This is a genomic window from Paenibacillus sp. MCAF9 (assembly GCF_052114265.1).
In the GTDB taxonomy this organism is placed as follows: Bacteria; Bacillota; Bacilli; order Paenibacillales; family Paenibacillaceae; genus Pristimantibacillus.
In genome coordinates, this window is sequence record NZ_JBFREL010000002.1 from 1 (window position 1) to 230,686 (window position 230,686).

At 44.3% G+C, this 230,686-nt stretch carries 173 protein-coding genes, 1 rRNA gene, 2 pseudogenes and 2 riboswitches (1 of these 178 cut by a window edge); of the genes and pseudogenes, 45 read left to right on the forward strand and 131 right to left on the reverse strand.

All coding sequences use genetic code 11. The features are described from left to right. Window positions 1-141 (reverse strand): 16S ribosomal RNA (locus AB4Z45_RS03040); the annotation flags it as partial. Between the two features lie 394 nt (window positions 142-535). Next, window positions 536-1,855 carry an anti-phage deoxyguanosine triphosphatase gene (locus AB4Z45_RS03045; protein WP_441907862.1) on the reverse strand — a complete coding sequence of 440 codons (1,320 nt, stop codon included), beginning with the start codon at window positions 1,853-1,855 and terminating at the stop codon, window positions 536-538. Window positions 1,856-1,952: 97 nt separating this feature from the next. On the opposite strand from AB4Z45_RS03045, the gene AB4Z45_RS03050 reads away from it, so the two are divergent. Then, window positions 1,953-2,516 carry a guanylate kinase gene (locus AB4Z45_RS03050; RefSeq protein WP_441907863.1) on the forward strand — a complete coding sequence of 188 codons (564 nt, stop codon included), beginning with the start codon at window positions 1,953-1,955 and terminating at the stop codon, window positions 2,514-2,516. 69 nt (window positions 2,517-2,585) lie between these two features. On the opposite strand, the gene AB4Z45_RS03055 is transcribed toward AB4Z45_RS03050, so the two are convergent. From AB4Z45_RS03055 to AB4Z45_RS03075, 5 genes are all read right to left on the reverse strand, one after another. Then, a complete protein-coding gene (locus tag AB4Z45_RS03055; protein ID WP_441907864.1) occupies window positions 2,586-3,497 on the reverse strand; it encodes an ornithine carbamoyltransferase in 912 nt (303 codons plus the stop codon). A gap of 228 nt (window positions 3,498-3,725) precedes the next feature. Beyond that, entirely contained in the window at window positions 3,726-17,468 is a 13,743-nt protein-coding gene (locus tag AB4Z45_RS03060) for an S-layer homology domain-containing protein (RefSeq protein WP_441907865.1), read from the reverse strand. A gap of 199 nt (window positions 17,469-17,667) precedes the next feature. Next, window positions 17,668-18,819 carry a response regulator gene (locus AB4Z45_RS03065; protein WP_441907866.1) on the reverse strand — a complete coding sequence of 384 codons (1,152 nt, stop codon included), beginning with the start codon at window positions 18,817-18,819 and terminating at the stop codon, window positions 17,668-17,670. Continuing rightward, on the reverse strand, window positions 18,800-20,629 hold the full coding sequence (locus AB4Z45_RS03070; RefSeq protein ID WP_441907867.1) for a histidine kinase N-terminal 7TM domain-containing protein: 1,830 nt from the start codon (window positions 20,627-20,629) through the stop codon (window positions 18,800-18,802). The genes AB4Z45_RS03065 and AB4Z45_RS03070 overlap by 20 nt, the downstream gene beginning before the upstream one ends. A 261-nt stretch (window positions 20,630-20,890) precedes the next feature. Then, the gene (locus tag AB4Z45_RS03075; RefSeq protein WP_441907868.1) at window positions 20,891-22,819 is read right to left on the reverse strand and encodes a 3'-5' exonuclease; all 1,929 of its coding nucleotides are present in this window, start codon (window positions 22,817-22,819) and stop codon (window positions 20,891-20,893) included. Between the two features lie 186 nt (window positions 22,820-23,005). On the opposite strand from AB4Z45_RS03075, the gene AB4Z45_RS03080 reads away from it, so the two are divergent. Further along, entirely contained in the window at window positions 23,006-23,842 is an 837-nt protein-coding gene (locus AB4Z45_RS03080) for an SHOCT domain-containing protein (protein WP_441907869.1), read from the forward strand. Between the two features lie 212 nt (window positions 23,843-24,054). On the opposite strand, the gene AB4Z45_RS03085 is transcribed toward AB4Z45_RS03080, so the two are convergent. The 3 genes from AB4Z45_RS03085 to AB4Z45_RS03095 form a co-directional block, all read right to left on the reverse strand. Next, a complete protein-coding gene (locus AB4Z45_RS03085) occupies window positions 24,055-25,053 on the reverse strand; it encodes a FecCD family ABC transporter permease (RefSeq protein ID WP_441907870.1) in 999 nt (332 codons plus the stop codon). Continuing rightward, entirely contained in the window at window positions 25,046-26,056 is a 1,011-nt protein-coding gene (locus AB4Z45_RS03090; protein WP_441907871.1) for a FecCD family ABC transporter permease, read from the reverse strand. The genes AB4Z45_RS03085 and AB4Z45_RS03090 overlap by 8 nt, the downstream gene beginning before the upstream one ends. 78 nt (window positions 26,057-26,134) lie before the next feature. Further along, a complete protein-coding gene (locus AB4Z45_RS03095; protein WP_441907872.1) occupies window positions 26,135-28,090 on the reverse strand; it encodes an ABC transporter substrate-binding protein in 1,956 nt (651 codons plus the stop codon). Between the two features lie 328 nt (window positions 28,091-28,418). On the opposite strand from AB4Z45_RS03095, the gene AB4Z45_RS03100 reads away from it, so the two are divergent. After that, complete coding sequence (locus AB4Z45_RS03100; RefSeq protein ID WP_441907873.1) at window positions 28,419-31,967, forward strand: Npt1/Npt2 family nucleotide transporter; 3,549 nt, start codon at window positions 28,419-28,421, stop codon at window positions 31,965-31,967. A gap of 129 nt (window positions 31,968-32,096) precedes the next feature. Further along, window positions 32,097-32,720, forward strand: coding sequence for a sensor domain-containing protein (locus AB4Z45_RS03105; protein WP_441907874.1), 624 nt, complete (start codon window positions 32,097-32,099; stop codon window positions 32,718-32,720). 515 nt (window positions 32,721-33,235) lie between these two features. Here the strand turns inward: AB4Z45_RS03105 and AB4Z45_RS03110 are convergent. The 6 genes from AB4Z45_RS03110 to AB4Z45_RS03135 form a co-directional block, all read right to left on the reverse strand. Continuing rightward, entirely contained in the window at window positions 33,236-33,436 is a 201-nt protein-coding gene (locus tag AB4Z45_RS03110) for a hypothetical protein (RefSeq protein WP_441907875.1), read from the reverse strand. Window positions 33,437-33,442: 6 nt separating this feature from the next. Next, window positions 33,443-33,580 carry a hypothetical protein gene (locus tag AB4Z45_RS03115; RefSeq protein ID WP_441907876.1) on the reverse strand — a complete coding sequence of 46 codons (138 nt, stop codon included), beginning with the start codon at window positions 33,578-33,580 and terminating at the stop codon, window positions 33,443-33,445. 267 nt (window positions 33,581-33,847) lie between these two features. Continuing rightward, window positions 33,848-33,979: a hypothetical protein gene (locus AB4Z45_RS03120; protein ID WP_441907877.1), complete on the reverse strand. Its 132-nt coding sequence runs from the start codon at window positions 33,977-33,979 to the stop codon at window positions 33,848-33,850. Window positions 33,980-34,278: 299 nt separating this feature from the next. Beyond that, window positions 34,279-35,964: an ABC transporter substrate-binding protein gene (locus AB4Z45_RS03125; protein WP_441907878.1), complete on the reverse strand. Its 1,686-nt coding sequence runs from the start codon at window positions 35,962-35,964 to the stop codon at window positions 34,279-34,281. Between the two features lie 105 nt (window positions 35,965-36,069). Further along, the gene (locus tag AB4Z45_RS03130) at window positions 36,070-37,680 is read right to left on the reverse strand and encodes a response regulator transcription factor (RefSeq protein WP_441907879.1); all 1,611 of its coding nucleotides are present in this window, start codon (window positions 37,678-37,680) and stop codon (window positions 36,070-36,072) included. Further along, a complete protein-coding gene (locus AB4Z45_RS03135; protein ID WP_441907880.1) occupies window positions 37,658-39,499 on the reverse strand; it encodes a cache domain-containing sensor histidine kinase in 1,842 nt (613 codons plus the stop codon). The genes AB4Z45_RS03130 and AB4Z45_RS03135 overlap by 23 nt, the downstream gene beginning before the upstream one ends. 141 nt (window positions 39,500-39,640) lie before the next feature. On the opposite strand from AB4Z45_RS03135, the gene AB4Z45_RS03140 reads away from it, so the two are divergent. From AB4Z45_RS03140 to AB4Z45_RS03150, 3 genes are all read left to right on the forward strand, one after another. Then, window positions 39,641-40,591, forward strand: coding sequence for an ABC transporter permease (locus AB4Z45_RS03140; protein WP_339207058.1), 951 nt, complete (start codon window positions 39,641-39,643; stop codon window positions 40,589-40,591). 15 nt (window positions 40,592-40,606) lie between these two features. Next, on the forward strand, window positions 40,607-41,479 hold the full coding sequence (locus AB4Z45_RS03145) for a carbohydrate ABC transporter permease (protein WP_076271478.1): 873 nt from the start codon (window positions 40,607-40,609) through the stop codon (window positions 41,477-41,479). 181 nt (window positions 41,480-41,660) lie between these two features. Continuing rightward, entirely contained in the window at window positions 41,661-42,074 is a 414-nt protein-coding gene (locus tag AB4Z45_RS03150; RefSeq protein WP_441907882.1) for a DUF5412 domain-containing protein, read from the forward strand. A 420-nt stretch (window positions 42,075-42,494) separates the two neighbouring features. Here AB4Z45_RS03150 and AB4Z45_RS03155 read toward each other — a convergent pair whose 3' ends face one another. From AB4Z45_RS03155 to AB4Z45_RS03170, 4 genes are all read right to left on the reverse strand, one after another. After that, the gene (locus AB4Z45_RS03155) at window positions 42,495-43,325 is read right to left on the reverse strand and encodes a carbohydrate ABC transporter permease (RefSeq protein ID WP_076271479.1); all 831 of its coding nucleotides are present in this window, start codon (window positions 43,323-43,325) and stop codon (window positions 42,495-42,497) included. A gap of 12 nt (window positions 43,326-43,337) precedes the next feature. Beyond that, window positions 43,338-44,237 carry a carbohydrate ABC transporter permease gene (locus tag AB4Z45_RS03160; protein WP_441884191.1) on the reverse strand — a complete coding sequence of 300 codons (900 nt, stop codon included), beginning with the start codon at window positions 44,235-44,237 and terminating at the stop codon, window positions 43,338-43,340. Between the two features lie 76 nt (window positions 44,238-44,313). After that, window positions 44,314-45,633 carry an ABC transporter substrate-binding protein gene (locus tag AB4Z45_RS03165; protein ID WP_076271481.1) on the reverse strand — a complete coding sequence of 440 codons (1,320 nt, stop codon included), beginning with the start codon at window positions 45,631-45,633 and terminating at the stop codon, window positions 44,314-44,316. 58 nt (window positions 45,634-45,691) lie between these two features. Continuing rightward, window positions 45,692-47,785, reverse strand: a complete 2,094-nt coding sequence (locus AB4Z45_RS03170; RefSeq protein WP_441907883.1) for an amylo-alpha-1,6-glucosidase — start codon at window positions 47,783-47,785, stop codon at window positions 45,692-45,694. Window positions 47,786-48,041: 256 nt separating this feature from the next. On the opposite strand from AB4Z45_RS03170, the gene AB4Z45_RS03175 reads away from it, so the two are divergent. Further along, window positions 48,042-49,052 carry a LacI family DNA-binding transcriptional regulator gene (locus AB4Z45_RS03175; RefSeq protein ID WP_339207052.1) on the forward strand — a complete coding sequence of 337 codons (1,011 nt, stop codon included), beginning with the start codon at window positions 48,042-48,044 and terminating at the stop codon, window positions 49,050-49,052. A gap of 101 nt (window positions 49,053-49,153) precedes the next feature. Here AB4Z45_RS03175 and AB4Z45_RS03180 read toward each other — a convergent pair whose 3' ends face one another. The 10 genes and pseudogenes from AB4Z45_RS03180 to AB4Z45_RS03225 form a co-directional block, all read right to left on the reverse strand. Further along, a complete protein-coding gene (locus AB4Z45_RS03180; protein WP_441907884.1) occupies window positions 49,154-49,993 on the reverse strand; it encodes a class I SAM-dependent methyltransferase in 840 nt (279 codons plus the stop codon). Window position 49,994: 1 nt separating this feature from the next. Next, complete coding sequence (locus AB4Z45_RS03185) at window positions 49,995-50,825, reverse strand: polysaccharide deacetylase family protein (RefSeq protein ID WP_441907885.1); 831 nt, start codon at window positions 50,823-50,825, stop codon at window positions 49,995-49,997. Between the two features lie 104 nt (window positions 50,826-50,929). Then, window positions 50,930-51,805 (reverse strand): glycerophosphodiester phosphodiesterase, encoded by an 876-nt coding sequence (locus AB4Z45_RS03190; protein WP_441907886.1) that lies wholly within the window; start codon window positions 51,803-51,805, stop codon window positions 50,930-50,932. Between the two features lie 262 nt (window positions 51,806-52,067). Then, on the reverse strand, window positions 52,068-52,793 hold the full coding sequence (locus tag AB4Z45_RS03195) for an ABC transporter ATP-binding protein (protein ID WP_441907887.1): 726 nt from the start codon (window positions 52,791-52,793) through the stop codon (window positions 52,068-52,070). Then, on the reverse strand, window positions 52,793-53,965 hold the full coding sequence (locus tag AB4Z45_RS03200) for an ABC transporter permease (RefSeq protein ID WP_441907888.1): 1,173 nt from the start codon (window positions 53,963-53,965) through the stop codon (window positions 52,793-52,795). Before AB4Z45_RS03200 ends, AB4Z45_RS03195 begins: the two co-directional genes overlap by 1 nt. Window positions 53,966-54,070: 105 nt before the next feature. Continuing rightward, the gene (locus tag AB4Z45_RS03205; protein ID WP_076271489.1) at window positions 54,071-54,358 is read right to left on the reverse strand and encodes a hypothetical protein; all 288 of its coding nucleotides are present in this window, start codon (window positions 54,356-54,358) and stop codon (window positions 54,071-54,073) included. 86 nt (window positions 54,359-54,444) lie between these two features. Next, window positions 54,445-55,569, reverse strand: a pseudogene (locus AB4Z45_RS03210) (DEAD/DEAH box helicase); the annotation flags it as partial. Between the two features lie 173 nt (window positions 55,570-55,742). Beyond that, window positions 55,743-56,219: a GNAT family N-acetyltransferase gene (locus tag AB4Z45_RS03215; protein WP_441907889.1), complete on the reverse strand. Its 477-nt coding sequence runs from the start codon at window positions 56,217-56,219 to the stop codon at window positions 55,743-55,745. A gap of 209 nt (window positions 56,220-56,428) precedes the next feature. After that, window positions 56,429-56,551: a hypothetical protein gene (locus tag AB4Z45_RS03220; protein ID WP_256711082.1), complete on the reverse strand. Its 123-nt coding sequence runs from the start codon at window positions 56,549-56,551 to the stop codon at window positions 56,429-56,431. A gap of 263 nt (window positions 56,552-56,814) precedes the next feature. Continuing rightward, a complete protein-coding gene (locus AB4Z45_RS03225; RefSeq protein WP_430060975.1) occupies window positions 56,815-57,468 on the reverse strand; it encodes a M48 family metallopeptidase in 654 nt (217 codons plus the stop codon). A 365-nt stretch (window positions 57,469-57,833) separates the two neighbouring features. Between AB4Z45_RS03225 and AB4Z45_RS03230 the strand changes: the two genes are divergently transcribed. Next, window positions 57,834-62,114, forward strand: coding sequence for a glycosyl hydrolase family 18 protein (locus AB4Z45_RS03230; protein WP_441907890.1), 4,281 nt, complete (start codon window positions 57,834-57,836; stop codon window positions 62,112-62,114). 59 nt (window positions 62,115-62,173) lie between these two features. Here the strand turns inward: AB4Z45_RS03230 and AB4Z45_RS03235 are convergent, their stop codons facing one another. Continuing rightward, window positions 62,174-62,731 carry a GNAT family N-acetyltransferase gene (locus AB4Z45_RS03235; protein WP_441907891.1) on the reverse strand — a complete coding sequence of 186 codons (558 nt, stop codon included), beginning with the start codon at window positions 62,729-62,731 and terminating at the stop codon, window positions 62,174-62,176. Window positions 62,732-63,040: 309 nt separating this feature from the next. Here AB4Z45_RS03235 and AB4Z45_RS03240 point away from each other — a divergent pair, with 309 nt between their 5' ends. Together AB4Z45_RS03240 and AB4Z45_RS03245 are read left to right on the forward strand one after the other, a co-directional pair. Further along, the gene (locus AB4Z45_RS03240) at window positions 63,041-65,560 is read left to right on the forward strand and encodes an S-layer homology domain-containing protein (protein ID WP_441907892.1); all 2,520 of its coding nucleotides are present in this window, start codon (window positions 63,041-63,043) and stop codon (window positions 65,558-65,560) included. Window positions 65,561-65,691: 131 nt separating this feature from the next. Beyond that, on the forward strand, window positions 65,692-66,153 hold the full coding sequence (locus AB4Z45_RS03245; RefSeq protein ID WP_441907893.1) for a DinB family protein: 462 nt from the start codon (window positions 65,692-65,694) through the stop codon (window positions 66,151-66,153). Window positions 66,154-66,555: 402 nt separating this feature from the next. Here the strand turns inward: AB4Z45_RS03245 and AB4Z45_RS03250 are convergent, their stop codons facing one another. Next, entirely contained in the window at window positions 66,556-67,440 is an 885-nt protein-coding gene (locus AB4Z45_RS03250) for a helix-turn-helix domain-containing protein (protein ID WP_441907894.1), read from the reverse strand. A 171-nt stretch (window positions 67,441-67,611) separates the two neighbouring features. On the opposite strand from AB4Z45_RS03250, the gene AB4Z45_RS03255 reads away from it, so the two are divergent. Continuing rightward, the gene (locus AB4Z45_RS03255; protein ID WP_441907895.1) at window positions 67,612-68,457 is read left to right on the forward strand and encodes a phytanoyl-CoA dioxygenase family protein; all 846 of its coding nucleotides are present in this window, start codon (window positions 67,612-67,614) and stop codon (window positions 68,455-68,457) included. A gap of 86 nt (window positions 68,458-68,543) precedes the next feature. On the opposite strand, the gene AB4Z45_RS03260 is transcribed toward AB4Z45_RS03255, so the two are convergent. Then, on the reverse strand, window positions 68,544-69,104 hold the full coding sequence (locus AB4Z45_RS03260; RefSeq protein WP_441907896.1) for a TetR/AcrR family transcriptional regulator: 561 nt from the start codon (window positions 69,102-69,104) through the stop codon (window positions 68,544-68,546). A 200-nt stretch (window positions 69,105-69,304) separates the two neighbouring features. On the opposite strand from AB4Z45_RS03260, the gene AB4Z45_RS03265 reads away from it, so the two are divergent. Then, entirely contained in the window at window positions 69,305-70,234 is a 930-nt protein-coding gene (locus AB4Z45_RS03265) for a DsbA family protein (RefSeq protein ID WP_441907897.1), read from the forward strand. 19 nt (window positions 70,235-70,253) lie between these two features. Further along, window positions 70,254-70,595 carry a monooxygenase gene (locus AB4Z45_RS03270; protein WP_441907898.1) on the forward strand — a complete coding sequence of 114 codons (342 nt, stop codon included), beginning with the start codon at window positions 70,254-70,256 and terminating at the stop codon, window positions 70,593-70,595. Between the two features lie 207 nt (window positions 70,596-70,802). Here the strand turns inward: AB4Z45_RS03270 and AB4Z45_RS03275 are convergent, their stop codons facing one another. From AB4Z45_RS03275 to AB4Z45_RS03285, 3 genes are all read right to left on the reverse strand, one after another. Next, the gene (locus tag AB4Z45_RS03275) at window positions 70,803-71,510 is read right to left on the reverse strand and encodes a DNA alkylation repair protein (protein ID WP_441907899.1); all 708 of its coding nucleotides are present in this window, start codon (window positions 71,508-71,510) and stop codon (window positions 70,803-70,805) included. A 426-nt stretch (window positions 71,511-71,936) separates the two neighbouring features. Then, window positions 71,937-72,464 carry a GNAT family N-acetyltransferase gene (locus AB4Z45_RS03280; RefSeq protein ID WP_441907900.1) on the reverse strand — a complete coding sequence of 176 codons (528 nt, stop codon included), beginning with the start codon at window positions 72,462-72,464 and terminating at the stop codon, window positions 71,937-71,939. A gap of 66 nt (window positions 72,465-72,530) precedes the next feature. Further along, window positions 72,531-73,061 carry a hypothetical protein gene (locus AB4Z45_RS03285; RefSeq protein ID WP_441907901.1) on the reverse strand — a complete coding sequence of 177 codons (531 nt, stop codon included), beginning with the start codon at window positions 73,059-73,061 and terminating at the stop codon, window positions 72,531-72,533. 941 nt (window positions 73,062-74,002) lie between these two features. On the opposite strand from AB4Z45_RS03285, the gene AB4Z45_RS03290 reads away from it, so the two are divergent. Then, window positions 74,003-74,332 carry a hypothetical protein gene (locus AB4Z45_RS03290; protein WP_441907902.1) on the forward strand — a complete coding sequence of 110 codons (330 nt, stop codon included), beginning with the start codon at window positions 74,003-74,005 and terminating at the stop codon, window positions 74,330-74,332. A 118-nt stretch (window positions 74,333-74,450) separates the two neighbouring features. Beyond that, complete coding sequence (locus tag AB4Z45_RS03295) at window positions 74,451-78,908, forward strand: helix-turn-helix transcriptional regulator (RefSeq protein WP_441907903.1); 4,458 nt, start codon at window positions 74,451-74,453, stop codon at window positions 78,906-78,908. Window positions 78,909-79,085: 177 nt separating this feature from the next. On the opposite strand, the gene AB4Z45_RS03300 is transcribed toward AB4Z45_RS03295, so the two are convergent. The 9 genes and pseudogenes from AB4Z45_RS03300 to AB4Z45_RS03340 form a co-directional block, all read right to left on the reverse strand. Next, window positions 79,086-79,478 (reverse strand): iron chaperone, encoded by a 393-nt coding sequence (locus tag AB4Z45_RS03300; protein WP_441907904.1) that lies wholly within the window; start codon window positions 79,476-79,478, stop codon window positions 79,086-79,088. A gap of 22 nt (window positions 79,479-79,500) precedes the next feature. After that, entirely contained in the window at window positions 79,501-79,689 is a 189-nt protein-coding gene (locus AB4Z45_RS03305; protein ID WP_076271073.1) for a hypothetical protein, read from the reverse strand. Window positions 79,690-79,828: 139 nt separating this feature from the next. After that, a pseudogene (locus AB4Z45_RS03310) lies at window positions 79,829-79,996 on the reverse strand (M48 metallopeptidase family protein); the annotation flags it as partial. Between the two features lie 15 nt (window positions 79,997-80,011). Next, on the reverse strand, window positions 80,012-80,779 hold the full coding sequence (locus AB4Z45_RS03315) for an ABC transporter ATP-binding protein (protein ID WP_441907905.1): 768 nt from the start codon (window positions 80,777-80,779) through the stop codon (window positions 80,012-80,014). A gap of 11 nt (window positions 80,780-80,790) precedes the next feature. Next, window positions 80,791-83,130 carry an FtsX-like permease family protein gene (locus AB4Z45_RS03320; RefSeq protein WP_441907906.1) on the reverse strand — a complete coding sequence of 780 codons (2,340 nt, stop codon included), beginning with the start codon at window positions 83,128-83,130 and terminating at the stop codon, window positions 80,791-80,793. A 17-nt stretch (window positions 83,131-83,147) separates the two neighbouring features. Continuing rightward, window positions 83,148-84,497, reverse strand: coding sequence for an MFS transporter (locus AB4Z45_RS03325; protein WP_441907907.1), 1,350 nt, complete (start codon window positions 84,495-84,497; stop codon window positions 83,148-83,150). Beyond that, window positions 84,412-85,074: a TetR/AcrR family transcriptional regulator gene (locus tag AB4Z45_RS03330; RefSeq protein WP_441907908.1), complete on the reverse strand. Its 663-nt coding sequence runs from the start codon at window positions 85,072-85,074 to the stop codon at window positions 84,412-84,414. Before AB4Z45_RS03330 ends, AB4Z45_RS03325 begins: the two co-directional genes overlap by 86 nt. 263 nt (window positions 85,075-85,337) lie before the next feature. Continuing rightward, window positions 85,338-87,389 (reverse strand): serine hydrolase domain-containing protein, encoded by a 2,052-nt coding sequence (locus tag AB4Z45_RS03335; protein WP_441907909.1) that lies wholly within the window; start codon window positions 87,387-87,389, stop codon window positions 85,338-85,340. 375 nt (window positions 87,390-87,764) lie between these two features. Next, on the reverse strand, window positions 87,765-88,550 hold the full coding sequence (locus tag AB4Z45_RS03340) for a TatD family hydrolase (protein ID WP_441907910.1): 786 nt from the start codon (window positions 88,548-88,550) through the stop codon (window positions 87,765-87,767). A 391-nt stretch (window positions 88,551-88,941) separates the two neighbouring features. On the opposite strand from AB4Z45_RS03340, the gene AB4Z45_RS03345 reads away from it, so the two are divergent. Genes AB4Z45_RS03345 through AB4Z45_RS03360 form a run of 4 tightly spaced genes read left to right on the forward strand, consistent with a single transcriptional unit; the run spans window position 88,942 to window position 91,161 of the window. Next, window positions 88,942-89,325 (forward strand): GntR family transcriptional regulator, encoded by a 384-nt coding sequence (locus tag AB4Z45_RS03345; RefSeq protein ID WP_441907911.1) that lies wholly within the window; start codon window positions 88,942-88,944, stop codon window positions 89,323-89,325. Further along, entirely contained in the window at window positions 89,322-90,188 is an 867-nt protein-coding gene (locus AB4Z45_RS03350) for an ABC transporter ATP-binding protein (RefSeq protein ID WP_441907912.1), read from the forward strand. Before AB4Z45_RS03345 ends, AB4Z45_RS03350 begins: the two co-directional genes overlap by 4 nt. Then, window positions 90,181-90,807, forward strand: coding sequence for an ABC-2 transporter permease (locus tag AB4Z45_RS03355; protein ID WP_441907913.1), 627 nt, complete (start codon window positions 90,181-90,183; stop codon window positions 90,805-90,807). Before AB4Z45_RS03350 ends, AB4Z45_RS03355 begins: the two co-directional genes overlap by 8 nt. Window positions 90,808-90,858: 51 nt before the next feature. After that, window positions 90,859-91,161 (forward strand): YfzA family protein, encoded by a 303-nt coding sequence (locus tag AB4Z45_RS03360; RefSeq protein ID WP_441907914.1) that lies wholly within the window; start codon window positions 90,859-90,861, stop codon window positions 91,159-91,161. 453 nt (window positions 91,162-91,614) lie between these two features. Here the strand turns inward: AB4Z45_RS03360 and AB4Z45_RS03365 are convergent, their stop codons facing one another. The 7 genes from AB4Z45_RS03365 to AB4Z45_RS03395 form a co-directional block, all read right to left on the reverse strand. Further along, complete coding sequence (locus AB4Z45_RS03365) at window positions 91,615-94,428, reverse strand: ATP-binding protein (protein ID WP_441907915.1); 2,814 nt, start codon at window positions 94,426-94,428, stop codon at window positions 91,615-91,617. Between the two features lie 415 nt (window positions 94,429-94,843). Next, entirely contained in the window at window positions 94,844-96,148 is a 1,305-nt protein-coding gene (locus tag AB4Z45_RS03370; RefSeq protein ID WP_441907916.1) for an HNH endonuclease, read from the reverse strand. Next, the gene (locus AB4Z45_RS03375) at window positions 96,141-97,661 is read right to left on the reverse strand and encodes an AAA family ATPase (RefSeq protein ID WP_441907917.1); all 1,521 of its coding nucleotides are present in this window, start codon (window positions 97,659-97,661) and stop codon (window positions 96,141-96,143) included. Before AB4Z45_RS03375 ends, AB4Z45_RS03370 begins: the two co-directional genes overlap by 8 nt. A 686-nt stretch (window positions 97,662-98,347) precedes the next feature. After that, window positions 98,348-100,951: a DEAD/DEAH box helicase gene (locus AB4Z45_RS03380; protein WP_441907918.1), complete on the reverse strand. Its 2,604-nt coding sequence runs from the start codon at window positions 100,949-100,951 to the stop codon at window positions 98,348-98,350. Continuing rightward, window positions 100,948-102,876: a site-specific DNA-methyltransferase gene (locus tag AB4Z45_RS03385; RefSeq protein WP_441907919.1), complete on the reverse strand. Its 1,929-nt coding sequence runs from the start codon at window positions 102,874-102,876 to the stop codon at window positions 100,948-100,950. Before AB4Z45_RS03385 ends, AB4Z45_RS03380 begins: the two co-directional genes overlap by 4 nt. A gap of 305 nt (window positions 102,877-103,181) precedes the next feature. Next, window positions 103,182-104,021 carry a reverse transcriptase domain-containing protein gene (locus tag AB4Z45_RS03390; RefSeq protein WP_441907920.1) on the reverse strand — a complete coding sequence of 280 codons (840 nt, stop codon included), beginning with the start codon at window positions 104,019-104,021 and terminating at the stop codon, window positions 103,182-103,184. A gap of 742 nt (window positions 104,022-104,763) precedes the next feature. Next, entirely contained in the window at window positions 104,764-105,114 is a 351-nt protein-coding gene (locus AB4Z45_RS03395) for a helix-turn-helix domain-containing protein (protein ID WP_441907921.1), read from the reverse strand. A gap of 490 nt (window positions 105,115-105,604) precedes the next feature. On the opposite strand from AB4Z45_RS03395, the gene AB4Z45_RS03400 reads away from it, so the two are divergent. Together AB4Z45_RS03400 and AB4Z45_RS03405 are read left to right on the forward strand one after the other, a co-directional pair. Further along, complete coding sequence (locus AB4Z45_RS03400) at window positions 105,605-105,904, forward strand: hypothetical protein (RefSeq protein WP_441907922.1); 300 nt, start codon at window positions 105,605-105,607, stop codon at window positions 105,902-105,904. 384 nt (window positions 105,905-106,288) lie between these two features. Then, window positions 106,289-106,432: a hypothetical protein gene (locus AB4Z45_RS03405; RefSeq protein ID WP_441907923.1), complete on the forward strand. Its 144-nt coding sequence runs from the start codon at window positions 106,289-106,291 to the stop codon at window positions 106,430-106,432. Between the two features lie 471 nt (window positions 106,433-106,903). On the opposite strand, the gene AB4Z45_RS03410 is transcribed toward AB4Z45_RS03405, so the two are convergent. After that, window positions 106,904-107,908 carry a tyrosine-type recombinase/integrase gene (locus tag AB4Z45_RS03410; RefSeq protein ID WP_441907924.1) on the reverse strand — a complete coding sequence of 335 codons (1,005 nt, stop codon included), beginning with the start codon at window positions 107,906-107,908 and terminating at the stop codon, window positions 106,904-106,906. Window positions 107,909-109,447: 1,539 nt separating this feature from the next. On the opposite strand from AB4Z45_RS03410, the gene AB4Z45_RS03415 reads away from it, so the two are divergent. Next, the gene (locus AB4Z45_RS03415; protein WP_441907925.1) at window positions 109,448-110,032 is read left to right on the forward strand and encodes a hypothetical protein; all 585 of its coding nucleotides are present in this window, start codon (window positions 109,448-109,450) and stop codon (window positions 110,030-110,032) included. Between the two features lie 71 nt (window positions 110,033-110,103). After that, complete coding sequence (locus tag AB4Z45_RS03420; RefSeq protein WP_441907926.1) at window positions 110,104-110,922, forward strand: hypothetical protein; 819 nt, start codon at window positions 110,104-110,106, stop codon at window positions 110,920-110,922. A gap of 1,323 nt (window positions 110,923-112,245) precedes the next feature. Here the strand turns inward: AB4Z45_RS03420 and AB4Z45_RS03425 are convergent. After that, window positions 112,246-113,916, reverse strand: coding sequence for a hypothetical protein (locus tag AB4Z45_RS03425; RefSeq protein WP_441907927.1), 1,671 nt, complete (start codon window positions 113,914-113,916; stop codon window positions 112,246-112,248). Window positions 113,917-114,598: 682 nt separating this feature from the next. Between AB4Z45_RS03425 and AB4Z45_RS03430 the strand changes: the two genes are divergently transcribed. Then, a complete protein-coding gene (locus tag AB4Z45_RS03430) occupies window positions 114,599-114,850 on the forward strand; it encodes a helix-turn-helix domain-containing protein (RefSeq protein ID WP_441907928.1) in 252 nt (83 codons plus the stop codon). Between the two features lie 100 nt (window positions 114,851-114,950). Then, complete coding sequence (locus AB4Z45_RS03435; protein ID WP_441907929.1) at window positions 114,951-116,156, forward strand: tyrosine-type recombinase/integrase; 1,206 nt, start codon at window positions 114,951-114,953, stop codon at window positions 116,154-116,156. 40 nt (window positions 116,157-116,196) lie between these two features. On the opposite strand, the gene rlmD is transcribed toward AB4Z45_RS03435, so the two are convergent. From rlmD to AB4Z45_RS03455, 4 genes are all read right to left on the reverse strand, one after another. Then, window positions 116,197-117,699 carry a 23S rRNA (uracil(1939)-C(5))-methyltransferase RlmD gene (gene rlmD, locus AB4Z45_RS03440; protein ID WP_441907930.1) on the reverse strand — a complete coding sequence of 501 codons (1,503 nt, stop codon included), beginning with the start codon at window positions 117,697-117,699 and terminating at the stop codon, window positions 116,197-116,199. An 80-nt stretch (window positions 117,700-117,779) separates the two neighbouring features. Next, window positions 117,780-118,688 carry a diacylglycerol kinase gene (locus AB4Z45_RS03445; protein WP_179089927.1) on the reverse strand — a complete coding sequence of 303 codons (909 nt, stop codon included), beginning with the start codon at window positions 118,686-118,688 and terminating at the stop codon, window positions 117,780-117,782. Between the two features lie 41 nt (window positions 118,689-118,729). Continuing rightward, entirely contained in the window at window positions 118,730-119,533 is an 804-nt protein-coding gene (locus AB4Z45_RS03450; RefSeq protein ID WP_441907931.1) for a sirohydrochlorin chelatase, read from the reverse strand. 10 nt (window positions 119,534-119,543) lie between these two features. Next, on the reverse strand, window positions 119,544-119,834 hold the full coding sequence (locus AB4Z45_RS03455) for a YerC/YecD family TrpR-related protein (protein ID WP_054026535.1): 291 nt from the start codon (window positions 119,832-119,834) through the stop codon (window positions 119,544-119,546). Between the two features lie 222 nt (window positions 119,835-120,056). On the opposite strand from AB4Z45_RS03455, the gene AB4Z45_RS03460 reads away from it, so the two are divergent. Then, a complete protein-coding gene (locus AB4Z45_RS03460; RefSeq protein ID WP_339206962.1) occupies window positions 120,057-120,587 on the forward strand; it encodes a tyrosine protein kinase in 531 nt (176 codons plus the stop codon). Window positions 120,588-121,224: 637 nt separating this feature from the next. On the opposite strand, the gene AB4Z45_RS03465 is transcribed toward AB4Z45_RS03460, so the two are convergent. The 20 genes from AB4Z45_RS03465 to purE all read right to left on the reverse strand — a co-directional run bounded on the left by AB4Z45_RS03465 (window position 121,225) and on the right by purE (window position 144,682). Next, window positions 121,225-122,220 (reverse strand): inorganic phosphate transporter, encoded by a 996-nt coding sequence (locus AB4Z45_RS03465; protein ID WP_076271085.1) that lies wholly within the window; start codon window positions 122,218-122,220, stop codon window positions 121,225-121,227. A gap of 24 nt (window positions 122,221-122,244) precedes the next feature. Beyond that, window positions 122,245-122,856 (reverse strand): DUF47 domain-containing protein, encoded by a 612-nt coding sequence (locus AB4Z45_RS03470; RefSeq protein ID WP_076271086.1) that lies wholly within the window; start codon window positions 122,854-122,856, stop codon window positions 122,245-122,247. Between the two features lie 221 nt (window positions 122,857-123,077). Continuing rightward, complete coding sequence (locus tag AB4Z45_RS03475) at window positions 123,078-124,151, reverse strand: DUF3048 domain-containing protein (protein WP_441907932.1); 1,074 nt, start codon at window positions 124,149-124,151, stop codon at window positions 123,078-123,080. Window positions 124,152-124,404: 253 nt separating this feature from the next. After that, complete coding sequence (locus AB4Z45_RS03480; RefSeq protein WP_441907933.1) at window positions 124,405-125,226, reverse strand: alpha/beta hydrolase; 822 nt, start codon at window positions 125,224-125,226, stop codon at window positions 124,405-124,407. 350 nt (window positions 125,227-125,576) lie between these two features. Then, window positions 125,577-126,971 carry a sensor histidine kinase gene (locus AB4Z45_RS03485; protein WP_076271089.1) on the reverse strand — a complete coding sequence of 465 codons (1,395 nt, stop codon included), beginning with the start codon at window positions 126,969-126,971 and terminating at the stop codon, window positions 125,577-125,579. Next, complete coding sequence (locus tag AB4Z45_RS03490) at window positions 126,968-127,819, reverse strand: response regulator transcription factor (protein ID WP_441907934.1); 852 nt, start codon at window positions 127,817-127,819, stop codon at window positions 126,968-126,970. The genes AB4Z45_RS03485 and AB4Z45_RS03490 overlap by 4 nt, the downstream gene beginning before the upstream one ends. Before the next feature lie 25 nt (window positions 127,820-127,844). Continuing rightward, window positions 127,845-129,290, reverse strand: a complete 1,446-nt coding sequence (locus AB4Z45_RS03495; RefSeq protein ID WP_441907935.1) for an FG-GAP repeat domain-containing protein — start codon at window positions 129,288-129,290, stop codon at window positions 127,845-127,847. 29 nt (window positions 129,291-129,319) lie between these two features. After that, window positions 129,320-130,249 (reverse strand): polysaccharide deacetylase family protein, encoded by a 930-nt coding sequence (locus AB4Z45_RS03500; protein WP_441907936.1) that lies wholly within the window; start codon window positions 130,247-130,249, stop codon window positions 129,320-129,322. A 198-nt stretch (window positions 130,250-130,447) separates the two neighbouring features. Beyond that, the gene (purD, locus tag AB4Z45_RS03505; RefSeq protein WP_441907937.1) at window positions 130,448-131,713 is read right to left on the reverse strand and encodes a phosphoribosylamine--glycine ligase; all 1,266 of its coding nucleotides are present in this window, start codon (window positions 131,711-131,713) and stop codon (window positions 130,448-130,450) included. Window positions 131,714-131,833: 120 nt separating this feature from the next. After that, window positions 131,834-133,381, reverse strand: coding sequence for a bifunctional phosphoribosylaminoimidazolecarboxamide formyltransferase/IMP cyclohydrolase (gene purH, locus AB4Z45_RS03510; protein WP_441907938.1), 1,548 nt, complete (start codon window positions 133,379-133,381; stop codon window positions 131,834-131,836). A gap of 93 nt (window positions 133,382-133,474) precedes the next feature. Next, complete coding sequence (purN, locus tag AB4Z45_RS03515; protein WP_441907939.1) at window positions 133,475-134,086, reverse strand: phosphoribosylglycinamide formyltransferase; 612 nt, start codon at window positions 134,084-134,086, stop codon at window positions 133,475-133,477. Then, on the reverse strand, window positions 134,086-135,129 hold the full coding sequence (gene purM / locus AB4Z45_RS03520) for a phosphoribosylformylglycinamidine cyclo-ligase (RefSeq protein WP_076271095.1): 1,044 nt from the start codon (window positions 135,127-135,129) through the stop codon (window positions 134,086-134,088). The genes purN and purM overlap by 1 nt, the downstream gene beginning before the upstream one ends. Before the next feature lie 65 nt (window positions 135,130-135,194). Further along, the gene (purF, locus tag AB4Z45_RS03525; RefSeq protein ID WP_076271096.1) at window positions 135,195-136,679 is read right to left on the reverse strand and encodes an amidophosphoribosyltransferase; all 1,485 of its coding nucleotides are present in this window, start codon (window positions 136,677-136,679) and stop codon (window positions 135,195-135,197) included. Continuing rightward, on the reverse strand, window positions 136,661-138,907 hold the full coding sequence (gene purL / locus AB4Z45_RS03530) for a phosphoribosylformylglycinamidine synthase subunit PurL (RefSeq protein WP_441907940.1): 2,247 nt from the start codon (window positions 138,905-138,907) through the stop codon (window positions 136,661-136,663). The genes purF and purL overlap by 19 nt, the downstream gene beginning before the upstream one ends. Beyond that, entirely contained in the window at window positions 138,885-139,580 is a 696-nt protein-coding gene (gene purQ, locus AB4Z45_RS03535; RefSeq protein ID WP_441907941.1) for a phosphoribosylformylglycinamidine synthase subunit PurQ, read from the reverse strand. Before purQ ends, purL begins: the two co-directional genes overlap by 23 nt. Window positions 139,581-139,584: 4 nt before the next feature. Beyond that, window positions 139,585-139,830, reverse strand: a complete 246-nt coding sequence (purS, locus tag AB4Z45_RS03540) for a phosphoribosylformylglycinamidine synthase subunit PurS (protein ID WP_175598164.1) — start codon at window positions 139,828-139,830, stop codon at window positions 139,585-139,587. A 979-nt stretch (window positions 139,831-140,809) separates the two neighbouring features. After that, on the reverse strand, window positions 140,810-141,706 hold the full coding sequence (locus AB4Z45_RS03545) for a phosphoribosylaminoimidazolesuccinocarboxamide synthase (RefSeq protein ID WP_441907942.1): 897 nt from the start codon (window positions 141,704-141,706) through the stop codon (window positions 140,810-140,812). A gap of 15 nt (window positions 141,707-141,721) precedes the next feature. Next, on the reverse strand, window positions 141,722-143,017 hold the full coding sequence (gene purB, locus AB4Z45_RS03550; protein WP_076271100.1) for an adenylosuccinate lyase: 1,296 nt from the start codon (window positions 143,015-143,017) through the stop codon (window positions 141,722-141,724). Window positions 143,018-143,024: 7 nt separating this feature from the next. Next, complete coding sequence (gene purK, locus AB4Z45_RS03555) at window positions 143,025-144,200, reverse strand: 5-(carboxyamino)imidazole ribonucleotide synthase (RefSeq protein WP_441907943.1); 1,176 nt, start codon at window positions 144,198-144,200, stop codon at window positions 143,025-143,027. After that, window positions 144,197-144,682 carry a 5-(carboxyamino)imidazole ribonucleotide mutase gene (purE, locus tag AB4Z45_RS03560; protein WP_339206946.1) on the reverse strand — a complete coding sequence of 162 codons (486 nt, stop codon included), beginning with the start codon at window positions 144,680-144,682 and terminating at the stop codon, window positions 144,197-144,199. Before purE ends, purK begins: the two co-directional genes overlap by 4 nt. Before the next feature lie 320 nt (window positions 144,683-145,002). Next, a riboswitch (purine riboswitch) is annotated at window positions 145,003-145,102 on the reverse strand. Between the two features lie 446 nt (window positions 145,103-145,548). Here purE and AB4Z45_RS03565 point away from each other — a divergent pair. Next, window positions 145,549-146,826, forward strand: a complete 1,278-nt coding sequence (locus AB4Z45_RS03565) for a LysM peptidoglycan-binding domain-containing protein (protein ID WP_441907944.1) — start codon at window positions 145,549-145,551, stop codon at window positions 146,824-146,826. A 76-nt stretch (window positions 146,827-146,902) separates the two neighbouring features. Here AB4Z45_RS03565 and AB4Z45_RS03570 read toward each other — a convergent pair whose 3' ends face one another. From AB4Z45_RS03570 to AB4Z45_RS03580, 3 genes are all read right to left on the reverse strand, one after another. Continuing rightward, on the reverse strand, window positions 146,903-147,472 hold the full coding sequence (locus tag AB4Z45_RS03570; RefSeq protein ID WP_441907945.1) for a nitroreductase family protein: 570 nt from the start codon (window positions 147,470-147,472) through the stop codon (window positions 146,903-146,905). A gap of 47 nt (window positions 147,473-147,519) precedes the next feature. After that, a complete protein-coding gene (msrA, locus tag AB4Z45_RS03575; RefSeq protein ID WP_441907946.1) occupies window positions 147,520-148,506 on the reverse strand; it encodes a peptide-methionine (S)-S-oxide reductase MsrA in 987 nt (328 codons plus the stop codon). Window positions 148,507-148,627: 121 nt separating this feature from the next. Next, on the reverse strand, window positions 148,628-150,385 hold the full coding sequence (locus AB4Z45_RS03580) for a stalk domain-containing protein (protein ID WP_441907947.1): 1,758 nt from the start codon (window positions 150,383-150,385) through the stop codon (window positions 148,628-148,630). Between the two features lie 262 nt (window positions 150,386-150,647). On the opposite strand from AB4Z45_RS03580, the gene AB4Z45_RS03585 reads away from it, so the two are divergent. From AB4Z45_RS03585 to AB4Z45_RS03595, 3 genes are all read left to right on the forward strand, one after another. After that, window positions 150,648-151,079, forward strand: a complete 432-nt coding sequence (locus tag AB4Z45_RS03585; RefSeq protein WP_339206942.1) for a hypothetical protein — start codon at window positions 150,648-150,650, stop codon at window positions 151,077-151,079. Continuing rightward, entirely contained in the window at window positions 151,076-152,152 is a 1,077-nt protein-coding gene (locus AB4Z45_RS03590) for a phosphodiester glycosidase family protein (RefSeq protein ID WP_441907948.1), read from the forward strand. The genes AB4Z45_RS03585 and AB4Z45_RS03590 overlap by 4 nt, the downstream gene beginning before the upstream one ends. 100 nt (window positions 152,153-152,252) lie before the next feature. Further along, window positions 152,253-153,197: a proline dehydrogenase family protein gene (locus tag AB4Z45_RS03595; protein ID WP_441907949.1), complete on the forward strand. Its 945-nt coding sequence runs from the start codon at window positions 152,253-152,255 to the stop codon at window positions 153,195-153,197. 170 nt (window positions 153,198-153,367) lie between these two features. Here AB4Z45_RS03595 and AB4Z45_RS03600 read toward each other — a convergent pair whose 3' ends face one another. From AB4Z45_RS03600 to AB4Z45_RS03655, 12 genes are all read right to left on the reverse strand, one after another. Beyond that, window positions 153,368-154,336, reverse strand: a complete 969-nt coding sequence (locus tag AB4Z45_RS03600) for a metallophosphoesterase family protein (protein WP_441907950.1) — start codon at window positions 154,334-154,336, stop codon at window positions 153,368-153,370. Between the two features lie 38 nt (window positions 154,337-154,374). Then, a complete protein-coding gene (locus AB4Z45_RS03605; protein WP_441907951.1) occupies window positions 154,375-155,229 on the reverse strand; it encodes a DMT family transporter in 855 nt (284 codons plus the stop codon). A gap of 186 nt (window positions 155,230-155,415) precedes the next feature. Next, entirely contained in the window at window positions 155,416-156,183 is a 768-nt protein-coding gene (locus AB4Z45_RS03610; protein ID WP_430061065.1) for a DeoR/GlpR family DNA-binding transcription regulator, read from the reverse strand. A gap of 101 nt (window positions 156,184-156,284) precedes the next feature. Next, the gene (locus AB4Z45_RS03615; RefSeq protein ID WP_441907952.1) at window positions 156,285-157,313 is read right to left on the reverse strand and encodes a biotin-dependent carboxyltransferase family protein; all 1,029 of its coding nucleotides are present in this window, start codon (window positions 157,311-157,313) and stop codon (window positions 156,285-156,287) included. Then, window positions 157,310-158,065 carry a 5-oxoprolinase subunit PxpB gene (gene pxpB, locus AB4Z45_RS03620; protein WP_441908233.1) on the reverse strand — a complete coding sequence of 252 codons (756 nt, stop codon included), beginning with the start codon at window positions 158,063-158,065 and terminating at the stop codon, window positions 157,310-157,312. The genes AB4Z45_RS03615 and pxpB overlap by 4 nt, the downstream gene beginning before the upstream one ends. Window positions 158,066-158,067: 2 nt before the next feature. Next, on the reverse strand, window positions 158,068-158,829 hold the full coding sequence (locus tag AB4Z45_RS03625) for a 5-oxoprolinase subunit PxpA (RefSeq protein ID WP_441907953.1): 762 nt from the start codon (window positions 158,827-158,829) through the stop codon (window positions 158,068-158,070). Window positions 158,830-158,998: 169 nt separating this feature from the next. After that, complete coding sequence (locus AB4Z45_RS03630) at window positions 158,999-160,384, reverse strand: NCS2 family permease (RefSeq protein ID WP_441907954.1); 1,386 nt, start codon at window positions 160,382-160,384, stop codon at window positions 158,999-159,001. Window positions 160,385-160,506: 122 nt separating this feature from the next. After that, a riboswitch (purine riboswitch) is annotated at window positions 160,507-160,607 on the reverse strand. A 109-nt stretch (window positions 160,608-160,716) separates the two neighbouring features. Beyond that, window positions 160,717-162,771 carry an iron ABC transporter permease gene (locus AB4Z45_RS03635; RefSeq protein WP_441907955.1) on the reverse strand — a complete coding sequence of 685 codons (2,055 nt, stop codon included), beginning with the start codon at window positions 162,769-162,771 and terminating at the stop codon, window positions 160,717-160,719. A gap of 8 nt (window positions 162,772-162,779) precedes the next feature. Further along, complete coding sequence (locus AB4Z45_RS03640) at window positions 162,780-163,802, reverse strand: ABC transporter substrate-binding protein (RefSeq protein ID WP_441907956.1); 1,023 nt, start codon at window positions 163,800-163,802, stop codon at window positions 162,780-162,782. A gap of 246 nt (window positions 163,803-164,048) precedes the next feature. Then, on the reverse strand, window positions 164,049-165,356 hold the full coding sequence (locus AB4Z45_RS03645) for a 6-phospho-beta-glucosidase (protein WP_441907957.1): 1,308 nt from the start codon (window positions 165,354-165,356) through the stop codon (window positions 164,049-164,051). 34 nt (window positions 165,357-165,390) lie between these two features. Next, on the reverse strand, window positions 165,391-166,362 hold the full coding sequence (locus AB4Z45_RS03650) for an N-acetylglucosamine kinase (protein ID WP_441907958.1): 972 nt from the start codon (window positions 166,360-166,362) through the stop codon (window positions 165,391-165,393). A gap of 91 nt (window positions 166,363-166,453) precedes the next feature. Next, window positions 166,454-167,305 carry an AraC family transcriptional regulator gene (locus AB4Z45_RS03655; RefSeq protein ID WP_441907959.1) on the reverse strand — a complete coding sequence of 284 codons (852 nt, stop codon included), beginning with the start codon at window positions 167,303-167,305 and terminating at the stop codon, window positions 166,454-166,456. 257 nt (window positions 167,306-167,562) lie between these two features. Between AB4Z45_RS03655 and AB4Z45_RS03660 the strand changes: the two genes are divergently transcribed. The 4 genes from AB4Z45_RS03660 (at window position 167,563) to AB4Z45_RS03675 (ending at window position 170,351) form a co-directional block, all read left to right on the forward strand. Continuing rightward, complete coding sequence (locus AB4Z45_RS03660; RefSeq protein ID WP_441907960.1) at window positions 167,563-168,207, forward strand: TetR/AcrR family transcriptional regulator; 645 nt, start codon at window positions 167,563-167,565, stop codon at window positions 168,205-168,207. Window positions 168,208-168,286: 79 nt separating this feature from the next. After that, on the forward strand, window positions 168,287-168,883 hold the full coding sequence (locus AB4Z45_RS03665; RefSeq protein ID WP_441907961.1) for a permease: 597 nt from the start codon (window positions 168,287-168,289) through the stop codon (window positions 168,881-168,883). A 190-nt stretch (window positions 168,884-169,073) separates the two neighbouring features. Then, on the forward strand, window positions 169,074-169,598 hold the full coding sequence (locus AB4Z45_RS03670; protein WP_441907962.1) for a PadR family transcriptional regulator: 525 nt from the start codon (window positions 169,074-169,076) through the stop codon (window positions 169,596-169,598). Next, window positions 169,599-170,351, forward strand: a complete 753-nt coding sequence (locus tag AB4Z45_RS03675; protein ID WP_441907963.1) for a CPBP family intramembrane glutamic endopeptidase — start codon at window positions 169,599-169,601, stop codon at window positions 170,349-170,351. It begins immediately after the preceding gene. 58 nt (window positions 170,352-170,409) lie between these two features. Here AB4Z45_RS03675 and AB4Z45_RS03680 read toward each other — a convergent pair whose 3' ends face one another. From AB4Z45_RS03680 to AB4Z45_RS03705, 6 genes are all read right to left on the reverse strand, one after another. Then, entirely contained in the window at window positions 170,410-170,988 is a 579-nt protein-coding gene (locus AB4Z45_RS03680) for a hypothetical protein (protein ID WP_441907964.1), read from the reverse strand. A gap of 241 nt (window positions 170,989-171,229) precedes the next feature. Next, a complete protein-coding gene (gene guaA / locus AB4Z45_RS03685) occupies window positions 171,230-172,768 on the reverse strand; it encodes a glutamine-hydrolyzing GMP synthase (protein WP_441885164.1) in 1,539 nt (512 codons plus the stop codon). A 585-nt stretch (window positions 172,769-173,353) separates the two neighbouring features. Next, window positions 173,354-176,344 (reverse strand): DUF4129 domain-containing transglutaminase family protein, encoded by a 2,991-nt coding sequence (locus AB4Z45_RS03690; protein WP_441907965.1) that lies wholly within the window; start codon window positions 176,342-176,344, stop codon window positions 173,354-173,356. Next, entirely contained in the window at window positions 176,331-177,827 is a 1,497-nt protein-coding gene (locus tag AB4Z45_RS03695) for a DUF58 domain-containing protein (RefSeq protein WP_441907966.1), read from the reverse strand. The genes AB4Z45_RS03690 and AB4Z45_RS03695 overlap by 14 nt, the downstream gene beginning before the upstream one ends. Beyond that, the gene (locus AB4Z45_RS03700) at window positions 177,824-178,843 is read right to left on the reverse strand and encodes an AAA family ATPase (RefSeq protein ID WP_441907967.1); all 1,020 of its coding nucleotides are present in this window, start codon (window positions 178,841-178,843) and stop codon (window positions 177,824-177,826) included. The genes AB4Z45_RS03695 and AB4Z45_RS03700 overlap by 4 nt, the downstream gene beginning before the upstream one ends. An 88-nt stretch (window positions 178,844-178,931) precedes the next feature. After that, window positions 178,932-180,248, reverse strand: a complete 1,317-nt coding sequence (locus AB4Z45_RS03705; RefSeq protein WP_441907968.1) for a polysaccharide deacetylase family protein — start codon at window positions 180,246-180,248, stop codon at window positions 178,932-178,934. A gap of 213 nt (window positions 180,249-180,461) precedes the next feature. Here AB4Z45_RS03705 and AB4Z45_RS03710 point away from each other — a divergent pair, with 213 nt between their 5' ends. Beyond that, window positions 180,462-181,580 carry a copper amine oxidase N-terminal domain-containing protein gene (locus AB4Z45_RS03710; protein ID WP_441907969.1) on the forward strand — a complete coding sequence of 373 codons (1,119 nt, stop codon included), beginning with the start codon at window positions 180,462-180,464 and terminating at the stop codon, window positions 181,578-181,580. Window positions 181,581-181,718: 138 nt separating this feature from the next. On the opposite strand, the gene AB4Z45_RS03715 is transcribed toward AB4Z45_RS03710, so the two are convergent. The 8 genes from AB4Z45_RS03715 to AB4Z45_RS03750 all read right to left on the reverse strand — a co-directional run bounded on the left by AB4Z45_RS03715 (window position 181,719) and on the right by AB4Z45_RS03750 (window position 188,706). Next, window positions 181,719-182,567 carry a MetQ/NlpA family ABC transporter substrate-binding protein gene (locus AB4Z45_RS03715; protein WP_441907970.1) on the reverse strand — a complete coding sequence of 283 codons (849 nt, stop codon included), beginning with the start codon at window positions 182,565-182,567 and terminating at the stop codon, window positions 181,719-181,721. Between the two features lie 55 nt (window positions 182,568-182,622). Next, window positions 182,623-183,285, reverse strand: a complete 663-nt coding sequence (locus AB4Z45_RS03720; RefSeq protein WP_076271133.1) for a methionine ABC transporter permease — start codon at window positions 183,283-183,285, stop codon at window positions 182,623-182,625. Then, window positions 183,282-184,283, reverse strand: coding sequence for a methionine ABC transporter ATP-binding protein (locus AB4Z45_RS03725; RefSeq protein ID WP_441907971.1), 1,002 nt, complete (start codon window positions 184,281-184,283; stop codon window positions 183,282-183,284). Before AB4Z45_RS03725 ends, AB4Z45_RS03720 begins: the two co-directional genes overlap by 4 nt. A gap of 440 nt (window positions 184,284-184,723) precedes the next feature. Then, window positions 184,724-185,320 carry a lipoprotein BA_5634 family protein gene (locus AB4Z45_RS03730; protein ID WP_441907972.1) on the reverse strand — a complete coding sequence of 199 codons (597 nt, stop codon included), beginning with the start codon at window positions 185,318-185,320 and terminating at the stop codon, window positions 184,724-184,726. Window positions 185,321-185,553: 233 nt separating this feature from the next. After that, the gene (bcp, locus tag AB4Z45_RS03735; protein ID WP_441907973.1) at window positions 185,554-186,039 is read right to left on the reverse strand and encodes a thioredoxin-dependent thiol peroxidase; all 486 of its coding nucleotides are present in this window, start codon (window positions 186,037-186,039) and stop codon (window positions 185,554-185,556) included. Between the two features lie 53 nt (window positions 186,040-186,092). After that, window positions 186,093-186,884 carry an ABC transporter permease gene (locus AB4Z45_RS03740; protein WP_441907974.1) on the reverse strand — a complete coding sequence of 264 codons (792 nt, stop codon included), beginning with the start codon at window positions 186,882-186,884 and terminating at the stop codon, window positions 186,093-186,095. A gap of 5 nt (window positions 186,885-186,889) precedes the next feature. After that, window positions 186,890-187,684, reverse strand: a complete 795-nt coding sequence (locus tag AB4Z45_RS03745; RefSeq protein WP_076271138.1) for an ABC transporter permease — start codon at window positions 187,682-187,684, stop codon at window positions 186,890-186,892. After that, complete coding sequence (locus tag AB4Z45_RS03750) at window positions 187,681-188,706, reverse strand: ABC transporter ATP-binding protein (protein ID WP_441907975.1); 1,026 nt, start codon at window positions 188,704-188,706, stop codon at window positions 187,681-187,683. Before AB4Z45_RS03750 ends, AB4Z45_RS03745 begins: the two co-directional genes overlap by 4 nt. Before the next feature lie 373 nt (window positions 188,707-189,079). Between AB4Z45_RS03750 and AB4Z45_RS03755 the strand changes: the two genes are divergently transcribed. Further along, a complete protein-coding gene (locus AB4Z45_RS03755; protein ID WP_372239033.1) occupies window positions 189,080-190,165 on the forward strand; it encodes an LCP family protein in 1,086 nt (361 codons plus the stop codon). A gap of 137 nt (window positions 190,166-190,302) precedes the next feature. After that, window positions 190,303-191,613: a glutamate-1-semialdehyde 2,1-aminomutase gene (locus AB4Z45_RS03760; RefSeq protein ID WP_441907976.1), complete on the forward strand. Its 1,311-nt coding sequence runs from the start codon at window positions 190,303-190,305 to the stop codon at window positions 191,611-191,613. Between the two features lie 74 nt (window positions 191,614-191,687). Here the strand turns inward: AB4Z45_RS03760 and AB4Z45_RS03765 are convergent, their stop codons facing one another. Next, complete coding sequence (locus tag AB4Z45_RS03765; RefSeq protein ID WP_441907977.1) at window positions 191,688-192,845, reverse strand: PQQ-dependent sugar dehydrogenase; 1,158 nt, start codon at window positions 192,843-192,845, stop codon at window positions 191,688-191,690. A gap of 185 nt (window positions 192,846-193,030) precedes the next feature. Here AB4Z45_RS03765 and AB4Z45_RS03770 point away from each other — a divergent pair, with 185 nt between their 5' ends. Then, window positions 193,031-193,516 carry an RrF2 family transcriptional regulator gene (locus AB4Z45_RS03770; protein WP_441907978.1) on the forward strand — a complete coding sequence of 162 codons (486 nt, stop codon included), beginning with the start codon at window positions 193,031-193,033 and terminating at the stop codon, window positions 193,514-193,516. 63 nt (window positions 193,517-193,579) lie between these two features. Continuing rightward, on the forward strand, window positions 193,580-194,494 hold the full coding sequence (locus AB4Z45_RS03775) for an NAD(P)/FAD-dependent oxidoreductase (RefSeq protein ID WP_441907979.1): 915 nt from the start codon (window positions 193,580-193,582) through the stop codon (window positions 194,492-194,494). Between the two features lie 79 nt (window positions 194,495-194,573). On the opposite strand, the gene AB4Z45_RS03780 is transcribed toward AB4Z45_RS03775, so the two are convergent. The 6 genes from AB4Z45_RS03780 to AB4Z45_RS03805 all read right to left on the reverse strand — a co-directional run bounded on the left by AB4Z45_RS03780 (window position 194,574) and on the right by AB4Z45_RS03805 (window position 201,142). After that, window positions 194,574-195,428, reverse strand: a complete 855-nt coding sequence (locus tag AB4Z45_RS03780) for an inositol monophosphatase family protein (protein ID WP_441885136.1) — start codon at window positions 195,426-195,428, stop codon at window positions 194,574-194,576. 106 nt (window positions 195,429-195,534) lie between these two features. Further along, window positions 195,535-196,353 (reverse strand): sulfite exporter TauE/SafE family protein, encoded by an 819-nt coding sequence (locus tag AB4Z45_RS03785; RefSeq protein WP_441907980.1) that lies wholly within the window; start codon window positions 196,351-196,353, stop codon window positions 195,535-195,537. 99 nt (window positions 196,354-196,452) lie between these two features. Continuing rightward, window positions 196,453-197,475, reverse strand: a complete 1,023-nt coding sequence (uvsE, locus tag AB4Z45_RS03790) for a UV DNA damage repair endonuclease UvsE (RefSeq protein ID WP_441907981.1) — start codon at window positions 197,473-197,475, stop codon at window positions 196,453-196,455. 3 nt (window positions 197,476-197,478) lie between these two features. Next, the gene (locus AB4Z45_RS03795; RefSeq protein WP_054026471.1) at window positions 197,479-197,796 is read right to left on the reverse strand and encodes a hypothetical protein; all 318 of its coding nucleotides are present in this window, start codon (window positions 197,794-197,796) and stop codon (window positions 197,479-197,481) included. Between the two features lie 881 nt (window positions 197,797-198,677). Next, a complete protein-coding gene (locus tag AB4Z45_RS03800) occupies window positions 198,678-199,799 on the reverse strand; it encodes a D-alanine--D-alanine ligase (protein WP_441907982.1) in 1,122 nt (373 codons plus the stop codon). A 23-nt stretch (window positions 199,800-199,822) separates the two neighbouring features. Further along, entirely contained in the window at window positions 199,823-201,142 is a 1,320-nt protein-coding gene (locus AB4Z45_RS03805) for an amidase domain-containing protein (RefSeq protein ID WP_441907983.1), read from the reverse strand. 509 nt (window positions 201,143-201,651) lie between these two features. On the opposite strand from AB4Z45_RS03805, the gene acnA reads away from it, so the two are divergent. Beyond that, window positions 201,652-204,363 (forward strand): aconitate hydratase AcnA, encoded by a 2,712-nt coding sequence (gene acnA, locus AB4Z45_RS03810; RefSeq protein ID WP_076271908.1) that lies wholly within the window; start codon window positions 201,652-201,654, stop codon window positions 204,361-204,363. Between the two features lie 1,369 nt (window positions 204,364-205,732). On the opposite strand, the gene AB4Z45_RS03815 is transcribed toward acnA, so the two are convergent. Beyond that, window positions 205,733-206,476, reverse strand: coding sequence for an IclR family transcriptional regulator (locus tag AB4Z45_RS03815; protein WP_076271916.1), 744 nt, complete (start codon window positions 206,474-206,476; stop codon window positions 205,733-205,735). Window positions 206,477-206,729: 253 nt separating this feature from the next. Here AB4Z45_RS03815 and AB4Z45_RS03820 point away from each other — a divergent pair, with 253 nt between their 5' ends. Together AB4Z45_RS03820 and AB4Z45_RS03825 are read left to right on the forward strand one after the other, a co-directional pair. After that, window positions 206,730-207,785: an alpha/beta hydrolase gene (locus AB4Z45_RS03820; RefSeq protein ID WP_441907984.1), complete on the forward strand. Its 1,056-nt coding sequence runs from the start codon at window positions 206,730-206,732 to the stop codon at window positions 207,783-207,785. A gap of 82 nt (window positions 207,786-207,867) precedes the next feature. After that, window positions 207,868-208,953: a Fe-Mn family superoxide dismutase gene (locus AB4Z45_RS03825; RefSeq protein WP_441907985.1), complete on the forward strand. Its 1,086-nt coding sequence runs from the start codon at window positions 207,868-207,870 to the stop codon at window positions 208,951-208,953. A 269-nt stretch (window positions 208,954-209,222) separates the two neighbouring features. Here AB4Z45_RS03825 and folE read toward each other — a convergent pair whose 3' ends face one another. The 8 genes from folE to AB4Z45_RS03865 form a co-directional block, all read right to left on the reverse strand. Beyond that, a complete protein-coding gene (gene folE / locus AB4Z45_RS03830; protein WP_076268865.1) occupies window positions 209,223-209,816 on the reverse strand; it encodes a GTP cyclohydrolase I FolE in 594 nt (197 codons plus the stop codon). Window positions 209,817-209,852: 36 nt separating this feature from the next. Next, window positions 209,853-210,074 carry a YneF family protein gene (locus AB4Z45_RS03835; protein ID WP_053372732.1) on the reverse strand — a complete coding sequence of 74 codons (222 nt, stop codon included), beginning with the start codon at window positions 210,072-210,074 and terminating at the stop codon, window positions 209,853-209,855. Between the two features lie 127 nt (window positions 210,075-210,201). Continuing rightward, window positions 210,202-210,735: a methylated-DNA--[protein]-cysteine S-methyltransferase gene (locus AB4Z45_RS03840; RefSeq protein WP_441907986.1), complete on the reverse strand. Its 534-nt coding sequence runs from the start codon at window positions 210,733-210,735 to the stop codon at window positions 210,202-210,204. Then, window positions 210,728-211,909, reverse strand: coding sequence for a tRNA epoxyqueuosine(34) reductase QueG (gene queG, locus AB4Z45_RS03845; RefSeq protein ID WP_441907987.1), 1,182 nt, complete (start codon window positions 211,907-211,909; stop codon window positions 210,728-210,730). The genes AB4Z45_RS03840 and queG overlap by 8 nt, the downstream gene beginning before the upstream one ends. Beyond that, window positions 211,910-212,344 (reverse strand): ribonuclease HI, encoded by a 435-nt coding sequence (gene rnhA, locus AB4Z45_RS03850; RefSeq protein WP_339206864.1) that lies wholly within the window; start codon window positions 212,342-212,344, stop codon window positions 211,910-211,912. 150 nt (window positions 212,345-212,494) lie between these two features. Next, window positions 212,495-213,118, reverse strand: coding sequence for a signal peptidase I (lepB, locus tag AB4Z45_RS03855; protein ID WP_441907988.1), 624 nt, complete (start codon window positions 213,116-213,118; stop codon window positions 212,495-212,497). Next, window positions 213,115-213,672, reverse strand: a complete 558-nt coding sequence (locus AB4Z45_RS03860; RefSeq protein WP_441907989.1) for a DUF402 domain-containing protein — start codon at window positions 213,670-213,672, stop codon at window positions 213,115-213,117. The genes lepB and AB4Z45_RS03860 overlap by 4 nt, the downstream gene beginning before the upstream one ends. Window positions 213,673-213,782: 110 nt before the next feature. Next, window positions 213,783-214,205, reverse strand: coding sequence for a GNAT family N-acetyltransferase (locus tag AB4Z45_RS03865; RefSeq protein ID WP_076268861.1), 423 nt, complete (start codon window positions 214,203-214,205; stop codon window positions 213,783-213,785). Between the two features lie 355 nt (window positions 214,206-214,560). Between AB4Z45_RS03865 and AB4Z45_RS03870 the strand changes: the two genes are divergently transcribed. Then, entirely contained in the window at window positions 214,561-215,172 is a 612-nt protein-coding gene (locus tag AB4Z45_RS03870; protein WP_076268860.1) for a superoxide dismutase, read from the forward strand. Window positions 215,173-215,554: 382 nt separating this feature from the next. On the opposite strand, the gene AB4Z45_RS03875 is transcribed toward AB4Z45_RS03870, so the two are convergent. Continuing rightward, window positions 215,555-216,184: a hypothetical protein gene (locus AB4Z45_RS03875; RefSeq protein ID WP_441907990.1), complete on the reverse strand. Its 630-nt coding sequence runs from the start codon at window positions 216,182-216,184 to the stop codon at window positions 215,555-215,557. Between the two features lie 519 nt (window positions 216,185-216,703). Between AB4Z45_RS03875 and AB4Z45_RS03880 the strand changes: the two genes are divergently transcribed. After that, window positions 216,704-217,600 (forward strand): hypothetical protein, encoded by an 897-nt coding sequence (locus AB4Z45_RS03880; protein ID WP_441907991.1) that lies wholly within the window; start codon window positions 216,704-216,706, stop codon window positions 217,598-217,600. A gap of 119 nt (window positions 217,601-217,719) precedes the next feature. Here AB4Z45_RS03880 and AB4Z45_RS03885 read toward each other — a convergent pair whose 3' ends face one another. The 7 genes from AB4Z45_RS03885 to galU all read right to left on the reverse strand — a co-directional run. Then, window positions 217,720-218,838, reverse strand: a complete 1,119-nt coding sequence (locus tag AB4Z45_RS03885) for a S1C family serine protease (protein WP_076268858.1) — start codon at window positions 218,836-218,838, stop codon at window positions 217,720-217,722. Window positions 218,839-218,850: 12 nt separating this feature from the next. Beyond that, window positions 218,851-220,104, reverse strand: a complete 1,254-nt coding sequence (locus tag AB4Z45_RS03890) for an FxLYD domain-containing protein (protein WP_441907992.1) — start codon at window positions 220,102-220,104, stop codon at window positions 218,851-218,853. 171 nt (window positions 220,105-220,275) lie between these two features. Then, window positions 220,276-226,260, reverse strand: a complete 5,985-nt coding sequence (locus AB4Z45_RS03895) for an S-layer homology domain-containing protein (RefSeq protein WP_441907993.1) — start codon at window positions 226,258-226,260, stop codon at window positions 220,276-220,278. 284 nt (window positions 226,261-226,544) lie between these two features. Then, the gene (locus AB4Z45_RS03900; RefSeq protein WP_441907994.1) at window positions 226,545-228,215 is read right to left on the reverse strand and encodes a ribulokinase; all 1,671 of its coding nucleotides are present in this window, start codon (window positions 228,213-228,215) and stop codon (window positions 226,545-226,547) included. 14 nt (window positions 228,216-228,229) lie between these two features. Beyond that, entirely contained in the window at window positions 228,230-228,925 is a 696-nt protein-coding gene (araD, locus tag AB4Z45_RS03905) for an L-ribulose-5-phosphate 4-epimerase (protein ID WP_441907995.1), read from the reverse strand. A gap of 162 nt (window positions 228,926-229,087) precedes the next feature. Beyond that, window positions 229,088-230,200 carry a GntR family transcriptional regulator gene (locus AB4Z45_RS03910; protein ID WP_076268853.1) on the reverse strand — a complete coding sequence of 371 codons (1,113 nt, stop codon included), beginning with the start codon at window positions 230,198-230,200 and terminating at the stop codon, window positions 229,088-229,090. A gap of 142 nt (window positions 230,201-230,342) precedes the next feature. Next, window positions 230,343-230,686 carry the end of a UTP--glucose-1-phosphate uridylyltransferase GalU gene (galU, locus tag AB4Z45_RS03915; RefSeq protein WP_441907996.1) on the reverse strand. It continues 571 nt past the right edge of the window, so 344 of the gene's 915 nt are visible here — the last part of the coding sequence; its start codon lies off the right edge, out of view — the gene reads right to left on this strand; its stop codon occupies window positions 230,343-230,345.

Below are 230,686 nucleotides of genomic sequence, written 5' to 3' on the forward strand. Positions count from 1 at the left end.
CTTATAGGCAGGTTACCCACGTGTTACTCACCCGTCCGCCGCTAACCGGCGTTTTCCGAAGAAAACGCTAGTCCGCTCGACTTGCATGTATTAGGCACGCCGCCAGCGTTCGTCCTGAGCCAGGATCAAACTCTCCAAATTGGTGTTTGAAATGCTCATTACTTTTTTATCGCTTTTCTCATGATTCGTTAGAATCGTAAGGGCAGTTATTACTCGTTGTTCAGTTTTCAAAGAGCAATCTTTTCTTTCGTTTGTCATGCTTGTTTTGCTTGCTGTCCGCGTGTGTCTCTCGGCCAGAAATAGAATATACCATGTACTCGTCTAGTAATGCAAGTTTTTTTTTGAAAATAGTTTATAAACTTTAAATATTGCTAGATTTATGTTCTATAGTCTTGCTCTTCTTCTATTAGAATGTGCCTTTATTCATACCATACAAGCACATCCCTTCATTAGAAGAATGTGCTTGCGTACAGCTGTTGCAGCCTAGCACTTAATAGATAAGAACTAATTGAACATGTGCTCATAACCACTCAAATTAAATATCAAACAACCTGCCTCCAGCAGCTTCATATAAACGAGAATACATTTTTAATGCATAGGTATCTGTCATTCCAGCAATGTAATCGCAAACCAATCTAGCATTCATCCGATCATCAGCTGCATGCCAGCTTAGCTTTTTATCTTCTGGAAGCAGGTTTGGATCATTGAACATCGCATCGAAGAGCTTTTCAATTATTTTGCCGCCGCGCCATTCAAAGGTTTGAACCTTCTGTGAGAAGATCACATGCGTTTCGACCAGCTTCTTCAAATCCTCCAGCAGCTCCATAGCATCCTCAGTAATTACTGCCTTATAGCGCAACCGGTTGGAGGAGAATGCAGGCTGGGTCTCAATAACCGTAATCTCATGTATAAATCCAGAAACCAAATCAGCAAAAAAACGCTTCGTCTGTTTATGCCGCTCCCCGCTGTTCTCCATAAAAACCCGTAAAGACTCTGCAATTCTAGCGGATGAAATATGCTTATGCTTATTTGCTACCTCACATAGATCATCTATTTTGATCATATTAAGCTTGAAGGCATCCTCTAAATCATAGGTTGCGTAAGCAATATCGTCTGCGAGCTCAATTATGGAGCATTCAAACGTTTTATTTAAAGTCTTCTTATGCTTGCCAGCCTGCAAGTCGGAAACTTGCATGAAGTAAGCCTTCTCTTCAGGCGAAAAGCTCTCAATCACCCACCGAAATACATGCTCGTCCTCTTCAAAAACACTGCATTTAGGCGGTTTGCCCGTGATCTCGGGATTATTAACTTGCTTCATGCTGGCTGGATATTTCAAAATGGACAATAAAACAGCTCTTGTTAAATCAAGGCCCGTTTCCATGTCCCCATGGCTAGTCGTATTCGTCAAAAGCCTGAACGTATGCGCATTCCCCTCAAAGTTAAGCTCGAATGCGCTCATGCATTTATTCAATGCACGTTCGCCTTGGTGCCCGAATGGCGGGTGCCCCAAATCATGAGCTAAAGCAGCTGCCTCAATAAGAGAAATATCTATTTTACTCTCCGTTTCTTTGAAAATATTGTTTTTTTCATTTAGGGTTGTGGCAATTCCTCTTGCAATTTGAGATACTTCAAGGGAATGCGTAAGCCTTGTTCGATGAAAATCTCCTTCGCTGATTCCAATGACTTGCGTCTTGGACTGTAAGCGACGGAACGCTGCTGAATGAATGATTCTGCCAAAATCACGTTCAAAGTCATCCCGAACTGAAATTCTTTGCTTCGCATTTTCTATATTAATATGCCTCTGAATATCCGTATCATTATAAAATGAATTTGAAGAATGTTTATAGAGAATCATAGGCTCGCTCCCAGCTCATTGTCATTTAGAAACATTTTAACAATATATGGTCTTTATTAGAAGAGATCGATGAACAATTCATAAAGGAGAGCTTCGTTTGGGGAAAATATTCGCATTTTATGGCCCTTCCGCTTCAGGTAAATCCGAAATCCAGAAAGAGCTGACCCTTAGCGGCTTTCAAAAGATTATTACTTCAACAACCAGACTCCCGAGGCCGAATGAGTCAGACGGGATTCATTATATTTTTATGGAAACGAGCCAGTTTGAAAATCGCATTCGTGCAGATGCCTTTATTGAATGGACACGATACAACGAGCATTATTACGGTACACTAAAATCCAGCATTGAAGAAGTATTCGATCAAAATAGGAATGCTCATATTGTAATGGACCTTGCTGGCGTACTCGCTTTAAAGAAGCGGTATGATCATGTGATCGCGATCTATGTAGGTGCGGATGTTGAATCCATTAAGAGAAGATTGGCAATAAGAGGCGGAATGCCTGAGGAAATCGCCAAAAGGGTGCAACGCGCGGAGGAGATTGAACTAAAGAGCGAGTATATGCAGCATGCTGATGTGGTCATATGGAACCATGATGACACCCGCTTTAATGATACAATGACGCAGGTCAGAGAGATCATAGCTGCTCATGGTTCATTTTGAGATTATCCCAAAAAAACAATCAAAAGCTCAACTGCGCTTAGTATGCGTGGATGAGCTTTTTTGATAACTTTATTTAAGTAAGTGCAAAAGCAAAGCTTTTTGAACATGCATCCTGTTCTCGGCTTGCTGATAGATGATGGAACGCTCCGACTCCACTAAATCCTCCTCTATCTCGAAGCCCGGATGGATAGGCATGTCATGCATTAAGTAGGGGGAGTGACCAGCAAGATTGCTTCTATTCAATTGAAAAGGAAGCATCATTTCCATTCTTTGATTTTTCTCATCTTGGTAATGGCTCTCCGCATAAAACTCCATATCGATCCATGTGTCCGTATATATAAAATCAGATCTAGCTGCCGCACTAGGCAAATCAATAACCTTTTCAACAAATCCACTTTGAAAAGCCTTTTGCATAAGCTCCTCATCCCACGAGGGCTCGTTAATGATCGGAGTAACCAGCAGCAGCTTGATTCCCACCGCCATACAGCCTGCGACCAAAGAATTGGCAACATTGTTATGAATGCCAACGTACGTAAGCGTTATTCCCGTAAACGTACCTGCGACCTCATAGATGGTCATCAAGTCCGCTAGCGCTTGGCAAGGATGGTATTTGTCGCAGCAGCCATTAATGACAGGAACCTTGGAGTACTTGGCTAATTCGAGCAAATCGGAATGTTTCTTTAATCTCGCCATAATCACATCACAATTTCTTGATGCATACTGCGCTTCATACTGGATAGGGGAAATGCTGAAGTTGCTGGAATCCCAATCCATAACGACTGAGTATCCGCCCATTTGGTTAATCCCGGATTGAAACGATAGATTCGTACGAGTAGAAGTTTTCTGAAAAAGCATAAGAAGACCTTTACGCTCTGCTGCGTGGTAATAGCGTTCTGGGCTGTTCTTTATCTCGATTCCTTGCCTGATAATGGAGTGAATGGTGTCCGCGTCGTATTCTCTTAGTGATAATAAATGAGTCATGATTTCACCTCTCGTGAATATTTATACCATATAATGTATTAATATTCAATTTAAGGTGAAGGATAGATTTTGTCAACTAAAGGAAAAATAGACTATTCTTCGAGTAGAATTAATTACGTTAGCGGCGAAACTAAACCATAAGAAAAAACACCCTATCTAGCCATATAAAAAATGGCTTTGACAGGGTGCTTTAGCAATAGCGAAATTCTGCTTCAATGGTTAAATAAATTATTTCATCACTCTTGATACGATCTTGTAAACCAGATTTCCCAGCCTGTAGTAATCCTTGAATTCCGTAAGTACCTTCGTACAAGTCTGACCGATCATCGTCTTAAGAATAGCAACACCAATTTCAAAGCGATAAACATCCCATACCGCATCAAGAGCATCGAGGACATTGTATCCAGAAAGAGCTGTCATAATGACGGAGTCCTTATAGTCTACTCTCTCTGTGTTTCGCATTAGCTTAGTCGCCTCACCTATCCTTACTCTATCGCCTCGAAGAGTCGTCAAAGTAACGATAATGGCAATTTCATTATTGCTGAGCAGCATGCGTTCCGCACTGGACAGATCATCGTAAAAAGCTTGCTGCTCACGTGTCGATATCTCCTTAATAATCAGATACGTCTCGTCCAAGTTGTTGTTGTTAGCCATCCGTATGGCATCGCTAAGCTCTACGAGAGTGATCAGCCCAGAGTCAAGCATCCCCTTGGCTATCTCCTTAAGCGACCAGTGACCGAGCTCAAGCAGGTTGTAAGGAACCCATTGTACGTGGGCGTTTACCGCCAGCAGCGCTCTAGTAAGCTCAGCAATTTCCTTGAATCCTCCGTCGTACAAGAACTTGGAAATAGAATAAAGACTGTAGCCATTGCTATGCAAAGCCTTCGAGAGATCGGCGGAAGGTATGCCGAGCTGCTTCAAAATAGAAATCGTGTCGTTATCCCAATTGAAGGTGTATCTTAAGTATTCACCGACAGCGTATCCGTTTTTATGCAGCCAATATAGTTTATTTTCGAGCGTCCGCTCTTTCATGTACCGCAGCGCCTCTTCTGCGTTATAACCATACTCCTTCAGAAGCGTAAAGATCGAATCTTCTCGCGCGTCATACCGATTCAGCGTGTTCAAAATTTCTCTACCGTCATAACCGCGACTTTTCATTTCCTTCGCAATATCGACCATAGAAACGTTCGGAAAAGTCATCTTGACGGTTGTGAATACGCGGTAAGCATAGCTGGTACTGTTTACGTACCCGTTCTGTCTCAGCACGTCAATGATGTCTCCCGCTTTCAAATACCCCAGCTTGACGAACAGCGCCGATTGCTCCTCGATTGTTGTTGCCGTCCCTCTGCCAGCTGTGAAGAACATATAGAAAGCACGGATAATGCTGGCTCGATCAAAACCAAGCGTCAATAACGTGTCGATCAAATATCCGGAACGATCAGGACCAAGCAGGTTTTGCCGTTCAAGCTCGGTAGCAATCCCGGCGGCGTCCGTACCTCCTGACTTCATACGGGCGAGGTAAGCAATTAGCGGATTGCCGCCGAATACTTCACCTGCGGCCATCCGTACCTGATCCTGCGGAATCAAAGTTTCCGGAATAGTTTCCATTATCGTTGCTGCATCCATTTGAAATAACAGCTTCATAGCGAGTACGATATCGGCGACAGTGAATTTGGCTTTCATAAACCGCACAACATTGAGTGGTACAAATGCGGTGGTTGCCGGGAAAATGTCTTCCAATACCCTTAGGTTTGTGTTGGTGTAATAAACACCCACTATAGCAAGTCCAATTACCTCCCCCGGATAATAGGGAGAGAGCAACTCTGTAACTGCACCTGAGTCGAGTTTATAGTCAAACCTAAGATATTGGACAATTTCCTTAATCTCATAGCCGGCATCCCGCAAGAACACAATCGCTCCTTGTGGCGTCGTAACACCTTTCAACTTAAGGACATCCTTAATAATGCTCACCGGAGTAAAAGCTTCTCCGTACACTTTATTAAGCGTTGATTGAATGGCTGCTTCTTGATAAACAGCAAGTCCCTGAAGAATCGCAAGCGCCTCTTCTCTCGTCTTGCCGTATTGCTCCTTGCTCGCCTTAACGATGTCCTCCATGCGGTAACCTGCATGCAAGAGCTGATCCGCCATAGCTTCAGCTGATGTTGCTCCACCTGCTTTAATTACTTCGATTAAAGCGCCGTTCACCGCTTGTCCGTATACTGCATTTACGCTGCTCAGAATGACGTTCAGCTCGAACAGCTCACTGCCAATTAGCAATGCTGCGGTTTCGCCGGCTGTCTTGCCGTAAAAGCCTTTAACTACGCGTACGATATCTATCATCGGAACGCCTGAATTCCACAAGTAAGAAATGGCCGCTGCTGCGTCCGTGATTCCCCCTTCTTCTAGATACTGCAGCGCCGTAGACTCTGATGACTGCCCATAAACGGCAGCTACTGTCACTTCAATAACCTTCTCGTTGTCTACTTGGAGAGCGGTTAGGACCGTTATCGTTTTGTCTGCTGCAAATCCAAAATAATCCTTGGCAGCACCCACAATATCATGGAGCGTATAGCCCATGCCCCGAAGGAGTGGAACAGCTTCCTCCAGCGTATAGATTTTGCTCTTCTTAAGCAGGCTGGATAAGCTTTCCTCAATCGGTTTACCGTAAACTTCAAATACAGTTGCAACTAGCTCATTAAATGAATATCCGTTTGTTTCGGAAAGAATGGCTAGTGTCTCGCCAGCAGTCATATGGTAATAATCCTTGGAAATGCGGATAATATCCCGCAAGCTGTAGCTGAGCTTAAGCTGTGGAATCGCATCCGCCAACTTTCCGATGCCCAGATCGATCATGGCCTGAATCGTAACCTGCTCTAACGCTAAACCGTAAACAGCAGAAACTTCCGCCAAAATCCGACTCTCCTCATCGACTGCACCATCCATTAAGGCTTGTACCGCTTTAGAGGAATCGAGCTTGTAATAATCTTTTCCTACCTGAATCATATCCCGGAGGCTGAATCTCATCTTTGTCAGATAAGGTATTGCATCCTTTAATGTCACCAGGTGCTGAGCCTCTAAAGAATCAACAATGCTTGCGTTTTGTGAGCTGCCGTAAACATTCGATATAGCAGAAAGCACGTCGCTCTGGCGATACCGACCAGTATCCAGCAGTGCTTGAAGAGCTGCACCCGATGAAATACCATAACCATCCTTTGCCATCTTCACGATCGAAACTAAGCTGAATTGCGCCTTATATGCAAGTTCAATTCCACTGGCAAAGGATTCTGATCCTTCTGCTGCCTGCCGCTGATACATCGTTAACTCAACGGATTGATTAAAAGCTGAAGCTACTGCCTGGATGAGCACATTGCTTGACGACAAGTATACCGTTGACAAGCGAAGCGCGATCACCCCAGCCGATTGGCCAAAATGGTTTTTGCCAACGCTCACGATATCTTTCATCGGGAAACCCGTGACGTACAGGTAATTAACCGCTTCACCAAAGGTCGTGATGCCTTGCTGCTCCAACGCGCCTGCAACTGTTTCATCAAGTCCTTGACCGTATAAGGAAGCGAGACCAAGCAGAATATCGTCGATGTCGTTAGGATATTCTTTTGCCAGCAAGAATGAAGCTTCGCTGGAGGTAAGCTGATAATAATCTTTCAAGCTGCGAGCAACAACGGATAAGGTATAACCGCTCATTCTAAGAAATGCAATACCGTCCTTAGGCTCCTTGCTGGACGAAGCGTCAAGCAGACCAGCAATCGTCACTTGCTCTTGTCCGTACAAAGACTGCAGAATCGCTATGGTCGATTTCATATTACCCATTCTTCGGGTGTGGATGAGAAGTCCTTCCATCACTTCTTCTTTCGAATATCCACCCTTAATCAGTGCCGGTCCAACCTTGCCTGAGTCAAAATATGACGGATACAGCGCACCCAGCGTATTAATGACAGAAATGGCCGTTGCGCCTTGCTCCTTCAGCACTTTGATCCAAATCGTCATAGGGTCTCCGCCATATGCGGAAGCGATGGCAGTACCTACTTCTTCCGACGAATAGCTGGCAAGCAGAAGCGCAGACGCCTCTGACGATGGCAAGCCGTATTCCGTTCTAAGCACTAAAGCAATATCCCTTACCGAGTATGGAGCAAGGCGTGTGATGACTTGCCCTATCGTCAGCGGTTCGGTCCGTTGGTTCAGATAGGCAGCAACCTCACTAGCGGCTATGCCTTGTTTGCTGAAAGCACCAATCCATTCCGTCCAGCCACGCGTTTCAAATGCCTGTGCAATTTCCGCAAATTTATAACCTGAGTTTTTCAGCGCTGCGGTCAAATACGGCAACCCTTTCGCACGAACTCCGCCAGTAGGGTAGAGATTAATTGTTCCTTCAATAATGTCATCCAGCGTATAGAAACTAGAGAGGCTCATCGCCACTGTCGCTTCCTGTATTGACGTTCCCGGGAACAAATATTGAGAGTCCTTTACAACCGTTGATACACTGCAAGGACATTTAAAATAATCGAATGCGTTAGTCCTTTCAAGCTCTACCCACTGCTGCAGCGTCAAGCCTAACTGAGCTTTTAGAGCTTGACCGATGGCTAACTTCTCCCAGCCTTTGATGCTTGTGAGCGAACGGGCCAGAGTAGTGGCATCCGTACTCACCGTTTCATCACTTGCAAAAGTCGTTCGAAGCGCATGTAATACATCTCCAGCTTCGAAGCGGTCATAGCTGCGGAAGATAACTTCCACCGCATCCTCCATCGTGAAGGACGCGCCTCCGCGAATGACGGCATTTCGAATTGTGCTTAATCCCTGCGCGGTTGACATACCCGACTGCCTCAGCAGCGTCAGAGCTTCCGAACGGCTGCTGGCCATTCGATTATTCAGAATATAAACCGTAAGCTCCGCAGGCTCATAACCAGCGCGGATTAATGACAACAGCATCGTCTTTCTTTGGTCGCCCTTCACTCCCGGATACAGCACGCTGATGGTCGTTGCGATATCAGCCCCGAAGCTTTCTCGAAGCAATTGCGCCTTGCTTTCCATGTCATAACCATGATCCGTAAACCCTCTCATAGCCTCACTTAGGCCAGCCGCTTCGGAACCCCATGCGCCGAGTACAGCGCTGGCGATATCACCGATCTCATATGATCCCCTCTTCATTGCGCCAACGATGACGGTTGCACCATCCCCGGAGGCTTGAATACCTTTGGCGACCTGGGCAGCAGTAACACCTGCCGCCAGCATAGCTGAAGCTGTTTGTTGCTTATCGAAGGTGCTTTTTAAGATAACGTAAGCTTGTCCAGTCTCAATGCCTGCTCCCAAGTAAGTCAGAACAGCCTCGTTGACGTCGCTGAACGAATACAGATCACGCAGCGCAATTCCTATATTGGCAGCAGGATAACCAGCACGGCCAAGCAGTTTCGCATTATCTACACTAGAAGCGGCATAAGCTTCTTTAATGACAACTGCTGATTCTGCTGCCGTGAATTTCGCAGCAGCCAAAGCTTCGATGGTGCTCTCGTTCGTTAAGCCGTAAACGGATTGAACAGCATCTCTAATCTCGCTAATACTGTACTTGCCTAGCTTCAATGCCACAGCGGCGTTTCCGCCAGTTTCCGCATAGGTATAGCGCAGAACAAAGGCGGATGAAGCAGTTGTTACTCCGGCTAGCTTAAACGACGCCATTATATCTCGAGGCTGATAGCCAAGATTACGAAGCGGCAGTGCAATGTCTTCAGCTTCATAACCAGCTGTCACAAAATCCGGTATCAGATTGACATAGTTGGAAATATAGCCCGACGCGCTTAAAGCCTGAAACAACGTAGGCGCATCTGTATCTATTTCGTATAATAGGCGGATGAACGCACTCCAATCCAAACCATATTCTTTCTTGACCGCTTTTGCGTAGTTCGCTGGGGTAAATCCAGCTTGCCGGAGCAGTCTTAATGACTCTAACGCAGTCTTGCCATAATCAACCCGCAGTACATGCACAGGGTAAACAGCATCGTACTGGGTGGAATGGCTTTGCAGGAAACCATCCAGCGTAGCGACATTAGCTACCTGAAATTCTCCAAAAGTGGCCAAATACGTCTGATTAACTGCTTTGACCCGGTTGATGCCGCTATAAGCGACGGCTATCGTAGATGTCGAACTGATAACCGCTCCGCTGCTGCTCCAAGTCAACTCGATTTTCGTTGCATCGGAGGTCAGTCTTGTCATAACCCCGCTTTGCCATTGGTTGTTAATTTTCACAGAAAACGTTGACCCCGAATTAACAGCAGCAAGCGGCTTATCAAAGGTCAGGGTAATGGCTTTTCCGTTTTCACTCGACACTGCATCGATCAGCTCGGGAGGTGTGCTCACGTTGCTGATGATCGTATCCCCTCCAAAGTCATGCCCGTCCTTGCTCAGACGAAGCTTAAACTCCTTATTGTATCCGATATATTCACTAATAAAGTAGGTTTGCCCAAAGTCCGGCGTTGAAACAGAGGTTGGACGATACCAGACTGCGCTGCCATTGTGCATTTCGATATTCAAATTTTCTATCGGAGCACTAAGGAGCAGATTAAATCCATTTTCATTCACTCTTACAAGCGATACAGAGATAACAATCGGCACATAAGCGGCATTTAATTTTTCCTGCCCAGCAAAGATATAGCCTTGCTTGCTAAAAGCTACGGTGTACGTTTGCCCTTCGACCACATTCGCTTTAATTAAGAACGACCCTGTCTCTGCACCCGCTGTCACTCCGGTGACTGTGACCTCTGTCCCGTCTTTTGACAAGAGCTTCACATCTTCCGGCTGCAAATCTTTTGGACCCGCTCCAACGAAAGTGACCGTCAAGCCGTTTCTAGCAGCAGCTAAACTTTTCGGATATTCCGTCATCGGAACATAAACATCCAGCGGTCCTTCCACCACACGATCCGGTATTTGAGCAATCAGCTTGTAATTCACACCTGCTGACAACGGAGTAATGATGTTGTAGATTCGTCCTGCATCTGGCGCATCTGGACTGTTCCCGTTCGGATTTACAAGCTGGAATCCAATTCCTCGTCCCTGGTCATCAAGCAGTGTAAGCCATGTGCGATCCATATTACGGACTGCTTTGCTTACTTCCAATGTGAAACCGTTAGTTGTAATATGGCTTGCTGTCAAACGAATCGGCACCTGCGCTTCCGGTATAGGCGCAGCTGGAACAAGAACCGGAAGACCGCTGCTGAATGCGTAGCCGCTCTTCGTTAAAGTCAGACTGTAAGCCGCTCCCTCTTCGAGTGAGACATGTACCGCATATTCGATACCAGCGTTCTCGGCTGTAATAGAGGCGATGGCAATCGCAGCACCTTGACTATTACGCAAGCTAAAGTCACTTGCACGCAAGCCCGGAACAGCCGAATCAAGCAGCACGTTAAACCCATCCTTACTGACACTTGATAGAGTTGGATTTACTGGTACGGGCACAAAAGCGTTCAATGCCGCTCCAAAATCATATCCTGCTGCTGTTATGATCAGTTTGTATGTTTTCCCGCCTTCAAGCGCTGCGGATAATGTGTACGTTCTTCCACCGTTATTTGTTGCTGCTGCTTTAATAACTACCAATTTTCCCTCGGCATCCTTTAGCGTGAAGCTGCTCGCAGATAGCCCGCTTAGTCCCGGTGCAACAGAGACGACAAGACCCGACTCAGTTGCACCTTCCACCGTCCCAGAAATTGCACTTGGAAGCAAAGCCGACAACGCTTGTCCAAAATCATACCCGCTCTTGCTTAGCGCAAAAGAGTAAGTTTTGCCTCCTTTATAAGAAGCTTTAATTCGATAGGTTAGTCCGCCATCATCCGTAATGACCGAAGCTGCAGTAAGCCGGATGCCCTCCTCGTCCGTGATAGCCACATGACTTATATTCAAACCTGGTACAGCAGGGCTAAGGCCAATGACAATTTCCGATGCGCCTGAACTTAGCACTGCGGCATTTGCTATGATTGGAACGTCAACCACAATCGGGCTTCCAAAATCATACCCGGCTTTGGCAGCGGTGATTGTATACTGCTCCGCTCCCCAAAACTCAGCTTCAATAAGGTAACTATTTCCCCCATCACTCGTGGTTGCGGAGGTAATTGCCTTTGTACCGCCCTCCACACGTTTTAGTTGGAAGTCACTTATTCGCAAATGAGGAACTGGCTGATCTAAATGCAATATAAAAGCTTGATTGTTCCCGCTAATCATCCCGCCAAAACGAACGCCTACAGAGCGAATGGAGAAAGCTAGCGGATCACCATAGTCGTATCCCATTTTTGAGATAAACACCGAATAGGCCTTATCAGGAACGATTGCGACGCCTAGCTCATACGAATAGCCTCCATCGTTTGACACGTTTGTGCGAATCGCAACGTTTACCCCGTTCTCATCCACTATATGAATATCCGAAGTATTTATCATCGTTTGTTCCTTAAAGTGCAGTGTGACTCTCGAAGCCGTTGCTTGCACGGCCGAAATGGATCTCGAGTTCAGTGTAATCTTGTCGAGCGTAGGGAACATGTAGCCCTCTTTCTCTACAATAGCGGTATAGGTGATTCCTCCTTTTAAAGGAACCGTAATAGTATAGCTTGCTCCGTCATCACTCGTCTGGATGGATTCGATAGCGACTGTATTTCCGTTATTATCTTTAACCTTCACGTCTGCGGCTTGAAGATTCGGAATCGAAGGGAAGAAATAAATGGTGAATCCCTGCTGCGATTGGCGTAACAGTATCGCATCGGCACGAACCTTCAGCCCAACGATCAACGGGTTTCCAAAGTCATATCCCGGATAAGTGATGACCAGGCTATATGTCTCGGATACATTAAAATTGCCAATGAGAGAATAGGATGCGCCTCCTTCGTAATGAAGCGTAAATCCGATCGGCCGGCCTTTGCTGTCTGTCAGCTTAAAGCTGTCCCCTGTCAAATCTGAAATAATCGGGTAAACATCGACATAAATCTTCGTTGCCGTCGTACCTCTTAATTGAAGTGAGCCTATTACGGGAATATCCACCGTGATCGGCGACGCTAGCGTAAATTCACTTCGGATTAGCTCAAGCGAATATTTTTCACCAGTCACGGCCTTAATCGCCACCATATAAGTTAAACCCTGATCTTTTGTTGATAAAGAGTATTCCGTGTACGGAATTTGCTGACCGTCTGGTTTTCGCAAAATAATGTCGGCTGGCTTCAAATCAGCAACCTTTTCGCTAAAGCTTAGTTTGAAGCTATCCTTCTTCATCTCGGATACAGAAGCGGTAATGAGCTTGGTAAACACAAAGGATACCGGCTCGTAACGTTGATAAGCCAAATCCGGCTTTACCAGAACGGTATACGATTTACTAGGAATCAGCGCTGCTTCCAATACATAGCTGCTTCCGAAATCCGTTGTGTTCGCAGAAGCTAAGTTTATCGTTTCCCCTTGAGCTCCCCGAATGACGAAATTTTTCTTCCCAAGTCCGATAACCGGAATGTCAAAATGCACGGTAACACCCGAAGCAGAAAATCCGGCAACGTTGGCTTCGGAAGGCACGGTAAAGGCCAGGTGGCTGAACGAATAACCCTCCACCTCAATATCAAAGGCGTATGTTTGTCCGCGTGTCAAAGCAAACGTACCGCCAAAAGACATCTCAAAGCTCATTCCATCGGCAGACATGACGAGCGTTTTTGGGTGATAGCGTTTGCCCTGTTCATCTTTCACCGCAAGACCCTGCCCGTACTCTATTTGCCTTAGAGGAGTAGAGAAAGTAACAGCTACTGCCCCGTCTTTGGAGACATCAGTAATAACCCCGGTGACCAATTGATTGACGTAGAACGTTGCCGGCCCGTCAAACTTCACGTAATCCTTGCGGAAGGAAACCGTATAGTCACGACCACTGATCAGATTTGCACTGACGCGATAGGATAATCCTCCATTGGCGGTTGTCAGCGCCAGTCCGCTAACCCCATTGCCCTGATTATCTGTCAGTTGAATATGAGCCGGCAGTAATCCAGGAACCGCTTGTTCAAATGTCAGATCAAAGCCATTTATGGCTATTTTGCTAATGGTCGCTTTCCCCGCGTTGATTGTTTCTCCCGCTTCAAAGTCGATCCCTTGCGATGGAAGATGACCGGGAAGACTCAGGTTATAGCTGCCGCCAAGCAATTCAGCCTTCAGCCTGTAGGTAAGACCGCCATCCAATGTCACAGCGTCTTGTACCGTTACCCGCTCTCCTGTACTCTTGCGAGTTAGAAGAAACTGACCGGGCAATAACCCCGCAATGGCATAGCTAAGCTTAACCCGAAGTCCCGAATCGACAATCTGATCCGCCGAAATGGTAGTAACGACCGGAACATGAATGTTATAAATCGTCTGATCCATTGTCGCACTGACCTTCAGTACGTAATCACCAGGAGTCAGATCAGCAGCAATCCGATAACTCCAACCGCCGTCGCTTGTCACTGCAGAGCGGAGTTTTATGCTGCTTCCGTCGGCCCGCTTGAGAACAAAGCCGTTGACCGCATCAATAGAAGCAGGAGGATTAAGAACAAAGGTGAATCCAGTATAGGAAATGTCAGTTATCGTGTTCTTCTCCGCAAGCGTAACCGATTTTGGCAAACCAAAGTCGAAGCCCTCACGTACAACGCTAATAAAATATGGTTTTCCTCTCAATCCGTTATAAGAGACAACATAAAATCTTTGCTGAGGGTCCCACACGACATTCGTTATGGCCACCGCATTCCCGAGCGCATCCATGACCTTGAAATCATTGGCGGTCAAACCCGCTATATTCGGGTTAAGCCCAACCATGACATTATTCGGACCAACGCCTATATACCATGGGTTAATTGTTGTTCGAACAACGTTTACAGTGTTTCCGAAGTCATAACCCTCACTGCTTATTTTTAGTGTTAAGGGTTGATACTGCATGGCCGCCGATTTAACGAAATAACTTCTGCCATTATCCAGAGTAGATACACTGTCTATTGCAATTTGATCACCGTTTGTATTCGCTAGAGAAAACGCTGCTGCGGTTAATCCTGGAACAGGTACGCTGAAGTGCACGATAATTCCTGCATTGGACGTATCAAACGCCGTTTGTTTTGACACGGCTATCTTCTCTGGAACGATAAGCGTACCGACCGTATAGCGGTCATCATCCACATCAATTCTATACCGATAGCTCCCAGCAGCCATTAAATCGGTTGATAGGATAGCCGAATGACCATCCACGTTCATTTGGACAGAAGAGACAGCAAGCGATTTGCCGTTTCCATCCTCTATTGTGATCAAGGCCTTAGCCAAATCAACCGTGTCGTTTGGGAAATTCAGCTGAAAGCCTAGACGATTGACCCAGCCTACACTTGATGGAATTAGGGAAGGTTCTACCTTTAAGACAACTTCGCTGCCAAAAACATAACCTTCTTTATTTAGCAATAAGGTATACGTCTCGCCTTTCGTTAGGGAGGAATACACTTCATACTCTTTGCCGATAGATACCGCGCTTAGCATATTAATGCCTATGTCCGCTCCAGCAGCATTCTTTAAAATAAAGCTTAGAGCATCGATAGCTGGAACGGTACGATCGAGCTCCAGCATGAAGCCGGATGTCGAGATGCGGCTAACCGCCGCATGGACAGGGATGTTGCTGGAAGGAGCAACCGCAACGATAAGCGCCGCGCCAAAGCTGTATCCAGCTTTCCGTATCGTTAGTGAGTATGTCTCGCCTTCGGCCATTTCCGCTTTGACAGCATAAGTTCTACCGTCATCATCAGTAGTGACCTCCGACACTCCAATCTCAGTGCCCAGATCATTTAAGGCTAATGACAAATGATCCTCTGTCAGCCCCGCGACAGGAGTATCCAGCTTCATTGTAAAGCCAGCTGTACTTGCGCCAGATATTGAGGCGACTACTGATATAACCTCTGGATCAGTAATCGGCACGAATATCGATACCCCGTTGCCGAAATGATACCCTTCCTTGGCAACCGTAAGCGAATACGTTTCGCCCTCGGCAAGTGACGCTGAGAAATCATAAGCGCTGCCTCCCGTCCGCTCGGTTACGGAACCTATTGCGACACTTTCGCTGCCGTGCTTGAGTGTAAATTCAGCTTGCGTCAATCCAACAACCGACGGACTCAGCAGCAACGAGAACCCCGTTTTGCTGGACCCATATACGGATGCTGCAACCGAAATGGCAGGCTGCTCAGTTTTCGGAACTTGAAATAAAATCTCAGATCCAAACTGAAACCCAGCCTTAGCTATCGTCAGCTTATAAGACTCGCCCTCCGTGAGAGCTGCTGTAATAAAGTAAGAACTTCCTCCGTTAAGCGTAGCCACTGATGCAATGGTAATGTTTCCATTCACAGCGTTTTTCAACGTCAGATGTGTTGCGGCGAGCCCCGGTACTAGCGAGCTGAACGCGAGTCTGAATCCCGTCACTCCTGCTTGACCCGCAGTCGCGGTTACTGTTACATCAACCGGATCCGTTGGTCTTGGCGTTTCTGTTGGTTTGGGTGTATCGGTTGGTTTAGGTGTATTAGTTGGGCTCGTTGGCCCGCCCGGCGAACCAGTTCCTCCGGATGCTCCACCTCCAATTAGGCCACCTTTCTCGGTTACTTCTTTTTGAGCAGGCTCCTTCTCAAAAACAACTCCCAGAGCGTCGACAATTGCTTTCTCAATCATTCCTTTGCCTTTCACATTCGCTGGCCCATGCAGTTCCATGCTGCTAACGTTGACGCCTTCCGAAAGTGAAATGGTTGATGTCTTAACCTGCTCACTAACGGTTAATTTCTCTACAGATCCAGAAGCAATGGTTAACTGCACATCGCTCTTAACCTCGACTTGCTTAAACTTGCCGGACAAAATAACTTCGCCGGAAGAAGAGATCGTAATTCCCTCTATCCCGCTGCCTTCCGATACCGGAGATTCAATATTTGCCTCCGATTGTACATCCAACTGTCTTATAATCGTTGTTCCACCGACAACAACCCTAACTCGTCCATCTGCTTTGTCGACGATGACAGTTGCTAGCTGCGAATCATCAATATGTATGCTGTGCTGCCCGCCGCCTTTTACAAACGTGCTGCCAAGCACTTTCACACCTTTGAGAAACACATCTCCTTCGCCGACTTCTTTCCCAATAATGAGATTTCCCTTAATCGTTACATTGCGAAGAGTTGTGCCTGGAGCCTGAATGGTCAAGTCGCCGGCGACTTCAAAGTTCCCTTGCGCCTTGCCCCATGTGCCGCCTGTTTCAAGAACCTTTGCGCTAACGGTTAATCCGTCTGCCGATCTAGTTGATTGCTTCAGCACTCTATCGAGCATCATGACGGCTTCCGCCCTTGTCATCGGCTGAACCGGCCGAAGCGTGCCGTCCGCAAGCCCGCTAATGTAGCCCGCTTCAACAATGGCTTCCAATGCATCGCGTCCGTAACCCGGAATGCTGGCCTGATCCTTAAACTCGCTGAGCAGGCTAGCCCCGTCTTTGCCTATTACAGGCACAAGGCGCGAAAGCACAACAGCTGCTTCTACCCGGCTTAGCTTCTGCTCTGGCCGAAATGTTCCATTGCCATAGCCTTCGATGTACCCTGCTTCCGCGGCTGCTTGCACTTGCACTGCATACCAAGCGGTCGGAGCGACGTCCGTGAACTGCTTAGTCCCCGCCCCTTTGAAAGCGAATAGCCGGTTGACCAGCGTTACGTATTCAATCCGGCTTAAGGCTTGATTCGGCCTGAAGGTTCCGTCCTGAAAACCCTCAATTAAACCTTGACCTGCCCACTCCTTGACGGTCTTCTCCGCCCAGTGGCCCGCTAGATCTGAGAATGCGGCAGGCACTTTAGCCGGAATTGCAGATGCCGCAAAGGCTTGTCCGCTCGCATTGCCTATGCCGGGAGCCACAAGACCGACAACTAAGCTAGTGATCATCATCCACTTGAGCAGCAGGCTCCTTAACATTCTAACTTTTTGTTTCCTCACAATGATTTCCCCTTCCATCTCTGCCAATTGGCTTGAGAGCTTACTCTGTATTTGATAGAGCCCAAGTTCGGCAACGTTAACAGCACTTAAGCTTAAGTCTAATAGGCTGCGATGAAAGAATAATAAAAGATTTTCGCGTAAAACGACAAAAACCGCGCAGCATCAAGGCTTCGCGGTTTTTGCAACCTGTTCAAAATATTTATTTTCCTACTTCGGAAAGTCCGCTGACAAGAGAATCATACAGCATAAGCAGCTCTTGGGATGGACGAATGCCCAGTTCCCGCTTTAGAAGCCTCACATAGTCGGTGTATTGTGCGGTTAACCCTTTCTTATCCCCGTCCAGTCCATGCTTCTTCATCAGCAGCTCGACCACCGATTCTTCAAGCGGATTACGGGCATGCAGCTTCAGAAGAAGCTTCGACGCCGCAGCCGTGTTCGACAGGGTGAGCAGCGTCTCTGCTGCATTTTTGACAAAAGAAGCATACCGCTCTGACAGCCGATCTGTCTCATGAATTGCCCATACGTAAGCTTTGCTGCCGAACAAATCACCCGTATAGAGCCTTTCAACGATAAGTGCTTCTTCCACGTTGCCCGCGTCGATACTTCCCAGATTTTCCGTTTGACGCTCAAATTCAACGTAGTCAATAACTGCATCGTCCAGTTCCAGCGCATAACCGTCATTCTCAGAACGAATAGCTTCCCGGAGCCCTATTGGCTCCAATGATTTACGCAGCTGGTACACGGTTGTATTTAAATATTTTTCGGCATTCATGCTCGCCATACCGGCGAATATATCTGCAACCAGACGGGAGCGGGAAATTCGTCTGCCCCGATTCAGCAGCAAGTAGGCAAAGAGCTCAGCACTCTTGCTGGAAATCCACTTTACACGTCCTGATTCATTGCGTACAAAAAAGTCGCCCAGCGTGGCAACGCTAACACGGCTCATACCCCGAATCGCAGTATCTGCTTGCTGCAGCGGTTGAACGATTTTTCTGCTCTCCAGTGCCCGGTTAATCGTCCGCTCCAGCCGCTCCTGAGTCACCGGCTTCACCAAATAATCGAGCACGGACAACTCATAAGCTTCTAGCGCATAATCCTTATGCGAGGTGACGAACACGATTTGTGTCTTACAGCCTGCTTCGTCCAGCCTTGCGGCGAATGTAAGTCCGCTATCACCCGGCATAGAGATATCCACGAACGCCAGCTCGACGTCGGGATTTTCGCTCAGAAAGGCAGCCGCAGCATCCGTATTCAAAAACGTTCCCGTCACCTGAAGCTCAGCATATTTCACAAGCATCTTCCGCATGATTAAGTGCATGACGGGCTCATCGTCAATCAATATAACTTTCATCAGCTATCACCGCCGTTCCTTCCCTTTCCATCGTACCGCCGCGACTCGATGAGCCGGACAACGTAAAAAAGAATGTTGTACCTACGCCAGGCAAGCTATCGAACCTAAGACTGCCGCCATGCATGCGAAGAAATTCTCGAGTTAATACGAGACCAAACCTCATCTCTCCACCATCTTCTCCACTGGCAAATCCAGGCTCCTTGAAAAACAGTTCATCATGATGCAGCAGTTGTGCTGTATCCTCGTCTATCCCGCTCCCATTATCGCGTACAGTCACCGTCACCTGGTCCCGATCGATAGATGCATTTATCGCAATTTCCCCGCCAATGTCCGTGTACTTTATCGCATTTGAAAGCAAATTTCGGAAAATGAGATCGAGCATTTCTTTATCCGCGTTCACGGTTAGCCTCTCGTCGATATGCTCTGAGATACTGATGTTCTTCATGCCAGCCCTTGCTCCGGCTAACGAGATGGCTTGGCGAACGACCTGCTGCAAATTCCACGTGAGCGGTCGAAACGCCACTTCCCCATTCTGACTGCGATACCAGTCGAGCAAATTATCAACGAGATAATAGGTACCGCGTACTTGCCTTCTGATCTCTTGAAACACTTCAGCATTCGCGATGTCAGTGTCGCCCGGCTCATCGCCCAGCAGCTCGGTCAAGCTGACAAGCAGCGCGATCGGATCACGGATATCGTGAGCCATTACGGTGAACAGCTTGTCCTTGAAGGCGTTCAGCCGAGACAATCGTTCAGACTTCTCGCGCAGTCTCTCCTCGTTCTCCTTCAGCTCCGTAATATCGCTGAGCATCAACATTTTCCCGATAGGCGTCACACCTGTATCATAAATATAAGACAAGCTGCAAATATAATACCTTTGCCGATCGCTTTGCAAGCGCTGAAGCGAAAACCGATCATCTCGGAATTCCGTTGCGGCAATTCGCTCGAGCAGCTCTGGGCAGTCTGGCAGCAAGTCCTTGATGAACGCAGGAAAACTTTTTGCCGAGCCAAGCTCAGGGAATACCTCTTCTGCCGCGCGATTGTGGTTCACAATTTGATCCTCATAATCGAGCAGGACAACACCGTCGCGGATCGTATCGAACATTTTGGCATATGCAAGCGGTGTTAGACGAAGCAGCCTAAACCGGAAAATGCCCCAAGCATAAACAACGCCCGATACAGCGAAACCAAGCGGCGTGAAATCAATAACTTTGCTGAACATGTAGGCGATATTAAACAGCATAGGAGCGGCCGCGCCCAAAATAAGGACGACGATCTGTGTCCGCACGATTGGCAATGCCCGCAAATACATGGGAATAAACAACAAAATGCCGAGAAGCAGAATCGTATAATTGTAGATCGCATGTACGGAATACCACGGTCCCTTCACCGTATTGTACAAAGGAACCGTCTTGATTGTGTTCAAGACGTATTCTTTGTAAATAAGATGATGCCAATCGTTAGTGAGATGGAGGAGGAAAGTCGCAGTCGGGACGAGAAACAGCAAGACCGCAAGCTGCTTCCGGTAGCGAGGCGCAAGTCCTGTGAACTGGATAACGAGCAGCAGCCAAAATGCAGAGACAAAGGGGATGCCGATGTACTCGACCTGAAGAGAAAACTTCACACCGCTTAAGCTGTCGCTAAAAATTTCAAAGGTGTAGCCTAGAGCGTAAAAGGACGCCGCTGTCATCATGTAAATCATGGTCCTCGCCATCTGCAAATGACGTTTCCGGTAGGAGAGGAACGCCACGAACAGCATTACAGCGGTCGCAAAGCACAGCAATATTGACATCCATTGTCTTGTGTCCATGACGATGCCTCCCTTTTTTTCGATTCGTCTATCATTCGACAAAGTTCCTCAAATTCCTTGTGAAGCCTAAAGCCAACCCTCTTCAAGCTTACGACAGCAAAAATAATACCTAACATGCAGCCGTTTATTCCGATAACCTCCAGCAGCCCATCCGCAAAGAGCTCGTTGACTACGTCCAAGTTTTCAACAGCATATTACGCAAAATAGGCTGCCCGATACATTCTCGGACAACCTTTTTTTAACTGGAATCAGCCTTTCGCTTCATCCCATCTTCTTTATAGCATGCTCCTGCTTAAGCCGCTGCTGCTGCACTTCGTCCAAATAAAGCGTAAACTTGGATTCCCCGCTGTAGGAGATGTGCAGCCAGTCCAATGCGCGTGTCATAGCAATATAAAACAGCGATACTTCCCGCTCCTCCACATCTTCCAATGAGAAAGGCATGTTCTCGGCATTTACGATGAAGACCGCTCGGAAATCGAGCCCCTTCACACTGTCAATGTCCGATACGTTAATCGCATCGCCAGTTATGTCTGATTCCTGGTTCAAATCGGCATTTTCTGTGATCCAATAAACGGGAAAGCCTTGTCCCTTAAGCGCTCTCTTGATCATATCCGTGAAGGAGGAGTAGTAATTGTCCTTTACTCGGTATAAGATGACCATCTCTGAATAAGCAATCTTATGATGGTCATGCAAGGATCGCATTTGTTCAATGACAGCCTTCATCTCTTCCTGAAAGCTCCCGCGACGCTCCAATATTGGCTCATGCCCGCTTCTCCGTGTACTCTGAGGAGGTATGATCTCTACCCCTTTCGACACTCCGTACTGAACCTTGTTCTGAAACAGAGAATGCCGTTGATAGAAATCCCAAGCAAACTGCGCGATTTGAGCCGTGTTGCGATAATTAACGGAGAGAATGCGCGAACGTCCGCGAAAATCAAGCCCCGTGTCCTGCAGCAAGCTCGATTTCCGTTTAAAGAACGATTGTGCCCGGTCCTCAACCAGCAGCAAATTTTGTGTCGCTGGATTAAGCAAATAACTTAGAAGCTTAAGCCATTCTGGCTGAAAATCCTGACCCTCATCAATAAGGATTGCTTCATAGGTAGGTAAAATAGCTTCCTTCTTCTCCAGCTTGCTAATAAGCTTAGCGACATCCGTATCTCTCACGTTCAGCACTGCTCGCAGCCACTCATGAAAATTATAGACCTCGACGTTTTGGTCGCGAGGCTTGCCTTCCTTTTGCTCTGCTAGTCTAATCCAATCAAGCAAATCCTCCGGCTCCTCCATCTTCCGGTCAATCATTTGCCGAAGACTTCGAGACAAGGCGATACTGCTGCAGAGGACTAGAATCTTCCAGTCTGGGTAATGATTGGCCAAATGTTTGGCTCGGCTGGCGAGGACAAGCGTCTTCCCGCTCCCCGCCACGCCGCGGATAAGCCGATGGCGATCACCAAGCTGCTCTGCCATATTTTCCTGATGCAGATCCATACCCTTAATATTGTGATGCGACAGTACGAACTGCTCCTGCTGCTTCTGATTTGCAGGCTGGAGAAATTCCGCGCTGATCCGCGCCTCAGGTATGAGGTGATTACGAATCTGCCTGATCTCCTCTTGCGATAAAATGTAGCTGCTGCGCTTGCGTGCCGTAAACATGCCATGGATCTTCTCAATGAGGGAATCGGCTGTAAATCCAGCATCCTCAGGGTCGATCTCGTCGCGGCAAAGCACAAATTGCTCTGCAATGACATCGTACAAACCATTTTCTATAAAATCCTTCTGCTTCAGCCGTGTAAAAGCCGTTCCGAAGCCGTTCGGAAATTTGAGCTGTCCTTGAAATTTGCCTTTCTGTTCAATGAGGTTGTCATCATTTCTTAGCTCGCCCGCCACCTGCCGCAAGCTCTCCCTTGCTTCTTGATAAGGGTTCATCACAGCTTCGATCTGACCTCCAGATGCATGCAAACGCCACTCGTCACGATCAACCTCGAATAGAGCAGACCTCGTATAGTCCTTCACTTCAAGAACGACCAATCCCAGATCTGGGCCTATGATTACGAAGCCAGGGCGATTCCCCCCAATTTCCGGTTCAAAATAAACCGCATAATCGCTCGGCAGATAATCCTTCAGCGTACGAAACAATAACCGCTCCCCAGCAGTCGCACTCGTCCGGATAACCTCTGGGACCATATAAGCCATTCTCTTTCACCTCGAATTCGATTTTTTCTGTTGTTTTTAGTATAAACCATCTTTAAGCGTTTGGCAGGAGAAAATGGAGAGAAGATTGTTATGACAAATGGAAGATTTTCATGGTACGATATTCCTATTAAGTAAACGAATGATCAAATCCAACCATTTGCGTTCGTTTTTGATAGGGGAGAAACGATGTATAGAAATCCATCTGTATTTTTTTTGGCAGTATTTTTGCTTGTCGGTATTATTGGTTTGTTTGCGCGTCATGAAACCATCATGCTAATTGGATTTTCAGGTTTTATATTATTCACGCTTACTGCCGCTAATCGGAAAAGTAAAAATTATTATCAATTATCGATAAATCTTGAAAAACAAATTAAAGATATGGTGCCAGGCATAAAAGATTTTAAACTTTCACAAGAATTTATGTCGGATGATAAAGAAAGCTATATTGCATTGGATGAAACAAATAAAAAAATATGTATCATTTATAATCAGGAGACTAATACGGAGCCTTTATTAAGCAAGAATGAATACAATTACAAATGCGAGATTTTTCTCTATAAAGATATTTTACAATCAACCATTCTTCATGACAGTGTTACAGTAACCTCTTCCTCACGAACGGACATCATTGGCAGAGCTTTGCTTGGCAGATCTATGGCTGGAGATACTGGAGCTATTATTGGTGGCCTAAGCGCTTCAAGAACCACTCTTGATCTAATCAAGAAAGTTCAACTTCTTATCGTTGTTAATAATATGTCAAAACCATTCCATCGCATTACGTTTGAGATTTTCCCAAAGGGCATTACTAAAGACAATATAATGTTCAGATCCGTTGATAATGAAATTACGCATTGGCATACTATGTTGAGTTTTTTAATTAAGCAAGTGGATGAAAATGAAAAGCCGACTAACGCTAATCAACTTTCAGTTGCAGATGAATTATTAAAACTTTCCTCATTGTTGCGAGATAATCTTATAACAGAAGATGAATTTAAGCAGCAGAAAATAAGGCTATTAGGATAGCAGCATGTTTAATCGTTGCTGCTATTAGCACAGAAAATCCCCCTGAATTGTTCAGAATACGGGGGATTTTCTTTTTAGCTAGCTCTCCTCGACCGATTCCGTTTTAGAATCTGCTTCAAGGCATTCATTGGCTATTAAGCTTCCTAGAATAATTATACAAGAAAAAACGGCGACCATAATCGGTCGCCGTTCTTCTTTTTGAGCGAACAACATCATTTAAAAGCTTTCCGTTTAAACAAAAGGTACATAAAGAACGGAGCGCCTATACCTGCGGTAAAGACGCCGGCTGGTATATCAAGCGGTTGGAAAAGCGTTCTCCCCGCCAGATCAGCCAATAGCAATATCATCGCGCCCAGAAGAGCGGATACTGGAATTACTAGCTTATAAGAATGGCCGATAAGCTTTCTAGCCATATGTGGCGCCAATAATCCTAAAAAGGAAATAGTTCCAGCAATTCCGACCGCTGCTCCTGCAAGCGCTACGCTATAGAACAGCAGGATCATGCGGCTTAATTGAAGTCGGCTGCCTAATCCGATTGCCGTTTCTTCACCTAAGGATTGTACGTTCAGCTCTTTTGCATAGAGAATGGATAATGGAATGAAGATAGCGACCCAAGGCCACAACACCTCAATATACTTCCAACTCGTCCCGTAGATGCTTCCGGTCATCCAGTTCAGCACTTGCGCAGCCAAATAGACTGGTCCGCTAATAAGCAGAAATATCGTAAGCGCACCCATAGCAGTCGATATGCCAATACCAATAAGTACGAGCCTGAACGGTGAAACCCCATTTTTCCAAGCTAGCGCATAGTTTAGAGCAGCAATAACGAAAGCCCCTGCGACAGCTATGAAAGGAATCCAGTGAACACTGTATCTTGTGAATAGCGTCATAAAAGCTACAACCGCAACTGACGCCCCGCCGGTCACACCCAGCAAATCTGGTGATGCAAGCGGATTCCGTATCACGCCTTGAAGCACAGCACCTGCAACCGCCAAGGCTGCGCCGACTAAAACAGCTGCCACAATTCGCGGCATACGAAACTGCATAATAATTAAGTCGCTGCCCTCTTTATTTTTACCCAGCAGTGAAAGGAAGATTTCCTTAACAGGAATGCTTACACCGCCTATGGATAAACAAAGAATAGACAACGCAATCAGTGCGATGCTTAATATTGCGAGTATTAAGATAGATTTGCCTATTCCTCTATGCATGTTTACTCCTTCTCGCCACATAAATCAAGAAAGGAACACCAATAAGCGCAGTAGCTACACCTACAGGTACCTCCTTGGGCATAAGGATAAACCGCGAAGCGATATCAGCGAATACGAGGAGGATTGCTCCTACCAACGCACAATAAGGAAATAACCAGCGATAGTCATTTCCAACTATATATCTGCAGAGATGGGGCACAATTAATCCAATGAACGCAATTGGCCCAGCCACCGCTACCGAGCTTCCTGCTAGAAGTACAACAGCAAGGACAGATACAACCCGGATAAGCATCATTCGCTGACCAAGGCCTTTGGCACTATCATCACCCAAAGCCATCACGTTTAAAGAGCCTGCCAATAGCAGCGCTAGGACCCATCCTAGAAGCATATAAGGAAATACGATAGTTAGATGAGTTAATTGTCTCCCAGATACAGAGCCGACCATCCAAAACAATGCAGAATCAAGAGATTCTTTATTTATCAGCATAATGCCTGAGGATAGAGAGGAAGCAAATGCAGCTACAGAAGCTCCGGCCAACGTAAGCTTAATTGGCTCAAAACCGCTTCTCCCCTGCATTCCCAGTGTAAAAACAAGCAAAGAAGTAGTGGCTGCTCCTGCTAAAGCAATCCAAACCATTCCGTTCATGGTTAGTGAGGAGCCTAGCATAGCCAAGCTGACAACAATAAATAGAACAGCGCCTGAATTGATGCCGAATATAGATGGAGAAGCTAACGGATTTTTGGTTAACACTTGCATGATTGCACCCGCAATAGCAAGACTCGCCCCTACTGCTGCCGCAATTAATGCTCGAGGAACTCGCGTATTTCTAATAATGAGATGTGCATCCGAACCATCAAATTGCGTATAGGCACGCCATAAATCTTTTAATTCGAATAGATGGATGCCATATAGAATACTAACGAGCATACCGATGAGCAGCAGCACGGCGCCTGCCACCAGGCTCACCAGCTTTCTTTTACGGCTATGGAGCCTTAATGCCATGTTAACTTCACCCCTTTCATCAAAAATAAGCTGACGTCTGATAGTCACGACGTCAGCTTGCTGACTAACAATGCTAGGCTACTTTACATCAAAATAGGCAACAATCTCATCCAGCAATAAATTTGCAGCCTTGTAGCCTCCAGCAGAATTCCAAATCGCTTCATCTACTTTTATTACCTTGTTGTTTTGCACGACATTTAGTTTTTTGAATAACGGATCGTTCATCCACTCCTCTACCACCTTGGATGCATCGGTCTTCCCAGCTGCCTCCGTGACGAAGTAGAATAATACGTCTCCATCCATGCTTGGAATCGTTTCTTTGGACATCACTTCAATAAATGAATCCTTATCCTGCGACTCAGGCCGTGCAAATCCTAAATCATTTAAGAGTACGCCCGAGAAGGTTTGCTTCTGATAGATTCGTACCTGGGAAGCGGAGAAGCGTGCAACCGAAATTTTCGTATCCGCTTTGCTGCCTAGCTTCGCTTTCACTTCAGCAACACGCTTGTCGAAGTCAGCCATCGCCTTTTCGCCTTCTTCCGTCTTACCCACGGCTTCCATATAAAGCTTAAAGTTGATTTTCCAATCTCCGACCAAGTCCTCTGCGAATACGGTCGGCGCGATTTGGCTTAGCTGATCATATATTTTTTCCTGTCTGACCTTGTTCCCGATTATTAGATCTGGCTTCAGGCTCGCGATCATTTCAATATTCGGCTGCAGTTCATCGCCTACAACAGTAACGTCCTGCATCTCATCTTTGATATGGTCGTACCAAGGGTCGCCAATCCAAGATTGCACCGCGCCGATCGGTTTAATGCCAACGGCAAGAAGCGCTTCCGTTCCTTCGTTCGTAAGTATGACAACACGCTCAGGCGCGCCGGTTATTGTTGCTTCCCCCATCGCATGTTTTACTACGCGGGTAACATTTGCTGGTGTGGAGTCGGTTGCAGCTGCTTCAGACACATTAGCGGTTGGTGCAGACGACCCTCCGTTTGTTGAACTCGTATTTGACGTACCCGCAGAGCAGGCGCTGAGAAATAAAACAAAGCAAAGCAATAATGATGCAGCCATTGGTGTTCTTGATCCTCTATACATTTTGAATATTCCCACTTTCTTGTATTGATAATGATTTTCATAACCATTACCACTATAACGCCTGATTCTGCGTGGGACAATTGTATATCTTGAACGATCCACAGGATTATTTTGAACCTTTGCTTTAAATTGACCAAGCGACATGCCTACATGTTTTTTGAACATGCGATTGAAATAGCTGTCATCGGAGAAACCTACGCTCTCGGCTATTTCTTGCAGCGTTGCATCTGTATTTTGCAAAAGCTCCTTCGCTCTGTCGATTCGAACAGCAATCAAATACTCAATGGGACTTTTGCCTGTCGCATGCTTGAATTTTCTTGATAAGTAACTGACGCTGCAATCCAGCAGCTCTGCAAGCTCGTCCAATGTTACTCGGTCTGAAGAGTGCTCATGAATATAACGAACCACTTGTGATACGAGGTCCACCTTTTGGGTCTTTACGTTTTGACTGCTCATTTGACTTAAAAGCTCATAGGCAAATTGATAGAATAGCATTTTTATATGTAATTTCTCCAACAGTTCCGGCTCACGCCATTCCTTGCTCATTAGCTCAACACTATGATATAAGGGGATCGGATAATGAGGTACAAAGCTATATTGCAGTTGGAATGGGTTCTCCGTCTCCATTAGCTTCATTAAAGGTTGGCGAGAAGGCAAAGCGAGAATAGCTTTATAAAAAATCAGATAATATTCAAAAGCATCATGAGCGGTAATATCCAGGCACATTCCTTTGCCGCCATGCAAAATATGAAATCGATTTACCATGTGCATCGTTCCATCCGACCACATCTGCGCACTGCCGCGAATCGCATAAAAAAAAGCGCTGGTGGGCAAGCGATACGATTGCAGCTCCTCGCCTGGTTCCATGACCGTATGCCGTATATCCATCACTTTGATCGAAGCATGATTCCATAGCATTAGGTGATCACTCATTTTCATCGTGTCGGATCACTCCCTTCTCCCTCTGAAAGCATTACATATAAACATTCATTACCATTATAAATGATAACGATTATCATTTGCAATGTCTGGCCGAGTAAATAATGATATTATTTTTAGCGCTGAATCTACTGTTTGCTCCAATTAGCGCTTATTTTACTTTTCTCTGTATATGATGCATCAGTGGCATAACATTTCTACATATCCAGCAGACCATACGTATTGCGCAGTATTCTAGCAAATTTTGTTCCAATATGTATTTTCTTCATATATACTATTCTTCTTAAGCTATTGCGGGCAGGAAGAGAAACGGAGAGGAAAAAGTATCATGTCTAAGAAAAATATCGTTAATCCATTCACTCTGCTCTCACGTCAATTTCAATCCGATCGAACAGAATATAGCAAAATATTTTATTTATTCGGTTATCTGTTTTTCATCGTCGCTGCCTCTACTATCAGTCGAACAGCTGCAGATACTTTGTTTCTCAGCAGATACGACGCATCCGTCTTATCTTATATGTATTTGCCCCAAGCAGCCACCCTTCTCTTAACCGGATTTATATACCAAAAGCTATGCGGACGCTTCCGCACCGATCAACTCGTTGTTAGAGTTATAATCATTGCTTCTATGCTCGCACTTCTTTCGCGACTTGCTGTCGGGATCGGCTTTAGCTGGATTTTCCCCGTCATCTACGTCGGATATGATGTACTAAACTTTTTGATGATCGTCTGCTTCTGGCAGTTTGCGACCTCCATTATGGATCAGCGCAAAGCGAAACGCATGATTGGTTTTGTAGGAAGCGGTGGACTTGTTGGCGGTATTTTGAGCGGCTTTGGTCTAAAGCTGCTGGTACAGCCGTTAGGAACCGAAAATTTAATCTTCATCTATGCTGCTGCACAGCTGCTTTGCCTGTTATTTGTCCTTAAGCTGCTGCGAGGAGTGCCAAATCCTGCCGAGTTTTTCGCGGTTAAATCTACTGTTAAAAAGTTATCCAAAGCACAAACGCGAGCCGTTGAAGAGAAACAAGGCTTATTCCAAAGCGTGCCTCATCTTAAATATGTGGCGATCATGGCCGGAACACTTACAATCTCGCTTACGCTTATTGATTATCAATTCAAAGTTATTCTTCGCGGCACCTTGCAAAATGAAGAGCTCGCCAGCTTTATGGGCAGCTTTTATGGATTTGCGGGATTGCTCGCGCTATTTGTTCAATTATTCATTTCCGGCAAAATGATAACCCGCTACGGTGTCATGACTGCGATTCTTGTTTTTCCGATCGTCTTGTTTACAGGAAGCTTCGCACTCCTCATCATGCCTGTGCTTGCCATTGCAACTGCAGTTAAAGCAAGCGATAAGGTGCTTGGTGATACGATATACTCCTCCGTAAGTCAGCTCATTATGTTTCCCGTTGCTCCCGAATGGCGCGGAAGAGCCAAAGGTTTCCTCGATGGCATTGTACGAAATGGTGCCAAAGGAATCGCGGCAATCAGTCTCATTGTGCTTTCGCAATGGTTCGCGATTGAGCAATTCAGTTATTTTATTCTTGCGTTGATTGGCTGCTGTATAGTTGCGGCGATAAAAATTAAGAAAAACTATTTAAGCATGCTTTTATCAACTCTGCAATCGAAAAGCATGGACCTGCAAGATGAGCCGGATTTCGTAGATCCAGCGAGCATTCAAATTTTAGCGTCAGCGCTGCATAAGCACGACAAGCAGCAAGCTTTATATGCTTTTGCGATTCTTAGCGGCATACAAGAATTTGATATGAATGAGCAGATCACGCCTCTGCTTCAGCATCCCGTTCAGGAGCTGCAGATCGAAGCGTTAAAATACCTTCAATTGAGCACGCCTGCCCTTGGTGAAAGGAAGCTTGAAGCCCATCTTTCTTCATCATCAGTTACCATTCGCGCCCATGCCATCCTTGCCTTATCTGCCTATGCGCTGGAAGAGCAATTAGATCGCATTACTGCCTATCTGCATGATGAGGATGTTCATATACGAGCAGCAGCCATCGTCGGATTAATTAAATATTACGGCATAGAAGGCATGTTCCAAGCCGTCGGCGTATTAAAGGAGCTGCTCAAAAATGGACAGGAAGAAGAGCGTATTGCCATGGCAGGCCTGTTCGGACAAATTGGCATTGCCAGCTTTTACAAACCGTTGATCCCGATGTTCGAGGACTCCTCCCATCTCGTTCGTATACGGGCATTGGAGTCTGCTTCCACATTGCGAGTACCCGAGCTGGTTCGGTTCATTATTCCACTTCTTGATGATAGCAAGGTCAGGCTTCAAGCTACTGCTGCATTAACAAGCTATGATGAGGCCATCATCATTCCTATACTTGAAAGCCGCATGACTGCGAAAGAGCTTAACCTTCATTTGCCACGCGTATTAGAGGAAATCGGAACACAAGCTGCACTTGATGCCTTATTGAGGCATTATTTGCTCTTTTCCAGCGAGCTTAGGGAGAAAGCACTTGAGTCTGCAACTCGGATTCATGCTGGAGCCAATCAGGTTGACAAAAAACATGCTGAGCATTTGATTGATCAGGAGATTTCCTATTATTTTAAATGGGTGGAGCAACTTGCACTTTTCGGTAATACAAATCGAATGAGTGATCTAGCTGAGGCGATTGAACAGATGCGGGTTCGTCATGTAAAAAGAATTTTTCAGCTGCTGGCCTTTCTTTATGACTCAAGGTCCATTCACGCTGTGTATGCCAATTGGCAGGATGGCAATGCTAGGCAGCAGGCTAATGCCATTGAAGTAATTGACCAGCTGCTTAAAGGGAAATTGCGGACTGACATAACAAAAATCATTTCATCGTCACCCACTCCCGGAGAAGAAGCTCCCTCAGAATTGCATGTTAAAGAAGCAATACAGTGGTTTTATGATCAAGGCGATCCTTGGATTAATTTAAATATTGATTATTTATCACAATCAGACGATAAGCTTGAGCAGGATTCACTTATGAAACAAATTCATTTGCTCAAACGTGTAGCGTTGTTTGCTGGTTTAACAGGTCGTGATTTCTACAACATCGCGATGCGCCTGCAAAAGGTATGGATAAATAAAGGAGTCGAAATCGTTCGCGAAGGAGATGCTGGTGACTCTCTCTATCTTATTGAACAAGGCCGTACAGGCATTTATATCCATGGCCATAAAATTAATGAGCTCAGCGCTTACGATTATTTTGGCGAGATAAGCGTCATCACGCAAAGAGTTCGCTCTGCAACCGTTATAGCGGAAGAGAATGTCGTCCTATACGAGCTGACTTCGAGTGCATTTTACGAAATGATTTTTGATCGAACCGAAATTGCTATGGAGCTGATGAAGCAGTTGTCGCTCCGATTGCGCAACACTAATGAGAAGGTGTCCAGAGCCATTGTGGAAGCTGCAATAGAAGATGCCGCTGTCGAGGATCATGCTCTTGCGTCAATTGAAGCTGAAGACCGAAACGAGACAATTATTAGGCGTATTCTTGTGCTGCAGAAGATTAGCCTTTTTGCCCACTGCTCACAAGAAGACTTTATAAAGCTGGCTCGAATGGTGGAAGAATCCGTGTATGAGCCCGGTGAGAGAATTTGTGGCATTGGTGAGGATGGTGACACCATGTACGGAATTATTGAAGGGAAAGTGCAAGTGCATAAAGGGTCTGAGCAGCTTGCAACACTCGAGGTCGGACAATGCTTTGGTGAGATGGCCATCATCGACGGACAGCCGCGGTCAGCCGATTGTACAGCCATTAGCCGCACCATTTTGCTGGAACTGACTAGAGAGCAAGTCTTTTCTTTTTGCTTCCAAAAAATTCATGTTTTAAAAGGCTTAATGCGCGTGTTGGTTGAGAGAACGCAGGATACAGAGCGGTTGGTCTGAGTTTATTTTCCAAAAAAAAGATAAGAATACTAGACCAAAGTCGAGCACGCTATCCAGTCTTTGGATCAATGCTTAAGTAGAGTGATCCCTCTATACTGAAGAAAGTGTTGGTATGAGAGGGGTTTAAACATGCAAAAACAAAGTGCCGTAAAAGCTTGGGCCATGCTTCTAATGTCGCTTCCGAAGGGAATCATAGCATTTGTAATAGCTGTTGCAGGTTTATCAGTAAGCTTGCCGCTGATCATCTTATGGATTGGATTGCCCATGTTGTGGGCGACACTTGCAGCGTGTCGCTGGATGATGGTCAAGGAACAACAATCAACTCTGGCTTGGTATCGAGGTAATTCCCAATCGCTTGATCGGGTAGACGATCAACTATCCCTTCGCTGGGAAGGCTCGCGGTCATTGTTTCGTCTTCTTGGAAAAGGTCAAACCTACCAAGGTATTCTGTACAGCCTATTGCAGCTTCCGATTGGTATTACCGGATTTACACTAGGGATTGTCCTGCCGGTTACCGCCTATGCAGTCATGCTTTCCCCATTTGCCTATAAGGTGAGTGCAGACTTCTTCAACTTTGATCTATTTCAGTCCACCTGGACCTTCTTTCCTTTTTACGCAGAGATTACTTCTGCACAGCGCTCTTGGATAGCTGGCGGGATCGGCTTAGTGCTCGTATTTGTGCAGCCGATGTTATTACGAGCGCTAGGACGCATGTATGCCGCATATATTCAGATGATTTCGAAGTCCATTTAGCCACTACGATACACCATACAAACTAACCCAGCACCTTTATTAGCACATTAACACGATGGCAATTGCGGTGCTGGAACAGCTATTTTTTACGAATGCTGCATACTCGAAATGTCGGACATCCAATAATCACAAGCTTTAAACGGTGTTGGCATCCTTTAGCTTACATCTAACGGACATAGGTTCCGTTATTTCCAACAAGCACAACCTCAAAAACATTGCTGGGCATCATTTGGCTTACATCTAACGGACATAGGTTCCGTTATTTCCAATAATTACGTCTAATCTGGATTTTAACGGACATAGGATCCGTTATTCTATTAAAAAAGCGCTAAATTCAAGCACTTTAGCCCAAATAACGGAACATATGTCCGTTAACTCTACAAAAACAGTCGATTCTACACAAATAAGCGCTCTGATGTCCGTTACGCTCAAGCAGGTCTGCTTCATCCATTCCACATTGTAGCGTTTTACACCGAATCATTTGCTACACACACAACATCCTCACCGTTCCGAACTCAAACGTCCGCTACAAGCAAGCCACCATTACTGTTCCACATAATGTTGCTCGCACACAATACTTCCACATCTCTAGTAGCACGATTTCCCTCCACACCCTCTCCCACACCACAATCACCGTTCCCATACAATAATCTACTCAACCATACTTTTTGCTTCGTTCCGCGCTCGTTTGTCGTCACCATCACTCTTCCATGCACAATTGTTTACCACGCCACCTGTCGTTTTCCAAGCAAAATCGTCATCCACGTCACTCCCACTCCCACTTCACAATCACCGCTCCACACATAATTGTTTACCAAGCCCATACTACCCGCATCTTTCGTAGCATGATCATCTTTCATGCATATACCCTTCAGACCTTTTTCTCACATTCATCCATATATTCTGCGTTCGAAATCTTTGACACCAGATCACCTCAAAAACATTGCTTGGCATTTATGGGCTAGCACCTAGCGGACATAGGTTCCGCTATTTCCAATAATTATGTCTAATCTAGAATTTAACGGACATAGGTTCCGTTATTCTAGTAAAAAGGTACTAATTTCAAGCACTTTTGCCCAAATAACGGAACCTATGTCCGTTAGTTCTGCAAAAACAGCAGATTCTACTCAAATAAGCGCTCTGATGTCCGTTACGCTCAAGCAAGTCTGCTTCATCCATTCCACATTGCAGCGTTCTACTCCGAATCCTTCGCCAAACACACAACATCCGCGCTGCTCCATGCCCAAACACACCACCATTACCGTTCCACACCCAATAGTCCACTACAGAATACCCGCTATCACAGTTCCACACATGAGCGTCCGACATTCATTCATTTAATCATTCACTTACTGAATTACTGAATTACTGAATTACTGACTTACTAACTATCTTACTCACCACCAACACCGCTCCATAAACAACCATCCACCTCCCACGCACCAGCCGCTCTATCCCCCTTTTTATCTTGTTGCTGCCACCCACCTCCTCCCCCATACGCACCACACAACCCAGCACACAAAAAAAAGCCCGCAGAAGACTCTGCGGGCCAAGATCTTTATTTCTTAGAAACGGATTGGAACCACTCATTAACTTCTTTTGTGATTTGGTCTCCGCCATTTGCTTTCCAGCTGGATACAAACTCATCGAAAGCATCAACCGGCAATTTGCCGTAGATGATTTTGTTGAACGTTTCCATCTCGGATTGACGCAGCAAGTTCCATTTCGAAACCATTGTTTCTGTTGCTGCACCTGTAAAGTAGTTTTGCTTGCGAATATCCTTTTGATCCATAACGACTTTTGCTGCATACCAGTTTTCAGGTTTGCGGAATTCAGCCGTTTGTTTCTCGTAAGGTGTTTCCGGAGCAGCTCCATCAGCAAGCTTAACCAAAGTTGTCATAAATAGATCAGGAATACGAGCCGGACCTGTTAGGAACGGGAATTCGTTCGTGAATCCAGGGATTTTATCCTTGTTACTCGTTGGTTGACCGTCTACGATATCCCAGTCATAGCCTTGTGCAAAGCCATGCTCATATTTGCTGCCAACCGTAGGATTCGCTAGGTTTTCAAGCAAGTAGTTGTAGTACAAGAAAATAGCTTCCGGATGCTTCGCATCCTTGTTGATCATAATACTAGCGTTTACGCCAGAGTTCTGCCATTTTGTACCCATGTAACCGTCCGGACCTGCAGGTACCGGGTAAGCTTTATATTTGGAGCCTGGGACGTTTTTCAACAAATCTGGAGCCGGCCAATCTGGTACCCAGTTCGCACCTGGCAAGATTCCTGCTGCGCCTTTTGTCCAGCTTTCTGCTGACTTGCCTTCATCCCACAAAGCGGAGTCTGCATGGATATAACCTTTGTTCATCCATTCTTGAAGCTTCGCAAGTGCTGCTTTTGCTCCTGGATTTACGGAACCGTATTCAAGATTTCCGTCTTTATCTTTGTTCCATTGCTCTTGAACAGAACCATAAGCACCGAATAACCAATCGAGTCCGCCCATCCAAGTGTTCGTAGCGCCTTTCAAAGAAATCGCTAGTGGATAAACATCTTTTGGCGCTAGGCCGTCAGGGTTCTCGTTTTTGAATTTGTCCATAATGACTTCAAGATCTGCAATTGTTTTTGGAGCCTCTAGTTTCAGCTTCTCCATCCAATCTTCACGAAGCCAAAGCAGCGTGTTGTCATTGTTCGTGTACTCCATCAATGGCACATTGTATTTCTTGCCATCTCTTGTAAAGGGATACCAAAGCTCAGGGTTTTTCTCAGCATGGTCCTTCCAAACTTTTGTTGCGTACTTGTCGAACAGCTCATCGATTGCAATAAACTGACCTGAATCGATGAGTTGGTTAGTCAATACAGCGTTTGTTGGTACCTTTACAAAATCCGGAAGCTTCTCGCCTGAAGAAATCGCAAGTTGAAGCTTTTGTCTGTATTGATCATCACTTGCTGGATACCAAGTATCCTTATGTTTAATACCAAGTGTTTCAAGCATCCAACGATCATGGACGTTGTTTTCCTTCGTATCGCCTTTACCGCCATAGTTCTTAATCGGCATCAATACGGTGCTGATTTCAATCGGTGGATCGTATTTGCCAGCGGCGAATGCGCTATCAGCTGTACTAGTACTAGTATTCGTTGAACCTGACTCTTCTTTGTTTGCGTTCTTGCCGGTATTACCGCTGCAAGCTGTAACGAAAACGAGTCCCAAAGCTGCAAGTAGAAGCCCTGCTTTTTTGAATTTAGCCATTTTTCTTTTCCCCCTACGGTGTAAGATCCTTACATGAGTAACTTTAACAATTTGTACGGGGGGGTATCTATAGGACATTGTTAGTTTCCATAGGACTCTGTTAGGCTATTGATTGCCGTCCCTATATTCCTGCGGTGTTACACCATACTGGCGTTTGAACACTTTGATAAAATAAGCCGGGTCCAAATAGCCGATTTCCATGCTAATTTCATAAATCTTTTTGCTTGTTGTTTTTAGCTTATGGCAGGCTCGTTCCATGCGCAGACGTGATATATAATCACTTATGCCTTCACCCGTCTCAATCTTATATATTTTGGACAAATGGGTAGGATGCAAATTCACATGGTCAGCGAGTGCTCGCAAAGAAACGTCTTCGTGAAGATGCTCCTCCGCAAAATTTTGAATCTTCTTCACATAAGAAGAACGTATATCTTTAATTTCACTTGAGGTACCGTCCTTCAGCTTCGAAAGCACGTTAAGCGACCACTTGCGCAGCTTGCTGATCGATGTAAAAGCTTCTCCGCTTTGCAAAGGCTCCATATCTGCCCCTAGCAGCTTGACCAGCGTATGCCCATTCCGATGTGCCAGCTGTGTGAACGAGGAGGCGATCAAAAATCCAGCCTCCATGCAATGCTCCCATGAGTCGGACCATCTGTCGTCGAGCTCCGCGCAAACGCCCACCAGCTTATCCTCCGCAGCCTCCCAGCGCCCAGCCTCTAATAAGCTGATCAAAGACGGCGGCATATAAAGAGCGTCCAACGGACCATGCGATACGCTTGGCTCCATATCGCCAACCCGCATAACAAATTCTCGCTCGTCCCCTACGATTTGCCTAAAGTAAGCAAACGATTTGCGATAATTATCCTGAAGCTGTTCAGGAAACTTGAAAGATTCTGATAGTACGATGGATAAGGAGCCCTTCAAAAATTGTTTTACTTTATGCTGAAGCTGAATGGCAAGCTTCTCCAAAATCTTCTCTTTTCCAGGGATTGAACCCTTATCCTTCAGTTGAAGCAAGAACACCAAATAACCATGCTCCTCCTTAACTCCCCAGACTTCAGAAAATTCACTGAAGATCTCTTCCGCCATATTGATAATGGCATATTCCATCAGCTGTTGACCGTTACTTGTATATTGCCCAAATTCCTCTTCCATACGTACAAGCAGCAATGTGCAGTCTCCATAGCTGAACGGCAAGCCGTAGCTTTCAAGCTTTCGAGTCCATTCATCAGCAGACATCCGGTAGCCTTTTAGCGCATCAATCAGCAACTGACCGCGCAGCAGCGGCAGGTTCTCCCGCAGCGTATACTCCGTCCGCTCCTGCGAGCTGACCGCTTCCCATTCCGCTTGCAATTGATCAATCGCAGTCTTAACCGCGCTGAACAGCTCGTTATCCGACGGCGGCTTTAGCAAATAATCTACCGTTTGATTTTGGACCGCTTTTTTGGCAAATTCAAAGTCCGAATGTCCTGATAAAATAATACATTTCATTCTTTTATCGCGTTCCCGGATTTTCTCTATGAGTTCAAGCCCCGTCATTTCGGGCATTAAAATATCGGATATGACAATATCAATGGGATTCGTTTCTATAATTTGAAGCGCCTCATGTGCAGAGTAAGCTTTATGAACCTGCTCAATACCGAGTGTTTGCCAAGGCTTGTGCATCGATAAATTTTCTACCCAGTGTGCTTCATCATCTACGATTATCATCTGCATGTTGTGTATCTCCTTGTAAAGTAGGATAAGGTCTCTGTTCTTCTCCAGATGCTGTTTCCCATACGATTTCTGTCCGAAATCCTCCTAATGGCGATTTTTTGAAGCATAAATAAGATTTATCGCCAAATTGATGAATGATACGCTGATTCGTATTCCAAAGACCGCAGCCCATTTCCTCTTTCAATGGCTCGCTCATCTTTGTGTTCAACGCTTCAAGCACACTTGACTCAAGCTCCGGGCCATCGTCATCGATATATATTTTGCATAACCCGTCTGACATCTCGCCGGTAATTCGAATTTCACCAGATGTATAGGATTTTCCTATGCCATGAATGACCGCATTTTCTACGATAGGCTGAAGCATAAGCGGCGGTATGCGCTGCTTCAGCATTTCTGCTGGGATATCTATTGTATAATCTATTCTGCCGTTGCGCAGCTTCTGAATGTCCAAATAATTAATAAGTAATTTAATTTCTTCGTCCAGCGCGGCAGTTTGTCTCTCCGTTCGAGTCGTATAGCGATAATAGGCGCTTAAGTTGTATGCCATCGACACAACCGCTTCCTGTTCTTTCATCTGTGCCATATTAATTATATAGCCCAGGCAGTTATATAGAAAATGCGGATTAATTTGAGCCTGCAATTGCTTTAATGTCGCTTCCCTTGACCGAATTTTTTCATTCAGCACATTTTCAATTAAGTCCTGAATTTGTCGTGACATATCGTTAAAGCGGTAAAATAAAAATGAAAATTCATTATTTACGCTTGAGCTGATCCGAAACGAGAAATCCCCCCGCTGTACGCTTTGCAAACCTTTGATCAATTGCCTGATCGGCCGCTGCACATTACGATAAAGCAGGATGGAAGCAGATATGCCCACAACAAATAACAAAATCATCGAAACATAAAACAAATTGCGAGTGATCGATATCGGCTTCAATATTTGGTCGAGCGGAACAACGTCAACCAAATGCCAGCCCAAATAAGTGGATTTAACCGAGCTCACCAAATAGTTCTCACCATGCAGCTTCACTACCTGCTGCGTTGTGTCTTCAAGCGACTGCTCGTCCAAGTAGGAAACCAACTCTCCTGAAAGCTGTTGATCCGCACTGCGGTTCGTAATCGGAGCGTCACCTTTATGATAAAAAATCGGGTCGCCCTGTCCGCCTGATTTATAGGTGTCCAGCATGTTTTGAATATTTTCATAACTGAAGCTCGCTTCAATGACTAGATTGCTTCCATTCAGTTTTCCTTGCTGCCCATATGATTCGGTATAAAACCAATGAAAGTAACTGGCCTCATTATCAGCCTTGGCTTCACCATTGCCATAAGTCCATTTCCCGCTCATGTTTCGCTTTAAAAATTCCTCATCGTACTCAGCAGGATTGTTGTAATTTGATATCAACTCTTTGTTTTGCTGCGAGTATACAGTGTATCTGACTGGCCATATGTTAATGACGCCTGATTGCAGTGCCATCTTCTCTTGAACGATAAAGCGGGTCTGCATGCGGTCATAACGATCTTCCCATATTTTAAGCCCATTAAATCTCTGCACATTCGGATCTTTCGAGAATGTATTGGAGAAATCGACCATCTGATTAATCCGCGAGTCAATTTGACTGGACAAAAAGGACAACTGTCTCGTGTTCGATAGCTTAAGCTCCTTGCTGACAACGTTAAAGGCTACGTCATTTGAATACGTATACATGATCACAATGGGGATGAACAAAATTAAGATCAACCCATTCATTTTAGAAAACAGGCTAAACCGAGCACCCATCTTTCTTTTGACAAAAGCAAGACCGTTACTAATCTCCATCATTCATTCCTCCAGACGATATCCCCTAACAAAACCATATCAATCCTAACATTGTCCTATAGTCCAGTAAGAGAAATGCTTGTTACTATATATAGCAGGGTTTCTTATTATACACAAACCAATTTTATGGAACGGGGGATAGCTATGGAAGCAAACACAGAAAAGCAAGTGACTTTGGAGACCACACCACGAGCAAAAACAAAACACAAATATAAACAACCTTGGATGCTGCATTTCATGGTGCTGCCGGCGGTACTTTCGGTTTTCATCTTCTCCTATATACCGATGACAGGTATTATGATGGCGTTTCAAGATTATAAAGCTTCGCTTGGAATGATGGGCTCTCCATGGGTAGGCTTGAAGCATTTTGAATACATGTTTCAAAATGATTATTTCTTGCAAATTACGTGGAACACCCTATTTTTTGCTTGCTCCAAAATCGTGCTGAACTTAATCATTCCGTTCATTTTTGCTTTGCTTCTGAATGAAGTCAGGAACATGGGGCTCAAAAGATCAATCCAAACGCTCGTCTATCTGCCGCATTTCCTTTCCTGGGTCACGCTATCCGGAATTTTGATCGATATGCTCGCACAGACAGGAATCATTAATCAATTTATTAGCAATGTATTCGGCATTAAGCCGATTTTCTTTTTGGGCGATGGCGCCTGGTTCCGCTTCACCATTATTTTTAGTGATGTATGGAAGGAATTTGGATTCAATACGATTATCTTCCTTGCAGCGCTTGCCGGTATTAATCCAGCACTTTATGAAGCTGCTGAAGTTGACGGTGCAGGCCGTATCAAGCAAACGACGCATATTACGATTCCATCACTCATTCCAATTGCAATTGTAGTTGCAACCTTGGCGCTTGGTAACGTACTAAATGCAAACTTCGACCAAGTGTTCAACTTGTACAGTCCTTTGATTTATCAGCAGGGTGATATTATTGACACCTTTGTCTATCGTGAAGGTCTACTCAGCGGTCAATTCAGCTTTGCAACAGCCGTTAGCCTGTTTAAATCAGGGATCAGCTTGATTCTAATCGTAATCTCTTATCGTCTTGCTTATAAATTTGCCGGTTACCGAATCTTCTAGAAAGGGTGACAACGTATGCACCATAAAACACTGCCATACCGTATTTTCAGCATATTTAACAACGTGTTTTTGATTCTTCTTTCCATATTATGCTTGCTGCCGCTATATCACCTTCTCATGGTTTCCATGAGTGCGTCCGCTCCCGCCAATGCGGGATTGGTCACTTTTTGGCCGATCGGTTTCACATTAGAAGCCTATGCCAAGACGTTCGACAACAGCAATTTCCTAACTTCCTTGTGGGTGTCGACACAGCGGACCATCCTTGGTACGGCGCTTGCTATGCTAGTTAGTACACTTGCTGCTTATGCGCTGTCCAAAGATTCTCATATCTTCCGTGCTCGCAACGTTTATCTTTGGTATTTTGTCGTTACGATGCTATTTGCAGGCGGACTTATTCCAAGCTACCTCCTCATCCTTAAGCTCGGACTAATGAATACTTTATGGGCGCTTATTCTGCCAGGTACAGTCGGCGTTTATAACGTTATTCTTTTGCTAAACTTCTTCCGTACTGTTCCTAAGGATCTGGAAGAAGCTGCTTTTATTGATGGAGCCGGCCAGCTGCGCACTTTCTTCATGATTTATTTGCCGATCTCCTTGCCTGCGATTGCAACGGTTTCCTTGTTTATTATGGTCGGACATTGGAATTCCTATTTCGACGGTATCATCTATATGAAAGATGCTGAGAAGCTGCCTCTTGCAAGCTTCATGCAAACGATTATCGTTCAAAAGGATATGACTAAGCTTGATCCGCAAATGGTTGCCAATATGTCCCAAAGAACCATTAGCGCATCGCAGATCTTTATCGGCGCATTACCGATTCTATTGGTTTATCCTTTCTTGCAGCGTTACTTTGTAAAAGGGATTGTCATTGGTGCGGTTAAGGAATAGCTCATGCTACTTCCCAGCTACGATTAATAAAGTAAAAAGCAGCCCGATTGGGCTGTTTTTTTGTTTTATTCGGCAGAGCATCGCTTATATCTCTCATTGTTGTTATGATTCGCATTTGGTTTCTCCGGAGTGTAACTTGTGATATTATAATATTATCCAAATTTTCCAGGAGATGATACCGTTGTTCGATGAAGATATTGATGTTCAAGCGGCGAGCGAGAAAAAGAAAATTTTAAAAAAGCTGCTCATCATATTTATTTCTATCTGCACATTCTTCGCCTTAACTATTGGTTATGGCGTCTATTGGCTCTTCTATGACATGGGCAGACTTCCGAAAGGGAAATTTCTTATTGAGGCAGCTTCTCCTGAAGGGACTTACAGTTTAAAAGCGTACCTCATAAATGGAGGAGCGACTACTCCTTTTATGATTCGCGGTGAATTGGTATTCAATAAACGCAATCATAAAACCAAAAATATTTATTGGAGCTCTCACGAGGATCAAGCGGTCATCACTTGGAGCGATAACGATACCGTCATCATTAATGGTCACAGTCTTGATGTTCCTCACGATAAATTCGACTTTAGACATCCATAATGACGAGCTGCCTTGCCTGCACAGCATACATTATCATTTCGAGAATGTGCGTATAGACTTAGTCTCTTCTGCCAAATGACCCCATACTCGACTCAAACAAATTTAGATCTACAATCTAGCCCTATTTTCATCAAAACAGCCCTCTTCGCAAAAATAGGACTAAAAAATAGGCTTATTACCGCTCAAAACCTGCCAATTTCCCCATAGTATCCATTTCAGACAAAAATAGAGCTACAATCTAGTCTTATTTTCGCCCAATCAGCCCTATACGCATAAATAGAGCTAAAAAATTGCCTTATTACCGTTCACAACCTGCCCACTAAGCACACTATGTCTCATTATGCATACGTGAACGCATTAAAAACAGGGCTGTCCCAAGAGGTCTAAATGACCTCAGGACAGCCCCGTTTCGTTACTATGTTATTTACCGCCGGTAAACGTAATTCCTTTAATAAAAAATCGATTGAAGAACGCATAAATCAGCAGCGCTGGAAGCGTAAATACCATCGATGCAGCCATAATGTAGTTCCAGTGGCTAATGTACTGCCCTTTGAACGTATTCAGACCGAGCGTCAGCGTAAACATTGACTTGTCGGACATGAACATGAGCGGCTTCAGGAACTCGTTCCATGCACCCATGAAAACGAAGATTGTTTGAGCTGCTAACGCAGGTATCGCAAGCGGCAGTGCAATGCGGAAAAACACGCCGAACCGATTAAGCCCGTCCATCTCGGCTGCCTCCTCAAGCTCTTTCGGGAAGCTGAGGAAAAATTGCCGCATCATAAAGATAAACGTCGCATTCGCCATCATCGGCAAAGTCAGTGCAGCATACGTGTTTAACAAATCGAGCTGCTTCATAATTAAGTAAGCGGGTACGATCGTCAATTGGCCTGGAATCATTTGCACCGCTAAGATAAGGATGAACATAATTTTGTTGCCGGCAAATTCAATACGTGCAAGTGCATAACCCGCCATTGAGTTGAACAGCGTATTGCAAACCGTCGCAACAACTGCAATCAAGGCACTGTTGTACATCCATCTGAGGAAAAGCGGCTCTTTCACGAAAATATCATAATAGTTCTGCAAGGTGAATTCTTTCGGAATAAAGTTGATGCCCCCGGAAACAATCTCACTGAGCGGCTTAAACGAAGAGGAAAGCGCCCATAGAAAGGGAGCAACAGTGATGCAGCCGTATGAGAATAACAGGAAATAAAGAATCGCCTTTCCCCATTTGGATTGTTGAAATACCATCTAGTCGCCCTCCTAGTTCAGCTTTTCTTCGGCAAATAGCTTACGCTGTATCAGCGTCACGATCATAATGACAGCAGCCAGCATGACAGCGAGCGCAGAGGCATAGCCGAAGTCGAGATTTTTGAAAGCATATTGATAAATAAGCAGAGCTACGGTCAAGGTCGAGTTATTCGGTCCGCCTGAACCTGCTGAGAAAATATAAGATTGGTCGAAGAGTTGGAAGGTACCGATAATACCCATAACGACCGTAAAGAAGGTCGCAGGCTTAATTAGCGGCAGCGTGATGGAAATAAATCTCCTCCAGCCTCCTGCTCCGTCAAGCATAGCTGACTCGTACAGCGCATCAGGAATGTCTTGCAATGCAGCCAAGAAAACAACCATAAAGAATGGAGCGGTAGACCATATATTCATAAGCATGATCGCCTTCATGGCGACCGCAGGATCTCCAAGCCAGTTGTATCCATGCAAACCGATAAATTCAAGCACTCGGTTCAAAAGACCGTTTGAATTGTATATCCACATAAATATAAGTGATAGTACCGCCGACGAAGTAATGGTCGGCATAAAAAATACGATACGGAAGAAGTTTTTGAATTTGAGCTTAGCATTCAAAATAACAGCTAGTAAAATAGCAAACACCGTTTGCAGCGGCACAACAAACAAAGCAAAGGATGCCGTGTTCTTAAGCGCTATCCAGGCTCTTTCATCGCCTGCCATACGCGTGAAGTTTTTAAATCCTACCCATTTGTAACTTACTTCGCCAAGCAGATTGACCTTATGTCCCGATAAATAAAGGGAATAGAATACAGGCAAGAACAAAAAAGTACCAAGAACTAGAATGGTTGGAAGCAGGAACAGATAGCCGGTTACGTTATTTTTCAGCTTTTTTCTCCATGAAGAGACATGGGTCATGCTGCACCTTCTCCTTTCATATCAAAATCAGAGTTTGAAGGAGGGAGCGTCTTGCGCTCTCCCTCCTTCACCTCGCTTACTTCGCTGCTGCGATTTCCTTATTCGCAACAGCTTCTGCTTTTTTCATTGCATCTTCAAGCTTCGAATTACCCATAAATGTATCAACGAATTGGTTGTTGAAGTTGCTCATGATTGTAGGAAGTGTGGAGCCTGCTTGCCAAGGCGTTGCATAAGAAGCGCCCGCTACAATTGCGCTGCGAAGCTCATCTTTGTCGTAGCCAAGCTCTTGTGATACCGATTTACGAGTTGGAAGCGCGAAACCTTTGCTCGTCCACGTTTTCATTCCTTCTTTACCAGTCAAGAAGGAGATCAATTGCCAAGCTGCTTCTTTTTTCTTCGATTCCTTGTTCATTACATAAGCAACAGTGAATGCCATAGTGCCTTGTTTGCCATTTACAGTTGGAAGCTCAGCTGTCCCGTAATCTAGATCCTTGTAGTTGGACTCCAAGAATGGAATTGCCCAGTTTCCTTCGAATACGATGGAAGCTTTGCCTTGACCGAACATTTCTCCGCCCCAGCCAGCACCTACTTCTTTTGGCTCGCCGGATGATTTGTCTACATTGTGCATATCCGTTACAAGCTGCAAACCTTTAAGAGCATCTGGAGCCGCGAATGCAGCATTGCCATTCTCATCTGCAACTTTGCCGCCGAATGCTTGAATCATGAACATTTGACGTGCAAGCTCAGGCGCAACACCAAAGCCGAAGCGAACCGTTTTGTCGCCTTCTTTTTTAGTAAGCTTAACTGCCGCTTCTTTCAGCTCATCCCAAGTTGTTGGCGGAGCAGTAATTCCTGCTTCTGCAAAGTCTTTTTTGTTGTAGAACATTGCAAGCGTAGAGAAATCTTTAGGGAAACCGTAGGAAACGCCATCTTGTTTGAAAGCATCAACCATCGGCTGTTCAAAGTCTGCAACATCAAATTCTGGTGTCACATAGCTATCAAGCGGCTCTAGAACATTACGCTCAATGAGTGCAGGCGCTTCGAATGCATCCAGGTAGAAGACATCTGGGCCTTCACCGCCAATAAGTCTTGTTTTGATAACATCCATGTATTGATCGGCAATTACTTCATAATTAACCTTTACATTTGGATATTTTGCTTCAAATTCCTTCAACGTTTGGTTTAGCAAATCCTGCTCTTCTGGACTTGCTCCCCAACCTGCAAGTGTAACGGTTACCTTCTCAGCGGCTGGCTCTTTTGTCGCCTCTTGTTCTGTACCGCCATTCGTTGCTGTATTACCTGTGTTTTTGTTGCCTTCATTGCCCTTGCCACAAGCTGTTAACATAAGAACAACTACCAGCATTAAAGATAAAATCGAAACCCCTGTTTTCTTCATCTTACATACAACCTCCTTAGTAATATGAACTTTGTATATAAAGCATAAAGCGTGAAACCTATGAAATGAGAAGCTCATATCCTGTCAGATTAGACAGTATTTCCACCTCTGGGCCATTGATACCGCGAGTGACGCGCAGGCTTAGAGCGCCGCTGCCAATCTGCATTTGCTCTACTAGAAGCTCGTTCATTCCTTGAAGCAAAGATGGCTTAATTGTAATTTGCTTCGTTAGAGCGTTAGGCTGAAGCCCAAGCAAAGCTTGCACAAATGTGAGCGGTGTTCCTGCTGCCCATGCCTGCGGAGAGCAAGCAACGGGGTAAGGAACTGGCGCGCCAAGCGAATCATCATACCCGCAGAACAGCTCAGGCAATCTGTAATACTCAAACTTTGCTGCTGCATTCAATAAACCTTGCATGACGGTAATCGCTTCTTCTTGGAAGCCTAAATAGCTAAGGCCAAGCAAACAAACGGAGTTGTCATGCGGCCATACGCTTCCGTCATGGTAGCTCATCGGGTTGTAGCCGGCTGCTTCCGTACTCATCGTACGAATGCCGTAACCACCGAACATGTCAGGAGCAACCAGTCTTTTCGCAACAGCGCTTGCACGCTCAGGAGAAGCAATGCCCGACATTAGAATATGTCCTGAATTCGAAGTGACGGAATCTACGCGCTTCTTATCCTTATCAAGCGCAATCGCATAAAACTGCTCATCCTCCATCCAGAAGTCGCGCTCAAAGCGAACTCTAAGCTGTTCTGCATCTTGCTCCATGCCAGCGGCTTGTTCCTCGTGGCCTAAGCTCTTGAATATAGGGGCAAGCCTTGTAAGCGCTTGGTAAACATAACCTTGAACCTCGACGAGCGCGATTGGAGCCTCTGCATAATCGCCGTTGCGGTGAACAACGGAATCCGCAGAATCTTTCCAGCCCTGATTGGCGATTCCTTTGGACGATTTCTGATAATACTCAACAAAGGAATCATCGTCGCAATCGCCATATTCCTTCACCCAAGCCAGTGCTGCATTAAGATGCGGCATTAGCTCTTTAACAAACTGAGCATCTCCGGTCCAGTGATAATACTCGGCAGCTAATAGCAGAAATAGCGGCGTCGCATCAATCGTGCCGTAATACGGCGTAAATGGAACCTGATTTGTGCTTGCTAGTTCGCCATACCGAATTTCATGCATCACTTTACCTGGCTGCTCATCGCGCCACTCATCTTCATTCTGGCCTTGATAAGCGGCCATCGTGAGAAGCGTTCCCTTAGCAATTTGGGGATTTAAGGATAACATCTGCAGCGCAGTAATTAAACTATCACGGCCAAATGGAACCGAGAACCAAGGCAAGCCTGCAACTGGGAATGCTCCATACCCGATATCCGTAAGCAGAACTCTTAAGTCTTGCACTCCGCGATGATGCAGCTTGTTAAATAGCGGTACATCCGTTTGGATGGATGTGGATGATCCATTCCAATCCGCGTAAGATTGTCTAAGCTTTACCATCGCTTCCGCCGGTTCGTGCTGCTGCGGCTCATTGCCGTCAATGATTGGCGCAATATAGAAAGCGATTGCATGGCTTTCCCGATGATTCAGTGCCACATCGAAATGAAGCTCGCCTGCCTCGCCTATGCGACTTTCATTTGTATCCCATTTAATCTTCGTTTCACGGCGTACATCGTCAGCTCCAAGATAGCCAATTACTCTTTCCCGTTGGCCGCTTTTCTCTGCCGTCTTTCTTCCCAAATCGCCATGCTGAAAGCCGCGAACGACAAACATATCTGCAAAATCCGCATCCAATAACACGGAGAAATCAAATGTAATGGCTTTAGGATAATAGCTGGTGAGCTTGAACGTCTCATACAATGCTCCATCATAAATGAAACGTGTACGTTCAATTTCTACGGACTCACGCCACAAGATAAGCTCGCCCTTCTCTTCCATATGTGGATTGGTAAGGCGAATCGTAGAGATATAATTCTCATCCGCTGCTGAAGACAGCAGTATCGGCTTCTGACCGTTGATTCGGATCTCCATCCTGCTTATGAACCGGGTATCTTTTGTGTAAAGACCCTGACCTGAAACATCACCTTCCGGAATATCTCCATTCCGGTCCGTCATGAGGAATAGATCGTTTTCTTTGATGACTCGATAATCCAAGTGTTTCCCTCATTTCTTCTTGTAATAGCTTTTTTATTCCCTTAAATCAAACAAACATTCGTTTATCCGAAACGTTTCGGAAAAGAGGCAAAAAAATATGCTTACTCATTTTCGACGAAGCAATCTAACTTTCCAAAACGTTTCGGATAAGTTATAATCGAATTATAGATCATGATGAAAGCATTTACAAGAGTCAATTTATTTTTTAATTTTTATCATAATACATTACATGTTTTCAACATTTCGGAGGTATTGTATGGTTACGATTAAAGATATAGCTAAAGCTGCTAGTGTATCTGTTACTACAGTATCGCGTGCCTTGAACGGCTATGACGACGTTAACGAGGGCACTCGGCTAAAAATTAAGACTATAGCAGACCAGCTCGGTTATAGCCCTAATATGGCTGCAAGGTCGCTCATATCGAAAAAAACAAAGACGCTTGGCCTCCTTCTCTCCAATGTTACAAGAGACAGCTCCAAAGACAATATCGCTTTCGAAGTCCTTTGCGGAATAAATGATCGTTCAGGCGAACTCGATTATGACCTTGTCCTATTCAGTACAACACCTCAGAAACAAAAGGTAAAATCATATAAAACATTATGCCAGGAACGAGGCGTAGACGGGGTTATCATCATGGGTATTCGATTAGACGATCCTTATTTGGAGGAAATCGTATCGTCTGATATTCCATGCGTCCTTATTGATATCACTCTCCAAGGTCCTAACGTTGGATACGTTACTTCGGATAATACAACGGGTGCTCTTGCTGCAACCAACCATCTGCTTGAATCGGGACATCGCCATATCGCCATGATAAACGGCCATGAGCAAGCAGCTGTAAGCCTGCTTAGGCTAGAGGGCTACCGTCAAGCACTGCAAAGCAGCAGTGTTCCCTTTGATGAAACACTTGTGCTGAATGGTTCATTTTCCGAGCATGGCGGAAGAGAGGCCGCACGCCAAATATTGTCCAGCCGTCCTGAAGTGACTGCTATATTTTGCTCAAGCGACTTAATGGCACTCGGGGCTTTGCAGGGCGTTAAGGATATGGGGAAAAAGGTGCCTGATGATATATCGATCATTGGCTTCGACAACATTGATTTGACGGCTTATTGCACGCCCGCGCTCACTACCGTTCACCAGCATAAATACGAGTTAGGCTCCCAAGCGGCGCAAATTCTTATTGAAATGCTCGAAGGTAAAGAAATCATACACCATGTCATGCTTGGTACAGAACTCATGATTAGAGACAGCGTACGCAGTATTTAATATGTGCTTTGACTCGAGAGTGGCAAACAAAGTACATATTCAAGCAGCAATAACCCAAGTCTACTTACCTTGGGTTACTGTTGTCTTTGAGCAGACTATATTCAGTTCTCCGCCGTTACCGCAAAATAAACCGGAAACACCCCCATTTTCATCCATTCTTTATGGGTGTGCACCTTCATGTCTCGAAATCCTGCAGCAGCCAGCTTCTCTTTCAAATCCTTTGCGGTCAAAAAATTCGCTTGCGCGCGGTTAAACTCCTTAGCCTTACTGCTTAAATGAAAAAGCTTGTGTATTGCAAATTTCAAGCTTTTTTTATTCAATATTGCTCTGCGCGCAAATAAATAATCCAAAATATATCCCGAACCATGTACGAGAAAAAAGACCCTTCCTCGCGGGGACAAAACACGAAAAACCTCCTGCAGCACCTGCTCCACCTGAAGATATTGCAGCGCTACTCTACAAACGACAAAATCAACGGAATGGCTCGCAAGCGGAATATGGTGCGCATCTGCTACCTTTGTGACTACTTTGCTAGAAGCTTCACTTCTGTGGAGCAGTGCTTCTAGAAGACCAATCTGGTGCGCATCCGAGTCGATTCCATATATAATACCCGGCTCATTCTGAAGTAAAGAGAACACGGTAGCCCCTCCCCCGCAGCACAAGTCCAGCATTTTCTTTCGATTTTTGGCCTCTGCGATAAGAAGGCGGTCAAAGGAATCGGGATCATAAAGCTGCCTGTAATATTCATAACAAGCGTAACCAAATGATTTTTCCACAAGCTTTAGATCTTCGGATACAATGCCGTTCATAAGGAGCATATTCACTTCTTCTGCCGATGGTTTCTGTATCTTTACCCTTCTAATCCCCATCTCTCTGCAAAATAAATAAGCGACACCATCCAACAAACGCCGGTTACACATAATCTCCGTTTTCGTGGTCACGCTAGTGTATCCCCCCGATTTGAGGATCATATTTACTTATGGACATACAGTTGAAATCCGACAATAACTGTTTTATTTTTGCGTATGTATCCCTTAATCCGTAGTATCTTCGAATGCCATTTGACCAAGAGGTATTAAAAATTTGCTGTTGATCGCAGTCTAAATCATAGGGATGGATATAATAAACGAAATAATCTTTATCGCCTATAATTTTTCGTGCTCCGCTATAAAAAAAACGATAAGGATAAATTCGAAAATACCCTCCTCCGCCCCATGGAATATTAACGCCGCCTAAGCGAAAAGCAGGCAAAGGCACTTCCCATAGATGATCTTTTATTTTAAAAGAATGCGCAACCTTCGAGGACAAATTAAACTTGGAATATAGGTTATTTGGTGTATTCGGACTAATACTAGAATCGTAAGCGAATCCTTCTTCTATTAAAATATCAAGTCCCCAATCTGTCATAGAAAAACAGGGGGCACGATACCCACTCACCTTTGAACCGATCAAATGCTCTAAAATATCTTTTGACAGCCTAATATCCGCTTTAAATTCTAGTGTTGATTGATCATAAACGAGACGATGGGAATAGCCGTGTGATGCAATTTCATGACCTCTTCGATATATTTCTTTCACCAAATCAGGCCTTTTCTCAGCGATCCAGCCCAGCACAAAAAAAGTGCCCGTCGCCTCATATTCGTCCAGAAGGTCCAATATTTGATGAACGGGCTGTTCAAGCCTTAATTCGCAGTCAGCCCATTCGGAAAGAGACAGGTTCGGACTGCAAAACCAATCCTCTACATCGACAGTAAAAGCCATTTTCATGACCATCCCACCCTTCTCCCCCTATTATTCATCAAACCTCACATTATGGCAACATTTGTATTTGATTGAATAATTTTGTATAGAAGGGAGTAGAGTTTCTCATATATTCCTTACCCCGGAAAATCGGTAATAACCCCATCCACTCCGAGCTTTTTCATCCGTATCATATCTTGCTCAGACTGTATCGTCCACGCCATGACCTTCCGGTTGCGATGATGAATTTGCTCTACGATCTTCTCGTCAAGCAATTCATGATTGTAATGAATGTAATCCGCGAAAGCAACAAGTTCATCCAGCGTCTTCTCTGTCAGTGGGTGCTGATCCTCCTGAATAAGCGCAGCAATTGGAATGTCCGGCAGCAGGGAGTGAATTAGACGGGTCGATTGAAAGTTATAGGATTGAATAATGATACCAACGCTATTTTTCACATGTTCAACCGCTGTAAAATTTCGGCCCTCCTCTAAGCCATTAACTTGGAGCAAAAGCTCATAACGACGTACGACCTCAGCCACCTTCTCTTCCACGCCAGGATAAAGCTTTGATTCTTTAATCTCGATGAGCATGCCTAGCTTTCCAGCAAAACGGTGCATAACTTCTTCGAATGAAACGATCTTCTCATCCGTATCGTCTGTTTTTTTATCATTTTTGGCATCCATATTTTCAAGTTCATTTAATGTATAATCGTCCACAGCTCCTGTATACTGCGTCGTTCTATCCACCGTATCATCATGAATGACAACTAGTTCACCATCTTTGCTTAGCTGTACATCAAATTCGATAAAATCAGTACCTAGACGCTCCGCTTGCTCGAAGGCGGCCATCGTATTCTCAGGAGCATCACCAGAAGCCCCGCGATGTGCGATAATTAAAAAACCTTCAGGGGTATTCGGATTAGAAGCAGATACGATTAACGTCATGCAGCACAGCATGAGCAATAGCAAACCAATACTGCGCAAAACCCGTGATGTTTTCCATTTGCCCATCATCTCATCTCCTTCTCTCTGAACTGTCACCCTGACTAAGTGCATAACCAATATTAGCTACAGCAGGGTCTTACTTTATTAAACATGCAGTGTATGAACCGAAACGCATTTTCCCAAAACAGTTGCTGCCAATGAACTCACACTCCGTCTTCCTCATGGGGAATTTCAGAAAAAAAGGATGTCCCTAAAGGTCATAGACCTTCAGAAACATCCGCTCTAAGCTTGAATCAATACGTGCAAGAAACACTGTTTAATCAACCTTCATTCACCTATGTGCGACTGCATCTGGCCTATTGCTCGCAGCAGCATGATCGTTTTGCTCAAAAAGCATACCGTCCTTAATCGTTACGATCCGGTCACATAAATCCAATACACGCTCGTCATGGGTGACCATAACAGCCGCCTTGCCCCGTTGCTTAACCTCTGAAGCCATGAGCTCCACTACCGCTCTACCCCGTTTAGAATCGAGGCTGGCTGTCGGCTCGTCGGCTAGAATAACACCGGGATCATTCATGAATGCCCTAGCAATGGCAACCCGTTGGCGTTCTCCGCCGGACAGCTTCTCAGGATAATAATTCATCCGATGCAGCAGTCCTACTTTCTCAAGAAGTGCTTTAGCTTTCACAAGCGCTTCTTTTCCATCTGTACCTGCTAGCTTCGATACGAGCAGCAGTTGATCTATAACTCTTAAATAAGGAACAAGATTGGATGCTTGAAAAATAAAACCAAGATTTTTGACTCTAACCTCACTTAACTCGCTTGAGGATAAATTCGTAACATCCTTCTCATTAATTAAGATCCGTCCACTTGACGGTGAGAGCAGCGCCCCCGCTATGGAAAGAAAAGTACTTTTGCCCGAACCCGATGGTCCAACAACAGCGACAAACTCTCCTGCTTTTACGCTTAAAGAAACCTTTTGCAGCGCCGTAACAGCCGTTTCACCTTCGCCATACACTTTATTTACATGCTCAAGAATAAGTTTTTCCTTCATTATTCAACCCTCCCAATCGCTTCAATCGCATCAACTTTTGCAATCCGATTTAAAGACAGCAACGCACCGATAATCGAGACTAGAATAAGTAAACCGGAATATTGAGACAATATATTTACACCTAACTCAAAAGGCATGCTCTCTGGCAAAATCGCACTTACGCCAAAAGTAAGTCCGATACTTATTGCAACAGCCACAATAGCCAAAAGCAATACTTGACCCACTAAATTTGCTGCCAGATAGGACGTCTTTGCTCCGATTGCCTTCAACACTCCAAATTGGCTAATTTTCTGCAGTGTAATGACATAGAAGAAAACAGCTTGTATGAAAGCGGCAATAACAATTAAGAAAGCGATCATCATCGTCAGGGAGCCTTGCTCTTCTTTAAAGCCCGGAATGCCCTGTACCGCTTCTTTTTTTGTAATAACCTCCGTATCTGCTACACTCTTTTGCAATGATTCTTTGTTTAAATTATCTGTATGAATGACAATAGCGTTGTAGGAAGCTGTTTGCTTACCGAAGGATGCTTGCATCAGCTTATTAAAATTTTGGATATCCATGAATGCAACCGGCGTATGACTGAACTTCTGATTTGTGACAAAGCCGACGACCTTCCATTCAATGCCGAGCTCTTGATCCCCTAGCGTATCGCCAATTTGCACGCCTTGTTCTTTTAACGAGGAGTCAACGACCACTTCATTGCTTGACCCCATGCTTTTCCCTTCAGTAATACTTGGCATTACCTTTCCACTTGGCTCGATACCAAACAAAGCAATATCTATCTTCTTCTTGGAATCATTCCGATATACCGAAAGCATAGTTTGCCCAAGCGGTTCAGATTGCGAGAGTCCTTCAAATTGCCTGACCTCCTCCAGCTTCTCGGTACCTAGTGCGGACCGCGTCAGCTTATGCTCGGAATCCGTCTGAAGCACGAAATAATCGGCGTCCATATTTTTTAGAATGGATGCATTATCTGATGAAAGCCCATTGGCTAATCCTGAAACCATAAAGGTTAACCATGCGACCAGAACCATTATTAATCCAATTAGAAAATATCTGCCTTTCGCATATTTCAATTCGCGCAGCGCTAGAAACATGTTCAACCATCTCCATTCCTTCTCTTGATAGCTGAAGTTTACGTTTGGAATATGAACAGAGCGTGAATGGCTCATTACAATGTGAAATTAACCTCAAAATAAACAAAAAAAAGCTCAAGCCGCGATGGGCTCAAGCTTCTACTTGCCTATATTTGATGCAATGCTGGCACTTCTATTGTTCTACTTGCCGCTGTATTCCGAAGTTGCTGTATCGAGCATAGACTGCCAATTGGCAAAATCCGTTTCTCTTGCAACGTGACGATCAAACAGCTCATCCGGAATGTTCTGAACATCTTCTCTTGTTTCTACTTGAAAGTTGCCCTTCTCAAGAAACGCGCTAAAGCTTGTAAAGCTGGAATGCTTGCTCATAAACGATTCTTTAAACAAATCATCAAATGAAACATGATTTGGATCTTCCTGAATCGACTTCTGTCCTTGCAATTCCTTCAACAAATCTTCGAATGACATTGGCTTTTGCTTTCTCAGACGATCACCCCTAGGTCAATTTATTATATTTCGGCTTTCTTCGTTGCTTAACTGATCAGAACCCCATCAGGACGTTCGGTTACTACAGGTATAGTTTTGCGAATCATTTTCTCAATATCCTTCAAATAAGGAATTTCATCCACTTCGCAAAAAGAGATGGCGATTCCACTTAATCCAGCTCTGCCTGTACGGCCAATGCGATGAACATACGTTTCTGAAATATTAGGAAGGTTGAAATTAATGACATGCGAAAGCTCGTCAATATCGATACCTCTCGCCGCAATATCTGTGGCAACCAGTACTCGAGTTGCACCGCTTCTAAAATTAGTTAACGCATTTTGGCGGGCATTTTGAGACTTGTTTCCATGAATAGCCTGTGCAGAAATATTCACTTTAGTCAGTCCGCGCACTACGCGATCTGCACCATGCTTCGTCCGAGTAAATACAAGCGCCGAAGCGATGGATTTATCCTGCAGCAGGTCATTCAATAAATCTTGTTTATTACCTTTATCTACAAAATAGACAGATTGCTCTATTCGATCCACTGTTGAGGAAGCTGGAGTTATTTCCACTTTCGCCGGATTAACAAGCAGCGTTTTGACAAGCTTCGAAATTTCTGGAGGCATCGTAGCCGAGAAAAAGAGTGTCTGCTTTTTTCTTGGCATTTTGGCGATGATTCTCTTCACGTCGTGAATAAAGCCCATATCGAGCATTCGATCTGCTTCATCAAGCACTAATATTTGTACATATTGCAAATCAACAAACTTTTGATTAATAAGATCGATAAGTCTGCCTGGAGTGGCAATAATAACATCAGCGCCTTGTCGAAGTGCACGCTCCTGAATCTTCTGTGAAACGCCGCCCACGATAGCTACACTGCGCAAGTCGGTAAATTGTCCGTACGCACGCATGTTTTCTTCAATCTGGAGGGCAAGCTCTCTAGTAGGTGTCAAAATCAATGAGCGAATACGTCGCTGTGCCCCCGGTTTAGTGGGTTGGCCGCTTAATAACTGAATGATGGGTAATGCGAATGCAGCCGTTTTCCCTGTCCCTGTCTGAGCGCAGCCAAACAAATCTTTGCCCGCTAGTACTACGGGAATGGCCTGCTCTTGAATAGGCGTAGGCTTCGTGTAGTTTTCCTTGGTTAGCGCCTTCAGTATTGCAGGGCTAAAATTTAGATCATTAAAAGTCATCTTTTCTCCTTCATTTGAAGCCTTATATTCTCAATCATGCTGCTTTTATAATCGCATATCATTTCCAAAAACCGTTCCTTTAAGACATAACAAGTAAGTATAGCATAATAAAACGATATAATCGACATAAACCTCTATCCTTGAGACAGCAGCCTAGGCCCATTTTTCAATCTTTAATTAAAAGTCATCCAAACGGTATTTCCCAAAGGCTCAAAACCTTGCTTATACCAAAAGTTCCTTGTTTTATCCAACGTATATACATACATCTTTTTATTCGGATATTTTGCTTTAACCCATTGAATAAAGGCAGCAGCGTAACCCTTGCCTTCAAATTCCTTTAAAACATCAAGTGCTTCTATAAATACAAAGTTCTTTTTGTTTTTAATCTCAATATAAAAGTCCCGCTCCAAATACTTCTCATCATCGCTAAAATAATCTTGTTCTGCTTTCTGAATCAGCTGCTTGGCGTTATCGTACTCCCAAACGACTCCGTATCCAACCATCTCGTCCTCAGCCTCGATGACGTAAATGTTTTCCGGAAGCTCTGATTTGTCCTTTTGGCTAAGCTCCCCTGCGTGATAGGCGGAATGTATATCGCTTAACAGGTTTTGCATTTCTTGATCAAATGGTTTCGCAATAATAGTAGGCATTTTCAATCCCCTTTTTGCTACTCAAAGCATATAACGTTTCCAAACAAAAAGAAGCAGGGTATCATCTTGTACCCTGCTTCTCCTATTGATTGATTTTTTATCGTTTATTAGTCTTAGACATCTTACCATAAATGATCGAAGCCAACTAGTCGTTCTCTTTTCCAATTGTCATCTAAGCTGATTTGCCAAGCCCAATATCGATCATTCCATTAACGATTCTTTTTCCTGAAATTTTGCAGCGTATGGACGAGCTTATCTCGCGCATCCTTGTTTTTCATTAAATAAGTGACGCCAGCTCCAATTGCAGTTATCAATAGTTTTTTCTTGCTCATGGATACTACCTCCCTGAATTCGTCTTTGTATGAATGTACCCTGTTTATTGAGTTTTTAAGCACGTTGAATACGAAAATTACCTGCGGAGCCAGCAAGGCTAGAACGGAAATAAAGCACGCTGCATCTAAAGTTCACGATTTCCCTCGATTAGTGATAAAAATCATTAGTATGTATAAGAAGTAAACATAACCATTTGAAAAATAGACGATATAATAGAGATACAGCAAAAAACCTCCTTTTGACGGGAGGCCAGTTATCATGATTACAGTGTCATAGCTTGACCATGCCTTGCTAGAAACTCTTCCTTCTCTTTGTAATCCGGCATAATGCTGCCCACTCGTCTCCAGAAGGAACGATCATGATTCATATGCGTCAGATGGCAAAGCTCATGGATGACGACATAATCGATTACCTCAAGCGGAGCCATCGCCAATCGGTAATTAAAGGTTAATTTTTTACTTGAGCTGCAGCTTCCCCACTTCGTTCTTGACTCTTCGATTTCGAAGCTTTTATGTTTTACTTTCAGCTGCTCTTGATATCGTTTGATTCGTTCTCCAATGATTTTCTTACAGCTTGCAAAATAAAACTTTTTAAGATTGATTTTTAACTCCTCTTCACTCAGATCAGCTGTGTCGATCAATTCATGAAGAAAGTACTCTTTTCCAAGGTGAAGGAATTTTCCTTGCTCTTGATATTCTTTTGTCTTAGGGGTATCTCGGACCTTCGCGATCTGCTGCAATCTCTGAGTGAGCTGTTTACCATGCTGCTCCACGGCCCGCATGACATTCTCTTCCGTTGTTCCATTGGGAGCCTTCACGGTTATGAATCCCAATGAGTCCATTTGGATATATATCTTTTTTCTATTGGCATATTCAACATTAAACTCAATGATATGATTTTCAAATTCGATTTTCATAGCGACCATCATTTCTATTAGGTTATTTCTGAATCCCTTTCATTTTATCACAACTACAACAATGACCGTTCAAAATGCTTTTTTCAAGCATGCTATGGGTTTAACTCGGTGTTGTTTTTAAAGATCGAGTTAAACCTCTATTTCCTGTGCGGAATATCCCATTTTTATTATATTTTTGTAAAATATCCCCCTTTTATCATCGTAATTTACCCCTTCCTTTCATGAAATCAACGTCTCATGCTAGGAATAGTTATACAAATTAAATGCAAGCTTTGCAGGAGGTGATACCCAATTATCCCCTTTTAATTCCGTAAAACAACCACACCCAGACTTGCACATGAATGCTAATGCTGCGATGTTCGACTATGAAAATTAGAGGTGATATGGTGAATATTTTTGCAAGAAATAAAGGAATGAAGTTTGTCATTATGTTTATGTGTCTTGCACTTCTCGTTTCTCCTTTCCTTGACACAACAGCCTATGGGAATGAAGCAGCGTTGCCCGCAGTGAACGAAGCTGCTCGAGCCGTAACGGATGCTGTCTATGAGGCAGCCCCTCCCGTCCCTCAAAACCTAACTGTTGTAACCGATTCCATCACTGCGACGAGTGCACAGCTTAATTGGGATGTTCATCCAGAGCAAGCTGACGTTGATGTATGGTACTACGTAGCTCCAGATCCTGCTAATCCAGCAAAAGAAGATATAAACAACTATTTAGCTACAGGGAAAGGCGGCAGTGTGGAGCTGCAAAATTTGCAGCCTAATACGACGTACAAGCTGTATACCACTTGGTACAAGAGACCTTACACTCGGGTGTTGCGAAGCAACTACGTTGAATTTACGACACTTGCCGGCGAGCCTTCCAATGAGCCGACTGGTAATCCAGGGCCTAGCAACCTGAGTATTGTGAATGTTACACATAATACGGTAACCGTTACCTTTGATCCTGCCCATAAGCTAGATGATTACTGGGTTTGGAATCCGGAGAATCCTCCTCTTAACAAAGATCCTTATTCCGGCTTCACGCAAGTAGGAGGCAGCACGATTGGCGGATTAAAGGAAGAAACCAAATATACCTTCTTCTTAGGTCCGAACGGTACTCAATATGCTAATCTAACGGATAAACAGAAGAGCAATTCGATTACTTTCACTACGCCAAAGGATACAAGTGAATATAAAGAACCGCCATTAACGCCTCCTCAATATTTAAAGGTAAGCGATATTACATCATCCAATATTACGTTCAAATGGGCAGGCAGTCCTGATGCCAACGGCTATGACTTCTATGTTAACGGTGGATGGAAAGGCGGAATATGGAATGGCTCCGACACATTCATCTATACGTTCCCAGAAGGAGGACTTACAGCAGGCAGCATCTACAAATTTATGGTTGGCGCGCAAAATGGCGCTTCCGGCAAAGATCCGGTTAACGGCCCGCCTTTAGAAATCAAATGGGGCGAGCTTGCGGCGCCGCTCGATCTTCAAGTCATTACAGCCAACCGCACAACTGCTTCTCTAGGCTGGGCACCGACCCCTGGCGCAACGAGCTATGATATTTATGAATCAGGCAAGCTTATCGGCTCCAGCGATTCCAATCGGTATGTTGCTGAGGGTTTAACAGAAGGCAAATCCTACAGCTTTACAGTTGCAGCCAAAAATGCGCTATGGAAATCAGCTGCCAGCAGCACAGCAACGACGATTCCAGGTGCGGACTACACTAATTTCACCTATTACGGCAGCTGGTTTTCCTATGACAATAATCGTCAATACTTTCCAGAAGACATCGATGTTTCACAGCTTACACATCTCAACTACGCCTTCTCCGATATATGCTGGCGTAAAGTTGGTTCAAACGGTGTAGCTTGCCAAAATAAAGACATTCCGCTGCAAGCGAATTATGTTTTCGACGGAGAGCTTGTGCTTGGAGACCAGAAGGTCGATATTGAGCAGCTTGCTGCTTTTAACAAAATTAAAAATAATAACCCTGAGCTGAAGCTGATGGCTTCCGTAGGCGGCTGGACATTCTCCAATCATTTCTCGGACATGGCTGCATCTGAGGTCACACGTCGTACGTTTGCGAATTCCGTCGTTAAATATTTGCGTACGTATAAAATGGATGGACTCGATATCGACTGGGAATATCCGGTTGAGGGCGGAGAATCGGATAATATCAATCGTCCAGAGGATAAACAAAACTTCACTCTTCTCATGCAAACCGTTCGTGCAGCGCTTGACTCAGCCGGCTCCATCGATGGCAAATATTATTTGCTCACCATCGCATCCGGTCAAGGAGATGATTTCGTAGTCAATGCTGACTTCGCAAATTCTGTTCAATACCTGGATATGATCAACATAATGAGCTATGACTATAGCGGAAGCTGGGAACTGCGGGCTTTCCATAATTCACCTCTCTATCAAGACCCTAATAATGTAAGAGCCTCTGCGAAGCGCAACAATGTTAGAGGCGCCCTGCTTGGTCATTTGAACGGCGGCGTTCCGGCTTTTAAACTAAACATGGGTGTTCCTTATTATGGAATAGGCTGGAAGGGTTGTTCCGCAAACGGTGAATATCAAAACTGCACATCCATTCCTTATGGATCATGGGAGAGCGGCAAGTTCGATTTTGCCGAGGTTGAGAACAATATGATAGACCAAAACGGATATACCCGTTACTGGAACGAGCATTCAAAGGTCGCTTATGTTTACAATAGTGAAACCGGAATGTTTATTACTTATAATGACCAAACAACAATGATGTATAGCACTTCGCTTGTCAAAACCTTGGATTTGGCTGGCGTTATGACTTGGGATATTAGCGGTGACCGCAACAAAACTCTTACAACGCAGTTGATCAGTGATCTTCCGATTGACGGCAAGGTGAATGAAAACGCACTAGCTGCTCCTCAACATGTAACAAAGCTCAGCGCGGACAAACAATCTTTTGAAATCAAATGGGATGCTGTCCAAGGGGCTGCTGGCTATGAAGTATTCGTGAACGCCATATTTACAGGGTATACAGCGAATACGCAGTTTAAAGCAGACAAGCTGACCCTTGGCTCAGACTACACCGTTACCGTGCTCAGTATCAGAAAAGACGGTAATAAAATTACAGAGGTTTCTCCTGCAAGCAGTGCACTGGTTGTAAGTACAGCAGGCATAATATCTCCAGCTCATCTCACGGTTACGAGTTCAACCTATGACGCGATTAGTGTTCAATGGACAGCTTCTCCGAAAGCAGATGGGTATGACGTTTATCTGGGTGATAAATTGGTGGAATCTACAACAGCTACAAACTACACGTTTACGCAACTGGCGCACAGTACGACCTATTCCATTGGTGTAGTAGCCATTATTAAAAATGAGGATGAGATAATCGAAAAGTCCGAAATGACAAAACTAGAGGCAAAAACATTAGATTACACGGCTCCGCCAGAGTCGTCATCTGGTAACCCGCAAGCGGTCAAAGATAAAAATGAGCTTGATTCCAACGTTACGAAATCCGGCGGCAAGTGGACCGTTACGATTTTGAAAGATGCGGCTATTCAAACGATTGGAGCGGCTAGCTCCGCCGAGCTAAAAGTGACTGTCGGCAACGATGCAGCCCAAGTGGATGTCATCCTTCCTAAGGAAGTTATTGCAGCGCTTGCCAGCAAAAACGATAAGGCGAATTTGTCCATCATCTGGAACGGAGTTACCTATGTCATTCCAGCCCATGCGATTCACCTGAAATCAGATATCAAAATTTCGATTACTCCACCGACTGCGAGCGAAGCTGCTGCAATAGAACAATTGGCGAAAAAGAATGGCTATACGCTAAAAGTTTCGTCGCTTGACTTTAAGATTTACAAGCTGACAGCTGACAACAAATATGAGGAAGTCACTGATTTTGGCCAGTCTGTTTTCACCCGTATTTATCAATTGAATGCTAAAGATATAGATACAAACCGTGCAAACGGTGTTGTTTACTTGCCTGGCACAAATGAATTCCGTCCACTCCATACGGTGTTCAAAAAAGACGATAAAGGCGGAGTTGCCGCTCATCTGGTCAGCAACGGCAACAGCATCTATACCATTGTCGAATCCAGCTTCCTCTTCAAAGACGTGACGGCTGAATGGAACAAAAACCATATCGAGCGTGCAGCAGCCAAATTAATCGTTTTTGGACAATCGAATGAACAATTCGGAGGAAATACGATCATTACTAGGGCTGAATTTATTTCCATGATCAGCAGAGGCCTCGGCATCGTTCCAAAAGTAGAAGGCGCTCCATTTGATGATGTAGCGGCAGATTCCAAATATGCTGGAGATATTGCACTAGCTAAGGAATTAGGTATCATTACCGGCAAGAGCGAGCAGCTTTTTGATCCGAACGGTACGATTACTCGTCAGGACATGGCAGTCATTTTGGCAAAAGTGATGAAGCTGATTGATCGTACGGCAGACGGTGACGCAGCGTTGCTAGAGTCTTTCCGTGATCAAGCTTCTATATCATCCTATGCTAAAGCTTCCGTTGCACTGTTAGTTAAAGAGCAAATTTTGCAAGGCGTATCCGAGACGAAATTTGATCCTCAGGCGAAAGTGACAAAAGCACAGGCAGTCGTAGCCGTGATGAGATTGCTTGATGATTTGGGACTAGCGAGCAAATAACCTATTTTTAAAATGCAAAAGAGGGACGGAGCAGTTTGAACTGCTCCGTCCCTCTTCTATTACTGTACTGTCTGCATTTTCTCGTATAAATTAAATTCACCCATCGCATTGGAGGATAAACCTTTATGTTCATAACCGCAGCTTAGGTAGAATGCATTGAGCTTCGGATTATTCGCAATACAGTCCAGCCGAATACGGTCTTTTCCCTCAAAATGAATACCTGATCCTGCCCAATCCACAATGGCCTCACCTAAGTTTTTGCCTGCAACTTCACGGTTAATATTAAGTCGATGCAGATAGATGGACTGTTCATGCCCCTCTTCACCCCATAACTCGCGATCCCAAGCGCTTGATTGCTGCATAAGCATGACCATTCCTGCCAATCGGTTGCCTTGCCTAAATAGGTATACTTCACCACGTTTAATTGCCTCAGGCGTTTGATGAGAATCCTCACCCTTCAGCAAGCCGCTCCACTGCGTAGAGCCTTTGCTTTTTAGCCATTCAGCTGTTTGAATGAGAAGCTGCAATACAGCTTCCGTATCCTCTGGTTTTGCTTGATATACTTTGATATCCGGTTGAATGACGCCAATATGATCCGTGCGTGTAAATATAGACATGTTGATTAACCTCCATATAATAGGTCCTTCTATTATAACCCTTCTCGTCTTATTTCAGCTATGTCAGCCCTCTTCCATGCGTCCTTCGCATTACATACTGAATCACATGTAGATAAATTTCCTTTTTGTTCCATAAATCGACAGACTCTGCATCTATTATTATTTAAAATTACTCATTGAAGGCATAAACGCAGAATTTTGCTTTTTCTTGTGATTTCATGAAATGAAGGAGGCCTACATAAGAAAGAATTGCAGAATTAAGCTGAGGCATCTCTAAATTAGATTGTTTAAGACGAGAGGATGAATAAAATGAACCAGAAGAAAAAATCTATTTGGCTTAGATGTACCGTATTTTTGTTATTGTTAACTCTTTTCGTTCAGTTGCCAGTAAACGCATTGGCGGCAGATGCGAATAGTGATACTGAAGCACCAGCAATCCTAAATGTAAATCCTTCAAATCAAGCGATCGTATATACATCTATGCCCATGATTACAGCTGTACTGAAGGACGCAGATTCCGGGATTGATTCGGCAACCATATCCGTGAAGGTTAACACCATCAAAGTTCCCCATATATATGATCCAGGTTCTAAAATCGTGGCAGCAGCTACTGCTAATTTGCCAAATGGCACGTATTCGCTAACGATCGATGCTAACGATCAAGCAGGCAATAAAGCGCTGCAATGGAGCTCTACTTTTAGTGTTTCCGTTGATCAAACGAACGGAAAAATCTATTACCTCGCATTAGGTGACTCTTTGGCAGCTGGATTAGCCCCAGATACATCTATTGGTATCGGCTATACCGATATGCTTGCACAATATTTACGCAGCTCCGGGTTTCTTGGGGAATTCAATAAAAATCATACCTCGCCAGGCTACACCACACAAAACATACTCGATAATATCAAAAATAATGTACCTACTCCAGATCGCGTGACTATCAAACAGGCTATTGCTAAATCCAATGTCATTACAATTGATGCCGGAGCAAATGATTTTATCCAAAAGCTAGACAGTCAATTTAATATGGACCCCGTGCTTGCAAAAAGCTTGTTAGAGCAGGTCGGTGCCAATATGGCCGCTATCCTAACGGAGATCCGCCAGTTAAATCCAAAGGCCAGCATTTATATCATGGGGTATTATGATGCATTCCATAACTTCGCTTTACCTCCTCTGCAGAAGCTATTGCTAACATCCGTTTTAGATGAACTAAATGCGGTAATTGCAGCCGTATCCCAAAAAGCTGGAGCCGTTTTTGTACCAACCAAAGAGGCCATTGCTATAGACTATACGAAAAACTTGCCGGTCCCTACCAATATTCATCCGAGCCAACAAGGATATAAGGCGATAGCTGATGCCATCTGGAATGTGATGCAAACGCCATACGCTTGGTCGCCTAGCAGCACATTAACTGCAAAAGATATTGCTTCATCAAGTCTGACCTTGAACTGGACACCTGCGAATGGTGCGATTTCAGAATATAAAGTTTTTGCAGGTGCAAAAGAAATAGGCACGGTATCAGGAAGCGTATATAACTACAACGTAACCTCTTTATCACCAGATACTTCGTATGCTTTTAAAGTAGAGTCTAAGCTCTCGAACGGTTTATGGAGCATAAATGGACCCGAGCTCACGCAAAAGACAGCCACAGCCCCGCCTACTTCCGGATCTGGTGGAGCTCCGTCGTCAACAGTCAACCAGCTTACCGCAGCTCAGTTGAACGATCTTATTAAATCATCTGGTACAGCTTCTAATGTTGCGATTGAACTAACAAAAGATTCTTACACTTTATTGCCTAATAATGCGGGTGAATTATTACAGTCAAGCAAAAAAGGCTTAGAAATAAAATCAAACGGACAATCCGTTGTCATCCCATCTGCTGTGCTAACAGCACTAGCGAAAAAGCTGACAGCTGGTGCATTGAAGGACGCTCAAATTAAAGTTTCCTTTAAAGCCATCGAAGCTGCCTCCGTCAGTTCTTCCGTATATGCTGCCAATGCGGCAAGTGGTGCTGTAATTAAACAATATGGTTCTTTGTATGAGTTTGATTTGGCGATAGAATCGAAGGACGGCAAATCAACAAGACTGGATCATTTTATCGAAACCGTCACTTTAAATTTCAAACTAGCTTCAAGCACTGCTAATCCAGAACTGCTTGGCATTTACTACCTCAATGAATCCTCGAAGAAATGGGAATACGTAGGGGGAAAAAGAAGTAAAGACAATGGCGCAATTGAAGCTGCTTTAACCCATAATTCAAAATATGCTGTGCTGGAATACACGAAGACGTATAAGGATGTGCCATCGACCCACTGGGCATTTACTACAATTCAAGCATTAAGTGCTAAGCAAGTGATCGAGGGCGTATCAGAAGAAGAGTTCGCACCTTCAAAAACTACAACAAGAGCACAATTTGTGACCATGCTAGTACGCTCCCTTGGCATTCAAGCTGCGGGTACACCATCTGCCTTTGCTGATGTTGCTCAAGGAGCATGGTATTCTGAGGCTGTATCAACAGCTGTTCAAGCAGGCATTGTCAAAGGAATCGATGATTCACACTTCGCTCCTAATGCCAGCATTACCCGTGAGCAAATGGCTGTGCTCCTCGTTAGAGCATATGAATACAAATCAGGAATTTCGCTGCAAGCAAGCGATAAGCTGTCTCTCTATGCAGACGCCAATAAAGTCTCATCATGGGCGATCGCAGATTTAAACAAAGCCATAGCTGCCGGACTCATGACTGGACGAGACGAAGACAGCTTTGCACCAGAGGCTGTTACTGTGCGTGCCGAAACCGCTAAAGCGATCTACAACTTGCTTACTAAATAAAGCTGGCATACAACAAAAACCACGTCCGAGGACGTGGTTTTTGATCATTAATGCGCTATATTAAAGGTAATTTTGTTGTTATGCACGAATTTAAGTTGAAATAACGATTAAAATTTTAGGAGTGAAGTGCTATGATACAGCTGTTTCGCTATAACTGGATTGTTCGAGACGATTGGTTTGAATTATGCAATCAACTTTCCATAGAGCAATTGACGCTTAAGCGTATTGGTGGACCGGGCAGTATTCTTTATACACTGTTTCACATCGTTGATGTGGAATATAGTTGGATACGCGGAATACAAGGCAAACCAGACATTCAAGTTCAGTTTGAAGACTATCTGTCGCTTCAACAAGTGAAGGCACTTTCCGATAGCTGGAACAAAGAAATGCGCGAATACCTAGATACATGGAAAATCGAATTTGACCATGAACAGGTAACCATTCCTTGGAACGATGGACATTATACAAAAGGTGAAATTATGCGTCATGTGATCGCTCACGAAATACACCATATGGGGCAGCTCTCCGTCTGGATAAGAGAGCTTGGGCTAAAGCCAGTGTCAGCAAACGTGATTGGAAAAAATTTATCATAAAATAAAGTTAGGAACCATAACTAAGATACTGAGCATGATGCAGCTCAACTATCGGAGGTTTTAGAAAAAGCCGGAGAGTATAGAGAGGACGAAGAAAAATAAATAAAAACAACGGTTGTTTTTAATAGATCGTTGCTTTTAGAATTAAATTTCTAAAAATCATCTATTATGATAAGATACCTCTATAATTGTTTATAGGTGTTGGATTTAACATTAATTAGGGGGTGTTGGAAATAGAAAACGGTGCTTTCATTGCCATTTTTTCGAGTTTTATGGCAAACACTCCATAGCTTCATGCTCATCTACAACAATGTGAAAGGATGCTTGCCTTTTGTTTGAGAGCTTCGTCAGATTCCCCCTTTCATTTCTTAATGTACTATCGTTTGACCGATCAAGCTAGTATCATCGACCCATTGTCCCCCTGCTGTACTCACCAGGAGTTATTCCTACTATCTTCTTGAATGCTTTAGAAAAATGATGAATATCTGAAAACCCACAATAACTTGCGATCTGCTCTTGTGTCAGCTTGGATGCAAGCAGCAGATCACAAGCATGATCTATGCGTGTTTTTAACAAATATTGATGCGGTGTTACACCGTACTGCATTTTAAATACATCGTTAAATCTTGAAGTAGATAGATTAGCTCTTCGCGCCATATCAACTACCGATAAAGGTTCGCTCAAGTTAAACGAAAAATAAGAAGTAATCCAATTTAATGCCTGCGGTGACATTTGCTTGACATGATTGGCAGGTATGTAATCCTCTAGTATGGAGGTGATCAATTCCATCATTCGCGTTTGTGCCTTCAATTGCATAATGGAGTCTTTATACTGCCAAAATTCCACCACTTGCAAAAATGTATCCCGAAATTTAGATGGATGACTTAGCTTGAGCTTCACCGGAATATGAGTTTGGAACTGCTCGTCCAATCTCGGCTGCATAAGATGCTGATAGGGGGTCAAATCCAATTGGCCCGCTCGTGTTGGGAAGCTTTGGTCGCTAGTCGTGCTATAAAATATATCAAAGTGTGCAAACGGCGTTACCGTATTCGTTGTCCCTTCCAAACGATTCACACTATTTGGCTGAATGAAACAAAACTCACCTTTTTCGAATGGATAGGCCACCCCATCAACTGTGAACATGCATTCCCCTTCCTGTACATAGACAAGCAAGTAATCAAGCAAGCGGCGTTCCGGCAGTACCCACGGTTTTCGCAGCGCAAAATCGCACTCCCGTATATAGGGCACGATCCGGTGGTTCATCGTTGCATCCATGCCAGGTTTCATGAACATCCTCATCCTCTACTCGTAATTACTCACAGAATATCATATCTATCCCACAATTACAGTTGTTTTTGACAAACTTATTTGAAGCTTTGACAAAGCCAGATCATAGAAGAATCCTTTACACTGTATGTATTGCGAAGCTGAAACAAACACATACAATTAGGAGGAAATATGATGAATGAAAACAATAGGTTAAGCACGCTGCCCCTGCTTGAAGAAAGCTATTCTCTCACGCAAGAACAAATCGCTTCTTATCAAAAGGATGGCCATCTCTTTTTAAAAAATGTCGCATCCGCAGAAATGATAGAAACGTATGAACCAATCATTAGTGACTTAGTATTTAAACACAATTACCATGATAAGCCTGTCTCTGAACGGGATACTTACGGCAAAGCTTTTATACAAGTAGGCAACCTTTGGGAGATGAGTGAGGCTGCCGCTGCATTTACACTGGCAAAACGTTTTGCAAAAATAGCTGCAGAATTGATGGGTGTTGAGGGTGTCCGGATTTATCATGATCAAGCATTATTCAAAGAACCTGGCGGCGGTCATACGCCATGGCATCAAGACCAAATTTATTGGCCTTTCGATACCAATAATACCATTACGCTGTGGATGCCGCTGGTCCCTATTCCTGAAGAAGTGGGTACAATGAACTTTGCTTCCGGCACCAATCATTTGGGTTATGTCAGCAGGCAAGAAATTTCGGATGAATCACATAAAACCCTTGGCCAATTCATTGAAGGCCGCAGCATTCCCCAAGTGAATTACGGTGCCATGGCAGCTGGAGACGCTACCTTCCATGCAGGCTGGACCATCCACTCTGCTCCGGGTAATCCAACTGACCATATGCGCAAGGTGATGACCATTATCTACTATGCAGACGGTACACTCGTTGGTGAGCCAGACAGCAAGGCAAGACGCTCTGATCTTGAAAACTGGCTGCCAGGCTGCAAGCCGGGCGGAATCGCAGCGAGTATTAAAAATCCGTTGGTTTATAAGAGGGAAAACGAATAATAAATAGTTCTAATACAACAAAAAGAAGAGGGGCTGCGTGCACCCCTCTTCTTGATTTGTTCAAATATACAGCTATTCGATTCCCCTTACATTCTATCAATTCCAGTCCGTATATAAGGAATTGCTAATTTGATGAATTCTTCCGGCGGTGTCTTGTGACTATTTCTTCGCCATTCTACAGAAACTCCATAAATTCCCCAGCTTAATAGGACAGCTGTAAGTTTTAGAGCTTCATCCTTCTCCGCTTTATGCTGCTTTAACAACATTTTATAAAAAATAATTTCGAGCTGTTCCCTAATAATACGGGCAATGGTATCTTCGTAGCCTCTATGGCAACGACTGGATAATGACTTTTGAAAATTTGTTACAGCTTCAAAGATGCTAACAAATACTTCTTCATTTAGTTCGTCATTTTGATAAAATTCATAATTCAAATTGACTAACAATACTTCTGACAGTACTTTTTCCAATAAGTTGTGTATATCTTCAAAATGATAATAAAAAGTTGCACGATTAATCATCGCTTCTGTAGTTATATCTTTTATCGTAATATCTTTAAATTCCTTTTTCCCTGAAAGTTCAATGAAAGAATCCATAATTAATTTGCGGGTACGTAGAACTCGGGGGTCCGACTTTGATTCGGTCATTTTGTTAACCTCCTACTTTTTAAACAACTTCTTAAATGTGTTGTATAAACGACACATCCACAGATCTATTGGTGTTGATGATTTTAATTATGATTTAAAATTTAATTGCAAGCAAATAAATATGTATTTCGCTAGCGAGGTATAAGTGTTTGCTTTTCCTCGCTTATCTTTACTTATTAAAAGAGAAATGAGGAATTAAAATGGGGAACAATAATAATATGGTTTGTGATCTACAAACAGGCGTATGCGGAGTAGCTGAAGAGGAGGATGTGGAGATTATTGATTTTAATCAGCCCACAAAAGCAGTTAATCTTTACTATGTAACCGATCCTATTTGTTCGCATTGCTGGGCGCTTGAACCTGTGCTTCGTCGTTTTGTAGAGCAATACGGGAACTTTTTTAACTTCCATACGGTTATGGGCGGTTTGCTGGAAAAATGGCATGATGGACCAATCGATCCGGCAAACGGCATTCATAAACCAGCCGATGTGGCCCCTCACTGGAGAGAAGTTGGAGAGCATTCAAGAATGCCAATTGATGGGACTTTAATGATAGATAATCCAGTTCAATCATCCTACCCGCCTTCTCGTGTATTTAAGGTAATTCAAAAAAATCATACTGATGCAAAAGCAACAGAATATTTGCGTCGTTCAAGAGAAGCACTGTTTGCATTTAATCAAAATATATCAGATAAATCGGTTATGATTGAAATCGCAAATCATATCGGCCTTGATGGAAAAGCAATTGTAAACGAAGCTGAACAACAGGTCGGTCTTCAATTGTTACATGAGGATTTTGATCTAGTTAGAAGGTTGGGTGTCCGAGGCTTCCCTACCATTATTATGACTAATGAGGAGAATAAGGGCGTAAAAATTGTTGGCAGCCGTCCGTTGGATAACTATGTTGACGGTTTGAAAAAAGTTCTGAATCTAGAAGATTTACAACCCAAGCCAGTCCCTTCCCTTTCTGACTTGCTTGAAAAAGAAAAGCTTCTTTTCTCAAAAGAAATTGAAGTCATGTATGATGTTGAACAAGCAGACGTAAAATTTCTTATTGAACAAGAGCTTCCAACAAATCATTATCAGGTGAACGAAATTTTAGGAGAATTGTATTTTACCGCTACTAAATAAACAAAGGGAAGTGACTATAATGTCGTACGTATTACAAGTGGATTTTAAAATGAATGGACCGTTCGGAGATGAGATGGCAGAGGCGTTTTCTGATTTAGCAAAAAGTATCAACGAAGAAGATGGATTCATGTGGAAAATATGGACAGAAAATTCCAAAAAAAATGAAGCCGGTGGAATTTATTTGTTTGAAACAAAAGAAACGGCTGAAAAATATAACATTATGCACACTAGCAGATTAGCTGACTTTGGTATAACAGATATCAATGCAAAAATCTTTTCCGTCAATCCCAAACTTACTGAAATCAATAAGGGACCTGCTTATTGCAATGAGAGTTCTAATACGGGAAATCCTACTTCATAGTTATGCCTAGCGTAGAATACGTTCGGGTTTTAAATGGCTCTTAAAATGCTAATTACTAACGAGCGGCACAAAGCACTCCACATGTGAGGAGTGCTTAACATAGCGATATAAACTATTAAAAAGCTATTACCTTCTTCAGCTCGACTTCCATCGAAATAACCTTGTATTACTTGCTCGCTGGCGCCACAACAATCCACGAAGAAACTTTTAGCATCTTACATGCTTGCGTTTGAAACCAAGCCGCTGTTTATCAACTGCTTTTTGAATCTGTTCAGATGCGACCAAAAAACTGCTTTTTTTCTTGTCCCGATTAACTTCTACCGGACCAACTTCCAATGCAATCTCCATTGCCTTATCATAGAGCCGCATGTAGGATACCCCTACTGTGTAAATAAAATTATTCATTGCATATTTTGTTCGTTCGGGAGCATCATGAATCGTATGTTTCACAGTTTCAAGCAGATTGGCCATTTTGCTTTCAGAAAATTCATCATCCGGCCGACTCCCCAAAAGCCAGCAGTAACAGCTCCAGCCTGCAGACATTTTCAGTTCTTCCCCGCTTTCGATCCACTTGTCAGCCACTTCTTGTGCAATATCGGCTTCTGCCAAGGTTACTGCAACAACATAGTCGGACAGCATATAAAAATAAGCTCCATCCATCCAACGGTCATAATCCGCTTCTGTCATCGCATTGGGATCTGCAATAATTCCGGCAAAATACATGGCGTCGTAGTTTCCTGTAGCATACAGCTGCTCAGCCAACGGTTGATTTATTTTTGTTTTTTTGAAAATGGGCTTCATTTGTCCTGTAGCAACACCAAAAAGCGGTTCCTGTGCGCCATTGGATTGGTATATTTTTTTAGTTCGATCCTTGCCAAGAGCTTCAAGCTCCTGCATAACCATTTCTAAATTCATTGTTTTACACTCCCTTTTGAGATTCTATCGTCTTCTCCTACACCAGCCATTTATTTCAGTTGCATTAGTAACTTTTCATTCTATTTCAATGACCGTCTATGAAAAAACCACAGACCAGTAAGATTTCATTTATCCATAAAAATCATTTTTCGCGTCCGTTTCACTTCAAAATCTCAATGAAGACAAGTATATGTTACCACTATTTGAGCATAGAGAATATGAAATGAAGTTTAAAAAATCATTCCTTGCTAGAGCTCAACCACTTGAACCATACATGGGATTATATCTAGCTTCGGCACTTCAAGCTTGCCCCTGCTCCCTTTGCCGTTACTTCATTTTTCCAGTATGTCGTTCAAACGAAAAAAATGCCCCAGAGAAAATTCTCTGAGGCATTATACAATGGAGCATCTCTGCTACAACAACAGACTAACGATATGTTCTGGATTGCTTCGCCCTCAAATAATCGAGCAGCTGCCCGAAGTCGACGGAATAAACATTTTCAATACCATAGTAACCCTCTCGCTGTCTAATTACACTGGAAAACTTGGAATAAAGGCGATTTAGATATGCGTTATCGATCTGAGCATGAAATTGAACAAACTTTACGCTAGAGTTTTCTGCAGCTATTTGATTCAACATATAGCGGAATCCTTGAGAAAAGAGGCTGCTGCTGCGATAGGAAGGCAGTACAATTACGGAATTGATAAAGACGATATCCCCTTCGGGATCGTATTCATATTTTGCATTGACATAGCGATAATGCCCCCAGCCTATGAGCTGCTCATTCTTATCGAAAATTAGTAGAATTTGAGAGTCATGAATCGATTCCAATACGTGAAAAAGCGCGTCGCTCAATGAGAATTGGCGGCTGAATTCCTTGCGGTTGCGTATAAAATATAGCGTAAACTGTGCATAATCCTCATCACTTTGACACTTCCTATAATGGGCAAACATGAGTTACTGTACCTCCTAACCGTTCATATGAGTAGAGTCGTCACATAAATCGCAAGAGAGCATGCCTTAGGAAGGAAAATAAACCTCCTGTCGGAACTTCAACACGTATGTCTGCCATTCACTGAAGCTAGCATGGTATTCATCAATCACGCCTTGTACCGTCTCCCAGGTATTCTTTCTCTCCGCAATCTTGGACAGCAGCTTATGCAGCCTGAGATCGACCGGTACCCAGAATCGGAAATCAATGATCGGCTCAGACAACTGTGCGATATACTGTGTTAGAAATTGTAGGCTTTCCAGAAAGAGTCGACTTCGACGATACTCATCAACAATGAAGACAATCTGAATTTGCGCTACATGCGTATCCTCATATTGATTCTCCGCGGTTCCGCAAATATAGCCGAACGCCCCAATGATTTCATCTTCTTCGTTAAAACATAAAAAAGCTTCTTTTTTCATCAGAACCGAGCTTGCCAGAAAACTCAACGAGATCGGATAAGAATATGGAAGCTTCAATTCCTTGTAGTGCTCCAGCAAAAACACAAGATATTTATCCTGATAGCTCTCTGTACTACAGACCTGGAAGTAATAGCACATATGACTTATTCCAACTCCTTATATGCTTTTAATCGGTTCTTCCCTTACAATATCTATGAGAATAGCGTCCACTAGAAAAAGCTGCCCCCGAAAGTCCAAAGACCCGGGTGCAGCTTTTGACCTAAACTGATACTTACTTCGCGGGAGCTGTTCTCAATTGCTCGTTGCTGGTTAGCAGATTAATAACAATTTTCATAGGCTCTCTTCCGCCTTTGTTATTGAGGCCAGTTCTTACTGGAAACATATGCAAGTCACCCCCTTTCCTTCGACATGAGATGCTCAAGAGAATTGTCTTTGCAATCCCATATTTCGTCATAATACTACAATTTATTTTGCTCATCTATACCTATAAAGAGGTATCTTCCTTCCTCTAATTTCAAGGCATTGTTGCTCATTTGTATCGCCATCATTGGTACATCCCCCCGCACCTTTCTCCCATATTGGAATGTCCTGATCTCCGCCTTTAGCAGCATCCAATAAAGGAGCACTGCGGTTTCGTTCTTAGCTTTTATGCTCTAAAATTTTATAACTCCCACGTACGTACATCCCCCCACAATCAACGCCGCTATGAAAAAAATACCGAAAAACCACTTTGTAAATTTAAAGCTCGTACCTTCGCCGTCCCACCATATCTTAACGAAAATAACAACACCAAGAAGAATAATGCTAATAAAAGCAATGAAGGCATCAAACATCTCTTATCCACCTCAACCTCTCTAAATTGGTTCTATACAGTTCAATTCGTTGTGTTTATAAAATAGAATAAGTTTTTTAAATTCTCTATACCTATAAAGGAATATCTTTATTAAAAGCATTATACGCACGACAGTACATACTACCTCTTTAGAGGTATGGCGTTTTCTGCTATGGGGTTTTATGATATCGATAGATTTTCCTTGGGAATGAGTAAACCAGTATGAAAGGGGATTAAAATGTTAGCAATGTCAACAACAGCCCGACCGGGCGGTAAACGGACGGCCCTCATTGTAAACTTGGTCATCCATATTCTCTATATCCTTTTACTGCCTGTATGGTATTTTTTGTCCATGTTCTCCGTCATGCTGTTTGATGCGCCAGGCTCTGAGCAGCAATGGTTTGTATTGGTGTTCTACTATGCTTTAAATAGCTACCCCTACACCGTCCTGGGTGCAATTGTTTTGTCCTGGATCTTCTATAAAAAAGGAATCTACAAATGGACTTATCTGATTACATTCATTCCAGCCTTAATCCTTATTGTGGGTACCGGACTTATGCTTGTCTTCGGCGAATAGCAGGAAATGTCCATCTGCAATTTTTATCGTTTTTTATCGTTTCCTGTCTGTAATAAGATCAGCTCTTCCATTACAATAGGGTATAATCGCTAGTAGTTAATGTTAGAGGTGTTGGAAAATGACAGTGAAAAATTTTATGGAGAATGACCCCGTCAAATCAGAGCTTGGCATGCTTTCCTCTGATTTGACGTTAAACCATGAAACAGATGTGACGCTTAGGGAATTTATGAAAAGTCAAACGTGCATGAAGCCGGATGTGTTTCTCATCCTTGCCAGGGCAATTGCGGCCTCTGTCGGAAGACTTCATCAGCAACAGATTATTCATCTTGATTTACGACCAGAACGTATTGGTATTCTTTCGAATGTAAACGAGGCATATTTAACCGATTCAGGTTGTGCGGTACATCGTTCGAAGGATGGCTATGTCCGTCCCCTCTACGGCATTATTGAATCAGGCCTGCCCTATTGCTCGCCCGAGCATACCGGCAGAATGCTGCGAACCGTAGATGAGCGTAGCGATCTCTATTCATTAGGCATTATTTTCTACGAAATGCTGGTTGACCATCTGCCATTTCTAGCCGACGATCCACTCGAATGGGTATATATGCATTTGGCGCAAAGCCCCCCGCCGCAATTGAATCAAAGAATAGATTTACCCGACGGTCTAGCCGCTATTGTTATGAAGCTTTTGGAAAAAAATCCGGATAATCGTTACCAAAATACCGGTTTTCTAATTGCTGATTTGGATAAAATAGGACGTTCTAACGATACGTTCCTCATGGAACCAGGTTTTCACGGCAGAGAAAATGAAATTTCGATGCTTACACAAGCCTTTCATTCCGCTTGCTTCGGATCAACAGAAATGGTTTACATCTCTGGTGAAGCAGGAATCGGCAAAACAAGCTTGATGGAAGAGATGTTCCGTAAACAGCACCATTCAAGAGATTTTTTCTATATTACAGGAAAATTCGAGCAAATATCGAAAGAAAGCCCCTATCATCCCATTATTCAGGCATTTCGCGGATTAATGCGTCATTTGCTAGGGGGACGAAAGGAGCAGTCCCAGCTTTGGAGACGAAAGCTGCGAGAAGCTTTGGGCTCAAATGCCCATGTTATTACAGCAATAATTCCTGAAGCTGGGCTGATACTAGGCGACTCGCCTGCTTCGGAGGAGCTTCCGGCCAACGAGTCGAAGAAACGGTTCATTTATGTTTTTCGCAAATTTGTACAATCACTAGCTTCTAAAGAACATCCTCTCGTCCTGTTTATCGATGATTTGCAATGGGCGAATTCTTCATCTCTACAGTTAATTCACGCACTCTTAAACGATCCGGAAAGCCAATATTTGCTGTTTGTATGCGCTTATCGCCATACCGAAACAGACCGAAGCAAGCTGCCAGGGTATGAAGCGGACGGCAGCGTTTCCAATCACGCGCTTGTCCGTCATATTCATTTATCTCCAATGAGCCTTACGCAAATGAACTGTATCGTTATGGAGACGCTGAATAGCGAAGCCGGCACTGCCTTGTCTTTGACGGAATTGCTGTACCATCAATCAGGCGGCAATCCGTTTCACTTCAAACAAATATTGCTTCGCTTGCAGGACGACAGCATTCTGCTTTACAACCATGAGAAACGATGCTGGCAATGGAATTTGGGACAGATTATCGAGCAGGAACCCAGCTATGCGATTCATGATTTGATGGCGCACAAATGGCATCGTCTTTCGAGTAATGCGCAGGAGATGCTCAAGGTTGCAGCCTGTGTAGGAAGCATATTTCATCCCGATTTGATCGCTAGCGTTACAAATTGGAACATTGGAGAAATCGTTGCAGAATGGTCCGCGATTGAAGCTGAAGGGATGATTTTTCCATATGAATCAGATAAGTATCGTTTTGCCCATGATAACATTCAGAAGCTAATATACAGTCAGATGGATAATGAGACGAAACAGGCTTTTCATATCCAAATAGGCAGATGCATGTACGGTAAGAACGCCGAGTATGGAGAGAATTCGTTTGCTATTGTCAACCATTTGAATAGAGGCTCGAAACGAATAACGGACAGGCAGCAGCTGCTGCAGCTCGTAAAGCTGAATCTGGATGCGGGACACCGCGCCAAAGCCTCTTCTGCCTTCGATATTGCCTTAGGATATTTCGGAAAAGGGGTGGGACTGCTGCCAGCGGAAGATTGGGACCATGAATTCGAGCTCATCTTCGAATTGCATGCCCAAAAAGCAGAATGTGAATATTTATGCGGCAATCATATGAAGTCAGATCAGGAAATCGATTTCTTGCTTGGTCGTGCACGTAATCCGGTTGAGCGGAGCAGGGTACAAATGATCAGAATTATGCAGTACATTAATCAAGGTAAATATTTAGAAGGCACTGCTCTCGGTCTTGAAAGTCTGAAGGAGCTTCAAATACTTATTTCACCCAATCCGGGAAGCTTCATGCTGCTAATGGAAGGACTGCGAATCGAGGCGCTGCTGCGCAATCAGTATGACAGACTCGCTCATTTGGAGGAAATGTCGGATAAAGATCGAATTGCCGCAATGAATTTGATTTTTGCGATTACCCCCTCTTCCTTCTTCACCAACAAAAAGGTCTATTTTCTGCTGATGTGCAGAGCCATTCAATTATCGCTTAAATATGGAAATACCCCTGCTTCGGCAGCAGTCTATTCTGCATATGGCATGATTTTGGGGAATGCATTAGGCAAGTGTGATAAGGGCTACGCCATTTGCAAGGTAGGCGTGGAGCTCTCCGAGCGTTACAATATCACTTCAATAAAAAGCAACACCTATACCATATTCGGCGGGGTACTCTGCCAATTTGCCGGAAATGCCCGCGAAGGAGACGCTTACTTGGCAAAGGCGCTTCGTTTCGGCATGGACTCGGGGGACTATGTGTTTGCTAGCTATGCTATTGGCGCACATATCAACTCCTTGTACACTAGAGCCCCATTAAGTGAATTAGCCAGAGCAATAGCGGACTATATGGCGGTGCTTGATACAACGAATGATGAATTCGTGAGGCAAAATTTCTATCTGTATCAGCAAGTTATTCTCGCTCTCCAGGGTGGGACGGATGCACCTGACTCGTTCAGCGGTGCTGGCTTTGAAGAAGAAGAATTTTTAAATCGGATCCGCAAAGAGGAGACTTCGGCCACAACCTTATTTCAATATAGCACTTATAAAACTCAGCTATGCTATATGCTGGGCAGCCATGAGGAAGCTATCCGCTGGGCTCAGCAAGCGAAGTCTTATGAGGCATATGCCACTCATTTGCCTCATTTGCCAGAATGCCTATTTTATGAATCACTCGCCACATTGGCCAAATATACACAGTCGCGTAATGGGTCATATAAGAGTAAAAACATCATTCGCAATCTGAGTCGTTTCAGAAAATGGGCCGCATGGAGCCCGACTAATTATCAGTCTAGGCAGTATCTCCTTCAAGCTGAATTTGCTCATGCCTCCAGCGATTTCACGATGGCTGAGGAGCTGTATGACAAGGCTATCCGCGAGGCTAGGGAGCAAGACGATTTACAGGTGACAAGTCTTGCAAGCGAACTTGCGGCTAACTACTATTTAAGACATGATAAGAGAAAAACGGCTTTATTTTATTTGCAATTGGCTATTGAAGGCTACAAGCGATGGGAAGTGTCCGTGAAAGTAATGCAACTGGAGGAGCTCATGCTGCACTGGCAGCGGCATGAGGATACGGATCAAACGTATGTAATCGCACCTACAGCAGGACGAAGTGATACAGAGCAGGCAGCAGGAACTTCAGGTTTTCGGAACGAGCTTCATTCCGTGGACAGCATTGATCTCGCGGCAATCCTTAAAACAACTCAGGCGATTACGAATCAGATGGACATCGATACTGTACTTGCTGAAATCATGAATACCATTATGAAGTATGCAGGTGCAAGTAAAGGCGCTTTGCTAACGGGCAGCAATGATGCTTTATATGTGCAAGTATATGCGGATTCAGAGGCAAAAGCTTTTACGCCTCCTTTAGAATTAAATGATAGTTCCACCTTGCCGGAAGGGATCATCCGATATGTTTTTCGTACACAAGAGAAGGTCCATTATAACGGAGGAGAAGAGAGTTGGCTAATTCATAACCCGTATATGGCAAAGCACCAACCTGAATCAGCACTGTGTATCCCCGTAACTGTTCATGGCACTATGCTGGGTGTTCTTTACCTTGAAAACAAGCTTGCAAGCGGTGTATTCCCCTACGAGCGCATTGCTATTCTTCTCGCTATGGCGTCACATGGAATCTTCATGTGCGTGCTGCAAAGCTCGTCAGACCAATCCTATATAGAATCAGATTTTGAGGAGGAAGATCAGCCACTGCCGGGTGGTATGGAGGAACCTCTGACGGATCGTGAGCTGGAGGTTCTAGCCTTATTAGCCGCAGGATTATCCAATAAGGAAATTGGCGATCACCTCATTATTGCCACAGGTACGGTGAAGGTGCATGTAAAAAATATATTTGCTAAATTAAAGGTCAACCGGCGTATAAACGCAGTAACCCAAGCTAAGGAACTTAAATTAATTGGTTAGAACACACGTCATCCTATTTCATGATTATTGTGGATTTGATTGATGGTGGTGTGAAGAAGCTTGCCTTGAAGGAAAGCTCACTTCAAGGCACGGCATTCCGGTTGCTTCTACCCAAAGCTTAAGAAGAACGGAATAGGGAGTTTAGATGCGGCAGAGGAACCGCAGCATCTAAACTCCCTATTTCTTTTTTTTCACTTTCTTGTTCGCTGCTTTTTCAATATTCTCAGCTACTCTATATTTTACGATTTCACCAATTAATTCGTAAGGTATAGGCTCGTCTAAAGGGAAGCGAATCGACCCTTTTGCCCCTTTATACGGGGATAATTGCTGTTTAAAGGCCTTAATTCCACTTGGGGCCGGATATAAGCCAATATGATTTTTGTAAGCTGCAAAATGAACAAGGTTCCCATGGAGCACGAAGGTCGGCATTTGATAGCTGATTTTTTCTGTCGCTTCTGGTGCAGCCACTTTAATCACGCCTCTTATCTTCTCCAAAATGTCCTGAATCTCAGGAGGGTAATTGGAGATATACTGATCAACTGTCTCCAATGTGATTTTATTGCCTTCCATGGCTGCTCCTTTCGGGCCTTCGTTATTTGCGGCGCTTCTGGGCCATTCTCGAATAAATGATGAATGCTGCCACAAGCATGCTAATGAAACCAACATTTTCTGCCGGTCCCTGTTCCATCCCAAACACCATACAAAGATTCGTAATAAGGCTTTTTACAAGCAGTGCTATGACAATCAGCATTAACGGACGAATAAAATTATATTTCTTCATCTTTAGTACCACTCCTGACGACGCCCATAGTAGATCAGCTCCCGCTAAAACTAGCAATTGTAATCGCTTTAATAGGAGCAATCCCGGCAAGTATACCAGTTTCCAGCCTGATCGTCCAACCTTTCCGCGCAGCTGGCTTCTACAAGGTCATCGCCTGTCCGTACCTGGCCAGAAACTCCTCTTTTTCTTTGTAATCCGTCATGATGCTTCCTACTCGCCCCCAAAAGGAACGGTCATGATTCATATGGGTAAGATGGCAAAGCTCAAGGATGATTATATAGTCGATCACCTCAGTAGGAGCCATCGCACCTAACTCCCACCATTAAATCCCCATCTTCAGCAGCCAAGCAGAAAGCTTTTCCTCCCGCCCTTTAACATCATCTCTATCAACATGATATTTCCCTAAATACTGCTCGCCAACAATCTCTCCGTCCTCCATCAACAGGACGCGCTCGGTTTTGGCAGCGACCTTGACGTCGTGCGTGACCAGCAGTATGGTGGTTCCGGATTGGTTGATGCTGCCAAGCAGCTCCATGATGTCAGATGTCGCTTTCGAGTTTAGTGCTCCCGTCGGCTCATCTCCGAGAATGATCTTCGGCTGGTTCATGAGCGCCCGGCAAATACTCACCCGTTGGAGCTGTCCGCCGGAAGCCTGCGTTATATCGCGATCTGCGAGCGCAGCGATTCCCGTTTTCTTCATCAGCTCCTCCGCTCGCAGGCGGATGGAGTCCCGGCTCTCTTTGGCTGCAAAATATTCGGAGAGAATGATATTGTCGAGCATGCTGAGATTTTTGAGGAGATGGATCTGCTGAAAAATAAACCCCATTTTGTTCTGGCGCAGCTGATCCAATTCCTTCTCTGAAAGGGAGGTAATATTTTGCCCATCAAACAAGACTTGTCCGGAAGTCATCCGATCCATGCCGCTAATTGTGTAGAGCAAGGTCGACTTTCCCGAGCCTGACGCCCCCATGACGGAAACGAACTCGCCCTCGTGTATCTGCAAATTAATATTTTTCAGTACGGCTTGTTCTTGCCCTTTGCTTATTGAATAGGTTTTATTCAGGTCTGTAATCTCCAATATGTGCTTCATGCTTTATCCCCTCATTCGGTTATCATTCTCGTCATGCTGTATTTTCTCATCGATAGCGTGCCTACCAGCGTTGCAATGGTGACAACTAAACCAAGAGCTAATGGATACAAGAAATAAGATACCCATGGGTTCGTCACAAACTGGATATTGGAGGCTCCCATCGAAGACATCAGCATACCTACCAGACTTTGCCCAAACGTATGGGCCATAAGCGTACCCATGAGAATACCGCCTGCAAGCACAACCAGTATCCGTATCACGTACTGCTTTCGAATATATGCGGCGGCAATACCGAGGCTTCTCATAATGGCGATGCCGGAATAATCTTTTGCGGTCAGCAGCTTTAAAAAAAGCGAAGTAATCAGAATGGAGATAAACACAGCAATGATAACGGCAAGTACCGTAACCATCTTGATCTGCTTAATCGTCGAGCCGAGTGTCTGATGCATATAATCTTCGAGATGCGTCACTTTCACCCCTGGAAAAAGACCCGTATATTCGGTTATTTTGGCCCCTATATCGCTGCCATGTCTAATGTCCGCATTAAGGGTATACCAGAGTACATCCTCCGGTTGATAGGGCAGCAGCGCTTTGGCTGTTTTGCCGCCATTGGTCACATCCTGATAAATGCCGCTAACGGTCATCTCATGCTGCTTACCGTTAATGACTAATGTCAGCGCGTCTCCCACTTTTTTCGACAGAGCGTCAGCGTTCAGACTGGAGAGAGCCAAATCGTTTTGGTTGATAGGAGCGTTGCCGCTGCTGTATTTCAAAGGAAAAATCGAGAAATCCCCTGTTTCCACCTGTATGCTCTCTAATGCTCCTTCACTTCCTACGACGCTGTATTTACTGGTCACGAGCGGAGAAAATTTCACTATATCCGTATCTTGAGCAAGGTAATGCTGAACTTCGTCAAATCTATCCTGCATGTGATCGGATTGCTGCAAATCCATTCGCATATCGCTTTGTCCGACCCCCATATACGCAACGAAGCTAGGTGACTGCATCGTATGCAGGAAATTGACCGGAACAATGATGATGAAGAAGCAAATGACAAAAATAATAAACAATAAAAGATACATTTTAAACCGTCCGACGACATCTTTCAGCGCCAAAAATACGTTAACACTAGGAATTCTGCTTTTATAAAGCGGCAACCGCTTCGTATTCACCTTAAGCTCGCCCATCGCACCGGCTCGCAGCGCTTCAACCGCCGAGATTTTATGAAATCGTCTCAGCACAAGGATGCAGAAGAGCAGAACGAAAGCAAACACCAATCCAGCTACCAAAATAGGAATTAAGCTTTGCAGTATGCTTTGCGGAGCAATCCCGATATACAACGCCATATTGGATAGGAATAGCGGACGAATGCAAAGGGAAACCACATATCCGAAAAGACTGGCGCCCCCCGCCAGAACAATATATTTGGTCAGATAAATGTTGCGAATATGCTGTTGACGGATGCCGAAGGCTTTCATAACGCCAATCTCTTTATAATCCTCTTCCAGCGTGGTCAGTATGGTGAACCGCAGACACAGCACCGCAATAAGAATTAATAAGCTGCTGACCAGAAAAATGATGACGGCGACCACCCCGTCCGTTAATGCATGAAGCATCTGGAACAAGGAATAGTCAATAGCAGGGCCTTTTGCCGGTAATCCGGCTGACTGGTATGCTGTCTTGAATTCATTGAGCTTGCTTAGATCCTTAAGCTGAAATGCAATCATATACTCGATTTCTCCGGTCATACTCTTCAACGTTTCATGATCCGCTGCGCTTACAACGAATCGCTTGGAGCTGATAATCGAAGGATTCATTTGAACATCCCGCACAAAGTCTGTAATGGTGAACGTCATGTCTGATGATCCAGCAGAAACTCGAATCGTATCGCCCAGGTTCAAATGATGCTGCTGCCTATAATAAATAGGAACCGCAATCTCCCCGTCCAAAACCTCAATCCGCTTATTATCCAACGTAAGTAAATAATCAAAGCTTTTGTTCTGCACGACAAAGCCGTTATCCATAACGCTGCTGCTATCGGCTTCCTGATTGTTGCCAAAGAAGAGATTAGCATTGTCGATCACCAGCATTTCAGAGATTTGTTCACTCTTGACAAGAGAGTTCTCTGCGGCAAAGCTCTGAATGGCAGCTCTATCCACGGGTCCGGCGTGCATCTGCACGTAGTGCGGCGCACTAGATACAGTAAACAAATGGTTGATGGAGTTAAATAGCTGCGTCATCATCGTTGTCCCGCTGGAAGCAAGCAGCACAGACAGCATAATGAATACAAAGAGGACCACCGTAATCGTCTTATTTCGTTTAAAATCTTTTTTTAATATTTTCGCTAGCATGTCAGCCCCTCCTTTCCTTACTTTGTCTCCAGCGCCCGAATCAACTTCATCCTTGCCATAATAAGTGCTAAAACGATGACCAAAATGCCAGAAATAATAAATAACAAGCCAATTCCGCGTCCTTGGCCGCTGCCGATCCATTTTCCAACCGTGGTAGCTAACAGCCCTTTCTCCTCCATCAGAGGATTAAATACATAGTCGGATAGCAGGCCTGCCGATGCATACGCAGCGATATAGCCAAACTGGGAGATCACCCCGATCATTCCCCAAGCTCTGCCTTGCGCTTCGTTTGGTATGTGCGTTCGAATCAATACATCTGCGCTTGTATTAATGAAGGGCAAGGTCGCAAAAAACAGAAAGCCCGCGGCTGCGATTACGAAAATGTTCGTTGATATTCCGATGAGCGAGAAGAAAATACCAGCTGTAAAAAGTCCGGCTGACAGCACTCGTGCATACTGTTGATTAACACTGAAGATACCAATAAACAAGCTGCCAAGCAGCAGCCCTGTCGCACTGACCGATTGGACGATTCCTAATGTCTTAGCATCAGATAGCGGAAGCACCATAGGCGTAAATAGGGTTTGCAAAATACCCATATAAAAGGTGACCACGGTCATTAGCAGCGTGAGCGCAAAGACTCCTTTTCTAGAAACAAGAACTTGCCAGCCCTCTTTCAAATCCTTTGCTAAGCTGAACTGCTTCTTGCTGACTGGCTTAGCAACTAAGCATCGGCGAACGGAGGAAATCGTAATAATCGTGATAAATACCGTGCTAATATCGATAAACAGAAGTGCCTCGATATCCACCACAGCAAGCAGCATGCCCGCGAGGATCGGGGAAAATAAATACTTAGAGGAGCCGGCAAGCTGCACCAGTCCGCTCGCTTTCGCAAACTGTTCTTCGGGCAGCAAATCGGTAATCGTCGCTTTATAAGCCGGGTCGGTCAACGATGCGAATATAGAACTGATCGTCACCCCCACACAGAGCTGCCAAAGCTGTGCCTCGCCTGAGAACATGACGATTAGAATGTAAATAAGCCCCAGCGCCGAGCCGCCGTCACCGAGCAGCATCATCAGCCGTCGATCAAATCGGTCCGCTAATACACCGCCAATAGGACTTAACAGGATCATCGGCAAAAAGGTGCAAAGCGTCACGAGTGACACTGCCGTGGCAGAGTGGGTCGTCTGGAAAACGTAAACCCCTAAGCCGAACGCGGTTAAGCCGCTGCCGATACTGGAGACCAGTTCCCCGAACCATAATATAATAAATTTTCGAAAAGCATTATTCGCCATTCGGCTTACCGTCTGCCGGGTCTGCTTGCTCAAATAGCCTTGCCACGTAAGCGAAGCTGCCTTTCTCTGCTCCAAGCAGTGTTTCCATGGCATAAATGAAGCCTTGAATTTTTTGAGATATCTCCTGCGGCTGCCAGTTGAATATGCCCTCATCAAATAGGGTTACAGCAGACACAAGCAGTAGCTCTATTGCTTCCTTCGGATATGGCGTGGCAAACAGCTTTTCTCTTATTCCTTGCTCTGTAACCTCCTGCAAAATAGGAGTCAGCTTGCGAACCGTCTCTGACAAGCTTTTTTGATGCATTTGGGCGTTATTGACGTCATGCAACGTTTCAATAAGCTGGCTTTTTGAGCTGTTTGAGGTCGGCTTTTGCGCGAGCATGATGTACAGAAACTTTTCGTGGACGGTAAGACTAGCATTTGCGGAGATTTCTTTGGCTGCCAGCACCCCGCTATCCACAATTCTGATGACGATTGCATCCATCACTTCTTCTTTCGATTTGAAGTAATAGTAGAAGGTTCCTTTTGCAATTCCGATTTCTTTCAAAATATCGTTGATCGTCGTCTTGTCGTAACCCTTGGTATGGAATAAAGCTTCCGCTGTATCCAATATTTCATTTTTCCGTTCTTCCGGCTCTTTGAGCGTTCTCATGAAAACTCCTCCGTTCTCTAGACCGACCGTCAGTCTATGAAAGGATTATAATATATGATCCTTATTTTGTAAATATGGAGAACGAACCAGGGTAACACAGCCGAATGAACAATACGCAAAAAAAAGACGCATAAGAGCTCTGCTCCCTGCGCCTTATTGGTGATGGTACCTGCAATCATTTGGAAGCCGTTGAAGGCTGTACAAAAACAACTATAATAGCTAGCTAAATCTGTATATGAGTCTAGTTTATACTTATCTACTCGCTATTTCACTAGCGTAATACCGAAAGCAGATCCCGCATTTCCAGCAAATACGATATATCCGTTCGCAGGCAATACAACTTCATTTTTACCGCTAATGACCGTATTATTCACCAGTGCTCCCGCTTCATCGTATACCATAAAACCACCTTTAGCTGGCATCTCGACTACCATTTTCTTGCCAGCAGCTGTTTTGGGAACGCTGAACCATCTAGCATAACCATCAGCTTGAATCGTAGTTATCGACGATTTCCCTTTATACAGCGGCTTCACTCCATCCTCGCTCATATACACGGTTGCAGCCGCATTAAGGTACTCTACGCCCTCTTTAGTATAAAAAAGAATACTCAGTGTATCTCGGCCTGCTGTTCCAGGAATCTGATGCTGGCTCTTAGCCGTATTGGCACCTGTTATTTTTAAATCATTGAAATAGCCCTCGCTTGTTTTTATTGTTGGCCTAATAATGCTCATATTGGCGATGGAACTGAATTTCTCGTTGACTGGATAGTAGGATTTGCCTTCTCTTTTTGCCCACGCATCTGCCGTTTCTTTATCCAGCACTGCACCTTCCAATTTCTCCGCCTTGTATTCAGAAAATGCAAGCTGGCCTAATTCAGGTACTGTAACATACTGGCTCATCCACAAATAAGTCCGTCCGTTGCTTTCTTTTACAAAACTAACCTTTGTGCTTCCATCTTCGTCGACAAAAGCTCCATCCTTGGTGTATATAAATTTCTGATCTGGAGCAACCATTCCTGACAACGACAGTTCCCCGTCTTTTATAGCTACATTCCACTGATCGCCTTGAGTACTGTAATAACCTGCGTACTTCGCAAGATCTTTTGGCATGTCAGCCTTAACTGGCTTGCCAAATGATTTATCTGGCTTGATCTCTTTAATTGCGCCCTTCTCTTTCATCGCCTGAAGGAGCAATTCACTCGCTAGCAGTTGATTTATTGAGGAGCTACCGCCTGAGGTAATGACTGCTGCAGCCATGTTCTGCTCGGGAAGCACGACTAAGGAGGAATGATACATCTGTGTGTCTCCTCCTTTGACGAGGGCTTTTATCCCATAATCATTGAAAGGGAATAAGCGTACGCTATCCCAACCAAGTCCGTAGTCCATCGAGTTATCCGCTTCTTTGGGCCATAATCCCTTCCTATACTCTTCTTGCTCCATGGCCTGTGCTGATTTGATGGATAGTACGTCCGCTCTCTTCCCAGTAAAGATTTGCGAGAATCGAACCAAATCCTCCGCAGTAGAGTAGACTCCGCCTGTACCAATCGCATTGGTCGTCTCCGTTGGAAGCTGGCCCTCATAGGCAGGAGAGTAAAGGCCGGCGAATTTGCTCGTCTCTACCATGTCTTGTGGCGTCATAGTATGTTTCATACCCAAAGGTACAGCAAAATTGTCATGAATGAATGCAGTAAATGTCTTTTTACTAACTCTTTCTACAAGAATTTCTGCGAGCGTGAATCCATCATTACAATACACTGAAAAAGCTCCCGGTTCTGCCTTTAATTTCTGTGTAGACAAGTTCTTTAGCAGCGAATCGTGTACGTATGTATCTGGATCATTAAATAAAAATGCACTGTTTAAACTCGAACCCTGCAAACCAGATGAATGATTCAACAACATGCGCGGAGTAATCTTTTTATAACGTTCATCTTCCATCTTAAAATCCGTAATATAGTGTACGACGGGGGTATCGAGATTGATCTTACCTTCATCCACTAATTTCATGACTGCTGACGCGGTAAACATTTTGCTCGTAGAGCCAATACCATAGATGGTTTCCTTCGTTAAAGGGATTTTTCCTTCTATGTCGTTAACTCCTGATTGTCCCGATACTTTGATCACTCCATTATCGATCAGGGCATACTGCACGCTAGGTATTCCATATTGTTGAGTTAGAAGTGCCGCTTTCTCAGAAGCAATCTTCTCTAGCGTCTTAGAATAAACCGATGCTACGGTGCTGGAAGCCATTGCGTTTGTAGGAATAAGCGGGGTCAGAACTAAGGCCGCTGCAAGCGTCCATATAAATCTTTTTTTCATATCATCCACATCCCTTTGTCTCTCATTTTGAACGATTACGAATTATTTTTAATTCAATTCTAGCCTGTACTGAGTCTCCTTTCTTACCGTCATTCTAGCATTCCAGTCTTACGCGCCATTAAACTTAATCTTAATTCCATCTACGATATTTCGAAGACAGTTAAGTTTCTGTTAAGGCTCTCCATAATTGAGCGGTATTCTGAAAATAAAAAAACCGCGTTAATCGCGGTTGGGATAAAACTATGCTTTCGTCATATCAAAATAATCGTATTATCCTTCTCCATATACCAGGCCGTTGATTTTCTTTTATGATAGACAGTGAGAAAAAGTTCAATATCAGAGTTAGATGGTCTGGCGCCTCTTATCTCTTAACTCTTATAAACCAAAAAATTCCTCAGACGTTTTTCTCGTAGCCTTAGCTACCTCTTCCACTGGTTTTCCTATACACCGTGATACAGTTTGCAAAATGTGTGGTAAGAAAGCCGGCTCATTCCGTCCATCCTGCGGCTTCCCTTTCAAATCCCGTGGCGTTAAAAATGGCCCATCCGTCTCAATCATAAGCCGGTCTAGCGGAATCATCCTTACAAGCTCTTTCAGGTGTTTGCCTCTTCGCTCATCACAAATCCAGCCTGTGATCCCAATATGGAACCCCATTTCAAGATAAGCCTTAATCTCTGGCAAAGTCCCCGTAAAGCAATGGACGACCGCTTTCTGAACCGATTGTTCCTTAAGCATGGCTATAAAATCCGAAAATGCTTCCCGCTCATGCAGAAACAGCGGCATATCCTGCTCAAGCGCTAAATCAATTTGCTCGGCAAACCATTTGCGTTGTACATCCCGCGGTGAGAAATCTCGGTTATAGTCTAATCCGCATTCTCCGATGGCCACCACCTGCGGCTGTGCCGCCAGTTGTTTGAGCTTCTTCATCGTCTCATCTGTGCAGCTCTTCGCATCGTGAGGATGAACACCCGCAGTAGAGTACAGTTTTCCGGGTAAACGACCTGCATAGCGGGCAGCTTCCATGCTGTTCCTCAAGCTTGTTCCCGTGATAACAAGTGGAGAAACCCCATTCGCTGCCGCCCTTTCAACCACCTGTTCACGATCTTGATTATACGATCGATGCATCAAGTTGACGCCAATATCTATAATTTTATTTTCCATCGTTTATTCGCTCCGTTCGATTTCATTTCTTGTTGCTTCTAATGTACACACATACTCTTTACGTCCAAAATCTTCTAATTGCATTATAAGCATTTCAAATCAATGGAGGGTAGGGAATGTTTGATTAAAAGCATTTTTTACAATGAAATGATATCGATTCAATGGGTAATTACATTTTTTCCCCTTAGATTTATTCCTCTGCATCCAACACATGCATTTCACGTTGAAGCCACAGAAAAAAACTAATATAAGCGTGGAATCATCTCCTGCATGAACTGTTGCTCCACTACCCAATAATCACAATATATTAAAATATTGACGCGAAAGATAATAGTGTATATATTATATATATACGGTAGATACTCTATCAACGAGAACGAGGTAATGAAACATGAAAATTATTATATCCAACGCATCAAGCGATCCGATTTACATCCAAATAATGAACCAGATTAGGCAGAGCATCTTGAGCAATGAAATACGAGCAGGTGAACTCCTTCCCTCCATTAGGCAGCTTGCCAAGGATTTGCAAGTTAGTGTAATTACAACTAAGCGTGTTTATGAAGAGTTAGAGAAAGAGAAGTTAATCGACTCCGTTGTAGGTAAGGGCTGTTTCGTATCGGGAGCAAATAAAGAATTTATTCGGGAGCAGCGTATGAAGCTATTAGAAGAGAAAATGATAGAAATCATTCGAGAAAGCAAGGAACTAAACATGAGTCAACAAGATCTAATCAATCATTTCACTCTCTTTTTCGAGGAGGAACAGACCCCATGAATGCAATAGAATTACGTAATCTTACGAAAACATACAATCATTTTACAGTCGATAATGTATCTTTAGATGTAAAAAAGGGCTACATAACCGGACTGATTGGTCCGAATGGTGTTGGTAAAAGCACTTTGATCAAAATGATGCTCGGCATGATCCGTCCAGACTCCGGTAGTGTAAAAATATTAGGCCGCGCTATGCCTGAACATGAAGTTGATATTAAGCAGCGAATCGGTATCGTGTCGGATGACTGCTTCTATTATGAACATCTTACGATTCGTGATATGAAGGAGATGATCGCGCCTTTCTACAAAAAGTGGAGCAATACTAAGTTTAACGGCTTACTTGAACAATTCGAGTTGTCTCCTAAGAAGAAGATCGATGAGTTATCAAAGGGGATGAAAATCAAGTTTTCACTTGCAGTTGCCTTATCGCATGAGGCAGAACTCTTAATTATGGATGAGCCAACCTCTGGACTTGACCCTGTGTTTAGAAGAGAATTGCTTGATCTACTTGGGGATATGATGCAGGACGAGAGAAATACCATTATATTTTCGACCCATATTACAACAGATTTAGATCGCATTGCTGACTACATTACTTTCATCAATCGTGGAAAGCTCGTATTTAATGAATCAAAAGATGAAGTATTTGAGAGGTATGCAATCGTCAAAGGTGACTTGCAACTGCTTGATTCGGATATACGAAGCCATTTTATCGGGATTCGTGAGACTGATGTTGGGTTTGAGGGCTTAGTAAACAATAGGCAAGATGCCTTACAGTTGTTTGGCAATTATGTTGTTTTCGATAAACCATCCTTAGAAGACATCATCTATTACACCGCTAAGGGAGGACGAATTCATGCTTAACTTGCTTCGTAAAGACTTCATCGCTTTAAAAAGCTCACTAGGGCTTATTATACTTTTTCTCGCTGTATACAGTATTGCATTTATACCAAAACATGAATCATCTATTCACCTTGTGGCTATCTATACAGCCTGTGCGTCACTTAGTTTAGGTATGATGATCGATATCAAAAAAAATCACCATAATTTTCTGGTCACACTGCCGATTAGCCGTAAACATATTGTAAAAGCGAAATACATAACAGCCATCATTTACGCACTTTTTGGAGTCCTTGCTTCTTATGGGATACATTCTCTCGTTAAAATAGCATTCCCTCAGCTAAACAAGCCGGATTATTCGGTCATAGACATGCTAGTTCCATTAGGAATAGTGCTTGTTCTAACTTCCATTTATATGCCGCTCTTTTACACACTTAGTAAAAAAGGAACCGGTATTATAAATTTCGTATTTATGATTATCCTAATTGCTCTGGCGCAGCCTACAGCTATGTTTATGAATATGATAAACAACCAAGGCTTTAGCAATGACCAAACGCTATTTCTTATCCCGATTGCTGTCTTACTGTTATTCATTGCTTCCTATTACTTAACTGTACATCTGTTTACTAGAAAGGACTTATAGGAGGCCGAACAAGTATATAATAGTGATTAAATGATAAGGAGCACTGGTCAAATGAAAGTTACACCAAACAAAGGCCGATCTAATATAAAAAGAAGTTGGATGTTTCCGCTGGGGCTATTTCTTGTTTTACAATTATTCTTTATCATCTGTGATCGTTTTTCATGGGCGCCAAACTTGCAAGATGGGGCATTATTTAACCGGATATATAACTCCATATCTCATTCGAAGCTGTTTATGGAATGGTTCGTCCCTTATAAAACCACACAATTCAACATATTCACAGCCATCTTTTCTATTACATTACTTCCCGTTGCATTAATAAGGGCAGTAAGAAGCAACTATTCCAGAAAATGAATGGTTTAGTACTTATATTGACAGTAGCTCCTCTAAATAAAAAAACAGCTCATGCCATTTCCGCATGAGCTAGTTTAATGTCTATTGTAAAAATGGATCAGACTTTTCCGTATTGTTTATACGATGTAGTAAAACTACCGCTTCTACATGCACCGTCCAAGGGAACATAGGTCTCTTGGTTGGCATTTGTAAGAGTGGGCTAAAGCGTTGATCTATAAGGGTTTTACCTAACCTTGTATTGTTCTGTATGGTTGCCTTTGGCCCGTAAATGATGGCTTTCGTCCCCAATTCGTCCCCAGTTTAATTCAGCCACTTGGGTTTTAATAAATCATGCCGCCCATGAGATGTTTCACAAAAAGGATTATGAGAAAAAGATTATAGTGAAAATAATTTCTTCTTGAGGAGAAAGTGTTTAAAAAAAGTATAAATGATGTTATTACCACTTTCTTAGCGTTATTGTTTAAGCTTCATCATTTTCACCTTTTCATTTAAGAAATCTACTAATTGAATTAATTCATCTTCATTACTTAGTTTATCTATCTCATCTTGAATATTTATCGATCTCTTACTTCTTTTACTGTCTAGTGATATATTTAAAAGATTACACATTTTTTTGTAATTACTCATATTACCYTCCTCGGAAAAGTAACCATTTTTCTCTAAATCACTATACTTAATATTAAGGGGTTCATATAAATTATTATCATCTTGTTTATACAACCAACCACTGTTTTGAAGCAGATAAATAAATTCATTCTCTAAGATAATTCGCTGTTCCTGTTGTCCGTAATAATTCAAAATATACGCTTCCGTGCTAAAATTAATACTCTTAAATAGTTCACATATTAAGTCCCATAAACGCTTGGAATTTTCATATGATATATTATGTATGATTTGTTCAACATACAATAGGCTAGGGACATATAAATCAACTGAATTATAATGATTATTAGGTTGAATTCTATTTTTAAAGCTATTAATATTATATTCACTCTTAAATTTATAGCCGTTATAAAATCTAAATTTCTCATTTATAAAAATACCCTTTTTTAGCCCTAAATCATATACAAAATTGCTCCAAAACTCATAATTATCTTTGCTTAGCTTTTCTTTGTACTTATTACTATCAACTAGATAATGCTGAGTATGCACTGAGTTATTATTGATTGTTAAAGCTTTTAGCTCATCTTTATTACTTTCCTTTCCTAAAAAAAGATTAAATATATTTCGATCATCCCAGTGAACACAACTATCTTCACTTAAATATATGTAGTAACTACTTTTATTTTTTTCCGTCAAGTAACTAGTCAATTCCCTACAACCAGATATAGGTAATTTCCTTAATAATAGGTTAACGACGTCCTTGTTATTCGAACTTTTAATTAGTAACATATAATCTATAATTTTTGTTAAAGTGTTGAAATAAGCTTCTTCATTTAAATATTTCTTACCATCTTCTTTTTCAGTAAACAATTTATTTTCAGCTAAATCAATTATATTTTCAATTATATCTTTGAGGTCAAAACTAATAAGTGTCTTACTATTTTTGATAATTTCATGAAGATCTCCTTCTCTTAATAATTCTTTATTAAAAATGTTAATATCAGTTAAATCTATATTACTTTCCTCAATAGAATTACTTATGTCTAAATATAAGTTATAATCTCTATCATTTGATTTAATAGATACGAATTCACCAGTATTAGTTTTAAATAAATTGAATGTCTTGCAAATTTCAATCAGTTTTTTATCATAAAATAAATATCTATAAAAATCCAGTAACCATTCCTGATCTTTTTCATTATTCACTATCCTGAAATCTTTCATAACATGTAGTATATCAGCAATTTTAATCTCTCTAATTTCGATTTTATCAATAATATCTTTATCATTTTCAACGAAATTATCTAACAGCTGCTCCAATTCACTATTAATCCATACCGTTTCCTCTCTAGAAAACAGACTAGTTTTAAACAATTGTTTTGTACTTTTGAAATTTTCTTTGAGTCTTGTCTTTTCCCCTGGAGAATTATTGGATACATGATTTGAGTTTACCTTAAGTATTTCTTTAGAGAAATGATATTTAGAATCCTCACCCAGTATAACTGGTTTAGTCCTGAATACTTCAACAATTTGATCAATTACCTTATTATAAATATACTCAGTCGTCGGATTATTCACATCGGATTTTTTCGTTAATGGATAAAGTGCATAATTTATTTCATAACCTAAATTGATTATTTCAACAATACTTTCCCCAATCATTCCTAATAGTTTGTTAAATAACTCTATATTGTTCCCAGAAAGTTTTAAATGAGTTCTATTTAATTCAGGTGTAAAATTTGCATGAACTAAAAAGTTTAGCCCTGTATTTACTGATTCTAAAGGAAAGAAAGCATATAATACCGAAGTTCTATCATTACCATATTGTTTTAATACCCGATTATTGTCATCGATTCTGTATGCTATTTTTAAATATTCCTTGTTAGTCTTATCTTTATCTGATTGGGACTTAAATATTAAGTATTTTTCATTTCCACTAAAGAAAACTTTATCAACAAATTTAATAACTTCCCCTTCGATCTTTAAGTCAGTTATTTCTTTTTCTTTATGAAATTTGAATACTACTTTATTATTGTATAATATCTTTATTTTCTCTATGAAATTCAAAAAAACAAAGTTAGTATTTTCAAACTCTTTAGCCTCTTCTATGATACTTGATAGTTCTTTGCGATCTTGGGTATTTTGGCCAGTCTTTAATTTATACTCTTCGTCTCCTTTATATAGATGTAAAACAAACGTAGTATTGTCGTTACAAAATTCCGTATATCCTTTTCTAAGAATATTAACGTTAATAAAATCCTCAATTTTTAAATAGTAACCATTAGAATAGAGATCAACCCTATTTGCTATAGTATGAACAATCTTAAAGCCTACACCAAACCTTCCGATTAAACCTTTATCTTTTTTTTGGTGGCTTACACCACACAATTTTGTAATATCTTCAAGTCCGAATTTTTTTCCGTTATTTGTAACAACTATTTTGTCATTGGAGATTAAAAACTCAATTTCTGTCGCCTCTGCATCATCGGCATTTTGTATTAATTCATAAAAAAAGTTACTACTCGTTTGAGCTATAGATTTAAATATATCTTCTGATTTGCATTTTCTAAGCGCTTCATCTAATGATTTTAAGTCACTTATCATATTCACTACTTCATTTTGCTTATTTTCTTCCATCATCAAGATATTTTCTTGAGCATTCATTAATTTGTCCCCATCCCTATAAAATCTATATCATCATTCGAGTTAATTATAAATACAAGCAACTTAATGGGTTTTATGTGTTTTCTAATACTAAATAAATTCAAGCCTATTCTCCAAACAAAAATAGTCCTTTATGTACAGGCAAAAATAATACTTCTAATGTATTAATGGTCATTATCTGGTCAAATTATTATCAAGTGCTCACCTAGTACATTATCGTCCAAGGGAGTCTAGGTCACTTGCTAAGTATTTGTTAGGGTAGGTTAAAGCCTTGCTTTATACGGGTTTTCCCATCCCTGTATTGTGCTGTAGTTGCCTCGGGCCTGTAAATGACGGCATTCGTCGCCAATCCTTCCCCCTTTGAACTCAATTGTTACAACAACATTAGTGAAAATTCAAAAAATCTTTCTTAATATTAAATTAATTTTTCAAACAAAGGTTTATAACTTATTAGCTCCTGAGAAGGGATCATTTCAATAATCGCTTTAACTTTAAACACTCTCTTTAAGAACTTAACTAAATTTTTTTCCTTTGGATTTACATTAACGATTGTTAGTTCCCGGATGGCATCAGTGATTTGAACCACTTTAGTTGGTGATATTTGAACAATACTATTTTTAACAGAAGAATATCTATTGATTTTTGAGATTAGACTCATCACTTGAATAATCTTTATTACTTCATCGATCACATCTTTAAAAAAGTCAACATCTTGTCTAAGTTGATCAATATTAAAACCAAGACGATTGCTAACTAATAAATTAATATGTTGGTTTAGAGGTGGGTCGGCCAATAATAAAGTAATCAATAATTTAACCCTTAATTTCTGGTTAACATGGTTACTTTGTTGAATTGTTAAAATTATATTATCCAATTCTTTTCTAATAAGTTTGTCTGAAATTATCTGCATCAATGCCTCAAAGGTTTGCCGAGTATTAATAAATAAAATAAATAAATCCAAATTAATTTCTTCAATGGAAATAAGCATCTCATAAAGCTCATTCCGCTCTTCAATTTTATCCAACGTTATTCGAACTTGCTCCGTTTCGTTTACCAATGTTATAAATTTTCGAATGTGTGCAATCTCATCCACACGATTTAATATATTATCGATTTGTTCAACGATTTGCGTCTTTTCAGTAGGATCGAATGTAGCACGTAATCTTTGGGCTAATCCAGTATGCTCTGAACAGGTTTGCAAATGAGTATCTTGAGCCTTTTGTTCGGCTAAGATACTTCTATAAAGTTTGCAAACATGAATTGTCTTGCGTCCTTTAGAAGTGAGACCTACATGTAAAATATCATCTTCAATTTCAATATGTTGCTCATATGTATCGTAGTAGGCATGTACAATAGAATAGTCCGTCGAACTATTAGGGAATGCTTGAAACGTTGCGCCTCTTGGTTGTCGAAGTACGTGTTTTACCCCTTTCATTGTATTGCAAATAGGGCAAGCTATGGTTAGATTATATTTCTCGAAAGTAAATTCTGGATAGTGACTTTTGTCAATTATATGTTCAATCTGCAAAGTGTGAGTCCCAGGATATAATTTAGTTTTACAGTAATAACATGTAGTATCATTTATTCTTTTAAGATGTCCCCTAATTGATTTCTGTAATTCTGTAAAAACATTATTTTCCCAAGCTTTTGAATCTTTAGGATCAAATTTATCACTAATTAAATCTAATTCCATTTGGCTGTAGTTATATGGGTTATTCATTTTCATCAAACCTATCTAAGATTTTTTGAATTACTAACTTTAAAGGATCAGTATCCTTTAGATTGGAATTTATGTATTCCAATTTTGGAATCTCTTGTTTAAGGACTTCCTCGGGTACAAGTGATAAGCTATACTTCTCTAGAAAGCTATCTACTTCTTTAGCGACATATAAATTTCTTGTTGTAATTACTCCAAAGATATTGTAAAGAATGTCTTCTACAGACCATCCAAATGTATTTTCATCATGCAACTTCACAATAATCTCATCACTTTCGACTGCCTGATGTAATGAAACTATGGAAGATGACTCTGGTTTTAAGTCAGATATCATAAAATGTGAATGAGTAGCTAAGAGAAAATGACATGAGCTATATTTTGAGACTATATCTCTTAGATAATTAATATATTTAATTTGCCAGTTTGGATGTAAACTAATCTCTGGTTCGTCTATTAATATTAGAGATTGGTGTTCAATTTTCGATAAAATCTGAATCATTGAAAACAGAAAGTGTTTTTCCCCTGAACTTGCTTCTTCAAAATCAAACATTCCATTTCTAGATATCTCCAACTTGGGTATACGTAAATAATTTAATGAAATTAGTTTTGAAAGAACTTCAAAATCTTGTTTTAATAAATTATTGCCCTGTATATTTTTAAAATCAATTTCATAACAAAGAAATGAACCCCTTTTTGTTTCCCTTACATTCCTAAACTGCGTCTCAATATTAATGAAATTAACTATTTGATTAATATCTTCTTCTTCCCACTTCTTGATTTTATCTGCGCGATAATCAGATGATCGTTTTATTTTGTTTAATAAATCTTCAATTTCATTATAGGGAAATGGTTCTTTAAAAAAAGTATGTACTCGCTTTTTGGGCTCGAAGTAAACTGTTATCTTTGGATTCAGACCTAAAAAATTTAGAACAGACTCGAAACGTTCCATAAAATTTTTATCAACTGCTAATTCTGCTAAAATATCAACTATTTTTCTGATAGCTGAATTTACGAATGTAACATTTGAAGCGTCTCTAAGACCTAAATATTCATAAATATCATTTTGTTGAGACATATCAGACTTTTGGAAAATAAATTTGTCATTTACCATATATGATATGGCTAAAACTTTATTCGGAAGTTTCAGTTTCTTTACATCTAATGTCTCCCCATTAAGCGTAACTTTCCCACTTTCATTTCTAATTTCAAAAACTTTGTGACCCAGAGAATATATCAAGGTGAAATTATCATTGTCCTTTAAAAAATTTTTATCCTTTTTGTTGTTTATTCCATTTTTGAACCCATTTAGCCATCTAAATATCTCTGATACTTTTGATAGAATATAGCTTTTACCTGTACCATTTGAACCAATTAATAACGTAGTTATTACTTCTTCACTATATGTTTGGTCCTGATGTATAAATTGTACATCTATATTATTTCTTAACTTACTATTAGTCTGAAATCTAATTAATCTGAAAAGTGAGACTCCCATAATTTCACCCATTCTAATCATTAAGTGTATTAACCTATTTTTAACTCTCCATACTTCATCTCAAAGATATACATATTCATAAAAGAAAGTCCACAATCTTCATGTTAGATAGAGGAGTATCGGTACTTATTACAAATAAGAAGACTCGTTAATGACGGAGTAGTAATCCTATTTGTAATTCAAGATAATTTGATTTAGAGGACTCCAACTAACCATTATATCCAATTTATAATTGAAATATTTTGGATAGTCATGAGTTTCAATATACTCACATAATGCTTTAAAAGTATTAATTTCATCCTCATTAATTAAGAATTGGTGCAGTTCTTCTACAGTTGTATCTAATACTTTTTTTAATAATTACTATATTAACTCAAGTTTTTTCTCTATTTGTCTCTAATAATTTGATTATTCTATCAATTCAAAGATATACTCATACTGGTTGATTACCTACCTCATATTGAAATAATTTGCAGAAAAATTTGTCATATCCATATAGTAGTTCAGCTCGCAACTTTTTACAACTAGATCTAAACTTATCACAGTTAAACTCATTTAATTATAATTAATAGCTAATTAGTCATATTGTTTCTGAAAAAAAAGAGACAAACTATTTATTAGTTTATCTCCTCTTTTTGCGTAACAATATTCAATTCTTCAAAAAAGTACTTATATCTAATATGTAATTTTAAATTTTAAATTCATTATTAGTAAGTATTCATAAGATCCATTCGTAAGACACGATCTAAAAAGTTTTTATCTGTCTTCGGATCATATTCAACAACATGCCATTCTCTTTTTTCTTGCCAGAAAATCATCATTACTTTTCCGTATTCTGGATGAACTGCCTGTGCCTTAACCAATGCATTACGCTCCTGATCGTTAATCACTCTTTTTGTCTCCATTAGCAATATTCCTTCACCACGATTACGACCATTTATCCCCACAACAAAATCAGGGTAAAAATCCGGTTGTCCAGGCAAAGGCATGGTAACTGAATAGGGCTTACGTGGGGGGTTCCTATGCCACCAAAGTACAGTATCTGAAACATCATCATCAAGATATTCTGCAAATGGTCTTTCCCACGAATTAAGATCATCGGGAAATACTCCATAGAGATTTAACCTTGAAGGAGCAAGAGGTTCATCTGAAAAAATATAATCAGGTATTGGCTCTGAATCCTTCCTTACTGTATATTTCGCGACTGTTTCAGAGATTGCTAACTTCAATTGTTGAGGACGGAGAGCTAATATCTTATGTAGCCCAGAACGTAGCTTTTCATCTGTATTGAAAAAATCATCTATTCCTTTTTTTTCGACTTCCACTCTTAGCTGATTCGCCAGCGCGGTATATAACTCCCTCATATCAATAACATCAAAGTCGTCTGCAGTAAAAAGAGTTAATTGAGCACGAGCATCAATTTCTTTCTGAGCTAGATCTGCACGAATTTCTTCAGGACGCTCTTTGAGATTTCCAAATATCTCAATCTCTTCCTTTATAATTCTAGTGGCATTTTGTTGTGCAACAAGAAGTGAATCATTATCAAACCGAAATTGTGAAACTATATGATTTACGATATCAATATTGTTTAAAGAAAGCATCGCCCGACTAAATATTCTTGGAGAACTCAAGCTAGTATTGATATCATATCGAAATCCATTTGGCTTTATTTTTTTTATATTGTCAGCTGTGTTTAAATCAATAAAACCCCACTCTTGGAATAATACCTCTTGAAAATGATCTTCTATCGTTAATAAACTATTTGATTGACTTAGATCATTAGGAAAAACGAGTATTGATTCCAACTCTCTCTCACTGTCATTAATATTATTAGAATATGTCTCTGTATTTTCTTTGACCCCGGTATTTTGAGGTTCTTCAAAAATATATTCTTCTTTAGATACATTGAATGTTAAGAACGTACTATCTCCTTTTTGAGTGAGCTCCATCTCGGGAATATCTATTGGAATAACTGTAACATTTGTTGTGACAGATGCTAATTCATCCTTCACTTGGTTAATTCGCTGTGCAGCACTTGTTAACCCAGTTTGACTTGTATTATCTGATAGAAACACATATCCAAAATTAAGTTCATTTGGAAGTTTATCTACAACTTGCAACCGTCGATCCACTCGAAGAATACGACCAACAATCTGAACACCGAAATCATCATCCCTATTCGGTCTGAATGAGACTAGCGTAAAAGCACGTGGAGCGTCAAAGCCTGTTGCCACAGCCATTTTAAAGATAAGCACTTCTACATTTTCATCTGCTGCAATCGTTGAAAGATATGGGTCTGGCTCAGCTGCTGTGTGGGATCTAATTAATCCCTCTTCTCCCTCTGTACGAAAGCCCATTTCTTTAAGCCAATTAACAGTTTGTTCTACGGAGCCCTCTTCAGAATCTACCTGAACTAACAATAAAGGCACTACTGTCTGTCCAGCCTCAATGAGAGCCCTCTTGAGCCTATTATGTGTTGCAACACCTTGTTTCAACGCAGTCCGTTTAAAGTCAATTAAACTTTGAACATTTGAAGGAGCTTTAAATACAGCTACTTTAACTCCTTGTTTAATAAGTCTATCTTCAATTGCTTGTTGTCTTGATACTGTAATTCGCCTAAGATTTGAAACACCCGTTGCTTTAGTAAAAGATAATATATCCTTGTCCCTCGGAGTTGCTGTTACAAGCATAGTTAGCTCTGGTGATAATACAGAATTATAAAAGGAAAATGCTTGTGTTTGACCTCTGAATGTGTGATGTGCTTCATCAATAATAACTCCTATTATGAATCCTTGAGAACGAGCAAATACTACTAAGTCATCAATGGAAAGCAGACTTTCTGTACTAGTCCTTGTTTTACGGCTTAATTCATTTGATACAGCAACACTAGACCAAGTAGTAACAAACACGTCACCAGATTTCAAATCATAAACATCACGATCCACAACTGGATCTTTAGGGCGCAACGAGCTGAATTCTGTTCTTATAGTTCGAACTGCTTGATCAATTAACCCCGCAAAGGGTGCAAACCAAAACCAAATAATACGGGGTAACCCTTTTGTATTATGAAGTTGACTAAGATTTTCAGCAACATGACCTGCCATTAATGTTTTCCCACTGCCAGTTGGGGCTTCAAATAATAAAGCACCAACATCACCAATAATCAAATTCCTATTTTCCCTAAAGTTCTTAGATTCCTTATCAAGTTTCGACAATTCAATTAAGCATCTAGTTAAAACGGCTGTTCCATTATTCACAGCATCTTGTTGGAACCGTTTCAGTACCGTACCAAAAGTTTTTGCTGTTTTCATGTATGTATCCTCCCAAACCGTTCTATCAAATAATCAGGAATCTTTTCAATGCGAATGTGGCTTGAATTGATGTTTTGTCGAATAATTCCTGGTTGCCAAGAGTAGATAATAATAGGTTTTAGTGATATAGATAGTAATTCGTCTAAATCTTGAAGCACTTGTTGATTTAATTTCGGAATATATATTATATCAATACCAATCTCATCACCCTGTAATACTTGAAGAATAACATCATTATTAAATGGTGCAATTTCATTAGAATGAAGTTGTTGAAGAGCATACCAAATTTGATCATGACCCATATCAATCATTAGGGTTTCACGCTTCAGTCTTTTTGTACGCATATATGCAAAGCTCCCACCTAATCCTTCAACAGATGCAATACCTTTAGGTGTTCGATATGAATAACCCTCAATTGCTGTTCGAATACGTTTAGAAGTGACGTCTCGACAAACATTTTTTTCTGGCTCTTGTTTCGTAGCTTCTTTCGAACTCACTAATATATATCTCCGATTTCCATTGTCTTCTTCATTAAGCGCCATTACAGCATGTCCAGTTGTTCCTGAACCAGCAAAAAAATCCATAACTATATGTCCTTTTTCACCGTCTGTAGATTGACCAACCAATACTTTAATAAGACTCAATGGTTTTGGATAAGGAAAATCTTTATTACCAATCATTTGTGATAATAAGGTTGTCCCTTCACTTGTGTAACTCACTTCAAACGCTTCAACTTCATTAAGATCTATTGCTCGTAAATCAGTTTTGTTTATCGAAGACGGTAAAATCCACGTTGATATAGGCTTCTCAGTGCGTTTTAAATCACATAAAAATCGTTTATAGCGAGGTTTGCCATAACCGATTTTTCTTCCCACCCAGTTTTCTAATGGTTCAATGTATTCTAATAGTCTTTCTGGAGCCTGGCCCTTGGATACCTGATCTTTTAACTCCTCTATTGATAGATAAACTTGCAAGTTTTTTGGTGCAGTTCCTTCTACTATAGCCTTTTTTAAGTCCGAGATATTATTATATATTGCTATATTTTCCTCTGTTGGCCAAATAATTCTTTTTTCCTCAATCAATTGTTCCATAGGTTTAGTCCTAATTTTCTTACCGTTCAATCTAGTTTTAGTTGAGAATCGCCATACGTTCCCAAAATCACAAGGATACCATATATCTGTTAAAGGGTTTTGAATCGAGAAATATGCATCAGGACGTTGTTTATAGTTTTTGGCTTGCACAAGATTGTCGTTAATCCAATCACCGCGAGAATCATTATCTGAATTTGAATATGTTGATAGGTCTTTATCTTGACCTGCAAATGAAAAGCCTTTTTTTGCATAACATAGTACATATTCATGATCTGCACTGACAAACCTATCCTTTGAATCATTTGCACCACTACGACGGCGCCATACAAATGTAGCTACTCTCATACTTGGAAACACTTGATCCATAAGCAATGTAAGATGAGCATATTCTGTATCTCCTATTGATACGAATATAACACCATCATCTGATAAAAAATCCTTCGCCAACAATAGACGCCTATACATAAACTCTAACCATTTTGAATGACGATATGAATCTTCCTCATCAACATAATTGTCATTGTAAATAAAATCTCCACGACCAAGGTTAAACGGTGGATCAATATATATACACTTAACGCGACCTTTATAAGCAATATTCAGATAGCGTAATGCATCGAAATTGTCACCTTCAATTATTAAGTTCTCATACGGAGATTGACCTACTGATAAACTTTCATCCATCTCCAAGCCTACAAAATCATCATTAAGAACCCGTTCGTGTTCTATTTCATCACGTTCCCAGACTAATCCGAGTTTTCTAGTTGCATCACGCTTATGTAGCAATCCAATTAATTCTTCTTTGGTTAAGTGATTGTAGCGACCTTCTGTCATCTGAAACACTCCATTTTCGATTTCATCTATAGATAAGTTTACGTTAAAAAAGTTGTTTATGTCTACAATACTCGACAAAGCATTTAATGGTTACAGCGTTCTCTTCTATAAATTTTTAAAAAATAATATTCGTTTTTAAAGTGAAAATAAAAAAACCCAAAAACGGTTCTTCCGCTTCAGGGTTTTGTCGATGCTTCCGATCATAATGACGATACTATAATTTCCATAATCGGTAAAAATGGTTCTTGCTTAGAATTTGGGAGTTAAACAGCACTCTGGGTTCCAAACCATGTTCCGAAACTTCTCTACGGATCTAAACGTACAGTTATTCTATTCCAATGATTCTTCACTTGATGTTCCATCAAATTATTCGTTATTGAATTTGAGTCAAAGGCTTTTTGAGCACGTGATATGTAACTTAAGAAATTCCCATGTCCCTTTCTCCGTTTGCCTAAATGTGTGTAGTTTTCATAAAGTCCACGTCTATAAGTTTTACGTCCATATTCTTTGGATTTCTTATTACATATCCTTACTTTTCGGTAGGCTCTATTATAGAATTTGAATAAACTTTTATCTCGGACACGTACGTTATGCCCATCAAAAGTAAATCCTAAATAGTCAAGCCTCGAACTATTCGAGGTATTATCTACTTTTAATATCTCATTATTAGAGAAAAGATATTGCCCAGTTTTCTCCTCTTGAATCGAAAGGTTTGGGATCTCATTTATAACATAATTTAAAAAATCTTTATGTGGAACATGATTATATTCACCGTTTTCTTCATCAATCGGAATAACAATTATTAAATCGTCACAATACCTTCTATACATTCCTTCATGGTTTTTAACATACTCATTTATCTTCCGGTCAAAATCCAATAGGTATATGTTTGAACACACAGAACTAATACCTGCTCCTTGAGGTATACCAAAGCTTTTAGTGTTCTTTTTGATTTTATCTTTTTTAAAAATTCTAAATTGTTCATCGTCAAAAAATCTCAGAAGTTTTTTTATTTCTTCTTGACTGTGTTTAGTTTTCAACTCTGTATCTATGTCTTCTTTCTCTAGATAACTATACTTCGTAATGTTGTTAAATACAGCATAATAGTCATCTGAAAGTGTTTCTTGATTAAGAACATATTTCAATTTATCTTTAAGATAATTATGATCTAAAGTATCGCAAAACTCTGTAAATTCTGAAACAAAAATATAAGCCTTCTGCTTATTTTTTTAAAATCGATTACCTCTTTTGCAATATGAATATTGCTCTTTCCGCTAAATTGTTTCTATATGCTGTTGCAACATCATTTATACCTAAATCCTCAACAACTCCGTTATAGCAATCATTTAATAGGTCACCATAATATTTATATATATAACAATCTATATGAGATGCATGGAAAATTTCACGTTCTTTTGGTTTAGACTTTTTACTTTTCTTATCGTACTTCAATGTATTTATTTAAAATATATAAACAGGTAGAACCCATGCCGAGTTACCCAGCATGGGTTTTTTAGATCATCAATAATTTTCTCTATTGAAACTCTATAATCGAAATGTGTATATCTCTTTGTTTTATAATTTTTAGTATTCATTATTTTTGGCAAAGCTAGCAAAGATATGTAATCATAGCCTATTACTCTGAATAACATCAGAAAACCCTTGCAAGCATACTCTCCTTTCCACCATAAACCGTAAAGCCTATGGCAGGGCTATTAAATACACTGATATGCTATACTATAATTAGCATGGGATGGATGAATATGAATGGAGTGCTAGAGATTATGCTTGACAGTAATTCACCGATCTCCCTCATAACTCATTTTATGAGGCCCTTCATGTTGCCATAATAGATGATATTTTCCAACAAAAAGATGTTAATTGCCTTTAATTTCGACTCTTATCACCAAATATCTCTTTCAGTATTACTTTTGATTTAGATAAATCCGATTCATCTTGCTTGATTAGCATATCCAAAATTCCACTAACTAGTTTACCCTTGTTTGTGAGCTTACTGTATTCATACTCATAATCAAATAGTCGGTGAACTGGTACATCTAAAATCCTTGCTATTCTATCCAAATTCTGCAACGATATATTTTTTTGACCTCTCTCAATTCGGCCTATATAAGAGTATGTGAAATCCGCCATTTCTCCGAGCTGTTCCTGTGTTAATCCTTTTTCTTTTCTAACTTCTCTTATCTTCTCGCCAACTAGTTTTAATATATCATTATTCATAGCCACACCTCATAAAAAGTGTAGACATTTAGCCTGTCAATAAGAACGAACCATAAGGTCTTAACTTTGAATTTTAGTACCATACAGGAACAATACGGTGTATAATAGAGTATGTAGGCTTTCAATGATTATTGACTGAAATCGGAAATAATAATTTTCTATGAACGGCACTACTTAATACAAGATACAAGGGAACGTAGATTATGATTTATTATTATCTTTCGATCCTATTCTTTGTCCTAGCCGTTATTTTGATAAGCACAACATTCATACTAAAATAAGAACGCCACATTCAGAATATAATCGAGTAGGTCAGAACTGAGCTGGGGAACGAGGAGAAATTACTGATAAGTTCAAAATATATCTACTTGCTCTAAGCTTAGCTTAGTTTACTCTTTGCTTTAATATTCTTAAACTATTATATACCAATCTATCAATACAAATTATATGATGAAAAACATTAAGATATTAAAAATGGGGGGGAATTAATATGAAAAGTACTTCACGAACAAAAAATATTGGAGTTGGCAAATCATCTAATCGACCAATTTATATCGAACAGATTGACCACAATCTTGTCCTAATGAATGGCTACACTAAGGATGGAATAGACGTTTTAAGAAATCTAGAGAGCAATATAACTACCTTAATTAAAGAATATGGGGCTAGGGAGTGCTCTTATTGTGGAGGAATTAAAATTGATTGTTTTCCCTTTTTCAGTCAAAGCCAAATAGACAAGTGTTCTGACTGCGAAGAGATAATGACATTTAAATCTGAGGTGCTACAATGAGTGATAAATCATCCAAACATTTAGATACACAAAAAGAATACAATGAAGATGTACAATGCATAAATTGTCGCGGTTTTGGTGTAACTCGAAAACAAGATGAATTGTACTGGACTTGCAGTAATTGCGGGGAAATTGGCGGTATTTTCATTGAGCCCATAAAATTTAATATTAGAGTTGGAAAAAAGCAAATTAAGTGGACCAGATGACTGGATTCGCATTATTTGAAACCTAATAAATTTAAACAAATTCAAGAATATTTGTTTGGTATAACATTACCTTTTTATGTACTAGCCACTTATGATAAATATATCCATGTTAAACTAAGCTTTGAGACGTAACGAATATTAGCCATAAATTCAATCTATTATCAAAGGAGTGATTCGAGTGAGCCGAGTAAATGTGAGTGATTATATTAAAAAAAATGGTCTTAATTTTTATAAAAATCTGTTAGAGGAAGAAGAAAAGCAGATAGCAAAGGCATTAGTTGTTCGAGCTGAACATGAAAGACTAATTAATGAGAAGAAGTAATATTAGACTTGATTTTAAAATTCAAGTGAAAGTTCTTTTGGTAATTTTAATCAAATATAAGATTCAACTTTATTTCAATCTTACATAATTCAGGGAATGATGTACTCTGAAAGTTGGTCCAATTTCAATGAACCAAGAACATGGACCGTTGAATTATTTTGAATACAAAACATACATAAAGTATATGAGATATATTTTAAATATACTTCTTATACCTCGTGTATGTATTGCATACTATAAATATGTAACATATATAGAAAATATGTAATGAATATTCAAAACAAGAATTTAATACTTTTAGTGTGTTTCTAATATCAAAAATTCGTGCTCAATTTTTCAAATAATTGAAAACTATTTTCAAATTTAATATTCTCAATATATAAAACATATTTCAAATATGTATTTCATACTTTAGTTATGTTTTATATATTTTTCGTAAACGATATTCTTTTGATGCTCATTATTTGTAATCTAAAACGATAAATATACAGCCATGAGACCCCAGCGATTTTCTCCGTGACCCAATTCTGAGTGTATTTGATTTATCATCTTTTGTACCACTTCTAGATCAGGATGAATTATTTTCTGATCTATCTTTAAATGTTTCTCTCGATTATTTAACATTTCACGTATTATATCCTTTCCTATTTCCTTTTTATCCCCTAATAACAATTCCAAGCGATTTCTTGCATACGTATGACGAAATCCATGCCATCCCCTTGATTTAATCCCTAATTTGTCACAAGCTCTTTTTAAGGCACTTCTCAAGGTACCTTGTTTTACATTTAATATTTTGTCTTTTGAGTTCCGATTAATAATTAATTCACGTAATTTTGATTGATATTGGGCTGGTACGGGCAGTGACCGAAATCTTCCTCCTTTTGTAATCCCCTTTCCTTCTCCTGGTGGTATATGTATGTGCATTTCACCATTTTTCTCAACAACGAACTCAATACGTAAGTTACATACCTCCCGTATTCTAAGACCTAGTTGTATGCTCATTTGCATAGCATCACGAACTGAATGAGAGAATATACTATCAAATTTAGATATTTCGTCTTGTGTATAACTTCTATTTTTAGGTGGTTCGCGATCAGATGGATTATACATTCTTTTCTCAACAAAAGGCTTAAAGACCACATTCATTTTTTTTGATTCAACCATTTTACTTATACCTATTTGTAATTTCAATAAATGACTTTCAAGGTTAATTAAATGTCCTACAGTACACCCCTTATTTTCATTAAACTTCATAAAAGACTCATAATGTGTGTTTGAAATATCCGCTACTTTTTTCACTCCGAAACTTTCCTTGCAAAAACCCCCGAATTTAACAGCTGTATCTAGAGTATCTTTATAGTATTTGATTGAATGGATATTATCGAAATCATTGCTTTCTCTAGCATTAATTTTTGACTCGTTAATTTGATTGATCTCTTGCAATGCACATTTCATTTGATACGTTATACTAGCCACGACAATCCCTCCATCAAAAATCACGATTACCACATTAAAAACACCAAGAATACCAAAAAAAACATCAAACTCTTTACACCTTACAACTTCGTCGTAAGGTGTTGCAGTACTAAATTCAACTCGTTTGAAAATAAAATGTTATCCTGAAAAATGAAAATGATTTAAACCGCCAGGCACGCTTTTAGTACTGTAATTGAACCAGTAACATGGTAGCAAGAAAACCAAAGTAGATGATAATTACCTCTAAATAACTCCTATTCTGATAAAACTGATTAAATGAATCAATGGTTTTGGTTTTCATTGATCAAATTACAATAAATATTCGGCTGTAAAATCAATATAATTCCGTCAATTTGTATACACGAGCTCCTTTTGTTATACCCTCCACATATTCTCATTTAATAAATTCTCCCTTCATTAGTTTTTATTATCTCTCGGAATTAATATATTACTTTTATTGAATTAAACAAGAAAAACACTGTCAGTATAAGATCCAAATGGATTCATAAAAACAGTGTTATCTCTTAAAGTTTTAATTTGAAATAGTAGCAATTAGAGTACATCATTAATTTCCACTTGAAAAAACCAGTATTATATTGAATGCTAAGGATTTGAAATATTGTCTCCCTGATTTTCCGGTTTATCTATTTTCATTCCATTTGCTCAGGAAATGTATGCTGAATTGCCTCATAACAGCTATCACAAACAATAATATTCCTATCGCTCATTCCAATATATTTCGCCTTAATTCTATATGTAATACCTTCTAGGACTTCGTGTGGTATAAAACTATCTCCACAAGTTGAACATGTTGCTTGGATTTTCATATAGCATTTCAAGCACAGTGAGCCGATGTCATATTTCAGATGTTTAAAAAGCATTTCTGCTTGAATTTAGCATAAATTACAACAATCCATATTTTCATCCTCCAATTTGTCTCGGAAATACAAAAAAACCGCAGACCTAACCCGTTGATAGGGTATTAATCTGCGGTGCTTCCGCATAATCGATCAATATTTAGTTAATTTCAATAATACTCCATGACTAGTTAAAGAACAAGTATTTACACAGTTCCAGATGTGGTCTAAACACATCGTTTGAAAACTAAAGGATAATATCATAACCAAAACATCCTTTTCATTTTCATAGGCCTGCCCACCATTTATTGTTACATATGAAATGTTTGAAGGGTACAATGTTTCCGCTGTACTGCGTAGCTTAGTTGTAACGTCCTCTAGAATTTTTCCGTAGTCGTTGTGATAGTCAAGCATTAATTTATTTAACGATTCAAAATTCAGAATGTTAGACGCAATCAATCGATACCTCATCGCAGATCTAATAGCAAAGTAACTCAGGATTCAGAATGAACAGTGGATATGCAACTACCATTTCCTCTAAACAACTATTTTGGAATATAGAACATATTTATTCTTAATAACCAATGCTTGAAATTTAGAGTATCTTTGACATATTTTGTTTTTCGTGATAGTTTAAGTCTAGGTATTGGCCAATACTATAAAATATTATGGAGGTTAAATAATGAAAAAACTTTTCCAGATATCGCTAATATCAATAATGATATTCTCATTCGGGAATGCTGCTTATGCATCAAATGTTAATTCCCCAAATGAAACAAATGAAGATGCTGTTTATGTTGAAGCTGTAAGAGATCCCGAACCCCCTGCTCAAATTAGCCCGCTTTCAGCTACTTCAGTTTACGAATTTAATATATTGGGACCTAGATACCAGAATTCAAAGGCATTTATTAGATATCTAACCGGAAGTTGGGCTAAATCAGACAAATATACTTGGACAGAAACTCAAAGTGTTGCTCTTACTTTTTCAACTAATATTACAGCTGATGCTGCATCTAAAGTAAAAGCTCAATTCGGGCTTGCTGCTAGCTATACTACAACGTATTCAGTTGGTGTAAGTATTCCAGCGGACCCAACTAAATTCAGTAAGCTAAGCTACAATATGGACCTTATGCAACAATATATTCAATATAAACGTACTGTAATAGCCTGCGAAGCTGGAGTATGTGTACAATTCCCTGATGATTGGGTAAATACTACATATATAGAACCTACATCCAATTCCTATCTTATTGTTAAGTACCAATAATCTTTATAAATGCACCGTCCCTTATAATTAGGACGGTGCATTTAAAGAAAAATTGATTGGAGTTGTTGTTATTGTATAAATTAAGTTTGTTTAAAAATAGCATCACTTTACTAGTGACATTATTAATTACCATATCTTCAGCATCATGCTCCCCTAATAAAATATATGAAGAAGCTCATTTTATACACTATAATACTTCTTTTTATGCTGAAAAAGGATCTGAATACACACTTGTAATAACGTATTTATTAAAGAAGAATTCTAATGATTACTTAGATCCTACAGTGGTTGAATCTATAAATTTTAAAAATTCTAAAAATGTACAGATAAAAAACTTTTCTTTTTTTAATAGTGAATCTACAGGTAAATACGATGTTAAAAATATTGAAATGGTATTAAGCTTTAATAACTTAGGAATTGAAAGACTTTCTGAAATAGAAATAAATTTTAAAAACAGATCAAGTAAAAATTATACGATTGGTAATTGGTACTTTAATGTTGAAAATAAAGATTCAATAGATAAATCGCCGATTGAAATGGGAGAGGATTATGCTATTATTTCTTCTTTTTTCGATGGTTATCTTGTTAATTTAGTCAATAAATCCAGTGAAAAAGTCTTATTAAATGAGGTGCACATTAATTTAGACGATGTATTAATGGAATCAACAAAACTCGAATTTGATTTATCTGGTAAATTGAAATCAAAAATTGAAGCTAATATTGATAATCCTTCATATAAGTTTTATGTTATTCGACCTAAGGTGTCCTACACTTATGAAGGAAAAAAACATAGTTATTATCCTCATGCTTCTTTATATGGTGTTATCAATCTTACAGAAAATGACTTTGATAAAGAGTATTTGAAAACAACTCAACATGAAACACAATAATCGTGAAGAAATGTATTCTTATCCAAAAAAAATGATTTAGATAAAACTCATTAACATTACTTTATAATTATCTATAAGAAAAAGGACAGGAACACATACATCACTTGAAAGAAATGAATTTTGCAATGAAAGATCTATTGTATATTATTCATTGCAATCCCCCCTCGAACCATATTGAATTGTATTAAGCACAGGAGATCATTATTCTTTTCTATAAATAGTTGATCTTAAGTATCGAACGAAATACCGCCCTCTATATGGAAGGCGGTATTTACGTTTATTGTATTTTATATTTCAAAACTTAAATACCAAAGAGATAACAACAAGAAATTTCAAGAACGCCAAAGCTAATAATTTATCCTCCCATTTGTGTTCCTCGGAAAATCAATAAAAATCACATAAGCCTTAGCCTCTTATATTATATATCCGATTAATCAGCCAAGATCATTTCTCATTTGACATATAAATCAAACATACGCACCGAAAATGAATAGTTACTCTAAAAAACAACCACTCCTTATCAATATCTTTTCATTTAGATAAATCGTTTGTCTTTATATATCTCAATAGTTCTATTTCCCTCTCTTCAAAATTGCGCCATTCCGAACAGTTGTTGTGGACGCGGGTATTGCACTAAGCTGTGGCTGAGGGCTAGTATCATCATGTTTCATTCTTAATTCTAAATAAGTCTCTCAAGCCTCTAAGACAACATCTACAAGTAATTAAACGCTAGCAACGACTGATTGCGCTTAATTAAATCAACCTCCCCCTCATGAGACCTACATTATTGGTTACCTTTTTTGCACTTATAGTAATTAGCTACCAAATGCTTGAAGCACGCGAATACCGGAACCACAATCGGTTGTGTCATGTGGAAAAACTTCACCTTACTCGATAGACGATTTAATAAAAATAGCAACAGACAAGGGCATGATAAACATCATGGTTCGCCCGTCACGTATTAGGGGACAGCTTCCAAGAACTGATTTTCACGTCATATTTCTACGGCACATTCATTAATAGAGATAGATCGAATCTCTAGGTTGATTAAGGTTTGTAAGTAACAACCCGCTACCATATTTTTCAATGATTTCTTGAATCACGACCTACTCTTCCTTGATGGTCTCCATTTATACATGGTTGTTTTTTTCTGTCGTATTCCAAATTTGTCAATATAATTTATAGCAATAATGGCATAGATAGTACTCATTTCTTTGTACTATCAAATTGTTTTGCCGGTGCAATATTCTTCATTATTATCCAATAATAAAATGATGATGGATTATCTTAATACATGAAAATAGCTTCCACTAATAGAGAAGTTCAATCATCTAAGAAGAAGAATAAATAACTCCACATTGCAATTGAACAAATATTCGCTGTCTGAATTTTTCGGTTTCTGCTGTTGGTTGAAGTTCTATTGTTTAACTTTAAAGAACAAGTTCCTAAAGATCTAGACCTTAAAGAACCATTAGCATTAGATATATAGGTATACGCGTTGGCACTGTGAAATATATAGCTTTCAATATTATTTTCGACTATTAGTTCTTCAACATTTTCTTCGATTACTTCATTAGTATCTTGTATTTCTATCATACATCCAGAAGCAGATAAAAGATCACATAAAATATATATAGAAATATAAGACTTACCGCGCCGAATCGTTTTTATTTCCAACATCTCTTCTTTTTTCATTTGTGCAATAACTTTTTTTAATGAATCGACAGAAATTAAAAACCCAGTAAAATCTGATAATTCTGTTGCTAACTTTCCTTGAGACATTTCTAAATGCTCATTGTATTTACGATAATGCTCATTAAGATATTTAATCAAATCATCTCTTATTTCAGAGAAGTGATTTTGTCGTTTACCGCGAGCTTTAGGAATTGTATAAGGAATAAAAGACATTCCAGTCAATGCTTCAACATAGAACTTTCCTGGCCCCTCATATTTCCCAGAATAGGCATTACTAATTATTCTGAGAACTTCTTCTTCTGGAAAATCATCATTATTTATTGCCTCTTCCCTCCATTTCAGCAATACCCTTCTTGTTTCGGACTGAGAAATATTATCAGCGAACATGCCTAATGCCACTGATAAACAAGCATTGTTTCTTCCACATTTTCTAGTTTTACCATAGCCATCAGTGGCATAACATTCTACATTAAAATTCCCCTTTAATAACTCACGCATAGCCTTTTGATTCATATTTTTCCCGAAAAGAACAGGTGTGATTAATCGATCTGTCTTTTTCGCTTCCTGATTCCTTACACTAATATCTTTTAGTTTGTTTTCATAAAAATCTAATTTAGGTTTTTCAATATTAAAGAAATTAACTACATTTTTGGAGTTAGGTACACGAAAAAAGTGTTCAGCCGAAGCACTATTGGGATCTGAACCTAGAAGTTTTACTATTTTTTTCAGAATCAAATCATAATGCTTCGCACCCATTTCCATTACTTTTAAAGGCTCTATAGGCAAATGTGCATGGTATCCTGTATCTGTTTTTATAATCAAAAAAACTTCAAAGCCAAATTTATTAATATGCGTCTTCAATTCAATCGCAGTAGAAATATTTAACTCCTCCAGCTGAACATCATCAAAATCAAGAGGAACAGTAACAATGTATCTCAAATCACTTTTTCTATGAGTTTGTGATGTGTAAGACATGTTATAGCGCATATACAAGTGATTATTTTGAATTATTTTATTTAGAAGTGACGGAATACTTCTAGCTTTTAAATGTGTATATTGTAATGGGTTTCTTAAAGCTTCTAAATGCTCAGGTGTTGTAACCCAACCAAACTCATTTTGAATAGAATAGACACCTGTTTTATTAGGCTGTGTTTCATTTGATAGTTTCCCATCATACATATATCGAATTGCGCTTTTAAAGGTTTCAAATGCACCTTGTGTTTCAATTAAAAGTGACTCATTTGATTGCGTTGTTTCTTCATATTCTTCAAATGTTTCTTTAGTTGCTAACAAACCCATCCCTGTCACCTCCAACAAATAGCTCGCACGAGCAATTCAAATTGTAGGTATGATATATGGGTTTATCTGAGGAACCAAATTTTATTATAAATTTTTGATTATATTTAAAATTTAAAAATGGGACATTCTCCTTTTCAGAATATGACCCATTTAGATTTGAGAATATTTATAGTTTTTTGATTTTCTCTTGTTTTAAAAAAATTTACGGATATGTTAACACCATCATTAAATAAGTTCAGGAGGGAAAAGCAAGTTTTTCATTAATGATGCTCACAGTATTAATTTCCATTTATGCATGGACAAATTCAAAATGTATAACAGAGAATACTCTTCAGCATGTTACCTAGCATCTTATCCAGATATATTCAAATGCTTTTCACTCGAACATCAAGAGGATGGACCTTTTGAGTGGTATTTTAAATTAATAAATAATACAAACGAAAATGAGGATCTCTTTCCTCAAAAAGGTTGTCTCGCTCCTCTAACGAATTCTACTACTGTCCTTGTTCATTTGGGTCTTAATTCTATGGAATGGGTATCCATTTGTTCTAGCGAATGGTCGCAGTGTTTGGGATAACGAGTTATATAATGTAGCTTTACATGCAATCCATCTGAGAAGAAATGATCGAAAAATTCTTACTCATTAACATTAAAAACATACACATTGAGAGGATGGTTTCGATTGAACAATACTAATCACCAATTCTTAAACACTTCTTTTTATAATCAAGAAAATCAACCACAAACACACAATACACTTACATTTTCAGAAGCTTGGGAAAACATTTTTCATTGTAAAGTTTCTAAAGATAAACTGTATAGCGAGGTACGAGCTGGAAGAATTCCACATTTGCGAGTGGGGACAAAGATACTTTTCAGAAGAGATTCCTTAAATGCTTGGATGCAACAACAAGAAATAAACAGCTTAAGGTAAATTGCTTATTGGAAGTATTAAAAAGGCTTGTATCAGCTACAGGCCTTTCTTTAACCTACAATATTATTAAAACAGAATCACTTTTTTTGGAGGTAAGCATATGGCAAGTATTGAGAAACGTGGTCCGAATTCATGGAGACTTGTTGTCGAAGTAGGATATGACGCGAAAGGTAAACGAGTAAAACGATATAAACCAATTAAAATCGAAGATCAAACACTATTAAAAACAAAGAAGCGATTGAGTGATTATCTGAACGAGGAATTGGTAAAGTTTAAGATTGAAGTCGAAGCCGGAGAATTTATTACACCAGAAAAAATGACTTTTATAGCATTTGTAAAGGAATGGGAAGTCAAATATGCTTTAAAACATTTAGCTGAAAGGACCCTATACACTTATAAGTCCAACTTAAAAAATAAAATAGTTCCAATTTTTGGACACTTGAGAATTGACCAAATCAAAACTCTCCATATTGTAAGCTTCATCGACTCTTTAGCAATTGACGGTGCACGCCAAGGTTTTCGAAAAGGGAACTTATCATCTGGCACAATTGAAATAAATCATCGAATACTAAAAAATATTTTCACCCGAGCTGTTGAATGGAGAGTCATTAAACACAGCCCGGTTGATGGTGTGAAAAAACCTTTAGTCAAACATAAAGTAATAATACCTTACGATGAAATCGAAGTTAAGAAATTACTTCATGTCTTACAGAAAGAGCCAATTCATTGGAGAGTAATGGTGACCTTAGCCTTAACCACTGGACTAAGAAGAGGGAAATTATTAGGATTAGAATGGAAACACATCGACTGGAATACTGGTGTTATTGATGTAGTTCAAAGCGTCTCGATGTCCCCAGCAGGCATCGCCCACGTGAAAGAACCCAAAACCAAGAACTCGAAACGTAAAGTATCAATACCCGCATCCATGCTGGAAGACATGAGAGAATACTATATATACAAAATTAAAGAGCGTGATAAAATCGGGGATCGCTGGCAAGGTGGAAATTACTTTTTTATGTTCTGTCATCCGGATGGCAAAGCATTTCATCAAGAACGATCATATTTATGGTTTCGTAACTTCATCAAGAACAATAAATTAAGATATATCCGTTTTCATGACCTCCGCCACACATCGGCTACACTACTTATCAATCAAGGCGTTCACGCCAAAATTATCTCTGAACGTCTTGGACACGGCAATATCACTACTACAATGAACGTTTACGGACACGCTCTCCGCTCTGCGGATCAATCAGCTGCTGATAAGTTTGAAGCGTTCTTAATAGGTAAACGGGGACAGAAATAACTTCCGTCCCCGTTTCGTCCCCATCTACTCATTTCACAACTCAGAACCCCTTATAGATCAAGGAAGCAACACTCTCCACATGAACCGTCCACGGAAACATATCCACCGGCACAACCTCAGTCGTCCTATACCCGCCGTCCTCCAACACGCGCAAATCCCTTGCCAGCGTAGAAGGGTTGCAGCTCACATACACTACTCGCTCCGGCTTCATCGCCAGAATCGTCTCAAGCAGTGCAGGGTCGCAGCCTTTGCGCGGTGGATCAACGACAATAACATCGGCCGTTATGCCTTCCTTGCGCCAGCGAGGAATAACAACCTCCGCAGGGCCCGCCTCGAACGAGGCGTTCGTAATGCCGTTGAGCGCCGCGTTCCGCGCCGCATCCTCGATTGCCTCGGGTACGATTTCAACGCCATAAACGCGTCCAGCCTGCCTTGCAAGGAACAACGATATCGTACCAATGCCGCAATAAGCGTCAATCACCGTTTCCGAGCCTGTTAGGCCTGCATACTCGACAGCTTTACGATATAACTCCACCGTTTGCATCGGGTTCACTTGATAGAACGATCTCGCCGATATTGCGAAGCGAATGCCGTCGAGCTCATCATAGATAACCTCGCTGCCCCAGAGGACACGAGTCTCATCACCGAATATAACGTTCGTATTCCGCTCGTTCACATTTTGAACGATGCTCTTCACGCCAGGGAGCTCCTCGCGGATGCGCCTCACCCATTCATCCGACGAAGGCAGCTTCCTGCTGTTCGTGACCAACACGACCATGATCTCGCCGGTGACAACGCCTGTCCGTGCCATTACATGGCGCAGCACGCCGCGGCCTGTTTCCTCATCATAAGGTGTGACGCCAAGCTCACGTCCAATTCGTTTTACAACACGAATAACCTCATCATTATGCTCATGCTCAATCAGACAATCGTCCATATCGATAATCCGATGGCTGCCGCGGGCGTAGAAGCCAGCAATTAATTGACCATCTTTAGAACTGGTGCCGATTGGTACCGATGCTTTATTGCGATAACGCCAAGGCTCGTCCATTCCAATAGTAGGGTGAACAACAATCCCAGTAGACGCATTCTCTCCATCTGACAGATTGCCTTCACCATCCACATTCAGTTTGCCGATTCGCATCAAGTTATCCACAACATGCTGGCGTTTCCACTCCAGCTGCGCCGGATAATCAAAATGCTGCAGCTGGCAGCCGCCACATTCCTTATAAATATCACAAGGCGGTTCTATACGCGATGGGCTCTTAAGCATCAGCTCTTCAAGCTTCGCATAGCCATATTGCTTCTTTACCTTCATCACCTTCGCGCGCACACGCTCACCAGGAAGTGCTCCCTGTATAAAAAGGGTAAAGCCGTCAGTGCGGCCTACCCCTTCTCCATCATGTGTCAGGCCGATAATATCGACGGTGACTTCTTCATTTTTCTGAAAAGGCGCATCTGCTGGAATCGCCGCTGCACGAGTACCCGTACCCGCAGCACCCCGCGATCTGCCTTTGCCGCCTCTGCTTCTACCTTTGTTCATAAACTCTCTCCGCTCTATCTTCAATGCTGTTGCATGCTAGTTCCTATTTATCATTCCCAGATTTACGAATACATAAGGGCTTAACGGTAAGTCGATTCCCCAGTCTCATCAGCAAAAATACGCAAATGCGACGGCAGCACCGAAAAGGTGCATGGCAGCACGCCGCCATATTCTCCATCGAGGTTAATTTGCACATAATCCGGTGTAGTCACCTTTAGTTCATCCGTCCGAAAATGAATCACATGTGGATCGTTCAAATGCTCACCGCGCAGCGCAAGCGTCACAAGCTTAATAAATTCGGGCAGATTGCATTTGCGGATAAGCAGGACGTCCAGAAGCCCGTCATCAAGCTTGGAGTCCGGCGCGAGTCGCTCGAAACCGCCGACCGAATTGCTGTTGCATATAAGGAACATCATGAACTCATCATGGAATTCCCCTACACCCGCTGCATGAAAAGTCAGCTCAGTTGGCCGAAGTCGGGTCATTTTCTCCATGCCCTTCATATAATATGCCAGCTGCCCAATCATCGTCTTAAGCTTGCTCGGCACATCATAGGTCAGTTCCGTTAAGGAGCCGCCTCCAGCAATATTGATAAAATAGCGATCATTCGCCTTACCGACATCAATCGGCCGGCTATATTGCTGAATAATTAGGTCGACTGCGTACTCCCAATGCTTCGGAATACCCATCGCCCGTGCGAAATCATTCGTTGTGCCAACTGGCAATATGCCAAGCGGAGGTCGATTCGCCTTGTTCGTCAAGCCGTTGATAACCTCATAAAGCGTACCGTCACCGCCTGCAGCAATGATCATATCATAACCGCGGTCCGCGGCTTCAGCCGCTGCAAGCGTAGCATCTCCCTCGCCTATCGTGGCGTGGCAGCTCGTTTCAATACCGCCCTGTTCAAGACGCTGAAGAATATCTGGCAATCTTTTTTTCATTTCTTCTCTTCCCGATGTCGGGTTATATATAAGTCTTGCTCGTTTGATTGCCATCTCGGTTCACCCCTAACAATCATTCAACCTAACATTTATTCTGTAAACGTGACATGCTTCTCTTCGCGCAACCGTTGTAAACCGTCGATCATCTGATGCTCCAGCCAAAGCTCAATCGCTGCATTAGGAAGCATCGCCTTGCCGTTATAGCGATAAACAAAACCATTAAGCCGATTTGGAATGACATGATTGGTAAAATAGCCTTGGCTCAGAAATAGCGGCACAACAATGACCGCTTCCTGTGGATTCGCTGCCTGCATCGCTGCCAGCTTTCCTGCCGCTTGGTCTGGCAATAGCATGGCATACTCTGCGCGCTTATATCCACCGAGCGCTCTAACCCGCTCGCCAAGCTTCTTCAGCCCTTCCTGCCAGCGCTCATGAAATACCTTTTCTTTGCTTCCGTGGCCAATAAGCAGTAACGCTTCTGACTCTGGTTTTGTGGATAAGGGTGCAATGTTTGAAGCGAGCAGCTCTGCAATTTGGGGATCATCGTCAATGGGGAGACCATAATGAATCGTAGCTTTGACTCGAAATGTACCTAAGTCACCCTCCAGATCGGAAACCCATGGAAAACCAAATGCTTGCCCAATTTCATCCACATGTGTACTGCCCGAAGAAACGAACAGCGGCACTACGAACATATCCGTAACACCTTGTCGCTCTAATTCATCAATGCCATCCTGAATAAGCCGTCCCTCCACGATCTCGAGAAAGGACGACATAATTGGAACGCCTGATAAACGGGGCGAAGCCGCTGCTGCTGCAACCGCCTCATCAACTAACTGTACCCATGCAGCTTCTCTGGAGCCGTGGCTAATGACAAGAATGCCTGGCTTCATCGCATGATTCCTACCTTCCAAGCCGTTCTAAAGCCATTTTATAACCGTCATTGCCATAGTTCAAGCAACGCTTCACTCTCGATATTGTTGCTGTACTTGCGCCTGTCTCGGCTTCAATCGCGTTATAAGTGCTGCCTTTTCCGAGCATCCGTGCTACTTCAAGTCTTTGCGATAACGATTGGATCTCATTCACCGTACACAGATCATCGAAGAAAACATAACATTCCTCAACTGACTTCAATGTAAGCACCGCTTCGAATAATTGATCTATTGCTTTATCGTTCAGCTTTTTAAGCTGCATGCGAATTCACTCCTATTAAAACTAATGCTACTATTGTAACTTTTTTAACCGTTTTTTTCAAACATTACCGAATTAACGCAAGGAAATGCCCCACCTATTTGACGCGAACTCACATACAAGCAGCAGGCATTTATCTAGAAAAAAATCTGCACCCGAGACATTCGTCCAATCCTTATGTTCGCCTACTCCATAAACTGTTATAAAAGAAGGGTTGTGATCCGTGTGAACTATCGCAATAACCCCGGTACCGGCAACCAGCAAAACGATTGGCACGGCGGCCAGCGTCTGGCACAAGAGCCGTTCAGCAAATCGTCTGGCGCAAAGTCGAGCGGTTTCAGCTTTGGCGGAAACCTGCCAACAATGCCGCCGGCTTCGCAGCAGGCGCAGGATATCCTGCCCGTCGTTGTACCGGATACAGCTGCTGAGCTTATAGAATCGACCACTAGCACCAAAGCAAGCGGCTTCTCACTTGCCAATCTAGGCGAAATTAAAGGTTATATCGATCGTTTGGGCGGCATCGACGGTATCTTAACGACCGTGACAAAGGTCCAGAAGGTCATGTCGAGCGTTTCTCAAATGGCTCCGCTTGTCAAAGTGCTTATGGGCTCCTTTGGCAAAAAATCAAAAGAATCTGATGACGATGATTCTGACGAATGGAAACCTAAGCGCCGCAAACGCCGCAAGCCAAGAGCTGGTTCCGGCTCAGGCAAAAAAACAGTTCGTCGTCGCCGTACTACGCCTAAGAAACGTTAAACACGGATTCGAAGGTTTATTATAAACATATTTAACCTACATCTATTAAAGTGAAGCACCCTGGTTGCCGCGAATAACGCAGCGATCGGGGTGTATTTTATTTCATCCATTTATGCACATGATCACACTATAAATAAAATAGTTATCCAGCTGTGGATAACCCATTTCCCTTGTCTGTCCACATAAAAACCGTTTGAATTCGTACAACATTGTTATGAACTGTGTACAAGTGCAACCTTCGACAGTTTTCGTCAGCTTCCATCTTACAATCCATACACAGCTGTTCGTACAATGTGCATATGTTTTCTGCTTATGCTGAAAATATATAAATTCTCAAAAGAAAACGAATCAATTCTGCCGCATATTATGGTAGCAACGAAGCTGAAGCGGCTGTACAACCATCAAATGTGGAACTCATACACAGCTGTTATTAATTATGTGAATAGATGCAATTTTCGCGAATTTTCGATAAACATTGTCCACAGAGGATATACGTTAGAAGAGAACACAAAAAATAGTGAGGAGCATCTCATTCCCCATGAGCCTAGGCTCATGGCGAGTGAGGTTTTCCTCACTATCTCATTTAAAGAGTCAGATCACTATATTACCGAAGAGTAATCGTTTTTTCAAGCTTTTCTTATAGGAAGAAGAAATGAATGATCCAGTAGAAAAACATCGCCATGATAATTGTAATGGGAATTGTAATAACCCACGCAACGATGATACGACCTGCAACTCCCCATTTAACAGCGGAGAACCGTTTCGCGCTGCCGACACCAAGGATTGAAGACGTAATAACATGTGTTGTGCTTACTGGAAGATGAAGCATCGTTGCCGTCAAAATAACGGCTGCTGAACCAATGTCAGCTGCAAAGCCGTTGATTGGCTCGATTTTGAAAATTTTTGTCCCCATCGTTTTGATGATTTTCCAGCCGCCGACTGAGGTACCGAGCGCCATCGCTGTCGCTGCGGAAATTTTAACCCATAGCGGAACGTCCATCGTAGTTTGAATACCGGAAGCAACTAGAGCAAATACGATAATACCCATTGCTTTTTGAGCGTCATTCGTACCGTGAGAGAACGATTGGAAAGCAGCTGTCAGGATTTGACCGAAGCGAAATCCTTTATTCACCTGATGCGGGCTTGATTTGGCAAAGATTTTCTTGAGAATCCACATAATGATAAAACCTGCGGAGAAAGCAATGAGCGGTGAAAAAATCAACGCTTGTACAATCTTGATCAATCCACCGCTGTTAATTGCGCTCATGCCTGCTCCGCCGATTACTGCGCCTGCGAGGGAGCCAATCAAAGCATGAGAGGATGAGGAAGGAATACCGAACCACCAAGTAATCAGGTTCCATGCGATTGCTGACAATAGAGCCGCAATAACTATGGGAACGCCGTGCTCCAGCTCTGCTGGATTGGCTACACCTTTACCAATTGTGGCCGCAACGCCTGTAAACGTAATCGCACCGACAAAGTTCATTACGGCGGCCATTACGATTGCAACTCTAGGTTTTAACGCCCGAGTCGATACGGCAGTTGCAATCGCATTTGCCGTATCATGAAATCCATTTATAAAATCAAACGAAAGCGCTAGAAATACGACAATCCATAGAACCATTAAATCCATTGTAAAAGACTCCCACTCTCTAGATTAGCTATTACGCATAATGATCGATTCCAGCGTATTGGCAACGTCCTCGCAGTAGTCGGTCGTTTGCTCTAGCATCTCATAAATCTCTTTGCGCTTCATCAGCTCAATTGGATCTGTGACATTTGCGAACAAGCTCTTGATGCAAACCCGAAGCAGGTCGTCAGCTTGGTTCTCCAGCTCGTTAAGTGCAATATTTGGCTCGCGTATAGCAAGCAGCTTCCGTTCTGTAAGCAAATAAATTGCTTTCTTAATTTGATGCGACGAACGAACGAGAATATCGCCAAACAACGTTATGTACTCGTCCTTCTCGAGAATGTTGTACATTTCAAAACGAGATGCGCAAGCTTCGATGCCATCAAGCACATCATCAAGCGAAGTCGTCAGGGCCATAATATCTTCACGTTCAATCGGAGTGATGAACGTTTTGTTCAGCTCCTTCAAAATCGTGTGTACATGCTTGTCGCATCTACTTTCGTATTCCTTCATGGTCTTGGCGAAAGCTGATACATCCGATAGGTCTGACAATCCTTTGGCAAAGTACTCCACAGCCTCGACAATTGCGTCAGCCATTTCTTCGAACGTCTTAAAGAAAATATCCTTTTTCTTGAACATCGTAATCCCCTTTACACGACTTGATGTTTAGGCGCACTGCTATGAGCCCACAATATCTTAACATAGTTTACATGTGAATTGTTAAGAGAATGTAAAGGTTTTATGAAAAATTTTAGATTTTCATAAAAAATATAAAAAAGACGCAATCCTGTAACAAGATTGCGTCCTTTTGATCCTTGGAAGCTCATCCGTCAACGTCTGTTAACAGTGTCTCCAACTTGCTACGTTTGTACCCATGTTACATGACCTTCGAATGTCGGTTTGTTTGGCACGATATGAAAGAAAGTTTTTCCAGGGACAAACGGCAGCTCTGCTCCATTCTTTACAATTCGAATCATTCCATCTGGAGCTCTTACCCATTCTGCTTCGATCGCTTTGCCTTTCTGGAACAGAATCGCCGAGCCTCCTTTTGTCAGATCGACGGCCAATCGTCCCTCTTTATCAAGCGTCTTATGATCCGCTCCAAGAACAACCAAATTTGTACCGGAAAGCTGTTCATTATTGTTCATATCGATATGCGGTTTGTCGCCAATTGACCGTTTATATAGGCCTGATACTGAATCGTATTTGTATCCAACGTTATAATTTTTGAGCATAAAATTTATTGTAATGTCGGCTGCCGAGACACCAACCTCTGTGGAACCCGCTTCCGCGAATGTATAAGGCGGAACCTGCTTGTCCATGCTGTATTTCTTCTTCTCTGCGCCTGTACGCAGCTTCTCTAGATTTGAATACAAATTATGCGGAGCCTTGCGTTCCTTGCTTCTCCAGAAGTAGCTGCCTGCATTCGAGATTTCATCCAAATAAGGTTTGCCCTGCCTTTGCAGCACTGCATAACCATCATTGCTCGCCCCTGCATGGGCAAGCACCGCGCCATAACTGTCTCCAATATCAATAAGATAAGGTCTAATGCTGCGTATAGGTCCAATCGTATCGGTTATTGCGCTCGTACTCTGAAATACGGCTATTAAACGAGTAATGCCGCCTTCCGCAAGCACTTCCCAGATGACGTCAGCATTCGTTAAACCAGACTGTGGACGAGCTGCTGCGAAATTATTAATCATAACGACAATCGGTCTTGCACTTGCCGCATTTTCCAGCTTTAGTCCGCTTAGCGGAGCATCATAAGGGAGCGGCGTCGGGGCTGTCACTGGCTCATCCTTACTATTAGGATCAATAATATCATTTGTCTCTGTCGGTGTATCGTTGCTGCCTTTCCCTCCACTGCAAGCTGTAATAAGGAGTATAAGCGATAATAATAGCAAAACTGCCGATTTTCGAATTCTTTTATTCATGCGTTTACCTGCCTTTTCCCGCTAAAACATAGCTTGTATTCGTTTTCATATTACTTCCATTTAAACACAATTGAGGACGTATGTCTCGACAAATAAGTTGCTTTCCAGGTTAAAAAATCCAAATTTTTCATATCATATCCCAATTTCCTGACAGAAAGCTTGGTCTTAGCACCGCATGGACGTGCGGCAAAAAAATAAAAGGGACAAGCTCTTGGCTAACAAGAACTTGCCCCTTCTATTTGTTCATCCCGCTTTAAATACTCCAGTGATGCCATTCTTCTTGCTGTTTATCAAGTCCGTTTAGCCAATCTGAGGTTACGCGAATCGCTTCCTCCTGATGATTTCGAGTGGAGTAGGTGTGATTCGCTTGAAAAATAATTTCCTTATCGCAAAGGCCCTCATTGCGGGTCCAGAACACCTTCTGGTACAAGAAGCTGTAATCAACAGGTATAAGCTCATCGCTAGTACCGTGAACCAGCAGCACCTCGCCGCCAAATTTAGTAGCTGCTTGGAAAGGCTGATGTTGAAGCAGCGAATCAAAAAATACAGGCTGCAGCGTATACCCTTGATAATCGGAGCTTCCTCCAGTTACAGCATCGTCATAGCTGCTGCGTCCTACGATCCGTACAATGTCATTGAACGGATAAGCAACAGGCGACCAAAGCACAAGACGTTTAGCGCGCTTATCTTTAACTGCTGTCATAATCGCTACCGCTCCGCCTAGACTGTGGCCAAGCAATACGATTCTGAGCGGATCAACACATTCCATGCTTGATAAATAATTAATCGCGCTTCTAGTCTGATCAACCATTGAATCAAAGCCGAGAGCTCCGTAGTCACCGCCGCTCTCGCCGCAGCCGCCATAATCGAAACGAAGGACATAAGAGCCTTGCGCCGCAAGCGCTCTAGCCGTTTTTACAAACAAACGGTCAACGCCTATGCGAGAGCCTATGAATCCATGGCATATAATGATGGCTTGTTTTTTTTCTGAATTGTTTTTATTTCCATCCGTAGGGTAATGCAGCGTTGCCGCAAGCTCAAGCTCGTTATGTCGCAGCGTCAAGTGCTTTTCCATCCGATAACCTCCTGAAAGCATATATATAATAATTCCTACCCGTATACTATGAATTAATATTAAAATCATAATATCATCACTGCTCTGTACCTGTCAATCTTACAAAGAAAATAAAACCAGCAAACTTTATACTGCTCCTAATCGGGACATACTACCCATATGTTTAGCAGATTCACATTTTAGGAGGTGCAAAGCTATGCCTTTATGGATTGCCTTTATAAAGGATCACTGGCTGTCCTTGCTGCTTATTTTAGGAATCGCAGTTGCGATATTGTTTGTATATGCGAACCGCAAGCTGCTGTTCTATAAAGAATGACGATAGGAGCACCGCAAGCAGCTGAAGGAATGGATTATTCCTCATGCATGATCGGCACTCGAATCGTCACAATTGTTCCGGCTCCACGCTCGCTGTCAATGGTTAACTGACCGCCGTGGAGCTCAATGATCTCCTTGCATATAGCTAGTCCGAGTCCAGATCCGCCATGGCCGGTGCTCGCTTTATAAAACTTTTCAGTGACATGAGGCAAGTCCTCCGCTTCAATCCCACAGCCTGTATCCGCTATCGTGAGCATCGCGCTATCTTGTTCGATGGTCGTTGCTACACGAATGGTGCCGCCAGCAGGCGTAAACTTGAGCGCATTGTCAATTAGATTAATGATCACCTGCTTGAGCCGATTCGCATCCCCTCGAACAACGATTGGGCTTTTGCCATAGTTAGCCAAAATCCGTACCCGTGTATGCTCCTCGCGAACCCCTAGCTGATTAACTGTTTCTTTAACCGGACCATTGAAATCAAGCACTTCGCTATGCAGCTCCATCGTCCTAGCCGACAGCTTCGAGAAATCGAGCAAATCTTCGACCAGCCCCGATAAGCGCTCCGTTTCCTTGCTAATAATGGATAAGCCCAGCTTTACCTCTTCATCATCCTCGGTAGGCTCGCTTTCCTTTAAGGTTTCACTCCATCCCTTAATCGATGTAAGCGGGGTGCGAAGCTCATGGGATATCGAAGAAATAAAGTCATCCTTCAGCTTCTCACGTTTGCTAAGCTCTAATACCATTGCATTAAACGTTTCCGCTAGCTGACCAATTTCATCATCATTTCGCTGAATAGCCCGATGCGTCCAATCTCCCTCGGCCATATAGCGCGCCGCTCGTGTAAGCTCTCGAATCGGCTTGACGATTCGCTGGGCGAGAAACAAGCTTAAGCCAAGAAACAACAGGACAACTCCGATACCAACCGCTGTTGCCATCCGGATAAGCAAGCTCACCATCGCATCTACTTGATTCAAGGAAGCTGAATAACGAAGCATGGATACGACCCGTGTTTCATTCCAAAGCGGTATCGTGACTGACATGACCCGCTCTCCATAATAAGGATCAACTCCCCGCCAACTTCCCGTTGTTCCTGCAATCGCAGACTTTACATCAGCAGTCGTATAACGAATATCTGGTGCAAAACCGTCGGAATCGATCCGAATTTGCCCCGTGCTATCAAGAAGCTGCAGCCTAGTGCCGCTCTCAACCATGTATTGCAAAATATAATCGCCCTGATCCTTCACTGTAAGCGAGGAAAGCGAACGGCTGTGCAGCGTTAACGCCGACTCCGCACGTTGTTTAACGGAGCTCTGAGCGCTTCCGTAATAGTAGTTCCACATTAATGCTGCGAACACGCCACCAAGTACGCTGACGACAAGCACGATGAGCAGCAAATAGCTCCACACCATTCTCGTTTGTACGCTTTTCATTCGTCGCCGCCCCGCTTCCACCGATAACCATAACCCCAAACCGTTTCAATAAAGGCAGGATCGGATGGGTTTTTCTCGATTTTCTGGCGAATTCTTCGAATATTCACGTCCACTACCTTAAGATCTCCAACATAATATCTGCCCCATACCTCTGTCAAAATATGATCTCGGCTGACGCTCTCGCCGACTCGTTCCATCAATAGCCGTACAAGCGTCCATTCCGTAGGCGTCAAAATAATTTCCTTGCCCTGCTTCCACAGCTTCCGCTCTGCTACAGAGAGCCGGAACGGCTGTACATGCAGCTCCTGATGAAAGCTGCCGCTTCCATAAATCATCGTATGCTGCTGTTCTTCTATCGGACGCTGAACATGAAATGCAGATGTCGGTGCCGCTATAGGCGCTGCTTCGCCACGGTACACTTCCTCACTTGCCGCAATCGATTCAGATGCAGCACCAACCTCTTGCTCCTGATCATCCAGCTGAGGCTTCATTCTCCGATAGAGCGACTTAATGCGCGCAATAAGCTCGCCTGGACTGAACGGCTTCTGCACATAATCATCTGCCCCAAGCTCCAGCCCATGAATTTTATCCTCTTCCTGCGACTTCGCCGTCAGCATAATAATACCCATGCGCGGATAGCGGGCACGCAGCTGCTCGCACACTTCAAATCCGCTGATCGTCGGCAGCATAACGTCAAGCAGCGCAATATCGATAGGCCCTTCTGTATCTGCAAGCGCTAACGCTGATTCGCCTGTTTCCGCCTCTATCACTTCCATATCGTTGCGCTTTAGATTAATGCGGACAAAGCCGCGGATGGACTCCTCGTCCTCCAACAATAATATACGCATAGCTTAAAGCACCCGCTTTTCTCTCTTAATCGTTACGGATAGTAAGCGAAGAGGCAAACTCTGCTTCTACCCCTGCCATCTCGCTAAAAGCTTGCCGGTCTGCTTCAGGCCACTCGGCTGGAGCTTCCACTACGAATGAAACCGCAAAAACATTGCCGCTGTCCGTCATTAGCTGCCGATATCGTTTAGATTGCTGCTTCCAAGTTGATTCAACGCTATCCCACTGCTTCTGCGGCACTGCATATAAGGTTGCCAGCTTGGCTGTCTTATTCAATTTTTCATTCCAGTAATCGATGGATACAAGGGCATGCGGCTCGTTCAAGCTGTGCATCGTATAACGGCCTAACCATTGTTCAGGTATACGAAGCTGTATACCATAACTATAATCAGAAAATTCCTCAGTTATTTTCACAAAATCAGATTTACCGTCCCATTGCATCCATTCATCCAACCATTTGGAATCGGAATAAGGAACCTCTGAATAACCCGGAGCCTCTTTCGTCCATGGCAGTTCAAAAATGCCATCGCCATTTATATCCTTGCTCATCGTTGGCGTGCCGCTAATTCCTTCCTGCCCTATAGAACGATTCGGATAAACGAGCCTGAGCTTGTTTCGCTCCCACACGTACATTGTGGTATAAGTACTGTGCGCGCCGGTCGACGCTTCCAAAATAATACCTCTACGAGTAGGTGAAATCCGTCCAATGAGCAAACGATCATAACTATTCACTTCTTTATACAGGTTCTCTGTATGTATTTCCCGCATGCTCCCGTTGATCCAATTGTAAAGGGTCAAATGGAATTCAGGCAGCGCCATTTCTTGATTCGTACCGATCTCCGATATAATCGCAAGCTCCATTCGCCCATCCTCATTAATGTCGCCCGTATCTCCATAAGAATAAGGCAAGGTCTCCATAGGCTTCAATGTCAATTTGCCGACGTCGTTGCGAACTGGCTTTGATTTAAACGAATAAATCTCGAGCACATTCGGACTGTCAAAAGCTCCGATCCACCCGATCATGATTTCCATTTGACCATCGTTATCGAGATCCTCTATTTTCAGCCAATCGATTAATCTAGCCAGCGGCTGCTGAATGAGCACCCACGGCTTCCATACTGAATTCGTATATTTGAACACCATTAACTCAGGTGAACTGTATTCATTGTAATAAGAAACGATAGCCTCTTCCGTTCCGTCTCCGTCCACATCAATGAGGCGTATGGCTTCCATATGATCCTCTCTAAGAGGAAGCGTCAGCTTGCTGTAAACCGGTAAATTTTTTTCAATTGCCTGCACGATAGCCTGTTTCTCGGGTGAAATAGCAGGCTTCTGCAGAAGATCTGCAGGCGCGGCTGTATAACGACAGCCAGCTGCGAGCAATAGGAGTGGAATCAAGCCGCCGAGCATTAAGCTCCATCTCATGATTGGTCCACGCCTATTTCTCACATTACTATCACTTGCGTTATCCAACGTTGCAGCCTCCTCGTGCATGTTCCCAGTTAAGCCAATTGATCGGCAGTTACTAACGTATAACCCATATTTTCCAAAAGATCAATGATAGCAGGTAAAGCATGTACCGTATTTTTTACATGTTTGCTTCCAAAAGAATGCATTAATATCATACCATTTGGTTTGGCTTCTTTCTTAATCATTTTAATCATATCGGAAGACGAGGTGCCCGCCCAGTCGCGCGTATCGATATTCCAGCCAATTAGTTCACGATGATTTTCTTTTACTAATGCTTTAACCGTATCCGATACTGCCCCATAAGGCGCGCGAACCATTGCTGGTGTAATGCCAATCGCTTCTTTAATTGCGTTGTCCGCTTCTTTAAATTGTTCAATAATTCCCTGCTCGTCTAGCTTAGACAAATCCTTATGATTGTTTGTATGATTGCCGATTGCATGCCCTTCGTCTACAATACGCTGCAGCACTTCTGGATTTTTCGCAACTTGTTGCCCGACTACAAAGAAAGTGGCCTTAACTCCTTTTTCCTTCAGGATATCCAAAATATCGGTTGTATAACGCTTGTCTGGACCATCGTCGAACGTGAGAGCGATAAGTTTTTTGCCTTTGTCTGGCTTTGATGCTGCTATGACTTGATCCGGCTTGTCCAGCTTTTCAATTACAGGAACTTCAGGTTTTCCCTTATCTGGTTCGACTGGCTTATTATCCACATCGCCATGAATGATATCACCGTCTTTGCCTCCGTTGTTGCCGATAATAACGATATCTCCGTCACCAGTGGTTCCGCTTCCCGTTTCTGGCCCTTTCTCGTTGTTCCCATTATCCACAATGGGATTTTTCTCGCCTGTCAGAAGCGTTGACAAGCTTAAACCGCCTTTTGCCCCACAAGCACTGAGGCTCATGATTACTACAATCGATAGAACTCCTAAAAACAAAAAACGACGCTGTCTTACTTTTTTCATTACACTCACCTTCTATTCCTCGCTGATAGATTCATTGTAACGCTACGGCATATTGATAGAGTTACAAATTAGTAACACCTTTCGAGTGATTTTGACACACTTGGCACAAAAATAGGCGAAAATAAAAAAAAGCCAACCAGAGATTTCTGGTTGACCAAAATAAAGGAAAGACCATATTTTTATTTCGTACTAAGCATCTTAGATTAGTGCTTTAGCTGCGATGTCCGTACGGTTTTGCTTGCCTTCAAAATCGATCACGCTAACCGCTTCATACGCGCGTGCACGAGCCTCTGCAATGTCGCGGCCACGGCCAACGATACCTAGAACGCGTCCGCCATTCGTGACGAATTGCCCATCCTTCTCAGCTGTTCCAGCATGGAACACAAGTGCTCCCTGCGCTTCTGCTTCTGCAAGACCGGTAATTACGCGACCTTTTGGATAAGAAGCTGGATACCCTTCCGATGCGACAACAACACAAACGGCTGCTTCCTCGCTCCACTGAATATCAAGCTGATCCAAACTGCCATTCAGCGATGCTAGCACGATGTCGATCAGATCCGTTTGCAAACGAGGCAGAACAACCTGCGTTTCTGGATCTCCCATGCGAGCATTAAATTCGATCGTTTTTGGACCGTCCTTCGTAATCATAAGACCAGCGAACAAAACGCCGCGGAATGGACGGCCTTCGCTGACCATCGCTTTTGCCGTTGGAATGATGATGTTCTGAATCGATTCGTCAATGATGGCTTGATCGATATGTGGCAGCGGTGTATAGGTACCCATGCCGCCTGTATTTGGACCTTTGTCTCCATCAAAGATGGGCTTATGATCCTGTGCTGGAACCATAGCGCGCACCGTCTCACCGTCAACGAAAGCGAGAATGGACATCTCTTGCCCTACTAAGCATTCCTCGATAACGATTTGGCTTCCTGCTTGGCCGAATACTTTATCAACCATCATGTCGCGCAGCGCTTGCTCTGCTTCCTCTAGCGTAGCTGCAACCGTAACGCCTTTACCAGCTGCGAGCCCGTCAGCTTTAATAACGATAGGAGCGGATTGCTCGCGAAGGTAAGCGGACGCTGATTCATAGTCGGTGAATGTTTCATATTTCGCCGTAGGAATATCGTATTTTTTCAATAGATTTTTCATGAAAATTTTGCTGCCTTCGATTTCAGCCGCATTTTTGCGAGGACCGTATGCCACGATTCCTGCTGCTTCGAATGCGTCTACGATACCATCTGCAAGCGGATCATCCGGACCTACAAAAACAAGATCAATTGCAGCATCCTTTGCAAACTGAATAAGCTCATCAAATTGATTGACCGCAATCGGTACAATTTCAGCTAGCTGAGCAATACCAGCGTTGCCCGGTGCACAAAAAATTTCTTTTACCTTCTTGCTTTTCTTAAGCGCCCATACGATTGCATGCTCTCGTCCGCCACCGCCAACTACCAAAATACGCATAACCGATAACCTCCCAAATGACTAAATACAAACAAAAACGCATTAAAAAATGCAGCCGCCGCCCGCGCCAGCTCTCTGTCGTTAACGTGCGGCTGCCTATTTGAATAGCTGTGCCAGGTTCTAGTGTTTAAAGTGACGTACGCTTGTGAACACCATCGCGATGTTGTTCGCATTAGCCGCAGCAATCGACTCTTCGTCTTTGATTGAGCCGCCTGGTTGAATGATCGCCGTGATGCCAGCTTTGGCAGCAAGCTCTACCGTATCGCCCATTGGGAAAAACGCGTCCGATGCAAGCGCTGCTCCTTTTGCCGCTTCGCCAGCTTGTTCAATTGCAATGCGTGCTGCGCCTACGCGGTTCATTTGACCGGCGCCAACGCCAATCGTCATATCGTCCTTCGCAAGCAAAATCGCATTCGATTTTACATGTTTAACAACTTTCCAGCCGAATAGCAGCTGTTTCAGCTCTTCCGCAGTCGGTTTGCGATCTGTTACAAACTGCAAATCTGCTTCTGTTACCGAATGAACGTCGCTCTCTTGTACGAGCATACCGCCGTCAACTGAAGTAACAAGCCATTCCGGCTTGCGCTCACCAGCTGCCGAAAGCTCTCCCAGCTTCATCAAACGGATATTTTTTTTCTTCGTCAAAATCTCAAGCGCTTCAGGCGTGAAGTCAGGCGCGATGATGATTTCGAGGAAAATACCGCCAAGCAGCTCAGCTGTATCTGCACCGATCGTACGGTTAGCAGCTACGATACCGCCGAAGATCGACGTTCGGTCTGCTGCATAAGCTTTTTGATAAGCTTCATGGATTGTAGCGCCGATTCCTACGCCGCAAGGATTCATATGTTTGACAGCAACGACCGCTGGCTCGTCGAATTCTTTTAGAATTGCGAGTGAAGCGTTGGCATCGCTAATATTGTTATAGGAAAGCTCTTTGCCGTGCAGCTGCTCAGCAGTCGTTACGTTGCCTGCTGCCGCAAGCGGCTTGCTGTAGAATGCAGCTTTCTGGTGCGGGTTCTCGCCGTAACGCAGATCCTGTACCTTCTCGTAAGTAACTGTGTACGTTTCAGGCAATGATTCGCCTACTTGTTTGGTCAAGTAATCAGAGATAAGGGAATCATAAGCCGCAGTATGACGGAACACTTTAGCAGTCAGGCGTTTGCGCGTCTCAAGCGTCGTATCGCCTTGTGCTTTCAATTCCTCAATCACCGTACCGTAGTCGGCAGTATCCACTACAACCGTTACGAACGCGTGGTTTTTGGCAGCTGAACGAAGCATCGTCGGGCCGCCGATATCGATATTTTCGATCGCATCCTCATAGGAAACATCAGGTTTCGCGATCGTTTCTTTGAACGGATACAAGTTAACGACAACGAGGTCGATGTAATCCAGGCCAAGCTCCTTCATCGTGTTCTGATGCTCTTCATTGTCACGCACCGCGAGCAAGCCGCTATGTACGGCCGGGTGAAGCGTTTTGACACGACCATCCAAAACTTCCGGGAAGCCCGTTACATCAGAAATACCGATAACCGGAATGCCTTCCTTTTGCAGCAGGCTGAATGTACCGCCCGTCGAAATAATTTGCACACCTTGGCTAGCCAGTTCTCTAGAAAACTCCACGATTCCTGACTTATCCGAAACACTAATTAACGCTCTGCGAATTGCCATGCAAATCCCTCCTCATCTATTTGACCAAACAATTTCTCTTCTCCAAATACTGCATCCACACTTGCTGATATTAGATCTGATTTCAATTACCGATTAGCCGTTTACCGTCACATGACGGCCATTCAGTGTGACGCGACCCTTCGCGATATGCTGAATAACTGCGGGCAGCAGCGCTTGTTCGGCTGCGTGAATACGCACCGCGAGCGAATCTTCCGTATCTCCGCCTTGCACTTCGACTGCTTGCTGCGCGATAATTGGTCCGCTGTCCATGCCGCCGTCCACGTAGTGAACGGTGACGCCAGTCAGCTTAACGCCATACGAAAGCGCCTGCCCGATGCCGTTCACGCCAGGGAATGCCGGCAGCAGCGCCGGATGAATATTAATCATCCGACCATAAAACGGCTCAACCAGCAAAGGCGTAATAATGCGCATGTAGCCTGCAAGCACGATCAGCTCAACGCCGCGCCGCGCTAGCTCAGCGATAATTTCCGTCTCATAAGCTTCGCGAGACGGGTATTCCTTCGGCGTGAACAGGAACGTGTCCACACCAGCCTTCCTTGCGCGCTCTACAACTGGAGCGGCAGGCTTGTCACAAACAAGAAGCTCGATGGTTACATCGAGCTTCCCTTCCTGCACCGCATCTACAATCGCTTGGAAATTCGTACCTTGTCCCGAAGCGAAAACAGCGATGCGAAGTGCTCCCATTATACTTCCGCTCCCGTAAACGTTACGATGCGGCTTCCTTCCGTAACCGTTCCGATACGGTAAGCCTGCTCACCAAGCTCAGAAGCGATGCGAAGAGCTTCATTTGCTTGATCAGCTGGAACAACAATAACTAGACCAATACCCATATTGAAAGTCGTGAACATATCACGATTCGTAATAGCGCCTTTATTTTGCATCAAATCAAAGATTGGCAAAATCGGCCATGAGCCGTATTCCACATCAACGTTCACACCGTCAGGAAGTACCCGCGGAATGTTCTCGATAAAGCCGCCGCCAGTAATATGCGCCATGCCCTTCACTTCCACTTGCTCAACCAGCTTAAGCGCCGATTTCACGTAGATGCGTGTTGGCTCAATCAGCACATCGCCAAGCTTCGCGCCGCCAAGCTCTTCAAGCTCTTGATCAAGCGAGTAACCCGCATCCTCAAGCAGCAAGCGGCGAACGAGCGAGAAGCCGTTGCTGTGAATACCGCTGGAAGCAAAACCGATAACCGCATCGCCAGCAGCGATAGTTGATCCGTCGATCATTTTTTTCTTATCCACAATACCAACTGTAAAACCAGCGATATCATATTCTCCGCCTTGATACATGCCCGGCATTTCAGCTGTTTCGCCGCCGATGAGTGAACAGCCAGCTTGTACGCAGCCTTCTGCAATACCTTTAACGATCGCTTCGATTTTCTCAGGAACGACCTTGTCGCATGCCAAGTAATCAAGGAAGAACAACGGCTCTGCGCCTTGTACGATTATATCGTTCACGCACATGGCTACGGCATCAATGCCGATCGTGTCATGCTTGTCCATGGCAAAAGCAAGCTTCAGCTTCGTTCCGACGCCATCTGTTCCAGACACGAGTACAGGCTCATCGTACTTGTCCTTGTTAAGGCTGAACAGACCGCCAAAGCCGCCAAGCTCTGCCAGCACCTCTGGACGGTAAGTCCGTTTTACGTGCTTCTTCATCCGTTCAACCGCTTCGTTGCCTGCCGCGATATCGACGCCGGCTTTTTTGTACGCTTCTGACACTCTCGGTCAACTCCTTAACTAATTTAGGAGCAGCAATCGCTCCATGAGGTTAATCATTTATGTTATTAACAGCTGCAGCTTTTGTCTGATTCTTCGTTAACTGGTGTTGGGTAGTCATTATCGAAGCAAGCTAGACACATGCCGCGATTATAAGCCCCATCATTGCCGCCAACAGACTCAACAAAACCTTCATTGCTTATAAAAGATAATGAATCAGCATTAATTTGCTTGCGGATTTCCTCTACTGTCCTTGAAGAAGCAATGAGCTCTTTGCGGTCAGGAGTATCAATTCCGTAGTAACAAGGGTTTTTGAAAGGCGGCGATGTGATACGCACATGCACCTCAGTCGCTCCCGCTTCACGAAGCAGGTTTACGATCCGCAGCGATGTTGTGCCCCGAACGATTGAATCATCAATCATAACGACACGTTTGCCTTCCACTACTTTACGAACGGCAGACAGCTTCATTTTCACACCTTTCTCGCGAAGCTCTTGAGAAGGCTGGATGAATGTCCGACCAGTATATTTGTTTTTGATAAGGCCAAGCTCGTATGGAATACCGGTTTGCTCCGCGTATCCAATTGCTGCTGAAATACTCGAATCCGGTACACCCGTTACGATATCCGCATCAACAAAAGATTCTGAAGCAAGCTGGCGCCCCATCCGTTTGCGGGCCATATGAATATTAATACCGTTGATATCACTATCAGGACGGGCAAAATAAATATACTCCATCGCACAAGTTGCGCGGCGGTCAACCTCCGCGTAACGTTCCTCGCGCATGCCGTCTGCATCAAGAATTAGCAATTCACCAGGCTGTACATCACGCTCATACACGGCACCAATTGTCTCGAATGCACACGACTCCGACGAGAATACATAACCTTCGCCAATACGGCCCATAACAAGCGGGCGAAGAGCATGCGGATCAGCTGCAACGAGCAGCTTGTCGTTCGTCATAATCAAGAAAGCAAATCCGCCAACGATGCGCTGCAAAGCTTCCTTCGCAGCCGTCTCGAAATCCTTCGATGAACGTGCAATAAGATGCGCGATAACTTCCGTGTCGCTGGACGTTTGGAAAATCGAGCCGGACATCTCAAGCTCACGGCGAATTTCCGGCGCATTCACGATATTGCCGTTTGTAGCAACCGCAAGGTCACCGTCGCGATAGCGGAAAATAAGCGGCTGTGCGTTCGCAAGCTTACTTTCTCCCGCTGTCGAATAACGTACGTGGCCGATGGAGCGGTCCCCAGCAAGCATATCGAGATTTTCCTTGTTGAATACTTCTTTTACGAGACCCATACCGCGGTGATAAGCGAACTTATTGCCATTTTTCGTATCAACCGTACAGATTCCCGCACTTTCCTCACCGCGATGCTGAAGCGCATGAAGACCATAATAGGACAGGTTGGACGCTTCGGGGAGATTAAAAACCCCGAAAACGCCACATTCCTCACGCAATTTATCAAACATATCGTCACGGCCAATACCTTCGTTATAGTGGTCGCCCGTCCATAACAAAGGCTCCTGTCTTATTTGTTCATCAGACATGGAATCGCATCCTTCCAGACCTTCTCCAGTTGTGTTAGCGGCGCCTGAATGCCGGATTTTCCGTTTACGCTTATGGTCAGGCTGCTGCCTTTAACGTTACCAACTTGTGCATGAACAACGCCTTGCTCTGTAAGCCATGCTTGCAATGCCGCTGCTTGATCCGGCTTAGCCGACAGCAAGATACGGGATTGCGATTCGCTGAACAATAGGTGATCAGCACGTAGATCAGATGACAATGCCACTTCTGCGCCTAGACGACCGCTAATGCATGATTCTGCAACAGCTACCGCAATACCGCCTTCGGACAAGTCATGAGCCGATGCTACGAGACCTTTTTGAATCGCGCCAAGGACAGCATCCAGAACCTTCTTCTCTGTAGCAAGATCGATTTCTGGAGGACGGCCAGCAGCAGCGCCTTGCGTAACATACTGGAATTCACTTCCGCCCATTTCCGCTTTTGTTTCGCCTACGAGAATAATAACGTCGCCCTCTGCTTTGAAGCCTTGTGTTGTGATGTGATCGATGTCGTGTACAAGACCGACCATACCGATTACTGGTGTCGGGTAAATAGCACCCTTCGCGTTCTCATTGTACAAGCTTACGTTACCGCCGATAACTGGTGTGTTAAGCACGACGCAAGCCTCGGACATCCCGTCTGCCGATTTCTCAAGCTGCCAGAATACTTCTGGCTTCTCAGGGTTACCGAAGTTAAGGTTGTCAGTTACAGCAAGCGGCTCAGCGCCTGAGCACACGATATTACGTGCAGCTTCTGCCACCGCAATACGTCCGCCTACTTCTGGATCTAGATATACGTAACGTCCGTTGCAATCCGTTGTCATCGCAAGCGCTTTGCGCGTACCGCGAATCGTTACGACTGCCGCATCGGAGCCTGGCTGAACAGCTGTCGATGTACGAACCATGTAGTCATATTGATTGTAAACCCACTCTTTGCTAGCAACTGTCGGGGAAGCAAGAACCTTCTCCAGCGCGCCAGTCAAATCCGTTACTTCATCATATGCCGATGTATCTACTGCGGCATTCTCGCTGTAATATGCAGGCTCTTTGGATGGTTTGTCGTATACAGGGCACTCGTCAACGAGCGCTTTAACCGGCATATCGGCAACCTCTTGGCCTTGGTGGAACAAACGAAGACGACCGTCATCCGTTACTTTACCTACTTTGGCGCAAATAATGCCCCAACGATCAAAGATTTCCTTCGCTTGCGCTTCATGCTGCGGCTCTACGACGAAGAGCATACGCTCTTGCGACTCGGAAAGCATCATTTCATAAGGCGTCATGCCTGTTTCACGCTGCGGTACCTCATCAAGGTAAAGCTCAAGGCCGTTGCCAGCTTTCGAAGCCATCTCAGCACTGGAGCAAGTAAGACCCGCTGCACCCATGTCTTGAATACCAAGAACGATACCGGAGTTGATCAGCTCAAGCGTTGCTTCCATAACCAGCTTCTCCATGAATGGATCGCCGACTTGAACAGCTGTACGCTTTTCTTCTGATTCCTCGGAAAGCTCAACCGATGCAAAAGTAGCACCGTGAATACCGTCGCGGCCAGTAGCAGGACCAACGTAGAATACCGGGTTGCCTACCCCTTTTGCGACACCGCGCTGAATTTTATCATGATCGATTAGACCAACGCACATCGCGTTAACGAGCGGATTGCCCTCGTAGCTCTCATCGAACATAACCTCGCCCGCAACTGTCGGAATACCGATACAGTTGCCGTAGCCAGCAATTCCGCTAACGACGTGCTCAAACAAATATTTAACGCGCTCATTTTCAAGACGGCCAAAACGCAAGCTGTTCAGCAATGCGATTGGGCGTGCGCCCATGGAGAAAATGTCGCGGATAATGCCGCCTACGCCAGTTGCAGCGCCTTGGTAAGGCTCAACAGCTGATGGATGGTTATGCGATTCGATTTTGAATACAACCGCTTGGTTGTCGCCGATATCGACGATACCCGCGCCTTCGCCCGGTCCCATGAGAACGCGAGGTCCTGTGATCGGGAATTTTTTCAAAATAGGCTTGGAGTTTTTGTAAGAGCAATGCTCTGACCACATAACGCTGAATACGCCGATCTCCGTGTAGTTTGGCTTACGGCCAAGAAAGCCGCAAATGAGCTCAAATTCATAATCGGATACACCAAACTGGCTGTAAATTTTTTGCTCGGCAATTTGCTCCGCTGTCGGTTCCTTAGCTGTTAACTGCTGCGCCATGTTGTTCCCTCCATGCATTCAAAATCGATGTAAACATCCGTTTGCCGTCTTCCGAGCCAAGCAATTGATCAACTGCACGCTCTGGATGCGGCATCATGCCTACTACGTTACCTGTTTTGTTGCTAATGCCCGCAATGTTCTCTACAGAACCGTTCGGATTTGTGTCGCCCGCATAGCGGAAAATAATTTGATCGTTCGCTTTAAGCTCAGCAAGCGTTGCGTCGTCGCAATAGTAGTTGCCTTCGCCGTGTGCGATTGGAATATTTATAATTTCACCTTGCGAATATTGGTTGGTAAATGCTGTGTTGTTGTTTACCACTTCAAGCGGCGCTTGATGGCAGCGGAACTTCAGTCCGTTGTTGCGAATCAAGGCGCCTGGCAGAAGGCCAGCCTCCGTCAAGATTTGGAATCCGTTGCAAATGCCTAGAATATATTTGCCTGCTTCGGCTGCTTTTTGAACTTCCGCCATAACAGCAGCGAATTGCGCAATTGCGCCGCAGCGCAGGTAATCGCCGTAAGAGAAGCCTCCAGGTACAAGAATCGCATCATAAGAAGACAAGTCTGTAGCTGTGTGCCATACGTAGTCAACCGACTGTCCGATCGTGTCTTCGACTGCTTTGTAGCAATCGATGTCACAGTTGGAGCCTGGAAATACAAGTACTGCAAACTTCATCGCCCTATCCCTCCAGCTCAAAACGGAAATCTTCTACAACCGTGTTCGCAAACAGCTTCTCGCACATGGCTTTAATGCGTACTTCCGCTTCTGCGCGGTCAGTCGTATCAAGCTCAAGCTCCAAATATTTGCCGATGCGTACTTTTTCGACTTCAGAGAAACCAAGTGTGTGAAGCGCTCCTTGTACAGCGGTTCCTTGTGGATCCAAAACGTTTTGCTTGATAGTGACGTAGACGGTTGCCTTCATAATAGCCTCCTGAAAATGTGGGTTTTTTCTCGCAGCAGATTTTCGTCAAAATGTGATTGCCGCTCGGGCGCGGGAGTTATTGCTTACGCCGCTTTCGAAGCCGGGAAATTCTGATTACACGCTTTGCGGTAATTTCCCGGCTTCAAGAAGCGATCGCTGTCGCTCTCCAGCAACAACTTCCCGCTCTCCGAGCTCACACATTTTGAGATAAAGCCTTTGCGAGGGTGGTCGGTGAAGCGTTTGTTTGGCGGCCGCGCTATCGCTGGCCGCTTGATTCCTATTTGACTGGCCTGTGACTATGCTGCCTGTCAGTAATGCATTGCAACCTTGCACTTTCGCGCTCAGGTTAAAGTTTATGGGGTGCAGCAGCGCTCTCGCTGACTGCCTGCCTAAGCGGCATGCGCTTCAGCACCCCTATGTCAGCGTCATCGCTCTCGTTCGACGTTGTTAAAATCATTCCATCCGGCTTTCAGCGACGGATTTTAATATAACGGGAATTTCTACCGTTAAATCAAGCCTAAAACCTAATTTGCTGCGATTAGCGGGAATTTTGGGCGTTAATTTTACTAATTTCGACGTCCTAGCTCGATTTTGCAGCATTTAACGCCCTTTTTTCCCCTTAATCCAACTATTAAAGCTAATTTGCTGCGATTAGCGGGAATTTTAGGCGTTATTTGCCTCAACTTCGACGTCGTAGCTCGATTTTCAAGCATTTAACGCCCTTTTTTCCCGTTAATCCAACTATTAAAGCTAATTTGCTGGAATTAGCGGGAACTTTGGGCGTTATTTGCAGAAACTTCGGCGACCTAGCTCGGTTTTGCAGCATTTAACGTCCGTTTTTCCCGTTAGTTCAATTATGAATGCTATTTTGCTGCGATTAGCGGGAGTTTCAGGCGTTATTTGCATCAACTTCGGCGTCCTAGCTCGATTTCACAGCATTTAACGCCTGTTTTTCCCGTTCCGCACTCAGCTAGCAAAGCTCCTACAGCTCGACGCCAGTAAGACGGCGGTAGATGTCGCGGTAGCGGGACGTTGTTTCAGCTACTACGAAGTCCGGCAGCGGTGCTGGCTTGCTGTCGCGATCCCAATCAGAGCCTAGTAAGTACGTACGTACCGGCTCTTTGTCCATGCTGTCGATCTCGATATCCAGCGCATAATTGCCTTCCGCCCAGAAGCGGGAGGAGTCAGGCGTGAAAATTTCGTCGATCAAGATCACTTTGCCGTCGATGAGTCCAAACTCGAATTTGCAATCGGCAAGGATGATGCCATGCTCTGCGCAATAGCCATGAGCGTATTCGTACAGCTTGATGCTGCGGTCACGAAGCTCCTCGGCAAGCTCAGCCCCGACCATTTCAGCCATTTTCTCAAATGGGATGTCCTCGTCGTGACCAACGTCGTTTTTCGCTGCCGGCGTAAAGATTGGAGCAGGAAAACGTTCGTTTTTGCGGAGGCCTGATGGAAGCTCTATACCGTTAATCGCTGACGTTTGCTGATACTGTCTCCAGCCGCCACCAGTGATATAGCCGCGAACCACACATTCGATATCGATGCGCTCCGCTTTGCGGGTAACCATAATCCGGTTTTTGAGCAGCTCCGGCTCGGTGACGAGACCGCCAAGCTTCTCCACATCGGTATGAACGACGTGGTTCACTTGAATGTCAGCGGTTTGCTCGAACCAGTAAGCGGACAAACGGTTCAGCACATTGCCCTTGTCAGGCACCGCAGGGTCAAGCACGTAGTCAAAAGCGGAAATGCGGTCGGTTACGACGATGAGGAAATGCTCGCCCAGATCGTACAGCTCACGAACCTTTCCTTTGTAAATCAGCGGAGCTTTAATATAATCGACAGCTGTCGATAGAGCTTGCGATGGTGCAGTCATCAGGCCAGCCTCCCCTTAAATCAATCCAAGACGTGTGAAAATCGTATCAACATGCTTCAGATGCCAAGCTGGATCGAAGCAATCATCGATTTCTTCTGTCGTCAGCACGCTTGTAATTTCCTCTGTCTCACCAATGAGTTCGCGGAATTGACGTTTTGTTTCCCATGCCTGCATTGCACGCGGTTGTACCGTGTCATAAGCTTTCTCACGGCTGAAGCCTTTGTCGATCAGCTTCGTCAATACGCGGCCAGAGAATGGTACGCCATATGTCGCTTGCATGTTGCGCTTCATGTTTTCCGGGAACACGGTCAGGTTGTTGATGATGTTGCCCAAACGGTTCAGCATGTAGTTAAGCAGCATCGTTGCATCCGGCAAAATAATACGTTCAACAGACGAGTGGCTAATATCGCGTTCATGCCAAAGGGCAATGTTCTCGTAAGCTGTAACCATATGTCCGCGAATAACGCGGGACAAGCCGGAAATGTTCTCGCATCCGATTGGGTTGCGTTTGTGCGGCATTGCGGATGAACCTTTTTGACCTTTTGCGAACGCTTCTTCTACTTCACGGAACTCACTCTTTTGCAAAGCGCGAATTTCAGTTGCAAACTTATCAAGCGAAGAGGCTACGAGTGCAAGAGTCGCCATATATTCAGCGTGACGGTCACGCTGCAACGTTTGTGTTGAGATTGGAGCTGCGGTAATGCCAAGCTTCTTGCATACAAATTCTTCAACAAAAGGATCGATATCTGCGAATGTACCTACCGCACCGGACATTTTACCGAACTGCACATTGTTCGCAGCATGGTGGAAACGCTCCAGGTTGCGCTTCATTTCCTCGTACCAAAGCGCCATTTTCAGACCAAAGGTTGTTGGTTGCGCGTGTACGCCATGCGTACGGCCCATCATCGGCGTATCCTTGTATTGCAATGCTTTGTTTTTAAGAATTTCGATAAAACGTTCGATATCTTTAACGAGAATCGCGTTAGCTTGAAGAAGCAAATAACCGATAGCTGTATCAACAACGTCCGTAGAAGTAAGGCCGTAATGCACCCATTTGCCTTCAGGGCCTGCTTTCTCAGATACGGCGCGTGTAAACGCGATAACGTCATGACGAGTGTCCTGCTCAATTTCATAAATCCGGTCGATATCGAAATCAGCTGATGCGCGAAGCGCGACAACGTCTTCCTTCGGAATAACGCCTAGCTCAGACCAAGCCTCGCATGCGCAAAGCTCAACTTCCAGCCATGCTCTGAATTTATTTTCCTCTGTCCAAATAGCTCTCATTTCCGGTCTGCTGTAACGATCTAACATGATTGCTTCACACCTTCCAAATAGTTGTTTCTTCGATCCAGCTAAGCGCAGCATCCGTCGTTTCTGCCAAAACATTGACATGGCCCATCTTCCGCTTCACAACAGCTTCCTTTTTCCCGTACAAATGCAATTTCGGAGCGACCTTCAAGCGCTTAGCCGCTTCATCCGCGCGAGCTGTAAGCTCTAGAAGCGGTGCGACATGCTCACCCAGCACGTTCACCATAACAACAGGACTCATAAGCGTCGTATCTCCGAGCGGCAGATTGCACACCGCGCGTACATGCTGCTCGAACTGTGACGTCCGGCAGGCTTCCATCGTGTAGTGACCGCTGTTATGCGGGCGTGGTGCAAGCTCATTTACGAACAGCTCACCATCCGCTGTAACGAACAGCTCTACTGCAATTAGACCAACTACGCCTAATCCCTCAGCGATACGCTCTGCAAGCCGTTCTGCTTGCTGCTGCAAATCCTCCGTAATCCTTGCTGGCACGATAGACAAATGCAATATATTATCGACGTGTATGTTTTCCGCGACAGGGAAAACCTTGATCTCACCCTGCGGACTTCTCGCCGCTATAACTGATATTTCCTTATCAAAACGAATGAACTGCTCAAGCACCAGTTGGACGCGCGCTCGTGCTAAGGTCTCATACGCTTCTTCTATTTCGCTTTCGCTGCGAATGACCCATTGGCCTTTGCCATCGTAACCGCCCATAGCTGTTTTCAATACGCAAGGTGTTCCAAAGGCGGCAACAGCCTCGCGCAGCTCGTCTGCGCTGCGAATCTCGCGGTAAGGGGCAACACGTACGCCAGCTGCTTCAATCGCCCGCTTCTCGCGAAGCCGATGCTGCGTTGTATACAGCAGCTCACTTCCCTGCGGCACATAAGATTCTGCCATCAGCATCGCTGCTACATCTGCGTCCACATTCTCGAATTCGTATGTGATGACATCCGATCGTTTTGCAAGCTCCCTCGCCGCATCGTGATTGTCGTAAGCTGCGACGATTTGCTCTGCTACTTGTCCAGTCGGAGCATCCGGCGTTGGATCAAGAGCAATGAAGCGATACCCCATCGCGCTGCCTGCATTCGCCATCATTCGTCCAAGCTGCCCACCGCCTAATATGCCGATCGTACTGCCCGGCAACAGCGTCTGAATCGTTTGCTTGTCCGTTTTTTGACTCATAACGTCTCACTGCTTTCCAGTACTTCCTGCTTTACACGTTCGCGACGTGCGATTACACGCGCTTGCACCTCGGGATCAAACGCTCCCAGCATTTGTGCCGCGAGCAGTCCAGCATTCGTTCCGCCTGCGTTGCCAATAGCTACCGTAGCTACTGGAATGCCGCCAGGCATTTGAACGATAGAGAGCAAGGAATCAAGTCCGCTCAAATTCGAGGACTTCACGGGAACGCCAATAACCGGCAAAATCGTCTTAGCAGCGACCATGCCGGGCAAATGTGCAGCTCCGCCGGCTCCGGCAATAATTACCTTAAGCCCTCGTTCTACTGCAGTTTCTGCATACTCGAACATTAAATCCGGTGTCCGATGCGCGGAAACGACTTTTTTCTCATAAGGAATTTGCAATTCCTCTAGTACGTCGCAGGCTAATTTCATTGTGTCCCAATCCGATTTGCTGCCCATGATGACGCCAACCTTCGCAGACATGCGTTCAAACCCACTTTCATCTATAAGATAATTAATGATCAAGCATCCTATAAAACAACACATCCAAAATAGAAAAGGCCCTTCAGCAGCCATAAGAATGGGGATGCCGCAGGACCGGAGCGGAAGCACAGACCGGTATTCATGCGAATCCATGGCCAATCAAGCTTCACTTCAATGAGGACGAGACAAATCGTGCTGCAGAGCCGAAAAGACAACAGAAGGCTGCCCCGTAAAAGAGGCAACCAGTGTCCAACTAACAAGGCACTTTGCAGACTTGCATTTGCTTTATGGCGATCCGAAACCTTACGATTCGATATCGCTTATCGTCTCATTTTGCTCGTAGTCCGAAAATTAAGGTTCTCGGGTAGAAACATTCAGGCCTGATCCCGAATATATACGAGTAAACTTTAAATGAAATAGTAGGAAGACAAACAAACAGCAATACGTTCCAGCGGACAATTCCGCCTCAAACCTATTCTAGTTTATCTAATCCCCAAACCACTGTCAATGAAATACGAACATTAAAAGAGAATGTTTTATAAAGGTTCGTTTTTTTGAACAAAATAATCGGAAATCCCGTATGAAATAACCATATTCAGGTGTATAGCACCTGATCATTCCCTAAACTTACCTTCTTTACTATTCTGTACAACCCCCATTCGTATTGGCTGTCGTACTTTTTCTTTGACCTCTTCCTTATCATTCCCATTTCTCCGTCTGCCTTAAGCGAGCGGTTTGTCATTTCCCATTCGAATGCGAGAGCCAATTAATGAATACATTATAAAAGAGTCTTTTCTTAGCATTCAGGCAGGCACCGCAGCCGAGACCGCAATAGCTAATCATTTTAAAAAGGAGGCTCGAATAGGGTGCATATTCATGTCGTGCAAAAAGGAGATTCCATCTATAAACTATCTCAAATATACGATTTGTCGATAAGCGACATCACAGATGCAAACGGCCTTAGCGACCCGAACGTACTCGTTATTGGTCAGGCGCTTATTATTCCAATTGATGCAAGCACTCATAAAGTACATTACGGTGAATCGCTCTGGCTAATCGCCCAGCGATATGGCGTTACACTGCAGGAGCTCGCGAAAATAAACAAAATCTCTAATCCCGCCCTTATTTACCCGGGGCAAACACTCGTTATTCCTCAAACCGTGCGGCCAACAATTGAAGTAAACGCCTATACACAGAAATTTGACGCTGCCGGTGTTCGTTTAATTGAGGACATTGGCCAACATCTAACCTATTTAAACCCATTCAGTTACCGTGTACAGGCTGACGGTACTTTTACGCTTTTAGATGATTCAGCTATTATAAATGCAGCCTACCAGACACAAACAACGCCTATGATGGTTCTAACTAATTTCGAAAACGGCACATTCAGTCCTGATACTGCCCATGCGGTGCTCGCAGATGCCGGGCTTCAACAAAAACTCATAACGAGCATTCTCGTTATGATGAAGCAGAAAGGTTATTTAGCGCTCAATGTTGATTTCGAATATGTTCAGCCTGCCGATCGTGAGTTATTTCAACATTTTATTCAAAATCTCGTCGACAGCCTGCACCCGGAAAATTATCTCGTATCCGTTTGCCTCGCGCCCAAGCTGAATGCCGACCAAGCAGGCACATTATATGAAGCGCATGATTACCAGGCTCTAGGCCGCATCGCCGATTTTGTTATTCTCATGACCTATGAATGGGGCTGGTCGGGCGGGCCGCCGCGAGCCGTAGCTCCGCTGAACGAGGTCAACAAGGTGCTGCAATATGCCCTAAGCGTTATTCCTCCCCAAAAAATCGTTATGGGCATGCCTTTGTATGGCTACGATTGGACACTTCCCTACGTCCAAGGCGGAAAGTGGGCACCGACGATCAGTCCGCATGAAGCGGTAATTCGTGCGAATACTTACGGAGCCACCATTCAATATGATGATGAGGGACAATCACCTTACTATAACTATTACGACAAGGAAGGCCGAGAGCATGTCGTCTGGTATGAGGATGCACGCAGCGTTCAGGCCAAATTCAATCTTGTCAAAATATATAAGCTTCGCGGCATCGGCTATTGGGTGCTCGGCGTACCGTTCCCGCAAAACTGGTATGTGCTGCAAGCCAATTTTAAAGTGAAAAAGCTCATATAATTAATAATTTAATACAGATAAAAAGAAGACCGTATCGTTCGGCATAATCGAACGGTACGGCCTTCTTATTTATTTATTAAACCAACCACACCGTTTTTGCAGTGGCAGGTACACGCTGCGGCTCTGGAGCCGTCATATCCGGATAACCTAGGTAAATAAAACCTACGATTTGATCTTGTTCACGCAGGCCAAATGTTTCTCTCATAATCGGGTGGTACATTGGATCGCCCGAACGCCATATCGCCCCAAGTCCATTTGCATGTGCTGAAAGCAGCAAATTTTGCACCGCTGCTTGAGCAGCAGCAAGCTCCTCTGCCAGAATAGCGCGCGGATCATCCGAAGGCGAGCATACTGCCGCAATAACGACTGGGGCACGGAATGCTTTGGTACGTTCTTTAGCCAAACGATCTTCAAGCGGCTGTCCGCTCAGCTCAGGAACAGCGGCCGCGGTTACACGCGCATATCCTTCTGCAAGCCGCCCTCTGCCTTCACCCGTCATAACTATAAATGACCAAGGCTGCGTATTATGATGGCTAGGCGCCCAAACAGCTGCATCCAACAACCGTTCAATAAGCGCACGGTCAACAGGGTCCTTCTTCACTCTTCCAATCGTTCTTCTCGTGCGAATCGCTTCTTCTATGTTCATTTCAGCTTCTCCTCCACCCAAATGCCTATAATAAGATGCTTAAAAACTTATTGCTCAAACAGATGCAAATATTCGCCGTATCCTTCTTCCTCCAGCTTATCCTTGCCGATAAACCGCAGTGAGGCGGAATTGATGCAATAACGAAGCCCCGTCGGCTGCGGTCCGTCATCAAATACATGACCGAGATGAGAATCGCCCTCTTTGCTGCGAACCTCGACCCGTACCATATAATGAGAGGAGTCCGTATGCTCAGAAACAGCTGCTGCTTGCAGCGGCTTTGTGAAGCTCGGCCAACCGCAGCCAGCATCGTATTTATCGCGGGAGCTGAACAGCGGCTCTCCAGAAACGATATCTACATAAATGCCATCCTCGGTGTGATCCCAATACTCCCCTGTAAATGGACGTTCTGTTCCACTGTTTTGTGTGACTTCATACTGGATCGGCGTAAGACGCTGCTTCAATTCTGTAGGGTCTTTCTTAATCGCCCAGTTTTGTGAAATAAAAGCGTCGCGGCCAGAGCCTTTACGATACATTTTGTAACGATACGGATTCGATTTGTGATAGCCCTGGTGATAGTCCTCTGCCGGATAAAAAGCTTGCGCCGGTTCGATTTCCGTTACGATTGGCCGGTCGAAGCGACCGCTAGCTTCAAGCTCTTGTCTAGAAGCTTCCGCCAGCTCGCGCTGCTCTTCATCATAATAATAAATACCTGTCCGATAAGATTCCCCGCGATCATGGAACTGACCGCCTGCATCCGTAGGGTCGATTTGCTTCCAAAAAATATCAAGCAGCTTCTCATAAGGGAAGATCGCAGGATCATACGTAATTTGTACCGCTTCCGCATGACCTGTCGTCTCCGAGCATACTTCCTGATACGTTGGGTTTACCGTATGTCCACCCGTATATCCGGATACGACCGATATAATTCCCGGCATTTCCTCGAATGGCGATACCATGCACCAGAAGCAGCCTCCTGCGAACATGGCTTTTGCTTCTTTTCGGCTCGCGCCGTTATTTGTAATTGGTTGATCCATGCTGATCATCCTCCTAGTTGGTTCAAATGATAATGAATCTCTATTATACAATACTAGATGGGCTAACAACAAAAAAAGGAGGAAACATCGCTTGGCAGCGACGTTTCCTCCTTCTACTTGGTTATTTAAAGTCCGAGCCTGGAAAAAATACGAATAAGATCGGTAATGAGCTTGCGCCCGGTGATGAATACTGAATCGTTACTTCTGGCGCAGGCTGCATGCCTGCTGCTCCAGCGGGTTGATTCGGTTGCGTATAGATCAATGCTCCTTCGCCTACCTTCACATGACCGCCTGAAGGGACGTAAACCACTTTTCCATTTACACTAACTGCGCCTTGGAAAATTCCCGCTCGAGGATTAAGAATAATCCGTGTACCCCAAGCGACATTTTTGAGCTTGACGGTCGTTACGGCACCATATTCCCCGCCGTTAATAGTCATTCCGCCTGTCAATGCATCTACACCTGCCATAGCAGGACCACGTTGACCTAAACGCAGCTTGCTTTCTGTAACGCCAACCTTCTCATTCACTTCAATATATTGATCGGTATCGAAGAACTTGCCGCGATTTCCGACCTTCTCCAGCTCAGTAACCATTGACACTGCACTAATCGGGTCGGTGTCTACTTTAAGAGCCATCGTGGAAAATGTCAGCTTTCCGTCCATATCGACATCAAGCAAGCCCGAGAAACCTTCGTCTGGATTCATAATAATTTTCTCAAGCTCCGGCAGCAGCACAGCGGAAGTGCCAGGCTCAATAATCATCTCGCGCGGCTGTGAGCTTGCAAAATATCTAGCCACTGCAGCCGATCCAAATTGCATAGCACTGACGCTTGGTCCAGCAAGGCCGCGGTTGCCAATCGTCAGCTTTACGCTTTCGCTTTCGTTATTCGTAACTACAACCGCCAGCTTCAATCGCTCGTCAGAGCCGTTGCGGTGATGTAGGAATAAACGACTTGCATCATTCAAAGTATCTTCGTATAGCAAACCTTCTCCAAAGAAACGCTCCGGCGCATTCGACATATACAATGTGCGGCCGCCTTTGGACTCAATTGTATCCACCTCTTTGAAGGTGTTCATCAGTTTCCCGTCAACTTCAAATTTATCGCCCGGGTTACCATAACGCATGTAGTATTCATAAGGCGTATACATAACCTCTTCTGTTACACGAATATCTTGAGACACGACTTCACTTCGTGCGCCATCATTGTCGTAGACACTTTGAGTAACGGTATAAACACCTGGCTCAAAATATGTACTTTTACGACCGGTCCACTCTGTCTTCACGATTTTGCCATCAGGGTCGTAACTCAAATCCTTAAATTCGATCGGCTCCCCGAGCTTCACCTCATACGGAGCTTCGAAGCGGGCTACTGGCGGCACGTTTGGCTCCGGCTGAATTGTTATGGTAATTTGCTTAAGCTGTGCATTGAACACGTAAGTGGCATTCCACAGCAGCTTGACTGCTGAAAGAGGCACATGCATCGTTCCATTAATTTGTGTAGCTGCATTAGGCAGTACAACATAGCTTCCGTTGCGATTCGCACCACGCATATTGTTGTTCAGTGTAACTTTGTTGAAATAAGTATCGATATGAGTGCCTTTACTATCAGCATAAACGCTTGCCCCAACGGAAGTAGCAATCGTCCGAACAGGAATCATCGTAACTCCCTTTACTACCGGCAGCGGCGCCGTCATTTGCTGTGCCTTGCCGTTTACAGTCATTTTTTTCGAACCATGCACAAACACAACCTTTATCGGCTGACGCTCAGCTGCATTAGCTTCCTCCTTCACTCCAAATCCAGTACCTGCCAGCGAAACGAGTAAGCCTGCTATGAGAACTCGCTTAGTCATTTGCTTAAACCAATTCTGTGTTTTCATCTTGATCTCCTTCCAATTTGCGGCATCGGCTGCCGCATCCCTTATGGTTAGACGCCGAAAGGAGGGAGAATGTTCCGGTCCGATTTGAAATTTACAGGAAATTCCCATCTATCGCAAAGGACATCTACGTTTGTCTTTGTTACAATAAGATGACATCCGCAACTATTTAGGAGCAATTGAAGTCTAATCTATGTACCCTTGCTAGCAGTTCGTTCATCCGATCTTTCGTGCAAGTGACTATCAAGAGAGGTGAATGAATAGAATGAGTGATTTGATTTTGGAACAACGCACTGCCAGCCAATTCGATAAGAAAACACGCAGAAAGAAAGGAAACCGTACCTTCCTTCTTTTTGTCTGCATATGGGTCATTATTATATGCTCCGGCATATTGGGCGCCAAATGGTATACCGAACGGATTCAGCAGACGTTATCCGCAAACTTGGAGCAGCAAACCGCTGGCCAAATTGCGGCTATGCAGCAAGCTTATGAGGCTCGCATGCTGAAGCTCGAAACCGACTACACCGCAGATCTTGCTGAGCTAAAGGCAAAAGTCGATGCGCTGAATGAACTGCTTACGTTCACGAAGGACAACGCCGCTTCCAAAACGGACAACAGCAACAAGCTGTATACGCAGCTGAATGAAGTGAAAAAGCAGCTTAATGAGCTGCAGAAGAGCTTGGACGTGCTTAAATGAATATTACCGTCAAAGCGTTAAATCGAACTGCACTGCTTGCCTGTGCACCTTTTCTAGGCATTATGATCTGGCTGTTATTGTCCGATATCGTTATTCAATTATCTGCTGAAGCCTTTCCAAAGCCCATTACCGAGCAAACAAGGCTACCCGAATCCGATATTAAGCATGCTGCTGCCGGCCTTGACCTCGCACAGGAGACCGCATCACAAACACGAGAGTCCATTCAAAGACAGCTGAAGCTGTACAAAGAAACGAATGCCGATATGGCAAAGATATCTTCTATGGCTGCATCCCAGGCAATGAGGCCTTTGCAAATTTACGACCGCAATATTACGAGCAAGCTTGGCAAGGTCGCCGGTACGATTGAATCGGACAAGCTAAGAGCACAGCTTTTCTACATAAAAGCAGAAAACTTCTCGGCGTACGCGCTCAAGGTGAAGCTTAAGAGCAAAAATGCGATGACGATGTCACTCGGCGGTGAAGAGCTTGGACAAGCGGAGACTACGCTCGCTGCAGTCAACCGGCATGGAGCTGTTGCTGGCATTAATGCAGGCGGCTTTGCAGATGGACGAGGCAAAAGATATCCGCTAAGCACAACTATCGTGGACGGAGATTACGTGACAAGCTTTGAGCCGCCGCGTGCGGATTTGTTTTTTGTAGGGTTAAACGAGCAAAATGAGCTCATCGGCGGAAAATTCGCAAGCAAACAACAGCTGGATGCCAAAAAACCGAAATTCGGTGCATCCTTTGTTCCTGTACTGCTGCGCGGCGGATCTCCACAACCGATTCCAGCCAAATGGCAGACGAGTCCAAAACGCGCGCCACGGACCGTCATTGCTAATTTCAAGGATGATCAGCTGCTGTTTCTTGTAGCTGACGGCTACAACGAATCAGGCAGCTCAGGGGCTACGCTTGGTGAAATGCAGCTATTGCTGCAGCGCTATGGCGCCGTTGACGGCTACAACCTAGATGGCGGCGGCTCGTCCTCGCTCATTTTTAACGGAAGAGTCATTAATAAGCCTTCCGACGGACAGCTTCGCAAGCTGCCGACGCACTTTTTGTTATTTAAATAATTAGGCCTGCATAGCGCGATGAAGATGATTTCTGAATATACTATTATCGAACTCCTAAGTTTTGACCCCTACTACTGTTCTTCGGAAAGGAGCAGCACGAATGGGCATTGGATCGAAATGGTACCGCAAATCATTATTGACGATTACAGGCATTCCGCTCGTAGAAAAGCTTTCAACTACGTATGGAAAAAAACTCGCGAGCCGATTTATTGCGGGGGAGACGCTTGAAGAGGCTTTGCTTGAGCTCGAAAAGCTGGGCAAGCTAGGCATTATGGCAACGCTCGACCATCTTGGCGAAGGTATACAGGACTTAAGCGAGGCATCAGCATACAGAGATCAATATTTGAAGCTAATCGAAGGCATAGCTGATCGAAAAGCTAATTCTCATGTATCGCTGAAGCCTACTCAAATGGGTCTCGCTCTTGACCAGGCGGCTTGTTACGCCAACATTCGAGACGTAGTCAAGCATGCAAGGCGCCATCGAAACTTCGTTCGAATTGACATGGAGAATACGCCTTATACGCAAGCTACAATCGATATCGTTAAAAGGCTCCACAAAGAAGGCTTAACCAATGTCGGCACCGTGCTGCAGGCTTACCTATTCCGAACGGAGCAGGATGTTAACGATATGCTTCAAGCACGCATAAGCTTGCGACTCGTTAAAGGCGCCTACAAAGAATCGAGTGAGGTCGCCTATCAAGATAAAAACGAGGTTATCGAAAATTTCAAAAGCATGATCAAGGCTCATTTGGACAAAGGCATCTATACCGCCATTGCCTCACATGATGATGCTATCATTAGCTGGGTAAAAGCTTATGCGCGCACGAACCGTATAGCCAAAAGCGCCTTCGAGTTCCAAATGCTCTACGGTCTCCGCATGAATGAACAGGCGAAGCTCGCAAAGGAAGGCTACCGCATCCGCTGTTACGTCCCTTACGGCGCCATGTGGTACCCCTACTTCACCCGCCGACTTGCCGAGAAACCAGCTAACCTCATGCTCGTTCTTAAAAACATGTCCGGTCTAAAGAAAGCATCCCCTAAGTAATAACAGTCAAGCAGGATAGCTTTACCTGCTCGACTGTTTTTTTCTATCGATCTAATTCCTCTACCTGAACATGAATAGAAATGATTTCCGCAAAAAAAAGATGTCCCGCATTCCTAAGAATATTCGGGACATCTTTGCTTCTTCTGGATATTTAATTATAAGTGCTTGTATTAACCGATTTCCGGCTGATGCTCCGGCTGATGCAGGGTGACCGTGCCGTCATCAAGACGCAGCCATGATTCCACGTTCCGTTCGTTTTCGGTCAAGCGAATCACGCGGGCACCCCGCGGGAAGCCTTCCTTGCCGTAAGTGTTGTATCCTGTTGCTCGTCCGTAATAAAGACGAATCCCATAAAGCTCTCCCCAATAGTCGTTCGTGTGGTCATGGCCGCAAAAAGTTGCAATCACGTCTCCCTGTGCCAACATTGCTGAGAAGAAACCTGCTTGCGTCTGCGCGGCGCATACCCCCTCATGTTTATGGCCATAGCACACTGCCCGGTCCCACACTTCTTGGTATTCAGGCAAAGGGATATGAAAGAATGCGAGTGCCGGCAATGCAGCGCCCTGATGACGAGCTTTCCACTCCTTGGATTGCTCCATGTACCACTGCACTTGATCATGCTGAATCCAATCGTAGCCGGGTACGCCAGGCAGCTTGGAATAATCGCCGGAGTCCAGGCAGTAAAGCACAGCGGCCGCTTGATCGTTGTCAGACCCAAGTACAGGTAACGCATAGTTGCCTGTGCCATGGATATCACGCGGTCCCGGCTCGGCAAACGTATGAGCGTGCTTTAGCACCTCGCCCATCAGGTCGTCGCGGGTAATATCGTTCTCCGTATCGTGGTTGCCGAATACGATTCCCCACGGAATGCCTCTCTGCTCGGCAGCGGCAACCGCGTCGCGAAACGCTTGAAGCGGATCTTGGCATAAGACTGCTCCGTCTGAACCTCTGCCCGTGAAAATGACATCTCCTGTAAACATAACAAAATCCGGTTGTTCAGCCTCAAGTACAAGCTCCATCGCAGCCTTGGAACGCAAATCTAAGTCCGATCCGTCCTGCCAATGAATATCTGTGAACTGGACAATTGTAAAAGTGCCGTCTTTGCGAAAACGAAGCTTTTTGGCGTTTTCCATCTTCATCCTTACTCCCTCTCCATTAGGTATTCAGGTGCTATTGTTTAATGCCCTGATGACGCAATCATAATAATGCCCATAACTACAGCGATCGAAGCCGTAATTCTGCGAGTCCCTTGCGACTCTTTTAATACAAATAGACCAAGGAGCGTGCCAAACACGATTCCCACCTCGCGCATAGGCGCAACTGTGGAAATATTGGCATTTCTGGCTGCAAGCAAAAACAGCAAGTACGAGCCCGGAGACAAGATAGCGCCAATCCAAATAATATTAATATGAGTGCGAATAACATGCTTAAGCCGTTTAGAGCGAAGAACAGCAGGCGTCAATCCGAGTACAAAACCGATATTCGTCACCTCAAGCAGCGCAAGGGGAGAGAGATGCTGTAAATTCACTTTATCGATAAGCGTGTAAGTGGTAATGCATAGCCCAACGCTCATCGCCAGCAGTACAGGCTTATAGAAAGACTGCTGATGCCCTTTGCCCGAAGATCTTCCGATCATGACGATGAACCCGATCAGCATAAAGCTGAGTCCGATCCAGCCCCACAAAGGCAATGTCTCTTTTAATAGCAATACGCCGATGGCTGGGATAAGCAAGGTTGGTGTCCCCCGCATGATCGGATACACTTGCGATAAATCTCCAGCATTATAGGTGTAAGCGAGCAGCAGCGAATAAACGCTTTGCATCATTAACGATGCCCCGATTAACAGCCACTGTGTCTGCGATAGTGACGCACTCAAAAGTTCATTAATGAGTGTCGGCAGCAAAACAATAGTCGCAGGCATATAAATCACCCATAAGAACAACGCTTTATCCGTACTTTGCTTAGCTAGCATATTCCACACCGCATGCGCCAAACCGGAACACAAGACAAGAATAAGAGAAATAACAATCAAATAAGAAACACCTCCATCGATCCACATTTAGATTCAACTATCAGTTCCACATATTCCAACACAATATCACACAAACACACACATTTACAATATCTTAATATATACTTTTCATTAGAAAGCAAAAAAGACCCTTGGTATATAACCAAGAGTCTTTAGGACAGTCAAAGTCCCCTTTATTATTCATCTCTACTCATAAACAATCTCAATGCCGCTCCGTTTATATTTATCGACTAGATCAAGACCGATCTTCGAATCTGTAACGAAACGTTCTACATCCGCGCAACCGCACACCTTGAGCAGGGAGACTTGATCAAATTTGCTGCTGTCGGCAAGCGCGATCGTGCTTTTTGCGTTTGCTTGCATAATCTTCTTCACCTGTACTTCACCAATCGCATTGTCGGTAATGCCTTCGTCCAATGTAACTCCGCTCATGCTCATAAAAAACAAGTCTGCATGAAAGCGGGAAGCGAATTCTTCAGCCAAGTCTCCGATAATGCTCTGTTCTGCTTGACGGATAATGCCTCCGATCATGATCAGCGTAAAACCGGGGACATCGATTAATTCATTTACGATTGGCAAGGAATTCGTAATAATCGTCAATCGCTCGAACTTTGTCTTGAGCATCTTCGCAATCTGAGTATTGGTTGTGCTTACATCAAGTGCGATGGACATTCCTTCCGTTACATATCGAATGGCGAGCTGCGACAATTCCGTCTTCTCCGTCAAGTAAATCGATTCACGAATCGGTAGCGGGATTTCCCGGCTGTAATCCGGCTCTTTTAAAATCGCACCGCCATGAACCCTCTGCAATAAGCCAAGGTTCTCCAAATGCTCTAGATCGCGCCTTATCGTTTCAAAAGAGACGCCAAACGATTCCATAAGCTCCGACGCTCGAATCGATTTGTCGCTATTTATTTTTTGGATAATTAATTGATGCCGCTGCTGTGCGAACAATTGCTATCACTCCTCTATGCCGTGCCTTCCGGTAATTCCTGCTTCTTGATTAGTAGTCTACCATAAATCAAGGAAAGAGGCTCAGCCGCTAAGAGCAGTGTTCATCTTGTAACCCTTTCATTCGCGGCATTAAATTTTAGTGTTATAGCGGCTTTCAGCATTCTCATGTCACGCTCGCTGTCCAAATAAAGCTGTTCCGCTTCTTGCTGCGTGATCCTCTCGAACCGAAAACGATCGCCAGGCTTTAGCTGTGCAAAAACAGGAATATCGACCGTTGCGACTTGCGCAATACGTAGATAACCGCCCGTTGTCTGTCTGTCCGCCAGCAGCACGATCGGCTCTCCGCCAGCCGGCACTTGGACCGTTCCGTTTGCGACAGCCTCCGAAAGCAGCTCAAGCGGCTTCGCGAGCGTCAGCTTCTCCGTTCCTTCGAGCCGATATCCCATTCGATCGGACTGTGCGGAAATCTGGAAGCTCTGGCTAAATAAGCTCGCCCGGCTTGTCTCTGTAAACAGCTCGTAATGCGTGCCCGTCATCGCGCGAATGATCGGGTCCGCTAGATTGTCCGCTATCGCAAAATGACTCGCATGCCAGAGCGGCACCGCAACGCTGCCAGTACATCCCCGGCGCAAAGCATGCTCCATTCGCTCTGACAGCAGGCTCGGCGCCTTAGCTGCCAGTACATCTCCTGACTTTAATGCCCTTCCGAAATAACCTCCGATTGCGCCGCGCAGATACGTACTTTTGCTTCCCATGACCTCCGGTACATCAAATCCGCCCGCAACGGCGAGATAGGAGCGGCAGCCCGATTGGCAAGCTCCGAATTTCACGTTCATTCCCGCGCGAACGAGTACTGGTCTCCATAAGGGCAGCGTTTCGCCTCCAGCGGTAACAGACATACGCGCGCCGCAAATAGCGAGCAGCGTATCCTTCTCCATAAAGAGCTCCGTTCCGGTAAGTGTAATTTCCAGCACTGCCTCACTTTCCTCGTTGCCGACTAACAGATTAGCCGCACGCGAAGCTCCCGTATCCATAGCCCCGCCGGCGACTACGCCGTATTTTTGATACCCATGCCTTCCGAGATCTTGTACAGTAACGAGCAAGCCGGGACGAACCACTTTTATAGTCATAATTCACCTTCTAAATAAAGCTTGTACTGCCGCTCCGTTATCGGCTTAAATTTAATCAAGTCCCCCGGTCTAAGCAGGCTGGGAATTTCGTCCTGAGGACGAAATAGAGCAAGCGGCGTTCTGCCGATCAGCTGCCAGCCGCCCGGCGTTGCAACCGAATATATGCCCGTTTGCTTGCCAGCTATGCCGATGCTGCCCTGGGGAATGATCGTCCGGGGCCTCTGATGTCTTGGCGCGGCAATCCGCTCAGACATTCCTCCCAAATAAGGAAAGCCTGGCGCAAAGCCGAGCATATGGACCAAGTAGCTGCCACCAGCATGTATAGCGATCACTTCCTCCTCCGGAAGTCCGTTAAGCTCAGCAACTAGGCTAAGGTCAGGACCGTACTCTCCGCCATAGCAAACCGGAATTTCAATCGTTCTATCCGCCTGATCGGAAGAGTGCAGCTGCTCTAAAAATAGATATGTCTGCACTCTCGCGCATACCGTTTCAAAGATTGTAGCATGCTGAAGCTCGGCTGCAGTGCGGCTTCTCTTCACCAGCAGCGGTTCATAGTGGATCGCCGCCGAGACAAAGGATGGGACGCATTCAATGAACCCAGCAAATGGTTTCCACTCCAAACAGCGGCTTAAATTCATGACCGTTCGGTTCGTTTCTTCGTCAATGGAGCTGCCTAAACGGATAATAATGGCAGAGTCACCAAGCGGCAGCATTTCAATAGGAGCCTGAGGTTCCGTTGCAGCCTTCTCCATGCTCATACACCCGCCTTCTGAACAGATATGCTCGCTGCCTCTAATCCCGCCCGCAGTCTTATGACATTCTCTACTGCGCCTGGCGTATCCCCATGCACGCATACCGTATCCGCCTTCAAAATAACGCTATGATGCTGTCTCGATTTGACCTCGCCATCTCTGATCATGCTTATCGTCTGCTCTGCAGCGCGAACAGGATCAACAATAACAGCACCTTCCGTCCCTCGCGGCGTTAGTGAGCCGTCCGACTCGTAGGTTCGGTCTGCGAAAACTTCATGAATGGTACGCAAGCCTATAGCTTCGCCTGCGTGAATAAGCTCACTGCCCGCTAATCCGAACAGCATCAGACTCGGATTAACCTTATATATTGCCTCTGCTATCGCATCGGCTAACGGTCTGCTCTTCGCAGCCATATTATACAAAGCGCCATGCGGCTTCACATGCGCGACGCTTCCGCCTTCTGATTTGGCAAAAGCATACACCGCACCCAGCTGATAAACCGTCAGCTCATATGCCTCCTCCGGCGTTATGGCCATCACCCTTCGGCCGAAGCCTGCCAAATCCGGCAGCCCCGGATGCGCTCCAATGGCTACATCATTCTCTAGCGCCATCTTAACCGTGCGCCGTATTGTCGCTGCATCTCCAGCGTGAAAACCGCAAGCGATATTCGCTGAAGTAATATATTTCATCAGCTCGTTATCGAGGCCAGCTGTGTAAACCCCAAAACCTTCACCCATATCGCAGTTTAAATCCACGCGAAACATATGCTCTCCCCCGTCTGCTCGCCTGCCAAAGCTAGCTCTATTTCCAAAATTATATCAAATTTCAGCTCGAAAATAAGCAACCCTATCCTCTGCGTATCTCCAACATAAGGCTAAAATACAAAAAAAAGAAGCAGCGCCGGTCCAGCGCTGCTTCTTTCATATTATTTGTTTATTCCCCGCCCATAAATACGTAACGGCCAATGATAAGCACCGCTAGAATCCACATGAGCCAGTGAACCTTGTATTTGCCTTTGCCTGTTACATTAGCAACCGTTGCAAGCAATACGTACGATACGATACCGAACGAAATACCGTTTGCAATGTTGTAAGTAAGCGGCATAAGTGCAAGTGTCAAGAAGGATGGAATCGCATAAACCATATCTGAAAAATCGATATCTTTTACCGATTGCATCATCAGCACGCCTACGATAATGAGTGCAGCAGCTGTAGCCGCGCCTGGAACAAGCGCAACGATTGGAGACAAGAAGATAGCAAGCAGGAAGCAAACGCCTGTCGTTACTGCCGTTAGGCCTGTACGTCCGCCTTGCGCAATACCTGCAGAGCTTTCTACGAATGCGGTAACTGTACTTGTACCAAGCACCGCGCCGCCGCTGACGCCGATCGCATCAACGAACATCGCTTTACCTACACGTTTTTTGCCCTTTTCAGCGTCCTTCATGTAGCCCGCACGGTTTGCTGTACCAACAAGCGTACCGAACGTATCGAACATTTCGACGAAGGTAAAAGTCAGGATAACCGTTACCAGTCCGACTTCAAATACGCCTGCAAAGTCAAAATGCCAGAAGTTCATTTTGGAGAAATCAGGCACCCATGTTTGACCAGTGAATGCTGCTTTCACATCAACATGACCCATTAGAATAGCAATAACAGTCGTACCAAGAATACCGAACAAAAGCGCTCCCGGTACACGCAGTACCATCAGCACGCCAATAAGAAGCAATGCAATCACGGTAAGTACAACCGTTTCATTATGGAAGCTTCCCAGTTGAATAACGGTTTCGGAGCCGCTAACTGGTGTGAATTGGCCTGCTTTAATGTCTGTGAAGCTTGATACTGCGATTGTCATAATGCCGCTGTTTTTCAATCCGATAATGGTGATGAACAAGCCGATACCGACTGTGATCGCATGCTTCAAGCTGTCTGGAACAGCTGTGATAAGCATTTGGCGAATTTGGGTAAGCGTCAATATGATAAAGATAATACCTGAAATAAATACTGCCGTTAGTCCCATTGCTGGTGAGATCGGAGTGTCCGTTGACGCCGATGCGATAACGACCGATGCAAAATACGCATTAAGACCCATACCTGGTGCTAGCGCAACTGGGAAGTTAACGAACAAGCCCATCGCGATGGTGAAGATACCTGCTGCTAGTGCCGTTGCAAGAAACACGGCAGTCCAATCCAAGCCAGCTGGCGTTAGTATGATTGGATTGACGGCTAATATGTAAGCCATCGTCATGAAAGTCGTCAGCCCCGCCATAATCTCTGTTCTGACATTTGTTCCGTGTTCCTTTAAGCGAAAGAAACGTTCCATTTTGATTACAAACCTCCCAAAAATGTGGTGGAACAAACAAAGAAGCCTAGTAAAAATGCAATAGATCGCATTTCTCCTAGGCTCTGCAAAAAGGGGAAAAAGATACCCGCTGGACCGCTGCGAGCTTTTTCCGCCAATTTCGTAGCCTGATCATTTACGGTGACCGAGTAGAGACTCTCAAGCCGATTCTTGAGATTATACGAAAAGATATGCTGTTGTTGTTTTCCGATTTCAATTTTAAAGAGAAGTTGCCCATTTTGTCAACAACTTTTACGAACGTTATTGGCAATACATACGTATAACATTCGTTTTTAGCAAACATTTCTAATATTCTACCTTTTTTTGACGAGTGAACGGTACATAAGAAACAGGAAGTATGGAGCTCCAATCAGCATAATGATGAGCCCGGAAGGAATCTCCTTCGGAGCCATTACCGTTCTTCCGATCGTATCCGCAATTACAAGCAGCAAGGCGCCGAGCAGACCTGACAAGATGATCGAGCGCCTTGTGTGATGTCCGACCATCATCCTTACCGCATGCGGCGCCATCAATCCAAGGAAACCAATCGTTCCTACGCTCGCCACCGCTCCCGCAGCAAGCAGCACGCCAATGATCATAGCCCAAAGCCGTGTACCTTTGACCGGTAAGCCAAGACCTGTCGAGCTTTCATCTCCGAAGGCGAGCAGATCAAATTTCCTGCTCAAATAATAGGCCGCCGGTACAAGAATAAGCAGAAAAATGAAAATGCTGTTAAAATGGCTCCAGCTTCGGCCATACGTCGTTCCCGTTAGCCAAACAAATGCCGTACTGCTCCATAGGCTTGCCTTTACGATCATCGCCTGAATGCCAGCAGCTCCGATGGCGGACACCGCGATGCCAAGCAGGATGAGAACGGATGGGTTAAGCGATTTGCGCCAAGCTAAGAAAAATACAACAGCGGCAGCTAGAGCGCCGCCTGTAATAGCGGCAATGGGCAGCGCGAAGATCGGCAGCGTTGGCCATGCAACGAGCACGACCAAGGCGCCAAAGCCCGCACCCGAGGTGACGCCGATAATAGAAGCATCTGCGAGCGGATTGCGAACAGCGCTTTGAATAAGCACGCCGCTGATTGCGAGCGCGATGCCTCCCCCTGCTGCAACGAGGGTGCGCGGAAGCCTTAGATTCAGCAGCACTGAGTAGGAATCGTCTCCTGCTCCGAAAAGGCTTCTAAGCAATTCCATAATCGGTATTCTTGTTCCGCCGAGCGACAAGCTAACGAGAATGACCGCAGCCAGCAATACGGTCATGGCTATGGCAGTCGGTGCAAAACGCAAGCGGAATGGAGCTCCTCCAATGCTCATCGACGACTGCCCTGAGCCCGAACCGGAAATATTTTTCATCTTGGTAAGCACCAGCCAAATAAGCCAAGGCGCCCCGATAATCGCCATGACGGCGCCTACCGGCATTTCGCCGAGACTGCTTCGTACCATGCGGGCAAGCACATCCGCTGCCGTTATGAGCAGCGCTCCCCAAAGCGCGCTCGCAGGAATGAGCAAACGATGATTTCGTATGCCGGAGAGCCTAACCAAATGCGGAGCTACAAGACCAACGAAACCAATCGGCCCTACGACGCTGACCACGATGGCTGCCATAAATACAGAGAGCGCCAGCCCTCCCGCCCGGGTTAAGCCTACGCGCTGCCCTAAAGAGCGAGCGGTCGATTCATCTAGCTCAAGAGCATCAAACTTGCGTCCGGCAAGTATCGCAATGACGAGCAATGCCGCCACAAGCGGCCAAGCATATTTCACGCCGCTCCAATCAAGCTGAATTAACGTGCCTCCGCCCCAAAGAAACAACGATTGCGTTTCCGTCGCTTTAAAAATATGAATGGCCGACGTAAACGCACCGAGCACCATCGAGACGATCATCCCCGATAGCGCTAGCCGAACCGGCGTTGCCGCCCGCCCGCCGCCAAGAAAATAAGCAGCGAGTGCCGCAAGGAAACCTCCCACTGCCGCCAGCAGGAAAGGTGCCTCATGCTGCAGTGCAGGAAAAGCGACCATGCCGAGTACAACCATAAAATAGGCTCCAGCATTAATGCCCAGTGTATCGGAGGCCGCAAGCGGGTTTTTCGTTATCGTTTGCAATAACGCTCCTGTCGCCGCTAACGCAGCTCCCGCTATAATGCCGATAACGGTCCGCGGCATTCTAATATCCCAAAGCAAATTATGCTCCATCACATCCTGCCGATGAAGCAAGCCGTCAAATACGACTGCTGCTGGAATCTTTGCTTCCCCGAAGCAAAGGCTCAGTATGAACAGAAAGAAAAGGGCGGCAAGGCCGCCCCCAAATATACCAATCCTTCGCCAAATCATACCCAATGAGGCTTCTTTATTTTGCTTCTTCATGAGCTCGCTCATTTCGTTAATGTATTTACGACTTGGTCTACGATGACTTTGGAGGAGATCGGACCGCCGAACACCCATGTCGTGCTGTCGAGAGCAAACGTACGTTTTTCTTTCACGAAATTAAGACCGTTCCATACCGAATTGTCTTTCAGTGTGCCTGAAAAAATGTCGTCATCCTTTTGAACGATATAGATCAGGTTCGTATCTTGAATAGCCGGCAGCGCTTCTACCGTCGAAGTAGTAAAGCCATACATTTCGAACTGCTCCGGTTTCCAATCGTTTTTGAGGCCAATTCGATCCAGCGTTTGAACCGCTAGCGAATTATCCATGAATAGACGCATCGTTGCAGCATTCTGATAGCTGAAGGCTTGCGTCAGCACATAGTTCAGGCCTTCTTTGCCTGCTGCAGCAAGCTTCGTTTTTGCATCCGCATAATGCTGATCCAGATCGGCAAGTACTTTGTCGCCTTCTGGTGTTTTGCCGACTGCTGCCGCAATAGATTTGAATATATCGATCATTTGCGTGTATTGGTCGCCTTTGCCTTCAGCCGGATAAAGGCTGAATAGCAGCGTTGGCGCAATGCCCTTCAGCTGATCGTAGATCGCTTCGTGGCTGTCCGTAATGCCAATAATGAGATCAGGCTTCAAGGCTGCGATCGTCTCAAGGTTTGGCTCGTGGCGGAAACCAACGTCCGTCACGCTTGCGTCAAGCGGCGCCTCTCCTGTTACCCATTGCTTATAACCCTCGTTGTCCGCGCTGCCTACCGGCTGCAATCCAAGGGCAATCATGTCCTCTGTAAACGTCCACTCCAGCACAACAACCTTTTGAGCCGGCTTCTCAAGGGTAACCTCACCTTTCGCATCCTTCACAACAATCGGACCATCCGCTTTCGCGCCAGCGTCGTTCGTAGCAGGAGCGTTAGTGCTTGCCTTGTTTTCTTCCTTGTTATTCGCCGCATTATTCGTACCGCAGCCTGCAGCCACCACCATTACGACGATGGCCATAATCAAACTCATTAATCGTTTGTTCATTATTTTCTTACCCCCTATTTGTTTAAACCCTGCTTCATTCGCTGGGTTGATAACTAATCCCATTTTAGTGATAATGATTATCATGTTCAAATGCTTTTGTTATCATATAATCGATAGCACTAGATGTCAATGTAAATATTTTGTATTTCCAGCTAACTCCCGATGTGAAATCAATAGTTAATAGCAAGCCAAAAAAGGGCGGGAGCTATGCTCCTGCCCTTTCTGCCAACTGCTTTGCAGCCTAGTTTATTCTTTGAAAAAATTCGGCAAATACTTTTTGTTTGCCTCAAGCATTTCTTCAAGCAACGCCTTAGCCACCGCTACGCTTGGAACAAGCGGGTGATGAACGAGCGCTTGCAGCGCGATCCCTTTATCTCCGCTGATTGCAGCTTCAATAGTTAGCGATTCATACGTTTTTACAGCATGCATAAGACCTTTAATTTGCTCTGGAACACGCTGCAAAGGCAGTGGAATCGGGCCTTGAGCCGTAACGACACAGTTAACCTCGATGCTTGCATCTTCAGGCAGAAAATCAATAATGTTCCCGTTTCTAACGTTCAACGTCTGAATATCACGTTTGTCGGTATATAGAGCATGCATCAAGTTAACAGCTGCCTCAGAGTAGTAAGCACCGCCGCGCTGCTCAAGCTGCTTTGGCTTCTCCGTCAAATTAACATCCTTGTACAGCTCAAACAATTCCGTTTCGACCCGGCTTACAACTTCTGCGCGCGTGCCGTTTTTCTCTAGCGAGTCTTTCATATCCGAGAGCATCGAATCCGTCATATAGAAATAACGGAGGTAATACGTTGGTATCGCGCCTAATGAGCGAAGGAAATCTGCATCCCAGTCAAACGCGGTTACGTTTGTAGCTGAATAGTCGCGACCGGCTCCGATCATTTCGTCCAATTTGTCCTCACCGTTTACATAAGCGGCTGTAACCCAGTGCAAATGATTGATCCCTACGAATTCAGGCAATACTTCACTCTCGCTAACGCCATACTCTTTAGCAAGAAACTTTTGAAAGTTAATTGGTGAATTGCATAGACCAACTGTTTTTACTTTGCTGTATTTTTGAACCGCTTCAGTTACAATACCTGCTGGATTCGTGAAATTAAGCATCCATGCATTCGGCGCAAGCTCTTCAATATCCTTACAAATGTCCAGAATAACAGGTACAGTACGAAGCGCTTTAAACATGCCGCCTGGTCCAGTCGTCTCTTGTCCAATTACACCATGTGAAATAGGAATATGCTCATCACGGCGTCTTGCTTCCAGCAAACCTACCCGCATTTGTGTCGTTACGAAATCTGCACCAGCGATCGCTTCACGACGGTCAAGCGTTAGTTTCACTTCGATTGGCAGGCCAGCTTTCTCTACCATCCGCTTCGCAAGCTCGCCAACGATTGCCAGCTTATGACGACCTTCTTCGATATCAACAAGCCAAAGCTCACGAATCGGCATTTCATCATACTTTTTAATAAAGCCTTCTACGATTTCTGGCGTATACGAGGAACCGCCGCCAATGACGGCGACCTTTAGTGGTTTTTTGGACATGTGAATGAGCCTCCCTTAAATGTTTAAACTAGTTTTAAAATGTAATTTTTCTAAGTGCTGCGTCTACCGCTTCATCAATTACAATACCGCTGCTATCCATCGCACTCATTACTGCTCCAATAACGGGATCGACCGTCAATCTGACCGTACGCGCTTGCGGCGAAACCGCTACAACTGCTTCACTGATTGCATCGACCATATGTGTAGAGCCGCCTCGCGACATTACGCTGCCAGCAAGGACAACATCGAATTTTTCTTTTTCCATGCCTAGCCGCTTAATCAAAGCATTTACAGAGTTCGCATGCTCACGTCCAGCCTCCTGCAAAAGACGAATCGCTACTGCATCACCCAGTGCTGCTGCCTCAAACATAACCTTCGCAAGCTCATGGGACGGACGTTTGCCGTTGTCCAGCGCATCATCGTACATCTCTTGAATCGTGTGATACCCAAGCCGCTGGGGAACCATTTCGCTAAGAAGCGTCGCTTGCTCTCTGCCTTCCCAAGCACGAATTGCACTCCGGAAAGCATGGATAGCCAGATCCGTTCCCGAACCATGTCCATCCCCGAATAAATAACCAAAGCCGCCGTATTGCAGCTCTTCACCTTGCGGGTTGCGGGCAGCAGCGTTAAAGCCAGTTCCGCTAATGATGACCGCTCCGTATGATCGGTTCGTCCCCGCACGCATACCAATCATGGTGTCGCATGCTATCGCGTGATTTTTATAGTCAAGTGAAGCAATCATCGGTCTTAAAATTGCATAGTCAGGCTCGCGATCTGCTCCAGCAAGTCCGAAATAGGCAAATGTCACCTGATCCTTCGTTACGCCGGCATCCTGAAGCGCTTGCTGACAAGCGTGATCTATGCTGTTTTTTGCTGCTTCAAAAGCGGTTTGGTGATTTCCATTTCCGCCGAGGCCTCTGCCAAGTACACGTCCTGTCTCATCTACGAGCAGAGCATGTGTCTTGCTGCCTCCTGCATCTATACCAAGGAAAATAATATCGCTCACACTCCTTATTTGTACTTTCTTCTATTTTAAAATAAAAAACATCGTTCTTCTAATGAAAAAGAACGATGTTGTAATACTATCTTACTGTCTTTTAGGATCGCAGCTCGGATGGGAGCTTCCCCACATGCTGCTTGAACAGCCGATTGAAATTAGATAAATTGCGAAATCCGCATTCAGCTGCGACTTCAATAATCTTTTTGTCTGTGGATTCAAGAAGATAAGCCGCCTGTGACAGCCGCATCTGTATCAAATAATCCATGGGCGAGGTCCCAACAACCTGCACAAACAACGTGCTGAAGCGCGATGGACTCAAATGCGCAGCCTCTGCGAGCTCGCCAAGCGTCCATGGATAGGATATATCAGCCTCGATGTCATTCAGCACGCCTCGAATCGTTTCCATACCCCGCACATGCTGCGCTCCCGTTTCGTTATTTTTTGCAAAATAGCGATTGACGAATGCAAGCAATTGAATGAGCTTCGCCCGCACCACCACTTCAAAATGCGGCTCCTTCAGCTCGAACTCAGCAGACATATCCTTAATAATGCCGCCAAGCTCTCCCAGCTTCGGATGCTCTCGGTCAAGCACATGATCAAATCTTAACCCAATATCCCGAAATGGAATAAGCAGCTCCGCATCGTAGCGCTGCTCTAAAGCAAGGTAAGACGAATCAAACATAATAATGCTCATGACCAGCTCCTCTGACTCAAAAGCACGGTGCAAATCATTGGAATGAATAAGTACGATGTCTCCTTGCTGGAAGTCATAACGGCTCCCGTTGATCAGATAGTAGCCGCTCCCCTTCTGTATGTAGTTAATTTCGAGCGCTTTATGCCAATGCAGTCTTTGAAAGGTCGGGGAAACCCCTACAGATTGCGAGATCATAATGGGAAAAGCTTGCGGAAGCTCGATCCGATCTTCGCTGATTGAAGGATATAGGTTCATTTGATTTATTCTCCTTAAAGTTTTGCGAATGCAAAACTACTTCGTAAGCATGGGCTTAGGTTTTCGTAGAAAACCTACTTCGTAAGCATGGACTTAGTTTTGCGAATGCAAAACTACTCCATAAAAACAAGTTAAAATTTACTATTGTTCTCATCAAAGATTATAGCAGAAATCAGCGTCTTGACGACATCTGTAAGCATTTGGTATTGTATAACCATCGGTTAGTAACCAGTGGTTACTAACATAAAGAGGAGTGAATGATCATCGCTACTAAAAAAGAAATACGCGCAGAGGAAACAAAACGCGCCATCATCGCCGCAGCTGAGAAGCTGTTCGGGGAACGCGGATACGATTCCGTTTCAATAAGAGAAATTGCTAAGGAAGCCGGCTGCTCTCATACTACGATCTATATTTATTTTCAAGATAAAGAAGCGTTGCTTCATGCCTTATCTATGCAGCCCTTACAGCTGTTAAAAGGTGAATTAGACACACTTGCAAAAGACGCCCTCCTATCCGCTGACGAGAAGCTCAAGCGAATGAATGATTTGTTTATTCGGTTCTGCTTAAACAACAGAAGCATGTACGCTATATTTTTTGAAGTTAAATCCTCCCGTGTCGATGAACTGGAGCCTGAGCTAGAAATCAATCGTGTTCGTAATCAAATGTTCAACGTTATCGTCCAGCTTTTGAAAACAAATCTTAATTTGCCTGAGGGCGAGCAGCTCCTAAGCTGTTCACGCATTTATTTCTATATGCTGCGCGGGATTGTTGGCACCTATACGCATTCGGAAGAGAGTGTGGACGCCATTTTCAGCCGACTCTCCACTACCTTTGATCATGCCTTTGAAGCACTCCTAATTGGATTCGACAAGCAGATAAACGAAAGAAGGATTGATACATGACTTTTTATTGTTTCTCTTTCTATTTATCGTTGTATGTGGCTGGCTTGATGCACGAATTGAACGAAAGGTGGCGAAGTAAATGCTGGCTGGACATTTTGGACTTGCGGCCATTGTAAAAGCGATGGAGCCCAAGGTACCCTTGTGGGTTTTGATGGCAAGCACGCAGTTTCTCGATATCGCGTTTATCCCGCTGCTGCTCACAGGGGCAGAATCTATTGATAAAATAGGCGACGGAGGTTATGGTGAAGCTGTTATCCATGCTGACTATACGCATTCTCTGGCTGGAGCTTTGCTAATAGCGATTGTTGCTGCTTTAATTTCATGGCGTATATGGAATAAGCGAAGTGCAGCCATCATTGGCTCACTGGTCTTCAGCCATTGGTTGATTGACCTGCTTGTGCATCGCAGCGACATGCCGCTCTTGCCCGGAAATTTCGGCGATTTTCCTCTACTCGGCTTCGGACTGTGGAAACTGCCGGCAATTAGCGCCATATTAGAGCTGTCCCTAGTTCTAGCGGGTGCCTGCCTATATATTTGGTCCATTAAGAAACGAACGGCAAAACAAAACCATGCTGACTCCTCTGCCCCTGTACCATCGAAACGAACCTATGGTGCAGGCTGGATCACGGCGGTATTCCTAATCCTGACGTTTGCAGCCGATTATTTTTCACTCTAAGACACAGCTCATACAAAGCCCAAAACCATCGCGAACCAGCCAGCAGGCTGATACGAGAGTTTTGGGCTTTTTTCATTATTTTAAAATTCCGCTCATTTTCTCGATTGTTCCACTTGACAAAGTATTCCATTCGAGATACATTACATATATCAAATAGATATATCAAATTGATACATTGAGGAGAACGACAATGATTGAGCTAGTTACTTTAGGAATGCTGATGCAAGGGAAAATGAGCGGATATGATATTAAAAAAATAACAGAGCAATCGATCGGAATCTTTTACAAAATGAGCTATGGAAGCCTGTACCCCGGACTTAAGCGTCTAGTGGAAAGTGCATACGTGACAGAAGAAGAAACGAATGACAGCAAAAACAAAAAGATGTACAGCATCACAAGCGAAGGGCAGAAGCATTTTATGCAGTGGCTAAGAGAACCCCTTCAATCGAACAAACGGGAGTATCTCATTAAAATCTTCTTTTACGATTACCTTGATGAGCCTACGAAAAAACAAAACTTAATGGCGTATCAACAAAACATCGCGCGCAACATTGCTCAAATGGAGGCTGTTCAGTCCATCGTGTCCAAGGAGCTGGAGCAGCTCGAAGATAAAAACGCCTATTATTACCGCGTATCTGTCATGCATTACGGCTTGCATTTTTTTAAGATGGAAAATGAATTTTTAAAAAAAATAATCGAAAAAGAGGAATTCTAAATGAATACAACGGACAGCTTTACAGTAAAAAGGCCTATTGTTGCGCTTATTCTAATCGAGCTTATGCTGATGATTTTTGTAGCCGGCGGCAGCGCCTATGTATCGATTGCTGAACTTACGCATCCACTCGCTCCATTCCTAGGCTTTATTCCAATAGCATTATTTCTAGTGCTCTATATGACGGTAAAAAAACGGTGGAGCACCTTTTATTTCAGCGGTGTTTCCAAGCTTACAAAGCAGCAATGGCTTGAATATCTTCCTCTGCTGCTCGTCTTAATCGTCTTATTGATCGCCAACAAAGGCTTTCAACCCGCTTCCTTCTCGTTTTTCGCTTATATGCTGTTGTCGCAGCTGTTCTTAGTAGGATTTGTAGAGGAAACATTGTTCCGGGGAGTGATGCTGCGGATTCTAATGCCAAAAGGTAAAACGACAGCAATCATCGTCTCCAGCGCGTTGTTTGGTGTTACACATGCTTTGCAGGCGCTTGGCGGCCAATCGCTAGAGGACACTCTTTTACAAATTGGATATGCGTTTATTTTGGGCTTTGTATTAACGATGCTGGTCGTTCGGAACCGCGCCATTCTGCTCACAATCCTTTTCCACGGCTTGCACAATTTCCTTAACTTCACAGGCAATGATCCAGGCACACATCTATACGACTATCTCGTCATCGCTATTCTTGCCATTCAATTAATCTGGCTGCTTTCTTCCTCCAAAAAAAATTCGATGAACACAAACACCATTTACACCTAATATGAAGGGCTACGTGAAGAAGAAAAGCACCAACCAACCGAATGGTGGTGCTTGAACTTCATTTTATTGAATTAGCAATGTCCACTAAAACATCAGCTGTTACCTTATCCTCTACACGTTTATCAACCGACAATATATATTGCCAACCATTTTTTTCAAAACGCAATACATCAAACGCTGGAGGTCTATCACCTAATGTTGGGGTCGTACCATAAACAGCTTTCTCTCCATTCTCTAACTCGTATATGCGGATAACATTGCTTTTACGTGGGAAGCCTTTTCGGTGTCCAGAAGGATTTACCCATACCATGTAATGATTATTTGAACCTTGAAGCTCATTAAGGTACTCGATTTCAAAATAGTCATTTACACCATTTACACCACCATGTTGATTACATCTTGCCAAATGGTGAGTAAACGGAATTGGCGGCAGCTTAAAAGGCAATTTAATCTTTTTTCTGAAGTGACGATTACATTCACTTAATGCATCTTCAACTGTTTTATAGCCACCATATTCAAAGTACATCTTTTCAAAAGGCACACGCTCGTCACTTGATGGCTTTTTGTTATAGGCATATGTAGTTGAGCCAATCATAAAAGTGAAAACGATTATAAGCAAACTAACCCTCTTTATCATCGTTTGCCTCCTTGTAATCTTTTTTTCATGTAGCCTTCCCCAAGATCACAATGTCTAACTACTCTTTTCTAGAACAACATCTATGCGTGGGCTTCCTAGACGCACTCATGAGTGAGCATGAAAAAGCACCAGCTAAGTACATTTCAATTTAGTTCTTTGATCAAACGAAAAAAAACTCCCTTCTATTTGCTGAATAACACAAATAAAAGAGAGTAGTTTTTTGTAATCAATTAATTCCAATCTATTCCCACTCGATTGTAGCAGGCGGTTTCGAAGTTACGTCATAGACGATACGGTTAACGTTGTCTACTTCATTAACGATACGTACGGAGATTTTCTCAAGCACATCCCAAGGGATACGTGCCCAGTCTGCTGTCATTCCGTCGATTGAAGTTACGGCGCGGATACCGACTGTGTACGAATACGTACGAGCATCACCCATTACGCCTACGCTCTTCATGTTCGGAAGCGCAGTGAAGTACTGCCAAATTTCACGGTCAAGACCGGCTTTTGCAATTTCATCACGAAGAATCGCATCCGATTCACGAACGATATGCAGCTTGTCCTCTGTTACTTCGCCTAGGACACGAATCGCAAGACCCGGACCTGGGAATGGCTGACGCCATACGATAGCTTCTGGAAGACCACATTCTTCGCCGACTTTACGAACCTCATCCTTGAATAGTGCTTTAAGAGGCTCGATAAGTTTAAACTTAATGTCCTCAGGCAAACCGCCAACATTGTGGTGAGACTTGATCGTTTGAGCTGTAGCTGTACCGCTCTCCACGATGTCTGTGTAAAGTGTACCTTGTGCCAAAAATTCAAAGTCATCCAGCTTGTCCGACTCTTCTTGGAACACATAAATAAATTCGTTGCCGATAATTTTACGTTTTTGCTCTGGATCTTCTACGCCCTTCAGCTTGCCAAGGAAACGCTCTTGCGCGTCGATTTTGAGCACTTTCATATCGAATTTGCCTACGAATGTTTCCATAACGCCTTCAGCTTCACCTTTACGGAGCATGCCGTGGTCGATAAACATACAAGTAAGCTGATCGCCGATCGCTTTGTGAAGAAGAATAGCTACAACAGAAGAATCTACGCCGCCAGAAAGCGCGCATAGCACTTTTTTGTCGCCAACTTCGTTACGAATATCACGAATAGCATCTTCAATGAACGATTCCATCGTCCATGTGCCATCACAATCACAAACATTGTAAAGGAAGTTGCGAATCATTTCATTACCGAATTCAGAGTGACGAACCTCTGGGTGGAATTGAACGGCAAAGAATCCGCGGTCTGGATTGCTCATCGCTGCAACAGGAGCATGATCCGTGCTTGCATCTACTTTGAAGCCTTCAGGCAGCTCAACTACGTGGTCGCCGTGGCTCATCCAAACGGTTTGAACTTTATCTAAGCCAAAGCCGATTTGCGAACCTTCCACAAATTCAACTTCTGCTTTTCCGTATTCACGTTTGCCAGCGCGCTCAACCTTACCATTAAGCTGATGCGACATCAGCTGCATACCGTAGCAAATACCGAAAATTGGAATGTTCAAATCATAAATCGCAGGGTCAACCATTGGTGAATTTTCTTCATAAACGCTTGCCGGTCCTCCCGAGAATACGATACCCTTCGGCTGTAGTTCACGGATCCGTTCTACCGACGTGTTATACGGCAATAGCTCGCTATATACGCCCAAATCACGAATACGGCGTGCAATAAGTTGGTTATATTGTCCTCCAAAATCGAGTACAACGATGATTTCATTTTGCTTAGTCATTACCGAGCCTCCCTCAAATTATGTAGTAATTATATATAAGGCTGTTTAAGCGAGTCAAGGCAAAGCGGAGTGACAATTCATTGAAGTAAAAATGTAACCGCTTATCTGCTTGATTATAGGCTTATAAATAGAATGTTATTTAATGTGCCAAGTCATACGGAATAGTGGAAAAAAATATGAGTAGCTGCAGGCTGCTGCTTCATTTCATCCACCCTTTTTTCATGCGGATGCCTAAGTTAAGGGCAGATTATATAGTAAAAACGCTTGGTAATTCTGCAACTATGCTTATTGCGAGTGTTTCAACAACCGCTTGAGAAAATAACGGGAAAAGCTCCTGTTAAAATGTCTCATAATGAGCTTTTCAGCGAATTAACAGAAAAAACTCCCGTTAATTCTCGAGAAATAGCCATCATCAGCCAAATCATCAACAATTAACGGGAGAAATTCCTTCTATTGCAGAAAAAGCTCAAAGGTACACCATATTAACGGTAGTTTTTCCAGCTAAACTGCGTTTCATTTTTCGTTATATAAATCGACTTAAAGCTTAGCCCTTTAGGAGCCAAAATGTATCATCGTCTCCTGCAACTATTTAGGAGCCTTGACTGGCATGTCGCTTCTCTTCTGCTTTTGCAGCTTATCCGCGGAGTGCTTCTTCACTTTCTGAATCGGCTGCTTGTCCAGCACTCGCAGAACCGTCCGCAGTGCAGAAGGAGTAGGTGCACCCGGCCAAGGACCAGGCGCAGCAAAATGTGCTTCCTCAAGCCAGCTTGTAAGCTGGCGAAGCGCGTCCTGCTGCTCCGCACCGAGCGTCGGCTCAGCGGCGCGCGCATATTCACGCGCCGTCTGCCCCGGCGCCTGCACGCCGAAACGGCGCTGCAGCAGCGGCGCTAACGCGCTGCTCACAGAAATGAAGCTCGCGCGAATCCGCCCATCGGCGTCGCGCGGCGTTTTTCCACTGCGCGGCGCCATATCCGCCGCGCCGCCAGTGCCAGTGCGCAAGCGCGCGACCGCCGCTGGCGCTGCATCCATGTCCGTCACAGGTTCATGTGACGGATAGGGCGCGGCTGCGCCGGCGAGCTTCGCGATGCCGGCGTGGGCCGCGCCATAACGGCGCAGCGCCAGCGAGAGGCGAAGCCGCTGGTGCTGCGCCGCAGCAATGGCCGCGGCCGCGAGCGCTAGCGCGGCCGCGCCTGCGGTAACTACAGCGGCGGGCGATGCCGCCGCTGCGCTCTTTGCGGCGCTTTGCGCCGCATGCACGAGGGCGTCAGCTCCTCGTGCAATGGCTGCTGCCGCCGCCTCGAATGAAGCAGCGAGCCGCGATAAGCTGGACTCGCTAAGACCGCTTGCTCCGGTTGCCGCTGTTCCTGCTGCGCCCATCGCTGGAGCAGCAAGCTGTCCGTCCACAGAACCGACGGACGCGATAGTCGATACATCGCTGAATCCCGGCGTCGGATCAAAGGGCACCCAGCCTGCGCCTGGGAAATATACTTCAACCCAAGCATGCGCATCTGAGCTTCTAACCTCATAATCCACCAGCTTCAAACTATTTTCAGTTGTTTGCCCAGCACGATTACTTTCTGCGCTTTGCTGTCCACTCTTCATATTTCCTGTACTTATATTTAGCGTTCCTTGCTTCCCGCTATCATGACTCCCACTACTCAGCTGTTCATTCTTCATACTTCCTGTACTCGTATCTATCGTCCCTTGCTTCCCGCTATCATAACTTCCACCGCTCGAACTCAGCGAGCCTATCTCCGCACTCTCTATCCCTTCAGTACCCGCTTCTTTATTCAAATTATCAGTGTTACTTACCGCGCTCTCACCCACTGGAGTGCCCGAAGTAAAGCCTTTCACCCATCTAGCGGGTATCCCTTGCGAACGAAGCAATACGACCATGGCTGTGGAGAAATGCACACAATAGCCCTGCCGCTGCTCGAAGAGGAAATGATCGACGAAGTCGCTTCCTTCCGGCGGAACTGTACTGTCCTCCAGCGAGTAGGTATAGCTCGCTTTCAAAAAGTCCTCGATCGCCTTCACCTGATCGTAGCGGCTTGTAACCCCGCCGCCGGCAACCTCAGCAGCTAATGCAGTTACGCGGCTTGGCAGACTGCTCGGCAGCTGCAAATAAGGCTCAAGCTCCGCAGCACTTTCTACTGTTGCCGCCTGCGCTCCGTCACCTGTCGATAAATTATCGTCAGCGGTACTGCTCAATGCACGCAATTGTGCTTCATCCGTTATGGAGAGCACACTCTCTATTGTATATTTCTCAATTTTCGCTGTATCCGATTGTGCGTATAAAGAGTCTTTATCCGCATTGTATACGTAACTCCCAAGCTTCCTGCGCGGATCAGCTGCAACAAGCTCTGTCACATTGCCAAAGTGGCCTGATGCAAAGAGCGGCATCCCCGCTGTCAGCTTAGACCAAACTACAGTTTGCCGAATGAGCGGACCCAGCTGCTTATTCCCAGCTTCTGCTGCCGCCTCAGTGGAGGCTGCTGCATCGGAGCCTCGTATAGGAAGCAAAACAGAGCTGCCCGCGGTATCAATCCAGCCCCGGCCGTCGTACACCTGCTTTGACTCCCCGCGCCAGTATGCTTTTTCAGTGGAGCTGCCTGTAAATAACACGCTGTTATCCTTTTGTACAGGTGCTCCCAGCACGCCGTCATCAAAGCCATAACCCGTAAATGCACTGCCTAATCGTTCAAATCCAGTTTGCCCCATTACATGGATAGAGCCTTGCTGATTACCAATAGACTGAATGGTTTGCTCTAAACGATCATTAAGAGAGGCAGTCCAGCTAGCAGGCGGCATCGTTTCACCTTTCCCGCCTGCAAACAAAAGACCGCAACCAAGTATCGTAAGTACAACAAAAACGGAGCTTGATAACCAGCGCATATCAAGACCTCTAAGCTTGCCGGCACCTGTATTAATCATTCGCTTAACACGCGGTACAGAGACAATGGCACCTAGCAGGAGCCCTTCTGCCACGGTTCGCATTAAGCCTCCCATCACATCCATACCCAGCCAGACATGCAGCGTAATCAAATAAACTAGCGTGAAGCATGCGATGCCAAGAGCGGTCTGCCGCATCCATAATAAAGCCTGCAATGCAGGTGCAAGCATCGCCCAGCCTATAAACAGCAGCAAAGTCCGAAGTTCTCCGGACATTGACCACAGCCCATTTTCTATAATCAGAACGAAATGGTCTCTCAACATGCCTGGAAACGCAAGCAGCCATTGCAAACTGCTTTGATCAGCGCTTTTATAAATCCACATGAGACTTAATATGCACAACAAAGCATTCATAATGAACGAAAGTGCCATCGGCAAACGAAACAGCCCTGCCAGCAGCACCACACCAATAACAAAAATTAGCGGGGCAGGATTATAAATAGCCGACCACTCACCTGCATTCACCCAAGGCAGCAGCCATTCCGATAGCAGTCCGAACAGCAGCAATGTTGTGATCAATCGGTATTCAAACGATTCCTCAGCCGCTTCGCCTCGCAGTAAATTATGCTCAGCTTTCAGAGGTTTATCGCTCCTCCCTACTACATCGCTTTTAAGCAAGCTCATGATTGTCGCCTCCTTCCTCGGCGTAAGGGAGCGTGTTCATACTCGAAGGGACATGCAGCCACGTCACTTTGACGCCGCCTCTTTCCAACCATTTTTGTTGTTCGCGCATAGCGAAGGTAGGTACATTGCTGCGTGTAATAATAAATAGTTCCAGCCTGCAGCCTTGCTCGCCTGCGAATCCGGCAAGCTCTCCCCAGCTCCGGCCGCCTCTCCAATCCGCAGTAAATACAAGTATCGTACTGCCACGTGCTTGCAGGTTTGATTCCTCGGCGAGTCTCCCAGCGAGAGAGCCCTTTCCATCCGCGCAAAGCAATGCCATGGCATGCAGCATCTCTGATAAATCAGACTGTGTTCCTCCATCAACAGATGATTGCATGACAGGAGAACCTTGTCCAAGCAGCAGTGTCACAGCGTGGCCGAGTGAAGCAGACTGTGCTAGTGCAAGCGAAGCCCAGCCTACACAAGCATCAAACAACCGATCGTCCTGCCCATAAGCCGAAGCAAGCGTATCGACAGCAATAACTGTTTTGGCTGGCCGCTCTAAAGGATGGATTTTGGTCTGTAAGCCGCGCCCTTTAGCTGCACTTCGCCAATCCAGATGACGCAGCGAATCTCCTTCACGATATGGACGGCTGTCTGGTCCAAGTCCCGCCGCACTCACCGCCGCTTTGATTTCCTCCCGACCCGCATCTCCTAGGTGATCCGTACTTGGATCAGCTGTCAAAGATTGCACAGCATATAATGCTGTGCCTCTTGCACGTTCCGCTTTATGTACCTGATCGGCATGGGGCAGTCCTGGCAGCACTACAAATTCTCCTGCGGTATATAAACGTTTATGGATCGCTGACAAGCCGAGCCAGTCCCCCACAGTAATCGATATAGGCTCGAAGGGATAACGCCCGCGCCGTAAGTTATGGAGAGTATATCGGTAGTTCATCTCTTGGCGGAACATTGGCATTAGCACCGAGCGCACGCTTATTTTCGTATTTTCAGATGAGCTTTCATTACTCGTCTCATCAGAAATAGCTATCCATACAATAGGTATGAGCAAAGAACGCTTTATTCTCAGGCTAATTTCGAGCAGCCCGCCTTCTCTTGTCATTTCTTGCGGCATCATCCTCATTGCAGTTAATCCCTTGGCAGCCATAATAGGCGCAAGCCCGCTAATGATTATAATCATGCTGAATACGGACAGCATAAACCACTCTACTGCACCGCCCCGCATCATGACAGCTGCCAAGCTGCTTGCCCAGCCTGCCGTAATGATACACCAAGCGATCCATCTCGTACGATATGGATAAGCTAGTTGATCCCATTCCTTGTTTACAAGGACAGCTTCTTTTATTTGTACCGTCGCTGCTCTTTGCCCGCTCCTATCAAGCGGAGCTGCGCTGTCACCCTCTTGAGTATAAGTCGTCGTATCAACAGCCTCATTCTCCGGCGTTCCGCCTTGCAATAATTCATCTTGAAAAGGTGCATTCATCGGCGCTTCCCGCTTCCTACTGCAGCAGGCATCGGACATTCACGTATCGTCCGTCTCATAACTGCAGCTGCATCAGCACCAGCCGCAGTCGCGTTAAAACGCAAAGACAAACGATGCGGAAGCACAGCATCAGCTGTCGCTAGCAAATCATCTGGTATCGCAAATCCGCGTCCTTCCATATACGCATTCGCCTGTGATGCCCGCAGCCAGTCGCGCAGAGCGCGTGGGCTTAAGCCCAGCACAACCTCAGGCGCACGCCTTGTCGCATCGGCTATTTGCACCATATATTCAAGCAGTGCCGGATGCATGTGAGTCTGCCTTGCCTCAGCCTGCATTTGCAGCCATTCCTCCGTAGCAATGACAGGACGAAGCCGTTCGGGTTCAATTCGATTGCCATTCGCGTATTGCTCGAGCATCCGCTTCTCTTCCGATGAGCCGGGATAACCAATCGTCAGCCTCACCATAAACCGATCCAATTGTGCTTCCGGCAGCGTGTTTGTCCCCTCGAAGCTAAGTGGGTTTTGTGTAGCTATGAGCATAAAAGGAACCGGCAGCTTGCGGGTTTTCCCTTCTACCGTCACTCGTCTTTCCTCCATAGCCTCCAAAAGCGCAGACTGCGTGCGCGGCGACGTTCTGTTAATCTCATCAGCAAGCACCACATTGCCCATAATCGGTCCAGGCCGATACACAAGTTCACTCGTCCGTGCATCAAGCACGACTCCGCCAACAATATCAGCCGGAAGCATGTCGGACGTAAACTGTATTCTTTTAAAATCTCCACCGACCGCTCTAGCAAACGCCTGAGCGAGCAATGTCTTGCCAACACCCGGCACATCCTCTAGCAAAACATGTCCTCCAGCCAGAAGTGCAGTTAGCGTATTTCGAATGACCTGCTGCTTGCCTAGCAATACACTCTCTACCTTTACTAGCAATCGATGCAGCAGCACCTGTGGTGCTTCCGGCCAATGACTATAACGTTCCTCTTTAGCATCCTCAGAAAATTGGGGAGAAATCATCGTATAAATCGCCTCCTGAAAAATAAATCTATCTATTTTTCAGTGTCCCCAGCTTTCTCTCACTTTAGACCTGCTAGAAACCTTTCTATTACTCCGTTATCCAAATTTCCCGATCGGTATCGTTGTACACATATCTTGTTATCGCAATTCCAAGTTTTTGCAGCGTCTCACGCACTGGAACTACGATCTGCTTCTTGTGCTCATCCATCACAGGTTTCTCCTTGCCGGATTTCTGCGGCAACTGGTTTGTACTTACGTACGATTCTATGGAATCAGTATTCAGCTCAAGTTCCGTGCTGTCTTCAATCCATTCCACAAGCTTTTGCAGCGACACTTCGATGGCGCCGTTTTTTATTCCGTATTCGCTTGACGCAAGCACGAGACTTTTCTCGCCACGATGCAAAATTAAATTTGGAACCTGCTTTTTTGTTAGGGCAGACAAGCTGCTCTGACCTAGCTTCTCCGAAAACAGAGTGAGCTTATCCACTTCCTGCTGCGTGACCTGCTTTCTGCTCCACTTGAGTTTGCTTGCCACCCTAAACTGAATAGGTTCAACCTGATCCGTCAGCTTAGCAAATGTGTACCCTTTATCTTTGTAATATTTAATGATGGACGGCAATGCCTTAACAGACTCTGCATGGCCTGCACTGTCATGAAGCAAAACATTCAGCTTGTTTGCAATCTTTGAGCCTTTAATCGTCGTCATAATCTCGGAGGCCGGCACGCCCTGCCGCTTTGAATCTCCACTGTCTACATTCCAGTCATGCACCTGATAACCTGCCGCTTTCATCGCATCAAAGTATCCCTGATCAAAATTGCTATATGTGCCGCCCGGCGCGCGAACTAATGTAGTTCTAACCCCAGTTGTACGATAGATAGCTTGATCCGTTTTCATCACCTGATCAGCAAATTCAGCAAAACTTCCGTATAAACGATCATATTTATGGTCGAACGTATGATTGCCAATCCCATGTCCTTCCTTCACGATCCGTTTAACTAATTCCGGCTGCTTCAGCACATGTTCACCAAGCACAAAAAAAGTCGCCGTGATCCCTTCCCGCTTCAAAATATCCAGCACCTGCTCTGTATTCTTACTAGGTCCGTCATCGAATGTTAAATACAAAATCTTTTGATCTGATCCTAGTGAATTGGCTTTAACTCTATCATTTTGCGATGAAGCAGCAGGTGACGACTTGCCTTGCTCCAGCTTTTTCCCGGTATCGTAAGATGCCTGCACCGTTAGAAGCGGCATCGCCTCATCATTCGTAACCGCAGCAGCGGCACTTGCCTGTACGATCTTCTGATCACTTGCAGCATCGTCTTTATTCACTCCAAAAACATCAGGCTTAAACAAACCAAAACAAACAACTAGTATACAAATCACTACCCGCCACATCCGCTGCATTCACGCTGCCACCCTTCTCTACCTATGAATAATAAACTGAGTCATTCTGATAGATTATATGAACAGTTGAACTGGTAAATGACTATGCTAGTCAATTTCAAATGTCAGCTTCGAATAAAACATGAAGACAGCAGTGCGCAACTTATTGTGGTGCAATCGCGTCTTCATTCCATATATATTCCATTTAATTGAAATTTAGGAGAGTGATTGAAAATGAAATGGAGCATTGCAGCAGTTATTTTGGTGTTTGCACTTTTGCTGCCAACCACAGTCAGTGCGGCATCTCAGGCAAGCTATGAGTTTAATTGGGATTCCGGCATTCGCTCATATGGAGGAGCACTCGTAAAAAATGGCGTTACATTCGTATCAATGGATAGTGTCGGAGGCGGAGCGGGGCTTGAAGTGAAATGGGATAAAGCGGGCAAACGGGCTCAATATGACGGGTGGAATAAATCGATTGCGGTGCGACTAGGCAGCAAAACAGGCATACTCGATGGAAAAATGGTTAAGCTCGAAAGCGCACCATTTTTGTATGAGAAAAATGTTTATTTGCCTGTCCGTTTCGTTGTCGGGGCACTGGGTGGGGATCATATTACGTGGGACGCCAAGAGTAAGACGATAAAGGCTGATCATCTCAAAACGTTCAAGCAATATATCTACTCATACGATGGATTAACTTACACCGTAGAGCCTAAGAAAGGCATTGTCTACGTCACAGACGGCAAGGGTGTGAGGCGAGAGCTCGCAAAGCTAGGTGAATCCATACATGAATATTTGACATTCAAATTTCAAAAAACACCGGGCGGACTGCTCGTACTTAACCTAGAAGATAACTATGGTGAACCGCATCTTCACAATCAGCTATTCACGCTCGTCATGAAAGGCGGCAAAGTCATACAACAGTCCAGCGTTTATTATTTCCGTCGATTGGAGCAAAATGTGACTCTAGCAGACGGCCAATTGCTGCTGAACGATGGAAATACTTTGCGTCTGATTAAAGACGGCACCGGAGAAGTCATTGAAACGATTGATTTGGTTAGCCTAGGCGGAGAAGATGACAATTATTTTATTGAGTATTTTGACAAGGATGTCTTTCTCTTGCGCGCAAATAAAAACGGCATTTTAAAACTTGTGAATAGAGAAGGCATGACGACTACAGTGCTTTACAAAGAATTATTGGGTGCTAAGCAGCAAGAATATGTAGAAACAAATGATCTTCCTTATCTCGGCGATTACCTAAAGTTCATCAAGCGTGAAGGCGATATTTTGTATTTCAAGAATGGTTTCCCGTATGACAAGGATAATCAAACCTATAGTTTAAGCCTTTCGTAATAAAAAGGAGCTTGTCGGCAGAGATTTAGGTATAAAAGCATTGACCAACAATAGCAGTGATGCACAAAACATAAAAAGCTGAGCAGCGATTACTCGCATGCTCAGCTTTTTTGTCATTTTAATTAAAGTACGGCCTGCTTAAAATGCAGCAACAATCGCGCCTTTGTAGGTCTCATCAATAAATTTTTTCACTTCAGGTGAACGAAGCGCTGCAGCGAGTTTCTGTATCGCTTCGGAATCCTTATTGTCTGGACGCGCAACAAGAATATTCACATAAGGTGAGTCAATTCCTTCAATGAACAGTGCATCTTCTGTAGGAACTAGATCGGCCTCCAGCGCGTAATTCGTGTTGATCATAGCAAGGTCAACCTCACCTAAGACACGCGGCAATGTCGCTGCTTCTACTTCTCTAATATCAAGCTTCTTCGGGTTAGCGACAATGTCTGATACAGTTCCGCTAACGCCTACGCCATCCTTCAGAGTAATCAGTCCATTTGAAGCCATAAGGGCAAGTGCACGTCCGCCATTCGATGGATCATTCGGAATTACCACTTTTGCGCCATCCTTCAGCTCATCGATTTTTTTAATCTTTTTCGAATAAGCGCCAAACGGCTCAATATGAACAGCAGCTACATTTACAAGATCATAACCTTTGTCTTTGTTGAACTGATCCAAATAAGGTGTATGCTGAAAAAAGTTAGCATCAATATTTTTTTCATAAAGCTGTGTATTCGGTTGGATGTAGTCATTGAACTCGATAATTTCCAGGTCCACGCCCTGCTCCTTGAGCATTGGCTTTACAAATTCAAGCAGCTTCGCATGTGGAACAGGAGAAGCGCCAACCTTCAGCTTAACCGCTCCAGGCGTTTCTGTTCCTTGATTAACATTTGATCCTGCTGAGTTGCCATCGGTATTTTTGTTTTGTCCGCAAGCCGCTAATGCAAACATCAGCATTAAAGTTACGATCATATAGCTTGTCTTTTTCATGTTCATTCCTCCATAGTTGTCAATTCATTCTGAGCTGCATCATGCTTCTACTTATTTATTTTCTGCTGTAACGACGCACTAAGGAATCCCCGATCGTTTGCAGCACCTGTACGAGCACGATAAGAAGCGCGACGGTTACTAGCATCACATCAGTTTGGAAACGTTGATATCCGTAGCGAAGTGCCAAGTCACCAAGTCCACCGCCGCCGATTACACCCGACATCGCTGTATAAGAGACGAGTGTTACTGCCGTTATTGTAACCGCAGCTAGCAAACTTGGACTAGATTCACGGAGCAGTACGCGGCGTACGATATCCCACTTTGATGCACCCATTGCCTGAGCCGCTTCAATAACGCCGCGATCTACCTCACGCAGCGACGTTTCCACCAGCCTTGCAAAGAAAGGCGTTGCTGCTACGACAAGCGGCGGAATAGAGCCCTCTACGCCTAGCGTCGTACCCGTAATGATTTTTGTAAGCGGCATGATCAATATCATCAATATAACGAACGGAACCGAGCGCAGTACGTTGACGATAAATGAAAGGATGCCATACACAATAGGCTGCTGCAGAAGCTGCCGTTTTGAAGTTAGAAACAGGACGACGCCCATAATAAGTCCAAAAATTATTGTAAATACGAGCGAGGCTGTCAACATATAGAGCGTATCCTTCGTAGCATCCCAAATTTCAGGAATACGTACGTTTTCGAAGCTCATCATATCGCATCTACCTCCAGCCCATCATTGCGTAAAACATCAATCACTTGATCAATTTCCCCGGCGCTTCCGATCAATTCCACAATAAGCTGGCCATAAGGCGTGTGCTTCATGCGCGAAACGGTTCCTTGCAAAATCGCAAATTGAACAGACGTTGGCTTCACCGCATTATACAAAATCGGCTCGTAAGTCAATTCGCCAATATAAGTCATGCGAAGCAGACGCCCTGAGCGGCCTCGCAGCAATTGTCCCGTCACGGCGCTGTCCGATGCTTGATCAACAAAATCGCGGGTAACCGGATGCTCCGGCTTTAGAAATACATGCAGCACATCGCCCATTTCGACGATTTCGCCATCATCAATAACAGCGACACGATCACATATCGAACGTATAACGTTCATTTCATGCGTAATAAGTAAAATTGTAATTCCTAGCTTCTCATTAATGTCGAGCAGCAATGATAATATCGAATTCGTTGTCTGCGGATCTAATGCCGATGTCGCTTCATCGCAGAGCAATACATCCGGATTGTTTGCGAGCGCTCTCGCGATACCAACACGCTGCTTCTGGCCTCCCGAAAGCTGAGAAGGATATTTATCTGCATGCCCTTCAAGCGAAACGAGCTTCAGCAGCTCATCCACACGCTTATTCACCTCTGCCTTTGAAAGCTTGGCGAGAACAAGCGGGAATGCAATATTATCTCGTACCGTAGACATCGATAGCAGGTTGAAATGTTGAAAAATCATTCCGATACGCCTGCGATGCGCTTGTAGCTGTCTCTCTGGCAAGCCGGTAAGCTCCACATCCCCAACATTTACCGTTCCCGATGTTGGTTTTTCCAGCAAATTGACGCAGCGCAGCAGCGTGCTCTTCCCCGCGCCTGAATGACCGATAATTCCAAATATTTCACCTTTACTTACCGTCAAGCTAACGCCACGAACCGCTTCTACTGAAATCGACCCTACTCGATACGATTTTCTGATGTTGTTTAGCCTGATCAAATCTATAACCCCCTATCTAACAAGCAAGTCCATATTTTATAAATGTGGCAGCATACTGTCAATGTCAAAATTATCTATTTCACTGCGCTTCATCATTTAGCAGCTATATAATCATTTGAGAAAGCTTTCTCTATTGTTTCCCCGCTCCATTTTTTTACTCTTGCAATACACCTAAGGGTTCAACGCTTCATCTCACCGACAGCACATAACATCCCAAACCCATTTGGCTAACGAACTGTATCATGCCTATTATGCAGAAAAATGCTTCTTTGAAGCTTTAACGAATCGGTTCGTAAGCTATTTGTCCGATGAGTGGAGTGCATTACTGATTGCGATTAGCTCAGAGACTCACTCTCCCTAAGATACATCAGCAAAACAAAAATAGGGCTGTCGCAAAAAGCAGATTCACTCTGTTTTTGCGACAACCCTAGCTAAAGCCATTATTTCAAAGTTACAAGCTGGTCTCTTTCCACATCAAACTTTCCGATTAGCTTTTGTGGATTTTCTTTAAATTTCATAACAGCCATCGTTTTTTCTGTCTTTTGCAGCGATGACCAGGATGAGTCCTCCAGTACAACAAATGCATCGACATAAGCTCGGCCGCTCCCAATAATCAAATTCCCTTCATATTTGACCGAAATGGGATTCCCATTTCCATTAATCTTGTCTGACTCTTTTTTGGCAAACAATAAGCCTTCCCCACTTGGAACAGTCGACAAAGATTTAACCTTTTTTGTTTTACCGTCAGCTTCCACTTCGGTAAGCAGTTCTCTTTTCAATAAGCCTTGAATCGTGGATTGCGACAAATACATTATTTTTTGTCCATCAGCAATTTCGATTTTTAACTCGTACACTTCTTTTGTTTCTAGTTGCTCGGCATGTTTGGTTAATACATCATCGATCTGCTGTTTCTCTCCGGACACAATGACACCCTTAGCCTGCGGAAATATCTTTTCTACGATGCTGTCCTTGCCAACATATCCCGCGATTAGGATGACAGCGACAAGCGACAGCATTGCAATTAACAACTTTTTCATTTTCATTCCCCCGTATATTTTGTGTGTATTCGATATTCTGCGATCAACTGAGTTCAAGCTATTTTAACAATTTTTTGACGCCTCCTTCACAAGTCCGTTTTCTATTTCCTATCGTATAAAAAATAGCGATTGCCAACCATCGATTAGGGTGACAATTCAGGTGACAAATTTGTAAGAGTCCAAAACAAAAAAACAGGACGGAGCAGCTACTTCCTGCTCCGTCCTGTTTTCAATTATTTAGCAGCAGCCGGCTGCATTTGCTTTACGGCATCCAGTACCTGCTCTGCATGCCCCTTCACCCTTACTTTACGCCATTCCTGCACGAGCCTGCCTGCTGCATCGATGAGAAAAGTCGATCGGACAAGACCCATGTACTCTCTGCCATAAAGCTTCTTTAATTGCCATACTCCATACAGCTCGCACACCTCATGCTCCACATCAGCTAACAACAAAAAAGGTAGCTCCTTCTTTTCAATAAAACGCTGATGAGACTTTACCGTATCTAGGCTAATCCCCAAAATAACAGTATTTCGTTTCAACATTTCTGTGTTTGCATCTCGAAAATCACATGATTCCTGTATGCAAGCCGTCGTCATATCCTTTGGATAAAAGTAAAGGACAACATTTTTCCCGCGATAATCGCTAAGTGAAACATCTTCTCCATTTGACGCCGGCAATACAAACTCCGGTGCCATATCTCCCACTTGAAGCTGTGTCATGATTAGTCCCCCATCATTTTTGCTGCACACCTATTCAATTAAAACCAAGCCGTTTAAGAGCCGGCTCCTCGGTATCGCTTCACGCCATGGTTCCATAACAACAGTCCAAGAGTGAAAACGATAATTCCCATGACCGGAGTTAAGAGCGCGAGCTGTGAGAGATCATCCGCCTTCTTCTCAAGAAAATAAGAAGCTGGGATGACGCCTACAAAAGCAAACGGCAGCAGCCATGTTAATACGAAGCGGATCATTTTGTTATAGATATTAACCGGGTAACGTCCGTAATTTTGAATGTTGTACATCAACGGCACAATTCCAGTCGGTGCATCCGAATAAAAGGAAATGGCACTAAGTGCCGTGTAGAGCCCTGCATAAATCAGCACTGCGCCTAAAATTAAGAGCATCATCACAAATAGATCGAGAATCTCGAAAGGCAAACCGAGCTGTGTCCAGCATAGCACCATAATAATAGCCCCAACGAAGGAACCGATTAAAGAAGGAGGATCTACATTTTCGAGCAGCACCTGATATAGGCTGTGTGCTGGTCGTGTTAGAACACGATCCATCTCGCCCTTCACAATATAACGCTCGCTGAAATTCCATATGCTGAAGAAGGTGCTGAACACGCCATATGGGATCATGAAGAAGCCATATACGAAAACGACCTCTGCCTCAGACCAGCCGCCAAGCGACGGCGTATGTTGGAACACGATCAGAATAAAGATGAGGTTCATCCCTTGGAACAATAAATCGGAAAGTACCTCGATCCAAAAGTCAGCACGATAAGTAAGACGCGTCTTCGCGTAGTTTTTAATGTATTCCAAAAATAATGATGCGTATCTCATATTTATTATCCCCCTTGCACGAACAACCGCTTGCGAGCGGCGCGCCACGTTAACCAGATTGGCACCAGCAGCCCAACAAACCAAAGCACTTGAATGCCAAACACCTGCAATATTTGATCGCTAGGCGTCCGCCCCGTGAAGACGGAGCTTGGCAAATACGTAATGGCTTGGAATGGCAGCCACTGCATAATAGCTGACAGCCAGCCTGGGAAAAACGCTATCGGCACAACTACGCCAGAAAACAAATCGACCATAACACGTTTCATTCGCATCATGCCTTCGTTATTTTCAACGAAAAAAGCGAATAGGCCGGTCAAAATATTAATTTGCGAGTTGATAAGAAAGCTAAAGAACAGCATGACTAAATAAATTAGCCAGGTCATCGGATCTGTCGGTAATTTAACGGGAAATAAGAAACAAACGATAATCATCCCCGGCACCATGAAGAGCAGCATTCGGAACAAGCCTTCTCCAAAACCTTGCATCATTTTTACGACTAAATAGGAATAAGGTCTAATAAGCTGTACTGCTACGCTACCGTCCCTTATTTCATTCGCTATCTCGCGGTCCAGGTTATTGAAGTAAAAAGCACGAGCCATCCAAGATACCGCAACGTAGGTTGTCATTTGGGTCACCGTGAAACCGGCCAGCGTCTCCTTGTCCCCATAAATCGCCTGCCATAGAAAGTAATAAGCGCCGATATTAATCGCATAAATAATGATACCGCTATAATAATTAACGCGGTACGCAAGCATCATGATAAACCGTATTCGAATAAAGTCGATATAAGCGCTCATCATGATTGAACCGTCTCCTTGGATGTTGCCGCAGAGCCAGAGGAATAAATGCTTCGAACGATGTCATCGGTGTTTGTTTCGATAATTTTAATGTCGCGAATTTCAACGCCGCCTACAACACATGCCAATGCATCCGAGACATTAACGGCATGCGGGAGCCACATTTTTGCGCTCACTTCATTCTCCATCGTCCATGTTACATCGAGTGCGCTCGTCAACTGCTGCAGCTTGGCAAGCGCAGTATGCCCTGCAAATTGGAACTGAATTTCGCGTCCTTTGCTCCAACGGCTCTTCAGATCCTCGAGTCCGCCATCATAGATAATGCGGCCATCATCAAGCATAATGACGCGAGAACAAAGCGCTTCAATATCCTGGAGATCATGAGTCGTCAGCAAAATAGTCGTACCCTGCTCCTTATTCATTTGCATCAGGAAATCACGAATTTCTGTCTTCACGACGATATCCAGACCAATTGTAGGCTCATCGAGAAAAAGAATGGATGGATTGTGAAGGAGCGAAGCAACAAGCTCGCAGCGCATCCGCTGCCCAAGGCTTAGCTTGCGTACAGGACGATTTAATAAGTCGCCAAGCTGCAGCCGCTCAACAAGCTCGTCAAGACGTTTGCGGAAATCCGCCTCCGAAACCCGGTATACTTTGCGCAGTAATTGGAACGATTCAATAACGCCTATATCCCACCACAGCTGAGACCGCTGTCCGAATACAACACCAATGCCATTAACAAACTTCTCTCTATCCTTAAAAGGCACGTAGCCATTTACTTTGAGCTCGCCTGCGGTCGGTACCAAAATACCGGTCAACATTTTGATGGTTGTCGATTTTCCGGCTCCATTCTCGCCAATATACCCGCAAATTTCACCCTGCGGGATTTGAAATGAAATATCCTTTACCGCCGTTACCTCGTTGTACTCACGTTTAAACAAGTCCTTGAGGGCGCCGGATAGGCCTTCTCGGTTTTTTTGCACGCTGAATTGTTTGCGTAAATCCTTTACATCGATTGCTAACATCTGGTTGTTATAGCCCCTTCCACTTCGACATTTCCTAGGAAATAGCGATCTTTATTTACTTAAAACGATAAAACTTGCTTCTGCATGTCGTTCAGCTTTATAATTTTATGATATGTAATCATACATTAGTTCACGCCTAGCGTAAACGACTGTCTTTGCCTTGTGCAGCGAAGCTTTTGTTTGCTGATGAAATATAAGCTGTTAATAAGGCTCATACTTATGCGTTCTTATATTTCTAACGTATACTGCTCTGCTAACTTCTTTTTTGGGAGCGGATCATTCGCTATGCCATCTTTGCTCATGCTTACATTGAAATCTACCCTCATTGTTTCAAAACGATTCCGCAATATCTGAAAGGAGCACGTCTAACGAAATGCCTAAAGAGACGAATAAAGAGACGACTGAAGAATCGAAAAATGAGACTGCTAAAATGGCGAAGAAAAAAAGATGGAAAAGGATTTATATCAGCCTCTCTGTCATTCTTGGTGTGGTAGCAGCGTTTGTTATTTATTGGAGCGTAGGTGTTTACAGTGCGCTTGATAAGTTCAGTGATCCAGAGCCAACAAAGGCTCCTATCGAGGATGCTGAAGCAACGCCAGTACCTATTCCTGAATGGGAAGGCAAAGAGCGCGTTAATATATTGCTGCTCGGCGGTGACGCTCGCGGGCTAGACGAGGGGCAAGCGGCTCGTTCAGACTCCATATTGGTTGCATCCTTTGATCCTGTGACCAAGAAAGCACATCTATTCTCCGTTCTTCGCGACACTTACGTCAGCATAGAAGGACATGGGAAAGGCCGTATTAATACAGCACTTACTTTAGGAGAATATCCGCTCGCTATGAAAACGGTTGGAGACCTGCTTGGTCTCGACATTCAATATTATGTTTATACCGACTTTGAAGGTTTTAAAAGCCTGATTGACGCAATGGGCGGCATTTACTTCGATGTCGAAAAAGATATGCATTACACCGATAACGCCGACGGCAATCGCTACGATATTGATCTCAAAAAAGGCTACCAGCTGCTTGACGGCGATAAAGCCCTGCAATACGTTCGTTTCCGCCACGATGCGATGAGCGATTTCACAAGAACAGAGCGTCAGAGAAATTTCCTACAGGCGGTGTCCAAAGAGCTTCAATCGACATGGAACATTATCCAAATGAAAAAAATTCTTGAAAGCGTTCAGCCTTATGTGAAAACAAACATTAGTGTGCCGGATATGCTGAAGCTCGGTCAGCTGGGCGTCAAAAGCCATGTGGCCAGCACAACGCAAATACCGCCGATGGATCTCATCGCGGAGGATCGGGTTGGCGGCGCGTCTGTTATTGGAATTAGAGATGAAGATGAGCTGCGCTCCTTCGTACAAACGACGCTGCAAGAAGACAACACCGTTCCAGAACCTACTGCTTCGCCAAGCAGTACACCAAGCGGCAGCGACAGTAGCAATAAACAGCAGTAAACATACGTACACGCAACGGCGCTTCAAGTTGCGTGTATTTTGTTTCTAGGTGCGCCGCGGCCGCACATCATACGACACTCTTTCTCAACTTGTTTAAATTGACTTACAACTATGAATCCCATTGGAGGCTGCTTTCCATGACAACTCTACGACCAAATTCCGAAAAACTATATGAAGAAGCGCTGCAGCATATTGTTGGCGGCGTCAACAGTCCTTCCCGCAGTTACAAAGCGGTAGGCGGCGGCGCACCCGTATTTATGAAACGTGGCGAGGGCGCTTATTTCTGGGATGTCGATGATAACCGCTATATCGACTATTTAGCTGCTTATGGCCCTATTATTACTGGACATGCTCACCCGCATATTACAGAAGCTATCGTTCGTGCAGCTCAGAACGGTACGCTATACGGCACACCAACGGAGCTGGAAATTAAGCTTGCTCGTATGCTGAAAGAAGCCATCCCATCTCTCGACAAGGTGCGGTTCGTCAATTCCGGTACAGAGGCCGTCATGACGACCATTCGTGTCGCTCGCGCCTACACAAAGAAATCCAAAATCATTAAATTCGCTGGCTGCTATCACGGCCATTCAGACCTTGTGCTCGTCGCAGCAGGCTCTGGTCCATCTACTCTGGGCATTCCAGACAGTGCAGGCGTCCCTGCAAGCATCGCTATTGAAGTCATCACCGTGCCATTTAATGATCTGCCTGCGCTGAAAGCTGCACTCGATCGCTGGGGGCACGAGACTGCCGCTGTTATGGTTGAGCCGATTGTCGGCAACTTCGGTATGGTTATGCCGCATGAAGGCTTCCTAGAGGGGCTTTGCAAGCTCACTCGCGAAGCTGGAGCGCTAGTTATATACGACGAGGTCATCAGCGCCTTCCGCTTCCATTACGGAGCAGCGCAGACCTATGTTGCGTTCCCTGATCACCAAGCCATCGAGCCGGATTTAACCGCATTAGGCAAAATCATCGGCGGCGGCCTTCCAATCGGTGCATACGGCGGACGCCGTGAAATTATGGAGCAGGTTGCCCCTCTCGGCCCTGCTTATCAAGCAGGTACGATGGCCGGCAATCCTGCCTCGATCTCAGCAGGCATAGCGTGCTTGGAGCTGCTCCAAGAGCCTGGCATTTACGATAGAATGAACGCACTGGCTACGAAGCTTGCAACAGGATTGCACGCCGCTGCCAAGCAGCATGGCATCCCGCTCACAATTAACCAAATTCGCGGCTCCTTCTCCGCTCATTTCTGCGATCATCCGATTACGAATTATGATGAAGCGCAGGATACGGACGGCGAGCTGTTCGGCAGATTTTTCAAGCTCATGCTGGATCAAGGCATCAATCTTGCACCATCCAAATATGAGGCTTGGTTCTTTACGACAGCCCATACCGAGGCGGACATTGATGAAACGATTAAAGCCATTAATTATGCTTTCACTAACCTGTAATATATAAGCTTCGCAGTGTAGTTATGTTATAATGCAAAAAAGCTCAGGAGCTGAAATAGGCTCCTGAGCTTTTTTTATTTCACCTGCTTTACTATAAGCAATCGATCATCCGATGGTGACGGGTTACCGCGCCCATCGGTATTATTCGTGATGACATAAATACGTCCGTCCTTTATCTTTACGTCACGAAGTCTTCCTTCACCTTCGAATACCGTTTCCATGTTTTTGGATGCAGGGTCATAGCGATAAAGCGCCTCGCCTACTAAAGCAGCAATCCATATTCGATTGTTCTCATCGATTGTCGCGCCAGAGGGCGCAATCGCATCTTCGCCGGTATGATAAATAGGCGTTATCATCCCTTCCTGCGCAGCGCTCCCATAAATCGCAGGCCAGCCGTAATTGCCGCCCGCTGCAATTTTATTAATCTCATCATGTCCGCCAGGATCTCCCGAAGGGCCATGCTCTGTATTAAACAGCACACCTTCACTATTCCAAACAAGCCCTTGAGGATTGCGGTGTCCATAGGAATACACATAGGAGCCGGAAAACGGATTGTCCGCTGGCACCTTGCCATCTAACGTCATTCGCAAGATTTTTCCTGCAAGGCTGTTACGGTCCTGTGCCAGCTCCGGCTGCTGTGCATCTCCTGTTGTTACATAAAGCAGCTTGTCGGGCCCAATCGCCAGCCGTCCGCCATCGTGATTCGCAGCTCCAGGAATACCCTCGAGCAGTGCCCTGACCTCATCCCATTGCCCGCCATTTTGTTTAATAAGCACGACTCTGTTCATCACACGACCATTTTCTTCGTACGTATGATACGCGTAGGCCTCTCGAGACTGAGCGAAATCCGGAGCAAGCAAGAAACCTAAAAATCCGCCTTCTCCGCGGTCATGTACACTTTTGAGCAAATGAACCGCTTGACGTGTCGTCGCATCGCCATCCACCTTCACAATATTTCCTTCGCGCTCGCTTATATAAACAATGTCCTCGTCAAAAGCAATGACCCAAGGCGCTCGAAGCTCCTTCGCAAGTACCGTGTAAGCTTCGTCTTGCTCTTCTTGCTCTGACGGCTCAGTGCTTTCATCAATTGCCATCGTGTTCTCAGGCTTATCCGTCGCTTCATTTACTTTTGTATTTGTTGACGACGTTTCATTCGGCTCGCATGCAACCAGCATGCCTAAACATAATGTTGTCATCATCATCGCAGCAATTCGTTTTTTCACTGTCACCATCGCTCACTCCTCCTGGCTTATCTCCAGTACTTCCATGCTATTTCATTCGACAAAACACATTGTAAATCCTTGCAAATTTACGTATTTGTATTACACCATTGCATTGTGGATTCACGTTGTCTATAATGGACATTGTGGATCCATAATGATTAAGTACAAGTATTAAAGGAGGGTGAGTGTACCTTATGCAATATTCAAAAAGTATCGGTTATGCACTTCATGCTTTAATTCACTTAGCCCATGCTGAGCGCGGCCAGAACATAGGTATTAAAGATTTATCTTCTTCTCTCGGAGTTTCAGAGAGCTACTTATCCAAGATTATGTCCAAGCTGCGGCAGGACGGCATCGTACGTGCTGTGACGGGTGCAAGCGGCGGCTACGAGCTTGCTAGAGCTGCAGATCAAATTACATTTTTTGATGTCATTCAAGTTATTGAGGGACGACAGCCTTTATATGAGTGCTTTAATATTGACGATCAGCATCATCATTTATTTTTTGAAGCTGAAGATTTAGAGCCTGAGTCCACTGACCATTCAGAAAATAAGGGATGTCTTGTAAAAAAAGTGATGATTGGCGCTGAACGTCATATGCAGCAGTACCTTCAGCAGCATACGATCCAGTGGGTGGTAGACTCTGCTGCCTTCAATCCATTAACACAAACCGTGAAATAAACAAATCTCACTACTCTTTCTGCGAAAAATATAAAATTAGCCATTCGAGAGAGGATGTTTAACATGGAACAAATGATCGATGCAGCAATTATTGGCGGGGGACCTGCAGGCTTGAGTGCTGCACTTGTACTAGGCAGAGCAAGAAAAAGCGTAGTTGTTATTGATGAAGGGCGTCCGCGCAACCGAGTTACTCGCGAAACTCACGCTTTTCTTACCAGAGACGGCATTAGTCCAGGCGAGTTTCGACGAGTCGCAAAGGAGCAGATTAGCGCATATCCTACGGTTCGTTTTGTAGAGGATGCTGCAGTGTCGATCACTGGAACCGATGGCCATTTTCAAATTACGACTGCACAAGGACAAATCTATCATAGCAAAAAGCTGCTATTTGCAGCAGGAATGAAAGACCTCCCTCTCGATATTAATGGACTGTCTGAAGTATATGGCAAAAGCGCCTTCGTCTGCCCTTATTGTGATGGCTGGGAATTAAGAGACCAACCGCTTGTCTTGATTGTCAAAGGCGATAGAGCGCTGCACTCTGCCAAAATGCTGTCGGGTTGGACAAGCCAAATTACCATTTGCACCGATGGTCCTGATGAATGGACCGATGAGCAGCGTGAGGAGCTTAAGCTGCATAACGTTCCTACCTTCAATTCACCTATCCTGCGTATTGAATCTAGCGATGGCATGGTGAAGCAAATTGTGCTGGCGGACGGTACTATTGTTCCGTGTACAGGAATTTTCTTTGCACCAAAGCTTGCTGCAGGCTCAGACTTGCCGCAAACATTAGGCTGCAAGGTCACTGAAGCAGGGACTGTTGTTGTTGATATGTTTGGGAAAACAAACATTCCAGGAATCTATGGCGCTGGCGATGCAGCGACGGAGATGTATCAAGCCATTACGGCGGCTTCGATGGGATCCTTGGCTGCTGTGGGCATTAACAGCGAGCTGCTTGCAGAGGCTTGGAATAGCCGAGTTTAATTTCATAAATAAAAGCAGCCTCGGCTATTTATAAGCCTGGCTGCTTTTTTGGTGTTTGTGTACACACTGTCTATTGCGTTTATTCGCTTGCTTTCGCCTCGGCAAGCGCCGAGATAAGCTCCTGCTGAATGTGGCCATTTGACGCTACGATATTTCTCGTTCCCAAATCGTAAGGCTTGCCAACTGTACTCGTCACAATACCGCCCGATTCCTGAACGAGCAGCGAGCCGGCAGCCAGATCCCAGCTATTCAGTCCAATCTCCCAAAACCCGCTCAAGCGTCCTGCCGCCACATAGGCCATATGCATCGCAGCAGAGCCTGCTATACGGAGATTGCGAACCTGCGGGGCAACTGCTTGTATGCCTTTCAAATTTAGAGGCAGCGCATAATGATGGTCGGCCGGAAGACCTGTTGCAACCAAGCTGCCGCGCAGCGTATCCTCCTTGGATACCTGCATCCGTTTTCCGTGCACGTATGCTCCCTTGCCTTTTTCGGCTACAAACAATTCATCCTTCATCGGGTCATAGACCACGCCGACGATCACCTCACCGTTATGCGCCAAGGCAATGGATACACAGAAAAAAGGAAATCCGTGAACAAAGTTCGTTGTGCCATCAATAGGATCAACAATCCATAAATATTCAGCGTCACGGATGTTCTCCAGCGCGCGCGTTGACGCTTCCGGCCCAGGCTCTACGCCTTCCTCTCCCAAAAACGAATGATGGGGAAAATGAGTCATCACTAGATTTTTTATTAATCGCTCGGAACCTTTATCAATTTCCGTAACAAGATCATGCGAGGAATACTTTATATCAAGGCTTGCAAAGTTGCCAAGCTTCGTCTTAATCCATTCTCCTGCTTTCGACGCACAATTAATTGCGACAGCCGTAAAGCTTTTACCGCCAACGACGGAAGTACTGTTCTGATCATTCACGATCCATCACTCTTCCCTCTATGTAAATTCACGAACATTTCTATCCATGTTAAGGTCTACTACGTTTGATGCTTTTACCAAGTTTCGCATGATTACTCCAACCATATCAAAATGAACGCAAGCCTTCAATGATTAATTGACCAGCAAGCAGAAGAAGCGTCACTCTAAGCAGCCAAAGTAAACCCTTGCCGCTCATTTTCACAGCAATTGCCGCACCCAGCTTTCCGCCGATCCAAGCTCCAGGCACTAATGCAAGCACGAGCAGCCAATCTGTTTCACCAAGATAAACGTGCATGCCGCTCCCTAGAATGGATGATAAAAAAATAACGAACATTGACGTTGCAGTCGCCATATGAGGCGGAAAACGAAATAACAGCACCATAAGGGGGACAAACAGCGACCCGCCTCCGATTCCAAATAAGCCAGACATGAGACCTACGCCAAAACCAATACCGAGTGCAGGAATAATACCATAGCTGTACGTATGCACCTCGCCTGATGCATCGGTCATCGTTCGAACGATTGGCCACTGCTTCGTAAACGGTTTCATGTAGTCACGAGCAATTAATAATGATGCCATCAGCAGCATGAAAATACCAAAAACAAGCTGGAATACGCCTTCAGGCAGCTTTCCTGTAAGCGCTGAGCCAATCATTGCTGCAGGCCCGCTGGTCACAAAAAATATCCAGCCGCTGCGGAAATCAACGATTTTGCGTTTGGCATAGCTCATTGTAGATGCAAGTGCCGTCACGACTAATACCGTTAATGATATGCCAACTGCTGTTGCATGTCCAATCGCTTCTCCCGTTAATGTGGGACCAATGAGCATTAAGACAGGAACGATAATGATACCGCCGCCAAGTCCTACAATACTGCCAAACATCGCTGCAACAACGCCAAGTAGTACAAGAAGTATCCATTCCATGCGAATTCACCTTTTCAGTTACATAATGATGCATCTATTTGGAAGCGCCCGCTATATAATAACACCGTCAAGGCAAGCCCTGACGGTGTTATTTTGCTGCTAATCAGCAGTAATTTCTACGCGGCCGCCATCCAACACCTTGATGCCTTCAGCGCTTGCTTCCAGTTCCTTTAAGTCTTCTATCAGCTTCATCAAAGCCTCATCCTTGCTTTTGGCTTCAAGCATGCAATCCAAATATTCGGTATTTCTAGCCGCATGACGCAAAAACTGAACAAGCGGCTCCGCTTCTACATAATCTGCATGACCACGCGGGTCAGATAAGCTTTTTGGACTGGAAGCGTGAATTTTGGGAGGGAGCTGGCTTGTACTAGCAAGGCCCAGCCTCTCTCGCTCTTTGTCCCATGTTCGAACAATACGAGGCCATAAATGCTCATATAATTCGTCATCTGAGATGTCTCCTGCATTAACGGCATGATGGTGAATGTCGAGCACCATCGGAACCTCAACTTGCTCAGCCGCCTCTAGCGTTTCCCTGACATTGAACGTTTTATCATCATTTTCAAGCGTAATCCGATGTTTAAAGCGAGGCGACAAGGAGCTGAACTGGCGAACAAAACGTTCACCAGCTACAACCTTGTCGCCGTATGCTCCACCGATATGTATATTGCATTTTGTCGCTTCATCAAGCCCCATTGCCTCAAGCATAAGAATATGATTGAGCAAATCCAGCTCTGATTTCGCGAGCACCTCCGGTCTAGGCGTGCTGAACACGCAAAAATGATCCGGATGAAAGGATACTCTTATTCCGTGCTTCTGCACGAACTCGCCAACTTCCTGAAATGCTGGCGCTAGCGCTTCAAATGGATTCCAGTCCAATAAGTCCTCATGAGTAGCAAGGGGTATAAGCTTTGACGAAAAGCGATACATTTGAATGTCACTGGCTTTGCAATGCTTCAAAATCCGCAGCGTACTGCGCAAATTTTCCTCTGCTATTCTTTCCAGCTTCCGAATCCCTGCCTCGCGGTCGTTTAGCTTCGAGAAGTTCGCAAACGTCATCGTTCTTGAAGGCGATGCATTCTCAACCTGCAAGCTCATTGCGACAAAACCTAATCTGACAATCATCGATTAGGCCCTCTCTCCAAAAAACATTTCAAAAGCAAGCGCCGTTTGAACTTTTGATTCTTCCTCAGTCAATTTTCTCACGAGCTCCATCTCCACTTGTGTCACTTCTTCGCCTTGAAAATTAATTTCTGCGATAGAAGCTAAAATGCGGACAATCGCAATCGCTTCATTGGCTGGTGTATAAGCAATCACCTTTTGGCCAGTTGGAAATACGCGAAAGCCGCTCTTGACCATTTTGCCCCGACCATACTCCAACAATTCATAGAGCTCTTGTTCGGACTTAAATTTGCACACAGAATTAAACTCAGTTGCAAAACCCATATTGTTTCCCTCCTTTCAGTGAAATTTCTACCGTGCCTTCAAAGGGCCTTTATTACCAAACCTTTAAAGGCTTTTTTCAAAAATTTATAACATTAATATCAACATATCAAACCTTTAAACCTTTAATGTCAAACCCTTAAAACATTAATATCAAACCTTAAAAAAATTAATATCAAACCCTTAAAAAAATTAATATCAAACCCTTAAAAAAATTAATATCAAACCCTTAAACCCTTTTCAAGCTTTTCGAACCCACCCAAACCCTCCCTTCCAAGGGAGGGCCCCGAGGGTTGCACCCTCTGGACACCCGCAACTGAACTAACCTAGAAGTTACACTGCGCGTGCTTTCTACTTTTGCGGGGGATCGCTTTCGTCCCTGCGGGACACGCTTTACTTTTGGTGCGTTTAAAGAATAAACCTTTAACCCTTTTAAACTTTTTTAACCTTTAGGCTATTCAATCTTAACGAACAATGCAAGCCTTTCGAACTTTCCGAGCTTCCCAAGCTTTTCGAACCCACCCAAACCCTCCCTTCCAAGGGAGGGCCCCAAGGGTTGCACCCTCTGGACACCCGCAACTGAACTAACCTAAAAGTTACACTGCGCGCGCTTTCCACTTTTGCGGGGGATCGCTTTCGTCCCTGCGGGACACGCTTTACTTTTGGTGCGTTTAAAGAATTTAATGAACAACTTGTCCATTTTAAGAAGGAAAAAAGATCTTTTACCTGTTTACCTTGGATGCAAAGATAAGGTTACAAGCACCCCAAAGTAAATAATAAAAGAAATTTTTCCCTATATCTTTTTTCATATGTGTACAGACAGTTATAGAAAGTTAAGAAAGTTATAGAAATTATAACAAGTTAGAGATCGTTAGAAATGCATCTTACGATTGTAATGCTTCACCTGTAAAATCTATCCGTTGCTTCTCCGCGTGGCGGGAAAGAGCTAAGGAAATTAAGGTGTCTAATAATTCTTTATATGGAATGCCGGTTTCTTTCCACATAAGTGGATACATACTGATCGGTGTGAAACCTGGCAATGTGTTGACTTCGTTGATAAAAAGCTGATTGTCGCTTTTGCGAAGGAAAAAATCTACGCGTGATAATCCTGAGCCATCAATGGATTGAAATGCACGAACGGCCATTTCGCGAACGGATTCTGTAAGCTCAGGCGACAAATGAGCCGGAATCTGCATAGTCGATTTTCCATCGATGTATTTGGCTTTGTAGTCGTAAAATTCGTTAGAAGGCGCAATCTCGCCAGGTAAGGATGCTTTGGCATCATCATTGCCAAGCACGCTTACTTCGATCTCGCGGGCATCCACGAACTCTTCAACAATAACCTTGCGGTCAAAACGGAACGCATAGTTGATAGCATTAATAAGCTCTTCACGATTTTTCGCTTTGGATACGCCTACACTAGAACCTAGGTTGGCTGGCTTAATAAAGCATGGATAGCCGAGTGAAACCTCGCATTCCATGATGAAGAAAGATGCGTCTCTTTCCCACTGTGTACGGTTGAAGTACCGGAAAACGCATTGCGGCAAGCCTTCTTGCGCAAATACTTTTTTCATTAGAATCTTGTCCATCCCAACGGCAGAAGCGAGAACACCCGCTCCGACGTAAGGAATGTTCGCCATTTCGAACAGCCCTTGAATGGTACCATCTTCACCAAATGTTCCGTGCAGCAAAGGAAAAATCACATCAATGCGCGGCTCATCGCCAGTAGTTTTTGAGCTTCTATTCAAGCCTTGAAATAATGGAGCAAGAGCAAAGCCATTTTCCTCAGCCTCGTCTGTTGTGTTGCGTAGATCTTCTACACTGCTTGGTCGGTTATGCAAAACGGCTCCCGTTTTCCATTCGCCTTGCTTCGTAATATAAAAAGGCTTGATTTCATATTTGCTGTAGTCAAATTCACCCATTACAGCGTAAGCCGTTTGCAAAGAGACCTCATGCTCTCCCGATTTCCCCCCGTAAACTAAACCTACTCTAACCTTGCTCCCCATGGCATATCCTCCGGTACAATAATTTATAATAGATCTGCAATATGAAAAAAACGATATTTCGTTTGTTCCGTCCATGCATAGGAATCACGATAATCCCAATAACGATGCCTGCTGGAAACGGTATTCGCATTCACTAGCGGCATACCGAACGAGTCAAAAGCAGTTACGATTGTGCTGTGCTGAAAACGATGATCACCATTCCAGTCATACGTAATGACATCCCCAAGCTGCAGCTCATCCGCAGATTGCACGACCTCTGCACGCAAGCCTGAGGTCTTTGAACCAGTTAAATAGTTGGTTATCGCGTTCGATACCGCCCAGCTGTAGCTCCACCATTCACTGCCCTTATTTCGGCCCTTATACCACCAGCCCGTTTCTCTCTTACCAGTATAGTTCATCGGAGCATTGCCTGCAAAGATGCACTGGGACACGTAATTGGTACAATTCACCTCAAATAGCTCATACGCTGGGTTCCCCTCATTCCACCAACGATCCGCATACGCAGCAACCAAATCTCTCCTGTAACGAATACCAGATGGTCTGTGTTTGAATTGCTGTAATAGGTCATAATTTAAGTATGGTGTTGATGGCGAAGATTGTTCGCCAAATAGCTCCGAGTAATCATCGACGGTCATCCAATTGTCTACTGCTGTGCCATAACGCGGTCTTCTTTCCGATATAATTGGCTCAACACGAAGAACATTCCATGAGTGACCAGCGAGCCCTAACCAAAGACGCTCAAATTCAGATCTCTCTTCCATGTAAAAACGCCCAGACTGCTCCATTCTTCTTTTGATGTGGAGACGAATCAACACGGAGACCTCGCTTGATGATTCGTTGACGCGTATGAGCTCTGCTTTTGTTTCGCTTCCTGCTGGAAGCGCGCCTCTAAGCAAATCGCGTTCACGAAGGCGCTCAAGCCTGAATCTTAGGCGATCGCAATGGTCGCGATCCGTAACGTAATCGGTCAGCACAGCCGCATGCTGATTCGCTTCGGCTTGATTGTACAAGCTAATATAGCGATGAACAGCAGCTTTCCAACCTTGCAGTTTTCCTTGCTGAACGTGCGGATCGTAATCAGAGGAACGAAGCAGCGAGTTTAACTTTGACGTTTGTTGTTTTACTGGCTTTTCTTCCTGATTTGCTCTTTTTTGATTTTGCAGTGCTTGATCGCCGAATTCAGCATTTCGCTCCGCTTGCAACCCGGAAGGCGACGGCTGCTTCTGGATGGCATGCGTTACAACTTTCTGCTGCGACTTGCGCTGAGAAGCTGATGGTTTGGATGATGTTTGGTTATGCTTTTGGCCCTGAGTTCCTGGCCCCCGGTTGCCTGTTCGCGGCATAGCAATCCCTCCTTGACCTTATCGTGAGTGCAAGCGTAAACGGCTGCAGCATCTCTTTTGATGAGGCAAACTCGATTGGCGTTGAAATATAAACTTTTGGGATAGGAATCCAACTTAAACGAACTTTCATTTCAATTGTAAAAGGCTGCCGCTTCTCCCTTAATGCTTCATGGCCGCCGTTTCACGATGAAATATAAGTTTTGAGATTAACCTTCTCCTTAGCAATCTTATATTTCAAGCCTATGCTGCTACAGCTTGCCTTTATGGCATGAGAACGTCATCAAGTATTTCGGGCTAAACTTGTCGCTGATTAACTGCTTCATTATATGAGGCACTCTGCCATTTCATGTAACATTCATTGAGGATCATTTTCAATGCCATTTCCAAGCGCATAAAGACATAATTGGACTTTACGGAAGGACTATTTTAACGATATACTATAGATATAGAAATTATGAAATAGTGTTTCACAGAATGAAACTCAGACTACAGTTAAAAGGAGAATGACGATGTCTACACAAAATCATTATTCAGTTCGCACAACGCTTGACGCTGGCGGCAAGTCTTATGCTTACTACCGTCTAGGCGGACTTGAAGAGCAAGGACTAGGCGATATTTCCAAGCTTCCTTTTTCAATTAAAGTATTGCTTGAGGCTGCTGTTCGTCAATTTGATGGACGCGCGATTACCCCTGAACATGTAAAGCAGCTTGCTACATGGGCTGACGGACGCGAAGATAAAGAAATTCCTTTCATCCCTGCTCGTATCGTTTTGCAGGATTTCACAGGCGTACCGGTTGTCGTTGACCTTGCTGCAATGCGCGACACTGTGAAAAAAGCAGGCGGAGATCCGAAAAAAATCAACCCGCTCGTACCAGTTGACCTTGTAATTGACCACTCGATCATGGTTGATGCATTTGGTTCACCTGAAGCACTTGAGTACAATACTAAAGTTGAATTTGAGCGCAACGAAGAGCGTTACCGTTTCCTTCGCTGGGCACAAACAGCATTTGATAACTTCCGCGCGGTTCCGCCAGGTACAGGTATCGTTCACCAAGTTAACTTGGAGTACCTTGCATCTGTTGCAGCTACAAAAACAGTTGACGGCGAAACAGTCGTATTCCCTGACTCCCTCGTAGGTACGGATTCCCACACTACGATGATCAACGGTCTAGGCGTAGTTGGCTGGGGCGTTGGCGGTATCGAGGCTGAGGCTGGTATGCTTGGTCAACCGCTTTACTTTGTAATGCCAGAAGTTATCGGCTTCAAATTGACAGGCAAACTTGCAGAAGGTTCAACAGCAACTGACCTTGCGCTTACGGTTACTCAAATTTTGCGTAAAAAAGGCGTTGTTGGTAAATTTGTTGAGTTCTTCGGTCCTGGTCTATCGAACATCAGCCTTGCTGACCGTGCAACAGTTGCCAACATGGCACCAGAATATGGCGCTACAATCGGCTTCTTCCCTGTTGATAACGAAACTCTTAGCTACTTGCGCCAAACTGGCCGCAATGAGGATCTTATTGAGCTTGTTGGCTCTTACTACAAAGCGCAAGACATGTTCCGTACAGACGAGACTCCAGATCCAGTATTCTCGGATGTTGTTGAGCTTGATCTTTCGACAATCGTTCCTTCCCTTGCAGGCCCGAAACGTCCTCAAGACCGCGTAGAGCTTACTGCAATGAAGGAATCCTTCAATAGCATCATCCGCACACCGATTGACAAAGGCGGCTACGGTCTGTCCGATGAGAAAATCGAGCAGTTCGTTACTGTTAACCATAATGACGGCCAAGTTAGCCAAATGGGTACTGGCGCAGTCGTTATCGCAGCTATTACAAGCTGTACGAACACTTCGAACCCAAGCGTAATGGTTGGCGCTGGTCTAGTTGCTAAGAAAGCAGTAGCACTTGGACTTAAGAAACCTGCTTATGTAAAAAGCTCCCTAACACCGGGCTCGCTCGTTGTTACGGAATATTTGACAAAAGCAAACCTAATCGAGCCGCTTGAAGCACTTGGCTTCCACGTTGCTGGTTACGGCTGTGCGACTTGTATCGGTAACTCCGGTCCACTTCCAGACGAAGTAAGCAAAGCGATCATCGACAATGACATGACCGTATCTGCTGTACTTTCCGGTAACCGTAACTTTGAAGGCCGTGTCCATGCACAAGTAAAAGCAAACTATTTGGCTTCTCCGCCACTAGTTATCGCTTATGCGCTTGCTGGAACGACTAACATCGATTTGACAACTGATCCAATCGGTTTCACTGAAGACAACAAGCCTGTATTCCTAAAAGATATTTGGCCAACGTCGCAAGAAATCAACGACGCAATGACAGCTGCGCTTAACCCGCAAATGTTCCGTGACAAATACGAAAACGTATTTACACAAAATGAGCGTTGGAACGCAATTTCGGTACCTAAGGGCGAAAGCTACGAGTGGGATGCAAAATCAACTTACATCCAAAACCCGCCGTTCTTCGAAAACCTAAGCTCCGAGCTTTCTGATATTAAAGATATCCATACAGCAAACGTACTTGCTCTTATGGGCGATTCCGTAACAACGGATCATATCTCACCTGCTGGTAACATCACAGTTAACAGCCCAGGCGGTCAATACTTGATCGAAAACGGCGTTAAACGCGAAGACTTCAACTCTTACGGCTCGCGTCGTGGTAACCATGAAGTTATGATGCGCGGTACGTTTGCGAACATTCGTATTCGTAACCAAGTGGCTCCAGGTACAGAGGGCGGCGTAACGACTTACCTTCCAACAGATGAAGTAATGTCGATCTACGATGCATCGATGAAATATCAAAACGAAGGCAAAAACCTTGTCGTTCTTGCTGGTAAAGAATACGGTACTGGTAGCTCGCGTGACTGGGCTGCAAAAGGTACATTCCTACTAGGCGTCAAAGCTGTTATCGCTGAAAGCTTCGAGCGTATTCACCGCTCCAATCTGGTTGGTATGGGCGTATTGCCACTCCAATTCCCAGAAGGTCAAGGCTGGAAGACGCTTAACATCACTGGCCGCGAAACATTCGATATCGTTGGCTTGTCAAATGACGTTACTCCAGGCTCGCAAGTTACCGTTACGGCTACTCGCGAAGACGGCACGACATTCGACTTCCCAGCAATTGTACGTCTTGACTCGGTAGTTGACGTTGATTACTATCGCAACGGCGGTATCCTGCAAACTGTACTTCGTCAAATGATCGCTAACATGTAATAATCTGCGCATATCCTGCGCTGTATCAAAAAGAGCTTTGCCGATTCGTCGGCAAAGCTCTTTTTTCGTTTGTTATTAAGCAATGGCGTTGTTACTTGCTTCTTATTATTTGTTTCATGTTATGTTTTACGTGTTACCTGTCACTGTACGCTGGAACAATTTCCGCGGCCTATGCTTGGCTCGTGGCTCCAGTACCTCCAAACATGCTCAATCAATCATTATGAGTTTAAGCATGATTGCACAGCCAACACCTTAGTCATGCTCCCCTCCGAGAGCAGGCGCGCCGCTAAATCATCAGTCTTAGTCACGCTTGTAGTGTCATAGCATAGCCTCACTTTTTCGCGCAAAACTTCATCTAACCGACATAGGAGCACAGCCACGCTCCCCTCCCAGGGCAGGCGTGCAGCTACAACAATCACATTAGTCCTCAACTGTACTTCAAGAGTCATTGCTCCACTTTATCGCACAAGGCCTCATCTAACGGACATAGGATCCGTTATTTACTACAAATAACGTCCACAACAAATTTAACGGACATACGATCCGCTAATTGTCCTATTTCGAGCATAAACCTACCTTTTGTAGCCCAATAGCGTACCCTATGTCCGTAAGCCTCCCCAAAAAGGGGGATTCGAAGCAAATAACGTATCTGATGTCCGTTACAGCAAGTTTGGTTACTCAAGCTCCTAATTCCAACCTTCTTTTACTTCAAATGCTCATTATGAGTTTGAATAAATAACAGCCAGCAATCTAGCCACGTTCCCCCTCCCAAAGGCAGGCTTGCAGCTATCACGTTATCCCTGTAGTTTAAGTTTGAACCAAATTACAGCCAACAACTAGCCACTCTCCCTCGCAGAGTAGGCACGTAACTATCACAATCTCATTAGTCCGCAACTGCTCTTGAGTGCCATAGCTTCGCTATTATCGCATAATGCTCATCTTAACGGACATAGAATCCGTTATTTATTACAATTTACGTCCACAACAAATTTAACGGACATACGTTCCGCTATTTGTCCCATTTCGAGCATAAACCTACCTTTTTAAGCCCAATAGCGTATCTGATGTCCGTTAGCTACCCCAAAAGTAAGGAAAAGGAGCAAATAGCGTATCTGATGTCCGTTACCCTCTCTAAAAAGCAAAAACACAGGAGCATCCGCTCCATCCGATTTGATGACTCAATTCTGCAATTCATAAGCTACAATCTCGCTTGGAGCATAAATACTAGTTTTAGATGCAGCAACCGCTCGCTAAGCAACATCCCAGCAATGGCGTAGCTTAAACGGGATACACTACCCAACGCCCCTAATGTGTTTAAACAAAAACAGCAGGCCCGAGGATTACCTCATGCCTGCTGTTTCTTTTATGACTATAGAATCATCGTACCCATCCGTTTGGCGGACTCCATCATGACCGGGGCGTATTCCCTCATCGTGTCCATGGTCATCCTGCTGGCAGGGCCCGACACGGATAATGCAGCAGCGAGCTTGCCGGTACGGTTAAAGATAGGCGCAGAAAGCGCCGCTGCTCCCGGTTCCCTTTCCTCGAAGCTTGTGGCATATCCCTGCATACAAATCTCTTCGAGCTGCTGCTTGTATTGATCCAAATCCAGAGAGTACAGCCAAGCTGGATCTCCAAAAATGCTTTCCTGTACGATCGGATCTGAATAAGCGATTAGCACCTTGCTTGATGCACCAGCATAAAGCGGCAGTCTCACGCCTACAGGCGCTACCCGCCTAACGGGTTGATTGCTTTGCACGGCTTGCATACGAATCCGCTCAGAGCCGTCTCTTACGTATATGCTAACGGTCTCGCCCAGCTGGTCGCGTAAACGCTCCATCTCAGGCAGCCATATTGTTGCTTGATCATCTGAACGTGATAAATGGGCTGACAGCTCCCACATTTTTAAACCCAAATGATATCGGTCTGTCGAGCGATCGCGCTCGATGAAGCCTTTCTCTTCGAGCGTGGCGAGCATCCGGTGCACCGTGCTTTTGTGCAGGCCAACCTGTTCGGCAATCTCAGTCATTGCCCAGTCTGTTTTTGAAATAAAACACAGCAATATATCAAGCGCCCGATCCACTGCTCGAACCGTAGATTTTCCATCTTCCATGCAGCCACAGCTCCCTCTCCAAAAGTTTCATCCAATGAAACCGATTCTCATTCAGTATAACTCATCGCTTCCATTATCGTAAAGAACAGTTGTTTACATTACAGTAATATTACAAATGATTAACATTACCTCGACAACAATTGACAGGCTTATAGGACCGGACTACGATAAAAGTACTAGATAAGAAAAGCGCTTACAACGTTCCGAATAGATGAGTCTAATGGACGGTTACTTACAGAGGGAGGACAACGACATGAGCACGACTATAATGACACCCTTGCCACTTGAAGGCGGATTTCCAAAAAACCTTCATCCCTTCCCGCTTGGCGATTCGGATAACCTGTCCCAATTGCGCAAAACCAAAAGCCGCAGCAAGCATTTGCTGGTTGCTTCCATTGCTTCCCTCACAGCAATGTGTTTGATTGCTGTCATTATTTTTCATGGCTATGTCGCATGGATGCTTGCATACCCTTATGTAGCCCCACTCTCCTCTAATCCGCAAGCGGCTATCGGCCTAGATTACGAGGATGTCATTTTCCCTAGCAAAAGCGGAAATACGACAGTCAGCGGCTGGTTCATCCCTGCAGAGAGTGATGCAAGCGAAGCGGCTCCTTCAGCACGAACTGTTGTTTTCAGCCACGGTTATGGCGCTAATCGCGAAGAATCATGGGTACCGATGTATGAGCTCTCGAAGCTGCTGCACGGTTTAAACTATAATATATTGTTGTTTGACTACGGCTATGCATCTAAGGAGTACAAAGCTCCGGCCACTGGCGGCCTTGAGGAGTCACAACAGCTGCTTGCTGCAGTAGATTATGCAAAATCACGCGGAGCGGAGGACATCGTCGTCTGGGGCTTCTCAATGGGTGCAGGAACGGCACTGCAAGCAGGACTGCAGACCGATGACATTGATGCCATGATACTCGACAGTCTTTTCATCCCGAGCCCCGAGGCATTATTTGATAACTTGAATCAATTTATTTCATTGCCGCAATTCTCTTTGCCGCTTATTGAATCGATGATCCCCCTTTGGACGGGTACAAGCTTTGGATCTATTCCGGCAAGCGAGGTTTTATCTAACGTTTACGATATCCCGTTATTTATCATCCACGGCACAGAAGATTCAAAGGCGCCTTACCAAACCGCAGAAGCTATTGCTGAAGGGCAAGGCAACGTTCTATCTCGCTCTTGGATCGTTCCCGAAGGCAAGCACGAATTGCTGTTCCAAGTTCATCCGAGCGAATATATCCAAAGAGCAGCCTTATTTCTAAGCCAAGTTGATCAACAGCTCCAAGCAGAACGAACATAATAATGAAGCACGACATAAGCCCGCTTACGAGCGAATACATCTAACATAGATGCATTTGTTGCGAAAAAGGGAGGCGATGGTCGTGCTTTTTGTTTATGGAACGCTCATGCCCGTTCGCGTAATGGAATTAGTTAGACATTGGAAGCTGCAAGAGAAAGAGCATATCGCTGTTATTTTGCAGGCAGCGCCTGAGATGGAACGCCAGTATGTTCAGCTTCTCCAAGCATGGGAGCCTGTTTTCTCCAATACCGCTCAATATACTAATCAATGGCTGGATGAATGGCTTCCCATTCCGTCACGCTTGCCATCCTATATGGAACAAACGATTGAAGCGGTTGTAGAGACATCTCTTGAACAATCAAGAACGTATGTCGATCAACTCAGGCAGCTAACCGAGCGCACCGCGTCGGCTTCTTCTGATGTCACCAAATCCGTCATCTCTCACGCCATTCGTGAATCCAACTATTATATCGGCTTAATGAGCTCCTATCGACAAAAGGTAACCAGCTCAGGCAATAATCAGCACCGTACAATTGTCCAGCAAGTCCCCATCGGGGGACATACACTGCCTCCTCTGCCCTATGCTTACAGTGCCCTCGAGCCTTATATCGATGAGCATACGATGCGAATCCATCATGATATACACCATCAGTCCTATGTCGATGGTCTAAATGAAGCGGAATTGCAGCTCAAAATCGCACGCGAGACGAATCAATTTGAGCTGGTTAAGCATTGGGAGCGAGAGCTTGCTTTTAACGGTGCCGGCCACTACTTACATACTCTATTCTGGAGCATCATGACGCCCTATGGTGGTGGTGAACCGATAGGAGCTCTCAGCCAGCAAATCCGAAATGATTTTGGCAGCTTCTCCGCCTTTAAGAATCAATTCAGCAAGGCAGCGGCGAAGGTGGAGGGAAGCGGCTGGGCGATTCTAGTTTGGAGTCCACGCAGTAGCCGGCTTGAAATATTAACCGCAGAGAAACATCAGAATTTATCACAATGGGATGTTGTGCCTTTGTTGGCCTTGGATGTGTGGGAGCACGCCTATTATTTAAAACATCAAAACAAACGGCCTGAGTATATTCAAGATTGGTGGAATGTCGTGAATTGGACGTTCGTTAGTGATCGATTTGAAGAAGCTCGAAAGCTCGTGTGGGTGCCATTTTAATCTATTTAGCAAAAAAAGCCCGACACGGGAGCTGGGGACTAACCCCGGTTCACTGTCGGACTTTTTCAAAATATAAGAAAGTATATCATTTTCTCATACTTATCTTATATTTCTCCGTCAAAGCTGCTTCAGCGTCTAAGGACGCCGAAGGCGTTTTTGCTTGAAATATAAGAAAATATATCATTTTCTCATACTTATCTTATATTTCACCGTCAAAGCTGCTTCAGCATCCAAAGGACGCCGAAGGCGTTTTTGCTTGTTTATATCGTCTATTGCTTTAATAATGTCAAAAACTCGGAGCGAAGCGCAGGATTACTGCGGAAGTCGCCTCTTACCGCCGACGTTACGGTCATGCTGCCAGGTTTCTTCACCCCGCGTGAGCACATGCACAAATGCTCGCCTTCCACGACGACCATGACGCCATGCGGCTGCAGCTCCTCAGTAAGGATATCCGCAATTTGTGATGTAATCCGCTCTTGCACCTGCAGGCGGCGAGTAATCGCCTCTACGAGTCTAGCAAGCTTGCTAAGACCAGCGATTTTGCCGCTAGGAATGTAGCCAATGTGCGCTTTTCCGAAAAACGGCGCCATATGATGCTCGCACTGGCTGTAATAAACGATATCTTTTACAATGACAAGCTCTTCATGCTGTTCATCGAACGTAACGCCCAGCACCTCACGAGGATCAACCTCATATCCGGCAAAAATCTCCTCATACATTCGAGTCACACGAGCGGGTGTTTCCAGCAAGCCTTCACGCTCTACATCTTCACCGACAAGTTTCAATATTTCTCTTATGTGATGTTCAATTTGCTCCCGGTTGCTCGAAACACTCGAATTGACGTAATCTTTCTTTCCCGCCATTTCTGAACTCTCCTTCCGGTCCCCCCGCGTCTTTCTTTATCTGCGAGGCATCTTTTGGTTTTTCATCATGTGCTGCGCTTTTTGCATTTGCTGCTTATTCAGATTGTAGCCCATTTGCTTCGCCATCTTCTGAATCATTTCTGGATCATTTTGCATTTTCTCAAGCTGCTTCCGCAGATAGAATACGCCTACAAAAAAGCCCCCAACAGCTCCTGCAATTAAAGTTACAATTGGTACAACAATGTTCACCCACGACATACCTTTCACCTGACCCTTTCCAAATCTCCTGCTGTGTATAATGTTCCCATGATAGCATGTTCACCTCTTGTTCGCAATGAACATGCTGACGCTCCGCTTAACCTTTTTGTGACAATTTTTGATGCTCTTATTTCGCACTCTTTTCCAGATTAAGCAGCGCGATTTTATTAGGAAGACCTCCGCCATAACCAATCATTTGGCCGCTTGCCCCAATCACGCGATGACAAGGCACGATGATCGAGACAGGGTTGCGGTTGTTCGCTCCACCTACAGCACGCATAGCTCCAGGCTGATCCAGCATCACAGCGATATCCTTATAAGTACGCGTTTCCCCATAAGGGATTTGCTGCAAAGCTGCCCACACCTTCTGCTGAAACGGTGTGCCATACATTTGAATAGGCAGATCGAATTGCTGAAGCTCTCCGGCAAAATAAAGCGCCAACTGCCTTGCTGCTTCATTCAGCTGTTTATTAGAGGCTGCTTCGACCCGCGTAATATCCGCGCCAACGTGCCCAAATACACGCTTCGTCCACTGCTCTAGTTTCTCTAAAGCCGTATCGTAAGGAGCAAAGTCCAAGTGGCAAATCCCTTTGTCCGTTGCCGTTAACGTCATCGGCCCGATAGGCGAATCGATCTCAGCCGCATAAAGTCGTTCACTCACTTGCGCCACCTGCTTCCAAGTTCTCTTCTGGAATCGTGCTTAATTGGGCAATGGCATTCGCAATCGCCTGCAGTGCTTCCTCGTCCGTTTCCTTCACTGATGTTCCAAGCAAAGCAGACTTTGCCTGCTCGCCGCCAATTCGCGCAAGCGACCATGCAGCTGTTCCGCGGAGCACCGGGCGAGGATCCTGCTCCAGCACCTTGATCAAATCCGGCACTGCGCTAGCCTCTTTAAAGTTGCCGAGCGCGATTACTGCATTGCGCTGAATCGGCTTCTTGCCCCGCCAAGCGGAGGATGTTCGGCCATATCTGGCTTGAAACTCCTTGTTGCCTATCGTTAGAAGCGGAACGAGCAGCGGCTTTACTAATTCCATATCCGGCTGCAGCTCTGGTTGATGCGTCCAGTTTTTGCCGCGGTTTATCGGGCAGACCGTCTGGCAAGTATCGCAGCCATAAAGCCGATTGCCGATTTTTCGCATGAACTCGTCCGATATCATTCCCTTCGTTTGTGTGACAAAGGAGATGCAGCGGCTTGAATTCAATTGACCCGGTCCAACTAGTGCATCCGTCGGGCAAGCGTCAATACATTTGGTGCAGCTGCCGCAGCTTTCCGTTATCGGTTCATCCGGTTCAAATGGAACATTGGTAATCATCTCACCGAGGTAAATCCACGAGCCGAGCTCAGGCGATATGATCGCGCAGTTTTTTGCGCTCCAGCCAATGCCTGCACGCTCAGCAACGGCGCGATCCGACAATGCGCCGGTATCGACCATGCTTTCCACTCGCAAATCCGGCATCCGCTCCCTTAGCCATACTTCCAGCTTAGCAAGCCGATCACGCAACACTTTATGGTAATCTTCTCCCCAAGCCGAACGTGACATAATGCCTCGCCTTGCACCCGGCTCTGATTTAGGAGGGTCCTTCAGCTTGGATGGATAGGCAATGGCTATTGCAATAATCGACTGCGGATTTTCAAACAACAGCGCTGGATTCGTTCTTTTCTCAATGTCAGGCTCCTCGAAGCCAGACTCTCTTCCGAGCTCGCGGTGCCTAAGCAAAATTTGCTTTAATGATGTGAATGGATTCGCCGAAGCGATCCCTATCTTGTCGATGCCGAGGCTTGGTGCCGCCGCAATCATCTCTTCCTTCAGCTTTGCCCATCTATCTGTCATCATCTATAACCTTTTAATTGCTTCACGAGCCAGCTCGTCACAACGATTATTCCATTCATTATCGCTATGGCCTTTTACCTTTACGTATTCTACTTTATGACGCTGCATAAGCTCCCAAAGCGCTTTCCAAAGCTCTTGGTTCTCAACAGGTTCCTTCTTGCTGTTCTTCCAGCCGTTGCGCAGCCAGCCGTGTATCCAGCCTTTCTGGAAGCAATTCACGACATATGCTGAATCACTATACACCGTCACCTTACAGGGCTCCTTAAGCAGCTTCAACCCTTCGATTACTGCTTGGATTTCCATACGATTGTTCGTCGAGTGTTTCTCTCCACCTGAAATTTCCTTCTGATGAACGCCAAAAAACAGCACCGCTCCCCAGCCGCCCGGCCCCGGATTGCCGGAGCATGCACCGTCCGTATAGATCATAACGTCCTTCATAAGAATCCCTCCTAAAGGTTTGCGAATGCAAACCTACTTCGTAAGCATCTACTTAAAGTTTGCGTTAGCAAACTTACTTCGTAAGCAGCAGCGTAACGTTGCACATGCAAAATTACCTCGTCAGCACCCAGCTTCTCAAACACAAAGTGATTAAAGCGCTCTTATCTTTTTGTAAGGCCATAAAATATAATCGGCTCTGCCGCGAATCAGCTCTTCTGGCACCGCGTGAAACGTCCGGCTGTCCAAGCTCGCCCTAGCATGTCGATTATCCCCCATTACAAAATAGTTTCCTTCGCTAATTACTTCAGGCCCGTAGCTCATATCTTCTATTAATGAATCCGTGTAAGGCTCGTCCACTAGCTCGCCGTTACGGTACAATTGTTTATTATGGATTTCGATACGATCACCGGAAACCCCAACGATCCTTTTTACAAGAAACTTTTCCTCGTCTTCCCCCATATCCGGTTCCTTCAGAATAACGACATCACCAACCATCGGCTTGCCGACCAGGTATACAAATTTATTAACAAACAGCCACTCATGCTCCGTTAACGTCGGCTCCATTGAATGACCTTCTACCTTCGAGAGGTTAAATACAAAAAAATGCAGAAGCAGCACCACAGCAAATGCAACAACCAATGTTTTCGACCAATCAAGCAGTTCTGCGAGCCAATTGGAGCGATTGCTTGCAACAGTATGGGCAGATAATCCCGCATCCACACTGATTCCTGCTTTTTCATTACTTGGCTTGCGATTCTGGTCCTCAAGGCTCATTGTTCCACCTCTTCACTTCGTTTCAGCCAATCCTCATAATACTTCAGCACAAGCTGATCCTGAAAAGGCGATTGCCCTTGATCCATCCGCTGCAAAAGCGCATCAAGACCCTCATGCACCTTTTCTTCGACCATTTTCGGATAGTGGTAAGCCGCTTTGTGCATTTCATATTCATCTTGATCGACGACCGTTCTTCCACCATCAACTGTACGAATAACGTCCAAATCGTAATCGATATAGGTAAGCACATCACCCTGAATGTACAGCGGTGAGGCAATATTGCAATAATAGCGGACGCCTCCGTCCTCTAGCAGAGCCACTACATTGTACCACTGTCCTGGTATAAAAAAGGAGACTGCTGGGACGCGGCTGATCCATATCTTACCATCAGACTCTTGAATCGGCGTTTGGCGGTTTATGAGCACCTTAATGGATTCCGCTTTATGCTGCTCGTCAAGCAGCTCATCAGGCACAAGCCAATTCTGTTGCCATATACGGTGAATGTGACCGTTATGTTTGAAGCTTTTGATGACACAGTGCCGATATGGTTCCATCCCGTTCTCCTCATAAATGTATATAGTAATAAGAAAAGCATATCTGACCGCCAAAAGCAATGGCGATGCAGATATGCCCTGCGTACAACTTACATGCAGTAAAGTTCGCGTTAACCAGCTACAATGCTCAATTTCTGAAAAGATCTGATAAAATCGTTGGCTACATACCCCATCGACTCGTACAGCGGTAAAACTGGCTCGTTGTGCTCGTCCGCGGTAATTAGTATCTTTGTGACACGGCGCTGTTCGAAGCGCTGGCGCAATGCCTGGATAAGCGTTTTACCGATTCCTTTCCGCCTGTGGAGAGGAGATACAGCAATTCGATAATAATAACCTTTGTTATTATCAATCGTACCGATAATCATGCCCACAATTTCGGAATTTTCGACAGCGACTAATACTAAATCACTATCCCATGACAACTGGCGGGCAAAAGCTTCCATCGTTTGTTCGTAGCACTCTTCTGTTAGAACCTCTTCAAGCAGTGCTGTAATTGATCGGTAATCGGACAACTGGAAGGAACGAACATTCATTAAAATTACACCTTCTATACCATGTCATAGTATTGCATTTAAAATATATTACGACAAAATTAAACGAAATCCTGCTTCAATCTTTAATATTCCTTAAAAAAATTAAAGAAATCATCAATTATCTCATGTAAACGCTTAATATTAAGCGCTTACAACAATTTAATCCATTTATTTCTCTATAAATGCAGTTCTATCTTCCTAATCTGTATATTTTAGCTAGCGTCGAGATACCCTATTTTAGGTTATGTTTGATCGTTTTAGCCCATTCGACTTTTGAAACAATAATGTTGATTTATTCAATCGGATAAGGGATAATGGACATGGATAACTACATATAATTAGGAGGCTGTAAAAAATGGCACATCAACTACCTGCTTTGCCGTACGCGCACAACGCACTTGAGCCGCATATCGATGCGACTACAATGGAAATTCACCACGGCCGTCACCATAACGCTTACGTGACTAACCTTAACGCTGCTTTGGAGTCCGCTCCAGAATTGCAAAGCAAATCAATCGAAGATTTGATCTCCGATCTTGCTAGCGTTCCTGAAGCAATCCGTACTGCTGTTCGCAACAACGGCGGCGGACATGCTAACCACAGCTTGTTCTGGGAAACAATCGCTCCAAACGCTGGCGGAGCACCTACTGGCGCTCTTGCAGCAGCAATTGAAAGCGAGCTAGGCGGCTTTGAAGCTTTCAAAGCTGACTTCGCAAAAGCAGCAACAACACGTTTCGGCAGCGGCTGGGCATTCCTAGCAGTTGCAAACGGTAAATTGAAAGTATACAGCTTGCCAAACCAAGACAGCCCGATCATGGAAGGCGAAACGCCAATCCTAGGTCTTGATGTATGGGAGCACGCTTACTACCTGAACTACCAAAACAAACGCCCTGATTACATCGCAGCGTTCTGGAACGTAGTTAACTGGGATGAAGTTGGCAAACGTTACGAAGCAGCTGTTAAATAATATTGTTTTTCCAAACCGGCGCTTGCCTCTTTAATGAGGCAAACGCCGGTTTTTTTTATTTTTTTTGGTGCGTATAAGGTTGCTGGGTGTTGGAGTGCAAAGTTGCTTAAGTGCAGAGAAAAGAGTGGAATGTTTACAATGTGCATAAGGCGCGGGTGTTGGAGTTGGGTTACGATGCTGCTGCTGATGAGCTTAGGGTGCAGGAAGTTGAAGTACAACTTTGCCTATCTGCTAAGGTTCAGGGAGTTGAATTGTAACACTGACAATGCTCCTATGGTGTTGGGAGTTGAAGCACAACTCTGACAAGGTGCTTATGATACAGGGAGTTGAAGCACAACTCAACAATTTGCTTATGATACTCGTTAATTGCCGGCGTATTTTACTAATCCAACAAGCGTATGATTTCTTTTGCGTAAGTGTCCCAAGCTTTGTTATCGGTGTTGATTTCTAGAGTAGGAATGACTGAGTTTGCTGCTGCTTTTCGCAGTTTCAATTGAGTTGCTAGCAGTTCATCTGCTGCTGCTTTAATTTCTTCACTACTCTTACTCAACCATTCATCAGGCGTGCGGCTTTGAATTCTTAGTTCGGCTATTTCCGGAGATATCGTTAATAAAGCACATTTTGCCCCAAAGTGTAAGAGTTCCTTTTCGATAGCTTCAATTTCATTATTTTTTTTATCAGAATAGGCAACTCTATGATTTAAATGAAACCTTTCTAGTATAAAGAATACACCTCGCGAGCCGCGTGAAGCTCTCCCAAGCTTTGTTGACCATTCATCTAATTGCTTCAGCATAGCAACTCTTTCATTCAACAATTGGAGATGCTCTTCGTGACTTGATGTTATAAACTTACCACGCACGTTGTGCAGCACCTGAGAATAATGCTCGCTTAAAACGATAACACTTCGCTCTGCTGATTCGTCCTGCGCTTGCATTAGCTTTAACGACTTCAATACAGATGTTTTACCCGCATGCGAAAATCCTTCCAAAATAATGCCCCGCAGCTGACTCACCTAACGACCACCTTTTGTAAATATTTTCATACCATTATATAGGGACAGTTTCGCTATAGGCAAATATATACAAAAGATAGACATAGTGAGGCAGAGTGTATTCATTTATTTTCCGACTAGCTTGCCTGTAACTGGATAAAGGTTAGGTTAATCTCATTAGTATCATAGGAGCTTCTACCTTCAATAAAGGTTAGATTGCACTCTCCTTACGGACATAGGTTCCTCTATTTGGCGAAATTTACGCAAATTGAAGTTTTAACGGACATAGGATCCTTTATTTGCTGGAATTAGGGCCAATTGAGCTCATTTTGAGGGTAATAACGTATCCTATGTCCGTTAGTAGGCTAAACTTGCGTTTTAAGACAAAATAGCGGAACTGATGTCCGTTAAAAGCTCAACCAGATTACTAGTTCCCTTTTACTCCCGCCTCATACGCACACTCACCTCGTAGGCATTTGCCGCATACGCTACAGTAGGATAAATGCCTAATTTGCGATGTGAAGGAGTCTGAGTACTCTCATGGAATATACTTATGCTAATAATGTGAATTCTCGTCCAGCTAGCAAGGGCTGCGGTTGTGGTGGACCTCGAATGATCACGCCAACGCCTCAGCAAGGCGGGTTTGGGCCAGGGGGACCCGGCGGCTTTGGCCCAGGGGGACCCGGCGGCTTTGGGCCAGGGGGACCCGGCGGCTTTGGCCCAGGGGGACCCGGCGGCTTTGGGCCAGGGGGACCCGGCGGCTTTGGGCCGGGGGGACCCGGCGGCTTTGGGCCGGGGGGACCCGGCGGCTTTGGGCCGGGCGGTCCCGGCGGCTTTGGGCCGGGCGGTCCCGGCGGCTTTGCGCCAGGGGGACCCGGCGGCTTTGGGCCAGGGGGACCCGGCGGCTTTGGGCCGGGCGGTCCCGGCGGCTTTGGGCCAGGGGGACCCGGCGGCTTTGGGCCAGGGGGACCCGGCGGCTTTGGGCCAGGGGGACCCGGCGGCTTTGGGCCAGGGGGACCCGGCGGCTTTGGACCGGGGGGACCCGGCGGCTTTGGGCCTGGGGGCTTCTGGATCGGTGGGCCATGGCTGTTCCCGCCTGCGGGACCGCAGGCGACCGTAACGGTTCTCATAAACGGTGGAAGAGCGTTTCCTAGCATAACTGAGGCGTATCGCATTCCTTTCCGACCGGGTTTGAGCATCTATCAGGCTCTAGCGGAAACGGGGGTTGTCAGCTTCAGCTTTAATGGTCAAATTAATTCCGTTAGCGGAGTCCCTATTGGCGGCAATACCAGCTATCAACTTATACTGAACGGACGCGTAATTCCAGCATCGCTGCTCAGCTTCCCGCTTCAGCGCAATGACTCTGTAGCACTTGAGCTCTTTTTAAGCCCTGTTTTGCGCGAGAATGAAATCGAAAATACAAGCATAGAAAATTAATTAGAACTGACGATTTATCGATATACTCCTCATTAAAGACGCCCCACAGCTATACAAAAAAAAGCTAGAAAAAGCGGTCTCCCCTGACCGACTTTTTCTAGCTTTTTAAAGTTATGCTTTTACTTAATAGCCTTACCTTTGCCGCTCAGCAGCTTTAATTGATCGTTCTCGTAGCCGACCTCATAGGTTACTTGGTATTTGCTTAACACATATTTGCCTTCGACCCGCTCATCTACTGAAATAACAGCGATAACGGTAGCTTTGTCTTCCCTGCTCTCCGTCACATGCATATTTTCGATGACCACATTCAGCGTCCCCAAGTAACCTGCCCTGAACTTCTCGTAGCTCGTCCCTTCCTTCCAATTGCCGCCTAGCAATGAATAAGCATAAACATAATCGGCATTGTTCAGACTGTCATAAAAATGAGTAACGAGATAATCAGCATATTCCTCAATCTTCGCTTCATCTTCCATCTTCAGTTCCTTATCCGAAAGCTCCAGATCAGGCAGCTTAGTCATCGGTTTAGTAGACCAGCCTTCAGCGATATCGATTACGTTCGCAATGGGGATACTGAAGCCAATTGAACCTTGCTCATAACCGGCAGAGTTTATGCCAAGCACCGATCCCGTTTTCTGATCAACGAGCGGTCCACCGCTGTTACCAGGAGCAATTGGCGCAGAAATTTGATAGAGATCCGAATACAAGTAGGAATCAATTTTGAACGTTCTTCCTAGTCCGCTGACAATACCGGTAGTAACCGTATTTTGAAATCCGAGCGGACTGCCAACAGCAAGCACTTCGTCTCCGACTTCCGCTCTTTCTTTACGCTCTACCTGCAGCGGCTCCGTTCCAGCCAGTTCCTTCACACGAACAACCGCAATATCCGTTTCCGTGCTAATGCCAATGACTTTTCCGTCCAGCTCCCGCGCATCCGCCGTTTTAATTTTCACAGTATGGGAGCCAGCGACGACATGCGCATTCGTAATGAGATCCCCTTGCTTATTATAAAGGAAGCCTGAGCCTTGATCCCCGTTTTCATTTTCAATCATGACGACCAGCTTCTGCGTTTCAAAAATAATATCCTTAAGAGACTTCTGCTTCGTCTCATCAGCTACCGCAAGCAACGGCTTTCCCGTCAGCCTGTTTGGCACCTCTGAATGAATGGCTAACGCAGCAGCCAATCCTCCACATACAATGAGAGTAGAAGCGATGACGCTAATCCAAGCTCGTTTTCTCATCACATCTTCCCCTTAATCCAAATACCAAGTCGCGTGATCAACGACGACGGTTGTATTCTCTACATAAACCCCATATACCGTACTATTAAAGGTGATTTTCTGGCCTGGATCAACATAATCCGGCGTCGCCTCTGCCTTGCCCTTGCCTACCTCTTTGCCGTCAGCATCGTAGACGATAAATTGAACGCTAATCGAATAAATAGGCCGTGTAGCGGCATTTTTCAGCTCGCCTACTATATTTAAATCTCCGAACTCATCGAGCGTCGATTCGATTTTAACAACCTCGACGGCTGCCGTCTGATTTTTTAGATCCTCTGCTGCAGCCTGCTGCATCGCTTGCTCTAATCTTCGCTGTTCCCTTTTCTCGTAATCAGCCTGTGCATCAGTTATCTTTTTGGCCAGTGATATAATCCGCTCATTATCCTTGGCAAAAAGCAGCGCTCGGTCCGTCAGTGCCAACGCATCCGAATAGTTTTTTTTCTTAAGCAATGCTTCGGCATCCTTATAGCTTATATCGACGATTTTGGCGACAATTTGCTCTTTTACAGCTAGCGCCTCTTCACCGTCTAATTGATTCGCAATGTTAAGCCTTGACTCAAGCTCATCCACTGTATTCAGACCTGCCAGTTCTTCCGTCAGCCTCATGACACCAAGTTTAACGTTATAGTCGTCAAGCTGATGCTTAATCTTTATATAGATTGGCTCTTTATGACCCTTTAATTCACCGTTAATCCGCTCCAGTGTCTGTTCTGCCTCTTCAAGCTTACGCTCCTCCAGCTGCTCCCCCGCAGCTGTAATTGACTGTGCCAGCTCTGCGACAAGGGCAACGATCTCCGCATCCTTCTGCAGAGCGCCAAAGCCTGGACGCGCATCCGAGGCTTCCTGCAGCAGTTTCTGCGCTTTGTCATATTTCCCTGCCAGCGCCTCCGCCTTCGCCTCAACATGAAGCTTGATGACCCTATCATTTATTTCGGATTGATATATATAGTAACTAAATACAGAACCAGCGGTAACAAGTGCTAAAATGATAGGCATCAGCCATGCCAAAATAGAGCTCTTAGCTCTACGTCTCCGCGTTTTTTTAGGCTTGCCCGGCTGCTGGCTTGTTGCATCTATCTCTACAGAAGCAGCCCGCTCCGATAACAGCATAGCTCGCTCAGTACTTAGAGCCGCTGCAGCTTCTTCTCCATCAGCAAGCAATCTGCCGCACTGGCTGCAATAAATGGCATCATCCGTCTGTTTTTTTTCACAATGATGGCAATACACTTCCGTTCATCCCCCAGCCCACGTTTCTCTCTAAACATATCTATCTATTCTATATCAAAAAGTAAATGATCTCCATTTTTTTATAGTGGGAAATGGAGCCATATTTTAAAAAAGCAGCCTATCATGGTCACAATACACTGTGAACAGATAGGCTGCTTCTATTAATGCTCTTTATTTCACGCTATCATTGATGCTTTCGATCCATTTTTCGCTGCCGTCTTCATTGCGCTCAGCTTTGTGTGAGATCGTTGCTTCCTGTACATCGCCAAAGCCCCAGTGGCTTTGCGGCATATCAGGGAACAATGGGGCCAGTCCCTGAAGCGGTCCGCGATAAAGCATACGATTGATCATCGTAACTGCTTCAACACGAGTAATTTCTTTTTTCGGCTTAAAGCTTCCATCCGGATAACCGGTTAAAAACTTGCCGTTAAACAAAGCTTCGATCGTGTCTGCTGCCCAGTAGCCTGAAGTATCGTTAAAGTGGGCTGTCGCAGGCGCGCTCACTTCAAGCTTGAGGAACCTTGCCATAACCGCTGCAAGCTCTCCTCTTGTAACTGCCGCATCTGGACGGAAAGAGCCGTCTTCGTATCCGCTGAAGTAGCCGTTTACCGTAACGCTTTGGATGTAGTTCGTCGCCCAGTGACCTTTGCGAATATCGCTAAATGAAAGCGGCTCTTCCACTTTCTCGTTTCCAGATAGTCTTGCAACAATGGCTGCAAGCTCCGCACGAGTAAGTGACCCTTCTGACTTGAATTCCTTATCTGGGTATCCAAGAATATAACGAGTATGAGTAAGCTCCCCGAAGCGATCTGAGAATACATTTACTTTTACTAATGATTGGACAGTGGCATTATTCCCGATAAATTCACCCGAAATATCGAATGCCGTATCTGCTGCTTTCATAAGCGGCCATTCAATAACTATTTTGAAGCTGTTGCCTTGTCCGCCAAGCACGTTGGTCACTTTCCATACGATGGTGTTGTCAGTTACTACTCCGCCAGCTGCATCCGCAACAACTGCGCCCGCAGGAATCTTGACCTTAATTTCTCCTGCTGCCATTGGACTGCTGGAGTTGTTTTTGTAATCCACCGTTATGGTTGACTTTGTTCCTTCTTTTACTTTGTTCTTGTCTACTGAAAGAGTAAGCGCAGGATTGGCAGATGGAACATTTGCCTCAAAAGGCGTCAGCTCTAGATCATGTTTGACAATCTCCCATTCAACGGAGAGAACTGGGCTTTTATAGTTATAGAACCCATTCTTCATTATGCCAAGATAATAGTCCGTTTCTGGATACACCATATAGGCATAGAAACCGTGTGCATCAGTCAGCTGTTCTGGACTCGCATTGTCATTTGGTGCAAAACCAACGAGAGCCGGCAAAACAACCTCCGTGTTAGGTATAATCCCTTTGCCTTTATTTCTTGCTGTGTCCGCGTAATAAAGGACAACGGATGCACCTTCAATTACTGCTTTTGTAACCGAATTAGTAACCGTTCCATATGGATCGACAAGCGCCTCAGAAATATTCATTTCCCCTGAAGCCGTTACTTTGACCCCTGCATGGCTGAAAATAATTTCCTTGCCAGGTTCAACTTCATATCTAATTTCCAGCTCGTATTCTCCAATAGCAAGCCCATTCGCATTAAATACGCCTTGCGGGCTAAGTGCAAATGCTTTCGGAGCTCCGCCTTCGGAAATGTAGCTGCCATCCGCTTGTTTCAAATAAATATTTGTTTTAGCAAGCAGATCACTGTTAAACAACGAGGACTTGCCATCTGGCTGCTTAAGCAGCACGATACCTGTTACCGTTTTCTCGGATTCAAAGTTTTCTTCGCCTGCTCCTGTTACTTCACCAACTTGAGCCGATTGCTTATAGGTTACAGGTGTAGGAACGCCGCCAACATCAACCGTTTGCGTCACTTCCAGCTCATAAACGACATCGCCCTTCGGAACCACGACATAATAAGCTCCGCTAGCATCGGTAATAACCGTTTCATCAAAGTCTGTTCCTGGAGTGATAACGCCGTCGCCATCTAGATCAAGCGTTACGCGAACACTTGCGCCAGCGATTGGCGAATTCGTATCTCCCTTTGTAATAAAGCCTTTAACTGCAGCAGGCAAGAAGGTAATGATGATCTCATCCTGCGCCTTTAAGCCAAGCTCTTTATTGTACACATTTGCTTGAATCGGAATCTGCTGCTCGTTGATGCCTGTAATTTGCTGTGATTTGTACGTAACCTTCGCTATTCCTTGCGCGTCAGTTACCGCAGTGTTTCCACCAACAAACGTCCCTTTACCAACAGGAGCTTCAAAAATAACCGTTACATCTTTATTTGGAGTGCCATCTGCATTTGTTAGCAATGCTGATAGCTCGGTAGTTGATTTGCCATCGCCCAAAATTTTCTCTGGACTTGCGGTTAACGCTAGTACCGCTTTAACCACTTCAAAGCTGTTATCCGCTAATTTTGTCTCTGAAGGCAATAAGGCTCCTTCAACGTCCAGTGCCCTGAATGTAACTTCGTACTTGCTTGCTGTTGTTAATTCAGGAAGTAAATACGTTGTATTTTCCCACTTCTTATAGCCGTCTGCCACGAAGGTATCCTGATTGACAAGCGTAAGCGGTACGATAATACCGTTCACATTCGCCGTAACGCTCTTAGCAAGCAAGGAACTGACAGCACTCAGCTTAAGCTGCTCGCCTGGAATGATTTTTAATACCTTTGATTCGCCCTGCGCTTTGTCTCCGGCCCATCCATCGAGCGCTCTATGAATATTAATCGTCACCGTTGCAGGAGCTGAAACTTGATTATCTCCATCCGTTACAGTGTACGTAAAGCTATCCTGTCCAGATATGAAATCTGAACCCGGTTTATAGATCCATGTATCACCTGATACATTGTAATCGGCAGGCTCTAGCGTACCTCTGCCTGGATTGCTCTCTAAACCGTAAACAAGCTTCGTAACTGTCTCGCGATCTGAACCTTTAAAAACAATAATAATATCAGTTGTGCCTTCGGCAACATTTACAGTGATTGGTTCTGCAACCGGCTTGCCGTTGTAGCCAATCGCGATTGCAGCAGCCGCTTCTGCAAATTGTTTCCCATCGCTGCCCCTCCAACCAAATTCAACCGTGCTTCCTTCTGCTAATGAGGTTGAAGGCTGGAATTTCAGACTTTCCAAATCGCTTTTTGCAATGATTTCAGTACTGCCTGGCATCAAATAGACTGACTCACCAACAGAAGGTGTGTACCAAAGCGTTCCGCTCTGATTGAAATTTGCTGGAACAATAATCGCAACTTCTTTCAGCAAATCGCCATCTGCATCTGTGTAACGAGGCGATTCCGTGAAATCCGTTGTTTTAAAAGCAATAATTTCACCAGAAAGTCCCGCTTTTACAATGTCATCTAAGACTGGCGGAGTGTTAATGGTAATCGTGACCTTCTTGTTTTCCTTCGCATATTGCTTGCCGTCCGAGCCGTTCCAGTCGAATGTTACTGAACCCGTCACGCCTGCAGCAGGCACAAAGGTTAAGCCATCTAAGTCACTTGCTTTAATGACAAAGCCGGCAGTCGTAATGTCATAAGCTGGGCCATTGCCTATTTGAAAAACAAGCTTGCCTTTTGCAGGATCTGGGAGCGATACAAGCTTCACTCTGCTTAAGCTCTCACTGTTGGAATCACTGTACGAATCCGTAAAGTCCTTAATTGCAAAAGGCACCGTGCCACCTTTCAATATTTCCTTGTTAATCTGTTCTACCGTTGGAGCAGCATTCGCTTTAATAGTTACCGCAGCTGGCTGCTTCGCGTATTTCGATCCATTATAACCATTCCAATTAAATGCTGCCGTACCTGTGAATCCAGCATCAGCTGGAACAAAGGATAACGTATCCACTTCTCCGATCGCAATTTCATCACCGGCTTCAACTGCCTTGCTGCCTAGGAACAATGAGCCTTGTCCCACTGCTGGCAGAGTAACTATCTTCACACGCTGAAGTCCATTGTAATTAGCAGCACCGTTTGCTTTCGCATATTGGCTTCTAAACTCGTCAGCTGTAAAAGCAGTCGGCTCATATTGAAGGCCGTCCTTCGCAATGTTGCTAACGACAGGGTCGTTCGTATAAGTAATGCTCACATTTGCTGGTGTTAAAGAATACTGTTTGCCGTCAAATCCATCCCAAGTGAAGGCAACTGTGCTTTCTTCCGCCAAATTTGCAGCTGGAACGAAACGCAGCGTATTTAATTCCGTTAAAGAAATTTCAGTATTAGAAGATACTACGTAGTCCACCCCTTCGGATGTATAACGCAGCTTTCCGCTATTGGAAAAGTTGGCTGGCAGGCTAATACGTACTTTTGTCAGTGCATCGCCATCCGCATCGCTATATGCATTCGCATTAGTGAAATCGGTAGCTTTCATTTGAACCGTATTGCCAGCTATAGCTGCAAAAGAAATGTTACTAACAATTGGCGCCGTATTAATAGCAATGGTCACTTGCTTATTATCCTTCGCATACTGAACGCCGTCTGAGCCATTCCACTCAAACGAAGCTGTACCGCTGGCATTGCTCGCAGGAACAAAGCTCAGCTTGCCCAAATCAGCTGCACTGATTTCATCGCCCACGGCCACAGCTGCAGCAGAACCACCATTTGTAATCATCAGCTTACCGGCAGCTGGCGCCGGCAATGAAACGATTTTCACCTTGCTTAAGTTTTCCTTTGGCAAAGTTGCATCCGTATACTGGCTTGTGAAATCTGAAGCTGTAAATGTTAGTGTTTCACCTTGATTAATAGCCTTATTTATATCTTTTACAACAGGAGCGGCATTTGCAGTAATCGTTACCGTCCCATCGATAGCCGCGTACTTGCTTCCATCATAGCCATTCCACTTAAATGAAGTCGTGCCCGTTAAACCTGCTGCATCTGGAACGAAGGTCAATTGAGCGACATCTGCCTTAGCAATTTCGTCATCTAATTTAACATCCACTCCTGCAAGCTGGAGCTTGCCGCCGCTTGGAAGCGAAACGATTTTCACTTTTTCAAGCTTAGCAGCTTGTGCTTCACCTGTTACGCGATAATATTTGCTGCTGAAGTCCGTTAGCGTAAAATTCGTTGGCTCGTATTGAGGTCCCGCTTTTGCAATATCTTTTACCGCAGGGTCAAACGTAGACATCGAATAAATATGCTGAGCTGTTCCAGGCTCATTCTTATCTGGCTGCTTGTCGAACAATATAATATTTACCGTGTATTCTTTGCTTGGATCTGCTCCAGGAGCATTAAGTACAATGTTGTCCCATTTCTGCTCGGTTCCTTGCTTGGAGCCGCTAAAGTACTTCTGCGACAAATCCAAGTTTTTCTCCCTAATCTCATTGCCGACTTTCGTTTTCTCAATGACATTGACTTCCATATAGAAGTTTCCGTCTTTTTTAGGCAAGAAACCTGTATTTATCGTTACTTTGTCTTTCGTAACAGCAACAGCGGCTCCGGTAATTTCTCCGGTCTCTCTCACGCCGCCGTCAATGACAAGCTGACCCCAATCGATGGTCGTCACCCAGCCGCTGTTGAAATTAGAAGTATTCATGAAATAATGATGTACGGAAATGCCAACATATAAATCCTGATTGGCGACGATACTATTCCATTGATCCGGTTTAATTTCCAGAACGGTTGTATTCCACACATTATTTTTTCCGGATAAAGCACCCAAGTTAAATGCTTGAGGGAATTCCTTCTTGTATGTATCAGACCCAAAATTTGCTGGCCATGGGGTTGTAGGTGCACCTAATGCAATATCTGCAGGGTTAGATGAGAAATATACACGGTCCCACTCGCCTGTACCGCTTTTGTTTGATTCATCGTATTCGTCTACATCAAGAGCCCGTATAAGCATATAAGCACTTTTTGTAGGTTTGGCTTTAATGTCTTTAATTTTAAATTCGATTGGATAAAGAGCCATATTGTTCCCCGTGCTGCTGTCTAAATCGCCGTCAGCTGCACTGTTCGCAGCTCCGCCGCCCCAGTTATCCGTACCAGTAAAATAAGTCGCTCCTGTATCAATCGCTGCAGCACTTGCTGCGTATGGAACAGGGAAAAGCTGAACGAGCAGCACCGCAAATGCCATAAATGCGGTAAATAACCGTTTTCGCCACAGTCTGCTGTTCATTCGACCTCTGTTCCTAGAACTTCTTGGTCCCATAGACCTACCATCTTCCTTCATTCCCGTACTCTCCTTTACTATTAAGATCGCTTTCAAAAGCTGTCTACATTCTTCTGTCTCTTTTTTATAAGTCCGACGACCTATAATAACATTCGTTTCTGTACAAATTCTGTACATTTTCGACAAGATTAGTGGGAAAAGCTAGAAATTAATAAAAAAAAAACGACTTCCTCGCATAATTAAATGCTGGAGTCGTTTTTTTGGTATATATATGATTGAATAATAGCTACCTAAGCTTGCTCTTCTTTTATAACCTTAAGGCGTTTCATTACATCATTTGCGCCGCGTCCGTAGTAGTCGTGCAGCAAGTTATATTCCGCATACAGCTTCTCGTAAACTGCAACGTTTGCCGGAATCGGCTTGAACGTTTCTTCGCGTACACGAGCCATCTTTTGAGCCGCATCAACAATGCTGTCGAAACCGCCCTTTGCGGCACCAGCTGCTACTGCTCCAAACATCGCTGCACCAAGTGCAGGCGTTTGCTTGGATGCTGCGACCTTGATCTCGCGATTCGTTACATCTGCATAAATCTGCATAAGCAGCGCGTTCTTCTGCGGCAATCCGCCGCATGCGTACAATTCATTTACTTCAACCCCGTTGCTGTGGAACGCATCGACGATTTTGCGTGTGCCAAATGCCGTTGCTTCAAGAAGGGCGCGGTAAATTTCCCAAGGCTTCGTTAGCAAGGTGAGGCCTACAATGGTACCTGTCAAATCCGTATCTACAAGAACCGAGCGGTTTCCATTCCACCAGTCAAGCGCCAGTACGCCGGATTCGCCAACATTCAGCTCGCTGGCTTTGCGAGTCAAATAAACATGTACATTTTCGCCAGCCTGCTCTGCCTCTTGAAGCACGTAGGCTGGAACAGATTCCTCAACGAACCATTCAAAAATATCACCAACCGCTGATTGTCCCGCTTCGTAGCCAAAGTAACCCGGAATGATGCCGTCCTCAACGACGCCGCACATTCCTTCCACTTCCTTCTCTTCCGTTCCGAGCAGCATGTGGCAAATCGATGTGCCCATCGCCATAACCAGCTTGCCTGGCGTAACGACGCCAACACCCGGCACCGCCGCATGTGCATCCACATTGCCAACCGCGATCGCCGTGCCTGGCGCAAGTCCGATGCGTGCAGCCATATCAGGCAGCAATTCTCCAGCCTTCGAGCCAAGCGGTACAACTTCGCCGCGCAGCTTCGTTTCTGTCAGGTTTTCTAAACGAGGATCAAGCGCTTTGAAAAAATCCTTGCTTGGATAGCCCTCTTGCTTATGCCACATGCCTTTGTAGCCGGCCGTACAGCTGTTGCGAACAATATTGCCGGTCAATTGGCCAATAACCCAGTCCGTTGCTTCAACAAATTTATCTGCAGTTTCATAAATGTCCGGTGCTTCATTCAAAATCTGCCATGCTTTGGCCATCATCCACTCTGATGAAATTTTGCCTCCATAACGCGGCACCCACTTCTCACCGCGCTGCGCTGCCATTTCGTTGATAAGGTTAGCCTCATCTTGTGCAGCGTGATGCTTCCACAGCTTCACCCAGCTATGCGGATTATCCTTGTAGGCATCCTGTACACATAGCGGATTCCCTTCTCCATCGATGGGGAGCATTGTACATGCTGTAAAATCGATGCCTAAACCGATGACATCAGCAGCATGGATACCTGATTCCTTCATTACCGCAGGAACCGACAATTCCAACACTTCAATATAGTCAAGCGGATGCTGAAGCGCCCAGTCATGCTCAAGCTTAATGCCAGATACCGGAAGCTTCTCATCAATAACGTGGTGAGTATACGGCGTGACATGCTCCGCTACCTCGGCACCGTTAGATAGATCCACAAGAACAGCTCGGCCCGATTGCGTGCCGTAGTCTACACCAATTGCGTATTTTTTGCTCATTATCCGAATCCTCCTTATTTTTGGCCGTAGTAGGCGTTCGCTCCGTGCTTGCGTAAATAGTGTCGATCCAATAAAGCTTGATCCATCGGCTGAACATTCGGGTTAAGCTGATACGTATGAAGAGCCATCTTCGCCACTTCCTCCAGCACAACCGCATTATGAACGGCGTTATGCGGGTCTTTGCCCCAGCAAAAAGGAGCGTGGCTGTTTACGAGCACCGAAGGCACTTGGTTTGGATCGATATGGTTTTTATTGAAGGTTTCAACGATGACATTGCCCGTTTCCAGCTCATATGCGCCGTTGATTTCCGCTTCTGTCATCGCGCGTGTGCAAGGCACCTCGCCATAGAAATAGTCGCCATGCGTCGTGCCAAGCGATGGAATAGAGCGCCCCGCCTGTGCCCAGCTTGTCGCCCAAGGCGAATGGGTGTGTACAATTCCGCCTATCGAAGGAAACGCTTTGTAGAGCAGCACATGAGTAGCCGTGTCCGAGGAAGGTCGAAGATTTCCTTCAATCACATTGCCTTCCAAATCTACGACAACCATCTGCTCGGCTTTTAACTCCTCGTAAGGAACGCCGCTTGGCTTAATAACTGCATAACCAGACTCTCTATCTACACCGCTGACGTTGCCCCAAGTAAATGTAACCAATCCGTACTTTGGAAGATCCATATTCGCTTCCCAAACCGCATGCTTCAATGCTTCTAACATGACCACTTATCGCTCCCTTCAAGCTCACATTTCTATGCTGATCCGCATTCACTTATACGGACATTGCCATAGAATATCTTTGCTTTATTATAAGTTGTACGTACAAGTGTGTCACGTCTTTTTTATTCATCCATTTAAAAACATTAACCGTTCAGCAACAGCTTAGCTTTGGGGCGGTCTAGTTGAATCACGTACAACGAGCTGCGGATCATATATTTTATCCTGCGTTTGTCTCCGCTGGTGCTGCTTATCCAGCATACTAAGCAGCAATTCGACCGCATCCGTGCCCATTTCTGTTTTTGGATGCGCAACGGTTGTCAGCTTCACTTCGGTAGCCGTAGCCAGATTCGCATCATCAAAACCGACAATCGAAAGATCCTCAGGCACCGTTAAGCCAGCCTGCCTTACGATATCAAGCATTTTTACAGCCAGCTCATCGTTATAGCAAATAATAGCGGTCGGCCGCTGATCCGGCTCACGCTGCAGCATCGCAAACAAGGCCTGCATCGGCTTGTCCTGCTTCTCCTCCGTCGTATAGCGCAGCAAATAATCCGGCGGAACCGTGTGCCCTTGCTCCCGATGAGCCCGTAAAAAACCGCGCATCCGGTGAACGCCTTGAAAGTCATCCGTCTTAAAAAATCCGGCGATTCGCGTATGGCCGAGCTTAATTAAATGCTCTGCGGCACGATAGCCGCCAAGCTCGTCATCCACGCGCAAGCATGGCGCATCCACGTCGCTGTATCGTTCATTGAGCATAATGTATGGAATTTTGAGCGCATCGAGCGCCAAAAAATAATTAAAGTTCGGGTTGCCCTCCGCGCTCTTCGTCGGCTCAATAATGAGCCCGGTCAGCGGCTCGCGCAGCATCGACTCCAGGCTGTCCTTTTCTTTATCCTTTTCATTATCCGTGCTCGCCAGCAGAAGTCTTGCCCCTACAGCGCGCAAGCTCGATTCAACGCCTCTGACGATGGTCGGGAATATATAATCTGATATATGGGTCGTAATCATCCCGATCGTCATCCCTTGGGATGAGTTTTTCCGCTCCGGCGCAGATTGGTCCGACACGAACGTCCCTTTCCCTTGTACGCGGTACAGCCAGCCCTCCTGCTCCAAATCACCGAGTGCTTGGCGCACCGTTTGCCGGCTCATCTCGAATTGCTTGCCGATCTCATTCTCCGATGGCAGCTTCTCGTGCGGCTTAAACTGCGCTGTGACGATCCAGGATATGATTTCCTGCTTTAATTGCATATATTTGGGCGTTTGCTGTTCCTTCACTTCACACCTCAACTCCGTTAGTTGTATTCCTGTAGTATATCATACGCGAAACTTGTACGTACATGATCTCAAGTTCTAACCATAAAACCGGCCAAGAGACAAAATAAAAAGCCGCTCATTGGCGGCCTTCATTTATCATGGATTAGAACTGCGTTTCCTTCAGCCTCTCCAGCATGTACTTTCTGACCTCATCGCCTAGATCCGCACGCTCTAATGCAAAATCAATCGTAGCTTGTACAAAACCAAGCTTGTCGCCTACATCATGTCTAATACCATCGAACCGATAAGCCATTAAAGAAGAGATATGGTTTAATTGCTGTAAGCTGTCTGTCAGTTGAATTTCCCCAGCTTTGCCTGGCGTCGCTTTCTCAAGCAAATCAAATATGACAGGATCAAGGACGTAGCGTCCAACAACCGCATAGTTGGACGGGGCTTGTCCTTGCGCCGGCTTTTCAATAATGTTGCGTACTAGCGCTACCTGCTTAT

Coding starts and splice junctions, on each gene's coding strand:
- AB4Z45_RS03045 (WP_441907862.1), bottom strand. CDS start 1,855: ATGATTCTCTATAAACATTCTTCAAATTCATTTTATAATGATACGGAT.
- AB4Z45_RS03055 (WP_441907864.1), bottom strand. CDS start 3,497: ATGACTCATTTATTATCACTAAGAGAATACGACGCGGACACCATTCAC.
- AB4Z45_RS03065 (WP_441907866.1), bottom strand. CDS start 18,819: ATGAAAGTTATATTGATTGACGATGAGCCCGTCATGCACTTAATCATG.
- AB4Z45_RS03070 (WP_441907867.1), bottom strand. CDS start 20,629: ATGGACACAAGACAATGGATGTCAATATTGCTGTGCTTTGCGACCGCT.
- AB4Z45_RS03075 (WP_441907868.1), bottom strand. CDS start 22,819: ATGGCTTATATGGTCCCAGAGGTTATCCGGACGAGTGCGACTGCTGGG.
- AB4Z45_RS03080 (WP_441907869.1), top strand. CDS start 23,006: ATGTATAGAAATCCATCTGTATTTTTTTTGGCAGTATTTTTGCTTGTC.
- AB4Z45_RS03085 (WP_441907870.1), bottom strand. CDS start 25,053: ATGCATAGAGGAATAGGCAAATCTATCTTAATACTCGCAATATTAAGC.
- AB4Z45_RS03090 (WP_441907871.1), bottom strand. CDS start 26,056: ATGGCATTAAGGCTCCATAGCCGTAAAAGAAAGCTGGTGAGCCTGGTG.
- AB4Z45_RS03095 (WP_441907872.1), bottom strand. CDS start 28,090: ATGAAAATGAGTGATCACCTAATGCTATGGAATCATGCTTCGATCAAA.
- AB4Z45_RS03100 (WP_441907873.1), top strand. CDS start 28,419: ATGTCTAAGAAAAATATCGTTAATCCATTCACTCTGCTCTCACGTCAA.
- AB4Z45_RS03105 (WP_441907874.1), top strand. CDS start 32,097: ATGCAAAAACAAAGTGCCGTAAAAGCTTGGGCCATGCTTCTAATGTCG.
- AB4Z45_RS03115 (WP_441907876.1), bottom strand. CDS start 33,580: ATGAAAGATGATCATGCTACGAAAGATGCGGGTAGTATGGGCTTGGTA.
- AB4Z45_RS03120 (WP_441907877.1), bottom strand. CDS start 33,979: ATGGTGGTGTGTTTGGGCATGGAGCAGCGCGGATGTTGTGTGTTTGGC.
- AB4Z45_RS03125 (WP_441907878.1), bottom strand. CDS start 35,964: ATGGCTAAATTCAAAAAAGCAGGGCTTCTACTTGCAGCTTTGGGACTC.
- AB4Z45_RS03130 (WP_441907879.1), bottom strand. CDS start 37,680: ATGCAGATGATAATCGTAGATGATGAAGCACACTGGGTAGAAAATTTA.
- AB4Z45_RS03135 (WP_441907880.1), bottom strand. CDS start 39,499: ATGATGGAGATTAGTAACGGTCTTGCTTTTGTCAAAAGAAAGATGGGT.
- AB4Z45_RS03140 (WP_339207058.1), top strand. CDS start 39,641: ATGGAAGCAAACACAGAAAAGCAAGTGACTTTGGAGACCACACCACGA.
- AB4Z45_RS03145 (WP_076271478.1), top strand. CDS start 40,607: ATGCACCATAAAACACTGCCATACCGTATTTTCAGCATATTTAACAAC.
- AB4Z45_RS03155 (WP_076271479.1), bottom strand. CDS start 43,325: ATGGTATTTCAACAATCCAAATGGGGAAAGGCGATTCTTTATTTCCTG.
- AB4Z45_RS03160 (WP_441884191.1), bottom strand. CDS start 44,237: ATGACCCATGTCTCTTCATGGAGAAAAAAGCTGAAAAATAACGTAACC.
- AB4Z45_RS03165 (WP_076271481.1), bottom strand. CDS start 45,633: ATGAAGAAAACAGGGGTTTCGATTTTATCTTTAATGCTGGTAGTTGTT.
- AB4Z45_RS03175 (WP_339207052.1), top strand. CDS start 48,042: ATGGTTACGATTAAAGATATAGCTAAAGCTGCTAGTGTATCTGTTACT.
- AB4Z45_RS03185 (WP_441907885.1), bottom strand. CDS start 50,825: ATGGTCATGAAAATGGCTTTTACTGTCGATGTAGAGGATTGGTTTTGC.
- AB4Z45_RS03190 (WP_441907886.1), bottom strand. CDS start 51,805: ATGATGGGCAAATGGAAAACATCACGGGTTTTGCGCAGTATTGGTTTG.
- AB4Z45_RS03195 (WP_441907887.1), bottom strand. CDS start 52,793: ATGAAGGAAAAACTTATTCTTGAGCATGTAAATAAAGTGTATGGCGAA.
- AB4Z45_RS03200 (WP_441907888.1), bottom strand. CDS start 53,965: ATGAGCCATTCACGCTCTGTTCATATTCCAAACGTAAACTTCAGCTAT.
- AB4Z45_RS03205 (WP_076271489.1), bottom strand. CDS start 54,358: ATGTCATTCGAAGATTTGTTGAAGGAATTGCAAGGACAGAAGTCGATT.
- AB4Z45_RS03215 (WP_441907889.1), bottom strand. CDS start 56,219: ATGCCTACTATTATTGCGAAACCATTTGATCAAGAAATGCAAAACCTG.
- AB4Z45_RS03220 (WP_256711082.1), bottom strand. CDS start 56,551: ATGAGCAAGAAAAAACTATTGATAACTGCAATTGGAGCTGGCGTCACT.
- AB4Z45_RS03225 (WP_430060975.1), bottom strand. CDS start 57,468: ATGAAAATCGAATTTGAAAATCATATCATTGAGTTTAATGTTGAATAT.
- AB4Z45_RS03230 (WP_441907890.1), top strand. CDS start 57,834: ATGAAAATTAGAGGTGATATGGTGAATATTTTTGCAAGAAATAAAGGA.
- AB4Z45_RS03235 (WP_441907891.1), bottom strand. CDS start 62,731: ATGTCTATATTTACACGCACGGATCATATTGGCGTCATTCAACCGGAT.
- AB4Z45_RS03240 (WP_441907892.1), top strand. CDS start 63,041: ATGAACCAGAAGAAAAAATCTATTTGGCTTAGATGTACCGTATTTTTG.
- AB4Z45_RS03245 (WP_441907893.1), top strand. CDS start 65,692: ATGATACAGCTGTTTCGCTATAACTGGATTGTTCGAGACGATTGGTTT.
- AB4Z45_RS03250 (WP_441907894.1), bottom strand. CDS start 67,440: ATGAAACCTGGCATGGATGCAACGATGAACCACCGGATCGTGCCCTAT.
- AB4Z45_RS03255 (WP_441907895.1), top strand. CDS start 67,612: ATGATGAATGAAAACAATAGGTTAAGCACGCTGCCCCTGCTTGAAGAA.
- AB4Z45_RS03260 (WP_441907896.1), bottom strand. CDS start 69,104: ATGACCGAATCAAAGTCGGACCCCCGAGTTCTACGTACCCGCAAATTA.
- AB4Z45_RS03265 (WP_441907897.1), top strand. CDS start 69,305: ATGGGGAACAATAATAATATGGTTTGTGATCTACAAACAGGCGTATGC.
- AB4Z45_RS03270 (WP_441907898.1), top strand. CDS start 70,254: ATGTCGTACGTATTACAAGTGGATTTTAAAATGAATGGACCGTTCGGA.
- AB4Z45_RS03275 (WP_441907899.1), bottom strand. CDS start 71,510: ATGAATTTAGAAATGGTTATGCAGGAGCTTGAAGCTCTTGGCAAGGAT.
- AB4Z45_RS03280 (WP_441907900.1), bottom strand. CDS start 72,464: ATGTTTGCCCATTATAGGAAGTGTCAAAGTGATGAGGATTATGCACAG.
- AB4Z45_RS03285 (WP_441907901.1), bottom strand. CDS start 73,061: ATGTGCTATTACTTCCAGGTCTGTAGTACAGAGAGCTATCAGGATAAA.
- AB4Z45_RS03290 (WP_441907902.1), top strand. CDS start 74,003: ATGTCAACAACAGCCCGACCGGGCGGTAAACGGACGGCCCTCATTGTA.
- AB4Z45_RS03295 (WP_441907903.1), top strand. CDS start 74,451: ATGACAGTGAAAAATTTTATGGAGAATGACCCCGTCAAATCAGAGCTT.
- AB4Z45_RS03300 (WP_441907904.1), bottom strand. CDS start 79,478: ATGGAAGGCAATAAAATCACATTGGAGACAGTTGATCAGTATATCTCC.
- AB4Z45_RS03305 (WP_076271073.1), bottom strand. CDS start 79,689: ATGAAGAAATATAATTTTATTCGTCCGTTAATGCTGATTGTCATAGCA.
- AB4Z45_RS03315 (WP_441907905.1), bottom strand. CDS start 80,779: ATGAAGCACATATTGGAGATTACAGACCTGAATAAAACCTATTCAATA.
- AB4Z45_RS03320 (WP_441907906.1), bottom strand. CDS start 83,130: ATGCTAGCGAAAATATTAAAAAAAGATTTTAAACGAAATAAGACGATT.
- AB4Z45_RS03330 (WP_441907908.1), bottom strand. CDS start 85,074: ATGAGAACGCTCAAAGAGCCGGAAGAACGGAAAAATGAAATATTGGAT.
- AB4Z45_RS03335 (WP_441907909.1), bottom strand. CDS start 87,389: ATGAAAAAAAGATTTATATGGACGCTTGCAGCGGCCTTAGTTCTGACC.
- AB4Z45_RS03340 (WP_441907910.1), bottom strand. CDS start 88,550: ATGGAAAATAAAATTATAGATATTGGCGTCAACTTGATGCATCGATCG.
- AB4Z45_RS03345 (WP_441907911.1), top strand. CDS start 88,942: ATGAAAATTATTATATCCAACGCATCAAGCGATCCGATTTACATCCAA.
- AB4Z45_RS03350 (WP_441907912.1), top strand. CDS start 89,322: ATGAATGCAATAGAATTACGTAATCTTACGAAAACATACAATCATTTT.
- AB4Z45_RS03355 (WP_441907913.1), top strand. CDS start 90,181: ATGCTTAACTTGCTTCGTAAAGACTTCATCGCTTTAAAAAGCTCACTA.
- AB4Z45_RS03360 (WP_441907914.1), top strand. CDS start 90,859: ATGAAAGTTACACCAAACAAAGGCCGATCTAATATAAAAAGAAGTTGG.
- AB4Z45_RS03370 (WP_441907916.1), bottom strand. CDS start 96,148: ATGAATAACCCATATAACTACAGCCAAATGGAATTAGATTTAATTAGT.
- AB4Z45_RS03375 (WP_441907917.1), bottom strand. CDS start 97,661: ATGATTAGAATGGGTGAAATTATGGGAGTCTCACTTTTCAGATTAATT.
- AB4Z45_RS03380 (WP_441907918.1), bottom strand. CDS start 100,951: ATGAAAACAGCAAAAACTTTTGGTACGGTACTGAAACGGTTCCAACAA.
- AB4Z45_RS03385 (WP_441907919.1), bottom strand. CDS start 102,876: ATGACAGAAGGTCGCTACAATCACTTAACCAAAGAAGAATTAATTGGA.
- AB4Z45_RS03395 (WP_441907921.1), bottom strand. CDS start 105,114: ATGAATAATGATATATTAAAACTAGTTGGCGAGAAGATAAGAGAAGTT.
- AB4Z45_RS03400 (WP_441907922.1), top strand. CDS start 105,605: ATGAAAAGTACTTCACGAACAAAAAATATTGGAGTTGGCAAATCATCT.
- AB4Z45_RS03415 (WP_441907925.1), top strand. CDS start 109,448: ATGAAAAAACTTTTCCAGATATCGCTAATATCAATAATGATATTCTCA.
- AB4Z45_RS03425 (WP_441907927.1), bottom strand. CDS start 113,916: ATGGGTTTGTTAGCAACTAAAGAAACATTTGAAGAATATGAAGAAACA.
- AB4Z45_RS03435 (WP_441907929.1), top strand. CDS start 114,951: ATGGCAAGTATTGAGAAACGTGGTCCGAATTCATGGAGACTTGTTGTC.
- rlmD (WP_441907930.1), bottom strand. CDS start 117,699: ATGAACAAAGGTAGAAGCAGAGGCGGCAAAGGCAGATCGCGGGGTGCT.
- AB4Z45_RS03450 (WP_441907931.1), bottom strand. CDS start 119,533: ATGAAGCCAGGCATTCTTGTCATTAGCCACGGCTCCAGAGAAGCTGCA.
- AB4Z45_RS03455 (WP_054026535.1), bottom strand. CDS start 119,834: ATGCAGCTTAAAAAGCTGAACGATAAAGCAATAGATCAATTATTCGAA.
- AB4Z45_RS03465 (WP_076271085.1), bottom strand. CDS start 122,220: ATGGATTTAATGGTTCTATGGATTGTCGTATTTCTAGCGCTTTCGTTT.
- AB4Z45_RS03470 (WP_076271086.1), bottom strand. CDS start 122,856: ATGTTCAAGAAAAAGGATATTTTCTTTAAGACGTTCGAAGAAATGGCT.
- AB4Z45_RS03475 (WP_441907932.1), bottom strand. CDS start 124,151: ATGAATAAAAGAATTCGAAAATCGGCAGTTTTGCTATTATTATCGCTT.
- AB4Z45_RS03480 (WP_441907933.1), bottom strand. CDS start 125,226: ATGGAAAAGCACTTGACGCTGCGACATAACGAGCTTGAGCTTGCGGCA.
- AB4Z45_RS03485 (WP_076271089.1), bottom strand. CDS start 126,971: ATGAAAAGCGTACAAACGAGAATGGTGTGGAGCTATTTGCTGCTCATC.
- AB4Z45_RS03490 (WP_441907934.1), bottom strand. CDS start 127,819: ATGCGTATATTATTGTTGGAGGACGAGGAGTCCATCCGCGGCTTTGTC.
- AB4Z45_RS03500 (WP_441907936.1), bottom strand. CDS start 130,249: ATGAAAAAAGTAAGACAGCGTCGTTTTTTGTTTTTAGGAGTTCTATCG.
- purD (WP_441907937.1), bottom strand. CDS start 131,713: ATGCGTATTTTGGTAGTTGGCGGTGGCGGACGAGAGCATGCAATCGTA.
- purH (WP_441907938.1), bottom strand. CDS start 133,381: ATGGCAATTCGCAGAGCGTTAATTAGTGTTTCGGATAAGTCAGGAATC.
- purN (WP_441907939.1), bottom strand. CDS start 134,086: ATGGGAGCACTTCGCATCGCTGTTTTCGCTTCGGGACAAGGTACGAAT.
- purF (WP_076271096.1), bottom strand. CDS start 136,679: ATGTCTGATGAACAAATAAGACAGGAGCCTTTGTTATGGACGGGCGAC.
- purL (WP_441907940.1), bottom strand. CDS start 138,907: ATGGCGCAGCAGTTAACAGCTAAGGAACCGACAGCGGAGCAAATTGCC.
- purQ (WP_441907941.1), bottom strand. CDS start 139,580: ATGAAGTTTGCAGTACTTGTATTTCCAGGCTCCAACTGTGACATCGAT.
- AB4Z45_RS03545 (WP_441907942.1), bottom strand. CDS start 141,706: ATGACTGCACCATCGCAAGCTCTATCGACAGCTGTCGATTATATTAAA.
- purB (WP_076271100.1), bottom strand. CDS start 143,017: ATGTTAGATCGTTACAGCAGACCGGAAATGAGAGCTATTTGGACAGAG.
- purK (WP_441907943.1), bottom strand. CDS start 144,200: ATGAGTCAAAAAACGGACAAGCAAACGATTCAGACGCTGTTGCCGGGC.
- purE (WP_339206946.1), bottom strand. CDS start 144,682: ATGTCTGCGAAGGTTGGCGTCATCATGGGCAGCAAATCGGATTGGGAC.
- AB4Z45_RS03570 (WP_441907945.1), bottom strand. CDS start 147,472: ATGAACATAGAAGAAGCGATTCGCACGAGAAGAACGATTGGAAGAGTG.
- msrA (WP_441907946.1), bottom strand. CDS start 148,506: ATGGATCAACCAATTACAAATAACGGCGCGAGCCGAAAAGAAGCAAAA.
- AB4Z45_RS03580 (WP_441907947.1), bottom strand. CDS start 150,385: ATGAAAACACAGAATTGGTTTAAGCAAATGACTAAGCGAGTTCTCATA.
- AB4Z45_RS03585 (WP_339206942.1), top strand. CDS start 150,648: ATGAGTGATTTGATTTTGGAACAACGCACTGCCAGCCAATTCGATAAG.
- AB4Z45_RS03590 (WP_441907948.1), top strand. CDS start 151,076: ATGAATATTACCGTCAAAGCGTTAAATCGAACTGCACTGCTTGCCTGT.
- AB4Z45_RS03595 (WP_441907949.1), top strand. CDS start 152,253: ATGGGCATTGGATCGAAATGGTACCGCAAATCATTATTGACGATTACA.
- AB4Z45_RS03600 (WP_441907950.1), bottom strand. CDS start 154,336: ATGAAGATGGAAAACGCCAAAAAGCTTCGTTTTCGCAAAGACGGCACT.
- AB4Z45_RS03615 (WP_441907952.1), bottom strand. CDS start 157,313: ATGACTATAAAAGTGGTTCGTCCCGGCTTGCTCGTTACTGTACAAGAT.
- pxpB (WP_441908233.1), bottom strand. CDS start 158,065: ATGGAGAAGGCTGCAACGGAACCTCAGGCTCCTATTGAAATGCTGCCG.
- AB4Z45_RS03625 (WP_441907953.1), bottom strand. CDS start 158,829: ATGTTTCGCGTGGATTTAAACTGCGATATGGGTGAAGGTTTTGGGGTT.
- AB4Z45_RS03630 (WP_441907954.1), bottom strand. CDS start 160,384: ATGGAACGTTTCTTTCGCTTAAAGGAACACGGAACAAATGTCAGAACA.
- AB4Z45_RS03635 (WP_441907955.1), bottom strand. CDS start 162,771: ATGAAGAAGCAAAATAAAGAAGCCTCATTGGGTATGATTTGGCGAAGG.
- AB4Z45_RS03640 (WP_441907956.1), bottom strand. CDS start 163,802: ATGAACAAACGATTAATGAGTTTGATTATGGCCATCGTCGTAATGGTG.
- AB4Z45_RS03645 (WP_441907957.1), bottom strand. CDS start 165,356: ATGTCCAAAAAACCACTAAAGGTCGCCGTCATTGGCGGCGGTTCCTCG.
- AB4Z45_RS03655 (WP_441907959.1), bottom strand. CDS start 167,305: ATGAACCTATATCCTTCAATCAGCGAAGATCGGATCGAGCTTCCGCAA.
- AB4Z45_RS03660 (WP_441907960.1), top strand. CDS start 167,563: ATGATCATCGCTACTAAAAAAGAAATACGCGCAGAGGAAACAAAACGC.
- AB4Z45_RS03665 (WP_441907961.1), top strand. CDS start 168,287: ATGCTGGCTGGACATTTTGGACTTGCGGCCATTGTAAAAGCGATGGAG.
- AB4Z45_RS03670 (WP_441907962.1), top strand. CDS start 169,074: ATGATTGAGCTAGTTACTTTAGGAATGCTGATGCAAGGGAAAATGAGC.
- AB4Z45_RS03675 (WP_441907963.1), top strand. CDS start 169,599: ATGAATACAACGGACAGCTTTACAGTAAAAAGGCCTATTGTTGCGCTT.
- AB4Z45_RS03680 (WP_441907964.1), bottom strand. CDS start 170,988: ATGATAAAGAGGGTTAGTTTGCTTATAATCGTTTTCACTTTTATGATT.
- guaA (WP_441885164.1), bottom strand. CDS start 172,768: ATGACTAAGCAAAATGAAATCATCGTTGTACTCGATTTTGGAGGACAA.
- AB4Z45_RS03690 (WP_441907965.1), bottom strand. CDS start 176,344: ATGAGCTTGCTTAAAAGCGATGTAGTAGGGAGGAGCGATAAACCTCTG.
- AB4Z45_RS03695 (WP_441907966.1), bottom strand. CDS start 177,827: ATGAATGCACCTTTTCAAGATGAATTATTGCAAGGCGGAACGCCGGAG.
- AB4Z45_RS03700 (WP_441907967.1), bottom strand. CDS start 178,843: ATGATTTCTCCCCAATTTTCTGAGGATGCTAAAGAGGAACGTTATAGT.
- AB4Z45_RS03705 (WP_441907968.1), bottom strand. CDS start 180,248: ATGCAGCGGATGTGGCGGGTAGTGATTTGTATACTAGTTGTTTGTTTT.
- AB4Z45_RS03710 (WP_441907969.1), top strand. CDS start 180,462: ATGAAATGGAGCATTGCAGCAGTTATTTTGGTGTTTGCACTTTTGCTG.
- AB4Z45_RS03715 (WP_441907970.1), bottom strand. CDS start 182,567: ATGAAAAAGACAAGCTATATGATCGTAACTTTAATGCTGATGTTTGCA.
- AB4Z45_RS03720 (WP_076271133.1), bottom strand. CDS start 183,285: ATGATGAGCTTCGAAAACGTACGTATTCCTGAAATTTGGGATGCTACG.
- AB4Z45_RS03730 (WP_441907972.1), bottom strand. CDS start 185,320: ATGAAAAAGTTGTTAATTGCAATGCTGTCGCTTGTCGCTGTCATCCTA.
- bcp (WP_441907973.1), bottom strand. CDS start 186,039: ATGACACAGCTTCAAGTGGGAGATATGGCACCGGAGTTTGTATTGCCG.
- AB4Z45_RS03740 (WP_441907974.1), bottom strand. CDS start 186,884: ATGAGATACGCATCATTATTTTTGGAATACATTAAAAACTACGCGAAG.
- AB4Z45_RS03745 (WP_076271138.1), bottom strand. CDS start 187,684: ATGATGAGCGCTTATATCGACTTTATTCGAATACGGTTTATCATGATG.
- AB4Z45_RS03750 (WP_441907975.1), bottom strand. CDS start 188,706: ATGTTAGCAATCGATGTAAAGGATTTACGCAAACAATTCAGCGTGCAA.
- AB4Z45_RS03755 (WP_372239033.1), top strand. CDS start 189,080: ATGCCTAAAGAGACGAATAAAGAGACGACTGAAGAATCGAAAAATGAG.
- AB4Z45_RS03760 (WP_441907976.1), top strand. CDS start 190,303: ATGACAACTCTACGACCAAATTCCGAAAAACTATATGAAGAAGCGCTG.
- AB4Z45_RS03765 (WP_441907977.1), bottom strand. CDS start 192,845: ATGGTGACAGTGAAAAAACGAATTGCTGCGATGATGATGACAACATTA.
- AB4Z45_RS03770 (WP_441907978.1), top strand. CDS start 193,031: ATGCAATATTCAAAAAGTATCGGTTATGCACTTCATGCTTTAATTCAC.
- AB4Z45_RS03775 (WP_441907979.1), top strand. CDS start 193,580: ATGGAACAAATGATCGATGCAGCAATTATTGGCGGGGGACCTGCAGGC.
- AB4Z45_RS03785 (WP_441907980.1), bottom strand. CDS start 196,353: ATGGAATGGATACTTCTTGTACTACTTGGCGTTGTTGCAGCGATGTTT.
- uvsE (WP_441907981.1), bottom strand. CDS start 197,475: ATGATTGTCAGATTAGGTTTTGTCGCAATGAGCTTGCAGGTTGAGAAT.
- AB4Z45_RS03795 (WP_054026471.1), bottom strand. CDS start 197,796: ATGGGTTTTGCAACTGAGTTTAATTCTGTGTGCAAATTTAAGTCCGAA.
- AB4Z45_RS03800 (WP_441907982.1), bottom strand. CDS start 199,799: ATGGGGAGCAAGGTTAGAGTAGGTTTAGTTTACGGGGGGAAATCGGGA.
- AB4Z45_RS03805 (WP_441907983.1), bottom strand. CDS start 201,142: ATGCCGCGAACAGGCAACCGGGGGCCAGGAACTCAGGGCCAAAAGCAT.
- acnA (WP_076271908.1), top strand. CDS start 201,652: ATGTCTACACAAAATCATTATTCAGTTCGCACAACGCTTGACGCTGGC.
- AB4Z45_RS03815 (WP_076271916.1), bottom strand. CDS start 206,476: ATGGAAGATGGAAAATCTACGGTTCGAGCAGTGGATCGGGCGCTTGAT.
- AB4Z45_RS03820 (WP_441907984.1), top strand. CDS start 206,730: ATGAGCACGACTATAATGACACCCTTGCCACTTGAAGGCGGATTTCCA.
- folE (WP_076268865.1), bottom strand. CDS start 209,816: ATGGCGGGAAAGAAAGATTACGTCAATTCGAGTGTTTCGAGCAACCGG.
- AB4Z45_RS03835 (WP_053372732.1), bottom strand. CDS start 210,074: ATGTCGTGGGTGAACATTGTTGTACCAATTGTAACTTTAATTGCAGGA.
- queG (WP_441907987.1), bottom strand. CDS start 211,909: ATGATGACAGATAGATGGGCAAAGCTGAAGGAAGAGATGATTGCGGCG.
- rnhA (WP_339206864.1), bottom strand. CDS start 212,344: ATGAAGGACGTTATGATCTATACGGACGGTGCATGCTCCGGCAATCCG.
- lepB (WP_441907988.1), bottom strand. CDS start 213,118: ATGAGCCTTGAGGACCAGAATCGCAAGCCAAGTAATGAAAAAGCAGGA.
- AB4Z45_RS03860 (WP_441907989.1), bottom strand. CDS start 213,672: ATGGAACCATATCGGCACTGTGTCATCAAAAGCTTCAAACATAACGGT.
- AB4Z45_RS03865 (WP_076268861.1), bottom strand. CDS start 214,205: ATGAATGTTCGTTCCTTCCAGTTGTCCGATTACCGATCAATTACAGCA.
- AB4Z45_RS03870 (WP_076268860.1), top strand. CDS start 214,561: ATGGCACATCAACTACCTGCTTTGCCGTACGCGCACAACGCACTTGAG.
- AB4Z45_RS03880 (WP_441907991.1), top strand. CDS start 216,704: ATGGAATATACTTATGCTAATAATGTGAATTCTCGTCCAGCTAGCAAG.
- AB4Z45_RS03885 (WP_076268858.1), bottom strand. CDS start 218,838: ATGAGAAAACGAGCTTGGATTAGCGTCATCGCTTCTACTCTCATTGTA.
- AB4Z45_RS03895 (WP_441907993.1), bottom strand. CDS start 226,260: ATGAACAGCAGACTGTGGCGAAAACGGTTATTTACCGCATTTATGGCA.
- AB4Z45_RS03900 (WP_441907994.1), bottom strand. CDS start 228,215: ATGAGCAAAAAATACGCAATTGGTGTAGACTACGGCACGCAATCGGGC.
- araD (WP_441907995.1), bottom strand. CDS start 228,925: ATGTTAGAAGCATTGAAGCATGCGGTTTGGGAAGCGAATATGGATCTT.